The 230686-nt window shown below is 31.0% G+C and carries 220 protein-coding genes, 4 tRNA genes and 1 pseudogene (2 of these 225 running past the window's edge); 97 read left to right on the forward strand and 128 right to left on the reverse strand.

Annotation, left to right across the window (positions count from 1 at the left end):
• Both ACYQ19_RS03015 and ACYQ19_RS03020 read left to right on the forward strand, forming a co-directional pair.
• Positions 1–826: the 3' portion of a transporter substrate-binding domain-containing diguanylate cyclase gene (locus ACYQ19_RS03015; protein ID WP_459977945.1), read on the forward strand. Its footprint begins 563 nt before the window's first position; 826 of the gene's 1389 nt are visible here — the last part of the coding sequence; its start codon lies beyond the left edge, outside the window; the stop codon is at positions 824–826.
• Between the two features lie 50 nt (positions 827–876).
• Positions 877–2268, forward strand: a complete 1392-nt coding sequence (locus ACYQ19_RS03020) for a transporter substrate-binding domain-containing diguanylate cyclase (protein ID WP_459977946.1) — start codon at positions 877–879, stop codon at positions 2266–2268.
• On the opposite strand, the gene ACYQ19_RS03025 is transcribed toward ACYQ19_RS03020, so the two are convergent.
• From ACYQ19_RS03025 to ACYQ19_RS03040, 4 genes are all read right to left on the reverse strand, one after another.
• Positions 2246–2548: a hypothetical protein gene (locus ACYQ19_RS03025; RefSeq protein ID WP_459977947.1), complete on the reverse strand. Its 303-nt coding sequence runs from the start codon at positions 2546–2548 to the stop codon at positions 2246–2248. The genes ACYQ19_RS03020 and ACYQ19_RS03025 overlap by 23 nt on opposite strands.
• Before the next feature lie 68 nt (positions 2549–2616).
• A complete protein-coding gene (locus tag ACYQ19_RS03030) occupies positions 2617–2928 on the reverse strand; it encodes a response regulator (protein WP_459977948.1) in 312 nt (103 codons plus the stop codon).
• Positions 2915–4399, reverse strand: coding sequence for a sensor histidine kinase (locus ACYQ19_RS03035; protein ID WP_459977949.1), 1485 nt, complete (start codon positions 4397–4399; stop codon positions 2915–2917). The genes ACYQ19_RS03030 and ACYQ19_RS03035 overlap by 14 nt, the downstream gene beginning before the upstream one ends.
• On the reverse strand, positions 4396–5493 hold the full coding sequence (locus tag ACYQ19_RS03040; protein ID WP_459977950.1) for an ABC transporter substrate-binding protein: 1098 nt from the start codon (positions 5491–5493) through the stop codon (positions 4396–4398). Before ACYQ19_RS03040 ends, ACYQ19_RS03035 begins: the two co-directional genes overlap by 4 nt.
• Positions 5494–5628: 135 nt before the next feature.
• Between ACYQ19_RS03040 and ACYQ19_RS03045 the strand changes: the two genes are divergently transcribed.
• From ACYQ19_RS03045 to ACYQ19_RS03085, 9 genes are all read left to right on the forward strand, one after another.
• Entirely contained in the window at positions 5629–7284 is a 1656-nt protein-coding gene (locus ACYQ19_RS03045; protein ID WP_459977951.1) for a 4Fe-4S binding protein, read from the forward strand.
• A complete protein-coding gene (locus tag ACYQ19_RS03050) occupies positions 7274–8011 on the forward strand; it encodes a TorD/DmsD family molecular chaperone (RefSeq protein WP_459977952.1) in 738 nt (245 codons plus the stop codon). The genes ACYQ19_RS03045 and ACYQ19_RS03050 overlap by 11 nt, the downstream gene beginning before the upstream one ends.
• Before the next feature lie 265 nt (positions 8012–8276).
• The gene (locus tag ACYQ19_RS03055; RefSeq protein ID WP_459977953.1) at positions 8277–8468 is read left to right on the forward strand and encodes a Tat pathway signal protein; all 192 of its coding nucleotides are present in this window, start codon (positions 8277–8279) and stop codon (positions 8466–8468) included.
• Positions 8469–8478: 10 nt separating this feature from the next.
• Positions 8479–11304, forward strand: coding sequence for a formate dehydrogenase subunit alpha (locus ACYQ19_RS03060; protein WP_459977954.1), 2826 nt, complete (start codon positions 8479–8481; stop codon positions 11302–11304).
• A gap of 10 nt (positions 11305–11314) precedes the next feature.
• Complete coding sequence (gene fdh3B, locus ACYQ19_RS03065) at positions 11315–11911, forward strand: formate dehydrogenase FDH3 subunit beta (protein ID WP_459977955.1); 597 nt, start codon at positions 11315–11317, stop codon at positions 11909–11911.
• A 9-nt stretch (positions 11912–11920) separates the two neighbouring features.
• Positions 11921–12847, forward strand: a complete 927-nt coding sequence (locus ACYQ19_RS03070) for a formate dehydrogenase subunit gamma (RefSeq protein ID WP_459977956.1) — start codon at positions 11921–11923, stop codon at positions 12845–12847.
• A 103-nt stretch (positions 12848–12950) separates the two neighbouring features.
• On the forward strand, positions 12951–13904 hold the full coding sequence (gene wtpA / locus ACYQ19_RS03075) for a tungstate ABC transporter substrate-binding protein WtpA (protein WP_459977957.1): 954 nt from the start codon (positions 12951–12953) through the stop codon (positions 13902–13904).
• Complete coding sequence (locus tag ACYQ19_RS03080) at positions 13894–14877, forward strand: ATP-binding cassette domain-containing protein (protein ID WP_459977958.1); 984 nt, start codon at positions 13894–13896, stop codon at positions 14875–14877. The genes wtpA and ACYQ19_RS03080 overlap by 11 nt, the downstream gene beginning before the upstream one ends.
• Positions 14878–14912: 35 nt before the next feature.
• Complete coding sequence (locus ACYQ19_RS03085; protein ID WP_459978238.1) at positions 14913–15671, forward strand: ABC transporter permease; 759 nt, start codon at positions 14913–14915, stop codon at positions 15669–15671.
• Here the strand turns inward: ACYQ19_RS03085 and mnmH are convergent.
• From mnmH to ACYQ19_RS03100, 3 genes are read right to left on the reverse strand one after another with little or no spacing between them, the layout of a single operon-like run.
• Positions 15633–16634 carry a tRNA 2-selenouridine(34) synthase MnmH gene (gene mnmH / locus ACYQ19_RS03090; protein ID WP_459977959.1) on the reverse strand — a complete coding sequence of 334 codons (1002 nt, stop codon included), beginning with the start codon at positions 16632–16634 and terminating at the stop codon, positions 15633–15635. The two genes, ACYQ19_RS03085 and mnmH, sit on opposite strands and share 39 nt — an antisense overlap.
• Positions 16615–18666, reverse strand: a complete 2052-nt coding sequence (locus tag ACYQ19_RS03095) for a molybdopterin oxidoreductase family protein (RefSeq protein ID WP_459977960.1) — start codon at positions 18664–18666, stop codon at positions 16615–16617. Before ACYQ19_RS03095 ends, mnmH begins: the two co-directional genes overlap by 20 nt.
• A gap of 35 nt (positions 18667–18701) precedes the next feature.
• The gene (locus ACYQ19_RS03100; protein WP_459977961.1) at positions 18702–19403 is read right to left on the reverse strand and encodes an SDR family NAD(P)-dependent oxidoreductase; all 702 of its coding nucleotides are present in this window, start codon (positions 19401–19403) and stop codon (positions 18702–18704) included.
• A gap of 127 nt (positions 19404–19530) precedes the next feature.
• On the opposite strand from ACYQ19_RS03100, the gene ACYQ19_RS03105 reads away from it, so the two are divergent.
• Positions 19531–20253 (forward strand): YdcF family protein, encoded by a 723-nt coding sequence (locus ACYQ19_RS03105; RefSeq protein ID WP_459977962.1) that lies wholly within the window; start codon positions 19531–19533, stop codon positions 20251–20253.
• On the opposite strand, the gene ACYQ19_RS03110 is transcribed toward ACYQ19_RS03105, so the two are convergent.
• From ACYQ19_RS03110 to thrC, 4 genes are read right to left on the reverse strand one after another with little or no spacing between them, the layout of a single operon-like run.
• Entirely contained in the window at positions 20242–22200 is a 1959-nt protein-coding gene (locus tag ACYQ19_RS03110; RefSeq protein ID WP_459977963.1) for a putative bifunctional diguanylate cyclase/phosphodiesterase, read from the reverse strand. The genes ACYQ19_RS03105 and ACYQ19_RS03110 overlap by 12 nt on opposite strands.
• Positions 22197–23045 carry a type 2 periplasmic-binding domain-containing protein gene (locus ACYQ19_RS03115; RefSeq protein ID WP_459977964.1) on the reverse strand — a complete coding sequence of 283 codons (849 nt, stop codon included), beginning with the start codon at positions 23043–23045 and terminating at the stop codon, positions 22197–22199. Before ACYQ19_RS03115 ends, ACYQ19_RS03110 begins: the two co-directional genes overlap by 4 nt.
• Positions 23046–23085: 40 nt before the next feature.
• The gene (locus ACYQ19_RS03120) at positions 23086–23958 is read right to left on the reverse strand and encodes an AEC family transporter (RefSeq protein ID WP_459977965.1); all 873 of its coding nucleotides are present in this window, start codon (positions 23956–23958) and stop codon (positions 23086–23088) included.
• Positions 23958–25481 carry a threonine synthase gene (thrC, locus tag ACYQ19_RS03125; RefSeq protein ID WP_459977966.1) on the reverse strand — a complete coding sequence of 508 codons (1524 nt, stop codon included), beginning with the start codon at positions 25479–25481 and terminating at the stop codon, positions 23958–23960. Before thrC ends, ACYQ19_RS03120 begins: the two co-directional genes overlap by 1 nt.
• Positions 25482–26054: 573 nt before the next feature.
• Here thrC and ACYQ19_RS03130 point away from each other — a divergent pair.
• Complete coding sequence (locus ACYQ19_RS03130) at positions 26055–26921, forward strand: YfdX family protein (RefSeq protein WP_459977967.1); 867 nt, start codon at positions 26055–26057, stop codon at positions 26919–26921.
• Here the strand turns inward: ACYQ19_RS03130 and ACYQ19_RS03135 are convergent.
• Positions 26912–27220, reverse strand: a complete 309-nt coding sequence (locus ACYQ19_RS03135; protein ID WP_459977968.1) for a NifB/NifX family molybdenum-iron cluster-binding protein — start codon at positions 27218–27220, stop codon at positions 26912–26914. The two genes, ACYQ19_RS03130 and ACYQ19_RS03135, sit on opposite strands and share 10 nt — an antisense overlap.
• Before the next feature lie 63 nt (positions 27221–27283).
• On the opposite strand from ACYQ19_RS03135, the gene selA reads away from it, so the two are divergent.
• From selA to ACYQ19_RS03165, 6 genes are all read left to right on the forward strand, one after another.
• On the forward strand, positions 27284–28663 hold the full coding sequence (selA, locus tag ACYQ19_RS03140; RefSeq protein ID WP_459977969.1) for an L-seryl-tRNA(Sec) selenium transferase: 1380 nt from the start codon (positions 27284–27286) through the stop codon (positions 28661–28663).
• A gap of 2 nt (positions 28664–28665) precedes the next feature.
• The gene (gene selB, locus ACYQ19_RS03145; RefSeq protein WP_459977970.1) at positions 28666–30495 is read left to right on the forward strand and encodes a selenocysteine-specific translation elongation factor; all 1830 of its coding nucleotides are present in this window, start codon (positions 28666–28668) and stop codon (positions 30493–30495) included.
• Positions 30496–30803: 308 nt separating this feature from the next.
• Complete coding sequence (rpmE, locus tag ACYQ19_RS03150) at positions 30804–31004, forward strand: 50S ribosomal protein L31 (RefSeq protein ID WP_456478949.1); 201 nt, start codon at positions 30804–30806, stop codon at positions 31002–31004.
• Entirely contained in the window at positions 31005–31793 is a 789-nt protein-coding gene (gene rsmI, locus ACYQ19_RS03155; RefSeq protein ID WP_459977971.1) for a 16S rRNA (cytidine(1402)-2'-O)-methyltransferase, read from the forward strand.
• Positions 31794–32053: 260 nt separating this feature from the next.
• Positions 32054–33265, forward strand: coding sequence for a tryptophan synthase subunit beta (gene trpB / locus ACYQ19_RS03160; protein WP_459977972.1), 1212 nt, complete (start codon positions 32054–32056; stop codon positions 33263–33265).
• A 62-nt stretch (positions 33266–33327) separates the two neighbouring features.
• Positions 33328–33636, forward strand: coding sequence for an iron-sulfur cluster assembly protein (locus ACYQ19_RS03165; RefSeq protein ID WP_459977973.1), 309 nt, complete (start codon positions 33328–33330; stop codon positions 33634–33636).
• A gap of 478 nt (positions 33637–34114) precedes the next feature.
• Here ACYQ19_RS03165 and lepA read toward each other — a convergent pair whose 3' ends face one another.
• Both lepA and ACYQ19_RS03175 read right to left on the reverse strand, forming a co-directional pair.
• Positions 34115–35899: a translation elongation factor 4 gene (gene lepA, locus ACYQ19_RS03170; RefSeq protein WP_459977974.1), complete on the reverse strand. Its 1785-nt coding sequence runs from the start codon at positions 35897–35899 to the stop codon at positions 34115–34117.
• 29 nt (positions 35900–35928) lie between these two features.
• Positions 35929–36495 carry a hypothetical protein gene (locus ACYQ19_RS03175; protein WP_459977975.1) on the reverse strand — a complete coding sequence of 189 codons (567 nt, stop codon included), beginning with the start codon at positions 36493–36495 and terminating at the stop codon, positions 35929–35931.
• A 63-nt stretch (positions 36496–36558) separates the two neighbouring features.
• Between ACYQ19_RS03175 and dnaE the strand changes: the two genes are divergently transcribed.
• Positions 36559–39957, forward strand: a complete 3399-nt coding sequence (dnaE, locus tag ACYQ19_RS03180) for a DNA polymerase III subunit alpha (protein WP_459977976.1) — start codon at positions 36559–36561, stop codon at positions 39955–39957.
• Here the strand turns inward: dnaE and ACYQ19_RS03185 are convergent.
• From ACYQ19_RS03185 to ACYQ19_RS03200, 4 genes are read right to left on the reverse strand one after another with little or no spacing between them, the layout of a single operon-like run.
• Complete coding sequence (locus tag ACYQ19_RS03185) at positions 39952–40893, reverse strand: DUF3137 domain-containing protein (protein WP_459977977.1); 942 nt, start codon at positions 40891–40893, stop codon at positions 39952–39954. The genes dnaE and ACYQ19_RS03185 overlap by 6 nt on opposite strands.
• Complete coding sequence (locus tag ACYQ19_RS03190) at positions 40890–41450, reverse strand: LemA family protein (protein WP_459977978.1); 561 nt, start codon at positions 41448–41450, stop codon at positions 40890–40892. Before ACYQ19_RS03190 ends, ACYQ19_RS03185 begins: the two co-directional genes overlap by 4 nt.
• Before the next feature lie 13 nt (positions 41451–41463).
• Entirely contained in the window at positions 41464–43110 is a 1647-nt protein-coding gene (locus ACYQ19_RS03195; RefSeq protein WP_459977979.1) for an EAL domain-containing protein, read from the reverse strand.
• A gap of 43 nt (positions 43111–43153) precedes the next feature.
• Positions 43154–43585, reverse strand: a complete 432-nt coding sequence (locus ACYQ19_RS03200) for a DNA polymerase III subunit alpha (protein WP_459977980.1) — start codon at positions 43583–43585, stop codon at positions 43154–43156.
• 133 nt (positions 43586–43718) lie between these two features.
• Between ACYQ19_RS03200 and rbp the strand changes: the two genes are divergently transcribed.
• Positions 43719–43973 carry an RNA-binding regulator gene (gene rbp / locus ACYQ19_RS03205; protein WP_015902068.1) on the forward strand — a complete coding sequence of 85 codons (255 nt, stop codon included), beginning with the start codon at positions 43719–43721 and terminating at the stop codon, positions 43971–43973.
• A gap of 152 nt (positions 43974–44125) precedes the next feature.
• Here the strand turns inward: rbp and ACYQ19_RS03210 are convergent.
• A tRNA-Sec gene (locus tag ACYQ19_RS03210) sits at positions 44126–44224 on the reverse strand.
• Between the two features lie 169 nt (positions 44225–44393).
• Between ACYQ19_RS03210 and ACYQ19_RS03215 the strand changes: the two genes are divergently transcribed.
• Positions 44394–44738 (forward strand): hypothetical protein, encoded by a 345-nt coding sequence (locus ACYQ19_RS03215; protein ID WP_459977981.1) that lies wholly within the window; start codon positions 44394–44396, stop codon positions 44736–44738.
• 92 nt (positions 44739–44830) lie between these two features.
• Here the strand turns inward: ACYQ19_RS03215 and ACYQ19_RS03220 are convergent, their stop codons facing one another.
• Positions 44831–45175, reverse strand: coding sequence for a hypothetical protein (locus ACYQ19_RS03220; protein WP_459977982.1), 345 nt, complete (start codon positions 45173–45175; stop codon positions 44831–44833).
• A gap of 298 nt (positions 45176–45473) precedes the next feature.
• On the opposite strand from ACYQ19_RS03220, the gene thrS reads away from it, so the two are divergent.
• The 3 genes from thrS (at position 45474) to ACYQ19_RS03235 (ending at position 49158) form a co-directional block, all read left to right on the forward strand.
• Complete coding sequence (thrS, locus tag ACYQ19_RS03225; protein WP_459977983.1) at positions 45474–47309, forward strand: threonine--tRNA ligase; 1836 nt, start codon at positions 45474–45476, stop codon at positions 47307–47309.
• Positions 47306–47842 carry a translation initiation factor IF-3 gene (infC, locus tag ACYQ19_RS03230; protein WP_459977984.1) on the forward strand — a complete coding sequence of 179 codons (537 nt, stop codon included), beginning with the start codon at positions 47306–47308 and terminating at the stop codon, positions 47840–47842. Before thrS ends, infC begins: the two co-directional genes overlap by 4 nt.
• Before the next feature lie 149 nt (positions 47843–47991).
• Positions 47992–49158: a diguanylate cyclase gene (locus tag ACYQ19_RS03235; RefSeq protein WP_459977985.1), complete on the forward strand. Its 1167-nt coding sequence runs from the start codon at positions 47992–47994 to the stop codon at positions 49156–49158.
• Here the strand turns inward: ACYQ19_RS03235 and fliY are convergent, their stop codons facing one another.
• The 10 genes from fliY to aroQ are packed head-to-tail and all read right to left on the reverse strand — an operon-like array spanning position 49159 to position 56371.
• The gene (gene fliY / locus ACYQ19_RS03240; RefSeq protein WP_459977986.1) at positions 49159–49968 is read right to left on the reverse strand and encodes a flagellar motor switch protein FliY; all 810 of its coding nucleotides are present in this window, start codon (positions 49966–49968) and stop codon (positions 49159–49161) included. It abuts the gene before it with no gap.
• Entirely contained in the window at positions 49961–51031 is a 1071-nt protein-coding gene (gene fliM, locus ACYQ19_RS03245) for a flagellar motor switch protein FliM (RefSeq protein ID WP_459977987.1), read from the reverse strand. Before fliM ends, fliY begins: the two co-directional genes overlap by 8 nt.
• Positions 51024–51713: an RNA polymerase sigma factor FliA gene (locus ACYQ19_RS03250; RefSeq protein ID WP_459977988.1), complete on the reverse strand. Its 690-nt coding sequence runs from the start codon at positions 51711–51713 to the stop codon at positions 51024–51026. Before ACYQ19_RS03250 ends, fliM begins: the two co-directional genes overlap by 8 nt.
• Positions 51710–52045 (reverse strand): hypothetical protein, encoded by a 336-nt coding sequence (locus ACYQ19_RS03255; protein WP_459977989.1) that lies wholly within the window; start codon positions 52043–52045, stop codon positions 51710–51712. Before ACYQ19_RS03255 ends, ACYQ19_RS03250 begins: the two co-directional genes overlap by 4 nt.
• Before the next feature lie 9 nt (positions 52046–52054).
• Positions 52055–52921, reverse strand: a complete 867-nt coding sequence (locus tag ACYQ19_RS03260) for a MinD/ParA family protein (RefSeq protein WP_459977990.1) — start codon at positions 52919–52921, stop codon at positions 52055–52057.
• The gene (gene flhF, locus ACYQ19_RS03265; RefSeq protein WP_459977991.1) at positions 52918–54168 is read right to left on the reverse strand and encodes a flagellar biosynthesis GTPase FlhF; all 1251 of its coding nucleotides are present in this window, start codon (positions 54166–54168) and stop codon (positions 52918–52920) included. The genes ACYQ19_RS03260 and flhF overlap by 4 nt, the downstream gene beginning before the upstream one ends.
• Position 54169: 1 nt before the next feature.
• A complete protein-coding gene (gene folK / locus ACYQ19_RS03270) occupies positions 54170–54664 on the reverse strand; it encodes a 2-amino-4-hydroxy-6-hydroxymethyldihydropteridine diphosphokinase (protein ID WP_459977992.1) in 495 nt (164 codons plus the stop codon).
• Positions 54664–54828 (reverse strand): hypothetical protein, encoded by a 165-nt coding sequence (locus ACYQ19_RS03275; protein ID WP_459977993.1) that lies wholly within the window; start codon positions 54826–54828, stop codon positions 54664–54666. The genes folK and ACYQ19_RS03275 overlap by 1 nt, the downstream gene beginning before the upstream one ends.
• Complete coding sequence (locus ACYQ19_RS03280; RefSeq protein ID WP_459977994.1) at positions 54825–55841, reverse strand: M24 family metallopeptidase; 1017 nt, start codon at positions 55839–55841, stop codon at positions 54825–54827. The genes ACYQ19_RS03275 and ACYQ19_RS03280 overlap by 4 nt, the downstream gene beginning before the upstream one ends.
• 35 nt (positions 55842–55876) lie before the next feature.
• Entirely contained in the window at positions 55877–56371 is a 495-nt protein-coding gene (gene aroQ, locus ACYQ19_RS03285) for a type II 3-dehydroquinate dehydratase (protein WP_459977995.1), read from the reverse strand.
• Positions 56372–56445: 74 nt separating this feature from the next.
• Here aroQ and mqnF point away from each other — a divergent pair, with 74 nt between their 5' ends.
• Positions 56446–57660, forward strand: coding sequence for an aminofutalosine deaminase family hydrolase (mqnF, locus tag ACYQ19_RS03290; RefSeq protein WP_459977996.1), 1215 nt, complete (start codon positions 56446–56448; stop codon positions 57658–57660).
• Here the strand turns inward: mqnF and ACYQ19_RS03295 are convergent, their stop codons facing one another.
• The 9 genes from ACYQ19_RS03295 to ACYQ19_RS03335 form a co-directional block, all read right to left on the reverse strand.
• The gene (locus ACYQ19_RS03295) at positions 57661–58287 is read right to left on the reverse strand and encodes an OmpA family protein (protein WP_459977997.1); all 627 of its coding nucleotides are present in this window, start codon (positions 58285–58287) and stop codon (positions 57661–57663) included.
• Positions 58288–58297: 10 nt separating this feature from the next.
• Positions 58298–60487 carry a DNA translocase FtsK gene (locus ACYQ19_RS03300; protein WP_459977998.1) on the reverse strand — a complete coding sequence of 730 codons (2190 nt, stop codon included), beginning with the start codon at positions 60485–60487 and terminating at the stop codon, positions 58298–58300.
• Between the two features lie 87 nt (positions 60488–60574).
• Positions 60575–63184 (reverse strand): flagellar hook-associated protein FlgL, encoded by a 2610-nt coding sequence (gene flgL / locus ACYQ19_RS03305; RefSeq protein WP_459977999.1) that lies wholly within the window; start codon positions 63182–63184, stop codon positions 60575–60577.
• A 188-nt stretch (positions 63185–63372) separates the two neighbouring features.
• Positions 63373–64710 (reverse strand): exodeoxyribonuclease VII large subunit, encoded by a 1338-nt coding sequence (gene xseA, locus ACYQ19_RS03310; protein WP_459978000.1) that lies wholly within the window; start codon positions 64708–64710, stop codon positions 63373–63375.
• Positions 64707–65681 carry an alanine racemase gene (locus ACYQ19_RS03315; protein ID WP_459978001.1) on the reverse strand — a complete coding sequence of 325 codons (975 nt, stop codon included), beginning with the start codon at positions 65679–65681 and terminating at the stop codon, positions 64707–64709. Before ACYQ19_RS03315 ends, xseA begins: the two co-directional genes overlap by 4 nt.
• A 41-nt stretch (positions 65682–65722) precedes the next feature.
• On the reverse strand, positions 65723–66007 hold the full coding sequence (rpsR, locus tag ACYQ19_RS03320) for a 30S ribosomal protein S18 (RefSeq protein WP_459978002.1): 285 nt from the start codon (positions 66005–66007) through the stop codon (positions 65723–65725).
• 10 nt (positions 66008–66017) lie between these two features.
• On the reverse strand, positions 66018–66491 hold the full coding sequence (gene ssb / locus ACYQ19_RS03325) for a single-stranded DNA-binding protein (protein WP_459978003.1): 474 nt from the start codon (positions 66489–66491) through the stop codon (positions 66018–66020).
• Complete coding sequence (rpsF, locus tag ACYQ19_RS03330) at positions 66484–66819, reverse strand: 30S ribosomal protein S6 (protein WP_459978004.1); 336 nt, start codon at positions 66817–66819, stop codon at positions 66484–66486. Before rpsF ends, ssb begins: the two co-directional genes overlap by 8 nt.
• 220 nt (positions 66820–67039) lie before the next feature.
• Positions 67040–68596, reverse strand: a complete 1557-nt coding sequence (locus ACYQ19_RS03335) for a fatty acid--CoA ligase (protein WP_459978005.1) — start codon at positions 68594–68596, stop codon at positions 67040–67042.
• A gap of 48 nt (positions 68597–68644) precedes the next feature.
• Here ACYQ19_RS03335 and ACYQ19_RS03340 point away from each other — a divergent pair, with 48 nt between their 5' ends.
• Entirely contained in the window at positions 68645–69592 is a 948-nt protein-coding gene (locus ACYQ19_RS03340) for a sensor histidine kinase (protein ID WP_459978006.1), read from the forward strand.
• 47 nt (positions 69593–69639) lie between these two features.
• Here ACYQ19_RS03340 and ACYQ19_RS03345 read toward each other — a convergent pair whose 3' ends face one another.
• The 17 genes from ACYQ19_RS03345 to prfB form a co-directional block, all read right to left on the reverse strand.
• Positions 69640–70128 (reverse strand): type II secretion system protein, encoded by a 489-nt coding sequence (locus ACYQ19_RS03345; RefSeq protein ID WP_459978007.1) that lies wholly within the window; start codon positions 70126–70128, stop codon positions 69640–69642.
• Positions 70122–70565: a type II secretion system protein gene (locus ACYQ19_RS03350; RefSeq protein ID WP_459978008.1), complete on the reverse strand. Its 444-nt coding sequence runs from the start codon at positions 70563–70565 to the stop codon at positions 70122–70124. The genes ACYQ19_RS03345 and ACYQ19_RS03350 overlap by 7 nt, the downstream gene beginning before the upstream one ends.
• Positions 70566–70620: 55 nt before the next feature.
• Entirely contained in the window at positions 70621–70752 is a 132-nt protein-coding gene (locus tag ACYQ19_RS03355) for a hypothetical protein (protein ID WP_459978009.1), read from the reverse strand.
• Complete coding sequence (locus tag ACYQ19_RS03360; protein WP_459978010.1) at positions 70725–71942, reverse strand: type II secretion system F family protein; 1218 nt, start codon at positions 71940–71942, stop codon at positions 70725–70727. Before ACYQ19_RS03360 ends, ACYQ19_RS03355 begins: the two co-directional genes overlap by 28 nt.
• Positions 71932–73605 carry a GspE/PulE family protein gene (locus tag ACYQ19_RS03365; RefSeq protein WP_459978011.1) on the reverse strand — a complete coding sequence of 558 codons (1674 nt, stop codon included), beginning with the start codon at positions 73603–73605 and terminating at the stop codon, positions 71932–71934. Before ACYQ19_RS03365 ends, ACYQ19_RS03360 begins: the two co-directional genes overlap by 11 nt.
• Positions 73602–74087, reverse strand: a complete 486-nt coding sequence (locus ACYQ19_RS03370) for a hypothetical protein (RefSeq protein WP_459978012.1) — start codon at positions 74085–74087, stop codon at positions 73602–73604. Before ACYQ19_RS03370 ends, ACYQ19_RS03365 begins: the two co-directional genes overlap by 4 nt.
• A 19-nt stretch (positions 74088–74106) precedes the next feature.
• On the reverse strand, positions 74107–74646 hold the full coding sequence (locus ACYQ19_RS03375) for a CDC27 family protein (RefSeq protein WP_459978013.1): 540 nt from the start codon (positions 74644–74646) through the stop codon (positions 74107–74109).
• 107 nt (positions 74647–74753) lie between these two features.
• Positions 74754–75437 carry an AAA family ATPase gene (locus tag ACYQ19_RS03380; RefSeq protein ID WP_459978014.1) on the reverse strand — a complete coding sequence of 228 codons (684 nt, stop codon included), beginning with the start codon at positions 75435–75437 and terminating at the stop codon, positions 74754–74756.
• Positions 75427–76776, reverse strand: a complete 1350-nt coding sequence (locus tag ACYQ19_RS03385) for a type II secretion system protein GspD (protein WP_459978015.1) — start codon at positions 76774–76776, stop codon at positions 75427–75429. Before ACYQ19_RS03385 ends, ACYQ19_RS03380 begins: the two co-directional genes overlap by 11 nt.
• Complete coding sequence (locus tag ACYQ19_RS03390) at positions 76773–77144, reverse strand: hypothetical protein (protein ID WP_459978016.1); 372 nt, start codon at positions 77142–77144, stop codon at positions 76773–76775. The genes ACYQ19_RS03385 and ACYQ19_RS03390 overlap by 4 nt, the downstream gene beginning before the upstream one ends.
• On the reverse strand, positions 77141–77731 hold the full coding sequence (locus tag ACYQ19_RS03395; RefSeq protein WP_459978017.1) for a hypothetical protein: 591 nt from the start codon (positions 77729–77731) through the stop codon (positions 77141–77143). The genes ACYQ19_RS03390 and ACYQ19_RS03395 overlap by 4 nt, the downstream gene beginning before the upstream one ends.
• Complete coding sequence (locus ACYQ19_RS03400; protein WP_459978018.1) at positions 77721–79151, reverse strand: hypothetical protein; 1431 nt, start codon at positions 79149–79151, stop codon at positions 77721–77723. Before ACYQ19_RS03400 ends, ACYQ19_RS03395 begins: the two co-directional genes overlap by 11 nt.
• Before the next feature lie 4 nt (positions 79152–79155).
• Positions 79156–79605 (reverse strand): pilus assembly FimT family protein, encoded by a 450-nt coding sequence (locus ACYQ19_RS03405; RefSeq protein ID WP_459978019.1) that lies wholly within the window; start codon positions 79603–79605, stop codon positions 79156–79158.
• The gene (locus ACYQ19_RS03410) at positions 79606–80049 is read right to left on the reverse strand and encodes a hypothetical protein (RefSeq protein WP_459978020.1); all 444 of its coding nucleotides are present in this window, start codon (positions 80047–80049) and stop codon (positions 79606–79608) included.
• Positions 80046–81107: a type II secretion system protein gene (locus tag ACYQ19_RS03415; protein WP_459978021.1), complete on the reverse strand. Its 1062-nt coding sequence runs from the start codon at positions 81105–81107 to the stop codon at positions 80046–80048. Before ACYQ19_RS03415 ends, ACYQ19_RS03410 begins: the two co-directional genes overlap by 4 nt.
• Complete coding sequence (locus ACYQ19_RS03420; protein ID WP_459978022.1) at positions 81101–81727, reverse strand: type II secretion system protein; 627 nt, start codon at positions 81725–81727, stop codon at positions 81101–81103. The genes ACYQ19_RS03415 and ACYQ19_RS03420 overlap by 7 nt, the downstream gene beginning before the upstream one ends.
• Positions 81724–82827 carry a peptide chain release factor 2 gene (prfB, locus tag ACYQ19_RS03425; RefSeq protein WP_459978023.1) on the reverse strand — a complete coding sequence of 368 codons (1104 nt, stop codon included), beginning with the start codon at positions 82825–82827 and terminating at the stop codon, positions 81724–81726. Before prfB ends, ACYQ19_RS03420 begins: the two co-directional genes overlap by 4 nt.
• Before the next feature lie 58 nt (positions 82828–82885).
• Here prfB and panC point away from each other — a divergent pair, with 58 nt between their 5' ends.
• The gene (gene panC, locus ACYQ19_RS03430; RefSeq protein WP_459978024.1) at positions 82886–83704 is read left to right on the forward strand and encodes a pantoate--beta-alanine ligase; all 819 of its coding nucleotides are present in this window, start codon (positions 82886–82888) and stop codon (positions 83702–83704) included.
• Between the two features lie 185 nt (positions 83705–83889).
• Here panC and ACYQ19_RS03435 read toward each other — a convergent pair whose 3' ends face one another.
• Together ACYQ19_RS03435 and ACYQ19_RS03440 are read right to left on the reverse strand one after the other, a co-directional pair.
• Positions 83890–86610, reverse strand: coding sequence for a hypothetical protein (locus ACYQ19_RS03435; protein WP_459978025.1), 2721 nt, complete (start codon positions 86608–86610; stop codon positions 83890–83892).
• A complete protein-coding gene (locus ACYQ19_RS03440; protein WP_459978026.1) occupies positions 86603–86842 on the reverse strand; it encodes a hypothetical protein in 240 nt (79 codons plus the stop codon). Before ACYQ19_RS03440 ends, ACYQ19_RS03435 begins: the two co-directional genes overlap by 8 nt.
• A gap of 68 nt (positions 86843–86910) precedes the next feature.
• Here ACYQ19_RS03440 and rimO point away from each other — a divergent pair, with 68 nt between their 5' ends.
• Together rimO and tilS are read left to right on the forward strand one after the other, a co-directional pair.
• A complete protein-coding gene (gene rimO / locus ACYQ19_RS03445) occupies positions 86911–88209 on the forward strand; it encodes a 30S ribosomal protein S12 methylthiotransferase RimO (RefSeq protein ID WP_459978027.1) in 1299 nt (432 codons plus the stop codon).
• On the forward strand, positions 88190–89125 hold the full coding sequence (gene tilS / locus ACYQ19_RS03450) for a tRNA lysidine(34) synthetase TilS (protein ID WP_459978028.1): 936 nt from the start codon (positions 88190–88192) through the stop codon (positions 89123–89125). The genes rimO and tilS overlap by 20 nt, the downstream gene beginning before the upstream one ends.
• Positions 89126–89312: 187 nt before the next feature.
• On the opposite strand, the gene ACYQ19_RS03455 is transcribed toward tilS, so the two are convergent.
• Positions 89313–89774, reverse strand: a complete 462-nt coding sequence (locus ACYQ19_RS03455; RefSeq protein WP_459978029.1) for an HAD family hydrolase — start codon at positions 89772–89774, stop codon at positions 89313–89315.
• 108 nt (positions 89775–89882) lie between these two features.
• Here ACYQ19_RS03455 and ACYQ19_RS03460 point away from each other — a divergent pair, with 108 nt between their 5' ends.
• Together ACYQ19_RS03460 and ACYQ19_RS03465 are read left to right on the forward strand one after the other, a co-directional pair.
• On the forward strand, positions 89883–91214 hold the full coding sequence (locus ACYQ19_RS03460; RefSeq protein WP_459978030.1) for a CsgG/HfaB family protein: 1332 nt from the start codon (positions 89883–89885) through the stop codon (positions 91212–91214).
• A gap of 10 nt (positions 91215–91224) precedes the next feature.
• Entirely contained in the window at positions 91225–91695 is a 471-nt protein-coding gene (locus ACYQ19_RS03465; protein ID WP_459978031.1) for a hypothetical protein, read from the forward strand.
• Here ACYQ19_RS03465 and ACYQ19_RS03470 read toward each other — a convergent pair.
• The 3 genes from ACYQ19_RS03470 to glmM form a co-directional block, all read right to left on the reverse strand.
• Positions 91696–91771 (reverse strand) — tRNA-Val (locus tag ACYQ19_RS03470).
• Entirely contained in the window at positions 91762–92229 is a 468-nt protein-coding gene (gene lspA, locus ACYQ19_RS03475; RefSeq protein WP_459978032.1) for a signal peptidase II, read from the reverse strand. Before lspA ends, ACYQ19_RS03470 begins: the two co-directional genes overlap by 10 nt.
• A gap of 17 nt (positions 92230–92246) precedes the next feature.
• Positions 92247–93569 carry a phosphoglucosamine mutase gene (glmM, locus tag ACYQ19_RS03480; RefSeq protein ID WP_459978033.1) on the reverse strand — a complete coding sequence of 441 codons (1323 nt, stop codon included), beginning with the start codon at positions 93567–93569 and terminating at the stop codon, positions 92247–92249.
• 79 nt (positions 93570–93648) lie between these two features.
• On the opposite strand from glmM, the gene rpsT reads away from it, so the two are divergent.
• Positions 93649–93921, forward strand: a complete 273-nt coding sequence (rpsT, locus tag ACYQ19_RS03485; protein WP_459978034.1) for a 30S ribosomal protein S20 — start codon at positions 93649–93651, stop codon at positions 93919–93921.
• 134 nt (positions 93922–94055) lie between these two features.
• A complete protein-coding gene (prfA, locus tag ACYQ19_RS03490; protein ID WP_459978035.1) occupies positions 94056–95123 on the forward strand; it encodes a peptide chain release factor 1 in 1068 nt (355 codons plus the stop codon).
• A 104-nt stretch (positions 95124–95227) separates the two neighbouring features.
• On the opposite strand, the gene ACYQ19_RS03495 is transcribed toward prfA, so the two are convergent.
• Both ACYQ19_RS03495 and ACYQ19_RS03500 read right to left on the reverse strand, forming a co-directional pair.
• Positions 95228–95635: an NUDIX domain-containing protein gene (locus ACYQ19_RS03495; RefSeq protein WP_459978036.1), complete on the reverse strand. Its 408-nt coding sequence runs from the start codon at positions 95633–95635 to the stop codon at positions 95228–95230.
• Between the two features lie 20 nt (positions 95636–95655).
• Complete coding sequence (locus tag ACYQ19_RS03500) at positions 95656–97641, reverse strand: methyl-accepting chemotaxis protein (protein WP_459978037.1); 1986 nt, start codon at positions 97639–97641, stop codon at positions 95656–95658.
• A gap of 112 nt (positions 97642–97753) precedes the next feature.
• Between ACYQ19_RS03500 and bcp the strand changes: the two genes are divergently transcribed.
• Positions 97754–98209: a thioredoxin-dependent thiol peroxidase gene (gene bcp, locus ACYQ19_RS03505; protein ID WP_459978038.1), complete on the forward strand. Its 456-nt coding sequence runs from the start codon at positions 97754–97756 to the stop codon at positions 98207–98209.
• Positions 98210–98358: 149 nt separating this feature from the next.
• Here the strand turns inward: bcp and smpB are convergent, their stop codons facing one another.
• The 12 genes from smpB to mqnP all read right to left on the reverse strand — a co-directional run bounded on the left by smpB (position 98359) and on the right by mqnP (position 105928).
• Positions 98359–98814 (reverse strand): SsrA-binding protein SmpB, encoded by a 456-nt coding sequence (gene smpB, locus ACYQ19_RS03510; protein ID WP_459978039.1) that lies wholly within the window; start codon positions 98812–98814, stop codon positions 98359–98361.
• Positions 98815–98842: 28 nt separating this feature from the next.
• Entirely contained in the window at positions 98843–99601 is a 759-nt protein-coding gene (proB, locus tag ACYQ19_RS03515) for a glutamate 5-kinase (RefSeq protein WP_459978040.1), read from the reverse strand.
• Positions 99582–100655 (reverse strand): GTPase ObgE, encoded by a 1074-nt coding sequence (gene obgE, locus ACYQ19_RS03520; protein ID WP_459978041.1) that lies wholly within the window; start codon positions 100653–100655, stop codon positions 99582–99584. The genes proB and obgE overlap by 20 nt, the downstream gene beginning before the upstream one ends.
• A 140-nt stretch (positions 100656–100795) precedes the next feature.
• Positions 100796–101059, reverse strand: a complete 264-nt coding sequence (gene rpmA, locus ACYQ19_RS03525) for a 50S ribosomal protein L27 (protein ID WP_459978042.1) — start codon at positions 101057–101059, stop codon at positions 100796–100798.
• 14 nt (positions 101060–101073) lie between these two features.
• Positions 101074–101385, reverse strand: a complete 312-nt coding sequence (gene rplU, locus ACYQ19_RS03530) for a 50S ribosomal protein L21 (RefSeq protein ID WP_459978043.1) — start codon at positions 101383–101385, stop codon at positions 101074–101076.
• Positions 101386–101469: 84 nt separating this feature from the next.
• Positions 101470–101841 (reverse strand): RidA family protein, encoded by a 372-nt coding sequence (locus ACYQ19_RS03535; RefSeq protein ID WP_459978044.1) that lies wholly within the window; start codon positions 101839–101841, stop codon positions 101470–101472.
• 335 nt (positions 101842–102176) lie between these two features.
• Positions 102177–103025, reverse strand: coding sequence for a patatin-like phospholipase family protein (locus ACYQ19_RS03540; RefSeq protein WP_459978045.1), 849 nt, complete (start codon positions 103023–103025; stop codon positions 102177–102179).
• A 163-nt stretch (positions 103026–103188) separates the two neighbouring features.
• Entirely contained in the window at positions 103189–103581 is a 393-nt protein-coding gene (rpsI, locus tag ACYQ19_RS03545; RefSeq protein WP_459978239.1) for a 30S ribosomal protein S9, read from the reverse strand.
• A gap of 5 nt (positions 103582–103586) precedes the next feature.
• The gene (gene rplM, locus ACYQ19_RS03550) at positions 103587–104009 is read right to left on the reverse strand and encodes a 50S ribosomal protein L13 (protein WP_459978046.1); all 423 of its coding nucleotides are present in this window, start codon (positions 104007–104009) and stop codon (positions 103587–103589) included.
• Positions 104010–104122: 113 nt separating this feature from the next.
• Positions 104123–104587: a DUF6115 domain-containing protein gene (locus tag ACYQ19_RS03555; RefSeq protein WP_459978047.1), complete on the reverse strand. Its 465-nt coding sequence runs from the start codon at positions 104585–104587 to the stop codon at positions 104123–104125.
• A complete protein-coding gene (locus tag ACYQ19_RS03560; protein ID WP_459978048.1) occupies positions 104580–105089 on the reverse strand; it encodes a hypothetical protein in 510 nt (169 codons plus the stop codon). The genes ACYQ19_RS03555 and ACYQ19_RS03560 overlap by 8 nt, the downstream gene beginning before the upstream one ends.
• On the reverse strand, positions 105089–105928 hold the full coding sequence (gene mqnP, locus ACYQ19_RS03565; protein WP_459978049.1) for a menaquinone biosynthesis prenyltransferase MqnP: 840 nt from the start codon (positions 105926–105928) through the stop codon (positions 105089–105091). The genes ACYQ19_RS03560 and mqnP overlap by 1 nt, the downstream gene beginning before the upstream one ends.
• Positions 105929–106003: 75 nt before the next feature.
• Between mqnP and miaA the strand changes: the two genes are divergently transcribed.
• Positions 106004–106858 carry a tRNA (adenosine(37)-N6)-dimethylallyltransferase MiaA gene (gene miaA / locus ACYQ19_RS03570; protein WP_459978050.1) on the forward strand — a complete coding sequence of 285 codons (855 nt, stop codon included), beginning with the start codon at positions 106004–106006 and terminating at the stop codon, positions 106856–106858.
• 13 nt (positions 106859–106871) lie between these two features.
• On the opposite strand, the gene ACYQ19_RS03575 is transcribed toward miaA, so the two are convergent.
• From ACYQ19_RS03575 to ACYQ19_RS03635, 13 genes are all read right to left on the reverse strand, one after another.
• Positions 106872–108233 (reverse strand): class II 3-deoxy-7-phosphoheptulonate synthase, encoded by a 1362-nt coding sequence (locus ACYQ19_RS03575; RefSeq protein WP_459978051.1) that lies wholly within the window; start codon positions 108231–108233, stop codon positions 106872–106874.
• A gap of 17 nt (positions 108234–108250) precedes the next feature.
• Entirely contained in the window at positions 108251–110515 is a 2265-nt protein-coding gene (locus tag ACYQ19_RS03580) for a tetratricopeptide repeat protein (protein ID WP_459978052.1), read from the reverse strand.
• 31 nt (positions 110516–110546) lie between these two features.
• The gene (locus tag ACYQ19_RS03585) at positions 110547–111884 is read right to left on the reverse strand and encodes an NADH-quinone oxidoreductase subunit N (RefSeq protein WP_459978053.1); all 1338 of its coding nucleotides are present in this window, start codon (positions 111882–111884) and stop codon (positions 110547–110549) included.
• Complete coding sequence (locus tag ACYQ19_RS03590) at positions 111884–113311, reverse strand: complex I subunit 4 family protein (protein WP_459978054.1); 1428 nt, start codon at positions 113309–113311, stop codon at positions 111884–111886. Before ACYQ19_RS03590 ends, ACYQ19_RS03585 begins: the two co-directional genes overlap by 1 nt.
• A complete protein-coding gene (locus ACYQ19_RS03595; RefSeq protein ID WP_459978055.1) occupies positions 113312–115165 on the reverse strand; it encodes an NADH-quinone oxidoreductase subunit 5 family protein in 1854 nt (617 codons plus the stop codon). It lies immediately after the preceding gene.
• A complete protein-coding gene (locus ACYQ19_RS03600) occupies positions 115158–115466 on the reverse strand; it encodes an NADH-quinone oxidoreductase subunit NuoK (RefSeq protein WP_015902741.1) in 309 nt (102 codons plus the stop codon). The genes ACYQ19_RS03595 and ACYQ19_RS03600 overlap by 8 nt, the downstream gene beginning before the upstream one ends.
• A 2-nt stretch (positions 115467–115468) precedes the next feature.
• Positions 115469–115936 carry an NADH-quinone oxidoreductase subunit J family protein gene (locus ACYQ19_RS03605; RefSeq protein WP_459978056.1) on the reverse strand — a complete coding sequence of 156 codons (468 nt, stop codon included), beginning with the start codon at positions 115934–115936 and terminating at the stop codon, positions 115469–115471.
• On the reverse strand, positions 115936–116514 hold the full coding sequence (locus ACYQ19_RS03610) for a 4Fe-4S binding protein (protein ID WP_459978057.1): 579 nt from the start codon (positions 116512–116514) through the stop codon (positions 115936–115938). Before ACYQ19_RS03610 ends, ACYQ19_RS03605 begins: the two co-directional genes overlap by 1 nt.
• A gap of 1 nt (position 116515) precedes the next feature.
• Positions 116516–117487 carry a complex I subunit 1/NuoH family protein gene (locus ACYQ19_RS03615; protein ID WP_459978058.1) on the reverse strand — a complete coding sequence of 324 codons (972 nt, stop codon included), beginning with the start codon at positions 117485–117487 and terminating at the stop codon, positions 116516–116518.
• 9 nt (positions 117488–117496) lie between these two features.
• Positions 117497–119146 (reverse strand): NADH-quinone oxidoreductase subunit D-related protein, encoded by a 1650-nt coding sequence (locus tag ACYQ19_RS03620; protein WP_459978059.1) that lies wholly within the window; start codon positions 119144–119146, stop codon positions 117497–117499.
• Positions 119147–119155: 9 nt separating this feature from the next.
• Entirely contained in the window at positions 119156–119629 is a 474-nt protein-coding gene (locus ACYQ19_RS03625; protein WP_015901732.1) for an NADH-quinone oxidoreductase subunit B, read from the reverse strand.
• Entirely contained in the window at positions 119613–119951 is a 339-nt protein-coding gene (locus tag ACYQ19_RS03630; protein ID WP_015902481.1) for an NADH-quinone oxidoreductase subunit A, read from the reverse strand. The genes ACYQ19_RS03625 and ACYQ19_RS03630 overlap by 17 nt, the downstream gene beginning before the upstream one ends.
• Positions 119952–120110: 159 nt before the next feature.
• Positions 120111–121823, reverse strand: coding sequence for an AAA family ATPase (locus ACYQ19_RS03635; RefSeq protein ID WP_459978060.1), 1713 nt, complete (start codon positions 121821–121823; stop codon positions 120111–120113).
• A 109-nt stretch (positions 121824–121932) separates the two neighbouring features.
• Between ACYQ19_RS03635 and ACYQ19_RS03640 the strand changes: the two genes are divergently transcribed.
• The 9 genes from ACYQ19_RS03640 to ACYQ19_RS03680 all read left to right on the forward strand — a co-directional run bounded on the left by ACYQ19_RS03640 (position 121933) and on the right by ACYQ19_RS03680 (position 134305).
• Complete coding sequence (locus ACYQ19_RS03640; RefSeq protein WP_459978061.1) at positions 121933–122592, forward strand: 16S rRNA (uracil(1498)-N(3))-methyltransferase; 660 nt, start codon at positions 121933–121935, stop codon at positions 122590–122592.
• 142 nt (positions 122593–122734) lie between these two features.
• The gene (locus ACYQ19_RS03645) at positions 122735–123373 is read left to right on the forward strand and encodes a response regulator transcription factor (protein ID WP_459978062.1); all 639 of its coding nucleotides are present in this window, start codon (positions 122735–122737) and stop codon (positions 123371–123373) included.
• A 77-nt stretch (positions 123374–123450) separates the two neighbouring features.
• Positions 123451–125316 carry an ATP-binding protein gene (locus tag ACYQ19_RS03650; protein WP_459978063.1) on the forward strand — a complete coding sequence of 622 codons (1866 nt, stop codon included), beginning with the start codon at positions 123451–123453 and terminating at the stop codon, positions 125314–125316.
• Positions 125313–126647: a response regulator gene (locus ACYQ19_RS03655; protein ID WP_459978064.1), complete on the forward strand. Its 1335-nt coding sequence runs from the start codon at positions 125313–125315 to the stop codon at positions 126645–126647. The genes ACYQ19_RS03650 and ACYQ19_RS03655 overlap by 4 nt, the downstream gene beginning before the upstream one ends.
• Positions 126644–130069 carry a tetratricopeptide repeat protein gene (locus tag ACYQ19_RS03660; RefSeq protein ID WP_459978065.1) on the forward strand — a complete coding sequence of 1142 codons (3426 nt, stop codon included), beginning with the start codon at positions 126644–126646 and terminating at the stop codon, positions 130067–130069. The genes ACYQ19_RS03655 and ACYQ19_RS03660 overlap by 4 nt, the downstream gene beginning before the upstream one ends.
• Positions 130070–130140: 71 nt before the next feature.
• Positions 130141–131376: a glycosyltransferase family 2 protein gene (locus tag ACYQ19_RS03665; RefSeq protein WP_459978066.1), complete on the forward strand. Its 1236-nt coding sequence runs from the start codon at positions 130141–130143 to the stop codon at positions 131374–131376.
• Positions 131373–131561 carry a hypothetical protein gene (locus tag ACYQ19_RS03670; protein WP_459978067.1) on the forward strand — a complete coding sequence of 63 codons (189 nt, stop codon included), beginning with the start codon at positions 131373–131375 and terminating at the stop codon, positions 131559–131561. The genes ACYQ19_RS03665 and ACYQ19_RS03670 overlap by 4 nt, the downstream gene beginning before the upstream one ends.
• The gene (locus tag ACYQ19_RS03675; RefSeq protein WP_459978068.1) at positions 131521–133341 is read left to right on the forward strand and encodes a polysaccharide deacetylase family protein; all 1821 of its coding nucleotides are present in this window, start codon (positions 131521–131523) and stop codon (positions 133339–133341) included. Before ACYQ19_RS03670 ends, ACYQ19_RS03675 begins: the two co-directional genes overlap by 41 nt.
• Positions 133334–134305 (forward strand): hypothetical protein, encoded by a 972-nt coding sequence (locus ACYQ19_RS03680; RefSeq protein ID WP_459978069.1) that lies wholly within the window; start codon positions 133334–133336, stop codon positions 134303–134305. Before ACYQ19_RS03675 ends, ACYQ19_RS03680 begins: the two co-directional genes overlap by 8 nt.
• On the opposite strand, the gene rdgB is transcribed toward ACYQ19_RS03680, so the two are convergent.
• The 7 genes from rdgB to ACYQ19_RS03715 all read right to left on the reverse strand — a co-directional run bounded on the left by rdgB (position 134298) and on the right by ACYQ19_RS03715 (position 145017).
• A complete protein-coding gene (rdgB, locus tag ACYQ19_RS03685) occupies positions 134298–134879 on the reverse strand; it encodes an RdgB/HAM1 family non-canonical purine NTP pyrophosphatase (RefSeq protein WP_459978070.1) in 582 nt (193 codons plus the stop codon). The two genes, ACYQ19_RS03680 and rdgB, sit on opposite strands and share 8 nt — an antisense overlap.
• 1 nt (position 134880) lies before the next feature.
• Positions 134881–136152, reverse strand: coding sequence for a M99 family carboxypeptidase catalytic domain-containing protein (locus ACYQ19_RS03690; RefSeq protein ID WP_459978071.1), 1272 nt, complete (start codon positions 136150–136152; stop codon positions 134881–134883).
• Positions 136152–137123, reverse strand: a complete 972-nt coding sequence (locus ACYQ19_RS03695) for a L,D-transpeptidase family protein (RefSeq protein ID WP_459978072.1) — start codon at positions 137121–137123, stop codon at positions 136152–136154. Before ACYQ19_RS03695 ends, ACYQ19_RS03690 begins: the two co-directional genes overlap by 1 nt.
• Positions 137124–137151: 28 nt before the next feature.
• On the reverse strand, positions 137152–139068 hold the full coding sequence (locus tag ACYQ19_RS03700; RefSeq protein ID WP_459978073.1) for an EAL domain-containing protein: 1917 nt from the start codon (positions 139066–139068) through the stop codon (positions 137152–137154).
• A gap of 77 nt (positions 139069–139145) precedes the next feature.
• A complete protein-coding gene (locus ACYQ19_RS03705; RefSeq protein ID WP_459978074.1) occupies positions 139146–142595 on the reverse strand; it encodes an efflux RND transporter permease subunit in 3450 nt (1149 codons plus the stop codon).
• A gap of 8 nt (positions 142596–142603) precedes the next feature.
• Positions 142604–143641: an efflux RND transporter periplasmic adaptor subunit gene (locus ACYQ19_RS03710; protein ID WP_459978075.1), complete on the reverse strand. Its 1038-nt coding sequence runs from the start codon at positions 143639–143641 to the stop codon at positions 142604–142606.
• Complete coding sequence (locus tag ACYQ19_RS03715; RefSeq protein ID WP_459978076.1) at positions 143638–145017, reverse strand: TolC family protein; 1380 nt, start codon at positions 145015–145017, stop codon at positions 143638–143640. The genes ACYQ19_RS03710 and ACYQ19_RS03715 overlap by 4 nt, the downstream gene beginning before the upstream one ends.
• Before the next feature lie 136 nt (positions 145018–145153).
• Here ACYQ19_RS03715 and ACYQ19_RS03720 point away from each other — a divergent pair, with 136 nt between their 5' ends.
• Positions 145154–146311, forward strand: a complete 1158-nt coding sequence (locus ACYQ19_RS03720) for a TsoY family (seleno)protein (RefSeq protein WP_459978077.1) — start codon at positions 145154–145156, stop codon at positions 146309–146311.
• A 383-nt stretch (positions 146312–146694) separates the two neighbouring features.
• Here ACYQ19_RS03720 and typA read toward each other — a convergent pair whose 3' ends face one another.
• Positions 146695–148503 carry a translational GTPase TypA gene (typA, locus tag ACYQ19_RS03725; protein ID WP_459978078.1) on the reverse strand — a complete coding sequence of 603 codons (1809 nt, stop codon included), beginning with the start codon at positions 148501–148503 and terminating at the stop codon, positions 146695–146697.
• A gap of 286 nt (positions 148504–148789) precedes the next feature.
• Here typA and ACYQ19_RS03730 point away from each other — a divergent pair.
• The 6 genes and pseudogenes from ACYQ19_RS03730 to ACYQ19_RS03755 form a co-directional block, all read left to right on the forward strand.
• Positions 148790–150133: pseudogene (locus tag ACYQ19_RS03730) on the forward strand (methyl-accepting chemotaxis protein); the annotation flags it as partial.
• Between the two features lie 286 nt (positions 150134–150419).
• Positions 150420–151775 (forward strand): flagellar hook-length control protein FliK, encoded by a 1356-nt coding sequence (gene fliK / locus ACYQ19_RS03735; RefSeq protein WP_459978079.1) that lies wholly within the window; start codon positions 150420–150422, stop codon positions 151773–151775.
• 353 nt (positions 151776–152128) lie between these two features.
• Entirely contained in the window at positions 152129–152800 is a 672-nt protein-coding gene (locus tag ACYQ19_RS03740) for a flagellar hook capping FlgD N-terminal domain-containing protein (protein ID WP_459978080.1), read from the forward strand.
• A 13-nt stretch (positions 152801–152813) separates the two neighbouring features.
• On the forward strand, positions 152814–154742 hold the full coding sequence (locus tag ACYQ19_RS03745) for a flagellar hook-basal body complex protein (protein WP_459978081.1): 1929 nt from the start codon (positions 152814–152816) through the stop codon (positions 154740–154742).
• 47 nt (positions 154743–154789) lie between these two features.
• Entirely contained in the window at positions 154790–157354 is a 2565-nt protein-coding gene (locus tag ACYQ19_RS03750; protein WP_459978082.1) for a flagellar hook-basal body complex protein, read from the forward strand.
• 44 nt (positions 157355–157398) lie between these two features.
• Positions 157399–159168 carry a motility associated factor glycosyltransferase family protein gene (locus ACYQ19_RS03755; RefSeq protein WP_459978083.1) on the forward strand — a complete coding sequence of 590 codons (1770 nt, stop codon included), beginning with the start codon at positions 157399–157401 and terminating at the stop codon, positions 159166–159168.
• On the opposite strand, the gene ACYQ19_RS03760 is transcribed toward ACYQ19_RS03755, so the two are convergent.
• Genes ACYQ19_RS03760 through ACYQ19_RS03770 form a run of 3 tightly spaced genes read right to left on the reverse strand, consistent with a single transcriptional unit; the run spans position 159154 to position 162375 of the window.
• Positions 159154–160449 (reverse strand): diguanylate cyclase domain-containing protein, encoded by a 1296-nt coding sequence (locus ACYQ19_RS03760; RefSeq protein WP_459978084.1) that lies wholly within the window; start codon positions 160447–160449, stop codon positions 159154–159156. The two genes, ACYQ19_RS03755 and ACYQ19_RS03760, sit on opposite strands and share 15 nt — an antisense overlap.
• An 11-nt stretch (positions 160450–160460) precedes the next feature.
• Positions 160461–162098, reverse strand: coding sequence for a DNA polymerase/3'-5' exonuclease PolX (locus ACYQ19_RS03765; RefSeq protein ID WP_459978085.1), 1638 nt, complete (start codon positions 162096–162098; stop codon positions 160461–160463).
• Positions 162085–162375, reverse strand: coding sequence for a DUF167 domain-containing protein (locus tag ACYQ19_RS03770; protein ID WP_459978086.1), 291 nt, complete (start codon positions 162373–162375; stop codon positions 162085–162087). The genes ACYQ19_RS03765 and ACYQ19_RS03770 overlap by 14 nt, the downstream gene beginning before the upstream one ends.
• Before the next feature lie 65 nt (positions 162376–162440).
• Here ACYQ19_RS03770 and ACYQ19_RS03775 point away from each other — a divergent pair, with 65 nt between their 5' ends.
• Positions 162441–162866 carry a hypothetical protein gene (locus ACYQ19_RS03775; RefSeq protein WP_459978087.1) on the forward strand — a complete coding sequence of 142 codons (426 nt, stop codon included), beginning with the start codon at positions 162441–162443 and terminating at the stop codon, positions 162864–162866.
• Here ACYQ19_RS03775 and waaA read toward each other — a convergent pair.
• The 11 genes from waaA to ACYQ19_RS03830 all read right to left on the reverse strand — a co-directional run bounded on the left by waaA (position 162844) and on the right by ACYQ19_RS03830 (position 171771).
• Positions 162844–163974, reverse strand: coding sequence for a lipid IV(A) 3-deoxy-D-manno-octulosonic acid transferase (waaA, locus tag ACYQ19_RS03780; protein ID WP_459978088.1), 1131 nt, complete (start codon positions 163972–163974; stop codon positions 162844–162846). The two genes, ACYQ19_RS03775 and waaA, sit on opposite strands and share 23 nt — an antisense overlap.
• Positions 163975–163976: 2 nt before the next feature.
• The gene (locus ACYQ19_RS03785) at positions 163977–164702 is read right to left on the reverse strand and encodes a zinc ribbon domain-containing protein (protein WP_459978089.1); all 726 of its coding nucleotides are present in this window, start codon (positions 164700–164702) and stop codon (positions 163977–163979) included.
• 119 nt (positions 164703–164821) lie between these two features.
• On the reverse strand, positions 164822–165547 hold the full coding sequence (locus tag ACYQ19_RS03790) for a Nif3-like dinuclear metal center hexameric protein (RefSeq protein WP_459978090.1): 726 nt from the start codon (positions 165545–165547) through the stop codon (positions 164822–164824).
• A gap of 1 nt (position 165548) precedes the next feature.
• On the reverse strand, positions 165549–166733 hold the full coding sequence (locus ACYQ19_RS03795; RefSeq protein ID WP_459978091.1) for a hypothetical protein: 1185 nt from the start codon (positions 166731–166733) through the stop codon (positions 165549–165551).
• A gap of 11 nt (positions 166734–166744) precedes the next feature.
• The gene (gene glyQ / locus ACYQ19_RS03800; RefSeq protein WP_459978092.1) at positions 166745–167590 is read right to left on the reverse strand and encodes a glycine--tRNA ligase subunit alpha; all 846 of its coding nucleotides are present in this window, start codon (positions 167588–167590) and stop codon (positions 166745–166747) included.
• Between the two features lie 9 nt (positions 167591–167599).
• On the reverse strand, positions 167600–168457 hold the full coding sequence (locus ACYQ19_RS03805) for a damage-control phosphatase ARMT1 family protein (RefSeq protein WP_459978093.1): 858 nt from the start codon (positions 168455–168457) through the stop codon (positions 167600–167602).
• Positions 168454–168693 (reverse strand): glutaredoxin family protein, encoded by a 240-nt coding sequence (locus tag ACYQ19_RS03810; RefSeq protein WP_459978094.1) that lies wholly within the window; start codon positions 168691–168693, stop codon positions 168454–168456. Before ACYQ19_RS03810 ends, ACYQ19_RS03805 begins: the two co-directional genes overlap by 4 nt.
• Positions 168694–168783: 90 nt before the next feature.
• On the reverse strand, positions 168784–169245 hold the full coding sequence (locus ACYQ19_RS03815; protein ID WP_459978095.1) for a DUF3972 domain-containing protein: 462 nt from the start codon (positions 169243–169245) through the stop codon (positions 168784–168786).
• Complete coding sequence (gene purE / locus ACYQ19_RS03820; protein ID WP_459978096.1) at positions 169245–169742, reverse strand: 5-(carboxyamino)imidazole ribonucleotide mutase; 498 nt, start codon at positions 169740–169742, stop codon at positions 169245–169247. The genes ACYQ19_RS03815 and purE overlap by 1 nt, the downstream gene beginning before the upstream one ends.
• 73 nt (positions 169743–169815) lie before the next feature.
• The gene (locus ACYQ19_RS03825; RefSeq protein ID WP_459978097.1) at positions 169816–171102 is read right to left on the reverse strand and encodes a peptidase U32 family protein; all 1287 of its coding nucleotides are present in this window, start codon (positions 171100–171102) and stop codon (positions 169816–169818) included.
• Positions 171103–171771, reverse strand: a complete 669-nt coding sequence (locus tag ACYQ19_RS03830) for a hypothetical protein (protein WP_459978098.1) — start codon at positions 171769–171771, stop codon at positions 171103–171105.
• 54 nt (positions 171772–171825) lie between these two features.
• On the opposite strand from ACYQ19_RS03830, the gene ACYQ19_RS03835 reads away from it, so the two are divergent.
• The 7 genes from ACYQ19_RS03835 (at position 171826) to flgK (ending at position 178109) form a co-directional block, all read left to right on the forward strand.
• Positions 171826–172599 carry a histidinol-phosphatase HisJ family protein gene (locus ACYQ19_RS03835; RefSeq protein WP_459978099.1) on the forward strand — a complete coding sequence of 258 codons (774 nt, stop codon included), beginning with the start codon at positions 171826–171828 and terminating at the stop codon, positions 172597–172599.
• Between the two features lie 9 nt (positions 172600–172608).
• Entirely contained in the window at positions 172609–173853 is a 1245-nt protein-coding gene (locus ACYQ19_RS03840; protein ID WP_459978100.1) for an MFS transporter, read from the forward strand.
• A 106-nt stretch (positions 173854–173959) separates the two neighbouring features.
• Positions 173960–174955, forward strand: a complete 996-nt coding sequence (locus ACYQ19_RS03845; RefSeq protein ID WP_459978101.1) for a flagellar basal body P-ring protein FlgI — start codon at positions 173960–173962, stop codon at positions 174953–174955.
• Between the two features lie 9 nt (positions 174956–174964).
• Positions 174965–175240, forward strand: a complete 276-nt coding sequence (locus tag ACYQ19_RS03850) for a rod-binding protein (RefSeq protein WP_459978102.1) — start codon at positions 174965–174967, stop codon at positions 175238–175240.
• A 57-nt stretch (positions 175241–175297) separates the two neighbouring features.
• On the forward strand, positions 175298–175477 hold the full coding sequence (locus ACYQ19_RS03855; RefSeq protein WP_015902725.1) for a flagellar biosynthesis anti-sigma factor FlgM: 180 nt from the start codon (positions 175298–175300) through the stop codon (positions 175475–175477).
• A 42-nt stretch (positions 175478–175519) separates the two neighbouring features.
• Positions 175520–175930: a hypothetical protein gene (locus ACYQ19_RS03860; protein WP_459978103.1), complete on the forward strand. Its 411-nt coding sequence runs from the start codon at positions 175520–175522 to the stop codon at positions 175928–175930.
• A 1-nt stretch (position 175931) separates the two neighbouring features.
• Positions 175932–178109, forward strand: coding sequence for a flagellar hook-associated protein FlgK (flgK, locus tag ACYQ19_RS03865; protein ID WP_459978104.1), 2178 nt, complete (start codon positions 175932–175934; stop codon positions 178107–178109).
• Between the two features lie 2 nt (positions 178110–178111).
• Here flgK and ACYQ19_RS03870 read toward each other — a convergent pair whose 3' ends face one another.
• Positions 178112–178687 carry an SRPBCC family protein gene (locus ACYQ19_RS03870; protein WP_459978105.1) on the reverse strand — a complete coding sequence of 192 codons (576 nt, stop codon included), beginning with the start codon at positions 178685–178687 and terminating at the stop codon, positions 178112–178114.
• A 38-nt stretch (positions 178688–178725) separates the two neighbouring features.
• Here ACYQ19_RS03870 and ACYQ19_RS03875 point away from each other — a divergent pair, with 38 nt between their 5' ends.
• The 4 genes from ACYQ19_RS03875 (at position 178726) to ACYQ19_RS03890 (ending at position 181215) form a co-directional block, all read left to right on the forward strand.
• The gene (locus ACYQ19_RS03875; protein WP_459978106.1) at positions 178726–179454 is read left to right on the forward strand and encodes a TIGR02757 family protein; all 729 of its coding nucleotides are present in this window, start codon (positions 178726–178728) and stop codon (positions 179452–179454) included.
• A gap of 264 nt (positions 179455–179718) precedes the next feature.
• Complete coding sequence (locus ACYQ19_RS03880; protein WP_459978107.1) at positions 179719–180402, forward strand: F0F1 ATP synthase subunit A; 684 nt, start codon at positions 179719–179721, stop codon at positions 180400–180402.
• Between the two features lie 41 nt (positions 180403–180443).
• Positions 180444–180698: a hypothetical protein gene (locus tag ACYQ19_RS03885; protein WP_459978108.1), complete on the forward strand. Its 255-nt coding sequence runs from the start codon at positions 180444–180446 to the stop codon at positions 180696–180698.
• Positions 180691–181215, forward strand: a complete 525-nt coding sequence (locus ACYQ19_RS03890) for a thiamine phosphate synthase (RefSeq protein ID WP_459978109.1) — start codon at positions 180691–180693, stop codon at positions 181213–181215. Before ACYQ19_RS03885 ends, ACYQ19_RS03890 begins: the two co-directional genes overlap by 8 nt.
• Here the strand turns inward: ACYQ19_RS03890 and ACYQ19_RS03895 are convergent.
• On the reverse strand, positions 181208–182035 hold the full coding sequence (locus ACYQ19_RS03895) for a prephenate dehydrogenase (protein ID WP_459978110.1): 828 nt from the start codon (positions 182033–182035) through the stop codon (positions 181208–181210). The genes ACYQ19_RS03890 and ACYQ19_RS03895 overlap by 8 nt on opposite strands.
• Positions 182036–182346: 311 nt before the next feature.
• On the opposite strand from ACYQ19_RS03895, the gene bamA reads away from it, so the two are divergent.
• Positions 182347–184524 carry an outer membrane protein assembly factor BamA gene (gene bamA, locus ACYQ19_RS03900; RefSeq protein WP_459978111.1) on the forward strand — a complete coding sequence of 726 codons (2178 nt, stop codon included), beginning with the start codon at positions 182347–182349 and terminating at the stop codon, positions 184522–184524.
• Between the two features lie 55 nt (positions 184525–184579).
• Here the strand turns inward: bamA and ACYQ19_RS03905 are convergent, their stop codons facing one another.
• Positions 184580–185890 (reverse strand): apolipoprotein N-acyltransferase, encoded by a 1311-nt coding sequence (locus ACYQ19_RS03905; protein ID WP_459978112.1) that lies wholly within the window; start codon positions 185888–185890, stop codon positions 184580–184582.
• Here ACYQ19_RS03905 and yajC point away from each other — a divergent pair.
• The 10 genes from yajC (at position 185836) to ACYQ19_RS03955 (ending at position 197858) form a co-directional block, all read left to right on the forward strand.
• Positions 185836–186144 carry a preprotein translocase subunit YajC gene (yajC, locus tag ACYQ19_RS03910; RefSeq protein ID WP_459978113.1) on the forward strand — a complete coding sequence of 103 codons (309 nt, stop codon included), beginning with the start codon at positions 185836–185838 and terminating at the stop codon, positions 186142–186144. The two genes, ACYQ19_RS03905 and yajC, sit on opposite strands and share 55 nt — an antisense overlap.
• The gene (secD, locus tag ACYQ19_RS03915) at positions 186131–187687 is read left to right on the forward strand and encodes a protein translocase subunit SecD (protein ID WP_459978114.1); all 1557 of its coding nucleotides are present in this window, start codon (positions 186131–186133) and stop codon (positions 187685–187687) included. The genes yajC and secD overlap by 14 nt, the downstream gene beginning before the upstream one ends.
• A gap of 1 nt (position 187688) precedes the next feature.
• Positions 187689–188660: a protein translocase subunit SecF gene (secF, locus tag ACYQ19_RS03920; protein WP_459978115.1), complete on the forward strand. Its 972-nt coding sequence runs from the start codon at positions 187689–187691 to the stop codon at positions 188658–188660.
• A gap of 76 nt (positions 188661–188736) precedes the next feature.
• Positions 188737–189078: a DUF6394 family protein gene (locus tag ACYQ19_RS03925; RefSeq protein WP_459978116.1), complete on the forward strand. Its 342-nt coding sequence runs from the start codon at positions 188737–188739 to the stop codon at positions 189076–189078.
• A gap of 3 nt (positions 189079–189081) precedes the next feature.
• A complete protein-coding gene (gene leuS, locus ACYQ19_RS03930; protein WP_459978117.1) occupies positions 189082–191541 on the forward strand; it encodes a leucine--tRNA ligase in 2460 nt (819 codons plus the stop codon).
• A 2-nt stretch (positions 191542–191543) separates the two neighbouring features.
• Positions 191544–192080, forward strand: coding sequence for a hypothetical protein (locus ACYQ19_RS03935; protein WP_459978118.1), 537 nt, complete (start codon positions 191544–191546; stop codon positions 192078–192080).
• Positions 192070–193608: a GGDEF domain-containing protein gene (locus ACYQ19_RS03940; RefSeq protein ID WP_459978119.1), complete on the forward strand. Its 1539-nt coding sequence runs from the start codon at positions 192070–192072 to the stop codon at positions 193606–193608. Before ACYQ19_RS03935 ends, ACYQ19_RS03940 begins: the two co-directional genes overlap by 11 nt.
• A gap of 17 nt (positions 193609–193625) precedes the next feature.
• Complete coding sequence (locus ACYQ19_RS03945) at positions 193626–194795, forward strand: bifunctional folylpolyglutamate synthase/dihydrofolate synthase (RefSeq protein WP_459978120.1); 1170 nt, start codon at positions 193626–193628, stop codon at positions 194793–194795.
• Positions 194776–197709, forward strand: a complete 2934-nt coding sequence (mfd, locus tag ACYQ19_RS03950) for a transcription-repair coupling factor (protein ID WP_459978121.1) — start codon at positions 194776–194778, stop codon at positions 197707–197709. Before ACYQ19_RS03945 ends, mfd begins: the two co-directional genes overlap by 20 nt.
• 59 nt (positions 197710–197768) lie before the next feature.
• A tRNA-Ser gene (locus ACYQ19_RS03955) sits at positions 197769–197858 on the forward strand.
• A 60-nt stretch (positions 197859–197918) separates the two neighbouring features.
• Here the strand turns inward: ACYQ19_RS03955 and ACYQ19_RS03960 are convergent.
• The 3 genes from ACYQ19_RS03960 to ACYQ19_RS03970 form a co-directional block, all read right to left on the reverse strand.
• Complete coding sequence (locus tag ACYQ19_RS03960; protein WP_459978122.1) at positions 197919–199397, reverse strand: DNA polymerase III subunit gamma/tau; 1479 nt, start codon at positions 199395–199397, stop codon at positions 197919–197921.
• A gap of 14 nt (positions 199398–199411) precedes the next feature.
• Entirely contained in the window at positions 199412–199708 is a 297-nt protein-coding gene (locus ACYQ19_RS03965) for a hypothetical protein (RefSeq protein WP_459978123.1), read from the reverse strand.
• Positions 199709–199852: 144 nt separating this feature from the next.
• A tRNA-Met gene (locus ACYQ19_RS03970) sits at positions 199853–199929 on the reverse strand.
• Positions 199930–200136: 207 nt separating this feature from the next.
• On the opposite strand from ACYQ19_RS03970, the gene ACYQ19_RS03975 reads away from it, so the two are divergent.
• The 5 genes from ACYQ19_RS03975 (at position 200137) to groL (ending at position 205089) form a co-directional block, all read left to right on the forward strand.
• Positions 200137–201126, forward strand: a complete 990-nt coding sequence (locus ACYQ19_RS03975) for a TRAP transporter substrate-binding protein (protein WP_459978124.1) — start codon at positions 200137–200139, stop codon at positions 201124–201126.
• Complete coding sequence (locus ACYQ19_RS03980) at positions 201123–201689, forward strand: TRAP transporter small permease (RefSeq protein ID WP_459978125.1); 567 nt, start codon at positions 201123–201125, stop codon at positions 201687–201689. The genes ACYQ19_RS03975 and ACYQ19_RS03980 overlap by 4 nt, the downstream gene beginning before the upstream one ends.
• The gene (locus ACYQ19_RS03985; RefSeq protein WP_459978126.1) at positions 201689–202975 is read left to right on the forward strand and encodes a TRAP transporter large permease; all 1287 of its coding nucleotides are present in this window, start codon (positions 201689–201691) and stop codon (positions 202973–202975) included. Before ACYQ19_RS03980 ends, ACYQ19_RS03985 begins: the two co-directional genes overlap by 1 nt.
• A gap of 189 nt (positions 202976–203164) precedes the next feature.
• Positions 203165–203437, forward strand: a complete 273-nt coding sequence (groES, locus tag ACYQ19_RS03990) for a co-chaperone GroES (protein ID WP_459978127.1) — start codon at positions 203165–203167, stop codon at positions 203435–203437.
• Positions 203438–203451: 14 nt separating this feature from the next.
• A complete protein-coding gene (gene groL, locus ACYQ19_RS03995; protein WP_459978128.1) occupies positions 203452–205089 on the forward strand; it encodes a chaperonin GroEL in 1638 nt (545 codons plus the stop codon).
• A gap of 295 nt (positions 205090–205384) precedes the next feature.
• Here the strand turns inward: groL and rplS are convergent, their stop codons facing one another.
• Together rplS and ACYQ19_RS04005 are read right to left on the reverse strand one after the other, a co-directional pair.
• Positions 205385–205741 carry a 50S ribosomal protein L19 gene (gene rplS / locus ACYQ19_RS04000; RefSeq protein WP_459978129.1) on the reverse strand — a complete coding sequence of 119 codons (357 nt, stop codon included), beginning with the start codon at positions 205739–205741 and terminating at the stop codon, positions 205385–205387.
• Between the two features lie 72 nt (positions 205742–205813).
• The gene (locus tag ACYQ19_RS04005; RefSeq protein ID WP_459978130.1) at positions 205814–206842 is read right to left on the reverse strand and encodes a HupE/UreJ family protein; all 1029 of its coding nucleotides are present in this window, start codon (positions 206840–206842) and stop codon (positions 205814–205816) included.
• A gap of 105 nt (positions 206843–206947) precedes the next feature.
• Between ACYQ19_RS04005 and ACYQ19_RS04010 the strand changes: the two genes are divergently transcribed.
• Positions 206948–208915 (forward strand): EAL domain-containing response regulator, encoded by a 1968-nt coding sequence (locus tag ACYQ19_RS04010; RefSeq protein ID WP_459978131.1) that lies wholly within the window; start codon positions 206948–206950, stop codon positions 208913–208915.
• On the opposite strand, the gene trmD is transcribed toward ACYQ19_RS04010, so the two are convergent.
• From trmD to ACYQ19_RS04040, 6 genes are all read right to left on the reverse strand, one after another.
• Complete coding sequence (trmD, locus tag ACYQ19_RS04015) at positions 208867–209550, reverse strand: tRNA (guanosine(37)-N1)-methyltransferase TrmD (RefSeq protein ID WP_459978132.1); 684 nt, start codon at positions 209548–209550, stop codon at positions 208867–208869. The two genes, ACYQ19_RS04010 and trmD, sit on opposite strands and share 49 nt — an antisense overlap.
• Positions 209547–210068: a ribosome maturation factor RimM gene (gene rimM / locus ACYQ19_RS04020; RefSeq protein WP_459978133.1), complete on the reverse strand. Its 522-nt coding sequence runs from the start codon at positions 210066–210068 to the stop codon at positions 209547–209549. Before rimM ends, trmD begins: the two co-directional genes overlap by 4 nt.
• A complete protein-coding gene (locus ACYQ19_RS04025; RefSeq protein WP_459978134.1) occupies positions 210061–210303 on the reverse strand; it encodes a KH domain-containing protein in 243 nt (80 codons plus the stop codon). Before ACYQ19_RS04025 ends, rimM begins: the two co-directional genes overlap by 8 nt.
• Positions 210303–210548 carry a 30S ribosomal protein S16 gene (gene rpsP / locus ACYQ19_RS04030; RefSeq protein ID WP_459978135.1) on the reverse strand — a complete coding sequence of 82 codons (246 nt, stop codon included), beginning with the start codon at positions 210546–210548 and terminating at the stop codon, positions 210303–210305. Before rpsP ends, ACYQ19_RS04025 begins: the two co-directional genes overlap by 1 nt.
• Before the next feature lie 75 nt (positions 210549–210623).
• A complete protein-coding gene (ffh, locus tag ACYQ19_RS04035; protein ID WP_459978136.1) occupies positions 210624–211973 on the reverse strand; it encodes a signal recognition particle protein in 1350 nt (449 codons plus the stop codon).
• A 13-nt stretch (positions 211974–211986) separates the two neighbouring features.
• Complete coding sequence (locus ACYQ19_RS04040) at positions 211987–212748, reverse strand: RluA family pseudouridine synthase (RefSeq protein WP_459978137.1); 762 nt, start codon at positions 212746–212748, stop codon at positions 211987–211989.
• A 204-nt stretch (positions 212749–212952) separates the two neighbouring features.
• Between ACYQ19_RS04040 and ACYQ19_RS04045 the strand changes: the two genes are divergently transcribed.
• From ACYQ19_RS04045 to ACYQ19_RS04100, 12 genes are all read left to right on the forward strand, one after another.
• On the forward strand, positions 212953–213297 hold the full coding sequence (locus ACYQ19_RS04045) for a hypothetical protein (protein ID WP_459978138.1): 345 nt from the start codon (positions 212953–212955) through the stop codon (positions 213295–213297).
• 124 nt (positions 213298–213421) lie between these two features.
• Entirely contained in the window at positions 213422–214855 is a 1434-nt protein-coding gene (locus tag ACYQ19_RS04050) for a DUF3373 family protein (RefSeq protein WP_459978139.1), read from the forward strand.
• Positions 214856–214959: 104 nt separating this feature from the next.
• Complete coding sequence (locus tag ACYQ19_RS04055; protein WP_459978140.1) at positions 214960–217614, forward strand: molybdopterin-dependent oxidoreductase; 2655 nt, start codon at positions 214960–214962, stop codon at positions 217612–217614.
• 3 nt (positions 217615–217617) lie between these two features.
• On the forward strand, positions 217618–218286 hold the full coding sequence (locus tag ACYQ19_RS04060) for a 4Fe-4S dicluster domain-containing protein (RefSeq protein ID WP_459978141.1): 669 nt from the start codon (positions 217618–217620) through the stop codon (positions 218284–218286).
• A gap of 9 nt (positions 218287–218295) precedes the next feature.
• Positions 218296–219597, forward strand: a complete 1302-nt coding sequence (locus ACYQ19_RS04065; protein ID WP_459978142.1) for a sulfide reductase — start codon at positions 218296–218298, stop codon at positions 219595–219597.
• 177 nt (positions 219598–219774) lie between these two features.
• Positions 219775–220095: a thioredoxin gene (gene trxA / locus ACYQ19_RS04070; protein ID WP_459978143.1), complete on the forward strand. Its 321-nt coding sequence runs from the start codon at positions 219775–219777 to the stop codon at positions 220093–220095.
• 48 nt (positions 220096–220143) lie between these two features.
• Positions 220144–220527 carry a hypothetical protein gene (locus tag ACYQ19_RS04075; protein WP_459978144.1) on the forward strand — a complete coding sequence of 128 codons (384 nt, stop codon included), beginning with the start codon at positions 220144–220146 and terminating at the stop codon, positions 220525–220527.
• A gap of 52 nt (positions 220528–220579) precedes the next feature.
• Positions 220580–221491 carry a thioredoxin-disulfide reductase gene (trxB, locus tag ACYQ19_RS04080; RefSeq protein WP_459978145.1) on the forward strand — a complete coding sequence of 304 codons (912 nt, stop codon included), beginning with the start codon at positions 220580–220582 and terminating at the stop codon, positions 221489–221491.
• Position 221492: 1 nt separating this feature from the next.
• The gene (gene dapB, locus ACYQ19_RS04085) at positions 221493–222254 is read left to right on the forward strand and encodes a 4-hydroxy-tetrahydrodipicolinate reductase (protein ID WP_459978146.1); all 762 of its coding nucleotides are present in this window, start codon (positions 221493–221495) and stop codon (positions 222252–222254) included.
• A gap of 10 nt (positions 222255–222264) precedes the next feature.
• On the forward strand, positions 222265–223602 hold the full coding sequence (gene purF / locus ACYQ19_RS04090) for an amidophosphoribosyltransferase (protein ID WP_459978147.1): 1338 nt from the start codon (positions 222265–222267) through the stop codon (positions 223600–223602).
• Between the two features lie 68 nt (positions 223603–223670).
• Positions 223671–224612 carry a tRNA modification radical SAM protein MnmL/YtqA gene (gene mnmL, locus ACYQ19_RS04095; protein WP_459978148.1) on the forward strand — a complete coding sequence of 314 codons (942 nt, stop codon included), beginning with the start codon at positions 223671–223673 and terminating at the stop codon, positions 224610–224612.
• A 12-nt stretch (positions 224613–224624) separates the two neighbouring features.
• The gene (locus ACYQ19_RS04100) at positions 224625–225224 is read left to right on the forward strand and encodes a class I SAM-dependent DNA methyltransferase (RefSeq protein WP_459978149.1); all 600 of its coding nucleotides are present in this window, start codon (positions 224625–224627) and stop codon (positions 225222–225224) included.
• Here ACYQ19_RS04100 and ACYQ19_RS04105 read toward each other — a convergent pair.
• Genes ACYQ19_RS04105 through ACYQ19_RS04115 form a run of 3 tightly spaced genes read right to left on the reverse strand, consistent with a single transcriptional unit; the run spans position 225215 to position 227938 of the window.
• A complete protein-coding gene (locus ACYQ19_RS04105) occupies positions 225215–225796 on the reverse strand; it encodes an MBL fold metallo-hydrolase (RefSeq protein ID WP_459978150.1) in 582 nt (193 codons plus the stop codon). The two genes, ACYQ19_RS04100 and ACYQ19_RS04105, sit on opposite strands and share 10 nt — an antisense overlap.
• Before the next feature lie 56 nt (positions 225797–225852).
• Positions 225853–227412, reverse strand: coding sequence for a ribonuclease Y (gene rny / locus ACYQ19_RS04110; RefSeq protein WP_459978151.1), 1560 nt, complete (start codon positions 227410–227412; stop codon positions 225853–225855).
• Positions 227324–227938 (reverse strand): 5-formyltetrahydrofolate cyclo-ligase, encoded by a 615-nt coding sequence (locus ACYQ19_RS04115; protein ID WP_459978152.1) that lies wholly within the window; start codon positions 227936–227938, stop codon positions 227324–227326. Before ACYQ19_RS04115 ends, rny begins: the two co-directional genes overlap by 89 nt.
• A gap of 82 nt (positions 227939–228020) precedes the next feature.
• Here ACYQ19_RS04115 and ACYQ19_RS04120 point away from each other — a divergent pair, with 82 nt between their 5' ends.
• The 4 genes in view from ACYQ19_RS04120 to radA are tightly spaced (each overlapping or abutting the next) and all read left to right on the forward strand, a layout consistent with a single transcriptional unit that may run on beyond the window.
• Complete coding sequence (locus tag ACYQ19_RS04120; RefSeq protein WP_459978153.1) at positions 228021–228455, forward strand: hypothetical protein; 435 nt, start codon at positions 228021–228023, stop codon at positions 228453–228455.
• On the forward strand, positions 228456–229325 hold the full coding sequence (gene ftsY / locus ACYQ19_RS04125; protein ID WP_459978154.1) for a signal recognition particle-docking protein FtsY: 870 nt from the start codon (positions 228456–228458) through the stop codon (positions 229323–229325).
• Positions 229318–229563 (forward strand): hypothetical protein, encoded by a 246-nt coding sequence (locus ACYQ19_RS04130; protein ID WP_459978155.1) that lies wholly within the window; start codon positions 229318–229320, stop codon positions 229561–229563. The genes ftsY and ACYQ19_RS04130 overlap by 8 nt, the downstream gene beginning before the upstream one ends.
• A protein-coding gene (radA, locus tag ACYQ19_RS04135; protein WP_459978156.1) for a DNA repair protein RadA crosses the window boundary here: on the forward strand, positions 229556–230686 show its 5' portion. 174 nt of this gene lie beyond the right edge of the window; the window shows 1131 of its 1305 coding nt (coding positions 1–1131); the start codon lies at positions 229556–229558; its stop codon lies off the right edge, out of view. Before ACYQ19_RS04130 ends, radA begins: the two co-directional genes overlap by 8 nt.

The raw sequence follows: 230686 nt of genomic DNA on the forward strand, positions 1-230686 counted from the left end.
ATTAGTTTACAATATAAATAAATATGAATTTGCAAATTTAAAAATTGCAGGTAAAACTCCTTGGAAATTTAAAATGCGTTTTATGCTATCCAATAATAATCAATTACTAGCATCTGCGATAAATAAAGCAATAGATACAATCACAGATAAACAGAAAAAAGCAATTTATAAAAAATGGATCCAGGTTACATATCAGTCAGGTTATAGTCTTAAACAGGTATTAAGTATTATTGTTATCTCTTTAACAATTATTTTGGCTTTAATATACTGGATTAGATTATTAAAAAAAGAAATAACAAAAAGAAAAGAAATAGAAAAAGAACTTCAAAAATTATCAATCATTGATTCTTTAACAGGCATATTTAATAGATATAAAATCGACACTGCCCTTAAACAGCAAATCTCTTACTCGAAACGATACGAAACACCTTTAAGTATAATATTTTTTGATATCGATCATTTTAAAAAAATTAATGATAACTTCGGACATAAAGCCGGTGATATCGTTCTTAAAGAAATAGCGGACTTAATAAAGGCCCATTTAAGAGAATATGATATTTTTGGAAGATGGGGTGGAGAAGAGTTTATAATAATTTTACCTAATACTTCACTAATTCAAGCCATTAAAGTTGCAAAAAAACTAAAATCCATCATAGAAAATCATAATTTTAAATACATAGGACGTTTAACTTGTAGTTTTGGTGTCACAGAATTTACGAAAGAAGATACAGCCGATTCAGTTTTAATAAGAGTAGATTCTTTTATGTATGAAGCAAAAAAACGAGGTAGAAATAATATTGTCTCAGATCTTAATTATAAATTTTAATTTCTCAAAAAAATTATATATACTTTCATAATGCAAAAAGGGTGGGGGTTATGAAAGTATTTTTTTATATTTTTTTAATTTTTTTAACATTTTCACATTCTAAGTCAATTGCGTTATCTTCTATAGAAAAAAATTTTATAAAAACACATACAATAAAATGTATAGTTACTCCAAATTGGGCACCATTTAACACTAAAATAAATGGCCATATTTCTGGAATTTCAATTGATTACTGGCAATTAATCAAACAAAAATTAAATATAAAATCAAAATGTATGATTACAGATAAATGGGAAAATGTTTTATTAAAAATACAAAATAAAAAAGCAGATATTACATTATCTACAAGTAAAACAAAAGACAGGGAAAAATATGCTATTTTTTCAAAGCCATATGCTGTATTTCCTATAGCAATTGCTACAAGAAACGATGTAGGTTATATTGCATCTATGAAATTTTTAAAACATAAGATCATATTAGTTGGGAAAAATTACACCGCTGCAAAACTTTTAAAAGAAAGATATCCAAATTACAACATATTAGAAGTAAAAGATATAAAAACGGCACTTGAGATGGTTAGTGATGGAAAAGCATACGCCGCTATAGATATTATGCCCGTTTTGATTTACAATATCAACAAATATGAATTCGCAAATTTAAAAATTTCAGGGAAAACCCCTCTGGAATTTAAAATGCAATTTATGATAAGAAATGATTACAAACCTCTTCTAACTGCAATTAATAAAGCTATTGATACAATTACTATAAAAGATAAAGAAAAAATTTACGGCAAATGGATATATGTAAAATATCAAACAGGTTTTAGCTTAGAAGAAGTATTAACAAGTGCTATTATTATAGGGACAATTATTACTTTGTTATTTATATATTGGATAATAAGATTGAAACAAGAAATTAAAAAACGCCATAAACTTGAAGAAGAACTTAAAAAAATTTCCTTCTATGACTCATTAACTGATATCTACAATAGATATAAAATAGATTTATCTTTAAAAACACAAATACAACTTTCAAAAAAATATAAACTTCCTTTAAGTATAATATTTTTTGACATTGATAATTTTAAAAAAATAAACGATACGTTTGGCCATAAAGTGGGTGATGAAGTTCTTATAGAGCTTTCTAAATTAATTAAAAAAAATATCAGACAAACAGATATCTTTGGAAGATGGGGTGGTGAAGAGTTTATCATTATTCTTCCGAATACTTCAATTAAAACAGCTTTTCAAATAGCTCAAAAATTAAAAACTATAATCGAACTACATGAATTTCCTATAATTAAAGAACTTACTTGCAGTTTTGGTGTTACAGAACTTAAGGATAATGATTCAATTAACACAATAACTATAAGAGCAGATTCATTTCTGTATGAGGCAAAAAAACAAGGAAAAAACAGGGTTATTTCAGATTTGAATGTATAAAAAGTTCATCTAGTTTATTTATATTGATTTTATATTTTCTTTTTGGAAGCTTTTGAAGCACGTCTTTATCTTGTAAATCTTTAAAAAGCTTAATAAGAGTTGGTTTGCTTATATTTATTTCCTCCATAATATCATTATAAGACAAAGAAAATGTATATTCCTCATCTAAATTTTTTACTATTATTTTTATTACTTCAAGCTGTTTACTTTCACAAATAACTGAAGCTATTTTAAAAAGTAGTGTGCTATTTACAAGTTCTTTTTCCTGATATTTGGGCAATAGAACTTCATATAAACTATCTAGTAATTCTTTAATTTTAATGGGTTTAACAAGATAATTAACTGCTTTTAATTTAATTGCATCAAGAAGATAGTCGGTTTCGGTATATGCTGTAGTAAGAATAAACGGAATATTAATTCCATTTTGTTTGAGAAATGAAATAAAATAAATTCAAGCCCATTTTTATCACCTATTAAAATATCGCTAATTATTACATCGATATGTTTTTCTTTTAATATTTTATATGCATCTGTTGTATTATCAGTTATATAAATATTTTTTACAAAATCTTCCAGAATTTCACTCAAATTTTTCAAAAGATTTGTATCATCCTCAATATATAAAACATTAAACTCTTTCAAAATATCATAATTTTTCATTCATATCCTTTATAGGAAGAGTAATTTCAAACATTGCACAATTATACATTGTATCAGTTCCCATTTTATGTCTAATATTTATAACTTTTATTTTTCCTCCCATATGTTCTTCAATAATCTGTTTGGCCATATACAACCCTATTCCACTACCTTTGTCTTTAAGTTTGGTAGTAAAATATGGTTCAAAAATTTTTTCGATATATTCTTCTTTTATGCCGCCTCCATTATCTATTATACTAATAATTATACCTTTTTTTTCTTTTTTCACAACAATTAAAATTTTCTTATCTGCAATTTCGCTTCCTTTTAAAGAATCTATTGCATTATTCAACATATTTAAACACACATGTGAAAGCTCGTTTTTATAACCCAAAATCTTAATATCTTCTTTAATTTTAATTTCAATCTTTATATTATATTTTTCTAACAAATGGGAAATTAGTTTTTTTGAATGACATATACACTCTTTTATACTTAAAGTTTTCTTAGTTTTATCTGGTCTGAAGAAATTTTTGAAATCATCTATTGTTTTTGACATATTATCGGCTAGAATTAATGCTTCTTCTGTTTTTTGATCTATATACGCAGGCGTAAGTTTATTCATTTCATTTTTCAATTTTATTGACTGAAGAATTAAAGATATACTTCCCAAAGGCTGACGCCACTGATGTGCAATATTTTGAAGCATTTCCCCCATGGCTGCAAGTTTACTTTGTTGAAACATTATTTTATCTTTTCGTCTATTTTCCTCAACAGCTTTTTTAATTCTTTTTTCAAGATTAATATTTATTTCTTCTAATTCCTTTGTTTTTTCTTTTACTTTTTCTTCTAATTCTATATGGACTTTTTTGAAATTTTCAACAATTAAAATTATTAGTGTTATACTAAAAACAAAAACAATAATTATACTAATTACTGATGCCTTTATTACAAAATCAAATCTTTTATCTGTTTTGTTTTTTTGTTCAATTGCTTTTTTTATATTTGCATTAATAATATCAGACAAATAAATATTAATCGTATTTATATTGTTTTTTAATGTTTCATAATCTACTTTAGAAACATTTAAAAACTTCTCTATTTGCTTGTTTATTCTACTTTTTAATTTTAAAATATTTTCTATTACCAGTGCCTCGAATCCAGTTGTGGGCATCTGTTCGTTTAAATAACATTTCCACTCTTTTTCTATTAATTCTTTAGCCAATGAAATTACTTCCTTGGCCTGTTTTAAATTAATTTCATTTTTTTTATACTGATTAATTGTTTCATAAATGTTTATTTTGTATAAATCTTTTATATTTTCAAGTTTAACTACAGGAACGGTTCGTTTTTGAAATAATGTATCAATATCGTTTTTAAAAGTAAAAATTGAATATTGTGATAAAACTATGATTGTTATCATAGCAAAGAGAATAACAAATATTAAAAGCTTTGTTTTTACAAAAAACTCTAATTTATCTAAAAACTTCATTGTATCTCTTTAAATTTATGATTTTCAAAAATAAATAAATATGTTTTATTTAATAATTGATTATTCCTATATTTTATATTAATACCTTTTAAAAAATTTTCTGGTGTATTTTTAATGATGTTTATTAAATGAGAAGGTGTATAAGGAAAAGTAAGTTTTTCAAACGCTCTTAACAAAATTTTATTTGCCAAATAAGCTTCAAATGCAAAAAAAGTAGGTTTTTGATTTGGAAATAATTTTTTTAGTTCTCTTTTAAATTTTACTGCTTCTTGTAAATTTTTATCATTATAATATGGAACAACTTCTGAAAAAATTATATTTTTAGTGTTTTTTAAAAGTTCAACCAAACTATCTGGATTTACAAATGAAATCGTGCAAAAAATTGCATTTGGATCAATTTTTCTGTATTTTTTAATAAACATAGCACTAACTTTTGATGTGCTACCCATAATAATTGCCTGCGGTTTGTTATGAGAAATTTCATTTAGTGCAGATGTTATAAAAAAGGTATTTCTTTTATATGTTCCAACTGCAGTTAGATTTAAATTTTTCTTTTTAAGTATTTTATAGGTATGAAAATAAATTTCATTTCCGTATTCGTCATTTTGGTAAAAAACAGCTATTTTTTTTATGTTTTTGCTTAATAAATAATTCACTATTTTTTTTATTTCATCTTTATATGAAGCTCTGAAGTTAATTACATATTGATTTTTTCTTAAAAATTCGGCTCCTGTAAATGGTGCATACAAAAAAATTGAATTATCATTCAAAAAAGGTAAAATTTCTTTAACCGTTGGCGTTCCCACTATTCCATATAATAAAAAAACATTTTTTTTATAAAGTTTTTTTATATTTTCTTTTGTAAGTTTTGGTTCATATTTATCATCCAAAAAATCATATTTTATCTTTTTTTCAAATCCATCTCCGTAAAATTTAAAACTTACTTCAGTTCCTAATTTTACGGAATTTCCCATCTCTTGCATAATACCTTTAAGAGGTAACGATGAGCCTATTACATACTCGTTTTTAGGGCTATTGAAGTAATAAATAACAACAATAAAAAGAAAAAGTAAAAAAGTTAATATTTTTTTCATTAATAAACCCTTAAATTTTATTAAAACAGAAAATTGTGCCATTAAAGTGCTTTATATTATACATATATTTTACTATTTAAGCTTTTTATAAGTTTTAAGCTGTTATAATGTTTTTATCAATAAAAAAGGTTCAATATGAATGAATTTGTATATTTTTCAAACGAACTACAATTTCCACTGCCGGAAAGCATAATTCATACCACTAATAAATCAACAAAAGCTATTATATCCAACTCTAAAGAAATTGAGTGCGAAATATACGCACCCGAAATCGATTTTTATATAAATAATTCGCATGACCCAATTATTAATAAAATAAATGCTATTGAAAAATTATACAAAATAAGAAGCATTAAATTTGATAACGCCAAATATAACGAATATCAAAAAGAAATCGGCAATAGATTATTAATTATAGGCATAAAAGAAGAAGCTGAAAAAATAAATCCGGAAAATTTTGAAGTGTATTATGCACTGCCTCAATGGATAAAAGACATTAAAGGAACAATAGGAAATTTAGAGTTTACCATAGATAAAAACGGCGACATAATAAACCTTGTCGTAGACCAAGCCGTATGGTTTAATGCACCAAAGAGCGCATACAAACAAAGAGGAATAGTAGATCCGCTTGATATTGGAATAGAAAAAACCCACGAAATTTTAAATAAAAGAACTGGAATTTATGAATACAGAAATTATATAACATATGATATTAACCTCTGTCAATATAACGGAAGGGTTTTGCAAGAAACCTGCGGTAACTGCGTAGATGTATGCCCTACCAACGCAATACTTAAAATTGATGAAGAAAAAAAACTTATCTTCTCACATATAGACTGCGACGGATGTGGCGGGTGTGTAAGCGTATGCCCGAGCGGTGCCCTTGATTTTTCAGCTATTACGAGAGAAACATTTACTGAAATAGCAAAATTTTATAAAGGGCATATACCACTAATTATCCCGGAAGACTTAATAGATAATTTAAATATAAAATTAAAAGAACACATATTACCTCTTGCAATAGAAGGTGCGAAATTTTTGGATGAAACACACTTTCTGACTATTTTCCAGGAAAGTGCCTCGCAGATTGTATTTTACACCGACAGACTATCAAAAGGCGAAAAAGAGGCAATTGAATTAATAAATGAAATAACCCGGAGAAAATACAAAAAAGACGCAGTGCTTTTGGCTGAAAATTTAGAAGAGCTTAATGATGCACTTCAAAAAGCCAAAATCATACCAGAAGTAGGTTATACAACAAATACCCACAATCATAAAAAAAGAGAAAATTTCGCCATTAGACTTTCTCATATCGTAGATAATGATGATTTGGGAACAATAGACCTTACAGGCAACAAATATATTCATTACGGAAAAATAGAAATCGAAGAAAACAAATGCACACTTTGTATGGGTTGTGTGAGTGTATGCAGTGCCGGCGCACTTACGGCACATCCCGAAGACAATTCTCTTAAATTTGACGCAGGAGTATGCACCGATTGCGGATACTGCGAAATAGCCTGCCCTGAAAAATGTATAAACGTAATTTACGACAGGCTAGAATTAAACCCTGAATATTTCGGACAAAAAACAATGGCAAAAGACGAGCCGTTTTACTGCATAATGTGCGGTAAACCTTTCGCACCTAAAAAATCAATTGAAAAAATAGCTTCAATCCTGCTTCCAATGTTTACGGATGAAACAAAAAGAAAATCAATTTACTGCTGTGAAGAATGTAAAGCAAAACTCGTCTTTAACGACTACCTTGAAAGGAAATTAAATGCAAAATAAAGAAATCAACGAAGGAAGGGCTTTTTACTATGGATTTTTTTCAAAACTTTTTACGTTTACATATGATAAAGATAGATTTGCAGGTGTTAAAGAAGCCGCAGAAATTTTAAAAGACTACGCACTTGAAGAAAATTCAAAAAAAGCGCTTGAGCATTTTATACAAAAATACGATGAACAAAAATTAATAGATGAATTTGACGAAATATTTTACGACCTTTCACAAGATCCCGTTCCCACAACCGCTTCGTTTTATGATGAGGAAATAGAAAACGGCAAAATGAAAGTAAAAATGGTGGATATCGTTCTTAGTTCAAAATTTAGAAAAAACGAAGAATATAAAGACAGCGAGGATGATATAGGATTTATATTCCCGTTTATGCAGTATCTTATATTAGAAAAACTTAAAGGTGATGAAAAATCCGAGTGGCTTGAAGGTAAAACATTTGATGTTTTAAACACATTCATAGACGATTTTACGGAAAACGTATATATGCATCAGGCTGCAAACCTTTATAAAGACATTGCGGTAGTATTAAAAGCATTTATTGAAAGTGAAAGAATATTCCTTGAAAAACCGAAACCTGTAATAGAAAAAATCAAAAAAGAGGTTTGTGAAGTATGCATTGCAGACGAAGAAGCCGCCCTTAGAAAAAAACGCAAGAAAAAAGAGAGCGAAAGCCTGGTATGTAACCTTGAAGAAGGAGGAGATGTTGAGGACGACGTTTAAATGGAAAATGGACAATGGAAAATGTTTCAATGAAAAAGGAAGGGGTCCCCGCAAAATTGTAAATTTTGTGGGGTAGTAAGATATAACCGCAGGGCTTACCGAGCTTTGCCGTTATCTCTTACGAGATAAATCCGAACATTAACCCGGAAAGTGAAAACTTTTTGGGGTATCCTGGGGTCCCCGCAAAATGAATATTTTGTGGGGTAAAAACAGGGCCTCCGAAAAACTGAAAGTTTTTTGGGGCATCTTAAAAAAAGGAGCAAAAATGAAAAGAAGAAGCTTTCTTAAAGGAGCTCTTGGAATCGGAGCACTGAGTGTCGCTTCTTCAACACTGGCCTTTGCCAAATCCGAGCAACCGGAATATGACAACGGTGTAGTAAGAGGACACTCACCGAAAAAAGAGATTCTTTACAAAAAAACCAAAAATTGGGAAATTTATTACAAAAACGCCATTTAAGGAGTAAAAAATGAGCTCACTTGAAAAAATGAATCCAAAAGTGGGTAGAAGGGCCTTTTTGAAAATGGCGGCACTTTCAGGTGTTGCCGGTGCTACAATGCTTAGTGCGGCACCTGCAATAAGAAATGCCACTGATGACGAAATCAAAGACCCTTACCCTGGAAGCAAAAAAGTTAAAACGATATGCACTACCTGTTCGGTAGGCTGTGGAATTATAGCAGAAGTTCATAACGGCGTATGGGTTAGACAGGAAGTCGCTCAAGACCATCCTATCAGCCACGGAAGCCACTGCTGTAAAGGTATAGATTCAATAGATTACATAAGAACAGAAAAAAGGGTAAAACACCCTCTTAAAAAAGTAAACGGAAAATGGAAAAGAATAAGCTGGGATGAAGCAATTAACGAAATCAGCGAAAAAATGCTTCAGATTAGAAAAGAAAGCGGACCTGATGCTGCAATGTTTTTAGGAAGTGCTAAAATGAGCACAGAACAGGCATATTACTTTAGAAAATTTGCAGCAATGTGGGGAACAAACAACATAGATCACCAAGCACGGATCTGACACAGCGCAACAGTCGCGGGGGTCGCGAACACATGGGGTTATGGCGCTATGACAAACCATCTTGGAGATATCCAAAACTCAAAAGCTATTATTATATTTGGTGCCAACCCGGCAGTAAACCATCCTGTAGGATTTAAACATATACTTAAAGCAAAAGAAAGAAACAACGCTTTACTGATTGTTATTGATCCAAGATATACTAAAACAGCCGCAAAAGCAGACATCTATGCTAAAATAAGACCGGGAACTGATATTCCATTTATGTATGGAATGCTGCATCTTATCTTCAAACACGGATGGCATGATCCTGATTACATCAAAAACAGAGTGTTTGGTATGGATCATGTAATCGAAGAAGCAAAAAAATGGACACCTGAAAAAGTCGAAGATGTAACCGGTGTGCCTGCAAGCTTAGTTTATAAAATAGCAAGAGCTTACGCTACAAGTAAACCTGGAACACTTCTTTGGGCCATGGGATTAACCCAGCACTCAATAGGTTCATCCAATACTAGAATGGCTCCTATACTTCAATTAGCACTCGGAAACATGGGTAAATTCGGTGGAGGATGTAATATTTTAAGAGGTCACGACAATGTTCAGGGTGCAACAGATATGTGCTGTCTTGCTCATACACTTCCTGGATACTATGGACTCAGTGAAGGCAGCTGGAAATATTTTGCGCATAACTGGGGCGTTGATTTCAATTGGCTTCAAAAAAGATTCGCAGCTAAAAAATGGATGCACACAAAAGGCTTTACACTTGCTAAATGGTGGCAGGGAGTTCTACAGGAAGAAAAAACATATTCCGACGCACCAATTAGAGCACTCTGGGTTCAGGGTAATGGTATTACATCCATTTCTCAACAGGCAAAAGTGCAACAGGCTCTTGATAAACTGGATCTTTTAGTAATTGCTGAGCCATTCGCAAACGAAGCTGCAGTAATTACAAACAAAAAAGATAATGTATATATCCTTCCGACTGCAAGCCAGTTCGAATGTGAAGGTAGCGTAACAGCTACAAACAGAACTGCTCAGTGGAGAAGCAAAGTCGTGGATCCTCTTTATGAGAGCAAAACGGATGAAGAGATTATGTTTATTTTTGCTAAAAAATTCGGCTTTTACGATGAATTCGTCCGAGGTATGATGATGGGTGTCAAAGATGGAAAAGCAGTAAAAGTAAAAGATACATTCAAATGGCCTGAAGATGCTACAAGTGAAATAGCAAGAATCATAAAAACAATCGGACTTACCGGATGGACTCCTGAAAGACTAAAAAAACATCAGCAAAACTGGCATATGTTTGATGAGGTAACTCTAAAAGGCATAGGACCTATGAAAGGTGAATATTACGGACTTCCATGGCCTTGCTGGACTGAGACACACAGCGGAAGCCCTGTTTTATATAACATTGATATACCTGTAAATGAAGGTGGTATGGGATTCAGGGCAAGATTCGGAACTGAATATAAAGGTGAAGATTTACTTGCAGGTCCTAGAGCAACAATAAAAGGTGCAAAAGTAAAAGGCGGATACCCTGAACTTACAAAAGACAATATTGAAAAAGTTCTAGGCATTAAATTGTCCGCCCATGAAAAAGCAATTATGGGTAAAAATTGGAAAGTCGATTTAAGCGGACTTATAGCAAAATATGCTCTTAAAGCAGGTGTAGCACCATATGGTAATGCTAAAGCGAGAGCTTATGTATGGACATTCCCTGACAAAATTCCTCTTCACAGAGAACCACTCCATACACCAAGATACGATCTGGCTAAAAAATATCCGACTTATCCTGATAAAAAAAATCAATACAGGGTTGATACTAAATTTGAATCAATCCAAAAAACAGACTGGTCAAAAGAATTCCCGATTATTCTCACAACTGGACGTCTTGTGATGTATAGTGGTGCCGGAATAATTGAAAGAAATAGCAAATATCTAGCAGCACTTTCACCTGAAATGTATGCAGACATTAATCCAGAACTTGCTTACAAACACGGTATTAAAGATGGGGATATGATCTGGATTCATGCACCTGAGGGCACAAAAATAAAAGTAAAAGCAAGATTTACCTATTCGGTGGCACCGGATAGAATATTCTTACCATTCCATTTTGCTGGATATATGCAGGGTGTTGATTTAAGAGAAAATTATCCTGAAGGTTTAATCCCATATGCTACAGGCGAAGCTGCAAATACAGTTGCAAATTATGGATATGACATAGTTACCCAGATTCCTGAAACAAAAGCGGGCTTAGTCCGTATTGAAAAAGCGTAAGGAGTAAAAAATGTATGAATATGCAAGAATGAAATTTTATTGTGATGAAGATAGATGTATCGAGTGTAATGCCTGCACGGTAGCATGTGCCGAAGCGCACGAACTGCCTGTAGGTATTCACAGAAGAAAAGTTATTACGCTTAATGAAGGAATCGAGGGTAAAGAATTTTCAACTTCTATCGCCTGTATGCACTGCACCGACGCGCCTTGCGCTCAGGTTTGTCCAGTTGATTGTTTTTATATCAGAGAAGATGGAATAGTTTTACATGATAAAGATAAATGTATAGGCTGCGGTTATTGTCTGTATGCTTGTCCTTTTGGTGCACCTCAATTTCCAAGAGATGGAGCGTTTGGTGTAAGAGGAGTTATGGATAAATGCACAATGTGTGCTGGTGGTCCAGCTGAGACAAACTCTATTGAAGAATTTGAACTTTATGGACAAAATAGAATTGCAGAAGGAAAAGTTCCTATGTGTGCTGCAGTTTGTTCTACCAACGCACTAATTGTAGGTGATGCAGATAGTGTAGCCGAAATCAGAAGAGCAAGAGATGCAGCTAAAGGTAAAGGCCCTATGACACCATACGGTTGGGACGTAGCTTATAAATAAGGATATGTTATGAAAAAAATATTGCCTCTAATTGGCACTATCGCCTTTGCCGGAAGCGTTCCATTGGCGGAGCCAAATCAGGCTCCCGTTCATTCCGGAAGCACTTTAATCTCACCTCAGATGATTGAAGCCATTCCGGCATGGCACAATTATGGAGAGATGTTTTTGTATCTCCAAACCCACTGGGTTAAAATGCTTTTTTTAATTATCCTAATAGCTGTGCCCGCCGTATTTTTGGTGCACTATTTAATAATAGGACCTAAAGTATTTTCTCATGAAGGCAGAAAATTTTTAGTATTTCCAAGCTGGCAGAGGATTATTCACTGGATTGCCGCGCTTGGATTCGTATTCCTTGTCCCTACCGGAATAATAGTTATTTATGCCAAATTTTTTGGTGGAGGCACACCAATAAGATTTGCAAGATACTTACATGATATCGGTGCAGTTCTTTTCGGAATAGCAGTTATTCCGATGTTTTTAATGTGGCTCAAAGAGATGCTTCCAAGACTTTGGGATATTAAATGGTTTATGATTTTAGGCGGATATCTTAGTAAAGAAAAAAAAGAAATTCCTGCATCCAAATTCAATGCCGGTCAGAAAATGTGGTATTGGATAGCAACTCTTGGTGGTATTGTTATGCTTTTAACAGGTATTATGATGTATTTTCAAGACTTTGACATAGCCCTCCTTAATAGCTTAAATTTATATCAAATTGACTTACTAAGAATCGCCGTAATCATTCACCTGTTTTTAGCAATGATAATAGTTGCACTCTTTTTTACTCATTTGTATATGAGTATTTTTGCAATCAAAGGTTCGCTTCAAAGTATGATTGACGGATGCAAAAGCGAAGACGAACTTAAACATTTACACTCAATTTTTTACAAAAAAATAGTAAAAGAAGGCAAAGACAAAGAACTTGCCGAAAGATGTTAGGGAGTTATATCTCCCTTTTTTATTTTATTATTAAATCGGATTTATCTCAAAATATGCAAAAAAAGCATAAAAAAATATGCAAAATTTACATAAAAGGAAAAGGATGAAAAAACTGATTCTCTCTTTAAGCGTGGCGGCTGCACTGTTTAGTGCGGAAAAAATAGTTGTTTTCCATGCTGGAAGTCTTAGTGTGCCATTTGCCGAGATTGAAAAAAAATTTGAAGCTAAATATCCAAAATATGACGTAATAAGAGAAGCGGCTGGAAGTCGTGCATGTGCAAGAAAAATTACTGATCTTCATAAAAAAGCAGATGTAATGGCCAGTGCTGATTACAAAGTGATTAACAACCTTTTAATTCCAAATTACGCAAAATTCAATGCACTTTTTGCAACGAACGAAATGGTAATTGCTTTTACACCCCATTCTAAATACTCAAACAAAATAAATCAAAACAATTGGATAGATATTCTTTTAAAACCAGGAGTAAAAGTGGGACATTCAAATCCTAATCTTGACCCATGCGGATACAGAAGTATTCTTGTAGTTAAACTTGCAGGTATTTATTATAACAAACCGAACTTTTATAATAAACTCTTTGGATACGGCGATTATTATACTAATGGTGAAGAAAAGACCAAAAAAGTAATAGTAAGACCTAAAGAGACAGATCTTTTAGGACTTTTGGAAGCCGGCGCATTTGATTATCTTTTTATTTATAAATCCGTTGCAAAACAACATAAACTTAAATACATTAACCTTCCATCTCAAATAAATTTGGGAAGTAAAAAATATGCAAATTATTATAAACAGGTTAATTTTAAAATTACAGGAAAAAAACCGGGCACATTTATTGTAAAACAAGGTGCTCCAATGATATATGGTATTACAATTATTGAAAATGAAAAAGAAGGTTTACCTAAAAACAAAATAGGAGCAAATCTTTTTGTTAAATTTGTTCTATCACCCGAAGGTCAAACTATATTGAAAAAAAATGGCCAAGGTGTAATTAATCCACCAATCATAAATGGAAAATGGACTATTGAAAATGAAAAATAAACTTTTAGAAATAAAAGAGTTGTTTTTAAAAAGAGGAAAATTTAAACTAAATATCCTCTCTTTGGATGTTGACAAAAACGAATATTTTGTTTTGCTTGGAAAAACCGGAAGCGGCAAGACACTTCTTCTTGAAAGCATAGCCGGATTTCAGACAATCGAAGGGGAAATCTATTTTGATGGCAAAAATATTACAAACCTGCCGCCGGAAAAGAGAAATTTCGGTTTTTTATATCAGGATTTCGCGCTGTTTCCGCATTTAAACGCAGAACAAAATATCCGTTTTTCCGAAAAATATCACAAAAAAAACGAGACGCTTTTCAAAGATTTAATAAACTTTTTACAAATTGAAAAAATCTTAAAAAGAAACATAAAAAACCTCAGCGGCGGGGAAAAACAAAGAATTGCCCTCGCACGTGCGATTTATTCACAGCCAAAACTCCTGCTTTTAGATGAACCATTAAGTGCAGTTGACCCTACTATGAGGAATGAAATTATGAAAAATTTAAAAGAACTGCCTCTAAGGTATGACCTCTCCGTCATTCATGTTACACATAATTTCAGGGAAGCCTCATACCTTGCCGACAGACTTGGAATAATACTTAAAGGCACCCTGCTACAGAGCGGTGAAGCAAAATGTGTGTTAAAAAACCCGAACTCAATTGAAGTTGCTAAGTTTTTGGGGTTTAAAAATCTTTTTGACATATCGCTTTTGGGGTTTGAAAATTCACACAAATATTTTTCAATTGACCCAAACCAAATTACAATTTCCAAAACACCTTTAAAAAGTGATTATTGCTTTGAAGGAAGAATTGAAGAGATTATGGGAATTACGGATCATTACAAAATATTTGTAAATGTTTTAAATAATCAGTTTTTTATTAAATCACCTAAAAATGTCTTTGAAAAATTAAGTGTTAAAAAGAATGAAAAAGTTTTTATCTGTTTTAATAAAAAAGATATAGTGTTTATATAAGGTAAAGGAAAAAGGATGAAGGGAGAAGAAAAATGATGAAAAAAATTTTTATAATCCTTGCGACATGTTTAATGCTGTTTTTGACTTTACCTTTATTAAAGCTGATATTCGGAATCGGGTTTGATTCGTATATTCAGACACTTAAAGACACGGAAGTTATCAATTCTATTTTCCTTACAATGAAAGTATCGCTTTTTGCAACTTTTTTTGTGTTATTTACCGGACTGCCGCTTGCGTATATAATTGCAAGATATGATTTTATCGGAAAAAGTCTGATTGAAAGTCTCATAGACATACCGACTATGGTGCCTCATACGGCGGCGGGAATAGCACTTTTAATGACATTCGGAAGCCAAAATATTCAGAATTTTTTAGAATCGATCGGCCTTGGATTTATAGATTCCACTACTGGAATTATGGCTGCTATGATGTTTCTCTCAGCCCCTTATCTTATCAATTCGGCAAAAGAAGGTTTTAAAAACGTGGATGTTAAACTTGAAAATATTTCACGCTCCTTAGGAGCCGGACCTTTTGAAACGTTCATGAAAATAGTAATCCCAAACTCAAAAAAAGACATAATTAACGGAATGCTTATGATGTGGGCAAGAGGACTTGGAGAATTCGGTGCGGTTGTTATTATCGCATACCATCCTATGATTGCCCCGGTTTTAATTTATGACAGATTTATCAATTTCGGACTGAATTATTCCGCACCTGTGGCAGCTTTGATGATTATATTTTCGGTTATAGTATTTTTAACCATCAGATGGCTTAATAATAGATTCAACAAATGATTTAATTTTCTGGGCACATTTTTTCAAGTCATCGTTTTTAACAATAAAATCAGATTCTTTTTTTCTATATTTTTTATCATAATATTCTACAAGAAGAATCTCTGCAACTTTTTCCAAATTTCCACTATCATAACTCTCTATAAGCCCTGAATAAATTTTTTTTGAAATAAATGGTTTTATTTTTTCAAGGTTTGTCAAAAACTCTTTTTGATCAATATGTCCGTAATAATCTAAAATTCTTTTAATTCTATCTTTTAAATTAGCGGTAATTTCTATTTGGACACCTTCTTGCATTCTTTTATGTAGAAGTTTTGGAATAAATAGTTTTCCGATTTTTGGACTTTCTGCCTCAATATAAATAACTTTTTGAGGATCCGTTTTATATAAAAACATTGCTATTTCGTTTTCAAACTGCTTTTGTGTGGGTTGTTTTCCCTTACAACCGAAATTACTTCCAAAATGATTTGCAAGTTTTTCAAGATCCAAAGAAGGACAAAGATGTTCCAAAAGCTCACTTTTACCGCATCCGCTGTTACCTCTTAAAACTGCGAATTTTTTATGTGGAAAGTTTTGAAGATAATCAACTACCCATTTTCTGTAAGCTTTATATCCACCCTCCAGTTTGTAAACAACATAATCAAGCTGTGAGAGTATAGTATAAAGGGCTGTTGATCTTTTTCCTCCCCTGGCACAATAAACCAAAATTTTACTTCCGGGTTTGGCGTTAAAGTTCTTAAGCTGTTTTGAAATATTTTCAAGCATAAAGCAAACCGCTTCTTTTTTTGCTTGGACTTTTGAAAAATTTTTATACATATCACCGATATAAGCATGCTGTTCGTTATTTAAAACATAAAAATTCCGTGCACCCGGAATATGTGACTCTTCAAACTCTTTGGGACTTCTCGCATCCAATATATAATCAAAATCCTCTTTTAAGAATTCCTCAAGAGTTATTGTCTGCATTTATTATTTCCACCTCAACACTTTTAAATCTTGCCGTTTTGACTTTATGATCATGTTCGTCACCAAAAAGTGCGTTTATATTGCTTTTCGCAAAATGAAACGTTGTCCATAATGTAAAAGGACGGACACTTTTAGTAAATTTGACTTTTAATACATTTGATTCGCCGTATCTTGATTTAAGTTTTACAAATTCACCTATTTCGTTTCTGTGTATTTCATTTACCAGCAAAATATCCTCGCCGTATTTTTTGGTTAGTTTCTCACTTGGTTTTGTCTGTGCAGAGTTATTATATTGAGGCAATTCCCGTCCCGTATTTAGATACCATTTTCTATTTCCTTCAATCAAATCTTTCACCTCACCCCTTAAATGATAAGGATGATAATGAAAATGTCCTTTTCCATCAGTCGTGCTGAATTTTTCAGTATGTAATACCGGCGAATCAATACCATCCTCTTTAACGGGCCAACAAAGAGGTTTGAGTTTTAACCGCTCATATGTAGCACCCTTAAATCTTTCCACTTCTTTTTTACACTCTTCAAATACATCTTCACTTGTTTTAAAATCAAATTTAGCGCCAAGTCTTTTTGATATCTCAGCCAAAACTTCCCAGTCATCAGGCATATTGCATTCCACTAAAGGCGTGCTTAAATGAAGCCTTCTTTCAGCGTTTACATATACTCCTGTCTTTTCATACGCGCTTTTTACCCCGAAAACTATATCAGCAACTTCTGTAATTTCGTTTCTCATAACTTCCATCACCATTAAAAATTCTAAATTTTCAAATGCTTTTTTGATTTTATTTAAATTCGGATGGACATGTAAAATATCTTCACCCATATTTATAATCGCTTTTATTCTGCCATCAAGCAGATGATCCATAACGTCCGGTGTCATTAGACCGATTTTTTCAGGAATCGTATAATCAGGGCCGTAATACGGCAGACACCCCACGTCACAAGCGCCCTGAACGTTATTTTGACCTCTAAGAGGTAATACTCCACACCCTTCCCCAAAATTTCCGCTAAGCATAGCAAGGTTGCTTATCGCATTTACGGCTTCGGTTCCGTCTATGTGTTCCGTAACCCCAAGTCCCCAGGCAAAAATGGTTTTATTTTTTGAAATCAGTTTTGCGATTTGTTTAATCTGCTCTGAAATATGTTCAAAACCTTTTAGTTTTTCAAAATACTCTTTCGAATCCGGATGTTTTAGTATGTTTTCTTTATATTCTTCATATTTTACGCATCTATTTTTTATAAATTCCTTGTTTATTAAATCTTTTTCTATCATTTCCCTCGCTACAGCATTTAAAAACAATAAATTACTTTCAAACGGCAATATCACGCTAATATCCGCAAATTTCATAATAGGAATCTCCCTAACATCTATCACGATTACTTTAGCCCCTCTTCTTTTGGCTTTGATAATCCTGCTTGCCACCATCGGATGCGCTTGAGTGGTATTGGAACCAATTATAAAAATTACATCGGTTTTAAAAATTTCATCAAATTCTACACTGCTCGCACCCTCACCTATACTCATTTTAAGTCCGGAAAGACTTGGTGAGTGACAGATTCTCGCGCAGTTATCTACATTTGGAGTTTTAAGTATATTTCTTGCAAAATGCTGAAAAAACCATGCACTTTCAATATTTGTCCTAGCTCCTCCTATACATGCAATATGGTTTGGAGTGTATTCGTTTAAAATATCATTTATTTTCCATGCGGCAAGGTCAAGTGCAAGAGTATAAGGCGCTTCATAAAATTTTTCATCAAATTCGTAAAGATTGGCAAGTCTTACAGCTAATTCAAACGGAAATTTATCTTTGTTTTTTTCAATAAACCTATAACTCACCAAATGTTTGTTTATTCTTTTATCTAAAAAATCAAATCCGTATTTTCCTTTAATACAAAGCTCACCACCACTTGATTTTCCGTTTTTAACCGCTGAAATTTTTTCTATTTTGCCACTATTTATATGTGCTTCTATTTCACATCCAACACCACAATATGTGCATACGCTTATTTTTCGCATATTATCAAACTCCAAACATTTTTTCTTAATATATCTTATTTTGATACTTTTTGCAATAAAATATCCTGTATTGAAAGAGGCAATAAATTAAATAGTTTAATTATGTAATAAAATCTTTTTGGATATGTATATTCTTTTTTATTATTCTCAATTGCATACATAATTTTATCAACACCTGTTTCTAAATCCATTAAAAACGGCATGTAAAAATCATTTTTATCAGTCATATCCGTTTTAATAAAACCTGGAAGTATATTAATAACCTTAATATCCGGTGCGAGCAGGTTTCTAAGAGACTGGGCATATGAATTTAGAGCTCTTTTACTGGCACTATAAGGCATTGAACTAGGTGCAGCCACCAATGACGCCAAAGATGAAATAAAAACTATTTTACCTTTATTCATTTTAGGAACTATACCTTCAAGCATTGCATGAATACTTAAAAAATTTATATCAAATGTTCTTTTAAAATCATCAAAAGGCGTAAATGAAGGGGAATGAGGCAGGGAAATCGCAGCATTTGCAATAACAATATCAAATTTCACATTCAGATTTTTAAAATATTCCCTCACCTCATCTACATTTGCCAAATCAATTTTAATTGGAATTACATTTGGAATGTTTTTCAAATCATCAGTATTTCTGGCAAGTGCATAAATTGTATTGTTTCCGTTATTGTATCTGTTTACAATCTCTCGCCCTATTCCTCTGCTTGCACCGGTAATCAAAATATTCATTTATTTCCTTTTTTATTTTCAGATCTTATTTTATTGCTTAATTCATCACTTCTATTATTTGTCTATCCAGTTTTCTCATCTTTTTTTCCGTTTCTTCCTTTTGTTATAATTCTTAAAAAGGCGTTTGATGTATATAATTTCAAAACTTTTTACTTATATTTTTTTACCGCCAGGAATTTTTGTAATTATACTTTTTTTAGCTGGATTTTATGCAAAAAAGGTAAAATTTATCTTCTTTTCAGCCGCAGTGTTACTTTGGGCAATATCCACAAAATTCATAGCAAATGCTCTTTTATATCCACTTGAACGTAATTTCAAATCTGATAATATTACCCCAAGTGCGGTGGTGGTTTTAGGAGGCGGCACAAATAAAAACGATATTTTAAAAGCATTGCCGGATGCTTTTAAAAGAGAGATTTATGGGCTCTTAATTGCAAAAAAAGAAAATATTCCGTTTATATTCACTGGAGGGGGAATAAAAAAAACAAAAGAAGCCCAAAATGTTAAAAAAGACATTGATACTATTACTTCAATATGTAACTGCAGTATAAAAACTTATTATGAAAACAAATCTTTAAACACATTTCAAAACGCAAAATATACTTCAGAACTTTTTACAAAATTAAATTTACCTAAAAAAATATATCTTGTTACAAGTGCCTATCATATGAAAAGAGCAATTATGCTTTTTAAACATTTTCAATTTGAAATAATTCCAAAACCCGTTGGATTCTTTTACAACAATGAATATACCTTGTGGGATATATTTCCAAATGCCGGCAGCTTTTATCAGTCTTATAAAGCAATTCATGAATATTTCGGAATTATAAAAGCCTTTTTAAGAATGTGAAAAAACAAATTTTTCAAAATCTTTTTTATTAAGAGGTTTTGAAAAAAAATATCCCTGAAAATACTTACATCCTAAAGATTTTAAAATATCAAATTGTTCTTTGGTTTCTACACCTTCAGCTATAGTTTCCAAATGTAAACTCTCTGCCATATTTAATATTGTTTGAATATATACTTTTCCTTCATCACTATAAATTTCATCCACAAACGATTTATCAATTTTTAAAACATCAATATCGAATTCTTTTAAAAACGAAAGAGATGAATATCCTGTCCCAAAATCATCTAAACTTATTTTTAAACCATATTTTTTAATTTCATCTATAACCTCTTTTGCTTTATCTTTTTCTTGAATAAAAACAGACTCTGTAATTTCCATCTCAATTAATTGTCGGTTAGAGTTTTTAAATATTTCTTTTAATTGCGATAAAAATTTTTCATTTCTAAATTGTATAGGTGAAACATTAAAAGAAATGTGTAAACTTAATCCTTGTTTCAACCACTCATTTTGAACATTTACCACTTCTTTCATAATCCAGTTTCCGAGTTTTATAATAAAACCACTCTTTTCAGCTATAGGTATAAAATCTAAAGGGGAAATAACCTCTCCATTTTTAATCCATCTTATTAATGCTTCACATCCTATTATTTTTTCATCTTTATCAAATTTAGGTTGATAAAAAAGTTTAAACTCATTATTTTCTAATGCCTGGTTCATACTTGTTTTAATTTGAATTTCTCTACTAATTTTATTTTTAAGATTTTCATCAAAAATCACATACTTATTTTTACCTATCTTTTTAGCTTCATATAATGCAATATCTGCATATTTTAATAATTCCTCTACACTTTTTGCCGTTTTTGGAAATTCGGCCACACCGATACTTGCCGTAGTCGTAATATTCTGATTATGTATATTCCAAACTCTATTTAAATTGTCTAAAAGTAATTCTAATCTTGAATTTAACTCATCCTCGTTTTTATAAAATTCAAAAACCAAAACAAACTCATCTCCACCTATTCTAGCCACAATTTCCTTGTCTTTAACATGTTTAGATAAAATCTCTGAAATTTGAATAATAATTTCATCACCAACTGAGTGTCCAAAAAAATCATTAATATCTTTAAAATTATCAATATCAATAAATACAACAGCAAATTTTTGATTTTCATTTATGAGTTTTGCTAAATGTTCATTTAAAAATTTCCTATTTTTTAATCTCGTAAGAGAATCAGTAACTGAACTTACCTCAAGTTTTTTAATATACTCACTAATTGTATTAAATTTTTGGGCTAGTGTTTCTTTTAAATCTTCAAATTCTTGAATAAAAAATTTGTTAGGCTTTTCTATTTCTTTATTCGCATATTTTTTTAATTTTATTAGAGGTTTTACTATTACAATATCATATATTGATCTTAAAAAAGAATACACAAAAATAAAAGTAAATAAAAACAATAAGATATACTGCATTCTTAGATATGTAAATGTATTTTTTAAAACTTCTTTATTTGGAAATAAATACAATTTTAATGTTTTAAATCTATCTTTATCAAAATACTTTATATTAATTACATATGCGTCTTTTCTTAATAAGGTATTTAAATCAATATTATTCAATTTGAATTGAATCTTTTGAGGAGATGGAATATACAAGTTCATATTTCCACTTTTAAAAAGTATCTGATCATCTGAAGTAGTCAGTAAAAAACCTTCAAATAAGTCACTAGTGCTCTTTCTATCAAGAATAGGTTTTAATATCATATAATCAGAATTAATATTTAAAGTTTTACTAAAACTATATGACACACTATTTAATGTTTGAAATATTTCATCGGCTATAATATTAACAAGTTCTTTTTTTTGTTGAGTATAAATATAATAAAAAATACCAATAAAAACTATAACTATAAAAGTGTTTATTATCATTAAAAATTTTTTAATTTTCATTTTAGTTCTTTATATGGTAAATTTATTTTCTTTAATAAATTTTTGATATGTTTATCAGGTTTTATAATCCACTCTATATTTTTTAAATCAGCTTTAAAATCCTCATATGAATAACCTGGTAAATAATCTTTTACATTTTTAAAAAACTCTCTAGGATCTTTTTTTAAATCTCTTAATGCTTTTAATGAAAATTCTTTAACTTTTAAAAATTGTCTTTTATGTAAATAAATATTTTCTGCATCACTAAATAATGCATCAATTACAATCAATGAAGATGAATCTTTTGTAGATGCAATAATTTTAAAATTTTGTTTTTTTAGTTCAGCATCATAAGGTGCATATGTAACAATTAAAGATGGGGCGGTATATTTTTTCTTAACGATTTGTCCTTGATCAAGATTATGAATATAAAAATTATTTTTATTTAAATTATTTGCTTTAAGGAAATATTGAAATAATAGATAATTTACTGAGTTTACTTCCATATATGCATCTATTTGTTTATTTTTTAAATCTTTAAAAGAAAAATTTGAAAGAATCATATCTGCACCATTTGATCTGTCAAATAACATAATTGCATACACATCATTTCTATTTAATAAAGAGTATTCATATTGTGTTGCTGCAAATGCGTTTACGAAATTGTTTTTATATAAATCTAAACTTTCAGCTAAAGAAACCGTAGTTATTAATTTTATTTTTTCATTTTTTAACCATCCTTTTTTATCTGCATAAAAAAGAGGAATATAACCAATCCAAGAATTTGCTGCAATTTTTAATTCCCTTTTTTCACTACATCCAACAAAAAAAATGAATAAAAAAAATATTATATAAATTTTTTTCACTTTTAACCTTTTTCAATTTGTCTTAATTATACATTAATTTTCAAATTATAAAAAATATTACCCCTAAAAAAATGATAGAGGTTACAATTACAAGCATTGCAACCTTTCTGGGATACAGATCAAAAAGAGCCGCAAGATTAACGTTTGTAACGGCAAGAGGTGTTAAAATTTCAAGCATAACCGCTTTTAAAAACAGAGGTTTAAGTCCAAATATTTTTAATATTACAAACCCTATAACCGGAAAAATTATAAATTTATTGATAATACTCACTAATCCCAATTTAAAACTTATTTCTTTTAACTTTATTTCAGCCACATAAATTCCAAATATTAAAAGCTGTATTACAATTGAAGCAAAAGCTCCCATTTGAAGTATTTTCATAATTTCATTATTAAACGTTATACCACTAATGTTAATTAATAATGCTATTAACCCAAACCACATAACCGGTATTTTTAATATTTTAAAAAAAGCTTCTTTAAAATCATACTTCCCACTTGCAAAGAAAAAAATACCGAAACTATAAATAAAAAAAATATTGGCAAGATTTATTATTGTAGCAATACTTGCTCCGATATCACCAAACAGGGCATAGGACAACGGAATTCCAAGATTACCTGTATTTCCTATAAGAGGTGTGAGGGATGCAATAATTTTTTCTTTTTTATCATGTAGCACAAAACTCAGTGCAAATGTAAACATAAGACTAGCAAAAACTGCCACAATATAAGCGAAAGGGGAAATAATCAGATCAAAATTTAATGGAACAAGCATTATACCCCATAAAGTTAAAAAAGGCTGGAGAAAATAAGTAGATAGCAAAACAAGAGTTTTGCCTTCTATTTCACTGAAAATTTTTTTTGCAAAAAAACCTATTACAATAAAAATATAAATACCGATTACGGTTAACACTATTTGCCGTTTGTGATAAATTCAATAATCTTTTCTTTTATTTCGTCTTTATTAATAATTGTTTCATTTATATCTTTTTCAAAAAGCTCTCTTATACACTCAGGTGCTTTTACGTCATAATGAGTTTCTATATAAACGATTGCATCTTTATCACCGAGTGTTTTTTCTTCAAGTTCTGCTATTTCACGATTAATATCTTCTTTTGTAAGTGCTTCATACACGCTTGGCGCAAATTTTGTCCACTCGGCAGTAGAGTATGCAACCACTTTGTTTTTAATCTCACCTTTTTCCTTAAGGTATTCATACGCTTTAATTGCCGTAGCTGTATGGGCGTCCATTATGTAATTGCCCTCTTTCGCATACTTTGCGATAATCTCTTCACATTCTCCATCCGTAGCAAAATCTGCCAAGAAATCTTCTTTTATTTTTTCGTGTTCTTCAGATGTAAGCTCGAAATATCCGTTTTCTTCAAGTGAAGTCATAAGATCTTTTGTTCTCTCTTCTCCAAACTTATCGAAAAGCACCCTTTCAACATTGCTTGATTTAAGTATATCCATCGCAGGTGAAATGGTATGGATAAGGTTTTTATCTCTTAAATCGTATTTTCCGTATTTGATAAACTCATATAAGATGTTGTTTTTGTTTGAAGCGATTATTATTTTATCAATCGGAAGACCCATTTTTTTAGCGTAATACGCACCAAGGGCGTTTCCGAAGTTTCCGCTTGGAATAATTACGTCGATTTTATCCATCATATCGATTTCAGCGTTTTCTACGAGTTTTAAATAACTCCAGAAATGGTAAATAATCTGAAAAATAATTCTTCCGAAATTCACGCTGTTTGCGGCAGAGAGTTTGATATTGTTTTCTTTTAACGTGTTTCTGAAATCCTCATCTTTTAAAAGAGCTTTAAGCGCAGTCTGCGCATCGTCAAAATTTCCGATGATTCCGAGTACTTTTTCGTTTTTGGCGTCTGTTGTCACCATCTGAAGTTTTTGAACTTCACTCGTCCCTTCATGAGGATAAATACAAACAACCTGGATGTTTTCTTTATTTTCAAACGTTTTAAGAGTAGCTGGCCCCGTATCACCGCTTGTAGCCGCTAAAATAAGGTAATTTTCACCTTTTTCCTGAGCAAGAGCCGAAAGAATTACACCAAAAGGCTGAAGCGCCATATCTTTAAACGCTCTTGTAGGTCCGTGCCAAAGCTCGCCTACGAAAAGATCCTTATCAAGCTTAACCACAGGCACAACATCTGGATCGTCAAATTCCCTTAAATATGTGTATAAAGCTTTTTCGATAAGTTCGGGATCTATATCGATTTTAAAAAGTTTTAAAATCCCTCTTGCAAGGTGTCTGTATGTTTTTTCATCTTCTACGTCATAATATCTGTTTAAAAATCTCTCATCGATACTTGGGATTTTACTCGGAACGTAAAGTCCGCCGTTTGGTGCCGCAGGGTCAAGTATTACTTCACTAAAAGTTTTTTTCTCATCAGTGCCGCGAGTTCCAATGAATTTCATTATAATACCTTTTTTTAATGGAATTATACATTAATTTATTTGAGAATTGTGAATTGGGATGGCTTGGTTGGTAGCAAATAGATAAGTAGTGAAGTTGTGAAGGCACAAATCAGTTAGGGTTTTTGAGTTGTTATTAATAATTTATCATTGATATGATGTTAAAAATGCTTATAATCAACTTAAATAACTATTAACTTAAATAGCTAAATATGTAATTCTCATACTATACGCTACCTATAGTGACAGATACTTATTAAGTGAAAATGAAGGTTAAGCATAAAACAATAAGATCATCAAATAATCAATAATTTAAAGTGCCAGACTCTTGTATGCGTTACAAATACTACATAAATATTCGAAAAATATCCACATTTAAAAATACCTTACCTCTTTTACCTTAACAACTTACCAACTTACCCACTTCACAACCTATCCACTTCATAACTTAATTTAAATATTTTTAAAATTAAAATTAAGTTTTAATTAATTTTGAGCATATACACTTCATAATACTTGACATAGATAGACTTAATGTATTATAATACTGTCACTAAAACATTTAAGGAGGGACAAATGAAAAAATTATTAACTTCAGTAGTTGTTGCCGGGCTTTTGGTTAGCGGTTCTATGGCAGCAGACACTAAAACAAACAATGTTTCAAAAAACGCAGTTGTAAAAGCTGAAAAGCAAGCACAAAGCACTCAGCTAATTAAAGAAGCCATCAGAGCAATTCAATATACTCAGGACGCTTTAATATACCTAAACAACAAAAAAAACGACAAAGCAAAAGAATCTCTTAAAAAAGCTGTAGGTGAACTTGCGGTTGTTTTAAATTCTCCAAACGCCCCGTATTTATTGCCTGTAGATGTGCAAATTAGTGCATATCAGTTCTTTGGGGATGTCGATAAAATCAAAACACTTACATCAGAAGCCAAAGATATGCTTAAAGAAAATAAAATTCCTCAGGCAAGAGAAATTTTAAATACTTTAAGAAGCGAAATTGTTATTAAAACGATTAACTTGCCGCTTGCGACATATCCGGCAGCTCTTAATCTTGCAATCAAATATATCAACGAAGGTAAAATCAAAGAAGCGAAAGACGTTTTATCAATGGCGCTTTCTACACTTGTAGAGGTTGACAACGTAATTCCTATTCCGTTAATCAAAGCTCAGGCACTTGTGGAAGAAGCGAGTAAAATTGTTAAAAGAGACAAAAAACAGGCACTCAAATATCTTGATGAAGCAAAACATCAGTTAGTAATCGGCGAAGCTTTAGGATACACAAGCACAAGTGATACAACATACAAAATGTTAAAAGATGCGATTACAAAACTTGAAAGCGAAATCAATAAAGGTCACAAAACTGGTTCTATCTTCAGTGATTTAATTTCTAAACTCAAAGAATTCAAAGAAAAAGCAATCAGCGTTATTCACAAATAAGAGGATCTCTCCTCTTTGTATCTCATTATCACTTCTTCCACACTCAAATCTTTATCAATAACCTTAAAAACTTTAAAATAACCATCTTTTATATCCTTACCGCTAATTATATTTTTTATCATTACAGCTTTTAAAAAATTAATCAAATCTTCAGGGTTTTTTGAATAAAAAGAAGGTGATTTTCTTGCAGCATACTCTTTTGTTTTAGTATCGTAAATAATCAGATATTCGCATTCTTCAAAATCAGGACAATAATTTGAGCCTATAAAAGCGCCGCTTGCCGTAATAGCTAGTTTCATAAAAAAGCCTTTTTTGTTACAATAATACCAAAAAATGCCGGCGGCATTACACAAAGGTAAACAATGAATCTTTTTAGACAGATCCCAAAAGTTGATAAAATAGAAAAAGCCCTCTCACATATCCCCAAAAAAGTTCTAACTCCCATAATCCAAAAGACACTTAACGAAATAAGAGAAGGAATAAAAAACGGAAAAATTACACAAATAAATGAAGAAGATATTGTTAAAACCATTGAAAAAAGATCTGAAGAGATACTTTCCCCTTCAATTATAAACGTTATAAACGCTACGGGCATAACCGTTCATACCAATCTCGGAAGAAGCTTAATTGATCCGGAAATTTTCGATTACGCAAAGAAACGTTCAACTCATTACTGCAACCTTGAATATGACCTCAAAAAAGGAAAACGGGGAGACAGATACCACCACAGCGCAAAAATACTAAGCCACCTGTTTGGAAGTGAAAGTGCGCTTATTGTAAACAACAACGCCGCAGCCGTGTTTTTGATACTAAACACGTTCGCAAAAGATAAAGAGGCAATAGTATCAAGAGGCGAGCTTGTGGAAATCGGCGGAAGTTTCAGAGTTCCGGAAGTTATGAAAGCAAGCGGAGCTAAACTCGTAGAAGTCGGAACCACGAACAAAACCAAAATTCAAGACTATGAAGACGCCATTACGGAAGATACCGCTATGCTTATGAAAGTTCACAAATCCAATTATTCAATAGAAGGATTCAGCGCCGAAGCAAGTCTTGAAGAAATTATAGAGCTTGCATGTAAAAAAAACGTGCTTGACTATTACGATCTCGGAAGCGCATATATTCCTAAACTGCCCTACTCTCTTACAAATTACGAGCCACCTATAAGTGAAATAATGAAACTAAATCCGAGCTTAGTGAGTTTTAGTGGTGATAAGCTTTTTGGAAGTGTGCAAGCCGGAATAATCCTCGGAAAAAAAGAATTAATAGATAAACTCAAAAAAAATCAGATTTTAAGAATGTTCAGGGTGGATAAAATAACGCTATCACTCATTGAAGCCACTGCACTTGCATACATTAAAGAAGAATACGACAAAATACCTACTCTAAAATCAATTTTTCAAACAACCAAAGCACTGAAAGAAAAAGCAAAAAAACTTCTCTCACTTACCCCGAGTTTGAAAGCTGAAATTAAAGACTCACATACATACGTCGGCGGTGGGACCATGCCAAACCGAAAAATTCCGACTGTTGTTGTGGAAATTAAAGGCAACGCCAAAAAATGGGAAGAGGATATGCGTAAAAACCTGGTAATCGGAAGAATAGAAAATGAAAAATTTGTGCTTGATATGAGAAGCGTCCAGGAAGACGAAATAGAAAAATTAGCCGAAATTATTAATAGTATTATCAGCTGTGAAATTCCTTCACAATATAACGACTTATCAACTTCACAACTTAAAGGTTAGACATGAGAAACATTATAATCGGAACTGCGGGTCACGTAGACCACGGAAAAACATCCCTTATTGAAGCGATGACGGGATACAACGGGGACGAGCTTAAAGAAGAAAAAGAAAGAGGAATCACGATTGATCTCAGCTTTACAAATATGAAAAGGGATGAGACAAACGTAGCTTTTATAGACGTCCCGGGTCACGAAAAACTCGTTAAAAACATGATCAGCGGCGCTTTCGGATTTGACGCTTCGCTTTTTGCCATAGATGCAAATGAAGGAATAATGCCTCAAACCATTGAACACCTTGAAGTATTGAATATTTTAAAAGTTAAAAATATTATAGTAGCTCTTACTAAATGCGATTTGGCCGAACCTGAAACAATCGAAAAAAGAAAAAAAGAAATCAGGGATTTAATAGCCAAATACAAAAACCTGCATTTGCTTGAAATTTTCGAAACGTCAATTTACGATAAAGAAAGCATAGAAACACTAAAAGACTATCTTTTCAACCTACCTCCAAGAAACATAACCCATTCTAAATTTTTCAGATACTATATCGACAGGGTGTTTTCACTTAAAGGTATCGGAACGGTTGTTACGGGAACGGTTCTAAGCGGTAAGGTGAGACTCAAAGACAAAATATATATCAACGAAACAAAAACCCTAACAACCGTTAAAAATTTACAAGTTCATGGTGAAGATGTAGAAGTTGCATATACTCACCAAAGGGTTGCTATCAATCTGAACATCAATCATAAAGAACTCAAAAAAGGATACCTACTTTCAACCAAAGGATATTTAAGAGGTTTCAAACTGATTGACGTATTCGTAAAACCAGTTGAAGGAAAAGAACTTTTCCATAATATGGAAGTTTTATTCATAAGCGGTGCAAAAAGGATTCCTGGTAGACTTTTAATGTTTAATCCCGAAGACAAAAAAGGCTATGCGACAATCAAACTTGAAGAAAAAGCCTTTTTGGTTTTTGAAGATCCGTTTGTAATACTTCATAACGGGCGTGTTATCGGAGGTGGAGAGGTATTAAATCCTATAAGCGATCCTATTAAGAAAAAGAAAAAATTAGCCCTTTTAAAAGCCCTTAATAAAAAAGATTTTAAAAGTGCCTTTGAAATTCTTGTTCAAAACCACAAACGCGGATTCGGACTGCTTCAAAGCTATCAGAGATTCAACCTGACCCCCGCCGAAGCGCTTGAAATCGCAAAAGAGCTTGATAACGTATTTATAGATGAGGAAAATTACAATATTTTCTCAATGGATGTTAAAAAAGAGATTGAAAAAGTAATAAAAGACACATACGAAAAAAACAGATTCGCATTCCTATCGCCTGCCTCACTGAAACTAAGACTCAAATGGGCAAGCAACGAACTTATCCAAAGTGTGCTTGATGAGTTTGTAAAAGAGGGATATTTAATAAAAGAAGACAACATATATAAAAGAAAAGATTTAGGAGAGGTGGATGTTACCAAATCGGTAGAGCACAGATTATATCAGCTTCTTGACAATTCGGGACTCACTCCGGAAGCCCCTTACAACATATACGAAAAATTAAATATCGACAGAAAAGTAGGCGACAACGCCATGAAAAAACTCACAACATCCAAAAAAGTGGTAAGACTTGCACACAATCTTTTCGTAACCGATAAAAACATAAACATAGCCCTCAAAAAAATGAGGGAAATTATGGAAAAAGAAGGATTTATTGATATCAAAAAATTCAAAGAACACATGCCTATGAGCAGGAAATATATCGTAGCTTATCTTGATTATCTCGACCAGCTGGGCGATGTTGAAAAAAGGGATAATAAAAGATACCTTAAAAATTGAGAATGGAGAATGAAGAATTGAGAATTACTATTAAAAATTCATAGTTAATTTTATAAATTTCAACTTCTTTTTTCCTTTAAAATTTTTTATACCAGCAAAAAACTACATTACATTTGAAAAATAATAAAACTAAAAATTTTTATATTCCAAAAAAAACCAACAATTATAGAGAATATTCTCTTTTTAATTCTCCGTTTTCCAATCTCAATTCTCCATTCCTTAAAAATTGCTTAATTTAAGGATACTTTAAGGTAAAGTGAGTAGAATTTCGAACTAATTTTTGAATACAATAAATAAAAGGATAATGAATGAAAAAAGGTATCCATCCTGAATACGTAAAATGTCAAGTAACTTGCACTTGCGGACATCAATTTGAAATTTTATCAACTAAAGAAAGCCTAAGAATTGAAGTTTGTGATAAATGTCATCCATTCTACACTGGACAGGAAAGAAACATCGATAGAGGTGGTAAAGTAGATAAATTTAAGAAAAAATACGGTCTTGCGTAATTGCTAAGTCTTGTTCCGACTCCCATTGGAAATCTTAAAGACATCTCACAAAGAGCCCTTGAGGCTCTTGAAAAATCCGAAATAATCTTCTGCGAAGACACAAGGGTAACCAAAAAACTTCTAAATCTTTTAAATATTCCTCTAAACAAAGAATTTATATCAATGCATTCTCATAACGAAAAAGAGATAATTTCAAAACTCGATCCCGAAATACTTAAAACAAAAGAGTGCGTATATGTAAGTGATGCCGGAATGCCCGGAATCAGTGATCCCGGAAGCAAACTTGTTCAGTTTTGCCAAGAAAACGGCATATCTTACACAATAATTCCGGGTGCAAACGCCGCACTTACAGCATACGTGGCAAGCGGGTTTGAGGGTGAATTTTGTTTTTGGATGTTTTTGCCGCACAAAGGAAAAGAACGCTCAGACAAACTAAAAAAAATCATTAATTCTGGTAAAATAGCTATTCTTTATGAAGCACCCCACAGAATAGAAAAACTTATCAAAGAATTAAAAGAGTTAATTCCTGAGAGGGAAATATTTTTAGCAAAAGAACTTACCAAAATACACGAAACATACATTAAGGCAAAAGCAAAAGAATTAAAACTTCCAAATACAAAAGGCGAATGGGTCGTAGTAATTGACAAAGGTGAAAAAAACAAAGAACTCACATTATCATATGAAGATGTCTTAAACCTCCCTCTTCCAAATAAAGAAAAATCAAAACTCCTTGCAAAACTTTCAGACAAAAGCGCAAAAGAGATATATAAAGAACTGCAAAAAAACTAAGAATATAGAACAAACAGCATCTTATTCCAATAATAAAAAATTTTTAAGGTTGTTAAGGTTTTAAGCTATTAAGATTTTTTATGTTCTCGAGGTTGTTATAGTTTTATAAGTTTAATTAAAAGCATTATTAATATCTTAAAATCTGCAAATATAAAAAAAAATATAAAAATTCTCAAAAATATAGTGACAGACACCTAAAATTATTGATACAACAACACTTTTTTTATGCTAAAATATTTCAAACATAAAAAGGAGAGAAAATGAAAAAATCACATTTGCAAAAATTTCCTGATAGTGAAGGATTTTTCGGAAGATTCGGAGGTGCTTATATTCCCGATGTATTAAAAGAAGAATTTGAAAGAATTACAAAAGCATATATGAAACTCAGACGCTCTCACGACTTTTTAAGTGAACTTAAAAGAATTAGAAAACATTACCAAGGAAGACCAACACCGGTATATCACGCCAAAAGACTTTCAGAAGCTTTAGGTGGTGCTCAAATATATCTAAAAAGAGAAGATTTAAATCATATGGGTGCTCACAAATTAAACCATTGTATGGCGGAAGCCCTTCTTGCCAAATATATGGGTAAAAAGAAACTTATTGCAGAAACGGGTGCGGGACAACACGGGGTTGCCCTTGCCACAGCGGCTGCATATTTCGGACTTGAATGTGAAATTCACATGGGTGAAGTTGATATAGAAAAAGAACACCCAAATGTAGTAAGAATGAAAATATTAGGAGCCGAAGTAATTCCGGCAACCCACGGCCTTAAAACACTCAAAGAAGCCGTTGACAGCGCGTTTGAAAGTTATGTAAAACAAATAGACACGGCACTTTACGCAATCGGAAGCGTTGTGGGACCTCATCCGTTCCCTATGATGGTAAGGGATTTCCAAAGCGTCGTGGGGTTTGAAGCAAAAGAGCAGTTTATGGAAATGGTAGGATTTTTACCTGATAACGTAGTGGCTTGTGTAGGTGGGGGAAGTAACGCCATGGGAATATTCAGCGGATTTATTGACGACGAAGTGGAACTATACGCGGTAGAGCCGTTAGGTAAAGGCACAAAACTTGGTGAACACGCGGCGACATTAATGTATGGGGATGAAGGTGTAATTCACGGATTTAATACAATTATGCTAAAAGATGAAAACGGAGAACCGGCACCGGTGCATTCAATTGCAAGCGGACTTGACTATCCGGGCGTTGGACCGGAACAAGCCTATTTAAAAGAAATCGGAAGATTAAACATTGCAGCAATTACAGATGAAGAAACGATTGACGCATTCTTTGCTTTAAGCCAATATGAGGGTATAATTCCGGCGCTTGAGAGTGCACATGCAGTAGCTTATGCCATGAAACTGGCAAAAGAAAAACCAAACGACACTATTTTGGTAAACCTTTCAGGCAGAGGGGACAAAGACATCGATTACGTGGTTGAAAACTATGGAGTGAGAGAAATTAAATTATAAATAAAAAATGAAAAGTGATAATTTCATTTTCACTATTTCCACATAAAATAAAAGGAGAGTATATGGACTTTTTTAAAGTCATTCAGACAATAGAAAGCGTGCAACATCCTGCAATTGCAACAAGCCTGGTAAATTTAGGAATACTTCAGGATATAGACTTTGAAGATAACACCGTTAAAGCCACATTTGTATGGCCATTTCCAAATATTCCTATAAAAGAACAACTTATAAATTCAATAAAAATCCCTCTTGAAAACATGGGACTTAAACTTGAATATAATGAACGAATAATGAATGAAGATGAAAAACAGAAATTCCTTGAGCTTGAAAAGAAATATTGGAAAGGCGGTCCCGCAGCATGCGGGGCTTAAGCCTTTGTTCTTAATATAAAATATATTACTATACTTAAAAATACACAGATAACTGCAAATCAAATATAAACCGCATAAAATAAATATTTTGCACATCTTAGTGTCTTTCACTAATAAATCAAATGTTTTATGGTTGTTGTAGTAAGTTAGTTAATAGTTATATTGTAAAATAATTAACTTATTTTTTAAAGTAATAAGTGTCTGTCACTAAACATAATAGATATTTTTCAAATTTTTTATTTTATATTGTCTAATTTTCCTTTTCAATTTACATCACTTTTTTCAACCTTCTTATTCTACTTTCCATCCTATAATTTCACGTTTAATACGTTAAATTTGCGTAATTTTCAGTGCTGTATTGAAGTAAAATTTTAAAATAATGCCAACTTTCAAATCCGCAGTGCCAGACACTTTATCAACACATAATAATGTTTAATTTAAACCTCTTTTTTAAGCTGAGTAAAAAAAGAAAAAAGCCTTAATCGATTTTAAGCACGCTTAAGAAAGCTTCTTGAGGGATGTTTACCTTTCCGATGGCTTTCATTCTTTTTTTACCTTTTTTCTGCTTTTCAAGAAGTTTTCTTTTTCTGCTTATATCCCCGCCATAACATTTTGCGGTTACGTCTTTTCTAAGTGCTTTTACCGTTTCACGGGCGATAATTTTATTTCCGATACTTGCCTGAATAGCCACTTCAAATAGCTGTCTTGGAATTAATTCTTTCATAACCTTAATAAGCTCGCGCCCTCTTTTTTCCGCTTTATCCCTAGGGACTATTACGCTAAGAGCGTCCACAGGCTCACCCGCAACCCTTATATCCATTTTTACGAGGTCGCCTTCTCTATATCCGATAGGCTCGTAATCAAAACTTGCATAACCTTTTGTAAGGGTTTTGAGTTTGTCGTAAAAATCTGTAACTATTTCATTTAGAGGGATTTCATATTCTAAAAGCACCCTCTCCGGACTTAAATAATCCATTTTCGTCTGAATTCCCCTTTTTTCGTTTAAAAACTGAATCAGATTTCCTACGAATTCATTAGGTGTTAAAATAGTGGCTTTTACATAAGGCTCGTAAATTTTATCTATTTTATTAGGAGGTGGCAGTTCGGAAGGGTTACTGATTTCAATCTCTTCGCCGTCTGTCAGCTTAACTTTATATGTAACACTCGGAGCCGTTGCAATAAGTTCTATTCCGAATTCCCTCTCAAGTCTTTCTTTTACAACTTCCATATGAAGCATTCCAAGAAAACCAACCCTAAAACCAAATCCTAAAGCCTGGGATGTTTCGGGCTCAAATGAAATTGATGCGTCGTTTAGTTTTAGTTTTTCAAGTGCGTCTCTAAGGTCGTCATATTTATCGGTATCAATAGGATAAATTCCCGCAAAAACGAAACTTTTTGCTTCTTCAAATTCAGCCGCAGGCTCACTTGCCGGATTTTTGGCATCGGTAATAGTATCACCTACCCTGATGTCTGCGACGTTTTTAAGTCCCATTACAACAACGCCGATCTCTCCCGTTTTGATTTCGTCGGTTTTGAGTTTTTTTATCGGATGAGGATAGTAAAGGTCCAAAACTTTGTGTTTTTTACCGGTGCCCATGACAAGCACTTCCTGGTTTTTTTTGATACTTCCGTCAAACACCCTGACTAAACAAACCGCCCCTAAATAATTATCAAACCAGCTGTCATAAATTAACGCTTTAGCAGGTGCTTCGGGGTCACCCTGAGGTGCCGGGATTCTTTCAACTATGGCATCAAGCAGTTCTTCTATCCCTATTCCGGTTTTGGCACTTACAAGTATTGCGTCGCTTGCGTCTATTCCGATTGTCTGCTCGATTTCTTCCGCAACCCTTTCAGGATCGGCACTCGGAAGGTCTATTTTGTTAATAACCGGGATAATTTCCAAATCATTCTCAACTGCCATATAAACATTTGCAAGAGTCTGTGCTTCAACCCCCTGAGTGGCATCCACAACCAAAAGCGCACCTTCACTTGATTTTAACGATTTACTTACTTCATAACTGAAATCCACGTGTCCCGGTGTGTCAATAAGGTTTAAAATATGACCTTTATATTCAAGCCGAACGCTTTGGGCTTTAATTGTTATACCTCTTTCTTTTTCAATATCCATTGAATCCAAAAGCTGATCTTCCTTTTCCCTCTCGCTCACACCGCCGGTAAACTCTATAAGTCTGTCGGCCAAAGTTGACTTCCCGTGGTCTATATGGGCGATGATGGAAAAGTTTCTGATTTTATCTTGTTGCATTAAGCACCTTTTTTTAATGAAATTATACTTTATTTATTTATATTATTCTTAAGATATGCGTTAATCTTTGACAATAAATCGATACTTTTTCCATCAACTCTGACTTTCTTCAAATCCCTTATATATTTATCTATTAAAAGATAAAGTTCTTTTTTCATAATCCGGAAACTTTTCATGTTTTTAGATCTTTTCATCTTATCAGCATATTTGATTATTTTATCAGCCGTATAATAAAATTCCGCATTTGAAGCTGTTTTTTGAATTTCCGCTATCAATTCGCGACTCAGATCAAGATAATAGCTTCCTTTTTCATCTTTTACTGAATTATAAAAGTTTTTGTCATTTACAATTGAATAAATCCTTTTAAGAAGATCTATTGTGTAAACTTTAACATCCCCCTGTTCAATTAATGTTGAGTAGTTAACAAAATCTTCATTTGAAAGAATTTTTTTAAGCATATACTGAAGCTGCAGCGTTTCTTTAACTGCACATGTGTAGTTGTAAAATTTTATAGCCGAATTTTTGTTTAGTTCAAATTCAATCTTACCGGCAAATGAAAAAACAATAAAAACCAAAGTTACTAATATTTTTTTCATATTTAAACCTTTTTAAAGACATTATATAATAACTTTTGATAAAATTTCACAAAAAGGTTTGAATTGGTTCCGTTTCATATCCACAGCGATTATTCTTTGTTACATTCCACCATCCGCATAAAAGAATTAACCAAAAAAGCCAAAGAATACGGGTTTCATGCACTTGCGATTACCGAACTGGATAATATGTTTAGTGCAATTGAATTTTATGAAAGCTGCCGAGCCAACGAAATAAAACCTATAATCGGAAGCGATGTAAGCATTATTAGAGATGGTAACATCCACAGGCTCATACTTATAGCCAAAAACAAAACGGGCTACGACAACCTTATGTATTTAAGCTCCATCTCATACCTTTACAACATGAGAGGCGACAAGCCGTATCTGCCTTTTGAAGAAATCGTAAAAAATCAAGAAGGGCTTTGTTTTATACTTCCAATGCTAGATAGCGAAACAGGTTTTAATCTTAATATTTTTAATGAAAACAATATTTTAAAAGGCGCTAAAGGATATAATAAGGCAAAAGAAATTCTTGAAATTTACAAACAAAACCTAAATGAAATATATCTTGAAATTACGCGAGATTCCAAAGAAGAAAGGCTTATCGAAAACGACCTTATAAAACTCTCAAACGAAACAAACACACCGCTTCTTGCCTCATCAAACATATTCTTTTTAAATAAGCTCGATTACATCTATAAAGACGCGCTTGAATGCATAGAAAACAACAAACTTTTTGACGATTTGCACAGACGCCCGGTGGTGAAAGAAAACTACTTTAAAAGCAAAGAGGAATTCGAAGAGATTTTCAAAGACCTGCCGGAAGCCATAGAAAATACCGATAAACTGGCCGAATCCATAAACCTTGAAATACCACTCGGAAACCCTACACCGCCTACTTTTAAATTTACAAAAGAGTATGCCGCCGCCGAAGGGTTAGACATTGACAATGATGTGGAATATTTCGAATATAAATGTAAAGAGGGGCTTGAAGAGAGGCTTAAATATATACCGGAAGAATTACACGAAGAATATAGAAAAAGGCTCGATTACGAAATAGACATAATAAAAAGAATGAAATTCCCCGGATATATGCTAATAGTTTGGGATTTTGTTAGAGAAGCCAAAAAACGTAAAATTCCCGTAGGTCCCGGAAGGGGAAGTGCGGCAGGTGCACTTGTTGCTTACAGCTTACAGATTACAAACATAGACCCGTTAAAATACGGACTTCTTTTTGAGAGGTTTTTAAATCCTGAGAGGGTGAGCATGCCCGATATCGATATGGATTTCTGTCAGGAAAGACGGGGTGAGATTATAGAATATGTGCGTGAAAAATACGGAAAGGTAAACGTCGCACAGGTTATAACGTTTGGTTCACTGCTTGCAAAAGGTGTCTTAAGAGACGTTGCGAGAATTTTCGGAATAGATTACAGCGAAGCCGACAGATTCGTAAAACTTATACCCGATCAGCTTGGAATAACGCTTCAAAAGGCAAAAGAACTTGAGCCGAAAATCGTAGAAATAACCGAAGAAGACCCTCTTTATAACAGATTATATTCATTCGGTGAACATCTCGAAGGCCTTAAGAGGAATACGGGTATGCACGCTGCGGGCGTTGTCATAAGCGATGAAGAGCTTTGGAAAAAATCCCCTCTTTACAGACAGGACGAGCATGACGATACGATTGTCACGCAGTATTCGCTAAACTACTTAGAACCTGTAGATCTGATTAAATTCGACTTTCTGGGGCTTAAAACACTCACGGTTATAGACAGGGCCGTTAAAAACGTAAAAAATAACAAAGGTGTGAATTTAAACATCGACCTTTTAACTCTTGATGATCCGAAAGTGTTTGAGCTGATACAATCGGGCCACACTTTGGGTCTGTTCCAAATAGAATCGGATGGAATGCAGGATCTAGCAAAAAGACTAAAACCTACAAACTTCGAAGACATCATAGCAATGCTTGCCCTCTACCGCCCGGGACCGATGGACAGCGGAATGCTTGACGATTACATAGATAGAAAACACGGAAGAAAGCCTGTAAGTTATTTCTTTGACGAATTCGAAGAAGTGCTAAAACCTATTCTTGAACCGACATATGGGGTTATCGTTTACCAGGAACAGGTAATGCAGATCGTTCAGGCCATAGGCGGATTTAGTCTTGGTGAATCGGATATTATCAGACGGGCGATGGGTAAAAAGAAATTTGATTTAATGAAAAAATATGCTGAAGAATTTGCCCAAAGGGCCCAAAAAAGAGGCTTTTCGTATGAAAATGCAAAAGCGCTTTTTGAATTAATTGAAAAATTCGCCGGATACGGATTCAATAAATCCCACTCCGCCGCATACGCGATGATTACATACCAGACCGCGTATCTTAAAACATATTACCCTACCGAATTTCTAAGCGCACTCTTAACATACGAAGCTGAAAACACCGACAAAATTGCCAAATACATAGAAGAGGCAAAAGTTTTAGGCATAGAAGTATTGCCTCCTAACGTCAACAAATCAAATGCCGAATTTACGCCTATTGAAGACAAAATCCTCTTTGGTCTAAGTGCCATTAAAGGTGTCGGAAGCAAGGCGATTGAGAGTATCGTCGCAAACAGACCTTATGAAAGTCTTGAGGATTTCATACTTAAAGTCGATACGAGTAAAGTAAACAAAAAAGTGCTCGAACAACTGATAAAAGCCGGGGCAATGGATGATTTCGGATTTAGCAGAAAAGCGATGCTAAGCCGCGTGGAAGAAATACTTGAATTTAAAAAACGGGTAGAAGAAAAGAAAAATGCAATAAACCATGAACATTCTCTTTTTGCTGATATGGAAGAAAACGAAGAGATAGACGAACATCTCGATATTCCGAACACCGTGGAATTTGACATCAAAACGCTGCTTGAGTATGAATACCAGACACTCGGATTTTACGTATCCGCACATCCTCTTGATCCATATAAAGACAGGATGAAAGGCATTAATTATAACCTCTCAAGCGAAGTTGAGGAAATCATATCCCAAGAAGCCCTGTTTGTAGGTAAAATCGACGCGATGAAAGTGAGAATTTCTAAAAAAGGAAACAAATTCGCAATTGCCACTCTTATGGATTTTCACGGAAAAATTGATGTTATGATTTTTGAAAGGGATCTTGAAAAACTGAATGAATTCAATCTTGACGAGCCTATCGCAATAAAAGCTCAGGTTGATAAAGTCGGGGAATTTTTAAGAATTTCATGCCGTAAACTTATGAGTTTAGAAGAAGCAAAAGAAGAAAAAGGTGCAGTTAAGGACGAAATAACAATAATTCAAAGACAATTAGGTGAGAACTACGAAGAAGACCTGCTAAAAATCCATTCCGAACTTACCAAAAACCCAGGAAATAAAAGAGCCGTTTTACTATTAACAACCCCTTTTGGATTTAGTCTAAGGATAAACACGAATATAAAAACGTCCCTATAAACTTTTCCAAATCCTTCTCTCAAGCGAGAGCGTTTCAACAAGCGTGGCAATAAAATAAAAACTGCTTATCATTTTTTCAACATATTCATAATCACTCACGGATTTAAAAACAGGAGCTTCAAAATTATCATTACCACTTATTGCAACAAACATCATATTGTGTTTGAATGAAAAATATAAAGGTTTATTAATTGCTTTTTTAAATTTAAGTATTTTTTCCATTAAAGAAGTGCTTAAAACGTATCTTGCAAGTATCTGATCATCTGAATAAACTTTAAATTCCCTCTCAAATTCGGGACTATCCATTTTGACAAATTCGAGCCCGTGAGTATTGATTTTTTGAAAAGTATTTGCCAAATTCCCCAATAATTTTTCACTAAAATCAGGATAAACCAATACTTTGCCTTTAAAGCTTTTATTAAACTCACTTACAAAAAATGTTCCTCTAAATATTGTATGCCAGTGAGTTCTTCCTTTTGAATCTGTTGTTTTGTATTGTGTATGAATATCTGAAAATTCAAAATCAACATCGTTCAAAACACCTTTGACATAATCTTCACCCTCGTATTTATCATACGGCTTCAAAAAAAGTCCACTCAAATCATATTTTACAGGATCAATTTTGCCATTTGGATAATATTTAAAATTTTCACTGAATAACGAAATCAAGGAATGAATTACTTTTTCTTTAAATTCTTTTTTGTAATTTTTTATTATAAAATAATATATTAGAAGAAAAATTGAAACAAAAACCACTAAAAGCTCTGTAGCATCATCAAATTGAGGTTTAAAATAATAAATTAACATTAAATACAAAATCACAAAAACAAAAATAATAATTTTAATTGTAAAAAGCAAAGATTTTCTTTTTTCTTCAAGTGATTGAAGATAAGGGTTTTTATAATAAGCTATAATTAATTCGGATCTTTTTTTCATTGTTTAAAAAGTTCACCTACGTTTATATTTTCTCTTTCTTTTTCACTTATTTCAAAAACATTTTTTCTTTGATACCCCATAAATTTTGCCAGTATGTTTGTAGGAATCATTTCTATTGCGTTGTTATAATCCGTTACAGCCTGATTATACGCTCTTCTTGCGGCACTTATTTGCTCTTCAATTTCAGTCAGGGTCATTTGTAAATGCATTACGTTTTCATTTGCTTTAAGCTCCGGATAATTTTCGACATTTATCAGAATTTTTCCAAGCAGTGAAGATATCTGATTTTCAAGATTCATTCTTTCACTCTCATCCGAAACATTTTCGGCTTTACTTCTTAAGGCTGTTATTTTTTCAAGCAGATCTTTTTCATGTTTCATATATGCTTTTACGCTTTCCACCAAATTGGGAATAAGATTTCTTCTTTTTTTTAGAAGCGTATCTATGCTTGCGAATATATTTTCAACTTGGTTTTTTTTCGAAATCAGCGAGTTATACATAAGCACTATTAGTAAAATTACTACACCTAATACAATATATCCGATATATCCACTCATTTTAAATCCTTTCTTAAATATTAGGCATCGGTTCTGCCAAATAAAACCCTTGAAAGTAGTCAATATCTAAATTTTTAATAATATTAAAAGTTTCTTCACAACAAACAAATTCAGCAACTGTATTAGCGCCAATTTTTTTTGCGAAATCTATAATTGTCTCTACAACAATTAAATTTTTTCTATGTTTATATATTTCTTTAATTAAAGATCCGTCTATTTTTATGCAATCAATATTTAAAGATAATATATGTTTAAAATTAGAATATCCGCTTCCAAAATCATCCAATAATACTTTGGCTCCAAGTTGTTTTACTTTTTCTATAAAATTTTTTACAATATCGTAATTTTCAATACCTTCCGTTTCTAATATTTCAAATCCTATTTTGTTCCCTGTTTTTGTTCTTTTTATTGTATTAATAATAAAATCTACCAATTCAGGATTATTAATATCATCAATAGAAATATTTACATTAAATTCTTTATCAGTTTTGGAAAATTTTTCACATGCTTTTTTTATTACTTCTTTTGTAATTTGATTGTAAAGTTTAGTAGTTTTGGCAATAGGTAAAAAATCACCTGGTAAAATAATATTTCCATTTTCATCCCTCATTCTTACCAATACTTCATATTTTGTAATATTTTTATATTTATCAAAAATCGGCTGGTAATAACAAATTATTCCGTCATTTTCCAAAGCTCTGTGAATTGCCACAGTCATTGCGAGATTTTTTTTGTATTTATCTTCGATTTTTAATGATTCGTCATAAATTTGAAAAGGTATTTTTTTCATTTTTGCTTCTCTAACGGCCATATCAGCATGAGTTAATAGTTTTCCGCCATTGATTGCCGCACCTGCTCTTATATGTATATGAAAAGGCTCATTATTAGCTAAAAAAACCATTTTCTCTATTTTTTCTATAATTTTTTTAATAAAAATTTCTAATTCTTTATAAGTCATAGTTTGATCAAATAAAACTGCAAACTCGTCACCGCCTATTCTATATGGATTAATATGTTCTTTTTTAAGCTCTTCGGCAAACTTTAATAATAACTTATCACCTATTTCGGAACCAAACAAGTCATTGATCTGACCAAATTTATCGATATTAAAAATAACACAGGCATGAACATCTTTGTTATTCATATCTACAATCATTTTTTGTCTATTTGGAAGCTTTGTTAATTTATCATAATAAGCAATTTGATAAATTTCTTTTTCTTTTGCTTTTAGTTCACTCAAATCTATTACTGCAGAAATTCTTATTTTTTTATTATTTATTATTATATCTTTACCTCTAAGCATAGCTGGAAATTTTGAGCCATCTTTTTTAAGCATTATTGCTTCGTAAGGTGATTGATCTTTAATGTTAATTTTTTGTTTAACAAGTTCTCTTGATTCAGGGGCAACAAACTCAAAAGCAAGTTTACCTATCATTTCGTCTATTTTATAACCAAAAATATAACTCGCAGGTTTATTTGCTCTTATACATTTTTTATTTTCATCAAATATTATAAGACCTTCTATGGTTGAATTTATAATTTGATCTAAAAATTTTATTAATTGCTCTTCACTATTAAATGAAGTATTTAAATTATTAATAATACCTGACTCTAACAATGATTCAAGCATTTTATTCAATTTTAGTTCAAATTGTTCCATTTCCTGCCGTTTTTTTAATTTTATATTAATATTGTAACATATATTACTTAATTAATTCTTTAATTTTTTCTTTAAAATTACAGAGAAACTGAGGAAACTCTTCATCAACTTTGCTTAAATCCACATATTCTCTAAAAAATGTGTCAATATCTATACCTGCTTGCATTCCAAGAGAATAACCCTTAAACATTTCTTTAAGTTTAGGTGAATCGATTAAATCAACCATACTTTCACAAAAAGCTATTCCTTCTTCCATCATTCCTTCTTTCCAAAAGCCCAGAGCGTTGTCCGTTAAAACTACGACTGCAAAAAGTTCATCTTCATTTTTTAAATCAAATTTTTCATTTTTACTTAGTTTTAATTGATACAACGCAAAAGCATCATCAAAAGCTTTTTGAAAAAATTCTTCAGCTTTTTGCGTATCACCTTTTGTTAAAGCACTTCTAAACTCAAAATAATTATTTTTAATTTCCATAACCAATCCTTTTTTTGGTAATTTTATCATTTATTTGCTTTTTTTACATAATGGTGTTACAATGTCACTTGAAGATTAGCTCTTCTTAAATTTTAAGATGAACTAATTAAATATCACAATTAGGAAAAGAAACATGAAAACAATTTACGTAGGAAACATTAACTATCAAGCAACTGAAGACGATTTAAGACCAGTATTCGCAGAATATGGAGAAGTTATTTCAGTAAAAATTATAAATGATAGAGAAACAGGAAGAAGCAAAGGCTTTGGATTCGTTGAAATGGAAAGCGGTGCTGATACAGCTATAGAAGAGCTAGACGGTAAAGATTTCCAAGGAAGAAGACTTAGAGTTAACGAAGCTAGACCAAGAGCTCCTAGAGGAGAATAATTTCTCCTCTTTTAATAATCAAGAGTTTTAGTGCCTGTCACTATTATTAATAATTTTTACTTTTACTTTATTTTATAATCTTATGTATTTAAAATTTAAAAATGAAACAAATTTTCACTTAACAAAAAGTGACAGACACTTATGGAAATATTTGGCGGAAGGGGGAAGGAATCGAACCTTCCGGGCAGACAGTCACCTGCCGCCCCACCGGGTTTGAAGCCCGGGGTGTCCACCAGGATCACATCCCCTCCAAAATAATGAATATAATAATATCATATTTTAAATAAAAAGAAAAATGAATAAATGGTCATCTTCTAAAATCGTAACAAAAACTTATAACATTTTTTAATTTTATCTTATAACTATATATTTTATATACACTTATAATAAAATTTAATGAAAACAAAAAAAGGAGCTTAAATGAGATTTTCAAAAATTGCAATGGCAGCTTTAATTGCTGGTGGGTTATTTGTAACTACTGCATCTGCAGATTACAACAAAGGATTTAAATATTACAACAAATTTGTTAAGAAAAAATCTAAAATCAAATCAACACAATTAATTAAAATTTTAGGTGTTAAAAGTGTTGATGAACTAAAAGAACTTTTCAAAGATAATGGAAAAGGATTAATTGCTAAACTAAAAGCAGCAGGAAAAGATAAAGCAGCAAAAGCATTTGAAAAAATTATTAAAAAAGGTAAATTAAAAGACGTAGAAGACTTTTTAATCGGAATTATGAACGGAAAAATCCCAGCAGGATGTTAATTCCTGCTTTTTCTCTTTTATTTAAATTAGCGCCAGACACTAATATTTACAATAAAAAACGTAAGGCACACCCTGTGCCCTCATTAGCGTTATCAGCCAGCTGGAATTTTGCCGTTAAGAATACCTACTAAGAAATCTTGCAAATCTTTTAATTTATGTTTCTTAGCGATTTTCTCAACAGCTTTTGCAGCTTTTTTATGGCCGCTTTTTTCAAGTTTTTCAATAAGTGGTTTTGCATTATCTTTAAATAATGCTTTAAGTTGATCTGGTGTTTGAACACCTAAAATTTTAGGAAATTCACTTCCTTTAATTCCTGATGCTCTTTTTACATATTTTTGATAATACTTGAAACCTTTGTTGTAGTCGGCCATTGCTACACTAGCGCTGACACTTGCAAGTAGCAAACCTGCTACAACCATTTTTGCAAAGCGTCTCATTTGCTCTCCTTTAATGAATATAGGTTCATTTGGTATATACATAAATGAACCTTCATTAGAATTATAAATCTCAAACCTTAAAAAAAACTTAATATAAGTTTAAATTATAAACAAAACATATACATATTTTTGGTAATTTATATTATTATTGACATTAAATTTTTATTAAGCTAAAATTCAACTAAAAAAGGAGAATGCAATAAATAAGGAGACTCTTGAATAAACTATTAATTTCTTCATATCTACATGTAAACAATCCTCATTTACACAATTCTTCATTAAATAAAAAGGAATTTTAATGCAACAAGACGTTATTGCTTTAAAAATAAATAATCAAATAATAGATTTACAAACTGCGCAGGCAAAAGGAATAGAAGGTGGAGAACCGATTTATTTTGACAACTCACCGGAAGCATTGGAAGTAATAAGACACTCAGCTGCACATTTAATGGCTCAGGCTATCAAAGAATTATACCCGGAAGCTAAATTTTATGTTGGTCCGACAATTGAAAACGGATTTTATTATGATCTTAAAACCGATACGCCTATAACAGATAAAGATTTAAAAAATATTGAAAAGAAAATGAAAGCCCTTGCCAAAAAGAAATTCGATATTACAAGATATGAAATAAGTAAAAAAGAAGCAAGGGAAAAATTTAAGGACGACGAATTAAAACAGGCTGTTCTTGATATGATTGAAGGTGATTTGGTATCAATTTATAAACAAGGTGATTTTGAAGACTTGTGCCGAGGTCCTCACGTTCCGAATACTAAATATCTTCAAAATGTAAAATTACAGAAAGTTTCAGGAGCATACCTTGGTGGTGACTCTCAAAATGAAATGCTAACGAGAGTTTACGGAACCGCATTCGCTACAAAAGTAGCCCTTCAAGAATATTTAAAAATGCTTGAAGAAGCGGCAAAAAGAGATCATAGAAAACTCGGAACTGAACTTGAACTTTGGATGTTTGACGAAGAAGTTGGAGCCGGAATGCCAATATGGCTTCCAAACGGGGCTCTTTTAAGAGCAAATCTTGAAAAACTTTTATATTCTGCACATATAAGACGTGAATATCTGCCTGTAAGAGGGCCTGAACTTCTTAGAAGTCATATGTGGAAGATTTCAGGACATTATTATAATTATAAAGAAAATATGTATTTTACTGAAATAGAAAACGATGATCCAAACAAACCTGCAGACGAGTATGGTATTAAACCTATGAACTGCCTAAGTCATGTTAAAATATTCGGGCACAAAGTGAGAAGTTATAAAGAACTTCCTTTAAGATTATTTGAATTCGGAACCGTTCACAGACATGAAAAAAGCGGAGTTTTACATGGACTTTTAAGAGTTAGAGAATTTACCCAGGATGATGCACATATTTTCTGCAGACCTGACCAGATCGAAGAAGAAGTTATAAAAGTTTTAGAATTCGTTGATTCAATAATGGAGAGATTCGGATTTAATTACGAAATGGAAATTTCTACACGTCCTGAAAAATCAATCGGAAGTGACGAAATCTGGGAAAAAGCTACCGAATCACTTAAAAACGCTCTTAATTCATTAAACAGAGAATATGGAATCGACGAAGGCGGAGGAGCATTCTACGGGCCTAAAATAGATATCAAAATCACAGACGCAATTGGTAGAAAATGGCAATGTGGAACTATTCAGGTGGACTTCAATCTACCTGAAAGATTTGACATCACATATGTGGATGAAAACAACGAAAGAGTAAGACCTGTAATGATCCACAGAGCCATTATAGGAAGTTTTGAAAGATTTATAGCAATACTTACAGAACATTATGCTGGTGAATTCCCGACTTTCATAGCACCTATAAAAGCCATATTTGTTCCAATTGCCCAGTCACATGTTGAATATGCCAAAAAACTTCAAAAAGAGCTTCTTGAAGCCGATATTAATACTGAAATATTCTCAAGCAACGATTCACTCAATAAAAGAATTAGAAATGCAGAGAAAAGAAAAGTTGGTTATGTTGTAATTATAGGTGATGAAGAGGTTGAAACTGAAACAGTTGCCATTAGAGACAGAAAAAAAAGAGAACAATACAAAATGACAAAAGGAGAATTTGTGGAAATGATCAAAAACTTAAGCGAGGTTAAACTATGAGCAAAAAAGAAGATAAAGTATTAATTAACGAAGAAATTGTTGATTTTACAGATAGAGTAAGACTTGTTGACGGCGAAGGTGAACCTAAAATCGTTGATTCAAATAAAGCTCTTGAAATAGCATATAATAAAGGACTTGATTTAGTTCTTGTAGCACCAAATGCAAACCCACCTGTTGCAAAAGTAATGGATTACGGAAAATATAAATACGAACAGGAAAAAAAGAAAAAAGAAGCTAAGAAAAAACAAGTAAAAATTGAAGTTAAAGAAATTAAATTTACTTCAAAAATACAAGAAAATGATATAAACTATAAAGTAAAACATATAAAAGAATTCCTTGAAAAAGGAAAACATGTAAAACTAAGAGTTTTCTTAAGAGGTAGAGAACTGGCTACACCTGAAAAAGGTTTTGAAGTAATAAACAAAGTTTGGGATATGATAAGTGATGTTGCGGAAAAACAAAATGAACCAAAACTTGAAGGAAATTATATAAATCTTCTTGTCACACCTATAAAAAAGAAAACTAAAAAATAATTTCTTCTCTTTCCTTTCTTAAAATTTTCTTATAATTTAAAAAATTTTAAACCACATTGATATAATTATGAAAAATATAAAGGCATTTAATGCTTTCTCATAATAAAAAGTTATTAATTTATATTGCTTTACTATTTTTTTTATTATATTTGATAATTACTATTTCTTTTAATGTTATTCTTAAAAATATTGCAATCAATCAAAATGAACAAAAACTTTATAATATTTTACTTTACGAACAAGCTCAGAAAAATTATGTAGATAAATATCAAAAACAATGTATTTATTCATTACAAAAAAAACATATTTTATCAAAGGATTTTTTTGATCCTATTCTTATGTCTGCAACTTATATAACCAGACATACACTAGAAGAATATAACAAATTAAGAAAACAACATCATATGCCTGAAATAAAATACAAAATTGCTTCCGATAATCCAAGAAATCCAGTAAACAAAGCAAATAAATTCGAACTTGAATTACTTAAAAAATTCAATAATAAAGAAATAAATTCTTTTAGTAAAAAATTAAAAATTAACAATAAAGATTATATATATTACGCAATTCCAGTAACCCCAAACAACGAACAATGTATGAAATGTCATAGTAATCCAAAACTAGCACCAAAAGATTTAATAAAAAAATATGGTGATAAAGCCGGCTTTTACGAAAAAATAGGTCATATCAGGGCATTCTTTTCTTTAACACTTCCTTTAGATGAGGAATATAAGCTTATTAACAAAATAAGTTTTATTTTTAATCTAATATTATTTGGACTTTTTGTATTTACATATTTTCTAATTTTTCTAATAGTAAAAAAATTAGATAAAAAAGATAAACAAATTATAGAAAGTTCACATACCGATGAATTGACAAAAATTTTTAATAGAAAAAAATTTAACACCGATATACAAAAAAATCTTAATCAAGATTCGGCTTATCTTATGCTTATTGACGTTGATCACTTTAAAAAAATCAATGACACTTATGGACATCCGGTTGGTGATTACGTTCTTGAAAAATTAACCGAGCTTATATCTAAAAACATTAGAAGCAATGATAAATTTTATAGAATAGGTGGTGAAGAGTTTGCAATTATTTCTACTCAAAAAAGTAATGAAGACCAAAGAAAGTTTGCAGAAAAAATAAAAAATCTAATTGAAAACTATAATTTTGAAAAAGTTGGACATATTACAATAAGTATAGGATTTACAAAACACAACCCAAATGAATCATATTTAGAGTGGTATAAAAGAGCCGATGAAGCACTCTATGAAGCCAAAAAAACAAGAAATACAATAAAAGAAAAATGATTATTTTTTAAGTGAATTTAGTCTTTCTTCCTTACTACCTATTGAAGTTATTTGAATGCCAAAATTACCATCAACTATTACAACTTCACCCTCACCTATTTTTTTATCTTCTATTAAAATATCTAAAGGTTCTTTGGCAAGCTGATTAAGTTCAACAATACTTCCTATATCCATTCCTATTACATCTTTTAAAAGCATTATTTTACTTCCAATTCTTACTCTTAATTGCAATTTAATATCAAGCAGCATTTCAAGGTTTTTCATTTCTCCTTTTAACTCAGTAGTTTTTGCTGGAGCAGATGATTCGTCTTTTTTGGAAGGATTTAATTCATCATATACATTTTCATCAAATACAACTTGACAAACTTTTACAACATCGTTTACTTTACATTCCATATTAATGGCATATGCGTATTCGCTTAAATCTTCTTCTTTGTCAACAAAGAAAACATTTGTAATTTCAAAATCAAGATTAGGCATATTTTCCTGTGCACTAAGAGTCGTTTTTAATGCCCCAAATACATTTGAAATAATTTCTTTAATTGCATCTAAATCATCTTCATTCATTTCGGTTTTAGGCACACCCTCACCTGCTAACATTAAATCACCTAATGCAGTTGCCACTTCCGCAGGAACCAAAAAAAGTATTTCTCCTTTTGGTTTTACTTTGATAACTATCTTAGCATATGGCGGCTTAGTAGGACCTAAATCTTTGGTTTCAGACAATATTGATATTTCCGGCGCTATTCCAATTAATCCTTCTATTGTAGATTTAATCTCATTTACTAATAATTCTTTAAACTCATTCACTTTCTTCTCCTGTTATCTGCTCTAATCTCTCTTTACGTTTCTGTTCAAGTTTTTGTAAGATTTCTTTAATCTCATCATGTTCGGTTTTTAATATTTCTTTGATTTTTATACTTCGTCTATATCTTCTTACACCAAATTCAGCAATAAATTTTTCTCTTCCATCTACTTTTACTATAACAGTATCATCTGCTGGGCGATTTAATTTAATTATATCCCCAACTTCCAAATCCAATACCTGCTTCATATTAAGCTCAGCATATCCCAATACCGCTTCAAGTTCAATTTTAGCCCCTCTAAGAAGTGCTCTTAATTCTTTATTTCTTGATTTTCTACCACTTGTTTCATTTAACATCAAATCTCTGTTTGCAAGTCTTGGAAGTAGTGATTCAATAGTAATTACTGGATAACATATATTCATCATACCGCTTGTCTGCCCGATTATTATTTCCATAATAACCATTATTACAATTTCATTTTGAGCAACAATTTGAACAACGTTCGGGCTGGATTCTTTTGCTTCGATTATTGGGTATAAATCCATAATAGGCGACCAAACTTCTTTCATATTTTGAGTAACAACTTTTAAAATTTGATCAAGTAAGTTTAATTCAATATCAGTAAATTCTCTAGTTGTTTCAAATGGTGCACCACTGCCACCTAAAAGTCTGTCTATCATAGGAAATACAATAGAAGGATTTAACTCTATTACCCCTTTCCCATCAAGAGGTTTTAATGAAAACACGTTAAATGAGGTTGGACTAGGTAAACTCATTAAAAACTCACCATATGTCATCTGATCAACAGAATGAAGCTGAATTTCTACAATACTTCTCATAAGTGAAGAAATATCACTTGCAAGACTTCTTGCCATTTTATCGTGAATTGCACGAATAGAACGTAGCTGTTCTTTGCTAACTCTGTTTGGTCTTTTAAAATCATAAAGAGTTATTTGCCTATTATCTAATATGTCTGATGCTTTTTCAAGCTCATCTGGTGCAATATCTTCTTCTTCAACAACTTCAAGTAGTGCGTCTATTTCTTCTTGTGATAAAATATCAGCCATTTAACTCTTTCCTTAATTTTTTAATTACGTTTTTATGAATCTGAGAAATTCTGCTTTCAGTAACGCCTAAAATTTCACTAATCTCTTTTAAAGACAATTCTTCAAAATAATATAATTGTATTATTAATTGTTCTTTTTCACTCATTGTTTTTAAAACTTTTTTAATAGCTTCAATTAATTCTTCTTCTTCAATTTTAACACTTACATTATCAAAAAAATTCATCTGCTCTTCTATTGGCATTACATTATAAATTTCACTTGCATTCTTAGCACGCCTAACTTTTTCAACATCAATTCCTAGTTTTTCTGCAATATATTCATCATCAGGCTCAATATCGTATTCAGCCTGATAACTTTCAACGATTTTTTCAATATCTTTTATAATTTTTCTATCACTTCTACTAACTGTATCTAAGCTTCTTAAAAAGTCCAACATACTTCCATATATTCTTTTCTGGGCATATCCCCAAAAGTTGTCATTTTGTTTTGGATCGTATCTGCGTGCTAATTTCACCAGTTCTTCAAGTCCTATTGATACTAAGTCATTAAATTCTACACTGCTTGGTAGCCTTTCTTTAAGTCTGGCAGCCATAGCTTTTACTGCTGGCATATAATCTACAGCTAATTCATCTCTATATGTTTTTAAGTTTTCTTCATATGGATTTGCCATTGTAGGTGTCATGACTTATTCTTTACTATTTTAATTTCTTCTTCTTCAATCTGTTTAATAAACTCGTAACTCTCAAGAATGAAGTCTTCTTTTTTTTCTAATTCTTTTATCTGAACATCTAAAATTTCATCTATTTCATGTTTATTAAAATACATTATTTTTTTAATATCCAAATATTTTATAAAAAATGTAACACTTCCAAGTCCTAATAAATAAAAAACAGCTGTAATTAATAAAGTAGCATAAATAAATTCCTGAAAATTAAGATTATGAAGAATAGAAAAAATTATTCCAATAAAAAAACCGCTAGAAGCTAAAAAAAAGATAAAATTTTCTCCTCTCATTTTTCACCTTTAAAATCCTGAAAATATTTTTCTGAAAAAGCGTGTAATGCCTTTTTCTTCTTCTAGCACTTTTCGTTCCGAAATTTTTGCGAGTTTTCTTGCAATTTTAAAAATTTGCTCACTTGGAGCCGAGAGAGGATCTTCTTTTACAAACAAAACCCTTTTAACAGAAGAGTTTGTTACAAGTTTATCTTTTTTCATATGACCTATCATTTGCAATCTAAAATTTTGATTTAAATTACTTTTTGCTACATTTTTAATTTTTGTAAAAATATTTATTGCTTCTTTTTCACTAGCCACTTCATTTAAGAGCATAAAAGCAAGCTCTTTTTTTTCACTGATAATTTTAATCATCGCGTATGCATCAGTTATCGCCGCCGGTTCAGGAACCGTTACTACTATAATATCATCAGCTGCTTCCAGCCACATTTGAACCTTTTTATCTATTCCAGCTCCAGTATCTATTATAAAGAAATCATAATCGTTTAAAAATTCTAGCTCATTAAAAAAACGACTTAAACTCACCTCATCTGCAAAATCCATAATTTCATCACCGCTTTTTCCTGGAATTAACACAAAATCTTTTTCAATTTCTACTATTATATCTTTTAAAGAACATTCATTTTTTAATACGTTATAAATATTTTTTTTAGCATTAACTTTTAATATAACATCAAGGTTTGCTAGTCCTATATCAGCATCAAAAAGTGCCACTTTAAATCCGAGTTTATGCAATGCATATCCTAAGTTTGCAGTGATTGTGGTTTTACCTACGCCACCTTTCCCACTTGTTATTGCAATGAAACGTGTATTTTTAGGGCGTGTTATATTATCAGTTTTTAAAAGTTCTTTTAATTTATCCGCTTGAGTTTTCAATTAAACTCCTTATTTAATATACCTTTTAGTAAATAATCCGCCCCCGCTTCCATCAAATCATCTGGAACTTCTTGACCAATAGAAAAATAACTTACAGGTTTTTTAGTATCAAGAAGTAGTGAAAATATATTACCATAAGTTTTAGTTTCGTCAAGTTTGGTAAACACAAATGTATCTATAGGAAGGATAGAAAAATTATTGTATATATCTACTAGATCTTCATATTTTGTAACAGCTGAAAGAACTAAATTAATGTTTATTTCAGCAAAAGTATCAACTTTTAAATAACTTTTAAGTTTTTCGATTTTTTCTTTATCGTGTTGAGAACTTCCAACCGTGTCAATTAAAATATAATCATTATGTCTTAAAGAATTTAAAGCATCCCCGAAATCACTCGGATCAACTACCGTTTCAATAGGTAGTCTCATCATTTTTGCATAAGTCATAAGTTGTTCTACCGCACCTATTCTATATGTATCAAGTGTAATTATACCTACTTTATGTCTTTGGGATAATTTATATGCATAACGAGCTGCAAGTTTTGCAATAGTTGTAGTTTTTCCAACCCCGGTTGGTCCCACAAACATCATAATTTTTTTATGAGGAGGTCTTACTTCCCTTTCAACTCTGACTGGCACCATTTTTTTAAGTAATGTATGAAAATATCTTTTAATCGTTTCCCTGTTTTTTCTCATTTTTAGAGGCATATATTTAATAGTAAGTTTCATGATTTCATCAAGATGTTTCTCACTCATCCCACTTGCACGAGAAAGTGCATAAATTTCACTAAACTCAGGAGGTAGTTCCAGTTCATTTTTATTTACCATATCCCATACGGTGGCTTGTAAAAATTTAAGCGTATCCGCAATCTGTGATATCTGATTTTTAAGAGCAAGAATATCCTCGCTTTTTTGAGGTTCTAAAGGATTATTATTAACCGAAGTGAGTTTTTTTGCAGAATTATAATTAAACGAAGGCTCATCGTTTGAAAGTGAAGAAATCTCTTTTGCTGCAGAGCTTAATTTTAACATAACTTCTTTTACATGTTCTTCGTCACTTGTAACTGACTTTCGAGGTTTAATATTTTCTTCTTCTACAGCTACAACTATTTCATATAATCCCTGTGAAGTTAATGTTTTCTTTTTAATCTCTTTACTTGAAACAATAACAACATCATCACCCAATTCTTCTTTTACTTTATTTAACGCTTCGGTATAGGTCGGTGCCGTAAAAGTTTTCAGTTTCAATTTAATCCTTTAATGCAAGTGGTACCAAAACGGAATCTCTTTTTTTATAAAAAGGATGCGGTATTTTTAGTTTTTCTGTTTCAATTGTAACATTATTATACAATATTATATCTAAATCTAACGTTCTTGGGGCATTTTTAAAGCTTCTTTTTCTTCCAAATTTTTTTTCTATATAAAGTAAAAAATGTAAAAGTTCAAATGGTGAATAGTCCGTTTTTATAACGAGTATGGTATTATAAAAATCTGGCTGGTCTAGATAACCAAATGGAGGATTTTTATAAATTATAGATGTTTGAATTACGTCTATTTTAGGATGTTTAAGCAAAAAAAGGTATAATTTTTTAAATCTTCTTATGCAATTTCCAACATTACATCCTATTCCTATAAGAGCAGTATTTTTTTTATTACTTTTTTTAATTTTGGCCGGAAAAAAGGTAGCTTTTATGATTTTATGTTTTTCTGTTTTTCTTTCAATTTTAAACTTTCCATTTTTCATTATTTAGGCATTCCTCTACCTGCAATATATCCATAAATTCTTCTTATAATTCTTTTAATAATAGGTGTAAAATCACCTTTTTTTATTGCTCTTTTTATAGCATTAACATCACCGAGATATTTAGCAGTTTTATAAAGAATTGTCCTAATTTTACTAATACTCATAATTCCTCACTTAATACTTTAATTTTTCCATCATGAGTAATCATAACCATATCTTCAATTCTTACACCAAATTCATTAGGAATATAAATTCCAGGTTCAATTGTAAACACCATACCTTCTTGTATTTTTATTTTATTTCTTGAGTTTACATATGGCCACTCATGTATATCAAGCCCTACGCCGTGCCCCAAAGAATGAACAAAATATTTACCATATCCCGCATTTGTAATTATTTCTCTGGATATTTTGTCAAGTTCGCAAATTTCCATTCCGATTTTTATATTCTTTATAGCTTCTAGTTGAGCTTTTAATACAATATCATAAATTTTTTGAACTTTTTTATTTTTGAACTTTTGATATTTACTCATAGAAATATTTTTATCGATACTAATCGTTCTTGTTCTGTCAGAGCAGTATCTTTTATATTTTATTCCGGCGTCTAAAAGAAGCAAATCATTATATTTGAGTTTTTTATTGCTTACTTTTGCATGGGGTTTTGCTGCATTATCGTTAATCGCAACAATCGGTTCAAAGCTTAATTCCCTTCTTCCTCTTTTTGTAAGATGTTCTTTAAATCTGTAACTTAATTCATATTCGTCAATTCCGGTTTCAATATGTCTTGCAAATTTTTCAAAAGCTTCTGCGCCTTTTTTTACTGCTTTTTTTATGATTTTAAGCTCATCTTCAGTTTTAATCATTCTTTTTTTATGGGAAAAAAATTTTTCATTTTTTATATTACATACTTTTGCAATTTTTTTATAATCTTCATAATTCCAATTTAAAGGGTCAAGCACTATTTTTTTAATTTTATGCTTAAGAAGCAGTTCTCTTGCCTTTTTTATTAAATCTCTTGCTTCAATAATCTCTGCATTTGCCTCTTCCTTTGCTTCGAGAGTATACCTTCCATCCGTAATAACATATCTATAATCACCAATTTTTAAAAAAAGAGCATTATCACTGCTCCATCCGCACTCGTAATATATTTCGTTTTCTTTATTAACTATATAATCCATTTTTCCCTCACTTCAAATAAGGGCAAAAAGCTCAATTAAGCTTTATTTGCAGCCTGTTGTTGTGCTTTAGCCTGAGCTTCTTTTGCCATTTTGATTTCGTTTAATATCTGAATCATTGCAATAAGTCCTAAATGATAACTGAAAGGCCCAAACCCTGTAATAGTCCCAGCCACGATATCTGAAATTAATGATTTATGTCTAAACTCTTCTCTTGCGGCAGTGTTTGTCATATGTATTTCAATTGTCGGAAGATTTACAGCTTTAATTGCATCTCTTATTGCAACTGAATAATGAGTAAGCGCTGCAGGATTAATTATAATTCCATCAACATTTTCATTTAAACTCTCTTGAATTGCGTCTACAATATCACCTTCATGATTTGATTGATAAAATTCAATTTCAAACCCGTTTTGTTTTGCAAATGCTTCCATATTTTTATTAATATCTTCAAGCTTCATTGGACCGTATAAATTTACTTCTCTAATTCCCAACATATTAAGATTTGGTCCGTGAATCACTTTTATTTTCATAAATTCTCCTTTTTTTGTGTTATTTTACTATAATTTGGCACAACTTTTGCTATAAATTACAAAAAGGACCTGTTTTGATTAAGTTAAAAGCCGATTATGTTCTAACTTTAAACGAAAAATATGAAATAATTAAAGACGGGGAAATAATTTTTGATGATAAAATTATTGAAGTCGGGCAAAATTTGGATGATTCTTTAAATGAAATATATCTTGGCAAAAACTCCGTAATAATGCCTGCTTTAATAAATACCCATACCCATCTTGAGTTTAGTTCTAATTATACTCATCTTGAATACGGCGATTTTATGAACTGGCTCAATTCGGTTTTGGAACATAGAGAAGACCTTTTTCACGGATGCAAAAGCGAATGTTACAAATCGGCTATTAAAGAAATGAAAAAAAGCGGAATATGTGCATTCGGTCAGATAAGTTCAACCGGAAATGATCTTAAATACTTAAAACATTCCCCTCTTAAAATAGTATATTTTAATGAAATAATCGGCTCAAACCCTGCTGCGGTGGATATGATATATCAGGATTTTCTTGCAAGAATAAGAGAATCTGAAGAAGTTCAAAATGAAAAATTCAAAATAGGTCTGTCAATTCATTCACCCTATTCCGTCCATCCAATTCTTATGAAAAAAGTAATTGAAATAGCTAAAAATAAAAATTTACCAATACAAACACACTTTATGGAAAGTAAAACCGAAAGAAAATGGCTGGAAAAAGGCGAAGGAGAATTTAAAATATTTTTTGAAAAACATTTCAAAAACGCCAAACCTTTAATCAAACCATTAGAATTTATTGAATTATTTAAAGACACAAACACAACTTTTATCCATTGTGTTCATGCAAATGAAGAAGAGTTAAAACGCATAAACGAAATAGGCGGTTATATAACACATTGCCCAATCTCAAACAGACTTCTTAACGTCGGTCTTTTAAATCTTGAAAGCGTAAAAAATTTTTCAATTCCATATAATGTAGCTACTGATGGAAAAAGTTCAAATTATTCACTTAATCTTTTTAAAGAAATAAGAGCTGCTCTTTTAATGCACACTGACCTTCATCCTAAATATTTAGCGAAAGATTTAATTAAATCCGTTACTATAAACGCTGCCAAAGCTTTAGGACTTAATAACGGAAGTTTGGAAACAGGAAAAGATGCGGATATTATTACTTTTAAACTGCCAAATAAAGTAAAGAATTTAGAACTATTACCTTTACAAATTATTCTTCATACTAACAAAGTAGATAACTTATACATAAACGGAAAAGAAATAAAATAATTATTGCTTATTCGTAATATTTACTATTTCTACCCTTCTATTTAATGCTCTGTTTGTTGCTGTTGTATTTGGAACCAACGGATATTTTTCACCATAACCTTTCGCAACTATTCTATTAGGATTAATTCCAAATTTATTTACTAATATATTTTTAACTGCTTCAGCTCTTTTTTGTGATAATTTCAAATTATATTCATCGCTTCCTATATTATCGGTATGACCCGCAACTTCTATTTTAAGATTAGGATTATTTTTTAATATTTCTGCAACTTTTTGAAGTTCAGGATAATATATTTTTTTAACTATGGCTTTATTAAAATCAAAATTAAGCCTCAATGTGGTTATAATAGGACATCCGTTATGATCTACAAGCATATTTTCCGGTGTATTAGGACACTTATCTATATTATCTGGAACTCCGTCATGATCAGAATCTTTTACTGGTTCGCATTTTACGACATTTACTTCTTTTGTTTCTGTTTTTTTAACTTCAACACTATTTTTATCTTTCCACCCTATTACTTTTTTATTTCCTGCCAAATCAATAACTGATGTAGCCATTGGTTTTTCTGCGCAACCTACTATAAATACCCCTGCTATAGCTGATGCAATAATTAATTTTTTCATTTTAGTCCTTTCATATTAATATCTCTCTTTGCCCTTTTGCATTAGGATGAGAGAGAATTCCCATTCTTTCCATCTGTTCAATAATATTAGCTGCTCTATTATACCCAATATTTAATCTTCTTTGAAGATATGAAATGCTTGTTCTTTTTTCTTTTAATATTATTTCTTTTGCCTCTTCAAATAGTTCATCCAAATCATCAATTTCTTCAAGCATTTCACTCTCAGAAATAGTATTAACTATTATTGTATCATAATCGGCAATTCTTTGAGATTTTAAATACTCTACAACTCTTTCAATTTCTTCCTCGCTAGTAAAAGGTGCGTGAAGTCTGATAAGTCCTGTAATTCCTGGAGGTGTAAATAACATATCCCCTCTTCCTAAAAGACTCTCAGCCCCGAATTGGTCCAATATAACTTTCGAATCGATTTTCTGTCCCACTTTGAAACTTATACGGCTTGGTAAATTTGCTTTAATTAATCCTGTCACAACATCTACGCTTGGTCTTTGAGTAGCTACGATTAAATGTATGCCGCTCGCCCTTGCCATCTGTGCAAGTCTGGCAATTGAATATTCAACATCTTTTCCACTTGTCATCATTAAATCCGCAAGTTCGTCAATTATAATAACAATATAAGGCATTTTTTCGTTATCACTTACTTTTGCGTTGTATCCTTCAATATTTTTAACTCTTGCTTTTGACATAAGTTTGTAGCGTCTTTCCATTTCTTTAACCATGGAATTCAGTGCCATTATAGCTTTTTTAGGCTCGGTAATTACAGGCGTTAAAAGATGTGGTATGTCATTAAATATTGAAAATTCAAGCATTTTAGGGTCTATCATTAAAAACTTAAGCTCGTCTGGGGAATTTCTATATAAAAGTGAAAGAATCATTGCATTAATTCCTACACTTTTACCGCTTCCAGTAGTTCCGGCTATAAGCAAATGAGGAAGTTTTTTAAGATCCGTTACAAACGGAGCGCCAACGATATCTTTTCCAAGTGCTATTGTAAGAGGTGATTTTGCTTTTTTAAATATATCGCTTTCTAATATTTCTCTAAGATAGATCGTTTCAACTTTTTCATTCGGAATTTCTATTCCCACAACATCTTTACCTGGAATAGGTGCCTGAATACGAATAGATTGAGCCTTAAGTGCCATTGCTAAATCGTCTTGAAGTGCTAAAATTTTTGAAACTTTTATATGAGGAAGAGGTTTAAATTCAAATGTAGTTACGACAGGTCCCACATAATATCTAACAACATCACCTTCTATCTTAAACTGCTTAAGCTTTTCAATTAATATTTTTATCTTTTTATCAATTTCCGCTTCGTTTATTTCTTTTTTACCTATTTTTGGTTTACTTAGAAAATCTAATGGTGGAAATTTCCAGTTTTTAGGTTTTTCCCTCTCACCGGTTTCTATTTGTGAAAGAAGCTTTTTCGTGTCTTCAAGTTCCTGAACATGAGTAACGTGATGAGTTTCATCTGATTTTGACTTTTGCATATTTGTAAAATGTTGAATTTCTTTTGAATTTGACAATTTATTATTTTTATTTTCTAAAGAATCCTCATTCTCTTTTTTATATTCGACATTTTCATTTATAGGTTCTTCATTGTTTTCATAATTTTCCTCTGAAATATTTTCTTGTTGAATTTGAATATCAGAACTTAAAGCTTCCTCTTTTATATCATCGCTGTCGAGTTCTATATTACTTACATCATTATCAAATTCAACAGATTCAATTCTTGTTTGTTCTTTGTTATCGTTTTCATTTTTTTCTTTGTTTAAAAAATAAAGAATTTTATCCTCGAACATTAAAAATAATCCCCATAAAAAAATCACAAATATAAGCAATCCAACCCCTGCTATTCCGATATAATTTTTCAGGGTATTAACAAACAGATTACCTATAACGCCATTATTAAAAATCACAGATTGTAAAAACAGCAAATCAAAAAATAAAAATACTCCCCCCAAAACTTTTATCGATACATTTGAATCATATTTTCTTTTAAACCCTAAATATGCCAGTAAAAATAACAACAAAGGAAATATATAAGACAGAAAACCGAATAATTTAAAATTGGCATTTCCTAAAAATTCACCAATTTTACCTACTACTGATGGTTTAGGAATAATAGTGGCAATTAATAAATATGTTATTAAAGCAAAAATCAATATATATATACTCTTACGCAATCTCATACCTTTTTTATGTAGAATTGTATCACAAATCAAAAATAGTTGCAGATGAAATCAGTAGCCAAAAGTAGCTAATCATCCGCATTATAAATAATTTAGAAGAGTTAAGTTATTTACTTTCGCTATTGAAGCAAGAAGAGCTTGATATGATGTCTGAAGGGAATTAAGTTTCATTGTAGCTTCCCCTAAATCAGTATCAATATTTTCCGATTGAAGCTGCTGAACATTTAAAGTAAGCATTTCTACTCTTTGTATTGTTAAATCAAACTCATTACTAACAGCACCTATTTTGGCATGTGATCGTCTAACATGATCGGTAATATGATCAATTGCTTCAATTGCTCCTTGAATTCCAAAATTTCTTGGATTTGATTCTCCATCAGGATAAAAATTCCCGTTTTTCACAGCTTCTATGGCTTTTTGTAATGTATCAAAAAAATCTACTTGTGGTTCATCTATTGTCACTGCATTATTCGCTTGAAAATATAATGAATTATTGTCTGTATATATACTCAAATCAATTTTTGTCGGATTGTTTGAATTATCTTTTAAATAAAATTTTCCTTTATCATCCATTCCCGTTACAATTTCTTTCTTTGCCGCAATCAACGCTGTATTATAATCTTTAGCGCTATTATTAGCAGGTAAATTGCCGCTTGTTAGCATTGATATTACATCGCCCAGCTGTCTGTAAGTCATACCTTTTTGAAGTTTTTCTTTTTCACACACTTCACAAGTATCCGGATTTAATTCGGTTGTGGTAGTAATAACATCGTGAGCAGGTGTTAAAGACCCATCAGGTTCAAAAATATCAAAAACTTCATTGGAATCCCTATTTCCGTCATTATTAATATCTATCCAAAAATTACTTAAATGCCCATCGGCATCCGGAGTGTCTCGAAGAGTAATTACTGCCGTTTTTAATTCTCCATTTTTGTCTCTGAATTTAATTTTAATTTCTTGTGGCAAATCGTCAGTTCCCATAGTATCAATAATTGATGTGTCTTCCGTCGCATAAGTTTGTGCCAAAGGATTTTTTTCTATTAATTTTTCCCCATTTTTTATCGTAATTTTATAATCTTTAACAATCTGTGATATATTAGAGTTTATTTGATTTCCGTTTTTTTGCATATATATTTTTTCAAAACTTGCAACATCCTTACTTGAAAAAACTTCTAAGGCATTATTATTTGAATCGAATGCATTAATAGAAACTGATAAATTGGATGTTTCATCTTTTTCAATACTATTATCAACAATTATTAATTGACCATTTTCCAAACTTACATTTACATCACCAAAATTGTTTTTGATTTCATCAATTAAATCCTGCATCGTAGTAGTAGAAGTTATATTAAATGTAACATTGACAATGTTTCCGTTTGTATCTGTTCCACTAAGTGTTAAATGATCTAGATTTTGTATAGTTCCATCACTTTCCCTTACCGCATTTTCACCTAATACATTATATATCAAATCACTAGGAAGAGCTTCTCGCTTTGTATCAATAGTTTTAAATTCACTACCAAACTTAAATATTCTATTATCAAAGTTTGCGTTATTTGCTTTAATGGATGATAAGTTTCTTATAGTATCAAAATTGCTTTTTTGAAATTCAACTATATAATCACCATTTTTAACTAAATCTTCAATATTAGATTCATCTTTATCACTAGCAACCATAAAAAAATCCGTTAACATTTTACCCGTTTGAATATCTTGTATCTGAATCTGTCCCATATCATTTAAACTAACATCTACAATTTTTGATGTTGGCGTATTCCCGTATAATTCTCCTATTTTTCTGAGCAAATCATTAACACTATCAGAATTCTTCATAGATATTTTTTGATTTATCAATTCTCCGTTTGGTTTTTTTCCTTTTATATAAAAATAACTTGTTCCATCACTATATGTATCAGTATTTGGATCATAAACATCTTCAACACCCGTTAACATTCTGATCTGACTATTACCGGTAATAGGTTCATTAATCGGAACATCTTCTGTATCAGGAATTTTGCCGTGTTCTTTTATATGTTTGTCAATATATAATTTACCATCAGAACCTCTTACTATAAATTGAGGATTGGCTTTCATTTTGTCATATTGAATAATATTTGTAGAAATATGTTTGGAATAATCGTTATCACGACCTAAAAAAAGAGTCACCCCATCAATATTATATTCTCTCTCAACCCCTGCACCTAAAAATGCTTTAACTTTTTCCGAGTTTCCTTGATAATTAAAATTATCATCAATAGGTTTTGTTCCAAATTTGCTTCCGCTAAAAAGATATTTACCATCAACTGAAGTATTTGCTAGATCTTTTAAATGTTCAAGCTCACCCTCAAGTTCACTTACAATTGCATTTCTACTTGTTTCATCATTCGTATCGTTTGCAGCTTTAAGCAAATTTGTTTTAAAACTTCCAAGAGTAGAAACAAAGTCATTTAAAACCGTATCGGTTTCATTTGCAAATGTCTGGGCAAAAGAAGCGGAAGTTTTTATCTGAGTAAAAGAATTCATCTCTTCATTTAATTTTAAATATTTAGTATATACTACCGGATCTTCATACATATTTTGTATTTTAACGCCTGTTGATATTTGAGTTTGAACTTTATTTAACTCGGAAAGCGTTCTTTGCTGGTTTAAAATAAAATTATTATATTGCGTAAACTGGGTAACTCTCATAATCCTTCCTTGGACTTTTTTGTAATAAAGCAATTTCTATTCCTAAATCGGCAAAAAACAAAAAAATTAAAAACGGCACATAAATACTTGCCTCAATTTGATTACAGATGGTGTCTGTCATCATATCTCAATTCTCAATTCTCTCTCTATACCCCAAAAAATCTTTCGATTTTTCGGGGAGCCCTTTTTTAATTTTCAATTCTCTCCAAAGCTTTAGATTTTATCAACACATCCGCATTGCTTACATCGAAAACATCCCCTATTTTTAACTCTTTTAAATCTATGCGTTTGCCGTTTTTTGTTATTTCCGCAAAACCTTTTTTTTCCCTTTTTTTGGGATTGAGTGTTTCATATGCATTCTTAAGGTTGATAAGCTCTTTTTCTTTAGAAGAGATAATTTGAGCCGTTTTGTTTTTGAAAGTGCTTTTTAAAAGTTCTATTTCTTTTTCAAAAGAGTTTATTTTAATTACCGGTGAAAGTGAAAAAAGTATGTTTTTAAGCTCATTCAGTTCTTTTTCTTTTTTTTGTATCTGATTTAAATACGAATGGTTAAATCTTTTTAAAAGCAGCTCACATTCCTGCAGTTTCATATCAAGCTTTTTTATGGGTGAAGATGCATTTAAAAGTTCTCTTATATGAATAAGTTCTTTTTCTTTTTTTTGGATCAGATGGGATATTTTATAAACAAAAGCGTTTTTCATTTCATCAAGCATTAAAAGTATTTCGTTTTTATCCGGAAGCGCGATTTCCATTGCGTTACTCGGAGTTGCAGCTCTCACATCCGCAACAAAATCACTTATTAAATAATCAATTTCATGCCCAACCGCTGAAATAATAGGAGTGGATGCGTTATAAACCGCATCGGCCACGACTCTTTCGTTAAAAGGCCATAAATCTTCCTTGCTTCCCCCTCCTCTGCCTATGATTATCAAATCAAATCCGCTTCCGTCTTCAAAAACAAATTCATCCGCAAGTTTTATCTTCATAGCTATATCATCCGCAGCTCCGTCACCCTGCACAAGTGCGTTGAAAAGATATATTTCCGTCAATTGCCATCTTTTACCGGCAATCCTTAACATATCCTGAAGAGCCGCTCCCGTAGCGGACGTAACTATCGCAATACGTCTTGGGAATCTCGGTATCGGCTTTTTTCTCGCCTCATCAAAATACCCGAGCTTGCTAAGTTCTTCTTTTAATTGCTCGAACGCTTTTTGAAGAGCACCGACTCCGCTCGGTTCAATACTTTGAGCTATAATTTTATATTCACCTCTTGGCACATATACACTTAACGCCCCGTAAACATAAACCTTTTCACCCTCTTTTAGTCTAAATTTCATACGTGCAAGATTACTTTTCCACATAGCGCAATTTATGGAAGAGTTTTCATCTTTAAGCGTAAAATAAAGATGCCCTGACGAGTGATACACCACCTTACTGACTTCGCCTTCAACAAGCACTATCTCAAAATGTGATTCAACTATACTTTTTATCTGATTATTAAGCTGTGTTACACTGATTGGTGTCAAACTATTTTCCTTTTTATGCGTGGGGAAATTTTTACAAGAATATCGTATGTGATAGTATCGAAATTTTTTACAAATTCTTTGACATCATCAAAAATTACAACCTCTTTTTCAAAACGACCTTTTATAATCATAGAATCCATTGATATTTTACCAATAGCTTCTGCATCTTTTAACTTACATCCGGTTTTGAAATAAGGAAGCCCGTCTCCGTAACCTATATCTATTGTAGTAACTTCAATATCCTCATCACTCATATACATTTTATTGTAACCGCAGCCCCATCCTTTTTTCAAAATCCTGCTTGATAATACATCAGCTCTTAGCTCCATTACTGGTTTATACCCTTCAATCCCGCCGTATAAAGCAATTCCGGGCCTTACATAATCAAACGTATCGGGCAGTTTATCAAGAGCGTATGAGTTTGCAATATGAAAATACGGGATTTTTATTTCATTTTCCTTACAAAAAGCTTCTACCCTGTTTTTAATATTTTTAAATCTTTCATATTGTATAAACATATCATTCGCCGTCTCATCCGCACAGCAAAAATGCGTAAAAACACCTCTTAATTCAAATTCTTTATTTTTAATAATATCCAAAGCTTCTTCAAGCTCATCTATTAAAATGCCGTTTCTGTGCATTCCGGTGTCAATTTTTAGATGTATATAAGGATGTCTGTTTTTTTTGAGCTGTTTTAAGGAGTTTATACAATATGAAAAATTTTTTGCGTTTCTTCCCGTGTGTGGGAAAAAAATAATTATTTCTTCAAACAGATTTTTAATTACTTCCGCTTCGTCGTTGTTTTTAACACAAACTTTATTTATACCCCATTCCTTAAGCATTTTAGAAAAACTTATAATTCCATGCCCGTATGCGTTATCTTTAATTACCGCTAAAATATTAGGATTTATTTTTGAAATTTTATTAAGATTATCAAAAAGATTTTGTTTGTGTAGGTATATGATAGCCATATTAAGCCTTTGATTATGGGGCAAAACCCCAAAGAGGGTTATTATTTGCTTTTTAGAGGTTTAATAGCGTCAAACGGATTTTCGATTACTCTGTGTCTATCTACTACGTAAGGGATAAGTGCAACTTGTCTTGCTCTTTTAATAGCTTTAGTAACCATATCTTGGTGTTTTTTACAAGTTCCAGTAAGTCTTCTTGGCATAATTTTATATCTCTCAGATAGAGAATATTTAATTAAATCAAGATCTTTATATCCGATGAAATCTACTTTCATTTCGCAGTATTTACATCTTTTTTTTCCGTATTTTTTCTTTGGATCTGCTGCCATTATTTATCCTTTAAAATGGTATTTCTTCGTCATCGATATCGATTGACGGAATGTTGTTTTGATTTTGTGTTTGTTGCATCTGCTGCTGCGCTGCCGGCTGCTGCGGTTGATTGTATGAAGGTGTGGATTGTTGATATCCGCCTTCATCTCCGCTGTTTTTATTTTCCATAAACTGCACTTTTTCTGCAACTATAGAATGTTTGCTGCGTTTTTGTCCACTTTGGTCTACCCATTGGTCAAGAACCAAACGACCTTCAATTAATACGCGTCTGCCTTTTCTTAAGTATTGATTTGCTATTTCGGCACTTCTTCCGAAAACCGTGATATCAATAAACATAACCTCTTGTTTGTTTTCTCCGGTTACATTATCTTTAAATGTTCTATTAGTAGCTAGTCCAAATTTGGCAATAGCTGTTCCCGTAGGCGTATATTTTAATTCAACGTCACGTGTTAAGTTTCCTACGAGAATAACCTTATTATACATTTTTTACCATCTCTTCCCAGCGTTTAATTTCTCTTTTGTTTTCATATTTAACAGTCATAAATCTTAATAGATCTTCGTTATATCTCATTTGTCTTTCAAGCTCAAGAACTGCGCTTGCAGGTGCTTTAAAATAAACTATGTAATAATCACCTCTTTCAAATTTTTCAATCGGATATGCAAGTTCTCTTACACCGATTTTATCCAATGCTGCAACTTCTCCACCGTTTTGCTGAATAACATTTTGGATGTTTTCTACATTCTTAGCTCTCTCTTCATCTGTTAGAGTAGGCTTAAGAATAAACATCGTTTCGTAATGTCTTAAACTCATAAATTCTCCTTCTGGCTTTTTAGCCCCTGCTTTTTGGAGCAAGGAGGCGTTTTTAAATTTTGAGGCGTTATTATACTATATTTTTATATAAATGTAAAATCAGTTAATGAGTTGTTATGCTTTTTGAGGTTATTAAAGTTTTTATGGTTATTTAGTTCAGCTTTAAAACTTTTTTAAACCTCAAAAACACTAAAAAGCTATTACAACCTCAACAACTATTTTAACTTTTCTTTATATATTCGTCTATTTTATCTCTTAATACTCTTTTTAAAACTTTACCCGTTGCGTTTTTCGGAAGTTCTTCTACAAAATAGATGTGTTTCGGCACTTTATAATTCGCGAGGTGCTGTTTTAAAAATCTTTTAAGTTCACTTTCTTTTATCTCAGCCCCGTCTTCAAGTTCTACAAACGCCACAGGTATTTCACCGCTTTGCTCATCTTTCATTCCTACAACCGCACACTCTTTCACACCATCGTATTTTAAACATATCTCTTCGATTTCACGCGGATAAATATTTACACCTTTAGAAATTATTAAATCTTTCTTTCTGTCAAGTATATAAATATATCCGTCTTCATCCACTTTTCCTATATCACCTGTTAAAAGCCAGCCGTTTATAATTGTCTCAGCCGTGGCGTCTTCACGTTTATAATATCCTTGCATTACGTTATCACCCTTGACGATAATTTCACCCGGCTCTCCTACTGGCACTTCCATCAAATCATCATCCACTATTTTAACTTCCACACCTGGAATTGCCGGTCCTACCGAATACGGCTTTTGAAGTTCTGGTCTGTTTACAGCCACAACAGGGGATGTTTCACTAAGTCCGTAACCCTCAAGAAGTTTTCCTTTTTTAAATTTTGCCGAAAATCTCTCAAGCACTTCACCCGGCAATGCAGCGGCACCTGAGATATAAAACCTCACTTTATTAAACCAATGGAAATAAAAAGGAAGTTTTGCACGGCTGAGTGCCGAATAAACATCAGGCACACCGGTAAAAATAGTCACTCTTTTCAGTAAAGTCTGTTTAATAATATTGCTAAAAGGCATAATCGAGCGTATTATTACAACAGGAGCGGCATAAAACATAGGAAGAAGAATGTTCACAGTCAGCGTAAATGAATGGAACATAGGAAGATATGCGATAAATCTGTCTTTGTGATTGAGTTTTATAAGTTCGTTTACCCCGTAAATATTTGAAAAGAAGTTTTTGTAACTAAGCATTGCCCCTTTAGGCTTGCCTGTAGTCCCTGAAGTATATATAATAACAGCTAAGTCGTCAATTTTTGGAAGTTCGCTAACTTCATGAGATTCAAAGTTTGAAAGTATTTCACTAAAAGATATGTTGTCCGCATCTACTTTTTCCCAGTCCCCTTCCCATATTATTTTTTTAATATCCGTTTTATCCCTGATATTTTTGATAGATCCGGCAAGTTTGGCACTTGCCACCATCAATGTCGCTTCAACGTCATTAACGATATACGCAACTTCTTCTTCTTTCAAAAACGTATTAATCGGCACGGCAACGGCGCCTAATTTTTGAATACCCAAAAGAGCTACGATATACTCAATAGAGTTTCCTACAAAAATAGGAACCTTATCACCTTTTTTAACTCCTAAAAATTCAAGGGTTCTTGCAAACGTATCGACTTTTTTCTTTACTCTGCCCCAAGTTATTTTTCTGTCGTCAATAAAATAAGCGGTTTTTTTGGGATATTGTTTAGCATTCTTTTCCAAAATCTCATAAAAGTTATTATAATCGTATTTAATCATATTCTTCCTTTGATAAAATTATGAAAAATTATACCAAAAAGGCACTTCATGGAAATTCCATCTTCTCAAAAAGAACTTCTAAAAAACCTTGAAACATTAATTCAAAGAACATACGAAGTTGAAGAAGAGTTTATAGAGCTTAAAAACATTTTAAACGGAGTAATAGAGTTTTTACCTCAGGCTTTATGGGTTATAGATCAAAATGGTGAAATAATTGTCCAAAACTCTAAAACAAAAGAATTTAACTCAATTCCAAATTCAGGTGAAATTGAAATAGGAAACAAAGTCTTTTTGGTTCAAAAGTCAACTATTAAAGATAAAAACATAATAAGTGCAACCGATATTACAGAACAGAAAAGAAACGAACGCCTTATTGCAATGGGTCAGATGGCAGCACATCTTGCACATGAAATAAGAAACCCTATAGGATCCATTTCGATTTTAATATCTCTTTTAAAAAAGCAGTGTGGAAACAATGAATTATTAGACGAGATGAAAAGCTCTGTTTTCAGAATAGAAAGAATTATAAAATCCACCCTTCTTTTTTCAAAAGGTTTGCAGCCTAAAATAAAACCATTCTTATTAAGCGAAATGAAAGAAGAAATAGAAAATTCTATAAAATATTATTCATATTCCAAAGATATAAAATTTTTATTTTTTTTACCGGATATTGAAATCAAAGCAGATTTTGATTTACTGCTATTAGTTCTTCAAAATATGATATTCAATGCGATAGATGCAATTGAAGAAGACGACACGGAAGAGGGATTAATTGAAATTTTATATGAAAACGACGAAAATCATCATATTATCAATATTTACGATAATGGAAAAGAATTTGAAAATAAAGATATTTTATTCGAGCCTTTTAAATCCACTAAAACAAAAGGTAATGGTTTGGGCCTTGCTTTAAGCCTGGAAATTATAAATGCCCATAATGGTAAAATAGAAGTTGCCACAAAGAAAAAAGGATTTAAGATATACCTTCCTAAATAAGTTATGTTGATAGTGAATGGTTGATGGTTAATAGTTGAGATGAATTTTTAGTAAATGGTTTGTTCACATTCCTGTTTTGTAACGCCTACTCCGTCAATACATTCAAGGGTTCCAGAAGTAGCGTTATAATCAATTTTTAAGATTTTATTAGGTGTATAAATATACTCATATCTGTTATCATCATACTCTTTCCAGCAGCTTTGCGTTCTGTTTCCGCAGCTTGGAACCGGTATTTTTAATACATATTTGAATAAGGAAGTTTCATTTTTACCACTATCAAGTGATATAGGATATCCTTCATTATTCAAATTAGTATTGCCATCTCCATCAGGATCCCAAACATAATTATCGTTAATTATCCATTTTCCATGAATATTATCTATTGAAGATTGAACGGAAGTTACTACGGATTTAATTCCGGAAGATTTGGCATGAGTAGTTAAATTTTTAAATTTGGGGATGGCAAAAGATGCCAATACCCCAATAATAACAATTACAAAAATAAGTTCTATTAATGTAAAAGCTTTTTTTACCATGTAAGTGTTACTGATGTATTATCATCACCACCAATTAATGCTTTACATTTAGTTTGTGTTGTTGTATCTTTAAAATTATCACAATTAATTGTATAATTTACTTCATTACTGCTCATTGTAATCTCTGCAACTACAGCATTGTTATTAGCAGCATCTTGATATTGAAAATCATTATTATTAATTTTTTTCCACCCTTTTCCTTTTAATTGAACAATATCACTCAAATTAAAATCATCCCCAAATGTTTCATTTTCTAAATCTCTATGATTTATTGCAGCTTCTACAGCTTGCTGAGCAGCATCTACTGTAGTTTTTACAACACTATTTGCTTCTGCGTTTTGTTTAAGATTTACAAACTTAGGAACTGCAACAGCTGCTAATAAACCAATAATTACAATAACAAAAATTAATTCAATCAACGTAAACGCTTTTCTCATTTTTACTCCTTGTCAGATTTTTGTATTATTATAACACAAAATCGGCATTTAAAATTCAAACATTAGAGATTTTATGCACAATCCAAAGCACAAATCCTAAAATCATCATACTAATGATTGCCGTAACTATACTTCCGGTTTCTATTCCCACATTTACTCCTATTTTATCGCTTCTGTAAGGTTCCACATCGGTAAAAATATGCCAAGAGCAAGCGTCATTACAAACCCTGCAATTGCTGCTATTAAAATTGGTTCAATTAGAACAGCAATATTATCTACAATGTATCGGTATTTATCAAGATAATAATTACTTACTTTTTGAAGCATCAATACAAGCGATCCGCTTTCTTCCCCCGCTGCAATCATTTGAACAGTCATATTTTCAAACATTTTACTTTCTTCAAAGCCTTGTTTTATAGTTCCGCCTGTTACTATGGAATTTTTTATATGCTCAAATTGCTTTTTCATATACGTATTATCAATAATATTAAGTGCAATATCAACAGCATCCAAGATTGGAATTCCTGAATCAATAAGTCTTTGAAGAACATATACAAATCTTCCCGTCATTGCAAGTCTAATAACTGGTCCAACAATATAAATTTTTAATAGTAATTTGTCCATTTTAAGCCTAATGTTTTCGTTTGAATTATACATATATGTAATAACACCAAAAACAACAATCGCTCCAACCAAAATATAAAGTCCATAATGCTGAATAGATGCTTCAATCCATAGCAAAAAACGGGTAGGTAAAGGAAGTTCGGTATTTAATTGAGCAAATATATTTTTAAAAGGTGGAATTACAAATAAAATCACGATCACAAAAGCAATACTCATTGCAAAAACTATAAACATAGGATATCTTGTGGCTTTTTTCAATCTTTTTCTATTATCTAAAATTTCATGTAAAATTACTGATAGATCTTTTATGGCTCTTGCCAAATCTCCCGTTTCTTCACCTAGTTTAATCATTGAAACGGTAAGCTTTCCGAGTTCCTTTTCGAATTTTTCAAATGCTGCAGTTAAAGAAAGTCCAGCTTTTATATCGTTTTCCAAAGAAACAAATATATTTTTTAATTTTTTATTTTTTATAGTATCTTTTATATTTCCTACTACTAAATCAATTGACAAACCCGCATCAAGCATTACATGCATCTGTTCCAATACAGCAATATATTCTTCCAAATCAATTTTTGATAGTTCTAATTTTTTAGAAATTTCCTCTAATAATGAAGGTTTTTTAAACTCTTCTATATTAACTAAAACTCCTAATCTTTTTTCTCTGAATTTATTTATTGCATCTTTAATCGATTTTGCAGAAATTACAATTTCTTGCATTTTTCCTTTTTTAATATATTCGATCTTAAAATACATCTACTTTAACCACCCTTAAAATTTCTTCAAGAGTTGTGATCCCTGCTTTTATTTTATTAATCCCATCTTCAATCATACTTACAAAACCACTCTCTTTAGCAGCTTGCAATATTTCAATTTTGTCTTTGTTTATTGCAATCATATGAGCAAGTCTTTCATTAATTACAAGAACTTCACTAATCATTTCTCTACCTATATATCCTGTAAAACCACATTCTTTACATCCATAACCTTTATAAAATTTAATCTCTTCATGTAAGAAAGGTTTTATCATTGCAAGTTCTTCTTTTGATGGATAATATTCTCCTTTACAATAAGGACATATTTTTCTAACAAGTCTTTGAGCAACTACACCTATTAATGAATCGGCAACCATATAATTTTGCGCTCCCATCTGAATCATTCTAGTTACTGCACTTGGTGCATCGTTTGTATGTAATGTTGCAAGAACTAAATGTCCTGTCAGTGATGCTTGAATCGCCGCTTCAAGTGTTTCTTTATCCCTAACCTCACCAATCATAATAATATCAGGATCTTGTCTTAAAATACTTCTAAGAGCTGTAGCAAACGTTACTCCTATTTTAACATTGACAGGTATTTGTTGTATTAAAGGAATTTCATATTCTACTGGATCTTCAACGGTTATGATTTTTTTATCAACCCCTTTTATTTCATTTAGCGCAGCATATAATGTAGTAGTTTTACCGCTTCCGGTAGGACCAGTTACAAATACAATTCCATATGGTGAGTGAATCAGTTTTTCAAATCTTTTTAAATTATATTCGCTCATTCCAAGTTCTGTCATTCTCAATAATATTTTTTCTTGGTCTAAAATTCTAAGAACAACACTTTCACCATGTAAAGTAGGTGATGTTGATACCCTAAAATCATATATATTTGAATGATAATTTTTTGTGAAACGCCCATCTTGAGGTTTTCTTTTTTCACTAATATCCATATTGGATAATAATTTTATTTTAGAAACCAACGGAAAATATATATCTTTTTCAAATGAAAAGAGTTCTTTTAAAACCCCATCCGTTCTTGCACGGACAATAAAGTTATATCTTAAAGGCTCAATATGAACATCTGTAGCTCTGTCTTTAATAGCTTTTTCCAAAATCAGATCCAACAACTCATCAATAGCACTAATATTTTCTGTTCCACCGCTTTGAAGTTCTTTTTTTACTTTATTTATAAGTTCATGAGTTGATATTGTAATTTTTAAACGATCAATTATAATTTGAATATCTTTGCTTAACGCAATAAACACTTTTAAAGGTTTTGGTGAAAATTTTTCGATTAGTTCTAATGAGTCATAATCCAATGGATCAGCGGTAGCCACATAAATATACTCTTCATCTTTTTTAAAAGGAACTATATGATGTTTTTCAATTAAACTTAAAGGAAAAGAGGAAAGTAATTCATAATCAATTTTTTCACCGAATAAATCTACAAAAGGGAATCCAAGTTGTTTTGAAAGTGCTTCTAAAATCTGCTTTTCGGTTGCAAATCCAAGTTCTATTAATATTTCACCAAGTTTTTTATATATACCTTTTTCTTTATATTCTTTTTGTTTATCTAAAGCTTTTAATAACTCTTCTTCTGTGATAATATTTTCTTTTATTAACAAATCCCCAAGTCTTACTTTTTGCTTAATCATCTATACCATCGCCTTTTTATTAATTTTCCGTTTTTAAATTCATCTATATACATTTTATCGTTTTTTTTATATACATTATAAGTTTTATTATTTTTCGTATCCTCAACAATTATTAAATCACCCGTTTTTTTAAAATTATCATTTTTAATTGCATTAAAAATTATTGACAAAACATAATCTGTCATTGGAAAAGAAAAAGCTTTTAATGAAATTCCATCATAAAGATAAGAATATAATAATTTTTTCTCCATAAGTATCGTCAAAAAATATATTGCATTTTTTCTTCCATAATCAGTATATTTTAATTGATTTATAATATATGGAAGTAAATAAATACTATCAACTTTTATACATGAAACACCAATTATACTTAATGCTTTTTCATTATTTTTATATTTTTTAATATTTTTAAATGAACAAATTTTATGATAATTTTTACTTAAATATTCTTTTACTAACGAGGCATTTAACAAATTAAACATCAAAAATAAAATAAAAAATTTAATGATTTTCATTTAATTCCCCCATTAATTTTTTTACTTTTTCATCCTTTCGATAATTATAATATATTTTTAAAACTTTTAACGCTTCTTCTTTTTTACCTAATTTATATAATGATTTAGCACTTAATATCCAAGATTCTGGGTTTTTATTATTTTGTATATTAGCATTTTTGGCCCATTTTAAAGCTTCTTTATAATTACCTTCTTGATAATATTTTTCAGCTAAGGTAATACAGGTTGCATAAGAAGGAAGAGTTTTTGCCATCATTGTAAATGAAGATTCTTTTTTTATATTTACTGGTATGGTATCTTTAAAATTTTTTTCTTTTTTTGGTAGATTATTCTTTTGCTCTTTTTGAGGTTCGGAAATATTTAGATCAATTATTAAATTTAATTTTTCATTGTTTTCGTTAATTTTTTTTACTTTAGTTAGATTTTTTTCTTGTTTTTTCTGTTCAGTTTTATTTTCCTGTTTAATGAAAATATTTTTTCCTATTTCTGTTTTTTTTAAAGAAGTATTATTTCTATTGTAATACATTTTATAAAAATAAAAACCAACTAAAAAAATTAATAATAATAAAAACACAATTTTTATTATTTTTAAAAATCGTCTCTTTTTACATTGTTGTTCCAATTCCAAAAACGTCATTTTATTAATCCTAATTCAATAGCTGTCATATCTATAATACAATTATCAATACTATTATATTTAAGCGAATTTCTTAAAGAATAATCTAAAAGTGTTAAAGCAGTAAATACAAATTTTTTAGAGAGTCTGAAATTTCCTCGTGTAAGTTTATAGATTTTCTTAAGTCTTTTTTTGTTTATCAAATCGTATCGATTATTTTTAATAAATTTTGACATTACATATTTTTCAAATTCGTCAAAAGTAAGAGGTTTCATAAAAATCTTTTGAGTATATCTTGAAGCAAATTGTGGAAGATTGGCAATTTTTTCTCCTTCATTTTGATGCATACTTAAAACCACTTGATTGCCATTATCGCTTAAAAGTCTTAAAAACTCAATCATTTCTATAGGTAAAAGTTGTGCTTCATCTATTAAAATAACTTTATTATCCATTTCATTATGTTGATTTAAAAATTCTTCTTTTGTTAAAAAAGGCTCTTTTTGTAAGATATATTTTTCAGGGTATTTGTATTTTAATAATGAAAGCATATAACTTTTTCCACTTCCTGGTGGTCCCAGTAAAAAAACAATATTTGATTTTGTAGATATTAAATCTTCTTTTACAATTTCAAAATTAATATAACTAAAAAAATCGTTTATATCAATTTTATCTCTAAATTCTTCAATTAACTCACTTAACATTTAATTCCTCTAAACTAGGAAGTCTTTTATAACCATAATCTTTTAAAGTTTTTTTCTCTCTTAAATCAATAATATGTGGTGTAATTACAAATACAAGTTCTTTTTTTGTTGTAATTTCCTCTCTTGAAGAGAATAAATATTTAATAATTGGAATTTCTTTCAATACAGGAACTCCATTTACCCTTAATTGCTTGTCATCTGTTATTAAGCCACCCAAAACCAAAGTATCATTATCTTTTAATTTAACGACACTAATCATAGTATTATCCTGTGTATCTGGTGGCATATCCCTATTTGTATTTGTTAATTGAGTTGCATCTTTAAATGCACTTATCCTTGGATTTATGCTTAATATGATTTCATTATTATCGCTTATTTGAGGGGTTATATCCAATAATACACCAACAAATTTACTATCAATAGTATATTCTGTAGTTGGATTGCCATTATTGTCTGTAGTAATTTCAGATGCGTATTTGTAATATATTGTATCGCCTACTTTTATTAATGCTTTTTGATTATTAAGCGTTACGATTTTAGGATTTGATATAGAATTAACATTTCCATTTTCAGCTAAAAAATTTAGCAAGCCCCCAACATTAAAGGTAGCCTGTTTAAATACTGCATTATTACCTATAATATTTGATGCCGTAATAGGAACGCTTTTATCTGCAAGCGATAAAGAAAGTTGTGACCAATCAATACCGGTTTTATGAGAATTGGAAAGTGTAACACTGTATATTTTTACATCAATTAATACTTCTTTATGTAATCTGTTGTTTAAATCTTTTATATATTTTTCTATTTCTTCAATCTGATTTTTATTGCCGGTTACGGTTACTAACCCGGAATTTTTATCTATTATTGGATCTTTGTAATTAGAATCAGTATTTTTAAGTATCTGAACAATATTGTTTTTTAAATTATCCCAAAAGTCAAATTTATAATCGGTTTTTATTGTATTGTCAGTAGAATCAATATTTGCTATACCACTTATAGAATTTGGAATAAAATCTATTTTGAATGTTTTAGTTTTATTGTAAGAAATAATAATTGTATTGTTTTTCAACTCATAAAACAGACCTACTTGTTCAAAAATAGTATTTAATAAATCTTTAAATGTAACATTTTCAACATTTATAAATTCCAAATTTTGATTAACCATTTTTTTTGCATTACTATCCTTTAACACTATATTTAATTTACACTCATTTACTAAATCAGATAATATTAATTTCATTTTCACTGGATTAGCAATATGTAGTGAAAAAAGTTTTTTACTACAATCAGTCGCAAACACTGAAGTAATGATAAATATTATTATTAAAATTTTTCTCATTTTACAACCTTTAAAATATTAGATTTGATTATCAGTGTTTTAATTTTTCTATTTTTTTTCATAATTACTTTATTATTATTGATCTTAATAATTTGATATCCGCTTACTATATCCCCTATTTTATACCATGAGCCATTAATATTCACTCTATTTTGGAAAATAGCATTTATTTGAATGTTTTCATTAAAAGTAGCAGGAGTTTCTGAATTAATTTCTTTATTTGTTACATAATCATTAAATATATCATAGTTTACTAATTTTTTAAATTTAGGATTGAATAGTTGCATTTTTTTAATATCATTAATAATGGTAAACACATCGGCCTTTACAAAAATAAATAATATTAAAAAAATTAGCATTTTTTTCATAAAAGACTCCAAAATATAATTCTTAAATTAAAATGTATTTGTTCTTTTTTTTCAAATTTTAAATTTTCAATTTTTTTCACTGCTTTAATATTTTCCAAATTATTTATAAATTTATAAAAAGCTTTAAAATTTTTAGATTCAAATAAACCATCTATATTAATAATATATTTTTTATATTCATCCGTTTTTTCAGCAATAGCATATGAAGCTGGAATTTTGTTTTCTACTGCTTTTTGCAATACATTTTTTAAAATATTCAAAAATTCTTTTTCATTTATGTGTAAAATGGATGATGTTTTAATTAATACATTTAAATATTTTAGATCTTCATTCAAAGATAAATTTTTACTTTTTAATACTTTAATTTCCTTTTTTAATTTAACTAATGTCGCTTTTAATTTATTTGTTTTGTGAAGTTTTTCTTGTAAGGTATTTATTTCTTGATCATAATTTTTTATTTTTTCATACAATACATTATAATTAAAATTATAAAAAACTATAAAAGCGGCTATAATTATAGAAGCATATAATAATATAATGTTTTTTTTATCCAATGTATTTAAATATTCATCAATCTTATTCATCATAACTCACTTTTGCAATGTAAATTCCATTTTTATTTTCTATTTCAGTAGAAGTTACATTTTTATAACCTAGATTATACATATCTTTCATCAATTTAGCTACATTTGCAGAATTCCCAAATTCACTTAAAATAATTAAGTCAATATGATCTTTGTTTTTATTAAAAGTAAGAAGTTTAAGATTATATTTTTTTAACTCATATACTAAATCTGCCAACTCATTGGAAGTAAGTTTACTTCTTTGAATATTTTCTAAAAACAATACTTTATCTGATATATCAGAAATTTGTTTTTGTAAAGCATTATTTTCAGATTTTAGTTCATTAATTTGAGTTTTATATTTTTTTATAGCGGAAAGTAGTAATTTTTCTTCTTTTTTTATTCTTAATATTTTCTTTTTCAAAGACAAAATTTGAGTTTCTTTTTGTTCAATTGTCTGATATTTAAAAAATGCATCTATACCTACAAAAGAAAAAGAAAAAATAATCAACAACAATAAAATTCCACTTTTTTTCTTATAAAAAGGAACTGGCTTTGGAAAAACAGAAAAATTTTCATTTTCATTTTCGAAATGTTTTGTATTATATATAACTGCTGTATAATCGAAAGGATCGTAATCTGTTTCAATTATGTATTTTTTAAACTCAACACCACTTAAATTCCAAAAGTTTGTATAACTATCAAATAATTTATTTATATCAAAAGGTGAGTAAAAGAATATATTGTTTATTTTAGTTAATCCATAATATGAAACTGAATAATTTATCAAATTACTAACTTTCATAAACAACTGAGAGAAAAATGAATCTACAATACTAAAAACAGACAAATCTTCATATTTCGTTTCATCCAATCCTTTTTCTAATAATAATTTCTTTGTTTCTTCTACACTTAAATTAAGCTGTTTTGACAATGTTGATAATTTACTTATACTTTTTACAAAAACAAACTCCCCATTTTCAAAACAACTTAAAAAAGCTTCATTTTCATCAAAATAAACAAAAGCATCATTTTGAGGTGTTACGTTTGTAATATCATAATAACTTTTAAATATAAATGGTTTTGCTGAAATAAAATCAATATATTTAAAAACTTTTAAATATTTTTCAAATTCCTTTTTTAAAACTTCTGTTTCAACTACAAATGCCTCGACATTTATGTAATCTTCATATTCTTTGAATATATAATTTATTTTATATTCTTTAGCATAATCTAATGAACCTTCTGTAAAAATATACTTTTCAGCTTCTACTTCAAGCATCTCTTTATCTAAATCTTTTGGAAGTTTAAATGTTATATTTAAAATATGATTGTAACCTATAGAAGAAGTAACTATACCCTTTTCATATGATAATTCTTTTTTAACAATCCTGTCGTTTTCATTTATGTATAATTTATCTTTTGTTAAATAGATTACTTTCAATATATCACCTTATTGCACCGGTTATAGGATAAATGGAAAAGTTCTGCTCATCATTTTTGTATTTCAATGAAATAATTATATTAGTATGTATTATTTTTGTCAAATTTATATCAATTTCCCCATCAAACGGCCTTCCTAAACTATCAAAGCAAATTGTATTCCCATTTTTCAAACCATTAACACTTATCTGGGACTTAAATTTATAATGAACTTTCTCATTTGAATTTTTATCTTCACTATTTAAAACTGAAGTATCTAATGTAAGACAAACATATGAATCATTGCCATAAATTGTATATCCCAAAGCATTGGATTTTTTTTGTAATAATTTTTCTTTTAACATTTGAGTATCTGAAGTTAAAGTTTCATCAGGTATAAATTGCAAACCTATAAAACTTAATATTCCCATTATAACTATTACAAAAATTAATTCGATTAAACTAAACGCTCGCATTTATGGCCTTTGAAGAGTAACTTTTTCAAGTCTTATTTTTTTATTGTCGTTTTTTGGATTTGTAATATTTGATTCAACCACCACCTTCAATAAAACATAACCATGAGATTGAGGTGTGGAAATTTTAACAGCATTTTGACATGGACAATCATTTAAATCATAACAATAATATTCCAATACATCAACATTTGCTATAAAACGCTTTTGTTCATCTTTGAATGTAATGTGTTCCAAACAATTATTATTAGACTTTCTATCATATCCTTCAATCGCTAACAATGAGTTTTCAATAACGCTTTGCATAAAAAGCTGAGCCCTTTGCTGCAGATAAGAATCACTCGTGTGTTTTACTGATATAAATGCAAATTTTACTACTATAACCATTAAAGTAGATATTAAAAGCATAATAATTAACGCACTTATTACTCCAAAACTTTTTCTCAAAATGTTACCTTTTGTTTGGATACTGATATATTTATATCTGCTTTTGACTTAAACATTTCAATTTTAAGCATCAGATGATAATTTATTTTTCTTACTTTAAAAGCTTTTACATTTGTGGCAATCAATGTTACATTTCCTTCTCCCAAATCACCACAAAAACTTTCATCCTTCCATGGTCTATAATTGTAAAATAAAAGTAAATCGTTATCTTTTAAGTCATTCCATTTCAAATCATTACATTTCCATTTACTTTTTTCCAAATCTTTTTTTAAAGCAATAGCATAAGCAGTATCAATTAAATAAAATTTTTCGTAGATTGTGGCATGTTTAATATCAGTATTATCATAATATTTCAATGTTAAAGAGCAATTATTAGAATTTTGTGCATAATCAGATATTTTATAAACTATATTAGCTTTATTACCATGCCAACCAAAAGAATTATTATAATCATCCAAAACGCTTTCGCTTCCCCTATCAAAACTACCTGCAAAAGTTATAGCCGTTAAATCTTTTAAATTCAAAGTTGTATTATATTTGTTTTTCAAGATATTATTAATAAAATCACTATTAAAATCAATAGCTTTAATCACTGGTTTTTGACTTTCATAAAGATCAACAAAACCGCTAAGGTTTTTTTCAACTATGGCATCATTTAAATATCCAATCCATTCTAAAATTGGAAAATTTTCCGAATCGGTAATTTCACCAATATATTTAAATTCACCTGTTTGTTGGTTATAACCTATAACACTCAAAGGAACACGATAATACAACATCTGAGAAATTTGATCAAGCACTTGTTGAGACTGAAATTCAAATTTTGTAGTTTGTTTTGCAATATAATTTCTAATATATAACTTGCTTAAAATCTGAAATCCACCAATTAATATAAAAGAAAGTATTACTATAACAAATAATGCTTCTATTAAAGTAAAGGAAGGTTTAAAGTTAGTAAAGTTGTTAAAGTTTTTAAAGTTGTTAAGGTTGTTGACATGAGGGTTTTTATAATCTTCCATTTTCCATTGTCCATTTTCCATTCTCAATTTATTCACCACTGTATTCCATTAATTTTAATATGTCCTATATTAGCACTATAATAATTAATTGAAGAAATTTCATTATCTCCGGAAAAAACAGAAACATTAACTCTTTTTATATTTGTTTTTGTATTATTACTTGTATTTGTAAAAATAAAAATTAAGCTTTCATTATCATAGTTATCTTTTTTCCATTCATCTGTATATCCTACATTTATTTTCAATGAATAAACAACTCTTCCATTTTTAGTTGTGTTTTCTTCCACACCATTGTAACCTTCAATATAATCATATTCACCGCTATTATTATTTTGTATATCACTTTCGAAAATATTGTTTTTACAATTTCTACTGCCGATAAATCCGCCGATCCTATAACCAGTGCTAGAATTACAATCTAAAATATATTTTGGTGGATCATTTACAAGTAAGATATCATCATATTGAGTATTTTTTTGATCATATTCTTTTAATGAAATATCCATCATTTTTGACATCATATTAAAAATAGCATCTTCTTTTTTTGAAAACTCAAGTGTTTTATTACTTACATAAATTATTTTAGGAATTACCGTAAAAACTGCAGCTATAATCACAATAGTAAAAATAAGCTCTATTAATGTTATAGCTTTTTTCAATTCTCATGTTCCTTTTCAGCGATTAATACATCCTCAATTACCTCATCCAAATCTCCATCAAGTATATCGTCAACCCTTGAATATGCTTTATTGCTTCTGTTGTCCTTTACCTGTTGGTAAGGGAAAAGCACGTAACTTCTAATCTGATGTCCCCATCCCATTTCATCTTTTGGCTTACCTTCCTCTTCAGCTTTTCTCTTTTCAAGCTCTAATTCATAAAGTTTGGATTTTAGCATTTTCATAGCCATTTCTTTATTTTTGTGCTGACTTCTGTCTGTCTGGCATCCCACAACAATACCTGTCGGAAGATGTGTGATTCTTACCGCACTTTCGGTTTTGTTTACGTGCTGACCACCCGCACCGCTCGCGCGGAATACGTCTATTCTTATGTCTTTAGGATCTATTTCAATTTCGATATCATCGTCAATCTCAGGCGAAACCTGCACTGATGCAAAAGACGTATGCCTTCTTCCGCCGCTGTCAAAAGGTGAAACCCTTACAAGCCTGTGAATTCCGTTTTCAGCTTTAAGGTATCCGTATGCGTTTTCACCTTTTACAAGAAAACTAACATCCTTTATCCCAGCTTCATCACCCGCCTGATAATCAAGCACCTCAACTTTCCAGCCCCTTCTTTCCGCATATCTAAGATACATTCTATAAAGAATCGATGCCCAGTCGTGAGATTCAGTTCCTCCCGCACCCGGATGAATCGAAACTATTGCGTTTTTAGAATCGTTTTCATCACTTAGCATTACTTCAATTTCAAGATCTCTGATTATTTTTTTGAGTTCTTGAACATCGTTAAAAACTTCGTTTAAAGTCTCTTCATCTTCTTCCATACTCGCAAGTTCAAACATATCTTTATTATCCTGAAGAGCAGTTTTTGCCTTTTGGTATTTTTCAAGTTTTCTTAAAATGGCGTTTTTTTCCTTTTGAACTTTAGCACTTATTTTGGGATCGTTCCAGAAATCAGGAGAATTTTCAAGCTCTTCAATCTCTTTTAGTCTTGATTGAAGTTTTTCGGGTTTTAAGATAGATTCGATGTTTTCAATTTTATTTTCAAGTTCTTTTATCAATTCACTATATTCATATGCGTCCATTTTCGTCCTTTTATAACATATTAAAATTTATATATAATTCTACCAAAAAAGGCGACTTATGAAAATTTTAAATTCACCTAAAGAAGCCATAAATTACACAAAATCCCTAAACGGAAGCATTGGTTTCGTTCCTACAATGGGAGCATTGCACGAAGGGCATTTGAGTCTTATAGAAAAGGCAAGAAAAGAAAATGATTATGTTATTGTTTCCATATTTGTAAACCCAACCCAGTTTCTGCCGGGGGAAGATTTGGATAAATATCCAAGACGCCTTGAAGCGGACTTTGAAATATGCAAACGTGCGGGAGTTGACGCCGTATTTACCCCTACACCTGAAAATATGTATTCAAACGACGAAGTTTTAATAAAAGCCCCTAAAATCAAAGGATATATTTTAGAAGGTTTTAACAGACCTGGTCATTTTGACGGCGTATTGCAGGTAGTAAACAAACTTTTCAATATTATCAGACCAACTCGTGCATATTTCGGAAAAAAAGATGCCCAGCAATTATATCTTATAAAACAAATGGTAGAAAATTTCTTTTTTGATATCGAAATAGTAGAATGCGAAACCAAAAGAGAAAAAGACGGATTAGCACTTTCAAGCAGAAACATTTATTTAAGTGAAGAAGAAAGAAAAAGAGCACTCAGTATCAGTAAAGCCTTAAAAAGAGCCGCCAAACTCTCTTCAAAGACAAAAAACATTGAAGAAATTAAAAAAGAAATGCTTGAAATTTTAGATGTTGACGAGCTTCAATATATTGCTTTTGTGGATAGAGATTTTAATTATATTAAGCAGATTCAGCCAAATAACACAATTATCCTAATCGCCGCAAAAGTTGGAAGCACAAGGCTTATCGACAATATTTGGATATAGTTTATTAGTTGTTAAGGTTGTTAAGTATTTAAAATTAGCTATTATAAGCTAAAAACCCAAATAACCTTACAACCTCAACTACTTCAATAACATTAAAAACCCCCAAATAACTATAAAACTTTACTAACCTTAACATCCTCAATTAACCATAAAAACCTTAACTAACTTCAATTACCCGAATAACTTTATCTAAATATTTTAACCCCTCTTTTAGTCGAATTAGTATCAGTCATATTTGCTTCTGTTCCTTTAAATTCACCGCTTCCGACTTCTCCCGCACTATTTAAATTTTGCCATGTTATAGAAAAACAGAAATGATTTAAACACGTAGAATTATTTGAAATATCATATTTTTGATTGAATTTAGAATACCAAAGCCATTTTAAATTAGGACTTAAAAGATGAACAACCGCAAATTTAACACTTGAATCGTTTCTTGAAACTTTAAAAGTAATTATTCCGTTATTGATTGATTCGACCGATACATCAACGCCATTTATTGTATTTGAAGCATTATAATCACTGCTTACAATAATTTCATTATTAGTTACATTGCCGTCTATTACATTATGTCCTGTATTTTCATACCAATTATAAACAACCTCTTTACCATCAGGTTTTAAATTACCTATACTATCGAATATTATAAAAGAGTAGCTTTTATTAAAATCATTTTCTGTCGCTAATATGTCACTTAATAATAAATTTCCATAATAATATTTGGCTTTTTTATTTAGATCTAAACTTCCGTTTGCATCACTATCATTTACATCAATAGATGTAATTTCAAACTCAAAAGGATTTACAGGATTTGATAAATTTCTATCAAAATTTAAATATATATTGACCGAAGTTGATCCATTATTATCGGTTGTAAAATTGTTTTTATCATAAATAAATGTAATATTTTCATCTTTTGAAATATTATTTTCAAATACATTTCCGTTTTTATCAATATATTTATAAATAATTTTGCTTACATTTACATCTACATTATTATGCGCAATATTAATAGTTATATCTTTCGCATAGCAGTCTTTATTATAATTCTCTAAAATGTTATTATCTTTATCGACTGCACTTATATTTAATTCTAAGTGGGAAGAAATATTTAAATCTTCATCATAATATGTGAAATTACTATCAGTATCATAATTTTCATATTCGGCATTTAAATCAAAATGATCTATTCCTACACTTATAGTATTATTTGCCTGAGATATAAATCTGTTGGTTTCATTAGTATCGTCATTATCAACCACTGCAAATTCACTGCCATTTATTTCTTTAACGGTTAAATTCAAATCCCCCACTTCATTATATTTAAGTGTAATATTAGCTTCACCATCTTTAAACATTCCACCGCTTATTTTGTCCAACGTTCCGGTTTTACAATTAGATTTCGTTTCGTTATATTCCAAATCAACACTTTGCCCATTTATATAAACGCTCTCATTATAATCTTTTACCGGATTTCCGTTTATATCTACAGCTTGAATAGTAATATTAAATTCATTTCCTGCTTTAATATCACTTGGTATATTTGTAATCACAAATTTCTCAGGTCTTACTGAAAAGTTGTCTGTTGAATTGGATTCATTTACATCAGTTGATGTATTACTAAAGGCATATCCTTTAATATTTACTTTCACACATTTAACAGCTCTATTTATATTAAGATTATCATTATCAAGATTCAAACAACCATTAACATTTGTTTGACCACAATTATTACATATAACTTTAGTAGCTATTATGTTACCACTACACTCTCCATTATCTATTTCATCAAAATAATATAAAGTTATTTTAGTTACATTAGCTTCTAATGGTGTATTAGTGTCAGGATTTTTAGCAAGAATTGTTAAATTAAACTCTTTATTTACAAGTTTCGTTGTAATATTATTATCCCAATCATTAATAGAATTACATTGAGATATATCTGAAATATAGTCTATTGCATTAAAAGTTGAATTTGTTTGTTGAGGATTGGCTATACAATGAGGAATAACTATAAACTCATCCCATGAAAAATCATCATAATCACCCCAACTACTACCAGAAATAATTTTAATTTTACCCTGAAAAGGTCCATTTATATGATTACTATATATAAAGTGTAAATCATAAACACCATCATCATTTGTATTTATATACGAATATCCTGCTAAATTATTATTTATATAAAATTGAATTTGATTTTTATTTTTAAAATCTACATCTCTTATTCGAAAAAAATAGAAATCAATATAATCAACACTACAATTTATATTAAAATCATATGAAATTTCTTCTCCTTCATCATCATCTGGATACCAAAATGGCTTATTGCTATTATCACTTAAGTCGTCATACCAGTCATCATTTTCACCAAACCAACTTACTCCATCATCACCAATATGATGCCTTTGTATAAAATTTTGAACATCACTATCTTCACTCTCAGTATATAATTTATAACCTTCAAAATAAAAATCATCAATATCTTTCACTCTACTACTGGAACATGAAATTTTTTTCCCTCTTCTGTTATAACAAACCCCTTCAATTGAAATAGTATGAAAACCAGCTTTCAAATTCACATTAACATCTATTACATTACTACCTTCAACACCAGTGCCAACTAAATTATTATCAATATATACTTTTATGTCATCATTACTTTCTATCCCTTGTGCGTTTATTAGTTCTACTTTTGTAATAGTAATATCTTTTGAAATATAAAAATTTGTAGGATAATTTAAATAATAATTATAAGTATGTTCTCCATCAAAAGTTATCGGCTCTTTTGGTATATATCCATTAAAATCGTCATTATCACCAACATGTATATAACCATCAAGCACAATATCTGCTTTTACAAAGCTAAATAATAAAAAAAATAAAAAAATAAACAATTTACGCAAATTTAACTCCTATGAGAAGTATTATAACCCCCCATCCTATAGGCATCAATATTTTCATTAATCCCTCGAACTTTTTATAAAAAAACCATTCAATCCAAAAAACAAATATATTAATTGCAGCAAAAAAAACATATTTTCCAAAATAATCAAGAGTCGGAATTAAAAACATATCAATTTTATACATTCCTATAATCGTCAAAATCAATCCAACTATTAAACCTAAATTTTGCATCTACACTCCTATCTAAAATCTTGTCATATTATACCACTTTTGATAAAATCTTATAAAAAAGGATTTATTTGAAAAAGCTTTATTTAGCATCTCTTGGATGTGTTAAGAACTTAATAGACAGCGAAGTTATGCTAGGACGTCTTAAAAATGAATATGAATTGACGAACAATCCCAATGAAGCGGACCTTCTTATAGTAAACACATGCGGATTTATAAACCCTGCAAAAGAAGAATCGATCGAAACAATTTTAGAACTTGCAAACGAAAAAAAACAAAACGCTATTTTAGCAGTAACAGGTTGTCTTAGTGAAAGGTATAAAAACATCCTTCCAGAAGAAATACCGGAAGTGGATATTTGGACAGGGGTGGGTGATTTTGACAAAATAGACGAACTCGTAAAAACAAAAAGCTCAAAGTTTTCACCAAATGTATATCTCATACATAATGAAGAAAGAGTTATTACTGGAAGCAGTTATCATGCTTACGTTAAACTCAGCGAAGGATGTAACCAAAAATGCGCGTTTTGCGCAATTCCAAACTTTAAAGGCAGACTAAATTCAAGAGAAATTCCCGAAATTATTGAAGAAATTAAAACATTAAAAGAAAAAGGCTTTAAAGATTTTTCACTTGCTAGCCAGGATAGCAGTTCGTATCTAAGGGACAAAGGTATTAAAGATGGACTTGAAAGACTGATTGACGAAATTGACAAAATTGAAGGCATAAGTGTTAGGATATTGTATCTTTACCCCGCAACTACTACAAAAAGACTTATCAGAAGAATATTTGATTCATCAGTAGTGGAAAACTATTTCGACATGCCAATCCAGCACATCAGCGAAAAAATGCTGAAAATCATGAAAAGACCCGGAAGCGTTGATAAACTGAAATCTCTGCTATATGAAATGAAAAAAGAATTCAGTTTCATAAGAACATCCGTAATCGTAGGACACCCGGGCGAGAGTGAAGAAGATTTTGAAGAACTTAAAATTTTTATAAAAGAATTTGAATTTGACAGGGTAAACGTATTTGCATATTCGGATGAAGAAGACACGGCGGCATTCAAAAGAAAAGACAAAATCCCTCAAAATATAATCGGCCAGCGCGCAAAAGAAATGGGCAAAATCGTAAAACAGACAACTAAAAAAGCACTTAAAAAATATCTTGACAAAACATGCAAATGCTATCTTGACGGACTTACAGAGGATGAGTTGTTTTACAGCACTCGTCCTAAACTCTGGGCTCCTGAAATCGACGGAGATGTTTTAATTAATGATACTGAAATAGAAAATCTTGAAATAGGAAATCTTTATAATGTAAAAATAGAAAATTTAGCAGGAGAGCAGTTAATTGGAAAAATCATCAAATAATTTACTTGCATTTTCTGCTGGTGTCGATTCAACGGCGCTTTTTTTCTGGCTTCTTGAAAAAAAAATTCCTTTTGACATCGCAATTGTAAATTACCATACTCGTCCAACTAGCAATGAAGAAGTAGAATACGCAAAAGAACTGGCTTACAAATACAATAAAAAAATATTCATTAAAGACTGCTTTTTAGAAAAATTTAGTGAAAAAGAAGCAAGATTATGCAGATATAGATTTTTTGAAGAAATAATTAAAACTTACGGATACAACACACTTATAACAGCCCATCAGTTAAATGACAGATTCGAATGGTTTTTAATGCAATTTTCCAAAGGAGCGGGGCTTAAAGAATTAATAGCAATGGGTGAATGGGAGGAGAGAGATTTTTATAAAATATATAGACCTTTTTATAATATATCTCGTAAGGAAATTGTATCTTTTTTAAATGAAAGAGGAATTAAATATTATATTGATGAATCCAATTTTGACAAAAAATATAAAAGAAACCTTATTCGACATGAGTTTGCTAATAAATTTATAGAGCTTTTTGAAAATGGTGTTAAAAGAAGTTTTGAATATCTTGAAAAAGATTTAAACCTGCTTTTTCAAAAAGACTGGGAAAAAAATCAAAAACTATATAAATTCACAAAAGCTTCCCCACAAATCGATATAAAAAAAGTAGATTTAATTACTAAAGAACTTGGCATTATAATGACCAAACCTCAACGAGATGAGGTAATAAAAACTGATTTCTCATGTGTTATTCAAGGAAAAATTGCAATAGATTGTAATGAAAATCAAATATTTATAGCCCCATATATAAAAACAACTCTGCCAAAAGAATTTAAAGAAAAAATGAGAAAAAATAAAATACCTCCTAAAGTAAGGGGATATTTATATTCGATTGAAAATAAACAATGAAAAGAAAATTAAAACCCTACATCATACATATGCTTTTAGAAATTTAAAACTTTACTTTTATTATTAACTTTAAAATTCTTTTTATTTCTAAAAACAATCATCACATATATAATTGTCGATTTCATAAGTCCCGCACAACCTGCCGAACGCCTATTATTTAAAAATTAAAAAATATTGCAACAAAAGATTATTGTCTTAATGTTGCAATAATTCTTTTTGGTTTAATAATCAACTCAAACGCGTCTTCAATGGTTTTACATACTATATCGGAATTTACAATACTTTTAACGCTAGCTCCTTCATCTTCAATAACACATATTCCTAAAGTAGCTGCTTTTAACATTAGTGAATCGTTACTTCCGTTACCTATAGCAAACACATTTCCAAGATTTTTAACAAACTCTTCTTTTTCTTGAGTATGATTTGAAGTAGTAAGTATTTTAAGCTGAATATTGGTTCCTTCGAGATTTTTAGCGGCACTTCCGTGTGTATCTGCAGTAATCACATATATATTAAATTCCGTTGATAATTCATTGATGTATTTTTTAACATTTTCTTTTACCCTGCCGTCTTTTGCTATTGTGCCGTTATAATCTAAAACAATATTTTTTATTTCAATCGTCCCAACATTTTGGATATCTATTTTCATTAAAATCCTTTTTTGAAATTATATACTTAAATTAAATTTTTTTATATACTTGACACAACCTATATAAATGTTATAAAATAGTTAATAATATATTAAAAGGAGGTTAATATGAAATTAAGGAGGTTGCTAGCGCTTATAGTTGGAATATTTTTCTTAAGCGGATGTGTAGGAACTACTACGAATGTGACAACATCAAATCAGAATGTTAATGAAATAGTAAAATACAAGGGACCAAAAGCAAGAATAGCTGTGGCATCTTTTAAATGTAAAGCTGCAAAATGTAATGGAGAAATAGGTAGTGGAATAGCCGATATGTTAACTACAGCATTATTTAATAGTGGAAAATTTATTGTTATAGAAAGAAGCAATGAAGGTTTTTCAGCAGTTGAAAGAGAGTTACAATTATCTCAGGGATTAATTAAACAAAATAGACAAATTAACAATCTTGAAGGTGCAGATATATTAGTAGTGGGTGCTATTACAGCATTTGAACCAAAAGCAGGTGGGATAGGTGCAGGCGGTGTTGTTATACCTAGAGGCGTTCCTTTTATAGGAGGTATAAAATTTGGAAAAGATGAAGCATATATTGCTGCAGATATAAGACTTATTGACGTAAAAACCGGAAGAATTATAAACGCAACAACAGTTGAAGGTCAAGCAAGTAAATGGAATATCGGAGGACTTGGCGGTGGATTTACAGGAAACGTGGCTTTAGGTGCGGGACTTAGAACATATAAAAACACACCTATGGAAAAAGCTGTAAGAGTAATGATTAATAAAGCCGTTGAAAAAATAGCTCAGTTAATTCCGGAAAATTATTACAGATACAATGCAAACGGAACACCAAACAATCAAGTAAACACTACAATTAATACACAGCAAAATGTAGTAAAACCAGTAACTCACACACTTTTATTCAAAGAAGACTTTGAAAAATACGGAATAGGACAAACAACTCCGTTTGGAAATTGGAAAGGTAATAAATTTGAAATTCAAATGGGTGTTCAAAGCAATGGAATAGTTGGTAAAATGATAAAAGCCCATGAATGGAGAAGAGTTTGTTTAGAAAACTTTAAAGCAAAAGATATTATTTTTACAGCTGATATGAACGGGAACGGAACTTTTTATTTTAGAGTAGTTAACAAAAAACCCTTTATAGGTTATGTTGCACATATTTCAAGAAGTGGTGAAATAAAACTTGATAAATTGGCAGGACAAACCGTTATGACCATTGCTAAAAACAAAATAAATGTAGCTAAATCTAAATGGCATAAAGTAAAAATAGTTACTAAAAACTCTCATATTTCAATTTATGTAGATGGGCAACTGGGAATTGATATAAACGACAATGACAAAACTTTAAATCAAGCTGGAACAATATGTATTGGTGCTGATTGTTGTGATGCTTTAATTGATAATATTTATATTTACAAAAATTAAAGGATAATAAATGAAAAAACTTCTATTAATTTTATTTTTAATTTCATTTGCTTTGGCACAAAACAATTTGTGCAACTTATTACCAGACAAAATCGACGGATTTAATGAATCTATGAAATGTAAATATGTTAATATGCAGTCAAACTATGGAACCAGTTCTCAAGCATACAAAGAATATAAAAAAAACGACAATAAGATTGCTTTACAATTAATGAAAGGAAGCATGGCTTATCAGCTAATGTCTCCGTTTATGATGCCTGTTCAGGTAGAAACTAACGAAATGCTTATGAAAGTAACATCATGCAATGGATTTAAATGTGCCATTACATACGATAAAAAAGAAAATAATGGAATCATAATTGTATTATTAGACCAAAACGCACCATCAGTATTAACACTTAATTATGAAAATATGAATGCAGATGAGGCGATGGAATTATTAAACGAGATAGATATTAAAAAAATAAAAAACAATTTATAATGGTGGTCGCAGCTGGACTCGAACCAGCGACCCCTACCGTGTCGGGGTAGTGCTCTACCAACTGAGCTATGCGACCTTTTGTCGAATTTTACCAAAAAAGTAATAATAAGCAAACATTAAAATAGAAAAATCAATACAAACATCCGCAAAATTAAATATAGCAAAATCAAACCCGCAATGCCAATATACATAATCCACTACACCGCTTCTAATAAATCTATCAAGAAGATTGGAAAAAGCAGCGGCAAATAAAATACCGCTAATAAATGGATGGTTGTTTAAAAGTTTTTCTTTCATAAAAACATATAACAAAAACAAGATCAAAATTAATTGTATATATTTAAGATATTCTCCCAAAAAAGCAAACATAGAAAATGCCACACCTTTATTTATTGCAAGTGTTAAAGAAATACATCTGCTATTCCACTCAAATCCATGTAAAAAAATGTATTTGATAGTTTGATCTATGATAAATATAAAAAAAAATATGCCTAAAAACTTAATTAAAAAAATTTTTTTATTTTCAATTCTCAATTCTTAATTCTCCATTATCATGAAAGCTTACTTTTAAAAAACTCTTTCAATTTATTAAGAATTTCTTTTGCTTTTTTTTCGTTTTCACCTTCTACCAATAATCTTAATTTGTTTTCAGTCCCTGAATATCTCACAAGATGTCTGTATCCTTCTTTTTCCACTTCTTTTAAAATATTCTGCACCCCATCAATCTCATTTAACGGCGGTTTGGAAGAAACTTGGATATTTGCCTGCATTTGAGGATATAAATCAAATAAATCAAATGCTTCACTTGCCTTTTTACCACTTTCAATTAAATATGCCACAGCCTGCAATGCACTAACTAATCCGTCACCCGTTTTTGCATAGTCACTGAATATTATATGGCCTGACTGCTCTCCACCAAAATTAAGATCTTTTTCTTTCATAACTTCAAGGACATATTTATCCCCTACATTGCTTCTAAAGACTTCTATACCAATTTCATTAAGAAATTTCTCCAATGCGCCGTTACTCATAACGGTTACAGCCACGCCGTTATTTTTTAGTTTATTTCTTTTATGCAAATAAAAAGCAAGTGCACCTAAAAGTTTATCTCCATTAACGATTTCACCTTTTTCATCGACCACTACTAGCCTGTCTGCATCACCATCAAGAGCAAATCCAATATCTGCTCTGTATTCCAAAACTTTTTTTGCCAAAAACTCAGGATGCATTGCACCCGCATTTTGATTTATATTAAACCCATCCGGTTCATCATTTATAGTAATAACATCAGCACCTAATTCGCTAAAAATTGTAGGAGCTACTTTATAAGCGGCACCATTAGCAGTATCAAGAACTATTCTCATACCGCTTAAATTTACATGTTTGGGAAATGAAGATTTAATATGAACAATATATCTTCCGATTACGTCATCAATTCTCTTACTTTTTCCAATCTCTTTTTGGGTTTTTAATTCAAATTCGTTTTGAAAATACCTTTTTTCTATTTTTTCTTCCATTTCTTCTGAAAGTTTATTACCAAAACTATCAAAAAATTTAATTCCGTTGTCATAATAAGGATTATGAGAAGCACTAATCATTATTCCCCCGTCACATCTCATATCTTCTGTTAAAAAAGCAATGGCCGGTGTAGGCATAGGACCTATTTGAATTACATTGTAACCTATAGCCGTTAAGCCGCTAACAAGAGCGTTTTCAATCATATAGCCACTTCTTCTCGTATCTTTACCTACTAAAATTTTACCTGTTTTTTTAGGTAAACACTCTCCAAAAGCCATGGCAAGTTTCATAGCTAAAAAAGGCGTTAAAAACTCTCCAGCCTTCCCCCTTACGCCATCCGTTCCAAAAAGTTTCATCCGTTTCCTTTAAAAAATGAAATATTTATTTGCAAATTTTACCAAATTTTTATAAAATACGCTTCAAAAAAGGACATAAATGGCAAATAACAAATCTGCGCTAAAAAGAATTAGACAAACAAAAAAAAGAACTGAAAGAAACAGATATTACAGAACAAGAATCAAAACAATCACCAAAAAAGTAGAAAGTGCAGTAGCAGAAGGTAATTATGAAGCAGCTTTAGAAGCTTGGAAAGAAGCAAACAAAAAATTCCAAAGTTACATTAATAAAGGTATTTTAAAGAAAAATACAGCAAGAAGAAAAATTTCTAGACTTCATCATTTAGTAAAATCAATCGAACCGTCAGCATAATTTAAAAGCCCCTTTCCCCCATCCCCACAATATTAAAAAATAAGTTGTGAAGTAGGTAAGTAGTAAATTAGTTTATGAAAGTTTACCGCTTATCTACTTCACAACTTCATAAGTTCACCACTAAAGGATTATAAATGTTACTTGACAAATTAAAACCATTTGTTGAAAAATACAACGAAATAAATCAAATGCTAAGTTCTCCAGAAATTACTCAAGATATAAAAAAAATGACAAAATTGTCTAGAGAAGCTAGAAATTTAGAGCCAATTGTAGAAAAAGCAAAAGAATATGAAAATTTAATAAACACAATTGAAGAAGCCAAAATGATGCTGGATGATCCTGAAATGGCAGAACTTGCAAAAGAAGAATTAAAAGAAGCCGAAGAAAAATTACCTGCCCTTGAAGAAGAAATAAAAATATTACTTTTACCAAAAGATCCTAATGACGATAAAAATATTTTCCTTGAAATCAGAGCTGGAACAGGTGGTGATGAAGCGGCACTTTTTGTAGGTGATTTACTTAAAGCTTATTTAAGATATGCTGACAACAAAGGTTGGAAAGTTGAAATAGTAAGTGAAAGTAAAAGCGACGTAGGCGGATATAAAGAGATAATTTTACTCATAAAAGGTGAAAATGTTTATTCAAGACTAAAATATGAAGGTGGCACTCACAGAGTTCAAAGAATTCCGGCAACTGAATCACAAGGAAGAATTCATACATCAGCTGTTACTGTTGCCGTTATGCCAGAAGTTGACGATGTAGATATTGAATTAGATCCAAAAGATATTAAAATTGAAGTAATGAGAGCTGGCGGTGCAGGTGGACAGCATGTAAATAAAACTGAAAGTGCCGTAAGAATGACACATATCCCAACAGGAATTACCGTATCCATGCAAGATGAAAGATCTCAACAAAGAAATAAGGAAAAAGCACTCCAAATTCTTAAAGCCAGAGTTTTTGAAAAACTGGAAAATGAAAGACTTGCAGCAATTGGTGAGGCAAGAAAAAGTCAAGTAGGAAGTGGTGATAGAAGCGAAAGAATTAGAACATACAATTACCCTCAAAATAGAATTACGGACCACAGAATCGGTCTAACACTTTACAGACTAGAACAAATTATGAGTGAAGGACTTTTTGATGAAATCATAGACCCTCTAATTGCACATTATCAAGCAGAAGCTCTAAAAGAAGCTGGATTATAAAACTTTTTCCCAGCTTAATTATTTAAAATCTTTTTAGTTTAGTGTTGGGCAATATGTTACACTATTAACTTTTCACCCATATTGCTTCACTACTTACCTACTTATCAACTTTCTAAAAAATTTCTGAGTATTTCAGCATGATCAAAAACCAACTTATCCCAAGGAATCTCTTCAAGCTTTACAACAAACGCCTCTTTTGCATCATCGCCAGCTTTTGGCATATCATAAGCACAGCAAACAAATACACAACTAGCGGTATGAAGTCTTGGATCTCTATTGGGATCTGAATATACACCAAATAATCTATCAATTTTTACATCTAAACCAATTTCTTCTTTCATTTCCCTAATAAGGGCGTCTTCTACTTTTTCTCCAACATCTACAAAACCACCTGGTAATGCATATCCTAAAGGAGGATTTTTTCTTTTAATTAAAACAATTCCTTTAAATTCAGGATTAAATATTTTAACTATCCCATCAATAGTCAAATAAGGGGTTTTTGGTGGCCACATTTTATACCTTTAAAAAGAGATTAGATCTTAAACTGACTAATCTCTTTTAATAATTTTTCAGCTAATTGGGCAATTTTTTCAACGTTTTTATTATTTTGCAACACTTGATCTTTGTTTTCGCTTGACATTTTTTGAATTAATTCCATTTTTTCGACAAATTCTTGCATTATTTTAATTATTGATTCTATTTTATCTACATTATGTTGAACTTTTTCAACGACAACTTCCATTTCATTGGATACATCACCTATTTTTGCCTGAACCTCTTGTGTCTGATTTGTAACTAAATTAACATTTTCAATATTTTGATGCATTTCATCATTAGCAGTATTTATAGATTGAACTATTACATTTATCGTTGCGTCGATTTCACCTAAACTTTTTTGTGTTCTCTCAGCCAATTTTCTTACCTCATCTGCAACAACAGCAAATCCTCTTCCGTGTTCTCCTGCTCTTGCCGCTTCAATTGCTGCATTTAAAGCAAGCAAATTAGTCTGATCCGCTATTTCACTTATAACTGTTAGAACATTTTTAACCTGTTCGGCGTCTTGTGCCAATTGTTGCAATTTAAGTGCCAAATCATTTTCATTTGCAGCATTTTGTTGAATGTTTTCCATTGTTCTATCTATTAAATTCATAGCTTGTTTTAAACTTTCGTTTGCAACCAATATACTACTTTTTACTTCATTTGAAGTTTGAGACTCTTCAAGTAAATTATCTTTAAGTTCATCTGCAATATTTGAAGCTGAAGTAACGATTTCAGCCTCTTTTTGAATATTTTCATTTATTGACTGAAAAGCATTTTTTAAACTAATAGCAACACTTCTATTTTCATTAGAACTTCTATAAGCACTAGTCATTACTTCATGTAATATTCCTAAAAATTCTTTTAATGCCATTCTAATAGTTCCAAATTCATCTTTTTCATAAATTCTTACTTCAAGTGAAAGATCTTTATCCTGAGCTATTTTTAGAATTAACCCTTTAAGACTTCTTAATTGCATTTCAAGTTTTCTAACACTCATAAACCCAATTATTATCATAATAATGTTTATGATAACCCCTATAATTGTTTCTGCAATATAATGATTGGAAATTTTATTTAAATCACTTAAAATAATATTTGCGATATTATCATCAATCTTTTTTAATATATTAATTTTTTTAGTTATAGTATTAAACCAATATTCTGGGTCTATATTAAAGTTACCCTCATTTGCTTTTTGAAGAGCAATTTGTCTCATTCTTTCCACTTCTTTAAAAGAAGGGTCTTGAATTAATCTATAATACATTTTTTTCATTTGAGGTGAAGCAAAAGTTAAGAAATCATCTAAAAATGCATTTTGTTCTGAGATAAGTCTAATAAATTTAACAAACATACCTGGTTTAAATTTATCTGCACCAAAAGTAGCACTTAAAACAGCCCTTTCTATCCCTGCTCTTTCTTTAGCCTTAAGAAAACTAACATAAGCAGCTAAATCCATAGCAATAGTTTCGTTTGGAGCAAGCCTAGAGGTTAAACCTATTATTTTAAGAATGGTAGCATTCATTTTTGTATACCATGCTACTTCATCTTTTACACTAATAGATAAATTACTTACTTTTTGTCTCATTGTAGGCAGTTCACTTAAAAATTGATTTAATTTATTAATCTCTTTTTCCAGTTCCCCATCATATTTTACAATGTCAATTTGTTTCAAAGCTTCTTTATATTCTTTTATTTTTTGATCAGTAGATTTTCTTTGTTTAGGTAAAATGGTCTTAAATTTTTTTCCATGACTACCTAAATATCCTGCACTTGCACCTCTTTCTTTTTGTGTTTCATGTATTAAAGCACTTAATGATTTGCTCAATATTACCAATTCTTGTAAGTTAGTTTTTTCTTTTTCAATTTTCATAGAAGTTAAAAAATCACGAATATTATAATAAGAAATTACCATAGTTGCCAATGCAACTATAATAATCATTGTATTACGAAGTGAAAGTGCATTAAACATTTTTTTCATGACACTACCTTTTTTATTTAAATTATAACAATTTTTAGCATTAAATCGGATATTTTTGACAATATTAAAAAATATTATTAAAATAGAGTAAAATTTTTGTAAAAGGAGTCATATGAATAATATAGATTTTTGTTTACCAAATCAAGATGGCGTTGAAATATGTTTAAGAGATTTAAAAGGAAAATGGATTGTTTTATATTTTTATCCTAAAGACAATACACCGGGATGCACTACGGAAGCTAAAGAGTTTAGCGAACTTTTAGATGAATTTGAAAATTTAGGGGCTGTTGTTATCGGTATAAGTCCTGATAGCCCTAAAAAACATTGTAATTTCATTGAAAAACATGATTTAACTATAACGCTACTGAGTGATGAAAATAAAGAAGTATTAAAAGCTTTCGGTGCGTGGGGCAAAAAGAAAATGTATGGAAAAGAATACGAAGGTGTAATTCGTTCAACTTTTATAATAAACCCAGAAGGTGAAATCGTAAAAGAATACAAAAAAGTTAAAGCCAAAGGTCACGCTGCAAAAGTTCTGGAAGATTTAAAAGAGCTTATTAAGGCTTAAACTACCTCTTCCTGATTTGCCGACTTAATTTGTTATAACTAATTCCAAACTTTAATAACTTAACCGCCCCTAATAACAAATATACTAATAACTAATTAACCTCAAAATTCTTCACAACTTAACTACTTAACTACTTACCAACTCACTTACTAAAACCCATATCTTTTCATTGCAGCAGAAGCTTCTTTTTTAAGTTCTTTTTCTTTCATAACACGTCTTTTATCGTGAAGCTTTCTACCTTTTGCTACCGCTATTTCGAGTTTTGCCCTGTTTCTGTTGTTAAAATATATTCTTAATGGAACAAGTGTGTAACCCTTCTCGCTCGTATATCCTGCGAGTTTTGCAATTTCCTGTTTGTGAAGAAGAAGTTTTCTGGGTCTTTTTTCTTCATGTCTGTATGCTTTATAAGTTGTATCAAGATTACTAATATGTCCCTGGAGCCACCAAACTTCCCCGTCTTTTATTCTGACATATGAATCTTTTAAATTCACTCTTCCGGCTCTGAGTGCTTTAACTTCACTACCTTTAAGTTCTATTCCGGCTTCATATTTATCAAATATATCATAATCATGATACGCTTTTCTGTTTGTTGCAACAACCTTCATAAAATACCTCCTCCCTGCTTTTCACTTTTCATTTTTCACTTGTAAACAGCGTTCCGCCTTTATGTTCCCCGTTTAAAAACGCCTTAACGTCACTTAAATCAAATCCGCTTGTTAAAAACATTGACTTGCCTCTTTGCATTAAAAATTTTGCGGCTTTAAGCTTTGTAACAATTCCCCCTGTCGCAAATTGATCATTTGGATTACATTCTTGTGTTAATAATTCGTCTTTTATTTCAGTTACAATTTTTAAAGGTTTGGCGTTCTTATTCGTTTTCGGATTATCCGTATAAAAAGCGTCAATATCGCTTAAAATAAAAAGCATATCCGCATCAAAATAGTAAGTAACATATGCACTGAGCTGGTCGTTATCGCCAAATAATATCTCTTCTACTGATACCGAATCGTTTTCATTGATTATCGGAATCACTTTGTTTTCAAGCAACACATTTATCATTTTTCTTGCATTTTCAGTTCTTTTTCTGCTGTCAAAGTCAGCTGCGGTTACCAGAACCTGTGCAACTGTAACGTTATACTTATGAAACCTCTCTTTATATTCTTTCATCAATAAAGGCTGTCCGATAGCGGCAAGAGCCTGTTTATTTTCGAGCCTGCTTTTATCAAGAGGGCATCTGGTATATCCGGCACCTACGGCACCGCTGCTTACCAATAAAACTTCATATTTTTTATTTAATTCGCTAAGAAGTTCTACAATGTCATCTATTCTATTACTTAGTTTTCCGTTTTCATATAAAGTGGCTGTTCCGACTTTAAATACTATTCTTTTCATTTTCTTTTCTTTTGTTTTTTTCAACCAAGTCAAAAAGTGCAAATTTTAATGCTTCAATATTAATATTTGCAACAGAACTTATAGGCAATACAAACGTTTTATCATCAAAATGACACGGCAAATTAGGATCCGCTTTAAATTTAGGTTCTGTTTTTGAAATATTCATTTTCTCAAAAAACTCATCTATTTTTTCAACATTCACACTATCACATTTAGTTAAAGCGATTGCATAGTCCCTGCTCGCAAGTTTTTCACTATATTGTTTTAACTCTTTTTGTAATGTTTTAAACTGATACACCGGATCTCTGTATGAGCTTAAATCAATCATATAAAGAATCGTTGATGTTCTTTCAATATGTTTTAAAAATTCAATTCCAAGCCCCCTGCCTTCATGTGCGCCTTCAATAATTCCCGGAATATCAGCCATAACAAAACTTCTGTATTCATCTACTCTTACTACGCCAAGTTTTGGTGTCAATGTAGTAAACTCATAATTTGCTATTTCCGGCTTTGCATTGCTAAGCGTGCTTATAAGCGTTGATTTACCGGCATTAGGAAATCCCACAAGTCCTACATCGGCTATAAGCTTGAGTTCCATGATTATTTCAAGTTCTTTTCCTTCTTCACCAGGCTGAGCATATCTTGGCGTCTGGTTTCTCGGACCTCTGAAATGCCAGTTTCCAAGACCTCCTCTTCCGCCTTCAAGCAGAACTTTTCTTTCGCCATCCTCTTTCATATCAAGAAGCACTTCACCGCTTTCGGCATCTTTTATAATAGTCCCTGGTGGAACTTTAATAATTAAATCTTCTCCATTTGCGCCGTGTTTTTTTCTGCCTTCACCGGGTCTTCCGTTTTTGGCTTTTAAAAGTTTTCTACCTTTAAAATGCGAAAGGGTGTGTGTATTTTTATCACATTCAACGATAACATCACCGCCCTTACCGCCGTCACCGCCGTCAGGACCGCCTTTTACGACAAACTTTTCTCTTCTAAAACTAACACAGCCCTGTCCGCCTTTTCCGGATTTTACTTTTAGTTTTATATTATCTACAAACATTTGTTTCCTTTTACAATGGATAATAGGTAATGATTAGTTTAATATGAATATTTAATATGTTAATAACTATTAACTATTAGCCATAAACTAATTATGAATTTTATCAAATTATGAAATTAAAATGAGGGGAAAAGAGAGAATTAGTTGTTTTCTACTGGATATACTGAAACTTTTTTTCTTTGTTTATCTTTAATTTCGAATTTTACATATCCGTCGATTAAAGCATAAATTGTATGATCTTTTCCAAGTCCAACGTTATTACCAGGATGAACTTTTGTTCCTCTTTGTCTGATAATAATATTTCCTGCTCTTACGAACTCTCCTCCGAATTTTTTAACGCCAAGTCTTCTACCAGCAGAATCTCTGTTATTCTGAGTTGACCCTTGTCCTTTTTTATGTGCCATGGAATCTCCTTAAATTAAGCTACGATTTCTTTAATTACAACTCTAGTGAAGTCTCTTCTGAAACCTCTTTTTTTTCTAGAATCTTTTCTTCTTCTTTTTTTGAAAATGATTACTTTTTTTCCTCTTCCGTTATTAATAACTTCTGCTACTACTTTAGCACCTTCAACAAGTGGTGTTCCTATTTTAGTATCATCACCTTTTACTAATAAAACTTCATTTATTTCTATACTTGATTTAGGCTCAGCACCTTCAATTCTATCAAGCTCTAATACGTCTCCAACGCTTACTTTATATTGTTTTCCGCCATGTTTAATAACTGCATACATTTCGTTAACCCTTTATTGGTTTTTTAGGATGAAATATTAACTATATTTCCTTAAACTAAACTTAAATTAAGAAAACTTTAAGTTTCATTCAGCAAATGCCACGCATTCTATTTCTACTTTTGCACCTTTTGGCAACTCTTTTACAGCAACAGTGCTTCTTGCAGGTTTATGTTTAAAATACTCTCCGTAAATCTCATTTACAGCAGCAAAATTGTTAATATCATCTAAAAATATGGTAGTTTTAACTACATTTTCCAATTTTACACCGGCAGCTTCCAATACTGCTTTTAAATTTTCACAAACCTGTTTAGTTTGTGTTCTGACATCCACATCTAAAAATTCACCTTCAGGAGTTAAAGCTATCTGACCTGAAGTGTATATAAAATTTCCTACTTTAATAGCCTGAGAATAAGGCCCGATAGCTTCAGGAGCATTTTTAGTATAAATTTTTTGCATTACTTCTCCTTTTTGCAAAATTATATCAAATTACATCTAGGATAATAGTTAATTAGTATATTTGTTATTAGTGTATTGGTTATTAAAGTTGTTAAGTTAGTTAGTTGTTATAGTTGGTTATTAGTTATTGGGGTTGGTTATTGACATATAAGTTTTAAAGCTAAAACATTGCAGTATCTGTTACTTTTTATTGTCAATCGTAAAAATTTTCATTGCAACATTTTTCATTACCAATTCCTCATCTTTTCCTCTCTCTTTATACTTGAAACTTTAAACCTAGAACTTGAAACCCAAAACTTGAGAGCTTTTCCATCTCTTTCGCCAAAAAAAATCTCCTATTTATTTTTTTGTTCTGTATTGCTTCTCACTTTTAACTTTTCGCTTTTTAAAACTTCCTTCGTATATTGACGCCCTATTTCTATAAGTTCCAACGCCCTGTGAAATTCATACCATTTTGCTATTGTAGATGGAAACTTTATTTCCAGATCTGGAATATATTCAGCTCTTCTGTATCTAAAAATAACCTGCATCATTAATTCAATTGACATATTCGTCGGATCATCTTTTTCTTCAAAAATTTTATCCCACATTTCGTGTAAAATATTAATTTTTTTCTTTGTTTCTTTTTTATATTTGATATTTATATCCTGGTTTTCTTCACCATATAAATTAACGGCAATAATTAAATCAGTCATATCACTCATAACAGGTGCAACAGGCATAAGATTTAAAACACCTCCGTCTACTAAAAGTAAATTGCGGTATTTTACCGGTTCAAAAACACCTGGAATAGCCGCAGACGCTTTTACAGCCTTCCACAAAGGACCTTTTTGAAACCATACCTCTTTGCCTTTATTTAAATCCGTAGCAACTGCAGTGAATTTTATAGGTAAATCTTCAATATTATAATCACCCACCAACTCTTTTATTTTGTTGAAAATTTTATCCCCGTTTAATTTAAACGGCGGTTTTATAAATTTCAATATATCTAACAATTCTAACGATTCAACCCAATTTTTATATATATCAAGTTTACCACATGCTTCCAATGCCCCTATTAAAGCGCCCATTGAAGTGCCGCTTATGGACGCTATTTCAAAACCTTCTTCTTTTAATGCTTCTATTACACCAATATGTATATAACCTCTTGCACCGCCCCCGCTTAATACTAATGAGATTTTCATTAAATACCCTTTACATCAAATTGATTATAAAATTACTTATTTGTATAATTATATTAACAAAAACAAACATATATTTAATACTAACAAAAAAAATTATAATGAGCGTTAAACATTAATAGTGACAGACACTATATGGTAAAAATATAAAAAGAAAAAGAAGAAATTATCTTTTTGAAAATTGAGGAGATTTTCTTGCTTTCTTTTTCCCGTATTTTTTTCTTTCTACTCTTCTTGCATCTCTTGTAAGAAGACCAGCAGGTTTTAAAATACTTCTGAATTCCGGTGCATATTCAACTAATGCTTTAGAAATTCCGTGTTTTACAGCATCTGCCTGCGCTGCAAATCCACCACCAAACACTTTAACATCAATATCAACGGCATTTTCTTGTTTAGTAAGCATTAAAGGCCATCTAACTCTTAATTTAAGAGCTTCTCTTCCACCAAGAAAATCATCTAATGTTTTTCCGTTTACCGTAATATTTCCGCTTCCGGCTTTTAACCATACTTTAGCTATTGCTTCTTTTCTTTTTCCTGTTGCGTAAATTCTTCCGTGCATTTTCATTAGTTACCCTTTACTTGAGCTGTGTGAGGATGATTTTCACCTGCGTATACTTTTAATTTTTTAAGCATTTTTCTTCCAAGTTTAGTTTTTGGAAGCATCCCTCTTGTAGCTAGTTTAAATAATTTCTCAGGATTGTTTTTAAGAAGTTTTTCAACTGTTTCTTCTTTTAGGTTTCCAAAATAACCTGTATGTTTATAGTATTTGTCTTCTAATTTTTTAGATGTTGAAAATTTTACTTTATCAGCATTGATTACAACAACATAATCACCGCAATCTACATGAGGTGTATAATATGGTTTATGTTTACCTCTTAATTTTGTAGCAATTTCAGTAATAACCCTACCGAAAATTTTATCTTTAGCATCTATTAAAATCCAATCTCTTTTAACATCTTCTTCTCTAATTGATTTTGTAAATTTCATTATCACACCTTTTGTGAATTTTTTAGGTATGGAATTTTAGGAAAGAATTCTTAAAGAAACCTTAATTTAAGGAAAGTTTAAGGAAAAAGAAACAAAAACACACTTTTTATTTTTTAAAAACTTTGAAATTTAATAACCAATTCGACTTCACCAGCAGGAATTCTGAGCTCTTTACTTATTTCCTCTATTGTGTAACCATTTTTATATAAACTGATTATTCTCTGTTCATCAGTTTTATTAATATTCGAAAAATCAACCATTTTACTTTTAACAGAATGTTCCACATTAAAAAGTTTGTTTTCAATTTCTTTAATATATTTCATGTTTTTTTCTTCCATTTTTTTAATATTTTCTACTAATTTATCAATTACGTTTTCCATTTCTTCAAGCATTTTTTGTGTTTCTTTATTACTCGATTCTTTTTTTAACTTATAAACTTCTTGATTTAAATCCTCAAGCGCCAATTCCATTGCCGCAAGTTTTGATTCAACAATTCTATCTCTTTTTAACATATAAAAAAATAAAAATAGAATAAACCCACTTAAACCTAAAAACATAATAATTTCTATTTTACCCATTTTTTGCCTTCATTTCCCTTATAATTGCCCTTTCTCTTGCCATAATAAATGCATTGTAATCTTTTATATCCCTCTCATGCATCAGTAAGATTTTAGCCAATTTTTCATTTTCAGCTTCAAATATAACCGGAACCACTCTTGGCGGAAAAACCGGCAATGCCATTCTTCCGTAATATTTTTTACCTTTTTGAAACATAGGATCTTTTATTTCAAAATAATCAAATCCTATTTTTTCTATTTCGGTTTTATTATTAAGTTTTAACAATTCTTTTTTTTCATTTTTTACTATTGCCGTAAGTTCGTCAATTTTTCTGTGAAGAGCAATTAATAATTCCAAAAGCACGGGGTCGGTCTCTTTAGTTTCACCCCGTGCTTTTGCAAGTTTTATATATTGTCCTATCGGATCTTCACTTTCACTTCCGAGTTTGTCAAACTCTTCTTTAAATTTATCATCATACTCATCAAATTCAAACTCTATAAATGCGGGTATAAGTCTTGGCATCAGTTTACCTTATCTAAAATAATAAGAATTAAAAAAGCAATCCCCAAATATCCGTTTACATCAAAAAACGCTTTTGGAATGTTTTTAAAGTCGCGTCTGACAAGCTTTTGTTCATAATAGAGCATTACGCCACCCAAAATGACAGCCAACCAGCCAAAAAAACCTAGTTTTGCGTATGCGGCAAAAAGCGCCCAAAAAAGAACACTGAAAACATGAAACATCGCTGATACAAATATAGCACCCTTTTCACCCATTAATGCAGGTATTGAATGTAGTCCTTCTTCTTTGTCAAATTCCATATCCTGCAGAGAATACAAAATATCAAATCCTGCAACCCAAAACATTACACCAAGAGCTAAAAAAACCGACCAGCATGGAATCGAAGCTGTAATCGCTATAGCACCTGCTATTGGTGCGAGTCCAAGAGAAATCCCAAGAACCAAATGCGCAAATTCGCTAAACCTTTTAAAATAACTATAACCACCTAAAACTATAAGAATAGGAATGGATAATTTAAACGCTAATGAATTAATTAAATATGCCACACCTATAAATATTAATGCGTTTGCCAAAATAAATAGTTTGATCTGACCTTCCGTAATTTCACCTGTTACCGACGGCCTATCCTGTGTGCGAGGATTTTTGGCATCAATATCTTTATCCACAAGTCTGTTTACAGCCATTGCAAAATTTCTTGCACTCACTGCGGCCAATATACCTAAAAACAAAAGTTTCCATCCAAACCACCCGTCTGCAGCCACTATCATAGCTATTAAAATAAAAGGAATACTGAAAATCGTATGAGAAAATTTAACCAAATCCATATATTTTTTTATCATTATGTATCTCCTTACAACTTCACGACTTATCAACTTCACAACTTATTTTGTATAATTGTAGCAAAAAAGGTAAAGATGTTTGCTATTATAGGTCCTACGGCCAGTGGAAAAAGTGATTTGGCTATAAAACTCGCATTAAAACTCAATTATGAGATTTTATCACTTGATTCACTGAGTATTTATAAAGAAATAGACATTGCTTCCGCAAAGCCTTCAAAAGAAGAGCTCTCTAAAGTCAAACACTATGGAATTAATGAAATATATCCCGACGAAAAATTTGATGTTGTTAAATTTATCGATATTTACAGAAAAATTCCCCATAAAAACATAATAATAGTGGGTGGAACGGGTTTTTATCTTAAATCAATGCTTGAAGGCATTTCAAAAATGCCGGAGATAAACGAAGAAATAAAAAAAGAAGCTTCAAAAAAAGATTATAATTTTTTAAAACAGATTGACCCTGAATTTGCATCCAAAATCTCACCAAACGACACATACAGAATTCAAAAAGGACTTGAGATATATTTTGCTACAAAAACTCCCCCAAGCATCTATTTTAAAAACAATCCCCCAAAACCCGTGCTGCCCGAAATTCCTATTTTTGAAATTGCTGTCGATAGAAGCGTTTTAAGAGAGAGAATAAAAAAAAGAACCGATAAAATGTTTAATTCGGGTCTTATCGACGAAGTGGCGTATCTTGAAAAAAAATATCGAGACAGAAGACTGCCGGCTCTTAAAGCCATAGGAATTAAAGAAGTTTTGGATTATTTTAACGGCAAATACGATATAAAAACATTAAAAGAAAAAATAATAACCAATACCGCAAGACTTGCAAAAAGACAGCAAACATTTAATAAAACCCAGTTTAAGAATAAAATATCCGCACCTCTTGAAAAATTAGAAGAGATTGTATTTTCAAATATAAAATAGAGGAAAACCTCTATTAAATTTGCGGATTTTTGTTAATAGATTGTTTTAGAAGATCTGCAATTAAGAAAGAGAGTTCTAATGCCTGTTTTGCGTTTAATCTCGGATCGCAATGAGTTTCGTAACTTTTTTCAAGATCTTTTTCACTGATAGAATACGATCCGCCGATACATTCGGTAACATCTCTTCCCGTCATTTCAAGATGAACCCCGCCAGGAAACGTTCCGAAACTTTCATGAACGGCAAAATACCCTTTAACTTCCTCCAAAATCTTATCAAATTCTCTTGTTTTTATATTGCTTGAAGTTTTTATAGTGTTTCCGTGCATCGGATCAATACTCCAGATAACTTTTTTACCGGTATCCACCACGGCTTTTAAAAGTTTAGGAAACTCTTTTTCTATCTTATCGGCACCCATTCTAACAATAACATTCAATCTTCCGGCTTCATTTTCAGGGTTTAGTTTTTCTATAAGTTCAATAAGTCCTTCCGGCGTCATACTTGGTCCTGCCTTAATTCCTATAGGATTTTTAACCCCTTTTAAAAATTCAACATGTGCTTCATTCGGATCTCTTGTTCTATCACCAATCCAAAGCATATGTGCAGAACAATCATACCACTCACCAGTTAAGCTGTCTTGTCTGGTTAACGCCTCTTCATAATTTAAAAGCAATGCCTCATGTGATGTATAAAGTGTAGTCTCTCTTAAATGAGGCGTATTATCAGGCGTAATACCAACTGCTTCCATAAATTTTAAACTTTCTGTAATTCTATCAGCCAGTTCTTCAAATCTGTGACCTTCAGGTGATTCTTTTACAAAATCAAGCGTCCATTTGTGAATTTTTCTAAGATCCGCCATTCCACCTTTTGCGAATGCCCTTAAAAGGTTCATAGTTGCAGCAGACTGGTTATAAGCTTTTAACATTCTTTCCGGATCTGCTTTTCTGGCTTCTGGAGTAAATTCAATAGAATTTATTATATCACCTCTGTAACTCGGAAGCTTAATACCATCTCTTTCTTCAAAATCGCTACTTCTAGGTTTTGCAAACTGCCCTGCAATTCTTCCTATTTTAACAACTGGAAGGCCTCCTGCAAATGTCAGCACTACCGCCATTTGCATCATTACTTTAAACATATCTCTTATGTTGTTTCCATCAAACTCAGCGAAACTTTCCGCACAATCCCCACCTTGAAGCAAAAATGCTTTACCTTCACATACGTTTGCTAATTTGTTTTTTAAATTTCTAACTTCACCAGCAAAAACCAATGGAGGATATTTACTAAGTTCTTTTTCAACCTGTTTTAATTTTTCTAAATCTTCATATGTTGGTTGCTGTTTTATGGGTTTACTTCTCCAACTTTCTTTCGTCCAAGTCATTATTTTCCTTTTTTATATTAAAATAGTGTTTTCGCATCTTTGCATAAATTCTTCCATAGCACGGAATCATTAACTTCTAAACATTTTTCAATGTATTCTTTTTTACCTGTTAAATTAGCAAGCATATAATATGCTCTTGCCTTATCTTCACCTTTGATTCGTTTTAATACTTGCTTCAAAACTTTAATTGCGGCAGTTTTATTTTTAGTATATTTGGCATATGTAAACTCCACAAAAGGTGAATATGGATATGCTTTAAATTTATCCTGCAAATCTATTATTTTTTTTGCATATATTGCGGCTGTTAAATAGTCTTTATTTTGCAAAGACCAATTAACAATTTTAATAAACACATCACAATTTCTAATATCATTTTTTTTCTCTAGAATTTTAGCAGTTTTTATTGCTTCTTTAAAGTTTTTAAGCTTCCATAATGAGAAAAATTTCTTTAATTGATACTCATAACATCCTTTTTTCATTACTTGACACAAATCATCAACAGCTGTAACCAAACCTTTATAATCATTCAATCCTTCTAACGCTTTTATTTTTCTTTTCATCCATTCAACAAAAACTACGTCGTTAGGCGAATTAAGATATTTATTGCATACAACAGATGCAAGGTTAAAATCTCTTGCTTTTATTGCACATTCATAGACTTGCAAATCATATTTTTTATTCAATGTTATATTATATTTTTTAATAATTTTTACGGCTTTTATACATTCGTTTTTCTTCAAAAGCTCCAAACTATATTTTTGGGCAACATCTTTTAAAAATTCCTCTTTATTTTTTATATATTTTTCATCAAGATTTTTAATTTCATCGGCCATATTTAATATTTCCGAATATTTTTTTATTTTATATAAAAGCATTATTTTTTTATATAGTGCTTTTTTGGCAATTTCTTGACCTTTGTATTTTTCAATTATCTCGTCTATCTTTTTAAGCTGTTCAGTTGTATTTGAATCATCAACCTCAAATAAAACTTTATCTCTGAGTGCTTGAAGCTGATCGCTGTAATCCCCATACGGAAACTCGTTAAGATATCTGTTTATCCAATAATCAGCCTTTTTAAAATCACCAATATCATAAGACCATAGTGCAAGATAATACTCAAGTGGCTCGTATAGATCATCCAATTTTTTAAGTTTTTTAATTAAATCTTCACCTATATCTATAGCTAAAGAATACAATTGATGTGAAGCCAGCATCTTAGCCAGTTCAAAAGCTTTTTTCTTATCTTTTAAAATAAATTCTTTATTTGCCTGATAAACCCTTTTATAATATTCAAACGCTGTTTTTATATCACCTTTATCCATATATCTTTGAGCAAGTCTCATTGCAGCAAGAGACGCAATATCAATATCTTTTGTGGAATAAAGTGCCTTTTTATATAGCTCAAAAGCTTTTTTGCTATCACCTGTAATATACATTTGATCCGCCCAGTAAATCATAGCCAAATATGCTTCTTTGGTATTAGGATATTCTGTAATAATTCTTTGATAAAAATAGCTTGCATCTGTCATAAATCCAAGTTTTGTGTAATTCTTGGCAATTATTAAAAGCACTTTAGGCAGGTTTTCGTTGAATGCATAACTCTTAATCCACTTTTTGGCAAGTGATATCACTTCCTCAGGTTTGTTTTCTGAATCGAGTATTTTTAGTTTTAAAAATTCTATATCGGGCACAAATACAGAATCCGGAAAATCTTTTAAAAACTGATCTATTTCATCCAATACATCCCTTCCTTTTTCATATGCTTTTTTGATTTCAAAATATTTAATTACGTCTTTTGCTTGATTGTTAATATTAATTGGATTTCCGTTTTCGTCTATAGTTCCAATATAAGGTTTTGGAGAATTTTTAAAATAAAAATTAAGTCCTTCTATCTTTTCAGAATTTATAAAAGGTATATTTTTACCAGCAATAATAACCCATTTTTTTGCATATTTTGGATTTATTCCTATAGTGGGACTATTATATAAATTGTCTTCAAAAGATTTTAAAATGAAGTCAGTTTTAACATTAAAAATTAAAACAAAGAAATTTTTACAAAATTCAGGTTTTATGTCAAAATAAATCGTATTGGTTTTAAATACAGGAGTGCTTGGAGTTTTTTTGAAAATACATTCGATTTTTAAATCATTTTTTTTACAATAAAAAGGTTGGTCATTCGTAATAGTTAATATTTCATAGGGATTATTTTTTTTATAATAATCTACATTAATTTCTAAACTATATAAACTAATGGAAAAAAATAAAAAAAGAAGAAATTTCAACTTTTGCCTTTTTGCTAATTATAGCAAAAGACTACATTGAAATTGTAGTATTAAATACCTGTGTCGCTACAATACCAAAATAAATCGTTCCTATTAATAATATAAGTTGTCCTATTAAACTTCCGCTTGATATGTTGATTTTTTTAATTGTTCCATCAACCGGTTTATCAAAATAGATATGTTTAACAATCCAAGCGTAATAAGCTACTGCTAATGCTGAATTTAACAAAGCAACTAAAACAATTGGCCAAAGACCTGCGTCAATTCCTGCATAAAATGCAACAGCTTTAGATAAGAAACCTGCTAAAAGAGGAATTCCCGCCAAAGAAAATAATTGAATTGTAAAGAATAATGCATGAACTGGTGCTTTACTTCCTAAACCTTTAATATCTTCAAGGTATTTAACACCAGCTTCCCTTCTTAAATCATTTAAAATCAAGAATACACTTGTTTGCATAAATATATACGCAATAGCATAATAAAGAACACCTGTATACGAATAAACACTTGCCGCAGCTGCAAAAGGTATTAATGCATAACCGCTATGTGCGATTGATGAATAAGCAAGAATTTTTGAAATTCTTTTTTGCCATAAAGCCATAAAGTTTGCAAGTGTCATTGTAAGTATTGCAAAGAAACTGAATATCAACACAGTTGATGTAGGGTATGCTATTAAAAATTTATAAAATGCTTTAAATACAGCCACTAGCATTACACTTTTAATAACCCCACTTAAAATTGCTGCTGCCGCATGGTTTACTTGAGAATAAGCATCTGCAGCCCATGCATGCATTGGAACAACAGTTAATTTGTAAAAAATACCAGCAAGCATAATTGCTACTGCAATCAATGTAAATTTGCCGTGAACATTCATTTCGGCATAATTGAAACTATCAGTAACAAAACTGAAAAATGCAAAACCAAGTAAGATGATACCACTTGCCACTGCACCGGCAATAAATGCTTTAATAGCACCTTCTGCATTATAAAAGTTTCTGATATTTGCAACTAATACATATGAGATTATCGCTATAACTTCAAATAAAACAATAAATAAGAAAAAGTTGTTCGTTTCAAGAATCGCGATACTTGCACCAGCTACAAAAAGCATTTGCGCAATTAATGGTCTTTCAAAACCTGTTAACGATAACGTAACAGCCGCTAAAGTCGCCAAAAGAACATATTCCATCAATTGCGTAGAACTATCTAGAACAAAAAACGGAAACACATTATTTAAACTCATTCCATTATAAACCATCAATGCACTTGCTATAAATGCAGCAATGGCAATTAATTTAGCAATAAAAATATTACTTTTGTAAAATACCGGTACCAGTAATCCCGCCGCTATTAATATTATGAAACTCATTACATACCTCCAAGAAAGCTAAATGCTTTATTTGCTAAATCAAATATCGGCTGTGGTTGAATACCGAAATAAACAATCATTAAAGCAAACACTGCTAATGCAGCTTTTTCAGGATAACTCATAGTAAATTCAACTTTTTGAACAAGAGGTGACATTTCACCATGAATTGATCTTCTAACCGCCCAAATAATATATCCGGCGCTAATAAGTGACGCTACTGCGATGATTGCAATCCACCATCCGAATGATTTAATTGCTGAAACTATAATAGTAAGCTCACCTACAAATCCCATTGTTCCAGGTAGACCTAACGCTGCCATACCAGCAAGTATGAAAATCGCACTAACATAAGGCGCTTTTTTCATAATTCCACCCATTTCATCCATATACCATGTATGAGTTTTATGATGTAACCATCCTGCAATTAAAAATAGTGGTGAAATTACAAGTGCATGCCCAATCATTTCATAAAGAGCAGCACTTAATCCATCATACGTCATAGTCGCAATTGCAACTACCACAAGCCCCATATGTGAAATTGAGCTGTATGCAACCATTTTTTTAATATGTCTTTCATAAATAGCAAGCATACCAGCAAATAGTGTCGTATTAAGACCTATAATTAACATCCAAATCGAAAATTCTTGCGTAGTTATAGGCATTAATTCAACTGTAAATCTTATTAAACCATACGCACCCATTTTTAATAGAACACCTGCAAGCAATACAGAAATGCTACTCGGTGCTTCTACGTGTGCATCTGGAAGCCATGTATGAAACGGAAATGCTGGAAGTTTTGCAGCAAATCCTATAAACATAAACCACCAAATTAGTGCTGGCGTTGCAAGAGCTGTTTCTCTAATTAATGTTAAATCCCAGTAGCCAGTTTGTTTATATAATAAATAAAATCCAACAAACATAAACATACTAGCAACATGCGTATATAAGAAGAATTTAACAGCTGCATAAATTCTTCTTTCACCACCCCAAAAACCTACTAAAAAGAACATTGGAACTAATGTTAATTCCCAGAACATAAAGAACCATAAAACATTTGTAGTCATAAATACACCAAAAATCGGTCCACTAAATAAAACAAGCAAACTAAAATATGCAGCTTGGTTTTTTTCTTCCCAAGATGTAAAAACAACTAAAATCAATAACGCCGCAGTTAATAACAACATTGCAACACTTAATGCATCAACTCTAAGTGTTAACTCAAATCCAAACTGCGGAACACTTAAAAAACTTCCAAGTTCTAAAAACCCTTCTTGAGGAAGTGCATTATACCAACTAAATGCAATAAAAAATTGAACTACGAACCACCCTAGTGCAATATATTTAGCCAAGTCCTGATTATTTCTTGTCAAAAAATATAAAAGAATCGACAAGAAAATCGGAGCGAAAATTATATCAACAGCAACCATTTACAGCCCCTTTACAATTATTAAGATAGCAATAACGATGATTGCAACACCTATAACGAATTGACCCATATATGTCCCAATCTTACCACTATGACCTGCTCTGAAAATTTTGTAAATTCCAAAAGTAGCAGGAACTGTAGCATTTACCAAATAATCAATCACATTTGTATCGAACCATCTTGCCGCTTTAGCAACAGAATTAACTACAATTGTTTTCGAAATCCAAGTAATCATTCTTTCAACATAATAACCATTGAACAATACTTGATGTATTGTTTGAACAAAATGATGTGAAGCTATTTTATAAAGTAAATTTAATCCCTTAACATATAAACCTACAACTATTAAAAATAAGAGCATCATTCCTGTTAGCATAAATGCAGTTAAACCTGCAACGTGTGGTTCAACTTCTTCTTTGCCATTTAAAATAAAATGAACAATGTCGCTTTGCCATATAGATATAAATAATGTTACAACGGCTAATATTCCTAATGGTAATCTTATCCATAAATTACTAGGTGCATGAACGCTTCCAGCTATATCTTCATTTCTAGGTTCACCTAAGAAAATTAAAACCCAAAGTCTTGTAATATATGCAATTGATAACAATGCTGCAATAGTTACAAACACTTTAGTAAATTCATTACCATGTGCCCAAGCACTTGCTACTACCATTTCTTTTGAGAAAAATCCACTAAATGGTGGAACCCCAGCAAGTGAAAGTGAACCCATAGCCATAAATAACGCTACAAAAGGTGCAGTTTTAATAAGACCTCCTAGTTTCCATGCATCTTTTGTATGATGAGCTATATAAATAACCGCACCTGCACTCAAGAATAGCAACGCTTTAAAGATTGCGTGGTTTACAAGGTGTAGCATACCAGCCGCAAGGCTTCCCACTCCAAGCCCTACAAACGCAATTGATAAGTGTGACATTGTTGAATAAGCAAGGATCTTTTTAATCTCTTTTTGAACAAGCGCACTACTCGCACCGATAAATGCTGAAAGTGCTGCAACGTTTGCAACTATAAATAATGCATCCGTATATGCAAAGAAATCAAATAATCTTGCTACGATATAAATACCTGAGTTAACCATTGTTGCACCATGGATTAAGGCTGACACGGTTGTCGGACCTTCCATCGCATTCATAAGCCAAGGATATAATGGAAACTGACCAGATTTACCTATTGCACCCATAAAAATAAATAAAGCAACTACAAGTGCCACTGTTTTTGGAAGTTCACCTGCATTTGCCATTTCGTTTAATTCAACCAAATTTAGTGTTCCAGCATAATATACTAATAAACCGATTGCTGCCAATATAAATATATCACCGAATCTTGTATATAAAAATGCCTGCATACCTGCATCTGCCGCAGAATTTTTATAATACCAGAAACTAATTAATGCATAAGATGCAAGTCCCATAAATTCCCATCCAACAAATGCTCCGATTAAATCTTTGGTAATAACCAATAAAATCATACCACCAATAAAAAATAAAACTTTTGCATAATATCTAGGTTGATCTGGATCATCACCCATATAATCATGTGCAAAATGTATATCTGCAAAACCAAGTCCCGTTGCAATTAAAAGCATTACGATACTTAAATGGTCAATATAAATACCAAAAGGTAATCTTAAATCACCATAAGCTATCCATGTATAATCAATGTTTATTGGTGTATCGCTATAATTGAAATATATAACAATACTTGCCAAAAACAGCATTGCTCCTACTATTTCTGCTACCCAAAAAGCTAAATTTATTTTAATTTTCCCTAAAATATACGCTAGCACCGCGCCTAAAAACGGTGCGCATAGTAATACTAATACTGCATTATTCATCGCTCACCGCCTTATCTAATTTGTCTGGAATAATTTCGCCTGTTATTCTGTAGCTTAACAGGAATATTAAAACACCTGCTGCAGCTTCTAAAGTTGCAATTACAATAATTACGTATGCAACTGCCAAGCCTCTCGTAAGACCGAAATGATATGCTGCACTTGCTAAAAATAAAATTACAGCGTTTAATAAAATTTCTAGTGAAAAGAAAATTTTTAAAAAATCACTTTTACTCGTTACTCCATATAATCCGACCCCGAAAAGTATAATTGCGAAAATCGCATCAATGTAAAAACTAACCATTTTTATTCCTTTTCATGTTTTAGTGTATGTAGCATTCTAATACTTCCATATAATACACTTGCTGCTACAACACCCATAAATATTGCAATTTCTGCATAAAAATCAGTAAATACTTTAACTTGATCTTTTAAAGGAATAACTTTACCCTCATATGGTATAGGTGGTAATATAAATGGTATAATTAATAATCCTATTACAACAATTGTAACAATTGCTACAGCCCAAGGTCTTATTTCAAACTTTGGAAATTTTGAACCTATTACTGTAACACCAAAAAGGGTTAAAACTACAATACCACCAGTATATACAAAAATTTGGAATAATCCTAATAATTTTTCATCCATCAAAATATAATAAATACCTAATAAAAACATCATCATTACAAATGCTAATACTGCAGGAACCGTATTTTTTTGGGTTAATGCCATGACAGCTAATATAACTGCCAATGCCAAGATTAATACACTCATTATGCATCTCCTTTAGAAGCTTCATTGTTTTCTGAGGCAGCTTCTTTAGTTTCTGCTTCGGCTTTTGCTTTAGCTGCTTCTTCAGCTTTTTTCTTAGCCTCTGCTTCAGCTTTTTTCTTAGCTAGCATTTCAGCTTTTTTTCTAGCTTTTTCTTCTTCTTCTTTTTTCTTTTGTTCAATCCATTCTTGTGGAACTTCTGGTTTTACCCAATATTCTTTAATTGCTTCATCTGTTCCATCTGTAATCATTTCAAATGTTCCACCACTTAATTTAATCGCTTTTTCCGGCTTTGTAGGGCAAACATCTTCACAAAGTCCACAAAAAATACATATACCTAAATTCACTTCCGGTAAAGCTTTTGGTCTTTTTATTGGAAGAGGTTCCATTATAATAGCATCAACCGGACAAATTTTTGCACAAGCTTCGCATCCTGTGCATATATCATACCTAATTTCATGTTTACCTCTAAAAATTGGTGAATGATGCATTGTGTCATGAGTTACATCTTTAGTTGCTATTCTGGGTTCAGTTAATGCTTTTGTAACCCTTACAACTTTTTCTACTATATTAAAAAACATCTCAAGCTCCTAAAATATATATTTTTGCAAAAATAATCCAGACAAGATTCAATATTGCAAGTGGAGTTAGCCAGCTCCAGCAAAATTTAAGCATCTGGTCTAATCTAAGTCTTGGGTTAGACGCCCTAATAGCTACCATTACCACTGCAAGAAGTGCTATTTTTAAAAATAGCCACCAAAAGCTATCAAAGAAAAGCCCTCTGTAACCACCAAAGAATAAAACAACCGCAGCTGCAGACACAACAAGCATTTCTGTAAATTCAGCAAATTTTAAAAGAACATAGTTAGTTCCTGCATATTCAGTATAGAAACCATATACAATTTCTTGTTCTGCATCCGGAATATGGAAAGGCGGTTGTTCAAGAATACCAAGCATTGCTATAATGAAAATAACTGCACCAGGTAATAAAATTAAAGTTGTTAACCATGTATTTTGAGATTGAATTTCATATAAATTCATTGTTCCGAATAATAATGCAGGTGCTAATGCCGCTAAGAAAAATGGCGCTTCCATTGAAAGCATCTGTGCAAGAATTCTCATACCACCTAAAAAGGAATATTTATTATTAGAACCAAATCCTGTAAGGAATAATAAGAAAGGCTCAACCCCAATTAATACAACCAAACCTAAAACCCCATATTGAGTATCTAAAATCCCGTGACCATTATTAATAAGTGGTGTCCAAGGAATTAAAATAACCGGAAGAGCTGCAACAAGAGGCGTAATAATAGGAATAATATTAAATAGATATGGGTCAGCACTTTTAGGTGTAATTGATTCTTTCGTCAAAAGTTTAAATACATCATATACTGTTTGCAAAGTTCCTGCCGGCCCGTTAAAATGTGGACCTACCCTTTTATGAATATATGCCAGTGTTTTCCTTGCAAAATAAAACACAAAAAACGTCCATGCAAGTAAAAATAATAGACCCGGAAACACTAAAATATAAAATAACATTGCTCCAACACTCATCATCGCTCCTTATCTATCCAGGTCACCCTGACAGATATGCATACTTCCGTAAAGAAGCGGAATATCTGAAAGGGTTTTACCTTTTAGTAATTTATCAAGCATCATAGTATGGTTTACACTAGGTGCTTTAATTTTTAATCTATATGGACTTGTAGCTTTTTCCTGAGTTACAAGGTGCATTAAAATTTCACCCCTCGCCCATTCAATTCTTGAAACTGCTTCACCTGCCGGCATTCTTTTTGGCATTTTTACTAAATGGTCTTTTTTAGGATCCATCTCACCAGCTTCTATACCTTCTTCTATTTTTGCCATAGCTTGTTTAATTAAATCCATAGCCTGTTCAAGCTCTTTAAATATAATATAAAGTCTATCTCTTGCATCTCCATTTTCACATGTCACATAATCCATTTCAAGTTTGTCATAAGCAGCATACGGCTCATCGATTCTAACATCAATTTTTGCACCGCTTGCTCTTGCAATTGGACCTGCAAGATAATATTCTGCTACATCTTCTAATGTAAATACACCATTTCCTTTTGCCCTAGTATTCATTAATGGGTTTTTTAAGAAAATATCTTGTATGTCAGATTTTGTTTTTTCAAATTTTTCTATAGCTTTATTAATGGTTTCGAACCAAGATTTATAATCATTCAGTGGATATCTAACTCCTCCTGGTTCTACACATGCCGTAGCAATTCTAGCACCGCTGTAGTCTTCAAGAACATCTAGGAAATACTCCCTAATGTCAAGACACCACATCATAAATGTGTGAAGCCCCATTGTTCCGAAAAATCCACCAAGTGAAATTAAGTGAGAAGCAATTCTTCCCGTTTCTCCTAAGATTACTCTCATATATTTTGCAAATTCCGTAATTTCTTTTCCAGCTATCTCTTCAACTGCTTGAGAATAACAGATCATTGGATTCGGATTATCCATAAAACAAATTCTCTCAACCGCTACAATAGTTCCGATAAAATCTTTTCTTTCGGCAAGATGCTCAAGTGCTCTCCACACATAACCGATATCTGGTTCAATTCTTTCAACATTTTCACCATTAGTATAAACTTTTAATCTAATAGGACCACTCGCAGGATGTGTAGGTCCCCAGTTTAGAACTGTTCTACTTCCTTCATGTCCTACATTTTCTTCATATTCCTCATACTCATCAAAATATTCTTCAGTAATATCATTTATATTTTGTATTAAATTTTGCTCATGAGCTTTCCAGTCAAAATCTTTTCTGAATGGAAATTTACCATAATAATCTTTACTTATTAAGAAATATCTTAAATTCGGATGTCCTTTAAACTTAACTCCAAATGTTGAATATGCTTCAAGTTCATGCCAGTTAGCACTAGGCATTAAAGGCGTAATTGAATCAATATCACATTTTTCAAGATCTCTTTCGATATCTACTTTAAGCCATACGTTTTTTTTGCCAAATAAATCTTCTAAAAAGTAGTTTACTTCGATTTTATTCTCATCAATAAAATCCGTAGGACTCACTGTTGAACAAGTTTTTACACCCGCTTCTTTTAAATCTTTTATAACGTTTAATAAATCATTTTTATTTTTAAGTTTGGCTTTCACCCATGTAGATTTGTAATCTTCTACATATTCCATATCATATTTGTTTAAAATATTCTTAATGTTTTCCATGAGAGCCCTTTAAAATTTCATTTGTTTCCAGAGGCCGCCTTGACTTGACGCACTTGGCTCACCTCTTTTGATTTTTTCTTTAAGTTCTTCAAGCCCGGCAATAATCGCTTCCGGTCTTGGAGGACAACCTGCTACGAAAACATCTGCAGGAAGAATTTCAGTCATATTTTTAATAACAGATACAGAATCATTATAAGGTCCTCCATCATATGCACAAGCACCTATTGCCACTACATATCTAGGTTCTGGCATTTGTTCATATGTTCTAAGTAAAGCCGGAAGAATTTTTTTACTTACAAGCCCCGTAATAAACATAATATCTGCTTGTCTTGGAGTTGGTGTCATGATATATCCATATCTTTCCCAGTCATATCTCGGCCCCATAGCAGCCAGCATTTCGAGTGAACAACATCCACTACAAAAATGGACGATCCAAGGAGACTTACTCCTTGCATAATTAAAAAAATCAAGCACTTTTAGCATTTCTATACTCCTTCATACTAATCGTAATAGCTGCAAATAACAATATTCCAAATACCATTGCCCAATTTAATGCATCTGTTGAATCAGCAAATACAAATAGGCTAAAAAATAATCCCGCCATATCGAATACAATAAATGCAATTGCAAAAATAAAGTATCCGAAATTAGCTTTCATTGGAACTTCTGAGCTTGGTGGTAAACCACACTCAAAGTGATCATTTTTAATCTCACTTGGATTTAATGGCGCAACTGCTATACCTAACAGATAAAGCAAAATTACACCTAGCAGCGTTCCAGCCGCAAAGAATAAAATCGTTCCCATTTAAACTCCTTTTTGGAAATATTATCAAAATGAATTTGCTATTAATTCAATTTATCAAATTATAAGTGAAAATTATTAATTACACAAATTTTATCTTAATACAAATTTAATATCAGTTACTTTAAGTAATAAATGAACATTCAGTTATCTTACCATATTTCACACTTTTAGAAAACCTAATTCTTTTTCATTATCAAAAGCACTTCCTTTTTCTTTTTTAATTTCTTCTATAAAATCTTCTGTTTTAAAAATAGGTATTTTTCTCATAGCAACTTTTAGAGCTGTATTTTTTATAATTACTTCTATTTGTGCACCCGTCAATTCGAATTTACTTAATTCATTGATATTAAAATTTTCATCATATTCGGCTGTTTTTGGTAGTTTTAATTTCCATAATTTTTTTCTCTCCTTAAGTCCAGGTTTTTCAAAAAGAATCTTATATTCAAACCTTCTAGAAAACGCACTATCAATCGTTTCAAGCAAGTTGGTAGTCGCTATTAATAATCCATCAAATTTTTCAAGTTGCTCCAAAAAAATATTTTGCATCTGATTATGCATTTTATCGGCACTACTAAATGCCGCTGTCGTTCTACTGCTTAAAAATTGATCAGCTTCATTTAATAATAAAATAGGTTTAGTTTTTAGTTTTTCACATATTGAGTAGTATTCATCAAACATACGTCTGACATTCTTTTCACTTTCACCAACATACATCGAAAGAATTTTACTAGAATCAAGACTCAAAAGTGGTTTGTTTAACTCTTTGGCAATTGAATGTGCAGTTAGCGTTTTACCCGTCCCCGGAGGTCCGTAAAAAATTATTTTAGCTTCTATGTCATTACTCTCTTTGATTCCCCAGCTTTTTAAAAGTTTCAATACTCTCTTATCAATCTGTTTTAAAAGCATATTTATCATTTCTTTGGTTTTTGCCGGAAGAATCACCTCATCAAGACTTTTTTTAGGTTCAATAAAATCAAAAATTGATTCCCTTACAATATGCTCGATTTTATGTTTTTTCTTAGGATGTATTAGTTCGTTTAATATATCCTCATTTAAAAAATATATTTTGCTGTATCCTCCAAAAGCACCAATCAATTCATCATATTCAAAAATTTCTTCGCTTATAAGTTTTGAATTGTCATCCAAAAGAGCCCTGTTTTTAATTCTTTCTATTTCATCGTCACTTATTAAGTTCAGTAGATAATTCTGCTCTCTTGCATTTTCATTGCTTGAAGTATATTCTTCTTTTAAAAGTGCCAAAAACAATATTTCCTCTTTTTCATTCAATCCATTCTCTTCAATAAAATTTTGAACCGGCAGTTCTATTGTGGTTTTTTTCACTCTTTCTTTGATGGTGTTTTCAATTAATTTTAGCTTGCTCTGTAATCTTTTTATACTTGCTGATTCTTTTGAATAATTGGTTTTTATATTACTTAGCTGTTCATAAAGTTCTATTCTTAAAAACTGATCATGTAAATATTCGAGATGATCGTTATAAGGTGTTTTTTCAGGTATTACCAAATCCAAACTACCCTGTTCTATTAATTTTAAAAAAGCCACGGAAAGAGAAACAGAAGAATTAAAGATTTCCAGAACAGACAAATCATTATTTTTAATTTGAGAAAAACTACTAATAACTATCCAACCTTCCTCTAATAAATTTTTAATTAACCCAACATATTCAAGTGCTTTTAGCTTATTTTCGGAAAATAAATCACTCAATAGTGTTCTAACTTTTACATCTTCATTCCCCTCTATATATTCTTCTAAAAGTTTTTTCAATATTTTAAGTTCTTTATCGTTAACATTCAATATGTTGTATATTTTACTTTTTTTGGGGTTTTCTAAAAAAAGTTTAATATTTTCTATCATTTAATCCCTTTATGTGAGTTAAGAAGCAGTTAAGTTGTAAAGCAGTCATTAATTAAAAACTTTCTTCACAACTTAAATTAAGTATAATTTTACCAAAAAAAGGCTTTTAATGCAGTTTATTTATTTTCCGGATCCTTCAACCCAAATTACAATCACAGGGGATGAGCATAAATACCTTTTTAAAGTCAGAAGAATAAAAAAAAATGAATTTGTAAAAATAAGAAATTTAAAAGACGACTATTTATATATTTATAAAATTGAATCAATAAATAAAAAAGAGGCTATACTTTCATTAATCGAAAAAAAACTAAGTCCCAATAAGCCTAAAAAGCATTTTCACCTTGCATGGTGTATTATTGAACCTAAAAACATCGAAAAAACCCTTCCATCACTTAATGAAATAGGAATAAGTAAAATAACGTTTATTTATTGTGAATATTCACAAAAAAACTTTAAAATAAAATTAGATAGAATAGAAAAAATTTTAATAAACTCAGCACAGCAGTGTGGTAGAAGCAATATTCCGGAAATAGAAATCGTAAGTTCAAGTCAAGAATTTTTTGAAAAATATAAAGAATTTTATGCGCTTGATTTTGACGGAAGTGAAATTGAATGCAATTTCTATAGCAACAAACCTTTCCTGATAGGTCCAGAGGGTGGTTTTAGTGATAAAGAAAGAAAATATTTTAAAAACAAATTTAAATTAAAAGGTTTCATATTAAGAAGCGAAACTGCTGCTATTAGTATTTGCAGTAAAATTTTATTATAAATTTTACATTAATCTTACAAAAACTACATTTTTTTTCCTTTTTATCATTAAATTCAATATTTTTAAATTCTTATTAACATAAATCAATGCTTTTATTTTCTATATTTTAATATAATTAATGCATCAAAAAAAAAGGCGTAATATGAAGATAATTGTCATAGAAGACGAAGAAACTTTAAATGATGCACTTACAATGTTTCTAGAAAGTGAAGGTTATGATGTTAATTCCTATTACGACTTAAAAAGTTTTTTCTCTTCAATTTATGATTATTTAGATGCGGATCTTATTATTGCCGATATTTCACTCCCAGATGGCAATTTTTTACAAGAAATGAAAAAATTTCCAAAAATTTCACAAAAAACAAAAGTTATGATTATATCTGGACAAACCGAAATAGAAAATATAAGAAAAGCGTTCAATCTTGGTGCTGAAGATTTTATTAAAAAACCATTTGATTATGAAGAAATACTGCTCAGAATAAATAAAATGTTTACCAAAAAAAATCAAAAAATCATAAATGGTGTTTATTATGACTTTGATTCAAAAGCCTTAATTAAAAACAATGAAAAAATACTTTTATCCAAAAAAGAATCATTAACTTTGGAACTCTTTTTAAAAAATAGAGGAAAAATTTTATCACCAGAATATATTATGCAAGAAGTTTGGGGTGAAATTGTAGAAAACAATACTTTAACTGTTATGATAAAACGAGTTAGAGAAAAAATCGGTGATAAAAAAGCAATAGTTTCTAAAAGAGATTTGGGATACATTATGTTTTAATGTTTTAGAGAATAAAGTGGTCATTTTAATATCATAATTAAATTTTAAAATTACATACATCAAAAAAGAGGAGATTAATGTTTAAATTCAACAAAACACCATTTGCACAAGTTTTTTTTCATGATATAAAAAATAAACTCGGAAGCATAAAATTTAGTATTTCCATGTTAAAAAACCCAAAAATAGCACAAACACAAAAAGAAAAATTAATCGACTCTCTTATATCTACAATAGAAAAAACCATCGATATGCTACAAGATTTTATTGAAATGGAAAGATTCAAAAAAGCTAAATTTTTAAAAAACGAAAAAATCGATTTAAAATATTTAATCAAAGAAATAATTCAAGAGCTTCAAACGGATATTGAAAGAAAAAATATAAATCTATATTTAAATATTGATCAAGCTGAAAATATAAAAACAAATAGAGAATGGTTAAAAAAAGCATTATTGAATATATTACATAATAGTATCAAATATAATAAAGATAATGGCGAATTATTTATAAGTATAAATGAAGAAAACAATGGATATCTTTTAATAATAAGAGATACCGGTATAGGAATGAGCGAAGAAGAAAAAAAAAATATTTTTAAAAAATATTATACATCAGGCAAAGACCACGGAACAGGTTTGGGTCTTACAATGTCAAAAGCTGTTATAGAATCAATTGGTGGTGCCATAGCTATAGAAAGTGAAAAAAACAAAGGAAGTAAATTTTTTATTTTTTTACCTAAAACAGCTAAACAAATTAAAATCAGACAACTTGCAACAGCCCTTTCCGCAATTGCACTATTTTTATTCATAAGTGTTGATTATTTTTATTGTTTAATACCTCAAACTATAACGACAAAAATATCAAACAATTCAATAATTTACCAACTTCAAAACAATGTAATTGCCAGGGCAAACAAAGATGATAAAATAAAAATAATTGCTTATCGAAACATTTTTAATACCAACTCAAGAACTAAATTCATATTACAAAAGGCTGATATAAACATTAATACCGCTTCCAAGCCAATTGAAGTAGTTGCAAATGGAGAAACAATACGAAATCATGGAACTGAATTTGAAACAGTAGTAAATAAAAATTTACTTGCAACAAGTGTATATAAAGGCGAAATTCAAGCAGGAAAAACTAATATACGACAAAATGAGGGCTTGATTCATAAAAGAAACAGATTAATAAAAGAAAAATTACCTAATAAAGTTACACATATTACAATAAACAACGATAGAAACAATAATATTAATATATATTGGGATAGTAATTATAAAAAATTCATAATTACATTAAGTAGAAATAAAAATTTTGCAGATATTCCACTATTAAAATTCAAAACCTCAAAAAAACATATTACATTTGACATGCTTGATGATGGGAAATGGTATGTTGCGTTACAAACTGAAAAAAATTCATTATTTTCTATACCAGTAATTAAAAATTTTCTTTCATTAAGAAATTATCAAAAAGCTTTACAAGCTTTTAATCAAAAAGATCTAACACTTGCAGAAACTCTTGTAAATTTAAGTCTATCTACAATTAAAAATGACTCATATAAACCTTACTTATTAAAATCCAAAATATTATTAATGCAAAAAAACATGCAAGATTCTTTAACATTTGCACAAAAAGCATTTGATATCGACAAAAATGATAAAACAAAATATCAATTAGGATTATTACTTTATAAAACACATAAATATAAAAAAAGTATTCAAATACTTAAAAGTATGCAAAATAAAGAAAACACTGAATTGCTTGCTTATAATTATTTTAAATTAGGTGATTTTAAAAAAGCAAAAAAATTTTTATATAAAACATTAGAACAAAACCCTAAAAATAAAGAGGCTTTAAAATATATGATAATAATACAAAAAAAAGAAAAAAATAAATTTTTACTTCAATATTTTGAACAACAGTTAAAGGAAACTGAATGAATTTTACAGATATAATAAATAAATCTGAAATTATATTAATTGAAGGCGGTAAGAAACAAGGAAAATTAACTTTTGCCCTATATGAATCAGCTAATGAAAAAACTTTAATTTTTTCTGCTTATCAAAAACCCATTTTTTTTAAAAGACTAAGTGCTATAACAAATTTAAAAGACGAAAACATACAAAGTGCTCTTAGTAAAGTAAAATTTTTAACTTTAAAAGAAGACTGGCTGGAATACAAAATTAAATATGGATATGATTTTTTACTTGAAGACATCAAAAGAGCAATAAAAGAATATGAGCCTAAAAATGTAATATTTCACAGATTAGATTTAGTATTTGGAACACATATTAGCGATAATACTTCTATTTTTATGGAAAAACTAATTGGTATAAAAGAAATGTTCGAGTGTAAATTTTTCATCACCGTAACCCCAACAGAAGAAAATGAAACAATAATTGAAACAATAGAGGATTTCAGCGATTTAAACATTGAAATTAGAAAAGAAAAAGAAAGAATAATAGTTATAAAAAATTCAATATTTCCTGTCCAACCAGATAAATATTACTTTTTATACAAAAATGATAGAATTGAAATAAAACCTGTTGATACAAGCATTAAAACATCAAAAAGTATCCATATTTTATTAATTACTGACAAAAAAGAATTAATTGAACTACATAAATATATTTTTAGCAAAAAAGGTTTTTTTATAGATGTTGCAACAAGTATGTCTGATACAATAAATAAAATATTAAGTAGCCCTGACATTATAATTTATAACCCAAAAGATGAAAAACTTGATTTAAGCGTTTGTAATACCATTAAACAACAAAAAATTCCTTCAAAACTTATTTATATTACTCAATCAGATTATGTTAGGGCTGAAGATAAAATGAAAGCATTAGAATCAGGATGTTATGAAATGTTCCCTCTTAATTTTATGTTAGGTGAATATATTTTAGAAATTGAAAAAATGCTTAACAACAATTTTTATACTTCGATTCTTAATAAATTATCAAAAAATAAAATTATTACAAATTTAAAAAATTTTTGTGAAATTATAAATAGTTTATATAATGAAAGCGTATTTTTTACAATATTAAAATTTAATTTAAATGCCAAACCTGACAAAATTAGAGAAAAATTAAGAAACACTGACATTATATATTTTAATGAAACAAATCAAACATTTATTTTAACACTAATAAATATTAGAAAAATAAATATTGCTCCTGTAATAACTAAACTTTTTGAACAAAATAAACCTGATATTAAAATTTTTGAAGCAACGGAATGGAAAGAAAAAGAAGAGGAGATCTGCAAATGAAAAAAATAATTTTGTTTACTATTACAATATTATGTTTTGCTTTGGATATAGATATAAAGTCTTTAGAAAAAAATGTTAAATCACACCCCAATGATTTACAAAACAGACTTATAATAGCAAGTTATTACATAAAACACAACAACCTACCACTGGCACAAAAATATATAAATTATGTATTGAAAAAAGACCCTAAAAACAAAAATGCGTTAGCGTTAAAAAACAAAATAAACGCTATTTTTTTTAATGAAGAAATTAAAAAAAAATATAAAACTTTAAACAATGCAATAAGCACCATTTATGAAAAAGAAAACTACAAAAAATTGTTAAAAATTTACAAACAGATTAGTAAATTTAAGCAAGATAACAAAATATCGGAAGAGAACAAAATTAAAATAGCAAGAGTAGCTATGTGGGAAGGAGATTATACTCTTTCATTAAATATTCTTAAAACTTTGAAAAACAAAAAAACTTTAGATTATTACGAAATTAAAGCATATAATTTATATTACATGGGAAAATATAAAGAAGCAAAAAAATATTTTCAAATTCTATTCCATACAACAGGTAAAACAGAATATGCAGAAAAATTATTAAATATATACTTTTATTTGGGAGATATAGATTCTGCAGAAAAACTTCTTTTATCTCTTAAAAGAACGCACCCTAAATTAGCAAAAAAGTATGAACAAAAAATATTAGAATTGAAACATCGTCAATTAAAACAATTAGAAGAAAAATACAAACAAAACCCTACATTTCAAAATTTACAATCATTGACATATCTTCTTTTTCAAACATCGCCTCGAGAAGCCATTGATTTAGTTAAAAATTATATCAAACTTAACCCTTCTGATAAAAAAGCAAAAATTTTTTTGGCAAAACTTCTTAGCTGGAGTGGTAACAACGAAGAAGCAATAAAATATTTAAGTGAATTTCAAAACACAAACGATATGGAAGCCAAACTTTTATTTGGAAAAATTTTGGCTTGGCAAGGAGATTATAATAAAGCTTTATTGTTTTTAAGCGACGTGTATGATCATGGAAATGAAAAACAAAAATATGAAGCAAAAAAAATGCTTGGCTTCATAGCAATGTGGCAAGGTAAAAATATTAAAGCTAAACAGATATTTACCTCTCTTTTAAAACAAAATCCTAAAGATGAGGAAGTAATTGAAGCATTGATGGTATTAAATAAAAATGTTAAACCTTTAATAACAAAATATCAAAAATTATTGAAAAAAAACCCAAACAATGAAGAATATATTTTAAAGCTTGCAGACTATTATTATATGATTAAAAATTATGATAAATCTGCTTATTATTATGAAAAATACTTAAAACTTCATCCTGAAAAAATTGAAATATACAAAACATTGGGTGATATTTATTTGCAATTAAAAAATTATTATAAAGGATTTGGAAATTTAGAGTATTATGCAAGTTATAAAAATACAAAAGAAGCATATTTAGATTTAGCATATAGATATTATTGGAACGGATTTAATAAAGAAGCATTAAAAGTTCTTGATGATCTGTTAAAAAAATATCCTAATTTCCAAGACGCTTTAATTTTAAAAGCAAAAATATTAAAAATAAATCCAAGATTTGTAAATTCAAGCACCGCTGCAACCATAGATGAATATTACGCTAAAAGAAGTGAAAAAATACTTGCATTAGCAGACAGAGCTTATTTTGCAAATCTTTATAAAAGCGCAGCAGATTATTATAAAGAATATCTATTTTTAAAACCAAACGATTACGACGTAAGAGAAAAATATGCATACGCATTAGAAGCTTCCAAAGAATACGCAAAGGCAGCAGGGGAATTTTATTTACTAATGTGGTATAAAAAAACACCCCTTATAGAGTATCATTATGCATTTAATCTTCAAAAATCGGGACAGAGTGAAAAAGCCAAAAAAATCTATCAAAAATTATTACAAAACGTTCCAAAACCATTACCTGGTTTTTTAAAAAAATTTTTAAATAATTGGAAACAGGCATGGGAAAGTATGAATTTTGCAAAATATGCCTCTTATTACGATAAATCAATTTCTGAAAAATTATATTGGAGATTAAAAAAACAATCTATATTTAAAAAAGCTTCATTTATTAGTGTTGGTATTTATGATCCTGTTTTAATAGAAAAAAAAGATAATATCTATAAAATAAAATTCTTTCAGGTTTATGCTTCTAAAATAAAAAAAGACAAAGGTTACAAAACACTTGAAATCAAATGTAATCAAAGTAATTGCAAAATTATAAAAGAAACTTGGACACCTGGAGCATATACGCCATACAACCCTAATAATTCACTTGAAAAATACATCAAAGATAATTTAAATGAATTAAACAATACAAAAAAAACGGAAGTGAAATTGATATCAAAAAAAAAACACACACCTATCAATAACATTAACAAAAAAACAAATAACGCTATAAACCAAGACATCAAAAAAAAAGATATTATATTATCAGCCGATTTAAAACTTGAACCCCAAAACGAAAAAAAAGCACTTGATTATTTATATTTAAAAAAAGAAAAAGCAACAAAAAGCAATGTCATACAACAGGATTTAAAAGAATCTGCTGTGCCTTTATTTGATTGGCAACTTTTTGGCTATATAAATTATTTTAAAGATAATCAAAACACTAAAATGTGGACTCGATACATCAGTATAAGTAAACGGATTAATACATTTGTTCCTTTTTTATTTTTTAAAAACTATGATTTGTCACAAACATCAAATAAAAATGGTTTTTTATATGGATTAGGAATTAAAAAGAAACCTTTTTTATTTGATGTTTTTTTAGATAAAAGCGGATTGAATACTTTAGGATGGGATATTGAATATTATCCGTATTTTTTAAAAGGTATCACTTTAAGATTAAATAAACACAATATGGTATATTCAAGAAAAACTATATGCAGTTCAAATCATACAAAAATAAAACTTGAAGCCACAGGATATAAAGTTATAAAAAAACCAAAAGAATTATGGTGGTCAATAGCTTATGAAAAAGTTGATGACGGAAATAACGTTTTAACCCCCCAACTTGAATATGATATTAAAAACTTCTCTTACAAAAGTATTCCCATCATTTTTTATTTTTCAGGATGGTATCAATTTAACTCAAAACAAACAGATTGTTACTATTCACCGGACAAAACTGATACTAACATTTTAGGGCTTAAAGTTATATACCCCTATAAAAAAGTTAAAATCAAATTTAAAGGCGGCATAGGCTATAGCTTTTTTGATAAAACTTATGTTTATAAATTAGGTCTATGGGGAAGCACGATAAATGTAGATAAAATCGAAGCTAAACTTGGATGTGAATATAGTAATACTTCCGCATTAAATCAATCTTCAAATTACAAAAGCTTTGAATGTGAAATTTCCGCAAGGAAGTGGTGGTGAGAAGTGTTCTTGTCATATTAGTAAGTTTTACTTTAATTATTTTGTTGGGAATTGTATTATATAACTTTTATATGGATTTTTTTGATATTGAAAACGCGTTTGTAAAAATAGGTTCCGGATTAATCCTTTTCTTTACAACTATCATAATCATTAGATATATGTTTTTACTTTTTTTTTCTATCTTAAAATTAATCTTTAAATCATCAAGAAATATTGATTTAAAAACAATTTCAACAAATAAAAAAATCACAATTATCGTCCCTGCATATAATGAAGAGGTAGTAATTGAAACGTCAATAAAATCCCTATTGGAACAGACATACCCAAACTTGGAAATATTGATAGTAGATGACGGATCAAATGATCAGACTTATATCAAAGCAAAAAAATATGAGTTTGATACCGGCAACAGAAGTTTAAAGGTTTTAACAAAACCAAATGGAGGAAAAGCAAAAGCTATAAATCATGGTATATTAAATTCAAGTGGTTCTTTAATAATGGTTGTTGATGCCGATTCAAAATTAGATAAAAACGCGGCTCTTTTAATGAGTAGATATTTTGAAGACGAAGAAACAGCTGCGGTAGCAGGATCGGTATATGTGAGCAATCAAAACAATATATGGACTAAATTACAGGCTCTAGAATATATAGAAGGTCTTAATATGGTCCGTAACGGACAAGCTTTTTTAAAACTTGTTAATATTATTCCTGGACCTATAGGAATGTTCAGAAAAAAATCATTATATGATGTAGGACTTTATGACAGCGATACTTTTGCAGAAGATTGTGATGTAACATTAAAACTAATAGCAAAAGGCTATAAAATAGATTTTGAACCAGAAGCCGTTGCATACACTGAAGCTCCGGAAAATTTACTGGATCTCATAAAACAAAGATACAGATGGACAAGGGGAATACTGCAGGCAATTAAAAAACACAAATCCCTACTTTGGCATTTTAAAATAAACCCTGCTGCTTCTTTTACAATGTGGTATATGCTTTTTGAAGCAGTTTTCTGGCCTTTTATGGATATTTGGACAAATATGTTTATTATTTATGTTGCGCTTTCTTCCGGATTTAGCATATTAATTTTTTACTGGTGGAGTATGTTTACTATTTTAGATATAACGGGTGCATTATATTGCGTGCTTGTAACAGGTGAGAGAATTTCGTTAATATTTTATGCAATATATTACAGATTGTTTTTTATTCAGATAATAAACATAGCCAAAATTCTTTCTACATTTGAAGAATGGTTTGGTGTTGAAATGAGCTGGGGAAAACTAGAAAGGAAAGGAAACTTATGAATATTTTGTCTTTTTTGGCAATGATGATACTTATTATTACTATAATAACTCTTGTATTCGGACTAATTGCTTACTTTTTATATAAAAGCAGAGAATCACACAAAAAAAAATATGATAAAAAATTACATTATGAAGAGGTGTTAAATGAAACAGGCGATAAATACATATTCTTTGAAGAAGAATAAAATTAATCTGCTGCAGGTAATTATTGCTTTTTTAATAATAATCCTGATTTCCGGATATATCTTTTACCAACTGATCCCTAAAAATGAAAACAATTTTTTATTTTTTACAAAAAAACCTTCTAAAGTATATATATTATTATCTGAAGAAAATGAAATTTATTTAAATAAAATTAATTTATCAATCGATGCTTATGAAGACAAATTAAAACAACTCCAAAAAAAATTTTCCTCAATCGGAATAAATACAAAAACGATTACCGAAAATGATATTGATTCATTAAATAAAAACGATATTTTAATTGCTTTTGATATCTATTCAGTCTCTAAAAATACAATGCAAAAAATCAAAGATTTTCTAAACAGAGGCGGAAATTTCATTTTTAATTATCATTTCGGTTATTTTTTAGATAGCAAATTTGTAAAAGCCGAAAATATTGAAAACATTACTGGATTAAAATATTTTACCGAATCAAAATCAAAATCATCTTCAAATTTTTACACACCTAAAATACTATCACCTCTTTTACTTGGTTCAAACGGACAAAGACATGATCTTGTTTTATACTCAAACGACACTCTTCCATTATTTAAATCTAAATATATTCCTGATGCAATATTAACTAATTGGGAAATCACTTCTACTCCCATATTAGAAAATAAAATGCTTGATATTAAAGAATCGGGGATAATTTGGCATGGTTTTTATTCTAAAGGTAAATGGTTTTATTTTTCGTTTCCAAGTTATGTAATACTTGATATGCCAAAAGAACTATTTAAAAAATATTTCAACAATATAATAAACTTCATGACAGGTATAACCATCGCCAAATATCCTTTTTTAGACAGCAAAAACGCAGTTTTCATTTCAGAAGATACTGAATATAAATATACTAATATGATCAATTTTTCAATTTTGGCAAACAAATACAATATACCGGCAACCCTTTTTTGTGTAGCAAACTTGGCGCTTAAACATCCGGATATTACAAAAAAAGCTTCCGATTTACCAAATATTGAAATAGGATCACACAGCTATACCCATACAAAAATTCAAGGAGAACCTGAAAAAAAAGTATTAAAAGAAATAAAAGGTTCTAAAGAAGTTTTAGAAAAAATAACCGGTAAAAAAGTTTTCGGCTTTAGACCGCCAAGAGAAGAAATTGACCAAACGATGGAAAACATCTTAAGAGAATCCGGATACAAATATGTAATGGAAAAAACCAAACCTTATTTGCTTCCGACTTTCGAACATAAAAAATTAATCACAATCCCCCGTCATGGAACTGATGATTATATTTATTTAATGAACCTAAATTGGAATAAAAACAAGATTTTACAAAAAATAATTCAGGAAACTGAAATGCTTACGGCCCTAAATGCAATCTATACATTAAGCGTGCATACCCATTTATTAAGTTACAAATCAAACCTTGACGTTTCAAAAAGGTATTTTGAATTTTTAACAAAAAATAAAAAAATACGCCCATTCAAAGGAATAGAAATAGCAAACAGAATAGAATGGAAAAAAAATATATCCGTCTCTTTACAAACTCTTAATGGAAAAATATTTATATACATTAACAATAAAAATAAAATAAACATAAAAAACTTTTCATTCAGAATATATTGGCCTAATGCCAATAAAATCAGCATTTCACCTGAAATGTCAAATGTAAAAATTAAAATTATTGAAAATAACCTCAACAGAAAATACACAGATATAAGTATAAATTTAAAACCAAAATCAACCATTTCTCTTATAGTGAATGAAAATGAATAAATTTTTTTTAATAATACTTTTAGTAACGGATATATTCGCATTTTATTTAGGTGTAGGGGAATTTAGCGCGTGTCCTTCAAAAAACGGAAGCAGTTATTACAAACAATGTAAATATGAAAACCAAAAACCGCTATATTATTTTTTAAAAAAAGAAACTCCGAATGTAAACGCCATTTCAATATGGATTACGAGAAATTGGCAGGAAAACTGGTATCCTGCAAATATTATCAATAACTTTATAAAACAAGGTTATACGCCAATTTTTATTTTTTACTGGTTTGCGGATGACATCTCGCCTGAATTTGTTAAAAAAAACGAAAAACAATATTTCAACACGCTATTAAAATTCAAAAACTATCTTAAAAAAATAAAAGGAAAAAAATTAATTATCTTAAACCCGGAATATAATGAAAACGGAATGCATAATTCTAAAAAATTTGATTTGCTGCAGGCAAAATCCATATTGGAATTAAAAGAACTAAACAATATTTTAGTAGGAATCTGTCCTGGGGATTTTGGAAATTATAATGTTATATGGGATAATGTAAACTGGGATCAATATTCAAAATCTATGAATTTGAGTGCAAAAATTTCCGATTTTATAGCCTTTCAGGAAATGAGAGCACTTACCAAAAATTCAATGCAACAAATAACAGACACCCCTCTAAGGGCTCTTGCTTTTGCAACATATCTGCATAAAAAATATAACAAACCTACTTTTCTTGCATATCTTGCCGTTTCCAGCTATAAAAATGAAAAGTTACAACAAGAAGTATTTAAAAATTTTTCAAAACTATTACCTTTATTTAAACACTCTGCAAATTTAATTGGAATAAATATTTTTCATTATATCGATGTGCCTAATCATAAAGGTTTTTTTACGACTGCAGAAAAGTTTTTTGGTATAAAAAAAGCAAATGGAGAAAAAAAACCTGCCTTTTATGAATTTTTAAAATTTAAATAGTATTAATAATAATTTTAGCAAGTTCCAAAGCTTTACTTCTGTGTGAAATTGACTTTTTTATTTCATCATCCAATTCTCCTAAAGTTTTATCAAATCCGGAAGGAATAAACATTGGGTCATAACCAAATCCTTTATTACCTCTGGCCTCATTAATAACATTTCCCCTCATAAATCCATGTGTCGTATATATCCCATAAGGTGTTGCCAATGCTATGGCTGCTGTGTAAAAAGCCGGTGTAATTTTTATATTTCTTTTTTTAAGTTCATCAATCAATTTATAAAGGTTGTCTTTATCACTCGCATTTATTCCTGCAAATCTTGCGGAATAAATTCCGGGAATCCCGCCCAAAACAGGGACGCTTATACCACTATCATCTGCTAAAACTATGTTTCCGGGTAATTTTTCATATATTGCTTTTGCTTTAATAATTGCATTTTCTTTAAATGTTTTTCCGTTTTCCTCTATTTCAAAAGGTTCTATCATTTCTGAATAAGGTATTACTTCATAAGTATCAAAAAATCTTTTTATTTCTTTAATTTTACCTTTATTTGAACTAGCTACTATTATTTTCATATTAACCTCCAAAATCTATTAAAAACATACCGCAGAAACTTTTATTATCATATATTTCAACTCTAAATATATTACCTTTTTTATCCACCGCATATTTTTTTAATAAATCTTTTTTTGTTATTTTAATATATGATTCACTCTTTTTTGAGCTAAAACCTATTACGTTTACCCTTTTATCCGACAACACTTTAAAATATTTTTTTACTTTAACGATACTTGGTATTAATATTTCTTTTTTGATACCGTCTATTTCCAGATTTACTTTTTTTATTTTACAAAAATTTTTAAAATACTGAGGATACAATACCGCTCTTCTATGATATCCTTCATACAATACATAATAATTTTTTTCTTTAACTACCGCAACCAAAGGATTTATACTTTTATAGATTATATTTTTATCTGTTAATGGAAAATATCTTATAACTTTATCAATATTTTTAACAGGCAAAATAGTGTTGTTATTAATGTAAACATATTCTTCCTCTTTAAGAAGTTTTTTTATTGTGGAAATATTTAATGTAAAACTTCTTTTATATTCTATTCCCATCAGTTTCATAAACTCTTCTATAGCTCTTAACTGATAGTAAATTTTAGTAGGTAAATCTTTAATATTTTTACTTGTTTCTATTGCAAATGCTGGTTTTAAATGTGTAATAGCAAAATAGGTAAGCGAAAGACGCATCTGTTCGTCTTTGAATTTAGTTTGAGTGTTTTTAACATTAAAAAAGTGATAATTTTTTTGAAGATCAGTATTTAAATTACTGGAAACTTTTCTTGCAATTTCCCCTAAATTCCCAAATTTTTTAGATTTAATATTTTCTTGGTCTATAATACAGGTTTGTCCCCACGCCGCAGGGTTGAAAATAGAATTTTGCCATGAATCTCTATAAAATCCGTGTCCGTCATGCAAATTTAATATTAAATCTATTTTGGGATTTAATATTATTTTTTTAATGTCTTTAACTATATTATAATCTTTGTCATATTTGGCAATATACGCAAATTTTCTATTCATATCTCCGTATATTCCGCGTCTAAATTTTATAATTGAATCGAAATTAAGATTGGGAACTATCCAAAGAGAACCTTTAACGATTTTATAATATTTCACTAAAAAAGAAGGAGCGTAATATCCACCCGGTTCGTTACCATGTATTCCACCTATTACTAATAATGTATTTCCGGAAATTCCATCTTTTTTATAAAGAGAAAAATGAAGGTTTGCGGCATTTAAATAAATAAAAAAAATAAAAAAAAATACCTTTTTCATTATTTCTCCGCTATAATTTTTAAACCATTGCTAGTAAATTTTACATAAAGTTCTTTAGGACCTGTATATTTATAGGTTTTTGATATATATTTTTCAAACATATTTATTCTAAAAATTTTTTGATTGTTAATATTTTGATAAGGAACTATATCGATATCACTAAAATAAATTTCCACTTTTTGATGCTTTTTATTAGCAAACACTCTTTTTTTATAATTCAAAAATTGCTCTAAATTTGTTCCATCTGATTTTTTAAAAGTATCATCATAAAAATTTTTATATTCATTAAAATTATTTTCCCTCCAAGCTTTTCTCCATTTATAAATAAATGCCAAAATTTCTGCAATTTCATCTTTTGTTGCCGTTAAAGGGGTGTTTTCGCTTATAAGAAGATATGTGTTTTTATAATCAATCTCTTTTTTAAGTTTTTCAAGCATATGGTTATCCATTACAATACAGCCTTTGGTGCTGTTTTCATCTCGTTTTCCGTTTATTGGAACACCATGAATCCAAATTCCGTGCCCGTCTTTATTATTTATTCGGTCAAACAGATTCGGATATCCGGTTACAAAGGCAAAAGGTCCGTAAAAATCATCTACATTTTTTAGTATTGTTTTTAATTTATAAACACCTATAGGTGTCCTTAAATCACCTTCTTTAACTTTATCACCATCAAGCCCCGTTAAAACATTTACACTATCGATCAATTTAAAAGAATTTTTTTCTTTTTCAAAAATTTTTAATATTTTTTTAGATTTTATGCATACTAATATATCTTTATTTGATTCAAAATATCCCCATTTTACATCTTTATTTTCCAATTGTATAAGCCAGAACTTTTTACTTGTTAATTGTTTTTCAAAATATTGCGATATTACTTCTGGTCCTTTAAACCTATATAAATCAATTAAATTTTCTGCATATAACAAAGAGCTTAATAACAAAATAAAATTTACAATAAATGTTCTCAATCTCCACCTTTTTTTGGTGGAAATTATATCAAATAATTTCTTTGGGTTTACCGAAATAAAATCCTTGTGAACAATCTACTCCAAGCTTAGAAATTCGTTTATAAATTTCTTCATTTTCTACATATTCTGCTACTATTTTCATACCTCCTTTTTTAGCAAATGCAACCATTGTTTCAACTATCATTTGAGATTTTTTATCTGTCAAAATATTTTTTATTAAACTGCCATCAATTTTAAATCCGTTAACTTCAAAATTAAAAAGATAACTAAAATTAGAATATCCGCTCCCGAAATCATCAATAAATATTTTTACGCCCTTTTCTTTTAAAAACTTCATAAACTCTATTGCGGATTTAGATTCAGTAATATTTTCACTTTCGAGAAGTTCAAGAGTAATTCTTTCTGGATTAGAAAAATCCAATATAATATCACTTATAAATTTTCTTATTTTTTCATTCTCGAAATCCTCTAAATCAAGATTTAATGAAATTATTTCATTTCTATTTTGAAATTTTTCAAGAGCAATTTTAAATACTTTTTTTGTTATTTCCGGATATAAATTCGCACTTTTAGCAACGTCTAAAAAACTTCCCGGAAGATATAAATTTCCATTCTCATCCTCAATTCTTACGAGTGCTTCATACTTCACGATTTTTTTTGTTTTATTTTCAACTATAGGTTGATAATACACTTTAACTCTGTTGTTTTTAATGGCTTTCACCAAAATATTTAAAATTTTAAGGTTTTTTTCAAACTCTTTAATGGTGTCTTTTATATCACAGAAGCATAAACATTTTTCTTTTTTTCTTTTTGCATATTCTAATGCAATATCTGCTGTTGTCAAAAGATTCTCTTTTGCCTTGCTCATACCACATCTGAAAGTTAAAACAATTTCATTTTCATTAATATGATAAGGTTTTTCCAGCTCTTCTAAAATTTTTTTTACAAAAGTGAAATTTTCCTCTTTTTTTTCAAAAGGTAGCGGAAGAGCGAATTCATCAATATTGATATGATAAGCTTTTGAAAGTTTTTTTATCCTAAGTCCTATAAAATAAATTAATTTATCCCCTATTTCCTGTCCGAAATAATCATTTATTTCTCTAAAATTATTGATATTTAAAATTGCTAAATTAAATTTCTTTTTTTTTAAATCTTCAATAAGTTTTATTCTATTAGGAAGTTTAGTCAAGTCATTTATCAAATAACTTTTAATCATTTCATTTCTAAAATATATAATAGAGTTAACCGCGTTGTTAATCTCTTTTTTAAGTTTTTCAAACTCAACATATCTCATTTTGGTTTTTAAAGGCTCATAAATTCCTTTTTCTATTTTATTTTTAAAATAAACAAGTATAGAGTTTATATCTTCCCTGATAGTTTTCATATAATCATAAAAATAATATAAAGTAAATACAAGCGCAATACCTAATACGAAAAATATCCACATAAATGTTTGATTATATTTGTCTATTTGTTTTTTTATAGGTATTTTTGCTTCTAGAATTCCCATAAAGTCACCCAGTTTAAAACCACTAAAATGATTTCTTTTTATTCCGCCATGACATCGAACACATTCATTTTCTACAATCAATGGTCTATAATATACAAGAATATCTTCTTTTATTTGATAAAGTTCTTTTTTATTTTTTAATTCATTAATAAAACTTTTTTTAAAAGGTATAAATCCATTATTCAATAATGTATAGATTTTAAAATTAATTTTTGTTTTTTTACTATAAATTTTTATTATATCGGAGAAGCTGTTTTTATATAACATTTGTGAGTATTTCATAACAATTAATGAATCCGTAGCTGTTTTTGCTTTATCAATTTGATCGTTTATAAGTTGTTTGTAAATAATAAAATACAATATCACCAAAGCTGCAGTTGCGACAAATAAAGACAATACAATTATTTTAGCCATTTTAAAAAAAAGGTTGGTCATAATACACCTTTGGTGAACAATTATTCAGAAAAAAATTATAACATAATAGTGTAAAAAGAGAAGATTATAAGTATAACTTATACTTCTCCTAATCCGTATTTAATATGTTGTTCTTTTTTGTGTTTTGAAATCAGATATCTCCAATATAAAACCGGAACCACTACAACAGACAGAAGTGTAGAAGCAAGAACCCCGAAAATCAGCGCAACTGCAAGTCCCTGCCATACTGGGTCAAGTACGATAACAAACGATGCAAGAATAATTGCAAGTGCCGTTAAGATAATAGGTCTGAATCTTGTAGCCGCAGCTTCTATTACGGCTTCATTGATGCTTCTTCCCTGTTTTAATAGATCGTTCGTAAAGTCGATAAGCAACAGCGAGTTTCTAACAACAATACCGGCAAGAGCAATAAATCCGATCATACTTGTAGCGGTGAAATATGTTTTGCTTCCGAAAAACGCCAAAGTAATCCAGTTCATAATCGCGTGCCCTGGAAGCACCCCGATAAATGTTAAAGGAACAGCCGCAAGAACGATTCGTGGAACTCTGAAGTTTTTATAATACGCTACCATCAACAGATAAATAAGCACAACGGCAACACCAAATGCGCTTCCGAGGTCTCTGAATACGTCAAACGTCAGCTCCCATTCACCACCCCAGATAAGATCATACGTTTTACCTGTTTTTTCATCCACGGCTTTAAGGTTTAGTCTCGGATTTCCGTCGTATGTGATTTTATATCCCGGGATTCCTTTATCTTTAAGCTCACTGAATATATCAAGAAGTGCATATAGGCTTCCCCTTTTATCCATCTCACCCGTTACCATAACCATCGGACGTAAATCTTTAGAGGTAATCATGCCGTCATATGCAACAGGAACTACTTTAACCACCTCTTTTAGAGGAACAAGTCTGTGAGTAACCATTGACATTAGTTTGATTTTATCAAGAGCGTCGATAGAATCTCTTGCATTTTTTTCAAATCTGACAAAAATTCCCACCTGCTCTTTTTCACTCGGAATATGAGCCACACTAACAACCGCACCTTTTAATCCCATACCGAGTATTTTTGCTATCTGATCTGTAGAGATTCCAAGAAGTGCCGCTTTTTCTCTGTCAGGAATAATTTTATATTTTACAATTTCTCTATCTCTCATAATATCTATATCAACAACCCTGTCGGTATGTTTATATAGTTTTTCAATCTCTTCGGCCAGTTTAACTCTTCCGTTTTCATCACCGCCGAATACTTGCATAAGAAGTGTAGCAATAACCGGCGGTCCCGGAGGATCTTCTACAAGTTTGATGTTTGCATTGTGGAAACTACACTCTTTTTGAATAACTGGTCTTAAGCGTGAAACCATATCAATTGAGCTTTCTTTTCTGCCTTCTTCTTTAGGGAAAAGATTTACTCTGATTTCACCTATGTTTTCACCTCTTTTCATTGAACTACCTCTAAGAAGCCCATTGAAGTCCACTACCCCTGTGATTCCGATAAATTGCTCGAAATCTTTGATTTCTTTTTCTTTTGCAAGGATTGAAGCAACACAATCGCTCACTTCTTTTGTCGAATCGATCGAACTTCCTTTTGGCAGGTCTATTGTAATGTTAAATGTGTTTTTATTCGCACTAGGCAACATTTTAAACAGAACTATTTTAAATGCTGGAAGTGCCATAGAACCTAATAATAAAATAATAAGTCCCGTAAAGAATATCACTCTTTTTGGAGTTGATGTAAGTAAAGGATCTAATATTTTATGGAAAATTTTGTATGTTTTCGTTTTTCTGATGTCAAACGGCTCGTGATTTACTGAATGTTTGTGTTCTGGCAGAAATTTTACAGCCGCCCAAGGCGTAAACATATACGCAATCACAAGCGAAGCTATCATAGCAACAGGCACGTTAAACGGAATCGGCTGCATATAAGGCCCCATCATACCTGTTACGAAAAACATAGGAACGAAAGCTAAAATAATCGCAAGTGTCGCAATATTAGTAGGATTTCCGATTTCATTAGTCGCATATATTGCGGCATATTCACGAGGTTTGTCCCCGATTTCAAAGTGTCTATGGATATTTTCGATAACGATAATCGCACTGTCGACCAAAAGCCCTAATGAAAGTATCAGCGCAAAGAGTGTAATTCTGTTGATTGTCTGCCCTGCGAGCATCCCGATAAATAGTGTAACCGAAAGAATTAAAGGCACTGTAAACGCAACGATAAGTGCTTCTCTCCATCCAAGCATAATTATTAAAAGTATTACGATAATACCAAGAGATATCAACAGGTGATAAATAAGTTCGTTAACCGCATGGTTTGCTTTATTTCCGTCATTTCTTGTTACGAATATATCAACGTCTTTAGGAAGTGTTTTTTTAAGCTCTTCGGCTTTCTTGATTACGTCGTTTGCCACGAATACCGCATTTGTTCCTCTTTTTTTACCTATGAAAATCGTTACCTGATTTAGTTTTTCTCCTATAATTTTTTTATCTTCAAACGCTTTTCCGGCTTCGAAATATGTTTGATGTTTGTTTTGAAAATCAACACCGTCTTCAACTTTTGCTATATCTTTTATATAAATAGGTCTTCCCATATAGTTTGCGACAACAAGGTTTTCAACATCTTTTGTTGATTTTATAAATCCATCAAATTCTACAGGGATTGAATATTTTTTATTATCAACCCCTCCTAAAGGATAATCGACATTACTTCCTTGAAGAGCCATTGCAATTTGACCAAGAGACAAATGATAAGCAGCTAATTTTTCCGGGTTTATAATAATATTAAACTGCCTTTTATGCCCGCCTTTTATACCTATAATACTTACGTTTTTAACGGCGGCAAGAGGTGATAAAAGTCTTTGGGCGATTCTGTAAAGCTGTGCGTCGTTATATTTTTTACTTGATAACGCCAATGTAACGATAGGCACTTCATCTATATCGATCGGTTTAACCAACGGCTGCCAAACACCTTTTGGCAGTTTATCCATATTTTGCATAACCCTGTCGTATAGTTTGGAAATACTTCTTACTTTGTCCTGTCCTATTTTAAATCTAACAGTTACGATTCCGACACTATTCATTGCCATTCCGTATACATGTTTTACACCGGTCATGGCTTTAAGCGTTCTTTCAAGCGGATCAACTATTACGTTTTGAACTTCTTTAGAACTCGCACCAGGATATACAACCATTACGTTTGCAGCCGGCACGTCGATTTGCGGGTTTTCCTCACGAGGTGTGAAAAATACCGCAATTAGACCCATTAAAATAAGAGTTAGCGCAATTACGGGAGTTAAAGGATTTTTTAAAAACGTTCTTGCAAGTCTACCAGCAATATTTAGACTAAGTTCTTCTTCAATAGCTTCAAGCTCTTTTTCTTTAGCCCTGACTTCATCTTCCAATGCTTGAAGCTCGGCTTCTGTAGCTTTTAATTCATCAATAGAACAGCTACCACCCGCTTTTTTATTTTCAAGCTCTTTTTTCTTAGCTTCAATAGCTTCTTTTAATTTTTCAAGATGCTCCATACGCACTCCTATAATCTTTGTCCGTCAGATAAATTTGCAGGTGGATAAAGAATAACTCTCTCACCTCCGTTTAAGCCTTTAACCGCTATATTTTCCCCATCCTGAGCAATTTGTGTTACAGGAACGAATCTTGCAACGTTTCCGTCAACTACAAATACTCCAACAATACCACTTCTACTTGTAAGTGCACTAAAAGGCACTAAAACCGCTTCTTTTTTTGCAATATTTACAACAGCTTTTGCATACATTCCAGGAAGTAGTCCTTTAGTATTTGTAAATGTGTATTTAACAATATATGAATGTGTCGCAGGATCCGCACTTGGTATTATTGTGCTCACTTTTGCGCTAAATTCTTTTTTTATTGCCGGAACTTTAATAGTTACAGGCATTCCGATTTTAAATTTATCGATATCTTCTTCTTTTACAAAACTTTTAGCTTTTAAATTATGAATATCACTCAATACAAGCACCGGATATCCAGGAAGAGCCATTTCTGCAACTTTTTTCATTTTCATAGTAACCACTCCGTCAATCGGAGATTTTACTTTTGCGTATTTTAGCTGATTCTTAGCCATGCTAAGTCCTGCTTTTGCCTGTTTTAACATTCCTTTTGCCATATCAACCTGTTTTTTTCTAATATCCATCATAAGTTTCATTTTTTCAAAATCTCTTTTGCTAACCGCACCGTTTTCATATAAGTTTTTAAATCTCTCATAATCTTTTTTAGCATCCGCATATGCCATTTCAGCCATTAATACTCCGCTTTGCGCCTGCAAAAGCGCCCCTCTTGCCTGGTTAAGCATTGAATATATATCATTTGGATCTACTACAAAAAGTTCTTGACCTTTTTTTACAACATCTCCCTCTTCTACGTTTATTTTTTTAATATACCCCATCACTCTTGTTGCTACCATAACCTGAGATGGCGAATACACATCCGCTACATACTCTTTTTTGATATCAATCTCTTTTTTTTGAGCCGTAGCGGTTTCAAATGCAAACAATCCCGCAACCAAAGCCGTTAACAATGCTATTTTCTTAATCATTTACTCTCCTTTACTAAATCTCCAATAGCTGCTTTAAGTTCGGCAGCCGCAAGTGCTTCGTCATATTTTGCTTTTATAAGTTCCGCCCTCGCTTTTCTTGCATCCGCTTCCTTCATTAAAAGAATTGTCATATTTATCATTCCCTGCTTATACATGTATGTATATTTGTTAAGTATTTCCTCTGCTAAATCTTTATTTACGATTTTGTTTCTTAAAACCGCCGCCTTAGCCTGCAAATCAAGATATTTCTGTTCTACCTGAAGAGCTATTCCTTTTTTCATATATTTATAATAATAAGCAGTTTGCATTGCTTCAATTTTACTTTTTTCTATTTTTGCTTTTTCACTCTTATCAAAAATAGTATAATTCAACCCTACAGCAGCTACAAAATAATCTTTATCTGCTCTTATATTGATTATGTCATTATCATTCCATCCATATTCTAAATGCGCCCCTATCATTGGATATTTCACGGATGAATCCATTTTTACTTTTTTTTGCATCGTTTCAACATTTTTTTGCATCCATTTTAAATCTTTTCTATTTTGTAAAGCGGCTTTTTTCAAGTCTTTCAAATCGGAATTAGGAGATACGATTACTTTAAAATCTCCTACATCGCTTATTTCATCATCTCCACTTAAAAATCTTAAATACGAAAGAGCCAAAGCATATTTATTCTTTGCCTCTGTCATCATAGCATCCACTTCGCTGTCTCTTTTTTTCGCTTGTAAAAGATCCGTATCAGTTGCCATCCCAACACGTTTAAAATTTTCAATCATTTTCACAAAACTACTAGTGGTCTCTTTTGCTTTTTTAAGTGCAGAAATAAAATATTTAGCGGCAACGGCCCCGTTATATGCTTTTAATACTTCAATAGCAAGTTTGTTTTTATCATTTTCATATTTAAACTTATTAGCAATTACCTGAAGTTTAGCCATCTCTTTTGCATATTTGAGTTTAAACCCTGTAAAAATAGGCACTTCATAAATAAACTTTGTTTTAAAATTATTTCTTGCACCAGGATAATTCAAATCTTTTGGTTTCATTGCTAAAACATCACCCTGCATTCCATTCATTTGCCATGCTAAAAAGTCACTAAAACCAAAATCTTTAAACGTTGCTTCACGACTTTCGAGTTTCATACCAAAAACATACAAAGCATTATTGCTTCTACTTATTTCTTCAGTAAAAATCAGTTTTCCTAAATCGTATCCTTTTGCAGTTTTTAAATCAGCCTTAGCTTTATCGATATTTAATTTTTTTGCTTTAAGTTCCAAGTTGTTATTTAAACTTTCTTTTAAAACGGTATCAAAATTTACCGTTTTAGCCATTAATAAACCCGATAAAGCGGCTGAAATTAATAAAAACTTCTTCATACCGCTCCTTTTTAACTTTTGAAAAATTTTATCACAACGAGTGTTACAATATTAACAATATAAGAAAAAATTATCGATGATAAAAAGAGAAAAGATATCCTATTTTTGGTATAATTCTCTAAAAAAAAGGATAGTAATGAAAAAATATACACCTATTTTGTTTCTTTCTTCACTAGGTGCAGGCGGTTTAACTGTTTCGTTTTATGTTTACCTGCTGTTTTTAATTCCCCATAAAGGAATCCCTTTAGCAACGTTTGATCACATTTTTCATACTTTTAACAACACTTCCGTTATTAATAAAGTCGGAATTGTTTTAGCATTAATTGGAATTTTGTATTTTGCATACAAACACATTTCCCTACTTATATGGAATATAAAACAATGGAATAATTTTAAAAAAACCGAAGAATATAACCAAATGAAAGGAACTCTAAAAGAAATTTCTTTTATGGCTATTCCTTTAACATACGCAATGACTATTAACGTAATGTTCGTGCTTGGTGCGGCACTGGTTCCTGGACTTTGGAATATTATTGAATATATGTTCCCGATAGCTATTTTAGCTTTCTTGGGTGTAGGAATTTACGCATTTAAAATATTTGGTGAATATTTTATTCCTTTAATTTTAAACGGCAATAAAGAATGGGAAGAAAATAATAGCCTTGTGCAATTATTATCAGTTTTCGCTTTTGCTATGATTGGTGTAGGTTTTGCAGCTCCTGGTGCAATGAGTCACATAAAAGCTGTGAATGCTATAGGTATTTTTTGTTCATTTATATTTTTAGGAGCTGCAATTATTTTAGGAATTTTAAAATCTATTTTAGGATTTCACACTATTATTAAAAACGGACTCGACGAAAAATCTGCTCCTTCACTTTGGATAGGAATACCTATATTTACATTGGTAGGAATTGCTCTTGTAAGAGATGCTTTTGGACTTGGACATCACTTTAGTGCCGATGCTGATTTAAAAGCGATGCTTTTCACATTAACAGGCTTTACATTTGCTGCTGAAATTTTAATGGGAGCATTTGGTTATATAGTTTTGAAAAAAGTTAACTATTTTGATAAATATATACATTCAGATGAAAAAGATCCCGCAACATATGCGTTAATTTGTCCTGGTGTTGCGTTTTTCGTTTTCGGCATGTTTTTTATTCACTGGGGATTGGTATTTAATGGCGTATTTGATAATTACTCAATTGCTCACTATATATTAATAGCATTACTTGCGATAGTTCAATATAAAACTGTAAAAACAGTTTTAAAACTAAATAAAAAATTCGGCCTTTAAAAGGCTTTTTTCACTTTTTATACTTAATAAAAATACAAAATAACATTTTTATTCTAATATAAGTATTTAAATAAATTAAGTTCCTATCAATTTTTTCCATTTAATGTCTGAAATCAATATCATCAAAAACACAACTAAGCCATATCTTTATATAAATAGTTATAATCTTAACAGATACATATCCATTTTTTCATATTAATGAGATGAAATATTTTTATAATTAGATTTATAAATCCGTTTTTTCAATAATTTCATAGAATTAATCTTAAATCTTTCTTGTTTTAATCTCAAAACTTATAGTGACAGACACTTAAAATCAAATGATTAGTTCCAGATATTAATACTAAATATAAAAGCGATAAAAATGAAAAAAAGAAAAAGAATTATTTTTTGTTTTTAGCCATTCTTTTTCTAACTGATGGATCAAGATATTTTTTTCTAACCCTGATAGACTGCGGTGTAACCTCTACCAGTTCGTCATCTTCAATCCACTCAAGTGCTCTCTCAAGTGTCATTTCAACAGGAGGAACGAGTTTAATTGCTTCATCACTTCCACTTGCCCTTACGTTTGTAAGGTTTTTACCTTTAATAGGGTTAACTTCAAGGTCATTACTTCTGCTGTGTTCCCCTACGATCATACCATTATATACTTTATCGCCCGGTTTTATAAACATTCTACCTCTTTCTTGAAGGTTGAATATAGCATATCCGACAGCCACGCCATTTTCCATAGAAATAAGCGCGCCATTTTTTCTTGTATATGGCTTAGTTGTAGCCGGTCTAAAATCTAAAAATGAGCTGTTAAGGACACCCTCACCTTTCGTATCAGTCATAAACTCTCCTCTGTATCCTATAAGTCCGCGAGCCGGCATTTCGAATTCTATTCTTGTAGAACCATCTGATAACGGCATCATGTTTTTCATAATTCCGCCACGAGTTCCTAATTTTTCAATTACCGCACCGCTATATTCTTCAGGAACATCGACCACTACGTATTCGTAAGGCTCTAACTTAACGCCATTTTCTTCTTTGATAATTACTTCAGGACGTGAAAGTGAAAACTCGAAATCTTCTCTTCTTAGATTTTCCGCAAGAATGGCAATTTGAAGCTCACCTCTACCTGAAACTTTAAATTTACCTTCACCAAGTTCCTCAATTTTCATAGCGATGTTTGTTTCCATCTCTTTAAATAATCTGTCCCTAAGTTTAGGAGCCGTTACGTTTTTACCTTCGGTCCCAGCAAGAGGAGAATCATTAACACTCATAATTACACTGATTGTAGGCTCTTCGATATGAAGAGGATCAAGTCCAACAGGATTATCTTTATCAGCAATAGTATCACCCACGTCAAGAGCACTGAAACCTGCAACCGCTACAATATCCCCAGCACTTGCTTCTTCAATCTCTACTCTTTCAAGCCCTAAAAATCCTAAAAGTTTAGTAATTCTACCATTTATTTTTTCTCCGTCGGCTTTTACAAGAGTAACGTTTTCACCTTTTTTCACTTTTCCGTTAAAAATTCTTGCAATTCCGATTCTACCTACGAAATTGTCGTAATCAAGAGTAAACACCTGCATTTGAAGAGGTTTATCCTCTTCTCCTGTAGGAGCCGGAATATGCTCAACAATCGCTTCAAAGATTGGAGTCATATCTTCATTATTGTCTTCTAATTCCCATTTAGCAATCCCATTCTTTGCAGCTGCGTAAATAATAGGAAACTCAAGCTGGTCTTCACTTGCACCCATACTTACGAATAAATCGAATACTTCATCAACAACCCTGTCAGGCTCTGCCGCAGGTTTATCGATTTTATTTACTACCAAGATAGGTTTAAGTCCGAGTGAAAGTGCTTTTTTCACAACGAATTTTGTCTGAGGCATTACACCTTCTTGAGCATCAACAAGAAGTAAAACTCCATCAACCATTTTAAGAACCCTCTCAACTTCCCCACCAAAGTCGCTGTGTCCTGGAGTATCTATAATGTTAATTTTATAATCACCCCATTTAATAGCCGTGTTTTTAGAAAGAATCGTAATTCCTCTTTCTTTTTCAAGATCATTAGAATCCATTACTCTTTCACCTAACTCTTTTCTTTCGTCAAGAGTTCCTGATTGTTTTAAAAGTTCGTCAACCAAAGTAGTTTTTCCGTGGTCAACGTGTGCGATAACCGCAATATTTCTGATATTTTTCATTAATTGCCTTTAGTAATTGAAATTTTTCGAAATTATATCTAATAATTGAAAAAGATGTTTCATTTATAATATATATAACATAAATATTACATTCATTAAATAATTTATATTTATATTTCACAATTTATTTCATTTTTATTTAATAAATGTTTATAATTGTCAAAAAAAAAGGAGGAAAATGAGTTCTAAACTTAAAATAGTTCTTCTTATCATTGTAACTTTTATGGCTATTTTAATTCCAGGTTATTTTGTAATTCAAAATCAAATTTATAAATTAGCCGAACAAGAAAACATTGATAAAGCTAGAAAAGCAGCTGAACAATTGATTGCAATGAGAGGATATATGGCAAAAGTAGCACCTCATGTAATGCCAAAAGACGCAAGTGTATCCAGATGGGCATGCACACCCGCATATTCTGGTAGAAATGTAGCAAAAACAGTAACAGAAAAAAGTGGTTTTTATATTAAACAAACTTCATTAAAATACAGAAATCCTTTAAATAAGCCAAACGAAAATGAAAAAAGAATATTAAAATTGATTGAAGAAAAAAAACTTCCTGAATATTACGAAATTGGAAAAAATGATAAAGGTGAAGAAGTAATAAGATACGCAAAACCTCTTTATATTAAAAAAGCTTGTCTAAAATGCCATGGTATTCCTCATAAAGATGTTCCTGATACACTTTATAACGCTCTTGTAAAAGATTACGGACCGGTTGCATTCAATTATAAAGTGGGTGACATTAGAGGAATAGTATCAGTTGAAGTTCCAATGACTCAAGTTAAAAAATCTATATCAAAAACTCAAAAAATAATGCTTTTTGGTGGTATTGGTGCTCTTATTTTATTTATTTTAATTATAGTAATCGCAATTAATATTTATTTTGAAAAAAACATTATTAAACCTGTAACTGAATATTCCACAATTTTAAGTAAAAATGATGATGACCTTACAATTAAATTAGATGAAAAAGGTTCAAACGAAATTAAAGGAATTGCCAAAGCCATAAATAAATTTATTACAGAGTTAAGAAGTATCATCGACAAAATTAAATTATCTACCAACAAACTTTTAAAAATCACTTCAAACATTACAATAAATGCAGAAAATATTGAAAAAAATGTTGAATCTCAAAACAAACTGATTGACGAATTAAATTCGTATATTTCAAAAGTTCAAGAAAGTATTAATTCTGCTGAAGATAAAGTAATAAAAACAACAGATGATATTCTAAACACTCAAAAAACTTTAAGCCAAACAACACAAAAACTTTCTGATGTAGTTAAAAAAATTCAAGAAGAAGTAAACAATGAAATTGAAATTTCTAACCAAATAACAACTCTTGCAGGACAATCAAATCAAATAAAAGACATCATCTCAATAATCAAAGAAATTGCAGATCAAACTAACCTTCTTGCGTTAAATGCTGCGATTGAAGCGGCAAGAGCCGGAGAACATGGTAGAGGATTTGCTGTCGTTGCTGATGAAGTTAGAAAACTTGCAGAAAGAACACAAAAATCATTAGGAGAAATCGACGCTGGCGTCAACATAATAGTTCAAGGAATTCTTCAAGCTCAACATACAATTGAGCAAAATGTAGAAGAGTTTCAAAATACTACTAAACAAACAGATGAATTAATTTTAGAAACAAATAAAACAATGGAAAAATTAAACAATACAATAGAAAATGCAAAAATTGCAAAAGAAGAAACATTAAAAATAAACTCCAATATTGAAGCATTGATAAAAACAGCTAAAGGATTATTAAAAGAAAGTAAATTAACTGAAGACATATCCAAAAAATTAAGAATAATTGTAAATGAACTTGAAAATGTAGCCACTGAATTAAAAAACGAAACAGAAAAATTTAAAGCTTAGGAACATTATTTGCTTGAACCTTAAAAAAGGTTCTTGCATGTCTATTATAGAAAGCTTGATTTTAAATATAAGTGATACCAAAAACATAAAAAACACACCAAAAAAAGATAATTTTTTATTAAACTTACTTCAAACATACAAAGAAGAGCCTGAAAAAATTATAGATTTATTTAAAAGCTTAAATATTACTGACAAAGAAATAAAATCCATTAAAACTTATTTAGAAAAAAATCATAAAAATCAAATTTTTGAATCCCAGAAACTAATAAATTTTTTGGAAAAAATCAAAAATAGCCTTAAAGAAACTTCATTAAAATCCACTGAAAAGAAAAACATAAAAATACCATTAGAAAATAAAGAAATTATTGAACCAGAAAATATTTTACAAAAATTAATCGTTTCAGAAATACCAAATAAAGAATTTTCAAAAATACTACAAACAAATATCAAACAAAATTTAAAAAAACCCCAAGAAAATATTACAGATGATAAAATTAATTTTTTAAACAACCTTTATATAAACTCTACACATTTAGAACAGAAAATAGTAACTTTTACTAAAAAAATAATAGAATCTAAAATTTCTTTTGAAAAAATTAAACTTACAGAAATAGATATTCAAACTTTTAAAGAAATAAAATCTTTTAAAGATTTAGTAAATTTTGCCAATAAAAAAAATTTAAATATCAGTAAAATTATCATTGCTCACTTTAAAGATAAAAAAAACGAAGCAAATTCAAATGGTTTCAAATTTCAATTGCCAAAAAATAAAATAAACCCTCGACAAATCAATACGATATCAAAAAACATTAACCATATACCACAAGAAACTATTAAAAACAACACTGATAAAAATAATATTCTTCAAGATTTAATTAAAAAAGTTGAATCAGACAATTCACAACAAACTGAATTAATGCACCAAAAACATAATATTAAAAACCATGAAACTACAACTCATAATAATACTATTAATATTAACAATTTTGATCTTAATACTTTAAAACAAAACATTCATAAAGCAAAAGAAACAATTAAAAATTTTACTTCTAATTTAAAAGAAGCAATTGATAATTATAAACCTCCAATTTCAAAATTATCTCTTGAATTACATCCAAAAGAGCTTGGAAAAGTTGATATAACCATTGTTCACAGAGGTGACAACCTGCAAATTCAAATAAATTCTAATAATACGGCGATAAGTTTTATGCATTCGGCACAACAGGAATTGCGCCAAAATTTAATTAATATGGGATTTACGGATGTAAATATGAGTTTTAATCAAAATCAACAGCAAGGTAATAAAGAATACAGACAAAACCAAAAATTTGCAAATAATTCCAATGAAGAAAATGATGAACTTATTATCGAAATTCCTTATCAATATGCTTAAATTATTAATGTTAATTGAAGTTAGTTAAAAGGTAGTAAAGTTAATTAGTATATTGCTTAATAGGGTTATATTATGATTATTTTGTATAGTTATTAGTTTATTTTAGTTTTTAAGGTTTTAAAGTTACTAAAGTTAAAAATTTTTTTAATTTAGAAATAGGTATGAGATAAATTTATATAGTCTGGCAATATTTTAATTCTAAATTCTCTCTGCGCGCTATAAATTTTACGATTTAGTTGAACCTCTTCTTTTAATTCTCAATCGATTTTTTTTACGCTTTTATTTTTCAACTTTTTCATACTTTCACAATAAAACGGAACAATAATTGCTTTATTTGAAAAAAAAGGCTTACCATGGCTGTAACAAGCGTAACAAACACCACAACAACTTCAAGTAGTGACTATGTATATAACCCTGATTCTCAACTTGACAAAGACGCATTTATGAAACTTTTTTTAGCAGAACTTCAAATGCAAGATCCTACAGACCCAATGGATACAGACAAAATGCTCGAACAAACGGCGTATCTTTCAACTATGGAAATGAATGACAATATGCAAAAATCGCTTGATAATCTTTCAAATGTATTATCAACCACAAGCCAGTTTAGCACTCTTTCGGCTATTGGTAAAATGGCTGATACGGGATACAGATATGTAAATGTAACAGATGAAGATCAAAATGTAAATTTTGATCTTTATTTCGGTGATGACATAACAAGCGGTAATGTAATTATTAAAGACAAAAATGGAAACATAGTAAAAACATTTCCTTTAGAAGCACATACCAAAGGTGTATTAAATTTTGACTGGGATTTGATTGGTGATAATGGAGAAAGAGTTCCAAGTGATAGTTATGAAGTAACCGCAGAATATACGACACCTGATGGAAAAACTTTATCAACAGCTTTAGGCGCATATCCTATAGAATCTGTCAGATTTGAAAATGGCCTTCCATATGCAAAACTCGGAAGCAACTATTTACCATTTAGTGAAATACAAGAAATTTACGAATGGCAGGATTAATTAAAGGAAGATAATGACCACTTCATTTTATAATGGTATTACCGGGCTTAAAAGTTTTCAATACGGAATTGATATATGGGGTAATAATATTGCAAATATAAACACTACCGGATACAAAGAACAAATTCCGGAATTTTCAACACTCTTTTCCGATACTTTAAATTCAAACCCTATATATTCAGATATCGGAATGGGTAGCAAATTATCTTCAACTGCAATAAATTTAAAGCAAGGTAGTTTAATAAATACTGACAATCCTTTTGATATTTCCATTGGCGGTGAAGGATGGTTTGCTGTTAAAAGACATAATGATACTTATTACTCAAGAACTGGCTCATTCAAAAGAGATGCCGAAGGGTTTTTAGTAGATGACAATGGAAATTACCTTTTGGTTGCAAATGCAAATAATTTAATACAAAATTCTGATGGCTCTTATTTTGTAAACAGAAGTATAAACACTGACAATTTAATTTCACAAAACACGCAAATGACTCCTATTTCACTTCCAAATAATGTAATTTTACCGGCAGTGGCAACGTCGGAAGCAACTTTAACATCAAATTTGAATGATGCGGATGTTATTACAACAACTAAACCTGCTAAAACGCAAAGTGATTTTAGCGCTTTATACTCCAAAGATGGACAGGATTTAAAAATAAGAGAAGGTGATTCATTAGTTTTTGGATTTGGTAATCCAGCCGTTTATGACAACAATCTTTTATCTACTGAATTATGTATTACAGATGATGAATTAGATGGTAATAATGTTGTATATAACTTTACTCTTAATGGAATTGATTTTAATATTGACCTGCCTGATGGCTCTACAAAAGAAGAAATTCAGCAAGCTTTCAAAAATGCATTCGATAATGCCGGTATAATGAATGAAATTACCGATAATGGAATTAAAATTTCAGATCCCAATCAAATTATATTAATTTCACAAAACGAACTTTTGCCAAATATTGCTGCAGCAAAATTAACATACCGATCAGAACCTCAAAACCAATACGATTTTTCTACTATTCAAGACTTTGACAACATTATTCAAAATTTAGCCAATAGTGCTTATCCTAATGATACAAATGTATATTTGGATGATGAAGGTAGAATTTGTATTGATAATAACTCATTTAAAACTATAAACGCCTATGCATTAAATACTGAAACTTCAAATGATTTGTTTATGAGTAATTTAGGAAGACTCGGAAATGAAATTTATGCAGGAACAAGTGCAAAAAGTTATGATTTTTTAACAAACACTCAAAGTTTCGGCGGTAATATAATTGAAGCTAACGGACAAAAAGACACCTTGTCAATAAGTTTTACAAAACAAAAAGTTTTAAATAATCAAATAATATGGAACGGCGTAGTTTCGGTGCTTGATCCTGATTCTAATGTAATTGGCACACAAAATTTCGAAATGATCTTTGATTCAAACGGACAATTATTATCTCCAAATTCAGTCACCATTACATCACCACAAAACATAACATTAAATTTTAATATGACATCTTATAACAAAACAGACTTAGCAACATCATATTCCTTTACACAAAACGGAGTAGAAAAAGGATTTTTACAAAATTATCAGATTGATAAAAACGGACAAATTCAAGCACTTTTTTCCAATGGACAAATGGCTATCTTAGGACAAATTCCTATTTTCCATTTTCAAAACGATCAAGGACTTGAAAGTTTGGGTGGAAATTTATTCAAACAAACAGATAATTCAAACAAAGCATTGTTATATACGGACCAAAATGGCAATTATATACCTGAGAGTCAAATAATCTCAAACACTTTAGAATCTTCAAATGTAGATTTTTCACAGGCTATGACGGAATTGATTATAACTCAAAAAGCATTTTCAAGTGCTGCAAAAACGGTAACTACAAGTGATCAGATGATACAAAGAGCAATTGATATGAAAAAAGGATAATCGGAACGATAATTGCTTGAAAAACAAAAACTCTAAAGGACAACGTCATGATGAGAAGTTTATGGAGCGGAGTCAGCGGACTTAACGCTCATCAGATTGCAATGGATGTCGAAGCAAATAATATTGCAAACGTTAATACGGTCGGATTTAAATACAGCAGAACAAACTTTCAAAACCTGTTAAGTCAAACAGTTAAAAGCGCTACTGCTCCACAAGGAGATCTAGGTGGTAAAAACTCCCTACAAATTGGGCTTGGAACAAGTGTAAGTGCTGTTGAAACAATGTTTAAACAAGGAAGTATTCAAAATACTGATAAAAATACTGATATGGCCATAAATGGCGATGGATTTTTTGTAGTTAGTGGTGATGGTGGAAAAACATATAGATATACAAGAGCTGGTGATTTTACTTTTGACGCAAACGGCAACTTTGTAGATCCTAACGGATATATAGTTCAAGGATGGTTGGCAGATCCAGAAACTCATACAATTGATACAGCAAGCGGTGTAAAACCAATCTCAATTCCACCAGGACTAACTACTCCTGCAAATCCTACGAGTAAAATTTCTATAAAAGCAAATTTAAATAGTGGTGACCACATTACAGAAATGAGTGGCACAAAGCCTACAGTAGACCAAACGGCAGATTTTAATGGGCTATATAATGCAAATGGTGAAAAAATACAACTAACTCCTGATGTAGATAAAATTACTTTAGCAATTGATGCTAATAATGATGGCACAATCGATACCGCTACAGAAGTATTCACTTTTACTTATGGAACAAGTCAAACTGATACGGATAGAAAATTTACTACAATAAAAGATCTTTTAGATGAAATTAATGAAATTATAAAAGACACTACAGGAACTGCATCTGCATCAGAATATCAAGTATATTTAAATGGGAATGGACAAATTGTTGATCCTCAAAACAGAATAAAAACTGAAGATGCTCTTTCATCTACAAATGCAACTCTTGAAAATATTTTTAAAGCACTTGACGGCCCTGCAACAACAACTGAATCAATAAAAGCCACACAAAACAGCTTTATCGGTGCCGATGATGTCGGAGAACTTTTTAACGCAAATGGTGATGCGTTTAACCTTGAAGACGGACAAGGAATTAAAGTAAATATAAATGGTCTTGGAGAAACAAGAAAATTTATATATTCTCAAACTCCTATAAATGAAACAGAAGGATGTGGAACCGCTACAGGAAAATATCAACCAACTGATCCTATTACAAGTGATTCTATGGAAGGATTGCATTGGACATATGATTCAAATAAAGAAAGAGCATTTTTTAATACAAATCAATATATTACATTCACTTTTTCCGATGGTAGCACTGTTTCATACACTTATGGTAAAGATTTTCAAACAATAGATGATTTGTGTTGTTTATTACAAAATGATATAACAAATAGAAATTTAGATGACACTATAAAATTTGAAAATGGAAAAATTACTGAAACCAACGATGTAATTACTGGTGTTCAAGTTTATGATTCAGCTGGTAATGCTGCAACAACAACAGCACTTCAAAATTTGCAAAATATATTTGAACCATTAGCAAATGGAACTTCTACTAATGAATTCTTAAAAAATGATGTTTATTATTTTCATGATATACAAGATTTAGCTTATATATGGCAATTAGCGGTCGATGCAAGTGGAGATCCTTTAAACTCTACAACCGGTAATAGCGGAATTGTTTCAATAAATGATGATGGGCAGTTAACAATTAAAAATACTTCTTCAAACTCATTTAATATAGATGTTAGTGGATATCCTGATGATGAAAAAGACAATCAGCTTTTCACTGATGCTTTTTCACCAATAAATGGAAGTGTTGCGGCAGGTGGTATAACACTTACACAAGCTATGAATGCCGCTGTGCATACAACAAGCATAGATGTATTTGATTCACTTGGAAGTAAACACACATTAACTTTACATTTCAGAAAAACACACACATCTGAAAATCCAAACGATCCAACGGTTTGGAAATGGTATGCCGAAGTTCCGGCACCAAGCACATTAGACCAACCTGCATACGGATATGTTAAATTCAACCCGGATGGAAGTATAAATTCATACAATCCTCCAAGTTTAATATTTAATCCAAACAACGGATCATCAACAGGTCAGGCAATTCAGCTTGATTTTGGAACAATGGGTAAATTCGACGGAATTACGTCATTTGAAGCTCCAAGTGCTACAAGTGGGCAAACGCAGGATGGATATCCTGGAGGTGATTTACAGCAACTTGTTGTTGATCAGACAGGAACAGTTATAGGAGTCTTTACAAATGGTAGAAGCTACTCTTTAGCTCAAGTAGCGATTGCAAAATTTGTAAATAACGAAGGGTTAATGAGTGAAGGAGGCACACTATTTAGTGCTTCACCTAATTCCGGTGAACCTATCATAGGAACAGCAGGAACAGGCGGTAGAGGTTCGATACAACCAAGCTCTCTTGAAATGAGTAACGTTGATTTAAGTAGAAGTTTAACTCAGTTAATCGTAATTCAAAGAGGTTTTCAGGCTAACTCAAAAACCATTACTACATCTGATCAAATGTTAAATACTCTCTTACAATTAAAACAATAATGATATAATTCGCTAAAAATCTTTTGATTTTTAGCGGAGTTATAATGCATAAACTTTTCGAAAAAAATATAAAATTTTTCTATAACAACCTTCCGGAATATTACAATTTAATTAAAAACATAAAATCAAAAAATTACAAAATAATTAATGATAATATCGTAAATATTTACACACAAGAAAAAATCTATCCAAACTCAATTATAGAAGATTCAAAAAAAATAGCAAATACACCTACCCACAATAATTTATGGGAACGAAAATTTGCCGTAATTAATCCAATACACTGGAATGAAAACGAATTCCCACATACAGGCAAAGCGATAAATGAACTAATTAAAAAAGCTAAAAACTTTCCTTCTTACAATAATAAAGGATTTTATTTTGACAAAGATTTTTTACCTTCTACGGCAATTTTTGGCTTATTATCAGGAAAACATTTAGATCTGCTGGTAAAAAACTACTCATTTCATTCCTTGTTTGTATATGAACCTAATCCGGAATTTTTTGCAATTAGTTTGTATTTTGTAGATTATAAGTATATTTATAAAAAACTTGGCCAAAGATTTTTTTTATGGGTTAACGGCACACTGGATTATTATGCCATTGAAAAATTTTTTTACGAAAGAATTGTCACTTCAAGTTTTTTAAATCTTATTTACACATCTTACAGCCATCCTTTAATTTCAGATGCGAAAGAAAAGTTTGAACAAATAAGAATATCCAAATTCAGAGGCTGGGGAACCTTTGAAGATGAAAAAAAAGGTGTAGAAAACCATTTTAAGAATATTAACAAATTTCCAATATTTACATCACCAAAAAAACTAAATATTCCATTTTGCATAGTTGCTAACGGAAAAAGTTTGGAAAAAAACTTACCATTTATTAAAAAAAATCAAAACTCAATGATTATTATAAGTGTTGGAACCGCAATTAATCCTTTGTTAACTGAAGGAATTCAAAGCGATTTTCACATCGAACAGGAAAGAATAGATCTACTAAAAGAAATTTTAAAAGAACCTCTAAAAAAATATCAAGGCTATTTCTTAGGTGCAAGTGTCGTAAACCCGGAAGTATTTAAATATGCCAAAAAGCCGTTAATATATGTAAGAGAAGGATTTACGCTGGCTGATAAAAATATTTTAATAGGTTCATCACCAATAGTCGGAAATAGCGGCTTTGCATTTGCAAGTATGTTCACTGATGAAATATATTTATGTGGAATGGATTTGGGATTTAGATTGAATGAAAGAAAACATACAAAAAACAGCTATTACGACAATAAAGACGATATAGCCAAATCAGGAATTAAAATTAAAGGAAATTTCAGTAACGACATTTATACTGATTCACTGCTTCTCTCATCCAAAAGAAAAATAGAAAATATGATCAAAGCTTTAAATTTAAAAGTTTATAATTTAAGCGATGGAGCTTATATTGAGTATAGCACACCTCTTAAAGACAAAACTCTTCCAAAAATAAACAAAAATAACTATATCAAAGATATTGTATCAACTTTCTCTTTTTCCAAAGAACAAAACATTCCTTTAAATTTTATATCTGTTTTAAAACAAGTGGAATCTTCTTTAAAACATAAAACAAACAATTTAAAAGAAATAACCGGAGTAATAGATTTTTTAGAAGACGTATTAAAATCCAATAACAACCCGGAAATTAAAATATTAAAAGGTAGTATGTTTCATTATCTGTTTAATATTTATATCTTATCCCATAAACTATCAAAAAAAGATTTTACAATATTATTGGATTCAATAAAAATTTCTTCTTTTTTTCCAAAAAACTTAACACCTAAATAATTGATTATTTTTTTTACATTTTCGCAATTCATTTTCCAATTTATATAATATGTCTTCAGCATTTAAAGTTGAAGGAAATATTGTTTTTACAACAAATGTGCATTTTATATTTTTTACTATACTAAATTCAAAATTTTCTAAAGCTTTCATAATATATTTTGCTTTTTCACACGCTTTTTTTTCAGTTTCTTTTAAGATAATTACAAATGTTCCACCCTTAATTCTTGCAAAAATTTCATCTTGACTTAAAATAGACTTAATACAAGAAACAAGTTCCAATAGAGTTATATCACCAAACTGATGTCCGTAAAATCTATTGATGTTTTTAAAACTATTTATATCAAACATAATAATAGAAAAGTGTTCATTATTTTTTAATTTCTTTTCTATATTTTCTATTGCACTTTCCTTGTTAAATATTCCGGTTAATCTATCGCAAAACAGATAATAATCGTTATGTTTTCTGTTTTTCAACTCCCTTAATTCATAAATAAGAGTATAAATCCAAAGCATGATAATTATTATGAAACTTATAAAAATTAGAAAATAAAAAAGTATTTCATTTGATGTCAAAAATAACTTAGTATTTGTAGTAATATATTTTTCATAAATTTTTTGTTTTTCTTTATAATTAATTTTATCTATTGCATCGTTTATTTTGGGTAGTAAATATTCATACTTCTTGGAAAGCATAAAACGAACTTGAAAATCGATAGGAATTTGACCAGAAATTTTTAAATTATTAAATTCATATTTATTTATTTTATAAGCTATTACCGGCAAAATATCAATTGCTCCAAAAACATCTCCTTCTTTTACCATTTTCAAAGCTTCATCTGTATCTTTTACATAAACATATTGCATATATGGATATTCTTTTAGCATTAATTTTGCTGCCGTAAAATTTTTACCAACAGCTATTTTTTTATTTTTTAAATATTCTATATCAAAAATAAATCCGATATTATTTTTTGTAGCAATTACTAAAGGATATTTCACATATGGCTTTGAAAAAACCGAATAAATCATTCTGTCATCAGTTTTATCAGTGCTGACGGTTAAAGCGGCTTTTGAATTTTTTATTTCATCTAAAACTTCATTCCAGTTTTCCATAATTTTAAATGTATAATTAATATCGGCTTTTTTAGCAACCAGTCTCCAAAAATCTATTCCTATCCCTTCTAACCTGTTATTTTTTATCATATTAAAAGGTTCCCATTTATAGGTTGTTACAACTACAATTTTTTCATTTGCATAAACAACACAAAAAAATAATATCATGATTGTAATGTTTATAATCCGAAAAATTTTTTAATCCTTTTGTAATCATAAGTATTTATAAGATTATCTCTCTCACACCATCCTCTTCTAGCCTGATATAACCCGTATTTGTAATCATTTTTAAAATTACTTAATAAAAACATACAATTTTTCTCAACGGCTTTTTTTATCAATACGTCACTCAAATCCAAATATATAGGATTTGAATTAATCTCTAAAACTTTTTTATTTTCTCTGGCCTCTTCAAAAACCAAATCCCAATCAATATCAACTTCATCTTTTTTTAATACCTCTCTTAAACTGGGTCTTAATAAAATTTTAAGTATAGGATTTTGTAATGCTTTAATATATCTTTTAGTTTGGGTTTCTTTATCAAGACTATATTCACTCATAATTCCTGTTACCAAATCAATCGAATCAAAAATTTTGTCATTCGGAATATTGCCACTCTTATCAATAACAACGTTAACAGCCGTAATTATTTTGATTTCGCTTTTTAGCGCTTTTGTATGGTTTAAAAGTTCAACTGAATTTGATATATCTAAATTTAAGATAATATACTCAAAATTATGTTTAGCGGCAGTCAATACTGCGTTATTTATATCATTTATGCTTTTTACATATTCAAAAACACCTTTTAAATCATTGTATTCAATAAGTTTAGGAAGTTTTTTCATTTTTGCCGCTTCTATTTCCCCTCTGTTTTCTCTGAGTTCCGGTTGCACATATTCGAGCCCCACGCTTTTATATACATCCTCTTCTTTTAATGAAGCGATTCTTTCATTACCCCTGTATACGCCGTATTCATTTATTTTAAGACCTTTTTGAATAGCCAATTTTCTTATTTCGATATTGTGAGCTTTAGAACCGGTAAAATAATGAAGCGCCGCACCATAACTCTCTTTAGCAACTGCCCTTAAATCAACCTGTAAGTCATTTTCCAAAAAAACGGTTGATCGTGTAAGCCCTTTGGAATATATTTCCTTAACTTTATGAAATTTAACAAAATAATCACTCACTTTAGGATAATCTTTAGCAATTACCAAAATATCCAAATCACCGACACTCTCTTTTTTTCTTCTAAAACTTCCGGCAATATCCACTATTTCGACATCATCAAAATCTTCAAGATAGTTTTTCAATTCATAAGCAATATCTTCGACATCCGCCCATAAAAATCTAATCCCCGCTTTTTTAAGTTGTTTAACGCCTTTTAAAATTTTTTCAATTAATTTAGGTCCAAATCCCGGGAGTTTTTCAAGCTCACCGCTAAATGCATACTTTTTAAGATCTTCCATATTTTTAATACCGAAATTTTCATAAAGCATTTTTACTCTTTTAGGACCCAAACCTTCTATGCTTAAAAGTTCTACAACCCCCTCTGGAATCTCTTTTTGAAGTTCTTCTAATTTATGAAATTTTCCGGTATTAACTATCTCTTTTATATATTCGCTTAAATCATGTCCAATTCCCGGCAGTTTAGTTAAATCAAAACCTTCTTTTACCAATTTATAAAAATCTTTTGCGGAATTTTCCAAAATCCTTGCCGCATTTCTGTAAGCTCTGACTTTAAAAGGATTTTCACCCTTTATTTCCAACAAATCAGCCGTTTTTGCCAACATGTCAGCTATTTGTTTATTGGTTATCATTATTAAATTCCTCTAATTTTTTAATTATATCGTCTCTAAAAGGGAGTATTAAAATTTTCTGTTTGCTTGTTTCACCTTTTATTTGGATATCGCTTTTTGCTGTTTTAAACTCTTTACTAATAAATTTAATCAATTCTTTATTTGCCGCTCCCTCAACGGCCGGTGCTTTTATATTTATCTTCAGACTATCCGCATATTTTCCGGCAATTTTATTTTTCGAAGAATTAGGCTGGGCTTTGACTTTTAAATATATTTTTCCATTTTTTACCTCAAACATTTCACTCCTTTTTTTTATTTTATCATATTAGGTGTTATAATTTAAAAAACTTAAAAGGAAACCGAATGAAAAAGCTACTTGTATTATTGTCCTTAAGTATAATTTTAAACGCAGGTATATTTACCCAAAAATTATCTGAATGCTTTGTAAATAATACATCATCAAGTGACAGGATATTACTTGCAAAATGGATGTTTGTAGTTTTATCACAATATCCCGAATTAAAAAATCTCTCAAAAGTTACCCCGCAAGTAGTAGATGATTACAATAAACAAGTAGCGGGGCTTTTTAAAAGGCTCTTGACAAAAGATTGCAAAAAAGAAGCTTCCGAAGTTTTAAAATACGAACCTGGCGGAATGACGAAAAGTTTTAATGTATTAGGAAAAATTGCCGCTGCCGAAATTATGCTAAATAAAAATGTCCTAAAAGCGGTAAAAGGATACAGCAAATATATTGATATGGATAAAATTATTCAACAATTAAAGAAATAATATTATTTATATCCACTCTGTTTTTTATCGACGTTGGTCGTGCACTTTTTAAATTTTCTTTTATTTCATTAATTTCACAAATCACAATTCCTTCAACCTCATTATATAAAGCTTTTTGATTAAAAACATACTTTCCGCTTATTATAGGTTTATTAAAGTATGCAGCTTCAATAGGATTATGTCCTCCCACATTATCAACAAAACTTCCGCCTAAAATTACAATATCGCATACTGCATATAAATTAACAAGTTCTCCCATTTTATCCATTAAAATCAAATTTCCATTTAATTTACATTGTTTATTTTCATTACATATATCACTTATTCTTTCCACTTTTCCGTAATTTTCCATAATTTTATGCACTTCGTCAAATCTTTCCGGGTGTCTTGGAACCACAACAACCTGAAACTCATCAAGAGGCAATTGATCCAATATAGCCTTTTCCTCATTTGCATGTGTAGAAGCAACTACAATTAAAGGTTTGTTTTTAATATACTTAGTCGTTATTTTAGGATTAAAATATGTTTTGATATTACCTACAACTTTTACATTTTTTGCACCCAGAGTTATGAGTCTCTTTTTATCTGTATCACTTTGAGCCAAAACCAGATCTATATTTTCAAATATTTTTTTATAGAACCACCTGAATTTTAAATATTTGGGATAACTTTTCTCACTGATTCTTGCATTTAATAAAATTGTTTTTTCACATCTTTTTTTTGCTATAAAAAAAAGCATATACCATAGTTCCGCTTCCATAACTATTAACGCGTTGCATGGTTTTATCCAAAATGGCAAAAATATTTCATATGGTAAAAATCTAACATCAGCATTTTTATATTTTAAAGCTTCTTCATACCCGGTGTTGGTTATGACGCTTAAATTTATCTTTTCAAATTGTTCCATTACTGGTTTTAATGCTTTCGTTTCACCGAGCGAACATGAATGAAACCAATATCTCTTTTCCTTAAAAGGAGGATTTTTGTATAAAAAAAATCTTGCAGGTATGGATTTTTTATATTTTGATTTAAAAGTTAGAATAAGTAAAAAAGGAAGAGAAATTAAATATAAAAATAACGATAGAATATAATAAAAGGCAAAAAACACTTTTATTCTTCGTTTACTTTATCTTCATCTTCTATATATAAAACTCTACCGCAGTGTGGACAAGTTACGATTTCTTCACCCTTAATAACTTCTGAGAATATTTTGTCATTTATTTTCATATTACAACCTGTGCATGCCTGTTTTTTAACAGGTGTTACAGCTGTGATTCCAGCCCATCTTTTAATTTTTTCGTAAAAGGCATAAATTTTAGGGCTCATTTTTTTAATTAATTCTTCTTTTGCTTTATAAATTTCTTCTTTCTGTTTTTCGACTGTTTCAAGTTTCTTTGCCACATCCATACTCAGTATCGTAATTTCAGCCTCTATTTTCTCTATTTCTTCTTGGATTGATTTTTTTTCTTCTTCTTTTAATTCAAGCTGTTTTTCAAATTTTGCAATTTCTTCATTTGCAACCTCAATCTGTTCGCGTGCAAGTTCCTCTTCTATTTGAAGTGCTTTAAACTCTTTTTCGCTTTTTACTTTAGACTGCTTTTCTTCTATATTTTGAAGTTTTTCTTTAAGTTCAGCTATTAATAATTCGTTTTTACCTCTTTTAAGTTTAATGTTTTTAATTTCCTCTTCTAATTTTTCAAGTCTCTCTTCTAACAAATTCTTTTGATTTTCAAGTTTAAGTAAAGGAGCTTTTATCCCAGCTTCTACAGGTTCAAGTTCTTTAAGTTTTCTTTCAAGCCTATTTAACTCTATCAACTGCTCAAGAAATTTATTCATTTCATGCCTTTTTTAAGTGGAATTATAACATAAATAAGTATGTAAGTTGTGAAGTAGATAAGTAGTGAAAATTTAAGTAAATATAACTTAACTACTAATCCACTTACTAAATTTTCTGCTTAATTGCTTAATACAGAAAAAGGATTTTTTGAATTTGTTTTAATAATTTCAACTTCTAAATCTTTAATATCCTTAAATAAAACTTCTACAAAAAACTTTTCACTTTCAAAATGCCCTATATCCATAAGAGATATTCCTCTGATTTTGGCATCCATGGCTTCGTGATATTTTATATCACCGGTTAAAAACAGATCAGCTTTAACAAAAGGCAAAAGTGACATTCCGGCACCTGTTGTTAATGCTACATTTTTAATAAAATCTTTACATTTCACGACTTTTAGACACTCTATTTGAAATTTTTCTTTTACAAGTTTTGCAAATTCATCAAAAGGCTTATTAACCTCAGCCGTATAAATAAAATCAAAACTTTCACCTCTAAGTCCCAAAATTTCTTCTGCCACATATTTGTTTAAATGGGTTTTGTCAAAATTTGTATGCATTGCTATAAAAGAGATATTTTTTTGTATAAGCTTTATCAAAAGTTTCGTCGAAAAAGAAGTTGGCACAACGTTTTTAAGAGGTTTAAATATCAGAGGATGGTGTGCTATTATTAACGAATTTTCATCCGCATTCTCAATTATATCCTCATCCAAATCAAGCGTTAAATAAACCTTCTTAATATCATTATCAAAACTCCCTACTAAAAGACCGCTGTTATCCCATTCTTCCTGTAACTCAAAAGGGCTTATTTCATTTAAAAAATCATAAATTTTTTTTAACTTCATACTATTCCTTTTCCACTTTTACGTATATTGTTTTATTAAAAGTTTTCGAATCGGTCTGCATAAAAACTTCTATTTTATGAATGCCTGGTTTTTCAAAAACATAATTAAATTCTTTGATTTTTTTATCAACAATATCATATGTATTATTGTCAAATGTTATTTTTAAACTTTTTATTTTATCACTCTCAAAGTTATAATCAAATGTTAGCACTACTTCCAGTGGTGCGTTTCCAAATCTTGGCAATACATCTATTTTTAAATATTCGTTAACGGATTTTGTTATGTTTACATCGGTATCTGTTTTTTCCGTTGTAAAGCTTGAATCTTCCATCTGATATACGAATACATTATATTTGCCGCCAACAACAATATATTCATTATCCGATACAATATCAATAATATCAACCGGTTTTATGTTATATGTTTGTGTAATTTTATATTTTGAAAAATATTCATAAACATAAATTTTAGAACCATTTGTTATATAAATCTTTTCATCATTGACAAAAACTGATTTAATCTTTTCATATCCTAAATCAATTGTCTGAACTTTCTTTCCATTTAAATTATAAATATATACTTTACCATTCGCAAAAATCAAAAATTTCGAATCATTGACAAATAATATTTTTTTTATTTTCATACCGGATTGTATTTGAATTTTAAAAGAACGATCAAAATTATTAAAATCTTTAATGTAAATACCATCACGAGTAGCTATTAATATATAATCACCATATTCTGTGCTTTTAAAATCAACTGATTCTATGTTAGGAATTTTTTCTTTTTTTATGAAATTAAAATCAAAAACATCATAAATCTCTATATATTCATTTTTAATTAAATATAAATATTTATTAAAGAAAAAATTTTTATAATTACCCACAATTTTTTTTAACAAATTAAAATTTCTGTCATAAATTTTAACACCATCAAATTTATTTAAAACAATAATCTTTTCCGCATCATCACATAACTTCGCTTTAATGATATTATCAATATGTTTTTTAATTGTTTTTTCAGTCAATAAGCTGTAAAAATAAATATTCTTTATCGTTGCATATAAAAGTGTCTTTTTCTGAAAATCAATTGTTTTAAGAGAGTTTGTAGAAGTTGAATAAATTAATTTTAAAGAGTTGGCAAAAAGAAAAGAAGCAAATATTAAAAAAAACACCCCCTTTTTCATCTTAATCTCCTTTATTTTTCATCTATTCCTACATATGTTTCCGCGACACCTTTTGCAAGTTCTCTTATTTTTAAGATATAGTTTTGTCTCTCAGTCTGGGAAATCGCTTTTCTTGCATCAAGCACGTTGAATATGTGAGAAGCTAAAATCGTATAATCGTAAGCCGGAAGAGGAAGTTTTGCTTCAAGGCATCTTTTCGCTTCTGCCCTTGCGTCTTCAAACCACCTAAAAAGCATTTCAACATTTGCCACTTCAAAATTGTATTTGGAAAATTCAAACTCGCTTCTTTTATGCATATCCCCGTAAGTTGTATTTTCATTCCATTTTATGTCATATACATTATCAACGCCCTGCAGATACATTGCAAGTCTTTCCGTTCCGTATGTAATCTCTACAGGCACCGGGAAAGTTTTTAATCCCCCAACCTGCTGGAAATATGTAAACTGGGTGATTTCCATCCCGTCAAGCCATACTTCCCATCCGAGTCCCCACGCACCGAGAGTCGGGCTCTCCCAGTTATCTTCTACGAATCTTACATCATGCTCTTTTAAATTTAGACCTAAAAATTCAAGGCTTTCTAAATACATTTCCTGTATGTTATCCGGACTTGGCTTCATTATCACCTGAAACTGATAATAACTTCCAAGCCTGTTAGGATTCTCCCCGTATCTTCCGTCAGTAGGTCTGCGGCTTGGGGCAACATACGCAACATTCCAAGGCCCTTTGTCAAGACTTCTTAAAAGCGTTGCCGGATGAAACGTCCCTGCCCCACTTGGAAAATCGTAAGGCATTACGATATTACATCCTTTGTTTTTCCAAAATTCCTGAAGTTTTAATAATAAATCACTAAAATACATATTCATCCTTTATTTATCATTTTTTAAGAACACATAATCACCAACATCAGAACTGCAAGCTCTCGCCACTACTTCACATTTTACTTTAAAAAGATAAAACACTTCCCTTGAGCATTCACCAAACAGACATTCAAAATTCCCCATTCCTTTGCTTATTACAAGATCAGCATTATAAAAAAGCTCTTTTGCTTTATCATTTGCGTATTTTAAGTGAAATCCGGGTGTGGGAACACCGCTGTTTACAATATATGCAAAATTTTCAATTTCAAGTCCGGATATATCATTTATAGTAATATCATTTATGACCGGTTTTCCTCTTGTAAAATAGTATATTTCAGATACATAGTTTTTTAATTCTTTTATCAAAATTTCGTCAAAAACATTTTCACCGGCATTATCGGCCAGATACACTATATTTTTTGCTTTTTTTAATTTTTCAATAAAAATGTTGTAATCGTTATGTTTAAAATTAATCTCAAAAATGTTTTTTATTTCCTCTTCAAGATTATATTCCTGATGAACACCTAAATCTATTACATTGCCTGCTACTGCAATTTTACATGCATCAAAAAGCTTTTCTTCCGACTTTTCTAACTTTTGAACAAGCAGTTCTTTAAATTTCAAAGCTTCTTTAATTGCTTCTCTTTTTTCTTTGAAAAAAGGATCGTTAATTTTAGTCGTTTCCGATATAAAATTATATACTTCCGCCGCAATTTCCGGCGGTGTAATGTTTAAATCATATTTACTTAAAATTTTAGCAACTTCCCTTAGTATAAAAGAGGCTGTTTTTTCATCCAAATCCAAACGTTTTGTTAAATTAAGCGTCTGTTTGTAAATACAAACATAACATTCCCTGCTTATATTCATTTAATTCCAAGCTCCCTTTTAATTACAGGTTCATTAAAACCGCATATCCACCTGTTTCCGATTAATATTACAGGCACACCCCTGCAGCCGTGTCTTTCACAATCTTTAGCCGCTTTTGTATCTTTAGAAATATCAATTTTTCTGTATTTGATTTTGTTTTTTCTGAAAAACTGCTCCGCTTTTGTGCACCATACACATCCAGGAGCAGTAAACAAAACAACTCTTTTAGCGCTCATCAACCCTCCTTTAAAAATTATAAACTTTTATATCTATTATCTTCTTCTTACTTCTTTTACTTCCTCTTACTTCTCTTACTTCTCTTGCTTTTACTGCTCTTTTTCATTTTCTTTTTTCAGCACTTTTCCCCACATAAGTTTATATTTTTTCCTGCAAAATTCTAATTCCTGCTGACAAATTTCAAGCTGTTTTTGAAGTCGTTTAATGGTTTCTTGCGAATCTTCATAAACTTCTTGAATTGAATAAATAGAATTTTTCAAAAAATCATTTTCCTCTTTTAATGCATTAATGGTTTCATCTTTACTCATTAAAACTTTTTCATGAAGAGTTAAAAGCATTCCGATTGTTCTTTCGGCAATATCATTATTTTTTTCAATTACTTTTAACTCTTCAACAGGAACAATCGCATTTGCTAAAGATTCTATTTCAATAAAAATAACCCCGTCGTTTTTTTTACATTTTAATTCTTTGTCTTTACATGCCTTAATGACTTCGGATTTACTTTTCCCGCTTAATTTACAAAACTCTTCTAATGTAAGCCAGGTTTGCATCAGTCTATTCTTACTTCTACTTCTTTTGAATCCATCTCAACTTTTTTAGCCCCGGCAACTCTGTCTTCTTCAAGTTTTGCTTTAAGTTCGTCATCATTGTTTGCAAGTATTTGAAGAGCCAAATATGCAGCATTTTTAGCACCTGCTTTACCTACAGCAAGAGTAGCAACAGGCATACCCCCAGGCATTTGAACTGTTGATAGAAGCGCATCAAGCCCATCCATCATTCCTGTAGGCATTGGCACACCAATTACAGGTCTTGTAGTAAGAGAAGCAACCACACCTGCTAAATGAGCCGCCATCCCGGCACCGCATATAAATACCTTACATCCTCTCTCTTCTGCCTCTTTTACATAACTATGTGTTCTATCAGGCGTTCTGTGCGCAGATGTTATGATAAGTTCATAAGGAATTTGAAATTTTTCCAATACTTTTACAGCTTCCCTCATAATTTCATAATCACTCTTACTTCCCATAAGTATTGATATAAACCTCATAATATCTCCTTCATTTATTCTATATAATTATCATCAAGCTGCTTCTTTTTTCCTTCTCTTCACTCTTAAGCCGTTACACGCCGTTTGGACTATATTCAACTTTCTTTCTTAAAAATGAAAGATAAGGCAATTTACAAGGCAATTTTATAGGATTTAAATTCCCGCTATGAACCGCTTCTAAAACTTTTCCGCTTTTTGTTTCAATTTTATTAAATTTCAACATCCACTTTCCGTTTTGCTGCCAAACTTCACCTATATCATTTTTTACAGGTGAAATTTTAGCATTTTTTGGTGCGAGTATTTCAACAACGTCACCCGGGAATGTTTTGTATTTGCACATAAAAGTTTCTTCATCTTCATTAACTATACCACTAACCTGCCATTCCCCGTGAGTGAGGGAAGTTTCCAGGTTTTGCGTATCGTGTCTTTCATAAGGCCTTTTGACAAGATAAGCGTCCGTAAGTCCTCTGTTTTTGGTTGTGAGAATTTCATTTATAAAATATTCTCTATCAAACTCCCTACCTTCATAAAAAGCATCAATCGCTTCCCTGTAAGCTTTTGTAACAACCCCGACATAATAAGGGGCTTTCGTTCTTCCTTCTATTTTTATTGAATCTATTACACCACTTTTAAGAATTTCCGGAATATGTTCTATCAGGCATAAATCTTTCGCATTCATAATATAAGTGCCGTCTTCCGGATATTCTTCAAGTTTAAACATCATACCCGTTTCAGGATTTTCGGCATAAAGCACATAAGGATATCTGCAGTCGTTTGCACAGCTGCCCTTGTTTGGGTTTCTTCCGAACTGAACCGCACTTAAAAGACATCTGCCGCTGTATGCAAAGCACATAGCTCCGTGCACGAACGTTTCTATTTCAATATCAGGAACTTTTTCTTTTATTCTTACAAGGTCTTTTAATGTTGATTCCCTTGCTGCAATTATTCTTTTTACACCTAAATCCCTGTAGGCTTTATAATCCCATGAATTTAAAGCATTTGCCTGGGTTGAGAGGTGAATTTCAACTTCAGGCGCAAGCTCCCTCGCTTTCATCAATACACCCAAAGATGAAATAATCATCGCATCAACGCCTATTTCTTTAAGCTTTAATATATGCTCTTCCACCAAAGGCAGCTGATTTTCAAAAGGAAACGAGTTTACGGTAGCGTATACTTTTACACCCCTGTCATGTGCATACTTTACCGCTTCGGCAAAATTTTCGTAATTAAATTCTTTACCGCTGTGACATCTGAGTGAAAAATGGCTAACCCCGGCATAAACCGCATCCGCCCCGTAAGCAATTGCGATTTTTAATTTTTCAAAATCACCCGCAGGTGAGAGTAACTCAACTTTTTTCATCTACTTTGCTCCTCCAAACTGCGCAATCAACGCTTCTATATCCTCTTCATCCACTAGTTCATCGTTTTCATCCCCAGAAATATGTGTAGCACTTTTAACTCTTTCTTTATCGTCTATTTTACCTTCAAAAAGTCTATTCATATATTTAATTAATGCCCTCATTATATTAATAACTCTTTCTATTTTTTGTCTGTGGATATCCTGATACTGCATAATATCCATCGCCATCATAATTTCATCCTGGGTGGCCTCACCCGATTCAATGGCTTTTTGAACTTTTTCTATCATTTCATTTACTCTGTTTAATTCTTCTTTAAACGTTTTAATATGAGGAAAAGCATTCGATAGTTTTGTAAAAAGTTCTTTTTCGTGTTCTAAAAATTGCAATACATCATTAAGCTCTTCCACAGCATCCATCATAGAAGCTGAAATATTATCCATAATATCGAGTATTTGAGTGGCTTTTTCTTCACTCTCTTTTGTAACCTCATCAAGCTGAGCGACAACTTTATGCTTCTCATCGGCAGGAGGCGGCATTATCTCTTCTTTTTCATTATTATCATCATTAACTTCTTTAAGAGATTCCTCTTTCTTATCCTCTTCAAAATCAATATCATCCAATGAATCTACACCACCGGCCATTAAAGCATCTAATTCTTCCTGCGTCATAGCTCACCTCTTTTTTTGATTTATTATATATAATTTCATTTAAAAAGGCAAAAAATGCTTATAGACCTTCACAATCACACACCTTTATGTAAACATGCCGAAGGTGAACCGGAAGAATTTATACAAAAAGCAATAGAAAAAGGAATAGAGGTTTACGGATTTGCGGATCATGCCCCTATGAATTTTGACCCTAAATACAGAATGTCTTTTAATGAAATGGACAAATATGAAAAAACAATTTCCGACTTATCAAAAAAATATAAAAACATAAAAATACTTTTGGGTTACGAAGTTGATTTTACCCCTACAATTGATGAAAGGGTTTTAAAAAGAGATGTTGATTACCTAATCGGAAGCGTCCATTTTTTAGACAACTGGGGATTTGACAATCCTGAATTTATAAAAGGCTGGGAAAACAGGGACGTAGATGATATTTACAGAGAATATTTCCATTTAATAGAAAAAATGGCCGAGTCTAAACTATTCAATATCGTAGGACACCTTGATTTAATTAAAGTATTTGGATATAAACCCAAAACGCCGATAAAAGATATCGTAAATAATGCCATAAAAGCCATAAAAAATTCATCAATGGCGGTTGAACTGAATACGGCAGGACTCAGAAAACCGGTAAAAGAGTTATATCCGAGTGATGAAATTCTGGAAATGATACTTGAAGAAGGCATAGACATTACCTTCTCAAGCGACGCACATTCACCAGAGCAAGTAGGCTTCATGCTTAAAGAAGCTGTTCAAAAAGCTAAAAAAATGGGATTTAGTGAAGCGGTATATTTTGAAAAAAAACAGAAAATAAAAGTCAAAATTTAAAGGAGTGTTATGATTTATCTTAGTTTGCTGATGGCAATAAGGTTTTTCGGTTTATTTATCGTAATGCCTTTACTTGCCTTGTATGCAATGAAACTTGATAATGCTAATGCGTTTAATGTCGGAATAGCACTTGGAGCATATGCCCTCTCACAGGTGTTTTTACAGATTCCTTTTGGAAAGGCCGCAGACAAATATGATAAGAAAAAAATTTTAATATTGGGGCTTTCGTTATTGGCTCTTGGAAGTTTGGTCTGTGCATTTTCTTCTAATATTTATACATTGATTTTCGGGCGTTTATTGCAGGGAGCTGGTGCCATAGGTGGAGTAATTTTGGCATATATTGCCGATTTAACAGATGAAAACACAAGAGCCAAAGCATTTGCGAGAATGGGTCAGTTCATTGCCTTAAGTTTTGCGCTTTCAATGATATTAGGACCGACAATAGGTGCAAAATGGGGGGTTGATAAACTTTTTATTTTAACTGCTATTTTAGCTCTTTTTTCAATTTGGCTAGTAATTGCTAAAATTCCAAATCCTCCTAAAATCGTCCACCATCATCCCCATTCTTCATTAAAAGATATTCTAACCCATAAAGAGCTTTTAAAGCTTTTTTTAAGCGGATTTTTACAAAAAGGTTTAATGACTGTATTTTTTATGCTCACACCAATTATTTTTACAACTAAACTGGGATGGGATAAAACAGACCTTTGGAAGGTATATATTCCGGCACTTGTTCTGGGTATTTTTGCACTGCCTCTTGGTGCGATTTTAGCCGAAAAAAAACAAAAAGCAAAAGCAGTATTTGTAATGAGTGCAATAGCTATTACAATATCACTAATTTTATTTTTAATAGGGAACAAATACACATATTTTACGGCAGTAATCGTATTTTTCTTCGGCTTTAACCTATTAGAACCCGTGCTTCAAAGTTTTGTAAGCAAAGTGGCAAGGGCATATGAAAAAGCTACGGCATTATCTACTTCTAATACGATTCAATATATTGGAATATTCTTGGGTGGTGCAAGTGCGGGATATTTTGTGCATCACAATATGTTAAACCTGTTTTTAGGCATTTCGGTTTTAGTTGGAATAATCTGGACGTATCTGTTAATTAAAATGAAACCTGTAAGCAAATTTAAAATTGTAGAATATAGAAATTATGATCATGACTTTATCGAAGAGCTAAAAACCGAAAAAAAAGTATACGATTTTTATGAAAAAGACGGAGTTTTAATAGTAAGATACATAGATTAAAACACCTCTTTCCCCTTATCCGCTTCACAACTTCACTACTTATTCGCTTAATAACTTATTTTCGGAACGCCTTTTGCTTCCTTTAGTAAAATTCAAAAGGATTTGAATGTCTTTTATAATAGACAGATACGAAAAGCTTCTAGGATTTATGTTTTTAATCGTGTTTTATATGTTTATAACTACCAATCTTTTTGCGGCTAAAATTAAAGACGTTTCCAACATTGTAGGCGTTAGAGATAACCAACTTATCGGATACGGACTGGTCGTCGGACTTAACGGAAGCGGTGATTCATCTTCAAAATTTACGAATCAGACATTATCAAACCTTCTTAAAAACGTAAACGTAAAACTTGACCCAAAAGATATAAAATCTAAAAATGTCGCGGCTGTAATGGTAACGGCAACCCTGCCGCCATTCGCAAGAGAAGGTGACAAAATCGATATTACCGTTTCATCAATCGGTGATGCTAAATCTCTTCAGGGAGGTGTTTTATTAATAACACCTCTAAAAGGTGTAAACGGAAAAATTTATGCATTGGCACAGGGTCCTATAACTATGGGAGGATTTAACCTAAAAGGCGGAAAAAAACAGAAACATTTCACAACGACCGTAAAAGTTATAAAAGGTGCTACCGTTGAAAGAGCCGTTGCATGGGATCTGTTTCATCAGCAATATGCAACATTGTCACTTAAAAGAAGTGATTTTGACCTAGCCGTAGCCATTCAGAACAGAATAAATAACTTTTTTAAAACAAAAGCTGCTGTGGCAATCGATCCAAGAACCATAAAACTAAAAAAACCTGCAAATTTAAGTATGCCGGAATTTCTTGCAAAAGTAGAAAATTTAAATGTTAAAACGCAAATGCCAGATGTAATAGTAATTGACGAAAGAACTGGAACAATTGTAGCCGGAAGCGACATTATGGTTCAACCAACTGTTATAACATATGGGAACTTTGTCATAAAAATTAAAAAAGAGACATCCATTCTTGATCTAACACAGATGTTTCAAAAATTTAAAGCAACACCTCAGGATATGATAGCAATACTGGAAAATCTAAAAGCCAGCAATGCAATAAACGCCAAATTAATAGTAAATTAAGGAGATAAAATGAGCAGTTACGAAATAAATATAGCCATGCATCACAAAATAGATATTTCAAAAACCCAAAATTTAAAAAAATTAAAACAGGCATGCGATGATTTTGAAAGTGAAATATTAAATTTTTATTTAAAGGAAGCCATGAATTCAAAAAATGAACTTTTTCCTGAAAGTCCCGGCGAAAAAATTTATAAATCAATGTATCAGGAAGAACTTTCAAAAGATTTAAGCGGGAATTTCGGCTATAGTAAACTGCTTTTTGATTATTTGAAAAAAAAGATTTAAAAAATTTTTTATTTGCCGATATAGTTGGGTAGAATAACAATAAAAAAAGGCAAATAAATGATTAACAGAGTAGGAGCGAATACTCAAATGATCTCTACCCAACAAAAAAGAACACAAAATGTTCAAAAACAGGAAAAATTAGGAAGGGTAGAAGAGATAAAAGAGCAAATCAAAAACGGCGAGTATAAAATCGATATTGACAAAACCGCTGAAGCATTAGCTAAATCTCTTCTTTAATCTCTCACCCTTCCTGAAATATAATTTATAAAAGGAAGGGCTATGCTTATTAACACACTAAATAAAACCATTCAAACTTTAAATGACTTAATCTCGATTACAAAAGAAGACATTGATAATATTAAACAAGCCAATCATGAAAAAGTTTTTGCGAATACTGAAAAAAAAGAAAAATTGGCATATGAATTTTCTTCGTTAAAAAATGAAATCGACAAAATTTTAGTATCCAGAAACAAACCTTTAGAGGAAATTTTTTCATCGGAAGAAGAAAAACTTTTTAATGAATTCAGGGAAAAACTTTTTGAATTCAACAACCTTCACAAAAGATTTTCAAAACTTGCCTTAAGCGTAGCAAACTTTTATAACACTCTTGTAAATCAGATACATAACAACGAACCTATAAATTATAACAACGAATCATTCAAAAATTCTAATTTACATTTAAAGGCTTAAAATGGCTATTTCAACTTCTTTTTCGACAGCCCTTACAGGGCTTAAATCGCATCAGACTGCCATAGACGTTACATCCAATAACATATCTAACGCCTCAAATCCGGATTATGTAAGGGAAAGAGCGGTTTTTTCAACATTAAACCCTATTAATTCCATTCCGGGTGATATAGGCACAGGCGTTCAAATAAGTTCTATTTACAGAATAACAGATACCTTTTTATTTAATAGATATATTTCAACATCAGCAACTTTTGCTAATTTAGATACGCAAGAACAATATTTAAAAGAAATTGCAACCTATTTTCCGGATGTTACGGACAATGGATTGTATAAAGACATTGAAGAGTTTTTTAACGCATGGCAGACATTTGCAAGTAATCCAAACGATGGTGCCGTAAAAGTTGATCTTGCAGCAAAAACACAGGCCCTGGCTGACAATATTAAAACATTAAAAGGAAAACTTGAAGATATTCAAAAAAGCATTAATGACTCTTTAAATTCAAAACTTACAGAAGCAAACAATATTATAAAACAAATTGCTGAATTAAACAAAGAAATAACAGCTCATGAAGCAAACAACGAATCAAATGCAAACGAATTAAGAGACAAAAGAGACGCTCTTGAAAAAAGACTTAAAGAACTTTTGGATGTAAAAATATATAAAACCGGCGTTTCCTCTAAAGATGCACAGGGTGCCGTTACCACAGATTATGAAGAAGACTATCAAATAGCGCTTGGCGGATATCCTTTGGTTGATAATTCAACTTACCACGAACTCACTATTGATTCTTTAGCAGGCAACCCTATGATTGGAATTGAAAAACAAGATTACTCCGTTGTAGATATTACAAAAGCCATAAAAGGTGGTGAAATAGGTGCATTATTAAATATCAGAGGTAATGAATTTGATAAAAGCGGAAATCCAACTAATGGAATTCTTGGAGAATTAATGTCATCTTTGGATTCTTTAGCAAACGGAATAATAAGAAGCGTAAACTCTATATACTCATATTCCGCACAGGAATCCGTAGAAACAGATGTAATAAGCTCACCTAACACAATTTCACCTGATTTGACGGATACTTCTTTAGATTCATTATACAGGACATATCATATTTTAAAATCCCCTGTGAGAGAAGGTAATTTAACATTAAACATATATAACGACCAAGGCTTATTAAATAATGAAATAAAAGTTTCGATATCCCCGGATGATTCAATAAACGATGTAATTCAAAATATTAATAACGAACTTACAAATAACGGAATAACGGATATTGAAGCAAAACTGGTAAACGGCCAACTTAAATTCGTAAATACATCCGATTTAAGTGAAACTTCAAAAATTTTAGTAAAAGACGACGGAGCACAATTATTCACAGCATTAAATCAGATTGAATATCTTCCTTTAAACCAAATTAACAACACTCAAATGCCACTGCCTTTAAAAAACGGAAGTTTTGATATTGTTGTATATAATAATGATGGCGAAGCAATTGCCAGTAGAACCATATCAGTAGATATGAATTCAAACGATCCAAGATATTCAACTATTGAAGGTATTCTGGCTCAAATCAATACACCAGCAATAGATGATAATAACGACAACAATCTTAATAATGATGTAGATGATTATTACCAGGCACAATTTATTAACGGAAAACTCATTTTATCCAAAAAAAGCGATGAAAACACGTATATTGGTTTGGATAATGACAATGCAGATTTTGGTGGTTCTTTCGGAATAAACAAATTTTTTGACGGAACTAATGCCTCAAACATTCAGTTAAGAGAAGAATTTCAAAACGATCCTAGTTTAATTAAAGCTAGTAAAACACCAAATTCCGGTGATAATACAATTGCAAATACAATATTACAATTACAATATGAAAATATAAATTTTTATGTAAATGGGAAAACTCAAAATAACACAATTTATGGATTTTATCGAGGATTGACTGCGGATTTGGCTAATGAAACCCAAATCGTATCTAGCAAAAAAGAGAGCACTCAAACACTGCTTACAAGTATTTCTAATGAATATTATTCATTAAGCGGTGTCAATATCGATGAAGAACTCATAAATTTAGAAAAATTTCAAAGAGGTTACCAAGCAAACGCGAAAGTAATTACCACTATTAATCAAATGCTTGACGCCTTGTTTAATATAAAACAATAAAACTATTCATTTAATTTTTCTTTTAAATTATTTAATGTTGCATAAGCAGCTGAAACAATTTTTCTATTAAAAATAAAAGCCGGTGCCCCCTTAGGGTCTACTTTTGCAGCATAAACTATTTTTATTCCTTTATCCGTTTTTTCCGCTTCAAACATGATATCGTCTTTCATTTCAACACATGAAGGTTTTTTAAATTCTTTTTTTATTTTTTCAGGAAGTTTGTCATATGGAATACTTTTAAAAAAAATATATAATTTTTTTGGTGTTTGTTTAATGTTAATTTTATAAAATGCAAACCTGTTGCTTAACGGAAACGGAAAATCAAGTTCTTTTAACATATATCCGTTTTTTACCTCGATATTTTCTATTTTTTTTTGCCATTTTGGATAGTCTTTAAAATCTAATAATATTTTTTTAACCTTTTCAAAAGGTTTATTTACAATCATTTGCGCTTTAAATTCATCATATTTCGAATCTTTAACATCTTGAGTAAATACTTTTATTCCGTTTTCATCTTTTTTAAGTTCCCAAGAAAACAATATCACTATGCTAAATAAAAAAACAAGCAATTTTTTCATTATAATCCTTTTTTAGAAAATTGTATCAAAAAGGAATGATGTTGAATATCAAAAATAAATTAGATGAATTGATAAATAATAACATTTATGAAATAAATGAGCAAAAACTAGACCCTGTTTTAATAGCTCACAAATATAAAGACGAATACTCTGCATTGATAGCAGCTCTTTTTGCATACGGAAATGTAAAAGCAATACTAAAATTTTTAAATCAAATAAATTACGATTTAAAAAATATTACTATAGATAATAAACTTTATTACAGATTTCAAACATCAAAAGATGTTTATTATTTTTTAAAAACTTTATCGATTATGAAAAAAGAATATTCATTAAATGAACTATTCTTAAAAGGATATAAAAAAGAAAACAATCCAATCGACGGAATTAGAGAAATTATTAAAACGATATATACTATTAATAAATACAATTCAAAAGGATATGAATTTCTAATAGGAAAAATTCCCCCGACAAAAACCAAAGGCATAAGTCCTTATAAAAGATGGAATATGTTTTTAAGATGGATGGTAAGAGATGAATATCCGGATTTAGGGCTATGGAATGGTGTCAATAAAAAAGATCTGATTATTCCTCTTGATACACATACTCACAAAGTTTCATTAAAACTAGGTCTTTTAAAAAGAAAAACTTACGATTTACAAGCAGCATTAGAGTTAACGCAAAAACTAAAGGAATTCGATCCGGACGATCCCCTAAAATACGATTTTGCTCTTTACAGAATCGGTCAGTTGAATATTGATATATGAAAATTATTTGATGTTTTTTAAGGTAATAATTGAAATTAAAAGTTATTTAAGTTATTAAGTTGTTGGGGTTGTTAAGTTGTTAGAGTGTTAAAGTCAGTTAAGTGTTATGATCGGTGAGCTTTTTTGGTGTCTGTCATATTGTTTTTAATTCTAAACATATATATTAACCATTTTTCACACCGTTTGATTTTTTTTCACATTTTTAACTTTTTTACTATTAATTAATAATTAATTTTGATACAATTACAACAAAAAAGGAACTTTATGGAAGGTAGAATTTGGTTATTTTTCCAATTTTTAGGCCATGACCCAATGGTTCAGTTAGTAGTTCACACAATTATTTCTGCAATTTTGGCTATCGGTGTTGCTAAACTTGCTACAAGAAATCTTCAAATCGTTCCAAACGGATGTCAAAACGTTATGGAAGCAACAGTTGCAGGCATTTTATACATCGGTAAAGATGTAGCAAACGAAGAAGTTGCAAGAAAATATTTAGCACTTGCTGGTAGTTTGGCTATTTTTATTTTCATGGGTAACTTAATTGGTATTATTCCTGGTTTTGAATCACCAACAGGAAACGTTAACTTAACCCTTACATTAGCTTTAATCGTATTTTTGTATTATCATTATGAAGGTATCAAAGCTCAAGGTTTAGGACATTACATTGCGCATTTCGCTGGGCCAGTTAAATGGTTAGCACCTTTAATGTTCCCGGTAGAAATTCTTTCACATTTTTCAAGAATTATTTCACTTGCATTCAGGTTATTCGGTAACATCAAAGGTGATGATTTGTTCTTATTAGTATTATTAATGTTAGCACCTTATGTATTTCCATTAGCAGGATTTGCATTGCTTACTTTCTCAGCGTTCCTACAGGCATTTGTATTTATGGTTCTGACATACGTATATTTATATGGTGCCGTAACAGGTCAGGAAGAAGCTCTTTAATTTAGGAATACAATTTGCTTAGACTCCTAAAAAGGAGTCTAATGCAAATACATTTTTTAAATTCTCACAACGTTAATTCGAATACATTTAATCTAACCGATATCAATCAAAACCTTCAACTTAACGAAAGACAAATATTAAGAAAAGCGTTAATGCAAATTCCATCAAAAGATTTGCCAAAAGTTCTTCAAAAAATAAAACAAATACCTGTAGATGAATATTACTTAAAAAATATAATTAATCTTATTGAACAAGAAAAAACTTTACATAAAGAAGGGTTTGAAATTTATGCGTAATTTCATTAAATATATGATAACCGATCCTTCTTATTCTTTGAATGATATTAAAAACTCCATTATCAAACATAAACCTGATTTTATCTGCTACAGAAACAAAAAATATTTTAACAAACGAGAAATTATTGATTTTGCGGATTTTGCAAAAAATCATTCAAAAATTTTCATTAATTACGATACATTAAAAAATGATTTCACTTTATTATCTTTTTTTGATGGTATACATTTACCATCATCACAAATAAAAAAAATTAACGACTTCAAAAATAAAATCATTATTGTCTCAACGCATACAGCACAAGAAGCAAAAGAAGCTGTAAATGCTGATTTTATAACTTTTTCACCAATATATGAATCTAAAAACAGACCCGGCCTTGGAATAGAAACATTAAACAAAATATGTAATATTCATCCAAACGTAATTGCACTTGGTGGTATTGTTTCCGAAAAAGAAGTAAAAGAGATAAAAAGATCAAAGGCTGTAGGATTTGCAAGTATAAGATATTTCTTTACATAATTTTATGAAGTTCGTTTCCGGTTTCCATCCACGTTTTTAATTTATCCCACTCTTCTTTTTCAATCATCTCTTTTGCTTTCTTTAATTCACTTTTGAATGCTTCAATAGAATCTAAAAGATTTGCTTTGTTTTCTTTAAAAATATCACCCCACATATGTGCATTACTTTTGGCCAAACGGCTCATATCCCTAAAACCACCTGCAGCAAGAGTAACTATGTGTTCTTTATCTTCCTGTTTTAAAACGGCATTAGCAATAGAAAAGCTTACAATGTGGGGCATATGAGAAATAAAAGCTGCATGTCTGTCATGCTCTTTTGAGTCCATATATTTTACTTTCATTTTAAGTTTTTCAAAAATTTCTATTGCTCTTTTTGTTTGTATATCACCACTATCTTCTATATTACAAACCACCATTATTTTATTTTCGTATAAATCAGCTATTGCAGCCATTGGCCCTGAATATTCCGTTCCTGCCATTGGATGAGAAGCTACAAGGTTTTTTCTTATATTTTCAGGGCACTCATTTATAATACTCTCTTTTGTAGAACCAAAATCAATTATTGTTACTTCTTTTTTTAAATTCATTTTAGAAAGTGTCTGCAATGAAGCTATTATACCTCTAATAGGAATAGCTAAAATTATTACATCAACACTTTCCAAATCTTTGAATTCGCCTACTTTGTCAACAAGTCCTAAATTTAAAGCGTCTTTTTTATGGTCTTCATTATGGTCTATTCCAATAATTTCTTTAAAATACCCCCTCATCGCTAGACCAAAACTACCCCCCATCAAACCAAGACCTACGATACCACAAGTCATAACACCTCTTTTTTTCCGAAATTATACCATTACTATCAAATTAATTTACACATTTTTACAATATGAACAAGGCTGTTTTTTAAATTCAAAATATTCAAAAAGTTTATATATAAAGTATTAACAAATATCTGAATTTAAATAACATATCACTATTATAAACGCTTCTTTTTAATAACAAAGGCGTGCACAAAAATATCAATTTTTTATCCATTCACTTCAGGCATAAATCAAACATTACGACAAAAATCCCCTTATATTTTTTATAATTTTATTTTGGTATAATTGCCGTTATTATTCAAACAAGGGGTATTATGAAAAAAACACTGCTGTTACTTCCGCTTATATTATTTGCACAAATTGATAAAATAGAATATAAAGGACTTTTACACATTTCACCTATTACAGCAAATAGTTTAATTAATATAAATAAAGGCGACAATTTCGATATAGAAAAAATTGATGAAAGTATTAAAAAATTATATGAAACAGGTTATTTTCAAACAATAAAAGCTATTAAAAAAAATAATACGTTAATATTTGAATGTTTGGAAAAACCTACAATTTTAAAAATTGATTTTGAAAATTTTTCCGAAGATTTAAAAAAACTTCTAAAAGAAAGAGGTTATCTGCCTAAAAAAGGTGAGATTTTATCCGAAGAAAAATTGGATAATCTTAAAGAATTTATAAAAGCTTATTATCTTTCAAAAGGTTATTTTAATACGATTGTAAATATAGATAAAAAATTCATATCCCCTACTTCTGTTAAATTAACTATTTCTGTTAAAAAAGGCGAACAGATTATAATAAAAGATGTTAAATTTTTTGGTGCTAATAAACTTTCAAAAGATGAATTGTTAGATGAAACAGAGAACAGACCAAGAACATTTTGGAGTATATTACCTTTTACAAATAGTGGAAAATTAAATATATATAAGTTAATTTCTGATAAAGAAGCAATTCAAAATTATTATTTGAACTTAGGTTTTATGGATGCATATGTAAGTGATCCTTTAGCAAAATCAAATTTTGACAATTACACTGCTACAATCGACTATTCGATATACGAAGGCATAAGATTTATTGTTAAAAAAATTGATATTGATTACCCAAAAAACATTAAAGTAACCCTTCCTGAACTAAACCTTAAAACTGATAAATATTTCAACGTTTCAGCGCTCAGGGAAGATTTAAAAAATATTCAACACGCTTTTGCCAATGAAGGTTATGCATATGCCAAAGTGTATCCGGAAATAAAAAAAGAAGGTTCAAACGCTTATATTACATATAAAGTAATTCCCGGTGAAATCGTTTATATCAGAAACGTAATTATAAAAGGAAACACTAAAACGCTTGATAGAGTTATCAGAAGAAACATTTATCTTGCACCGGGTGACAAATTTTCATACAGGGATCTTACAGATTCAAAAAACGCCCTTCAAAGAAGCGGTTATCTGGAAGATATAAAAATAGAACAGAAAAAAGTTTCTTCTAACCAAATCGATTTATTAGTAAATGTAAAAGAAGGGCTTAGCGGATCATTAAAAGCCGGAATCAGTTATGGTAGTTATACGAAACTCGGATTTAATTTCTCAATTACTGAAAAAAACGTATTTGGGAGTGGACAAAGCGTAAGTGCTTCGGCAGATTTTTCGAGCGTTAGCAGAACTTACAGAGTCTCTTTAATCAATCCAAGAGTTTTTGATACGAAATACTCTTTTAACACTTCAATTTTCGATACAAAATTTGAAGGTATATCATATACTTCAAAAGAAAAAGGATTTACGGCAGGTGTTGGTAAAAAACTATCAAGATATGTAGGTGCAAATGTTACATATGGATTTACAAAAACAAAACTTAGTGACTATAATACAACTGAATACACAATGCCTGAGAGCACCAAAAGCTATATTGTTGCATCGCTAAATTATAATAATACAGATAATTACTTCTTTCCTACAACCGGGCAAAAAGCTTCCATTAGCGCAGAATTTGCGGGAATTGGAGGCGATGAAAAATACATAAAAACTATAGCACAATATAAATATTTCTATCCTTTAAAAGACAAAACATACAAAACATATGCCGTTTTAAAATACAGAATTATTGCCGGGATGATTAAAGATAATGGATATTTACCACTTAACGAAAAATTTTATTTGGGTGGTATTAGAAGCATAAGAGGATTTGGTTCTTATTCAATTTCACCTATTGATAGTGAAGGAAATAAAATAGGCGGTAAATACAAAATTGTAACGGGACCTGAAATTTCGACACCCCTTAGTATTAAAAATAAATTATGGCTAAGCGGTTTTATCGATTATGGCGCAATAGGTGAAAACGGATTTGATATTAAAAGAAGTTCATTTGGTTTTTCAGTTGATTGGATAACCCCTATGGGGCCATTATGCTTTGTATGGGCATGGCCAATAAAAAGTGAACCGGGTGACGATTTACAAAGATTTGAGTTTAGTATAGGTGCAAGTTTTTAATTTTACCTTTTATATGTCATTCATATATTTTTTATTTAGTTTTTATTTCTATTTTTCATTTCTCCTCTACCACATACGATTTAAACCCGTTTATGCTGTGATAAACTATTTTTCCGTATTTTTTAGCATAAATTTTTATAAGCATTTGTTGAAGTGAAGGCATAATTGACGGCATAAACCAAGCATCGTTGCTTAATGCAACCATATATGTAGGTGTTAATTTATATATCTTTTCCAAAGTTGCTTCATAACAGATTGCATTGATAAATTTATATCCTTCAATTTCAAATATTCCGAATTTATTACTTGTCATATAATCACTTGCCCCGTCAAAAAATATATCATTTATTTCTTTTTGAAAAAAAGGTAAAGGAATATATTCCCCAAAAGGCACCAATACATGCTTGTCAAGGATTTTTACTTTCCCTTTTTCAAATACATAGGTTGAATTATAATATTTTGAATCTTTCAAATGCAATGCACCGGTAATAATGGTTATTTTATAAGAAAAATTTTTTAATTTATTCAATAAATTTTTATGCCTGTTCAAAAATAAAGGAAAAGCACTTTCTGGCAGAATAACAACGTCTTTTTTTAATTTAATTGCTTTATCAATAATTAAAAAATTGTTTTTAATTTCATAAGGAATAAAGCTTTTTTCCCATTTTTTATCCTGCGAAATCTTAGTGTATGAAACATAAACATCAAGTTTAGGCGGCGTAGGATGTGTAGACTTAAAAAGTATGGCAATACATAAAAAAATAATAGCAAACCATTTCAGCTCTTTATAAAAAGCAACGGCAAAAATTACTAAAAATAAAACTATTTTTGAAACATCAAATAAAGTATTTACAAATAAAACTTCAGGCTTAAACCAGTCAAAAGTAAAAGGCGCTATATAATCAAACCCAAATGTAAACATTATCACCAGAGACAATTTTCCAATATATAAATTTTTCTTTTTTAAAAACTGATAAATTTTAAAAACAATCCAAAAAACAAAGCCGTAAAACAGAGCGACAAATATATCCACAACAGGTATCATCCAACTTAAACCATAATACCTAAAACTAAGTCCAATCCACCAAAACCAAAAAGTCCCTATAAAAAATCCGGTTCCAAACCATTTATGTTCTGAATGAAAAAGATAATAAAAAGCTAAAAACATATCAATAGTAAATAAAATTTTAATAAATAAATTAATCTCAATTTCATATATAAGCAATAAATGATTAACATATATCGGTAATGAGAAAAAAATTGCTAACTTCAGAGAATTTGTGTTAAAATTCTCTTTAAAAAAGGACTCACATGAATTTCTTATACGCACAAGCACCTCAGGCAGGACAACCATCACTTTTGGCATCTTTACTTCCTCTGATTATTTTATTTGCTATTTTTTATTTTCTTGTAATTCTACCACAACAAAGACAGGCTAAAAAACACAAACAGATGGTGGAAGAGCTTAAAAAAGGTGACAAAATCATAACAACAGGCGGTATAATAGCTGAAGTTGTAAAAAACGAACCGGATTTTCTAAAAGTAAAAATAAACGACAACGTTGAAGTAAAACTTGATAAAAGTGCGGTAGCAAGAAAGCTAAATGATGAAAAAGCTTAATTATAGATTAGTTATATTTATATTAGCGGCACTTTTCGGGATTGCTTTTACAATCCCCTCTTTTATAGGAAAAGAGCCCAAAATAAATCTCGGATTAGACTTACAAGGCGGTATGTATTTAGTTTTAGGTGTAAAGGGTGATGAAGCGGTAAAAAGCAAAATCAAAACAATAGCATCTACAATTAAATACATAACTGACAAAAAAGAACTTTTTATCGACAATTTAAAAACAAAAGACAACTCAATTACTTTTGAACTGATCGATAAAGATGATGCTGCTAAACTTGATAAAGAACTTAAAGTTTTAAAAGGCGTAAATATTCAAAAAATGCCTAAAAAAGGCTCTATTGAATATAAAATTACTTTAACGCCTGAAGAAATTATCAAAACAAAAGACGACGCACTTAATCAAGCAATTCAAACAATAAGAAGCAGACTTGACGCATTCGGATTGGCAGAGCCAACCGTAACAAAACAGGGAAAAGATAAAATTTTAGTAGAACTTCCCGGTATTAAAACACCTAAAGAACAGCACAGCGTTCAGCAGTTAATATCGACATCTGCACATCTTGAATTGTATGCCGTTGATGAAGAACACAGAGCACTAACTCAAAAAGACGCTGAAAAATACGGAGATATTTTACTTCCAAGCAAAGACAATCCTGATAGAAAATATTTATTAAAAACTCCACCTGTATTAGATGGTAGCATGATTACCGATGCAACGGTCGGATTTACTCAAAAAACGAACCAGCCGGCTATTTTCTTTACGCTGAACTCTCAGGGTGCACAGATATTTGGTGACTTTACAGGCAAAAACGTAGGAAAAAGACTTGCAATCGTTGTGGATAACAAAGTTTATTCGGCACCTGTAATTCAGGAAAGAATTGGTGGTGGAAGCGGACAGATTACGGTAGGAAGCCCTGAAGAAGCACATGTTTTAGCTATTGCACTTAGAAGCGGTTCTCTCCCTGCTCCGGTAATTTTACTTGAAAAAAGAAGCGTTGGCGCAAGTCTTGGGGCCGACTCAATCAGACAATCATTAATAGCACTTGTAACGGGATTTGTAGTAGTTGTAATCTTTATGGCATGGTATTACGGCACAGCTGGTATCGTTGCGGATATCGCACTTATTGTTAACCTGTTCTTAATCATAGCTATCATGGCGTTATTTGGTGCAACTCTTACACTTCCGGGAATGGCGGGTATAGTTCTTACCGTCGGTATGGCGGTTGACGCAAACGTTATTATTAACGAACGTATAAGAGAGCTTTTGCGGGAAGGTAAATCCATAAAAGTAGCAATCGAAGGCGGATACAAAAACGCAATGAGCGCAATTTTAGACGCAAATATTACTACGTTAATCGCGGCAATTGCCCTTTTCGCTTACGGAACGGGAACAATCAAAGGTTTTGCCATCACTATGGCAATCGGTATTATGGCAAGTATGTTAACGGCAATACTCGGAACACACGGAATTTGGGAATATCTGCTTGCAAGCGGTAAAAAAATTACACCAAAATCTTTTGGTATGAAGGTTTAGTATGGAACTTTTTAGAGACGAAAAAATATATGATTTTATGAGCAAAAGAAACTTATTTGTTTCTATTTCTTTAATACTTATAATTTTAAGCCTTTTTTCAATATTCACAAAAGGTTTCAACTGGGGAATCGATTTCCAGGGCGGTGTTGAAGTGCAGGTAAAATTTGACAAAAAAGCCGATATCGGTGAAATCAGAAAACTTATTTCTCAAAAATACAAAGGTGCAAACATTACTACTTTTGGTAGTGAAAATGAAGTATTAATAAGACTTAACGTTAAAAACGCTTCTACTAACGTTCAAAACGACATAGGACACCAAATTGCCCAAATTCTAAAACCTCTTGGTAAAATAGATATAAGAAGGGTTGATATTGTAGGTGCAAAAGTCGGAAACGAACTAAAAGAAAAAGGTCTTCAGGCATTTATATTCTCAATCATAGGTATTTTAATTTATGTGGCATTCAGATTTGAATGGCGTTTTGCGGTGGCTTCCGTTTTGGCGCTTTTTCACGATACGATTATATCACTGGGTGCTGTAAGCTTTTTCCATATTGAAGTAAATCTTGACGTTTTAGCAGCAATTCTTACGCTTATGGGATACTCCCTAAATGATACGATAGTCGTATTCGACAGAATCAGAGAACAGGTAAGAGATTCTAAAATCAGGGATTTGGCACTATTAATTAACGATGCGGTTTCTAAAACACTCAGTAGAACGGTTTTAACTTCACTAACTACATTTTTTGTTGTGCTTACATTGTATTTATTTGGTGGAGAAATTATCAAACCTTTCAGTTTCACACTGCTTGTAGGTATTATCGTAGGAACTTATAGTTCAATCTTTATAGCCTCACCTCTTCTTATTTGGATGGGATTCAAAATAGACGATTACAGAAAAAGACTTGCCGAAAAAGAGAAAAAAAGAAAAGAAAAAGAAAAACTAAGGGAAATGTATCAGGGAGGAGTCGTATAGAAGTGAAAAATGAAAAATTAAAAGTGAATTTAAACCTTTCACTTTACACTTTTAACTTTTAATTAAAGGAACTAATATGGATTGGGGAAAAGTTATTTATGTCTTCTTTCAGCTTATGAGTTTAACGAGTGTTGCCGGATTTTTATATGACCATAATAAAGTTGCATTATTTATTGCATTAAGCCTTAACCTTATTTCAACCGTGCTTAAAATCGGTGTAAAAAATATATTTGCTGCAGAACTTTTTGCGGCAAGTCTGGTAGCGGATTTACATTTGATACCGGCATTTATTTACCTTGAAATTAAAAACGACCTTTTAGCAGCTTACGCTATGGCAATCGGTGCCATGATTGCAAACATAGTTACGTTAATCTTAAGTTTTATAGAACTTGCAAAAACAAAATCAGATTGGGAGTAGTATATGAGAGAATACAAGCCAAGTATCATTGAAAAAAAATGGCAAGAAATTTGGGATAAAGAAAAAGCATTCGAGCCAAAAGAAGATTATGCTCTGCCGAAAAAATATATTTTATCAATGTTTCCTTACCCGAGTGGTAGAATTCACATGGGGCATGTTAGAAACTATTCTATTGGGGATGCAATTGCCAGATATTACAGAAAAAAAGGGTTTAACGTTCTGCATCCTATCGGCTGGGACAGCTTTGGTATGCCGGCTGAAAATGCAGCTATTAAACATAAAACGCATCCTAAAAAATGGACATACGAAAATATTGATTATATGAGAAAAGAGCTTAAAAACCTCGGACTCTCATTCAGCAAAGAAAGGGAATTTGCTACAAGTGATCCTGAATATACAAGATGGGAACAGGAATTTATTATTAAAATGTTTGAAAAGGGACTGCTTGAGAGAAGAACACAAAAAGTAAACTGGTGCGAAACGTGCCACACCGTCCTTGCAAACGAGCAGGTAATTGAAGGATGCTGCTGGAGATGCGATAATCCTATTGAAATTAAAGAGCTTCCGGGATGGTATATAAAAATTACAAAATATGCAGACGAACTTCTTGAAGATATAGATACTAAACTTAAAGGAAACTGGCCTGATAGAGTTCTTACAATGCAGAAAAACTGGATTGGTAAATCAACGGGGCTTAAATTTAAATTCAGCCTTTCAGACGAAAGCAAAGAAAAATTAAATAACAAATTCGAGGGATACGAAGTATTTACCACACGTCCCGATACGATTTACGGAGTAACTTATTCCGCACTTGCACCTGAACATCCGATTGTTGATTATATGCTTGAAAACAATCTTTTTGACAAAGAAACGGAAGAAAAAGTCAGACACATAAGAAGTATCCTGCCTAAAGACAGACAGGCAATGGAAAAAGACGGGGTTTATCTTGGAATTGATGTAGTTCATCCTCTTACAGGTGAAAAAGTTCCCGTCTGGCTTGCCAATTTTGTATTGGTTGAATACGGAAGCGGTGCGGTTATGGCCGTTCCGGCTCATGATGAGAGGGATTTTGAGTTTGCCAAAAAATTCAACCTGCCTATCAAATGGGTAATAAAACCTGTTGATGGTGAAATTAACGAAAACGAAGCCTATACGGGTGAAGGTATTTTAATAAACAGCGGTGAATTTACAGGCATGAAAAACAGCGTTGCAAAAGAAGCAATTATAAAAAAAATGGAAGAACTTGGAATCGGTAAAAAAGAAGTAAATTACAGACTAAGAGACTGGGGAATAAGCCGCCAGAGATACTGGGGAGCGCCTCTTCCGTTTATCAAATGTCCAAACTGCGGCATAGTTCCGGAAAAAATCGAAAATCTTCCTGTAACACTTCCTGAAGACGTGGAAATTACAGGAAGCGGAAATCCGCTTGAAATGCATCCGACTTGGAAACATACAAAATGTCCTAAATGTGGTGCGGATGCCGAGCGTGAAACGGATACAATGGATACTTTCGTTCAAAGCAGCTGGTATCAGTTCAGGTTTACAACTGATTTTCAAAAATACAAAGATGTGCCTTTCAGAAAAGAAGACGAACAATACTGGATGCCTGTAGATCAGTATATAGGCGGTATCGAACACGCGATTTTACACCTGCTGTATGCAAGATTCTTTACAAAAGCATTAAGAGATTTAGGGTATGTAAGCGTTGATGAACCTTTTGCCAAACTTCTTACACAAGGTATGGTGCTAAAAGACGGAAGCAAAATGAGTAAAAGCAAAGGAAATGTCGTAGATCCTGATGAAATAGTTGCAAAATACGGAGCAGATACGGCAAGACTCTTTATACTTTTCGCAGCACCGCCTGAACAAGAACTTGAATGGAGCGATTCTGCCGTTGAAGGCGCGTTTAGATTTATCAATAGACTATATCTAAATGCCCAAAAAGCATATAAAACAGATACGATACCCGTAATTGACGCATCTAAACTTTCAAAAGAAGAAAAAGAAGCAAGAAGAAAAGTTTATGAAACGCTAAAAAGAAGTATAGAAACATACGAAAAAACATTTGCTTTCAATACACTAATAGCAAGTGCCATGGAAGCTCTAAACGCTCTTAATAAACTTAACAACAAAGACGTGTTTACGGAATGCTATTGGATTATTCTAAACGTGCTTGAACCTATAATTCCTCATGTTACGAGTGAGTTAAGCGAAGAATTGTTTAACAGAAACAATTTCAAACCTGTTAAAATAGACGAAAACGCCCTTAAAAAAGACGAAATTAATTACCCTGTAAGTGTAAACGGGAAAAAAAGAGCCGAAATCAGCGTAAGTGCGGATGCTTCAAAAGATGAAGTGTTATCTCAAGCAAAAGAAGCAGTTGCAAAATATATAAACGGCAAAGAAATAATAAAAGAGATTTTCGTTCCGGGAAGAATAGTCAACATCGTCGTTAAAGGATAAATTTGAAAAAAATTTTTTTTAGCAAATCAAATCTTTTCTTTCTCTTCATTTTTTACTTTTCACTTTTCACTTTTTTTGGTTGCGGTTATAAACCAAGCTCAGTATATCAAAACAAAATAATCGGAAAAGACATTCAGGCTGTTGTTGAAATTTCATCCCAAACGCCTAAAGAGAGTGCATTTTTAAAAGACGCCCTTAATGATGCAGTTTATTCGGTTTTTGGAGCCAATTTAGTAGATAATAACGCAACAACTAAAATAATTCTAACCATAAACTCTTCCTCTTTAACTCCTCTTGATTATGATGAAAATGGATTTCCTATTCTTTACAGAAGTGCAGTTACTTTAAAAGCAAAAATTATAGATAAATTTTCAAATATTCACAATTACACGGTAAGCGGTAATTACGATTTTGCAGTTTCTGCTAATAGTATCATAAACGACCAGCTCAAATTCAATTCCTTTAAACAGGCTTCAATTAACGCTTTAAATAAATTGCTAGCTGAAATTACAAAAGACGGAGTCAAACATGACAATTAAAGATATAGCTAAAAAAACACTTGCACATTTTAAACAAAGCGGTTATGTATTCACGCCTGACGAATACAAAAAAGTATTTTGTAAAGAGGCAAAAAAAGCCAAAGTAATTATTAAAGATTGCAATAAAGTTGCCGAATACATTACAAAACTTGATAAAAAATATCAATTAATAGCAAAAAATTACAATATTAAAAACCTGGACGAACTTATTTTATTTTTAATAAATTATTTAAATAGAGAAGACGCAAGTAAAGAAAAAGAAAACCTTGAAAATCTTTTTATCTACACAAAAAGAGCACTTGACGTAATTGCCGTATTGCCAATCATAAAATCAAAAACAATAGCAATTAAACACCTTGACTTTTTAAAACCGCATATGGAAAAAGAAGAGTTTGATAAATTAAGAACTGAATGGTTTGAATTTTTGAGCGAATTTGATTCCTCCATCGTAAAAAAAGGTGCAATGGTAGCCGGAATTAAAAGTGAAGACGCTTTGGAAGTAATAGATGCGTTAATTAAAAAATTTGAAGAAAATCCGGATTTAGAATTTTTAGTTGATTCACTGATATACACCTTAACACCAAGCTATGCCCCGTTTATGAGCAATGAAATAGCAATACTTAAAAAACAGATAAAAGAAAATACTTCTTTTATACTTAGCAAAGCCTTTGCAGAAGATTTAAAAATTTTAACTCAAAAAAGAATAAGACTTGATAAAGAAGAATTAAAAAGAAAATTAAAAGACCTTGATCAGATAGCTGAAAGATTATCAATTAAAATTTTAAGAATACTTGAAAAAACGGACGGATCATCTCAGGAAATTAAAAACATTACCATAGAACTTCAAAATTGGCGCAAAGACGATGGTGATTTTGAAGCCATCAAAGAAAAACTTTTGACAATCGCAACTTCTATCGATAAAGAATTAAACCATTTTTCGGAAGAAATGAAAAAAGAAGACGAAGAAATCGCCAAACTCAGACAAAAAGTGCATTTTTTGGAAGGAAAGCTAAAACAATTAAGCAAAGAGGTAAAAACAGACTTTTTAACCGACATCGCAAACAAAAAAGCCGTAATGGACGAACTAAAAAAACAAGAATCCATATACAACAGATACGGCACAAATTACTCAGTTGTATTTTTTGATATTGACCATTTCAAAAACATTAACGACACATACGGACATGATGCAGGGGATGTAATACTCAAATCTTTGGGATTACTTTTTAAAAGATACGCTAGAGACATCGATATGATAGGAAGATTTGGCGGTGAAGAGTTTGTTGCAATCTTACCGAATACAGACAAAGAAGGTGCGTATAAATTTGCGGAAAAACTAAGACAAATTATAGAAAAAACAAAATTTATGTATAAAAACACCAGAATAGACGTAACAGTATCAGGCGGCGTAGCAAGTAGAAATGAAACAAATTCAAGTAACGAGACACTTAAACTTGCCGACAAAAGATTATATCTAGCAAAACGCGCCGGAAGAAACAGAGTTTGTGCCGATGACAAATGCAATTGATGATGGAGAACTGAGAATTGAGAATTGAAAATGAAAAGAAAAAGAGCACTATATTAAACGATTTCCTAAACCGAAAACCTCTCTTTTATAAAAAAATTGATTTAAAAAGAATGCAAAACGCATACAACCTCATCAAAGATAAAATCAACATATCACCGGTCATTCATATAGTCGGAACAAACGGAAAAGGCTCTACGGGCAGATTTTTGGCACATACGCTGTTAAAAAAGGGGTTTAGTGTAGGACATTATACATCACCTCATATATTGAAATTCAACGAACGCATCTGGATAAACGGCAAATATATAAGTGATGAAAAACTTGAAGAGATTCATCAGAAACTACAAACTTTACTGCCTCAAAATGTATCTCTATCTTTGAGTTATTTCGAATACACTACCCTGCTTGCAGCCCTTGCTTTTGAAGGGCTTGATTATGTAATAATGGAAGCGGGACTTGGCGGAGAGTTTGACGCTACAAATGTATTTGACAAAAAAATTTCCCTTATTACCACTATTGATTACGACCATCAGGCGTTTTTGGGAAACACGATAGAAGAAATTGCAACTACCAAACTTAATTCAATAGATAAAGAAGCGATACTTGGAAAGCAAATACATAAAGAAATTGAAAATGTAAAATGTAAAATGAAAAATGAGGGTAAAAAAATCTATGATTATTCGGAGTTTTTCGAAAAAGAGGAAATTGAAAAATTAAAAAAAGAATTTAAGTTCGCGCCTTTTTTATTTGATAATTATCTATTGGCGATGAGTTTTTTAAAAAAAGAAAAAATATCATTCAGTATAAAAGATATAGATGATTTGATACTTCCCGGAAGAATGCAGGAAATTGAAAAAGATTTGTGGCTTGACGTGGGACACAATCCCCTTGCGGCAAAGGCTATTGTAAAAACACTTCCTAAAAAAGTAAATCTGGTGTATAACACCTACTCCGATAAAGACTATAAAGAAATACTAACTATTTTAAAACCCAAAATCAACAAACTTTATCTTATAAAAGTAGATAACGAAAGAATAGAAAATCCCAAAAACATTAAAAAAACGGCACTTGAGCTTGGAATTGAAGTAGAAGAATTTAAAGAAATTAAAAAACCAATGCTAATTTTCGGAAGCTTCAGCGTGGCGGAAGAATTTTTAAGGAGATATAGTGCAGGCAAAAGTATATGAATATCTGCAAAAACAAAAAACAAACATAATCACCCAATCCAAAAAAGAAGCGGATTTAGCGGGTGAGGTTTTTAAATACCTAAACATCCCTTATGTCGTATTTCCTGATTTCAGGGCTACTCTCGGGGATGATTTAAGAAGTTTCAGAAACGAGATTTTTGAATTAAACAACGCTCTTTTTAAATACTACAACAATAATTCGTTCTTTATTTCACCATATACGACAATCCTCAAAAAACTGCCTCATAAAAGATATTACCGCTCAATCGAAATAGAATTCGGAGACGACATTAACCTGAACGAGCTTAAAGAAAAGCTGATTTTATGGGGATACGAACATGTGGATATCGTAAGCGAAAAGGGAGAAGTCAGCTTCAGAGGCGACATATTCGACATATGGCCTATAAACTATGAAAAACCTGTAAGGGTTTCGCTTTTTGATACGGAAGTTGAAAGTATAAGAATATTTGAAGAAACAAATCAAAAAAGTATTGAAGAGATAGAAACGTTTACGATAATTCCGGCAATTGCGGCACTTGAAAAGGACGAATACGACAAAATTTTAGAGAAAATAAATTCAAGCGAATTTTCGGCGTTTTATAAAGACTTTTATTCTTTGGGATTTTGGTATCTTGAGAGGGAATATTTAAGTGGCTTTGCACTTTTAAACGACTTAACCCAGGAAATAGCGGAATATAAAGAGTTTCACAAAGAATTCAATCCTGAAATTGAAAAATCGCCTGTTATTCCAAACGGCAAATGCAAAGACATAAATGTCAAAAACATTAAAGAATTTTTAAACTTCCACAAAAACTCACACATTGAAATAATCGCCAAAAACGAAGTTTTGTTAAAAGAAGCGGATATTTTCGAAGAAGTCAGATTAAGAGCCCCGCTTATTAAATGGATACAGAGTGACGCGCATATAAATATCCAGTGTCCTGAGAAATACATCATTTCGCTAAACCCGCCTGAATTTGAAAAAAGAAAAAAAACAAACCTTGTATTGGATGAATTAAAAAAAGGTGACTTCGTAGTTCATGAAGCACACGGAATAGGTAAATTCAACGGACTTAAAAAAGTTGAAATCCTTGGGAAAATCGGTGAATATGCAGAAGTTCTATACGCAAACGACGACAAACTTTTACTGCCGGTTGAAAATTTAAACCTGATAGAAAAATACATTGCCCCGGGAGGTGTAATACCTACCCTTGATAAACTCGGAAAAGGATCTTTCGCCAAAAAACGTGAAAAAATAAAAGAAAAAATCCTTTCAATGGCAGCTGATATAATCAAACTTCAAGCCGAACGCCAGCTAATCGAGCCTATTCCTCTTAATTTTGAAGGCGTTAAAGAGTTTATTCAAAAAGCCCCTTTTGTGCATACGCCAGACCAGAAAAAAGCGATTAACGAAATACTTGAAGATTTCAAAACCAAAATAATGGATAGACTCTTAAGCGGAGATGTCGGATTCGGTAAAACGGAAGTGGCGATGGTTGCAAGTTTTGTAGTGGCAAATTCAGGCTACCAGGTGGCCGTAATAGCACCTACCACAATACTCGTAAACCAGCATTTTGAGAGTTTTAAAGAAAGGTTTAAAGATACGAACATAAAAATAGCCAAACTTGACAGATTCACTTCAGCCAAAGAGAAAAAGGAAATTGTAGAAAAAGTCAAAACCGGCGAAATAGACATAATCATATCAACACACGCGGGACTCAATATCGAATATAAAAATTTAGGGCTTGTCATTATAGACGAAGAACACAAATTCGGTGTAAAACAGAAAGAAAAACTAAAAGAAATATCCAAAAACGTGCACACTCTTTATATGTCCGCAACCCCTATTCCAAGAACGCTCAATATGGCACTCTCGCAGGTTAAGTCCATCTCAACCCTTGAAACCGCCCCTAAAGGCAAACAATCCACCAAAACATTTGTAAAAGAATGGAACGAAAACCTTATTAAAGAAGTGATTTTAAGGGAAATTAGAAGAGGCGGACAGATTTTTTATATATACAACAACATAGCCTACATCGAACAAAAGAAAAAAGAGATTCAAAACATCCTTCCGAATTTAAGAATCCTCGTATTACATGCAAAATTAACCCCAGCGCAAATTGAAAAAGGCCTTGTCGATTTTATAGCCGGAAAATACGATATGGCTCTTACAACCACAATAGTAGAAAGTGGGATTCACATTCCAAATGTTAATACCGTAATAGTTGAAAACGCCGACAAATTCGGAATAGCCGACCTTCACCAGATAAGAGGAAGGGTGGGACGCGGCAAACACGAAGGATACGCTTACTTTTTAGTTAAAAACAAAGACGAATTAAGTGAAGACGCAAAAAAAAGACTGCTCGCCCTTGAAGAAAACTCATTTCTTGGAAGCGGTCAGGTGCTTGCCATGAGGGATCTTGAAATCAGAGGCGGCGGAAATATACTCGGGGCCGAGCAGTCAGGGCAGATAAAAGGTGTGGGATATTCGATGTATGTAAAAATGCTTGAAGACACACTTAAAGAGCTCAGCGGCAAAAAAATAAAAGAGGAAGAAGTCGAAGTCAAACTAAACATCAATGCTTACATTTCTGATGAAGTTGTAAAAGAAGACAGATTAAGACTTGATCTTTATAAAAGACTCTCAATGTGTAAAACACTTCAAGACGTTTACGAAATAGAAAAAGAACTGATCGACAGATTTGGAAAACTCGATAAACCGACCCAAAATTTTATTGAAAAAATCAAAATAAAAGTTTTAGCCTCCCAAAAAGGCTTAAAATCTATTTCAAACTATGGCGAAAACATTACTTTTATCTACAACGACGACAAAAAAGAGTTTTTCAAAGCGGAAGCCAAAGACGATGAAATCATACTCGAAACAATACTTAAAAAGTTAAAAGTTAAAAATTAAAAGTGAAAAGTTGTGGTATAATTCAAATCAAATTTTTCACTTTAAACTTTCGCTTAAATGGAGAGTTGGCCGAGTGGTTGAAGGCGCACGCCTGGAACGCGTGTGTGGGTTAACGCCCACCGAGGGTTCGAATCCCTCACTCTCCGCCATTGAAAACAACACATATTAATTAGTGTCTGTCACTAAATAATTTGTAATCTCGTATTTTTTTATTTATGAACTATTTTTTCAATTCTTACATCACTTCCGAATATTTCTCTTACTTTGTTTATAACTTCTTCCGATTTGTCTTTTAATACCGATTCGGTCGGTTTGTTTTGAACTTGTGGCGTGAGTGTTATTTCATTTTTTTTTTCACATCTTATCGGTTCTATTTTTGTGCCTATTCCGAATATTTCATTTATAAGAGGCCTTATAACCGGTGAAAAAAATCTTTTAAACTGCTCTTTGCACATATCATCTGGGCAACTTTCCCAAACAAGAATGCCGTTTTCATATGAAATAAATTTCACGCTCGTTTCAAAACATACCCCAAGGTCAATGTCTTTTTCTTTTATTTTAACAATAAGCTTTTTAAACAGCTCTTCCGGTGATTTTTTAATTATTTCAGGTTCTTCTTTTGGTTTATATGTATCTAAGTTTATTTTTTGTTCAAAACTTTTTATCAAATCATCAATCTTATGAGGTTTAACAGCTTCACTCATTCTTAAAAACATCAACGTCAATACAAATTCGTTGTCGGTATTGTATTTGATAAGTTCCTTTACATCCGCCACTATATTAAAAAACCTCTGAACCGTAACTAACGGCAGACTTCCTTCAAACAATGCATCTTTTAGATAAATTATAACCTCATCCACGATTGATTCGATATCATAATCTTTAATTTCTGCCACTATTTCTTTAATTCTTTTTTTATCGCTGTTTTTTACAGCTTCAAAAATTTCATTTATTATTTCCGGATTGATAACCCCAAGCATTTCAACAACGCTGTCCAAATCAATTCTGCCTTTTGAAAAAGCGATAGCCTGATCTAAAAGGGTCAGCGAATCCCTTACACTTCCTTTTGCGGCTTTTATTATAAGTCTAAGGGCTTCTTCATCAAATTCGACATTTTCAATTGCCAAAATTTTAATTAAATAATTTTCAATTATGCTGTTTTTGATTTTATTAAACCTGAAATGCTGAACTCTGCTTAAAATTGTTGCAGGCAGTTTTAAAGGATCTGTTGTCGCCATTATAAATTTTACATACTCAGGCGGTTCTTCAAGAGTTTTCAAAAGTGCGTTAAACGCTTCGTTTGTAAGCATATGAACTTCATCAATTATAAATATTTTATATTTTCCCACACTCGGTTTGTATTTCGTATGCTCTATGAGCTCTCTTATATCTTCGATTTTACGATTGCTGGCTGCATCCATTTCAATAATATCTATATGGCGGTTTTCATTTGCCAAAAGACAATTTTCACACTCTTCGCAAGGATTGGAAGTAGGACCTTTTTCACATTGAAGGGCTTTGGCAAAAATTCTGGCGGTCGTAGTCTTTCCGGCACCTCTGAGTCCGGAAAAAAGATAAGCATGGGCAATTCTGTTTTTATCGAGAGAATTTACGAGTGTCTTTACAATAGCATCCTGTCCTATTATTTCTTCAAATCTTTTGGGTCTGTATTTTAAAGCTAAAACCAACAACAATCCCTTAATTATTTTTGAGATAAGATAGCTTCTATGATAGCATAAGCAACGCTGTCTTTATTTTCTAAAAAATCATTAGATAGCATATCATCAGTAAATTCATATTCAAAAAACGACTGGCTTTTTACAAATTCCTGTAAGTCAAAATTATTATTAATCAAAAAAAATTTATTAACTAAATTTCTTATATTTTCATCAACTTCTTCTCTTTCTATAAGATTTTTTAAATATTGAACTTCTTTATTGGCATTCGTTTTTAACAACTTACTTATAAAATTATACTTATCTTTATTACACCAGATCATATCGTTTTTGCAGTCCTTTAAACTTTAAGAATACTTTTAATAATTATATCCCGATATTAGAATAAAGTCAATTAAATAAAAATTACTTATTCAAAGTAAAAAAGCTATCAAGTAGATTTAGTGACAGACACCTATTAAAGCAAATGGTAGTGAGGGGGAGACTTGAACTCCCGACCTCCGGCTTATGAGACCGGCGCTCTAGCCAGCTGAGCTACCCCACCTCGTTTTGTGGATTGAAATTATAACCACTTTTAATTCAAATTTCAAGCAAAAATCACAAAAAACAGACAAAAAACTATTTAATTTTTTCACCTTTGTTCTAACCCAAACTTTTAAAGTTACTAAAAGTAACATATGAGTATTTATTTTTAATATAAAAATACTTAATTTTGGCAAGATGATATAATTGATAAAAAAAAGGAGAAAAAATGAAAATATTTAAAGGATTACTAAGCATAGCCGTTGCTGCAAGTATCTCTTTTGCGGCGGATTATGTAATTAAATTTTCACACGTAGTATCACCAAACACGCCAAAAGGTAAAGCTGCTGATTATTTTGCAAAAAGGGTTGCGGAACTTAGCCATGGAAAAATCAAGGTTGAAGTATATCCTAATGCACAGCTGTGTGGGGATAAAGTTGTTTTAAGAAAAATGAAATTTAATGCAGTTCAAATGGCGGCTCCGAGTTTCTCAAAATTCACGGGACTTGTTCCACAACTGGCTCTCTTTGACCTGCCGTTTTTATTCAATGATGCGGATCATTTGCATAAAGTGCTCGACGGGGAAGTAGGACAAAAACTTCTTGATTTGGTAAACAAAAAAGGTTATGTGGCACTTGCATATTGGGATAACGGATTTAAGCAGTTAACTGACTCTAAAAGACCTTTAATTAAACCTGAAGACGCAAAAGGCCTTAAGTTCAGAGTTATGAGTTCAAAAGTTTTAATAGAACAATTTAAAGCACTTGGCGCAATCCCTGTGGTATTACCTTTCTCTGAAGTTTATTCAGCTCTTCAACAAGGTGTTGTTGATGGACAGGAAAATACAATTTCAAACATTTACACTAAAAAATTTTATGAAGTTCAAAAATACATGACTATTTCTAATCATGGATATTTGGGATATATGGTTGTAGTAAGTAAAAAATTCTGGAACAAATTACCAGCAGATCTTAAAAAAGTTGTAAAACAAGCAATGAAAGAAGCTACTGAAAAAGAAAGAATTTGGGCAAAAGAGCTTAACGATTCACAATTTGCAAAAATCAAAGAATACGCGGATAAAACAGGAAAACTTCAAATTATAAAACTAACTAAAGAACAAAGACAGGCTTGGGTTAAAAAATTAAGAAGCATTTATCCGAAATTTTACGGAATGATTGGAAAAGACTTAATTGAAAAAGCTATTAAAGCCGGTGAATGAAAGCCTTGGATTTATTAGATAAAATCATAGGTTTAATTAATGAATTTATAGCCTCCTTCGGCATAGCCGCGGGAGTGCTTTTAGCTTTTATAAACGTTGTGGCAAGGTTTGTGTTTCATGAAGGAATAGACTGGGCGTTTGAGCTTACAAATTATTTATTTATTTGGTCTGCATTTTTCGGGGCAAGTTACTGCTTTAGGAAAGAGTGTCATATAAGGGTTACGATTCTTTTAGATATATTACCAGCAAAATTAGCTAAACTTTCTTCTCTTTTGGCACATTTAATTACACTTGCATATCTTCTCGCAGTAGCATATTATGGATATCTATTTATATTTGACCCAGATTTCGGTTTAAAAGCCAGTGGTGAAATCAGTGTTGATTTAAATATACCTATGTGGATTCCTTATATTGTTATCCCAATAGCTTTTATAACCGCAGCTTACAGAATTACCCAAAAAACAATCGAACTAATTAAAACACCAGCTGAAGAAGTTGTAACTAAAACGGAACACGAAATGATTATAGAAGAGATGGAACTTCAAATGAAAGAGGTGAAATAATGGTAGCAGGTGTGTTATTTGGGATATTTTTTCTTCTTTTATTTTTAAGTGTTCCGGTTGCGGTAGCCCTTGGCGCTTCTACTTTCATAACTTCATTTTTTTTTGAAGGTCCGGAAAGTTTAATTGATCTAGCAAGTGCGGTATTTAGTAAACTTGACAAATATGCACTAATGGCGATTCCTATGTTTATACTTGCCGGAAATTTATTAAGTAAAGGAAGCAGTGCTAAAAGAATTGTAGATTTTGCAAGAACTTTCGTAGGACATCTACCTGGAGGACTTCCTATTGCCGCAATTTTTGCAAGTATCATATTTGCCGCAGTATCTGGAAGTTCACCGGCAACTGTTGCGGCAATAGGTTCTATAATGTTTGGGGCTATTACAGCTGCTGGTTACCCAAAAAGCTATGCGGTAGGAACTATCACTGCGTCAGGTAGTCTTGGTATTCTTATTCCACCAAGTATTGTAATGATCATTTATGGTGTTACTGCGGAAGTCAGTATCGGAAAACTTTTCATCGCAGGTATAATCCCAGGACTGCTTATAGGCTTTATGCTTATGGCCGTTACGTATATAGGCGCTAAAAGACTTGGATTTAAAAAAACTACCCCCGCACCTTGGAGCGAAAAATGGAAAAAATTTAAAGAATCGTTCTGGGCACTTATGACCATCGTAATCATTATTGGTGGTATTTACGGAGGAATTTTCACTCCTACGGAAGCAGCCGCAGTGAGTGCAGTTTGGGCACTTTTTATTGCAATATTTATTTATAAAGATATAAAAATAAGTGAGCTTAAAATTGTATTTTTAGAAAGCGCAAAAACGAGTGCCATGATAATGTTTATTATTGCAAATGCATCTATTTTTGCATATTTTCTTACTCTTGAAAACATTCCACAGATGCTCAGTGATTTTGTGGTTCAAATGCATTTAAACAAAGTAATGTTTTTAGTTGCGGTAAATATTTTACTATTAATAGCCGGAAATTTTATGGAACCAAGCTCAATAATTATGATTATGGTTCCATTGCTTTTACCTGTAGCTACAATGCTTGGTATCGACCCTATTCATTTTGGCGTAATTATTACAATCAATATGGAACTCGGGATGCTAACGCCCCCTGTAGGATTAAACCTCTTTGTAGCAAGCGGTATAACCGGGCTGTCAATTAAAGAAGTGGTAAAAGCCGTAATGCCATGGTTTTTTGTAATTTTTGTCGGTCTGCTTCTAATTACTTATATTCCTCAGATATCCTTATGGCTTCCAGAAGTTATGATGGGTAATTAACCCTTTTTTTTCCCTTTTTTATATAAAAATTCTTTTTAATTATTTAATAAACTTTAATAATATTTTTTATATTAGTTTAGTATATGTGACTAAAAATATTTAAATTTTTCTATAAAAAATATTGACTTTTTAACTTTTTTCTATTATAATTTCGTCAGTTAAAATAAATAACTGCTAAAGGAGGCGGAAATGTTTAAACCTATAGGACTAAGAGTATTAGTAGAAAGAGTTGAAGAAGAAGCTAAAACTGCTAGTGGAATCATTATCCCTGATAATGCGAAAGAAAAACCACTTGAAGGAAAAATCGTAGCAATTTCTAAAGAAGTTGAAGAAGACGAAAACCTTCCTCTAAAAGAAGGTGATAAAGTAGTATTTGCAAAATATGCAGGAACTGATATAACAATTGACGGAAAAGAATATTTGGTATTAAATACTGACGATATTCTTGGAATTATAGAATAAGAAAGGAGGGGAATATGGCGGCAAAAGAAGTTGTATACAGCGATGTAGCAAGAAACGAATTATTAGCGGGTGTTGAAAAACTCGCAGACGCTGTTAGAGTAACTATGGGTCCAAAAGGTAGAAACGTTCTACTTCAAAGAAGTTTTGGAGCACCTCACATTACAAAAGACGGGGTGTCAGTAGCAAAAGAAATCGAACTTAAACATCCTGTAGAAAACATGGGTGCTCAATTAGTAAAAGAAGTTGCAAGTAAAACTGCTGATGAGGCGGGAGACGGAACAACAACAGCAACTGTTTTAGCACATGCTATTTTCAAAGAAGGTTTAAAATACATTACTGCCGGTGCGAACCCTGTAGCAGTTAAAAGAGGAATGGATAAGGCTGTTGAAGCAATAATTGCTGAACTTAAAAACATGAGCAAAACAGTTGAAAACAAAGAGCAAATTGCTCAGGTAGCAACAATTTCAGCAAACAACGACAAAAAAATCGGTGAGCTTATAGCTGAAGCTATGGATAAAGTTGGAAAAGATGGTGTAATTACTGTAGAAGAAGGAAAATCACTTCAAGACGAACTTGAAGTAGTTGAAGGTATGCAGTTTGACAGAGGTTACTTATCACCATATTTCGTAACTGATACTGAAAAAATGGTTGCTGAACTTAATGATGCATACATTTTACTATACGATAAAAAAATCAGCAATATGAAAGATTTATTACCATTACTTGAGCAAATGGTTCAAGCTGGAAACAAACCATTATTAATCATTGCTGAAGATGTTGAAGGTGAAGCACTTGCAACACTTGTAGTTAATAAATTAAGAGGTGTTCTAAACGTATGTGCTGTTAAAGCACCTGGATTTGGTGATAGAAGAAAAGCAATGCTTCAAGATATCGCAATTCTAACAGGCGGACAAGTAATTTCAGAAGAGCTTGGTAGAACACTTGAAAGCGCAACATTAGCAGACCTTGGACAGGCTGGAAGAGTTGTAGTAGATAAAGAAAACACTACAATTGTTGATGGTAGAGGTGACAAAGCGGCTATTGAAGCAAGAATTGCTCAAATCAAAAAAGAAATTGAAGAGACAACAAGCGATTATGACAGAGAAAAATTACAAGAAAGACTTGCAAAATTAAGCGGTGGTGTTGCTGTAATCAAAGTTGGTGCGGCAACTGAAACTGAAATGAAAGAGAAAAAAGACAGAGTTGACGACGCACTTAGCGCAACTAAAGCTGCTGTTGAAGAAGGAATCGTAATCGGTGGTGGTGCGGCAATTCTTAAAGCTGCAGCAAAAATCAGTGTAAATGTAGAAGACGCTGATGAAAAAATCGGTGTAGATATTGTAAAACAAGCTGTAAAAGCACCTATCAAACAAATTGCTAAAAACGCAGGATATGAGCCTGGAATCGTTGCTATGAAAGTTGAAGAAGCTGATGAAAACACAGGATTCAATGCGGCTACAGGTGAGTATGTAGATATGTTTGAAGCTGGAATTATCGACCCTACAAAAGTTGAAAGAATTGCACTTCAAAATGCTGTATCAGTAGGAAGCCTGCTTCTTACAACTGAAGCGGCGGTAACAGAAGTTCCTGAAGAAAAACCGGCTGCAGCAGCACCTGACATGGGTGGAATGGGTGGAATGGGAATGATGTAATTCCCATTCTTGTTTCTTTTTTATTTTTCACAAGATAGTGTCTGTCACCAGATGTTTAAATTTGTTTTTTATTATTTAATTTATTCTTTTAATAAACATTGGTTAATATAAATATTTTGTTCATTTTTAAGTTAAAAAATTACACATTTATTTTTACAAATCCAAACTTTACAATCATTACAAAACTTTAATTATCTTTTTATAAATTTTTTCATACATATCAATAAGCAAGACTTTACACCTCTAAATATAGTGCCAGACACTAATAGTTATAAAAATAAAAAAAGAAAGAAAATTAATCTCTTCTTTCTTTAATTCTTGCTTTTTTACCAGTTTTTCCTCTTAGATAGTAAAGTTTAGCTCTTCTTACTTTACCTTTTCTAACAACTTCGATTCCTGCAATACTTTCGCTGTATAGAGGGAAAATTCTTTCAATACCAATATTGTTTGCACCGATTTTTCTTACTGTGAAAGTTTTTCCAGCACCTCTACCTTTTATTGCAATTACAACACCTTCAAAGTTCTGAATTCTTTTTTTGTCACCTTCTTTAATTTCAACTGCCACTCTTACAGTATCTCCTGGTCTGAATTCAGGAATTTCTTTACCTTCGATTTGCTTAGCTTCAAACGCTTCAATGTATTTGTTAATCATACTATCTCCTTTGTGCCATTGGCCGTCCCCGGCATTCACACTTAATTTTGAAGTGAAATTATACCAAAAAATTTAAAAAGAGATAAATTGAAAACCAAACACCCTATCAAAAAACCATAAAACCGATAAAATTATTGCAACAAAATTCAATAAATTATAAATTTTATTTTCTTTTTTAATTAAATAATATAAAATAGGACCTATACTTAATATAATAATTATCTGACCTATTTCAACACCCAAATTAAAACCCAACACTATTTTTATAAAATTATTAAAATCAATATGAATATCTCTTACGGCTTCCGAAAAAGCAAAACCATGCACAAAACCAAACAAAAATGCTATAAGCCACTCTTTTTTGTAATTAACAGCATGATAAATATTATTTAATGCTGTTAAAAATATTGTTAACGCTATAAGTATTTCAATGAAATTTGGATTTATTTCAACAATATTAAAAGCACTGGCCATTAAAGATACAGAATGTGAAATACTAAAAGCTGTTGCAATAATCAAAATAGATTTTAAAGAATCTTTAAAAGACAATGAAAACATAATAGCCGGAAGCAGCAACGTCAAAAGAAAAGTTATATGGTCAAATCCGTGAATAATATGTAGAATTCCCAATAAAACAAAATCATTAAATGAAGTTTTTTCATCCATCTCAAGTATCTTTATTCTATTTTGAGGATTGAAGTTCATTATATATTCTTTATTGCCATCTAAAACTTTTAAAACACCTGTTTGCGTGTTGTCTTCTTTAAAAAACATGTCAAATCTTATTTTTAAAAAATCATAGTTTTTACATTTCAGGTAAAAATATTCATCAATTACTATTTCGTTATTCACTTTAAAATCGATTAACTTTAATTTACATCCCTTTATAATTAAATGTTTTTTGGTGTAATTTGCTATTTCTTTTTTGAAATCCGATATTTCTTTTTCATTTTCAAATTCTTTTGAAAATACCTTTTCAATGTTATAAGAAACAAATCTTAAATGAAATATTTTACTTGATAAATTAAAATCCATTTTAGTTAAATTTAACGGATGAGCAAAAACATATACACCAATCAAAATAAATAATATTTTCCTCAACAAGTTACACCCTTTTTAATTTTCAAAATTATACTTTATATTTTTTTATTAATTTTAGTTGGACTATCAATTAATTTGATATAATTTCCCATATAAAGGGGAGAGATGTATGATATAGAAATGATAAATGAACTTAAAAAACTTAATTTATTGTTTGTTGATGATAATGAAACAATTATTGAACTTGGAAAAGCCTTATTTTCTAAATTATTTAAATCTATTAAAATAGCTTCTAATGGAAAAGAAGCTTCAGAAATTTTAAAAAACAATAACATCGATATAGTAATAACAGATATTAATATGCCTAAAATAAATGGATTTGAACTGGCCAAACAAATTAAAAAAAATCATCCTGATATAATAGTAGTTTTTCTTTCCGCCTTTTTTGATACTGATACTTTATTAAAAGCAATTGATTTAGATATTGATGGCTTTTTACTAAAACCTTTTGATCTAAGTAAATTTTTTTCAACAATGAAAAATATCCTATCTTATAAAATAGAATTACAAAAACAGATAAATTTATTACAACAATATAAAAACATTGTGGATGAAAGTTTAATAGTTTCAAAAACAGATTTAAATGGTATTATAACTTATGTAAATGATGCATTTGTAGAAATATCTGGATTTAAAAGAGAGGAATTAATAGGTCAACCCCATAACATTGTAAGACATCCAGACATGAAAAAGGAAGTATTTAAAGATCTATGGAATACGATTTTAAATAAAAAAACATGGAAAGGTTTAATTAAAAATCGCAAAAAAAATGGAGAAGCTTATTATGTAGAAACTATTGTAAAGCCCATTTTTGATAATAATGGCAATATTAAAGAATTTATTGCATTAAGAAAAGATGTAACAAATTATATCAACGCTGAAAAACTCATAAATGATAAGTTACAACTATTAAAAGAAGCTTTATTGGTTCTTATAAAAATTGATAATTTTCATAACATAAAACTCATATACGATGAAGATACCATTGTAAAGCTCAAAATAAGACTTTTAAAAAGAGTTAAAAATTTACTTAAAAAGTATTTTAAAAATATTGAAGAATACGATATTCAAGAAGGTATTTTCGGATTTTTAATAGAAAAATTCTCAAAAGAATCACTAAATGATATTTTTAATAAAATAGTAAAAAATGTATTAAATTACCCTATTATTATTAATGGCTTTGAATATTATCCACTAATTAAAATAAGTTATGCATATGGAAAAACACACTTATATGAAAATGCTATTAGTGGTTTTGATGAAATAGAAAACTCTGAAAAACGAGTGATTTTAGCAAATGGTTTATGTGCTAAGAAAAAAGTAGAAATTTTAAAAAATATGGAAATTTTAAAAACAATAAAATATGCTTTAAAACATAATAAAGTTATTTCACTTTTTCAGCCAATTATTGATAATTCTACAAAAAAAATCATAAAGTATGAATCTTTAGTAAGAATTATAAACGAATCTGGTGATATTTTAACTCCTTATCATTTTTTAGAAATTGCTAAACAAGCTGGACTCTATAGTAATATAACAATAAAAGTTCTTGAAAATACATTTAAAATTTTTCAAGATAAACAAATACCAATTTCTATAAACCTCTCACCTAGTGACATTCTAATTGAATCTATTAGAAATCAAATTTATTCTCTTTTAGAAAGATTCGAACCCGAAAAGGGCATGATAACTTTTGAATTACTCGAAGATGAAATAATACAATTCGAACATACAATGACTGAATTTATAAAAAAAGTTACAGCTTTGAATGCAGAAATAGCTATTGATGATTTTGGAAGTGGATATTCAAATTTTACAAGAATCATTGAAGCAAAAGCTGATATTATAAAAATTGATGGAATATTAATAAAAGATATAGATAAAGATAAAACAAAACAAGATATAGTTGAAGCAATCGTAAACTTTGCAAAAAAAGAAAATAAAAAAACGGTTGCTGAATTTGTTGAAAATGAAGAAATTTTCAATACAATCAAAAAGTTAAAAGTAGATTATTCTCAAGGATATTATTTCAGTAAACCATTATTATCAATGGAAATTAAATCTGGCCTATGAAATTTCGTTTTAAAAGCAGAAAGTTTAGTTTGCCATTCTTTAATTTTTGAGTGATTACCACTTTTTAAAATTTCCGGCACATCACCTGTTTTTGAAAACTGAGGAGGTTCAAGAAGTGAATTTTCAAAGCTTTCACCTTTTAATGACTCTTCATTACCCAATACGCCTTTTACATTTCTCAAAACCGCATCAGCTATAACCAAAGCACCAAGTTCACCACCAGTTAATATATAATCTCCTATGCTCAAGACTTCATCAGCAAAATCCTCTATAAGCCTTTCATCAAAGCCTTCATACCTTCCACACACTAATATTAAAACATCTTCATTTGCAAGTCTTATTGCATCCTTTTGATTAAACATCTTCCCTACCGGAGTTAAAAATATTACTTTTGAATTATTATGTTTTGATTTTAAATCATTTAAGCAATCCCTAAGAGCAATATTATCTATAATCATACCTGCTCCGCCACCTGTCAATGGTGTATCTACTCTTTTATATTTATTATTTGAATATTCTCTGAAATTTACAAATTCTATTTCAAAAATATTTTTATCAATCGCTTTTTTCAAAATCGAATCTTTAAAATAACAACTGATTATATCGGGAAAAAGTGTAACGAAAATAAGTTTCATAGCAGCGAATCGAGTATCTCTTTTGCACCGTTAGCTTCAATTTTTTTATTTTCTACATCCACATCTTTTACGTGTCTTTTAAAATCAATCAAAAATCTCTTAGGATATTTTTTTTCAATTAATTCTGGGTTAGTGTTTATTACAAGATAATCGGCTTCGTTTGCTCTTTCTATCTCTTTAACACGCCCAAGTAGCTCACCTTCTTCATATACTTCACAGCCTATAATATCAAACCAGAAATATTCATTTTCTTTAAGTTTAATATCTTCTTTTGTCTGTTCTTTAGTAGTATAAAGCATTCTATTAGTAAGCTTTTTCGCATCTTCCGGCGTATCGATGCCTTTAAATTTAACAAGTCCTCTTTTTAAATCAATTTTTTCGATAGTAAGGTCTATTTTATCGGAAGGAAAAGTTTTCCCACTTTTAAATTGTTCAGGAAAGTCAGTTAAAAGGTGGATTTTTTGCCACCCTTTAATTCCGTAGCTTTTACCTATTTTTGCAATAGGAATTTTATTCATCTTCTGTTTTTACCGTTATTTTATAATTTTTATTTTCTTTTGCTCTACATCCACTAATCACGGTTTTTATGGCTTTTACCATTGAGCCCTCTTTGCCTATAATTCTACCTACATCGGCTTTTTTTGCATATATAATTATTTCGTCAAAATCCTCATGAGGAATTACCTCAACTCTGACATGCTCAGGCTCAAATGCTAATAGTTTAGCAAACTCGGTTACAAAATCAACAACCATTAAGCGTTGTTTTCCTCTGCTATTTTTTTAAGTTTAGTAACTCTTTCGCTCATTTTTGCACCAACACCTAACCAATAGTTAAGTCTGTCAAGATCTAATTTTACAGTTGCAGGTTCAGTCATAGGATTGTAATATCCAATTGATTCAATCCATCCAGAATCTCTTCTTTTTCTGCTATCGGTTACAACTATTCTGTAAAAAGGTCTCTTTTTTCTACCAAATCTTGCTAATCTTACTTTTACCACGTTTACTCCTTAATTTATTTTGTTTAATCCCGCCCAAACCTACCCATATACAAATTAATTCGGAATTTTAATATATTATTTAGGAAAATTCAAGCCCTGAGTCATTTTCATAAGCTCATTCATATTAGGCATTTTTTTACCTGCAAATTTTTTAGCCATTTTTGCCGCATTTTGAAATTGTTTATTAATTCTATTTATTTCCTGAACGCTAAGTCCGGCACCTTGAGCTATTCTTCTTCTTCTGCTCGCACTCTCCTTAATAAGTTCAGGATTTTGTCTCTCTTTTGGAGTCATCGAACTAATCATTGCTTTTATTTTTTTAATTTCGGCAGAATTTTCCAAATCAATATCTCCAAGCTGTTTAAGCATATTACCCATACCAGGTATCATACTAAGCAAATTTTTCATACTTCCGAGTTTTTTCATCTGCTCAAGCTGATTTAAAAAATCTTCATAATTAAACTTACCTTTTTTAAGTTTTTTAGTCAGTTTTTTAGCCTCTTTTTCATCAATTATTGCGGAAGTTTTTTCAACTAACCCTTCAATATCCCCTGCCCCCATTATACGGCTTACTATTCTGTCCGGAACGAAAACTTCGATATCTTGAACTTTTTCTCCGGTTCCTAAAAATCTTAAAGGTTTTCCTACCTGGTGTGCAATACTTAAAGCCACACCACCTTTTGCATCACCATCATATTTTGTAAGAATAACGCCTGTTATATCAAGTTTTTCATCAAATTGTTTGGCAGTATTTAATGCATCCTTACCTGTAAGAGAATCAGCTACATAAAATATTTCATGCGGATTTACCTCTTCTTTAATTTTTACAAGCTCATTCATAAGTTCGTCATCAATTGCAAGACGTCCTGCGGTATCTATTAAAACAACGTCATAAAACTTCTCTTTTGCTTCTTCAACGCCTTTTTTTGCTATTTCCACTGGATCTTTTGAATTTTCATCGTAAAATATATCAAGCCCGTTTTGCTCTGCTAATTGTTTAAGCTGTTCTACGGCTGCAAGTCTTTGAAGGTCTGCGGCAACCATTAAAACTTTTTTCTTTTTGAATTGTTTTAAATAATTAGCAAGTTTGGCGGTGGTAGTTGTTTTACCGCTTCCCTGAAGACCTGTCATAAGAACGATGGTAGGTGGTTTTGATGCATATACAAATCCGTAATTACCAGGAGCCGTTAAAATTTTAGTTAAGGCCTTATCAAGGGCTTTTAAAAAGTTAGCCTTCCCTATCCCTGCTCTTTTTGTTTCAATTTCAACTTCTCTTAGCAGATCCTTAACCACTTTAAAATGAACATCTGCTTTTAAAAGATTCTTTTTAAGTTCGTCAAGAGCCTTCTTAAGTGCCTTTTCGTCATCTTTCATTCTTATTTTATTAATGGCGCTTTTAAAGCCGTCGCTTATCTTGTCAAACATACTTCTCCTTTAACTATTTCTTCTTTTTCTTCTTATAATTATTTACTTCTTCCTGCATTTTAAAATCACTCGGTTCCGGTGAGACAAAATTATAATCAAATATCTTAAATTTATGGTGATGAAGCATTACCCTTTTAAAAGGTTCACCTCCGTATTTTTCATCACCCAAAATCGGATGTTCTACAGCTCTTAAATGTGCTCTTATCTGATGGGTTCTACCGGTGTGGATTATTGCTTTTACTTTCGATTTGGTTCTAAACGCCAAAATCGGCTCAACTTCCGTTACGGCGTCTTCTCCGTCTTTTGATATCTTTGCAAGTGCTCCGCTTTTTGTTTTTATTACTTTAATTGGAAGGTCTATTTTCATGGGTTCAGCCACAATACCACTCACCCATGCAATATACTCTTTATAAACATTGTATTTTTTAAATTCTTCTATTGCCATTTTTTTAAATTTTTCGTTTTTAACTAAAATCAAAACACCGCTTGTTTCTTTATCCAATCTGTGAAGAAGTTCATGTTTAAACATTTTAGATATTTCTTCACTAGTTATATAAGGGGGTTTGTCTATTGCTATTAAATTCTCATCTTCAAAAATTTTTTTGGGTTTTGGAAATTTTAATACTTTAAATTTAGTATTTACGGGAAGTAGCCCTCTTGCAATTTTTACCTTTTTATCTTTTGCATAAACAAGTCCTCTGTCTATTAGCTCTTTTGCGGCCCTGTTTGAAATACCTTCTTGTTTTGCCAAAAGAATATAAGCTTTTTCGTTCATTTTAACCTTTTTTGTTGAAATTATAACAAATAAAAAATTTTTCTTATATTTTTGTAAAAACATTATTTAATATATAAACGCAATCAAAAAATTGTTATAATATTGTTATAAATTTTATTTATATTAAGCTTTCTTTAAGGAAAAAAGAGTTAATATACTGATTGAGAATGAATTAATATTCATTCGAATATAAAAGGGGAAGATATGAAACTCAAAACATCTGTATTTATCGCACTTGCTCTATCGACGCAACTTTACGCAATAAGCCCCTATATCGACGGATACAGGGCATATATAAGATACGTAAAGCATATCCCAAAATATGGCATAAAAGCTCCTGAACTTTTGAAAAAATTAAATGTTCACAACGAAGAAGATTTACTAAATTTATTTAAAGACGATGCAAAGCCGCTAATTGAAAAAACCAGACAATTTAACCCAAAAGCTGCTGAAGGTTTGGAAAAAATAATCAAAAGAGGCAAACTCAAACAACTAAAAGTATTCCTTTTCAATGTTTTAAATGGTCAGATACCGGCCGGATGTATGTAATTAAATTAACTTATAATTAACATTTTTGTTGTGTAGTTTAAAGTTTTTTTATTATAATTTTCGCTGTTTAATTTTCGGGTTTCATTCTTCCCCGGAAAAAATAAAAAACAATTAAGGAGATAAAATGAAAAAATTACTACTTTCAGCTACAGTAGTTGCAGGACTATTTGCAGCACCTACTATCGATAGTTTACAAAAACAAATCAATGACTTACAACAACAATTAAAAGAATTAAAAGCAAAACAGACTGAACAAAACGACAGATATTATAAAAAAGTTGCTCCTATCGTAGCAAATAACCATCTATTCTGGAGTTACGATTTAAGAACAACTTATGACCATATCTCTCAAAGAGTTTCTGAATGGATGGATTCTTTACATAATTTACATCCTGAAAAAACTTATACTAACAATATTTTAACTAACAGAGTAATTTTAACTGGTGTAGCTAAACCAAGTGACAATTTAAAAGGAACAATCAAAATTGAAGCTAATAATATCTATGGTATGAACGATGAAAATGGTCCATGGCAAAATACACCATGGTTCGCAAACGAAACACCTGATGATGTTACTGTAAGGGTTAAAGAAGCTTTCTTTAATTACTATTTCGGTGATGATTTCATGTTTAGTGCTGGAAGAAGACCAGCTACAAACGGGTATCCTGCAAACTTAAGAGAAGGTGACAATCCAAATTCACCGCTTGCACATTTAATTAATATGGAATTTGACGGATTCAGTTTCAAAATCGGAAATGGTGAATTTTCAAAAATTTCTGATAGTTTTGGTGATTGGGGAACTTGGTTTAAAGTTTGTGCCGGAAGAGGATACTCAAGTTCAACAGGTAAATTCAATGACAATTTAGGAAGAAATTATGCAAAAGCTGCTCTTGATAATATGGATTTTGCTGGATTTATTTTCGTTCCTTATGACAACGGACAATATTCTTTATGGACTGAAACAGTTTGGGCTTGGCATGTTCAAGGTTATGAGTTAAATATGACTAAGAATGAAAAAACAATGAGAGATTTTGGTAACTATTTTGGTGAAAACGTTATATTCAAAGCTGATGGAATTGGTGATGGAATTAGCGATTTCTTGGATGATACAAAAGCATTTATTTCTTATGGATACAGCAAAACTTCTACAAATGGGCAAAACGCTTATATCAATACACCTTCAGGCAATATTGCAGCTAAATCACATACTGGTCATAGTATTTGGATTGGTGCTGATATGCCTGGATTTAATGACGGAGACAGATTTGGAATTAGTTATGTAAAAGGTAGCAAATATTGGAGAAACTTTACATATGGTGAAGATACATTAGTAGGAAGCATCGCATCTGTAAGAGGTAAGGCTGTAGATGTTTACTATAACACTGAAATCATTCCACATCTAACAGCAGGACTTAGATATACATACATTAAATATGATTATCCTGGAAGTGACGGGTTCTTTGGTATGATGATGGATCCAGACACATATACAGCATATAAAATGCCTTATGTTAAAAAAGCATCAGATATTAGAGCGTTTATTAGATATAACTTCTAATATTTTTAATAATTAACATAAATTTAACTTATAAGTGCCTTTTGGCACTTCTTTTTAATTTTTTTTTGATACTATTATTTGGTAAATTCCTAAAAGGAGAATAAATGTCTGAAATTATAAATCTCAAAAGAAGAAACTTTCTAAAAGGCTCAGCGGCTGCGGCTGCAGGTGTTACGCTTGCAAGTTCTTCAGCGTATGCTTTAAGTGCGTATAAAGATGCCGAAAGTGCTAAAGAGAAAAAAGAAAAGGACATCAAAAACGCAAAATACATTCCTACATTTTGTGGTATGTGTGTTAATATGTGTGGTGCTATAGCTAGAAATGTTGATGGAAAAGTTGTAAAATTAGATCCAAACCCTCTTTTTACAAAATCAAGAAACTTTTTATGTGCAAGAGGTAATGCCGGACTTGCGGCTCCATATGATCCTGACAGATTAAAATGGCCTCTTATTAGGGTAGGAAAAAGAGGTGAAGGTAAATTTAGAAAAGCTACTTGGGAAGAAGCGTATGAATATATTAGACAAAAGATGGTCAAAATTTACAATGAAGAGAAAGACAATAGAAGTGCTATAGCATTCGGTGCTGGTGCTGGTGCTGAAGAACCACTTTTTGCAACATTTGCAAATGGTGTAGGTAGTGCAATATTTGTTGACCATTTTACTACATGTTTTGCCCCTGCATTTATGGCTAATAAATTAACATATGGAAGTTGGGGTAGTGCTGACTTTAGAAGAAGCAAATATGTTTTAATGCTAGGTGCTAACAGAGCAGAAGCTATCGTAACTCCTGATACACTTGACCTTTTCAGAAGAGGACATAAAAGAGGAACAAAGATAGTGTATGTTGATGTAAGATATACAAATACTGCAGCACAAGCTGATGAATTTGTTCCAATTAAACCTGGAACAGACCTTGCACTAATGCTTGCTATGATCCATGAAACTATTAACAAAGGTTATTATAAAACTCCTTATAAAGCTGACTATTTAGCTAAAAACGCTGATGGTTTAGATGAATTAGTTGAATACTTTACAAATGGAGAAGGTAGTAAATATACACCTGAATGGGCTGAAAAAATTACTGATATTCCTGCTGATACTATCAGAAGACTTACAAAAGAATTTTCTGATGCGGCTGAAGAGAGTAAAGGTGCGGCAAACTGCTACAGAAGTAGAAAATCAACTTGGTATTATCAAGATTTTGATTTCAGACGTGCTCAAGCAATCTTTAATGTTTTACACGGATGTGTTAACAGACCTGGTGGTATATTACTTGGGCGCGGCCTTAAAGCTGAAAAATACGAATACGAAGATTTTCCAATTTATGACAATGCTCAAACAAGAATAGATATCGCCACAAACCCTAAAGGTGAATTCCCGCTATTAAACCCTACAAAAGGTAGCTGGCAGATTTTCAGAAACAAAGTGCATGAAATTAACACAAAATGGAAAAAAGGCGAAAAACTTGCTGATGGTGAATATCCTGTTAGAGGTATGTTTATCTACAGAGAAAACCCAATGCAGTCAGTTCCTGGATACGAAAAAACGGCAGAAATGTTTGATACAATGGATTTAGTGGTAGTGATAGACATCATTCCAAACGATACAGCAATGTATGCGGATGTTATTTTACCTGATACACCGTATCTTGAAAGAACTTCACCTATTAAATCATTTGGAACACTTTGTCAACCTGTAATTGGTTGGAGAAGTGCAACGATGGAACCAATGTATTCAACTAAACCGCTTTATAATATTATGAAAGAACTTAGTGAAAAAGTTGAAAAAGATTTAGCAGCTATTACATTCAAATATACTTGGGATGCTGATGAGATGGAAGTAGAACTTCCTGCTGATTTCAATGTTGCTAAATATCTGACTGATGAATTTGAAATTGATGAAGAAAAATTAAAAGCTGATATTAAAGACGAAAAACTTGTAGAAAAAATTCTTGAACATGCAGGTGAAGACGGATTAGACATTGCCACATTCAAACTTAGTGCGGCATATGAAAAAACTCCTGAAGAATTCAATGAAGAAGTAATGAGTGAAATTTATGGCAAAAAAGCTGCTGAAATTGCAAAAGAATATGGAGCTTACTGGCCTGGAATTGAAGATGCAATTGAAGAAGCTATTGATGAACACTTAAAAGTTCTTAAAAAAGATTATGAAGATAAAGCTGGTGCAGTATATGACCTATACGATAAATACTCAAAACTTCCAAAAGATTACTGCATTAAACCTAAAAAAGGTAAATGGATTAAACTTGCACTAAGAAACTTAGAAGGTAAAAAGTTCAAAAACCCTATTAACGGACAAGAAGAAACACTTTATAAATTCCCTAAATGGAGAGATTCATTATTTGAAGAACCTAAAGGAAATCAAGTAAGACTTGTAGTAGGAAGACATGGATACTTTACACAAAGTTCACATCCTAATAACTATCTGCTACTTGACCTTATGAACTATAACTACATCTGGATTAACGACGAACTTGCTAAAGAACTTGGCGTTAAATTTAAAGATGAAGTAGAACTTACTAACAGAACTGGTCAAAAAGTTATTGGAAAAGTATATCCAACTAAAAGAATAAGAAAAGATACTATTTTTGTTGCAACAGGTATGGGAAGTAAATCACCAATGCTTACACTTGGTGGAAATAACGGAATTTCTCAAGCTACAATTGCAGAAGATCATACTGATCCGATTATCGGAGCTGCAAGTATGAACGAAACTTTTGTAACAATTAGAAAGGTGTAAAAAATGGCTAATTACGCAATGGCATTAGAATATCAAAACTGTATAGATTGTAGAGCATGTGAAGTAGCATGTAAAGACGAAAACGGGGTAATGCTCGGTGCTGATAAGCAAAGGATTTGGGTTGGTATCGTTGAAGGTGGAACAACATTAGCCGATGCCTTTTTAAACTTTTATCCATCTCAATGTAACCACTGTGAAGACGCTCCATGTGTTACAGTATGTCCGACAGGTGCATCGCATTTTGCAGAAGGTGGAATTATAAAAGTTGATTATGATATGTGTATTATCTGTAAAGGTTGTATGGAAGCATGTCCATATGAAGCAAGATTTGTAGATGAAACTAAACATGCTGTTGATAAGTGCACATTCTGTGATGGAAGAATTCAAGAATACGGAACTACAGCATGTAGTGCGACATGTCCTACAAAAGTTAGAACATTTGGTGACCTTGAAGATCCAAACTCAGACATAGTTAAAGTTCTTGAACAAAGAGAATTTTTCGTTCTTAAAGAAGATGAAGGCACACTTCCTAAATTATTCTATCTAGTGCCAGAAGATGAAGAATACGCAAAAAGAACTCTTGGAAATGTAAAAAGACACAAATGGGCTGACTTTAAAGCCAAATATGAAGCTGAGGCTAACGCGAAAAAGCCTGAGTGGAAAAAAGCGTAAGGAGCTATTATGAATGAATACATTAATTGTTGCGGGCTTAATATAAGAAAAGTTAGTATTACACAACTTTTATTTAATAAAACTATGTTAATAGCTTACGTATTATTAGCTATTGGTATAATTGGGTGGTACGAAATCTATTCTCTTAGATTTTTTCATGATTTTGTAAATAATGCACAAGTTTTTGCAGCAGCTGGTAATTTAGAAGACACTAAACAAATTGCTATGGCTTTAAAAGAGCAAATCTTTCATTTAGAGCACATTGAAGAAGTAAATAAAGCAGAACCATGGGGTATTTTTGTATCTCAATATACTTACCTGTTATATGGTGGTAGTGCACTTATTTTCCTTACTGCTTTAGCAGAACTGTTCCATGTAAAAATAGCTCCTAAAGTTGCAGCAGCATTTATGACTTTTGGTATTGCTATGGCACTTGGTGGTATGACATCAATCGCTAGTGACTGGGGTAATCCAATTAACATTTATTGGATGGTGTTAAATCCTCAACCACAGAGTGGTATGTGGTTAATGCTACCGCTATATGCTGTTTATATACCATTTACTTTTATTGAAATTTATTTCTTGATTACAAATAAAAGAGAACTAGCAAGAAAACTTGCAGGTTTATTAGTAATTATGGGTATTATTATTGATTTTATTGAGTTTTATATCCAGGGTCTATTATTTAATTTAAATGATCCAAGACATTTATGGACAGATATTCCATTATTATGGTTATATTTCTTAATTTCAGGTGCGTTAACAGGTGTTGCAGGTGCAATGGTATTTTCATTTTTAGGATTAAAAAACAAACCATATTATGAAGAAACTATGAATTTATTGATCAAAGCAGGATTAATTTTAGCTATAGTTGCTGGTTTATATGAAGTAGTTAACTATATGAGTGTTGATCCAAAATGGACTTCACTAATTATAAGTGGAACTCCAGTTAGTCCAATGTATTGGACATGGATTATTTTAGGTATTGCTATTCCTGTTGTTTTATGGGCAACAAAAAATAAAACATTAGCTGTAATTGGTGCTATTTCAGCAATTATCGGAACATTTTTCATGAGACAAGCATTTATTTACGGGGGTAACATTGTTCCTATGAGTGATAGAGTTGACGGATTAGGTGATCAAGCAAATGGTGTATATCAATTAGCTGAACTAACTAATTATGCATATCTTCCACCTCATACAATGGAAGTATTAATTATTATTGGTTGTTTAGGTTTAGGTCTTGCAATTTATTCAATTCTTGACTCTTTATTTGCAGTAAGAGACGTAAACGACAACGTAGATCATTAATTTCCTGCCCTTTTGGGCTTTTTTTATAACACTTTTTGTGTCTGTCACTAAACCATCAACCATCAACCATCAACCATCAACCAATAACCAATAACTAATATACTATTAAATTTTTCTTATAAATGAGAGTTTTTATCTTTTTTTGTGTATAATAACTAAAAATTTTAAGGAGATTTTATGGCATTAGAACTAAATGCACAAAATTTTGCAGATACAGTAAAAAACAATGATGTTGTAGTAGTAGATTTCTGGGCACCTTGGTGTGGTCCTTGTAGAATGATTGCTCCAATTATTGAAGAGCTTGCAGAAGAATACAAAGAAAAAGGTGTAGTAGTAGGTAAAGTTAATACTGATGAAGCGCCTGAAATAGCTGGACAATTCGGAATTAGAAGTATTCCTACGGTAATTTTCTTCAAAAATGGTGAAGCGGTTGACGCAATGATTGGTGCTGCACCAAAACAAATGTATGTTGAAAAAATCGAAGCACTTCTTTCATAATTGAAAAGCAGATTTTTTTATACATTCAGCTCCTTTTTTGGAGCGTTAATGGTAGCTGCATTTTTCTTCTATTATAACTACAAATTTAAAGAGTATAAATTTCTTGATTTTAATAAAATTGTCCTTTACGAAAAACATAAAATTTTTGAACCGAAAGAAAAAGAATATACACTTATAATATTTTCGTCAAGAATGAATGACATAAATGAATTAGTAAAAAAAATAAATCCCAAATATCCCGTATTGGCAATCGATATTTACCAACAAAGAAAAGATTATAAAAATATAATCTATACAACTGCCGGAATAAATACTATAATTAAAATTATTCAATTTTTAAATATTTATCAAGTTCCTGTGGCATTAAATATAAAACAATACAACAAAAAATTATACAAACAAGACAGCCCTCTTGAAGTTATTGAAAATTGATAATGAAAAATGGAAATACATCCACTTTTCAATGTCAATTTAAGGAGACAAAATGTATGATGTTATTATCATAGGTGCAGGTCCTGGCGGGCTTAGTGCAGGACTTTATGCAGGAAGAATGGGACTTAATACGCTAATAATAGAAAAGCTTACACCCGGTGGACAAATTACACAAAGCAGTGAAATAGAAAATTATCCTGGTGTTTGCGAAGTAAAAAGCGGACTTGAACTAATGCAGTGCTGGCCGGAACAAACTATGAAATTCGGAGCTAAAATTATTAGTGAAGAAGTCCAACATATCGAAAAAAAAGATAATATTTTCCAGGTAAAAACATCTCAAAACGAATATCAAAGCAAAGCCGTAATACTTGCAACAGGTGCTACGCCTAAAAGAGCCGGATTTAAAGGCGAAGAAGAATACATCGGAAAAGGCGTAAGTTATTGTGCAGTATGTGACGGGTATTTTTATAAAAATATGGATGTAGCAGTTGTAGGCGGCGGAGACAGCGCACTTGAAGAAGCGTTATATCTCAGTAATATAGCTAAAAAAGTATACTTAATACACAGAAGAGATGAATTTAGGGCATCGCCTCTTACAATTGAAAAAGTTAAGAATAAAGAAAATATTGAAATTTTATACAATACTACGATTGAAGAAGTAAAAGGCACACCTTTTTTAAATACTGCTGTTATTAATCAAAAGGGAGAAACTAAAGAGCTGAAAGTTGACGGCGTTTTTGTATTTGTAGGAATGAATGTAAATTCTGCACTTGTAAAAGATATATGCGAATTAAACGAATATGGGGAAGTAAAAGTCGACCTTAATATGAAAACTTCACTAGATGGTCTTTATGCAATAGGAGATGTTAGGCAAAACAGTGTAAAACAGGTTGTAGCTTCTGCGGGCGATGGTTCGGTTGCGGCATTAAATGTGGTAAAATACGTAAAAAATTTAAAGGTCTAAAATGAAATACGGAATTGTAGGTGCGACAGGAAGAGTAGGTCAGCTACTTGTAAATATTATTAAAAACTCTGATGATTCACTTGGTGCAGTTATGTTTGAAGGGGAACAGACAATTGAATTTGAAAAAGACACAATAATTACGAATGATGCAAAAACACTTCTTGAAAACTGCGATATTGTAATTGATTTTTCAGCACCTGTAGCTACACAGGCACTTTTAGAAGCGGCTCTTGAAAATCCAAAGCCTCTTGTAATTGCAACAACTGGGTTAAATGACCACCAAAAAAATCTAATGCTTGAAGTATCGCAAAAAACAGCTGTTTTGTATGCGACAAATATGAGTTTAGGTGTTGCTATTTTAAATAAACTGGTATCAATGGTAAGTGAAAAATTAAAAGATTTTGATATAGAAATAGTAGAACAGCATCATAGATACAAAGTGGACGCTCCAAGTGGAACAGCTTTAACTCTTGCAGAAAGTTGTGCTAAAGCAAGAGGTCTTGATTTAAAAGAAGTTATGGTTACAGGAAGAAGCGGACATGTTGGTGCCAGAACAAAAGATGAAATCGGTGTATTTGCTGTAAGAGGCGGTGACGTTGTAGGACGCCATACTGTCGGATTTTACAATGAAGGCGAATTTTTAGAATTAAACCATACAGCAACAAGCAGAGAAACATTTGCAAGAGGTGCCATAAAAGTTTCAAAATGGCTAATTGATCAAGAGCCGGGGCTTTACTCAATAAATGATGCATTAGGAATATAAAGGATAATATATGTGTTCGGTAGTAGGTATTTACGGAAACGAAAATGCAAGCAAATTAGCATATTACGCTCTTTTTGCGATGCAGCACAGAGGTCAAGAAGCAGCTGGAATAAGCAGTAGTGACGGCAAACATATTAAAACTGTAAAAGACAGAGGACTTGTTACTCAAATTTTTAAAGAAGAACATTTTAAAATATTAAAAGGTAATATGGCTATAGGTCACACCAGATATTCAACGGCCGGTGATGATTCCATCCTTGATGCACAGCCTGTATTTGCAAGATACGGACTTGGAGAAATTTCAATTGTTCATAATGGAAATCTTGTCAATGCAAAAGAAATTAGAGACGAGCTTATAAAAATCGGAGCTATTTTTCAAACAAATATGGATACGGAAAACCTTATTCATTTGATTGCAAAAAATTATGAGAAAAAAAGATTAAAAGACAGAATCATAGATGCTGTAAAAAGAATAAAAGGTGCATTTTCATTAGTAATTTTAAGCAGAACCAAAATGTTTGTAATAAGAGATCCGTTTGGATTTAGACCTCTCTCACTTGGTAAACTAAAAAGCGGCGGATATATAGTTGCCAGTGAAACCTGCGCTTTTGAACTTGTGGGTGCCGAATATGTAAGAGACGTAAAACCCGGTGAAATGATTATATTTGAAAATGATGAAATTAAAAGCGAAATGATTTTTGACCCAATTCCTAAGCAGTGTATTTTTGAATACATTTACTTTGCCAGACCAGATTCTAATGTATTCGGCAAAAACGTATACAGCACAAGAAAACAGATGGGGCGAGAACTTGCAAGAGAACTACCTGTTGATGCCGATATGGTTGTGCCGGTGCCTGACAGCGGCGTTGCAGCCGCACTTGGATATGCGCAAGAAAGTGGTATTCCTTTTGAAATGGCAATTATGAGAAACCATTACGTGGGAAGAACTTTTATAGAACCTACACAGGAAATAAGGGATTTAAAAGTAAAAATGAAATTAAGCCCTATCAGACACAAAATTGAAGGTAAAAGACTGGTTGTTATTGATGATTCCATTGTTAGGGGAACTACAAGCAGAAGAATAGTAAGAATGCTAAAAGAAGCGGGCGCGAAAGAAGTGCATATGAGAATCGCAAGTCCTGCTACGACAGGTCCTTGTTATTACGGCGTTGACACTCCTACAAAAGAAGAACTTATAGCTTCAAGATTATCTACTGAAGAAATCGCAAAATATATTGAAGCGGATTCCCTTGCTTATTTGTCAATCGATTCTATCATCAAAGCTATAAAAGATAAAAAAGAAAATTATTGCTTTGCATGTTTTGACGGCGATTATCCTATTCTTTAAGAGAAATTTTCTCTTTTTTCTTGATTAAACCCAAACTTTTTGATATAAAGTGGCAAAAAAGAGGATAGATGAAGAGATTATATACTTTTGGAAAATATTTAAAGAAAAAATTTCACACCAATGTTAAAAAGGTTCCTATTTCGATTCCCGGATTTACATGCCCTAATATTGACGGGACCGTTGCAAGGGGCGGGTGTATATTTTGTGAAAATGAAAGCTTTTCACCGAATTTTGCAAAAGAAAGGATCACACTTAACCTTAAGTCAAAAGAAAATCCTCTTTTACAAAAGCAGCTAAATGCTCTTGAAGAGCAGTTTTTTAATACAATTCCAATATTGCAGAAATATTACAATACAAAAAAATATATAGTGTATTTTCAAAGTTTTACCAATACTTACGCACCCTTTGAAACACTCAAAACATTATATGAAAAAGCCCTCTCTTTTCCTGATGTTGTGGGAATCAGCATAGGAACGAGAACTGACAGCATTACCGATGAAACACTCGAATATCTGTATAGTCTCAGCAAAAAATACGAAGTATGGGTCGAATACGGAATTCAGAGTTCAAACGACGAAACACTTGAAAAAATAAACAGGGGGCATGATTTCACAAATGTAAAAGAAGTCGTAAAAAAAACAAAAGATTTAGGTTTAAATGTATGCGGACATCTTATTTTCGGCCTTCCCGGCGAAACCGTGGAAGATATGTTAAAAAGCGTAAAAGACACCATTGAATTAAACATTGATTCGATTAAATTTCATCCGTTATATGTTACGGAAAACACCCTTTTAGCCCTTGAATACAAAAAAGGAAATTTTACACCTATTGACGAACAGACATATATTGATACTCTTATAAAAGCTATAAAAATGCTGCCTGAAAATATTTCCATCCAAAGAATGACGGCAGGAAGTGAAAACCTGCTTGCACCTGAATGGTGCAGAAACAAAGCGCAGCAAATGAGCCATATTCACAGGGCATTAAGGGATGAGGGAATAAAATTATAAGTGAAAATTTCAATGGAAAATTTTACAATGCAAAAAGAAAAAATCCCCAACAGGTTCGACAAAGACGCAATTACATGGGATGATTTACCTCGTCGCGTTGAACTTGCAAAAGCAGTAGTTAGCAACATAATCCCACATTTAAAAGGAAATGAAAAAGTGCTCGAATTTGGATGTGGCACCGGGCTTGTGGGAATAAATATCACCCCTTATGTAAAAAATCTAACAGGAATAGATACTTCAGTCAAAATGATTGAAAAATTTAACGAAAAAGCAAAAAAACTTAATTTATCCGCAAAAGCTTATCAAAAGGATATTTTTGAAATAAATGAAAACTTTGATCTTGTCATTTCATCAATGACCCTTCATCACATCAAAGATATAAAGAAACTATCTAATAAACTATCCAAAATTACAAATTTTGCCATTTTAGCGGATTTAGTAAAAGAAGACGGAAGCTTTCATACAAGAGGAAATGATGATGTGATGCATTTCGGTTTTTCTTTAGAAGAACTGCAAACTTACTTCAGTGAATGGCAAATGGAATACAAAATTATTCATACAATTAAAAAACACAGGGATTTTCCTGTATTTTTGATAAAACTTTATAAATAATCAAGCCACATAGGTAAAAATTTTTGAGCCTTTTTAATTGTGGTAGTAGGTCCGTGTCCGGGAAGAATTCTTTTGTCATATGAAATTTCTAAAAATTTCTCAATGGATTTTTTCATATCTTTAGGATTTGAATAAGGGAAATCAACCCTTCCGATACTGCCGTCAAATATGAAATCACCGCTAAACATATCATCACCTATTTCAATGGTTATGCTTCCGGGTGTATGACCCGGAAAATGCCTTATTTTTACATTATACCCTTCAATATTGTATTCACCTTCATCAAGTAAAAAGTCAGGTTTTACTCTTGGCGGATTATAACCGAAGGGGTCGTTTTCAAGCATAAAAGCATCATTTTTATGAATATAAACGGGTATATTAAAATATTCTTTTATGGCTTTATCATCCCACATATGATCAAAATGCCCGTGAGTGTTTATAATGGCAACCGGGTCTTTGGCGTGAGTTTTTACAAACTCAAAAGCCCCTACCCCCGGGTCAATTATTATTTTTTTATCAACTATATAGCAGTTGGTATAAAATTCACCACAAGGCTTAACCAATATTTCCATTTCGCACCTTCTTATCTCTTACTTATCTCTTTTGGCTCTTACATGTCTCATTCGATTTACGCGGCCGCATAAGTTATTGCTCTTTTTTCCCTAATAACGTTTACTTTAATTTCACCCGGGAAACTAACTTCTTCTTCTATTCTTTTTGCAATATCCCTAGCCATTAATACGGCTTCATCATCATTTACAAGATCAGCTTCAACGATTACCCTGATTTCCCTTCCGGCGTTAAGGGCATATGCGTTTATTACGCCTATATAGCTTTTGGCAATGTTTTCAAGCGATTCTACCCTTTTTAAGAAAGCCTCAAGCACTTCCCTTCTAGCACCAGGTCTGGCGGCAGATAATGCATCTGCGGCACAAACGGCGGCTGATTCTATACTTGTAGGCTCTACATGGCCGTGGTGGGCTTTTATTGCATTTAAAACAACTTCGGGTTCTTTGTATCTTTTACATAAATCATACCCTAAAGTAACGTGATCCCCTCCAAAATCGTGAGTGAGGGCTTTTCCTATATCGTGTAACAGCCCGGCTCTTTTTGCAAGCATCTCATCACCACCCATTTCAGCAGCCATAATACCTGCCAAATGCGCAACTTCAAGTGAATGAGCAAGTGCATTTTGCCCGTAACTTGCTCTATATTTTAATCTTCCTATAAGTTTAACAATTTCCGGATGAATTCCCGCATTGGAAAGCCCAAGATCTATTAAAATTTCTTCACCTTCTTTTGTTACTTTTTCTTCAAATTCCTGAGTTACTTTTTCATATATTTCTTCAATACGTGCCGGCTGAATTCTTCCGTCTTCCACCAGCCTTTTAATAGTTTCAACAGCAATCTGGCGTCTGTAAATATTAAAACTGCTAACTGTCACAGCTCCAGGCGTATCGTCAATAATAATATCACAGCCTGTTACCATTTCGAGGGTTTTTACGTTTTTACCTTCTTTTCCGATTATTCTTCCCTTCATTTCATCATCGCCGATAGGAACAACATTTATAAGTCTCTCACCCGCAAAATCACCTGCATATCTTGTTGTTGCCTGGGCAATAATAAATTCAGCCTTTCTTTTTGCGTCATTTTCAGCTTCTTTTAAAATCTTTCTTGTTAAATGTGCGACCTCATCACGAAGTTCTTCTTCAGTTTTTTTAAGCAACATTTCTTTTGCTTCTTCTTTGGTAAGCCCTGCGCCATTTTCAAGAATTTTTTGTGCTTCTTGAAGTTTTTGTCTGTATTGTTCTTTTAATTTTTCAATTACTTCCCTCTCTTTACTAATCGCATCTATTTTCTTCTGAAGCTCTTCATCCTTTTTCATATGTTTTTCAATTAAATCCTCAATCTCTTCTTCTTTTTTAAGAATCTCATTTAATTTATTTTCATACTCTTGTTTAAGCTTCATTTCTTGAAGCTCATATGCGTTTTTAGCTTCAAGCTCCATTTCTTTTGCTTTTGTTTTTGTGTTTTCAAGAAGAATTTCAGCTTCATGCTCAATTGCTTTTGCTTTCGCTTTTGCCTGTTCTACATATATTTCATATTTTGCCGTATCCATTTTTTTGGCTATGACAAATCCCGCGAGAGCGGATAAAATCATAACGGCTAAAATTATTAAAACGCTCATTTCTACTCCTTTTATAAATATTAAAGCTTATATATTCATTTGCACGAACATCATGTTTTTCAGTTAATACGTTTTTTGAAAAACAGGGTTTAAGTTGCACAAACACCACTTTAGGCATATACCCCAAACTTTCAAAAAACCTGTCATACATACCTTTTCCAAAACCGATACGTCTAAATGTGGAATCTATCCCAACTACCGGAACTATTGCTAAATCGATTTTGATACGAGTTTTTTGCTTATTGACAGGTTCAAGTATTGAAAATTTTTTCTTTATAAGTGGTAATTGATATTTTACCATCTTAAAGCTTAAATCCTCCATAAATGGAACAAAAATATTCTTTTTTTCTCTTCTTAATTTTTTTAAAACCCAGTGAATATCCACTTCATTTTCCATAGGAATAAAAAAAAGTATATTTTTATACTCTTTACACAATTCGTAAAGTTGCCAACCTATCTTTTTTGAATAATAGTATTTATTAAATCTATTTATATTTAAACATATTTTTCTAAATTCATTTTTCATTACTTTCCCTTAAAAACGAATAACCTTTTAATAGGATATGTATTTAAGCTAATTTTGATAAAATTACGAAAAAGGAGTTTGTTTGAAATATATTTTAACATTTATTTTGATACTTTTTTTCACTGCATGTTCCAAAAATACAAAAACAGGTGAAAATCACATTAAAACTGAAACTAATCAAACCATTATTACACCGAAAACTAATAAAAATACAAAAAACAATAGTGATATTACAATAATTAAATTTGATAATTTTGAACTAAAATTCAAAAAAAACACTCTAATTTATCCAAAACAAAAAACAATAATCCTTTTTGATAACAACAATACTTATTCAAAAGCACAAGAACTTGTCCTAAAAAAATTAAACACAACATATTATAAAACAAACTCAACATACCTGGAAAACTATTTTAATATACAAACATATCCCACAATAGTGGTTTTAGATAAAAACAAAACGATAAAATATGAAAATTTCACACCTTATGAAATATTAAAAGCGGAAGGATTTTAGATGTTCTCAATTTTAAAAAAGGGACTTAACAAAACAAAAGAAGCGCTCCAAAGCGTTGTAGGATCACAAAAAAAAGAAAAAATATCAAAAGACTTAATTGAAGAAGCGCTTCTTGAAGCGGATATGGATTACGACCTTGTTGAAAAAATAATACAAAGACTTCCGGAAGAAGTAACAAAAGAAAAATTAAAAAAAGAGCTTTTATGGGTTTTTGATACACCAAAAAACGACATTGAAATCAACGACAAACCTTTTACGTTCTTAATTATCGGTGTTAACGGAGCCGGAAAAACCACAACAATTGCAAAACTTGCAAATAAATTTAAAAAAGAAGGCAAAAGTGTTATTTTAGGTGCCGCGGATACATTCAGAGCCGCAGCAATAGAACAGCTTACAAAATGGGCTGAAATACTTGATATTCCGATAGTCAAAACAAAACAGGGGCACGATCCAGCAGCTGTAACCTATGACACCATAGCAAGTGCAAAGGCCAAAGGCATTGATATCGCAATCATTGATACGGCCGGCCGTCTTCACAACAAAGTAAACCTTCAAAATGAACTTAAAAAAATCGTAAACGTTGCAAAAAAAGCCTATGAAAACGCACCTCATAAAATTATATTAATAATAGACGGAACACAGGGAAGCAGTGCCATTAATCAGGCAAAGGTATTTAAAGAAATAATAGGTGTGGACGGCGTAATTATTACAAAACTTGACGGAACTGCAAAAGGTGGAAGTGTATTTACAATCGCAAATGAATTAAGACTTCCTATTTATTTCGTAGGTGTTGGCGAAAAGCCGGAAGATTTAATCAAATTTGATAAAAACGAATTTATAGAAGGAATCCTTGAGGGATTGTATGACTGATATTATTTTTTATTTTGGATCAGTAGTTATCATCGCAGCTTTTATAGGGTTACTGATTATAAAATTTAAAGATGAAGATAATATAGATTTAAACAGGCATAAATGGATAATCATTTTATATATTATATTGCTCGTCGGGGCTATAGTAACATGGAGAGTTGCATATCTGCTAATAATTTCAAACACTCAGGAAATGATTAATTACAATGAAAATATACAAAGAGTAATAAATGGCTAAGAAAAAAACAATTTACGAATGTATTGAATGCGGATATAAAAGCGCAAAGTGGATGGGTAAATGTCCGGCATGCGGAGCATGGGACAGCTTTGTAGAAATAAAAGAAGAAAAAACATCTTCAAAATCTTCCGTTAAAAAAGCAAATGTTTTAAAATTTGAAGAAATAGAAAAAGAAGAAATTGAAAGATTCAGCTCTGGTGATAGTGAACTCGACCTTGTTTTAGGCGGAGGAATAGTGCCTGGAAGCCTTGTTCTAATAGGCGGAAGTCCCGGGGTCGGAAAATCAACGCTTATGATGAAACTGGCCGGAAATATTGATAAAAAAGTTTTATATGTAGCGGGAGAAGAAAGCCCGGGACAGATTAAAATACGCGCAGACAGACTCGGAATCAAAAATAAAGATCTTTTTTTAATGCCTGAAATAGTTGTGGAAAACATTCTTGATGAAATCAATAAAGGTTATGATTTAGTAATAATCGATTCAATTCAGACAATCTATTCCGAAAACCTTCAATCAGCCCCAGGAAGTGTTTCACAGGTCAGAGAAGCCACGTTTGAGCTTATGAGGGCTGCAAAAGAGACAAAAACCCCTATTTTTATCATAGGACACATCACAAAAGAAGGCTCAATTGCAGGACCGAGAGTCCTTGAACACATGGTTGATACGGTTTTGTATTTTGAAGGAGACGCCAGCAGGGAACTTAGAATATTAAGGGCTTTTAAAAACAGATTCGGCTCGACCAGTGAAATTGGAATATTTGAAATGACAAAACATGGTCTTACCAGCGCCAAAAACAAATCGTTTTTTTCCAAAAAAGCCCTTCCGGGAAGCGCAATAACCGTCGTTCTGGAGGGAACGCGCCCTATCGTTTTGGAAGTTCAGGCGCTTGTTAGCGAGAGTTACTCAATCCCGAAAAGAAGCGCCACAGGGTTTGATTTGGCAAGACTGAATATGATTTTGGCACTTCTTGAAAAAAAACTGAACCTGCCTTTTAACCAATACGATGTATTTATTAACGTAACCGGCGGTATCAAGATAAACGAACCCGCCGCGGATCTGGCTGTAATAGCTGCAATCGTTAGCAGTTTTAGGGACAGAAAAATCAGCAAAGAAAGCGTGTTT

This window comes from Nautilia lithotrophica, from assembly GCF_054656815.1.

What these genes read in the sequence shown, in the direction of transcription:
- ACYQ19_RS03020 (WP_459977946.1), top strand. Translation starts at nt 877, where the DNA reads ATGAAAGTATTTTTTTATATTTTTTTAATTTTTTTAACATTTTCACAT.
- ACYQ19_RS03030 (WP_459977948.1), bottom strand. Translation starts at nt 2,928, where the DNA reads ATGAAAAATTATGATATTTTGAAAGAGTTTAATGTTTTATATATTGAG.
- ACYQ19_RS03035 (WP_459977949.1), bottom strand. Translation starts at nt 4,399, where the DNA reads ATGAAGTTTTTAGATAAATTAGAGTTTTTTGTAAAAACAAAGCTTTTA.
- ACYQ19_RS03040 (WP_459977950.1), bottom strand. Translation starts at nt 5,493, where the DNA reads ATGAAAAAAATATTAACTTTTTTACTTTTTCTTTTTATTGTTGTTATT.
- ACYQ19_RS03045 (WP_459977951.1), top strand. Translation starts at nt 5,629, where the DNA reads ATGAATGAATTTGTATATTTTTCAAACGAACTACAATTTCCACTGCCG.
- ACYQ19_RS03050 (WP_459977952.1), top strand. Translation starts at nt 7,274, where the DNA reads ATGCAAAATAAAGAAATCAACGAAGGAAGGGCTTTTTACTATGGATTT.
- ACYQ19_RS03055 (WP_459977953.1), top strand. Translation starts at nt 8,277, where the DNA reads ATGAAAAGAAGAAGCTTTCTTAAAGGAGCTCTTGGAATCGGAGCACTG.
- fdh3B (WP_459977955.1), top strand. Translation starts at nt 11,315, where the DNA reads ATGTATGAATATGCAAGAATGAAATTTTATTGTGATGAAGATAGATGT.
- ACYQ19_RS03070 (WP_459977956.1), top strand. Translation starts at nt 11,921, where the DNA reads ATGAAAAAAATATTGCCTCTAATTGGCACTATCGCCTTTGCCGGAAGC.
- wtpA (WP_459977957.1), top strand. Translation starts at nt 12,951, where the DNA reads ATGAAAAAACTGATTCTCTCTTTAAGCGTGGCGGCTGCACTGTTTAGT.
- ACYQ19_RS03080 (WP_459977958.1), top strand. Translation starts at nt 13,894, where the DNA reads ATGAAAAATAAACTTTTAGAAATAAAAGAGTTGTTTTTAAAAAGAGGA.
- ACYQ19_RS03085 (WP_459978238.1), top strand. Translation starts at nt 14,913, where the DNA reads ATGAAAAAAATTTTTATAATCCTTGCGACATGTTTAATGCTGTTTTTG.
- mnmH (WP_459977959.1), bottom strand. Translation starts at nt 16,634, where the DNA reads ATGCAGACAATAACTCTTGAGGAATTCTTAAAAGAGGATTTTGATTAT.
- ACYQ19_RS03095 (WP_459977960.1), bottom strand. Translation starts at nt 18,666, where the DNA reads ATGCGAAAAATAAGCGTATGCACATATTGTGGTGTTGGATGTGAAATA.
- ACYQ19_RS03100 (WP_459977961.1), bottom strand. Translation starts at nt 19,403, where the DNA reads ATGAATATTTTGATTACCGGTGCAAGCAGAGGAATAGGGCGAGAGATT.
- ACYQ19_RS03105 (WP_459977962.1), top strand. Translation starts at nt 19,531, where the DNA reads ATGTATATAATTTCAAAACTTTTTACTTATATTTTTTTACCGCCAGGA.
- ACYQ19_RS03110 (WP_459977963.1), bottom strand. Translation starts at nt 22,200, where the DNA reads ATGAAAATTAAAAAATTTTTAATGATAATAAACACTTTTATAGTTATA.
- thrC (WP_459977966.1), bottom strand. Translation starts at nt 25,481, where the DNA reads ATGAAATTCATTGGAACTCGCGGCACTGATGAGAAAAAAACTTTTAGT.
- ACYQ19_RS03130 (WP_459977967.1), top strand. Translation starts at nt 26,055, where the DNA reads ATGAAAAAATTATTAACTTCAGTAGTTGTTGCCGGGCTTTTGGTTAGC.
- ACYQ19_RS03135 (WP_459977968.1), bottom strand. Translation starts at nt 27,220, where the DNA reads ATGAAACTAGCTATTACGGCAAGCGGCGCTTTTATAGGCTCAAATTAT.
- selA (WP_459977969.1), top strand. Translation starts at nt 27,284, where the DNA reads ATGAATCTTTTTAGACAGATCCCAAAAGTTGATAAAATAGAAAAAGCC.
- selB (WP_459977970.1), top strand. Translation starts at nt 28,666, where the DNA reads ATGAGAAACATTATAATCGGAACTGCGGGTCACGTAGACCACGGAAAA.
- rpmE (WP_456478949.1), top strand. Translation starts at nt 30,804, where the DNA reads ATGAAAAAAGGTATCCATCCTGAATACGTAAAATGTCAAGTAACTTGC.
- trpB (WP_459977972.1), top strand. Translation starts at nt 32,054, where the DNA reads ATGAAAAAATCACATTTGCAAAAATTTCCTGATAGTGAAGGATTTTTC.
- ACYQ19_RS03165 (WP_459977973.1), top strand. Translation starts at nt 33,328, where the DNA reads ATGGACTTTTTTAAAGTCATTCAGACAATAGAAAGCGTGCAACATCCT.
- lepA (WP_459977974.1), bottom strand. Translation starts at nt 35,899, where the DNA reads ATGCAACAAGATAAAATCAGAAACTTTTCCATCATCGCCCATATAGAC.
- ACYQ19_RS03175 (WP_459977975.1), bottom strand. Translation starts at nt 36,495, where the DNA reads ATGAAAAAAATATTAGTAACTTTGGTTTTTATTGTTTTTTCATTTGCC.
- ACYQ19_RS03185 (WP_459977977.1), bottom strand. Translation starts at nt 40,893, where the DNA reads ATGAAAAAAAGATCCGAATTAATTATAGCTTATTATAAAAACCCTTAT.
- ACYQ19_RS03190 (WP_459977978.1), bottom strand. Translation starts at nt 41,450, where the DNA reads ATGAGTGGATATATCGGATATATTGTATTAGGTGTAGTAATTTTACTA.
- ACYQ19_RS03195 (WP_459977979.1), bottom strand. Translation starts at nt 43,110, where the DNA reads ATGGAACAATTTGAACTAAAATTGAATAAAATGCTTGAATCATTGTTA.
- ACYQ19_RS03200 (WP_459977980.1), bottom strand. Translation starts at nt 43,585, where the DNA reads ATGGAAATTAAAAATAATTATTTTGAGTTTAGAAGTGCTTTAACAAAA.
- rbp (WP_015902068.1), top strand. Translation starts at nt 43,719, where the DNA reads ATGAAAACAATTTACGTAGGAAACATTAACTATCAAGCAACTGAAGAC.
- ACYQ19_RS03215 (WP_459977981.1), top strand. Translation starts at nt 44,394, where the DNA reads ATGAGATTTTCAAAAATTGCAATGGCAGCTTTAATTGCTGGTGGGTTA.
- ACYQ19_RS03220 (WP_459977982.1), bottom strand. Translation starts at nt 45,175, where the DNA reads ATGAGACGCTTTGCAAAAATGGTTGTAGCAGGTTTGCTACTTGCAAGT.
- thrS (WP_459977983.1), top strand. Translation starts at nt 45,474, where the DNA reads ATGCAACAAGACGTTATTGCTTTAAAAATAAATAATCAAATAATAGAT.
- infC (WP_459977984.1), top strand. Translation starts at nt 47,306, where the DNA reads ATGAGCAAAAAAGAAGATAAAGTATTAATTAACGAAGAAATTGTTGAT.
- fliM (WP_459977987.1), bottom strand. Translation starts at nt 51,031, where the DNA reads ATGGCTGATATTTTATCACAAGAAGAAATAGACGCACTACTTGAAGTT.
- ACYQ19_RS03250 (WP_459977988.1), bottom strand. Translation starts at nt 51,713, where the DNA reads ATGACACCTACAATGGCAAATCCATATGAAGAAAACTTAAAAACATAT.
- ACYQ19_RS03255 (WP_459977989.1), bottom strand. Translation starts at nt 52,045, where the DNA reads ATGAGAGGAGAAAATTTTATCTTTTTTTTAGCTTCTAGCGGTTTTTTT.
- folK (WP_459977992.1), bottom strand. Translation starts at nt 54,664, where the DNA reads ATGAAAAATGGAAAGTTTAAAATTGAAAGAAAAACAGAAAAACATAAA.
- ACYQ19_RS03275 (WP_459977993.1), bottom strand. Translation starts at nt 54,828, where the DNA reads ATGAGTATTAGTAAAATTAGGACAATTCTTTATAAAACTGCTAAATAT.
- ACYQ19_RS03280 (WP_459977994.1), bottom strand. Translation starts at nt 55,841, where the DNA reads ATGGATTATATAGTTAATAAAGAAAACGAAATATATTACGAGTGCGGA.
- aroQ (WP_459977995.1), bottom strand. Translation starts at nt 56,371, where the DNA reads ATGAAAATAAAAGTGATTCACGGACCAAATCTTAATATGTTGGGAATT.
- ACYQ19_RS03295 (WP_459977997.1), bottom strand. Translation starts at nt 58,287, where the DNA reads ATGAAAAAATTAATTATTGCATCAGCTATAGCAGGGGTATTTATAGTA.
- flgL (WP_459977999.1), bottom strand. Translation starts at nt 63,184, where the DNA reads ATGAGAGTTACCCAGTTTACGCAATATAATAATTTTATTTTAAACCAG.
- ACYQ19_RS03315 (WP_459978001.1), bottom strand. Translation starts at nt 65,681, where the DNA reads ATGGCTATCATATACCTACACAAACAAAATCTTTTTGATAATCTTAAT.
- rpsR (WP_459978002.1), bottom strand. Translation starts at nt 66,007, where the DNA reads ATGGCAGCAGATCCAAAGAAAAAATACGGAAAAAAAAGATGTAAATAC.
- ssb (WP_459978003.1), bottom strand. Translation starts at nt 66,491, where the DNA reads ATGTATAATAAGGTTATTCTCGTAGGAAACTTAACACGTGACGTTGAA.
- rpsF (WP_459978004.1), bottom strand. Translation starts at nt 66,819, where the DNA reads ATGAGTTTAAGACATTACGAAACGATGTTTATTCTTAAGCCTACTCTA.
- ACYQ19_RS03335 (WP_459978005.1), bottom strand. Translation starts at nt 68,596, where the DNA reads ATGATTAAATACGATTATAATAACTTTTATGAGATTTTGGAAAAGAAT.
- ACYQ19_RS03340 (WP_459978006.1), top strand. Translation starts at nt 68,645, where the DNA reads ATGGAAATTCCATCTTCTCAAAAAGAACTTCTAAAAAACCTTGAAACA.
- ACYQ19_RS03345 (WP_459978007.1), bottom strand. Translation starts at nt 70,128, where the DNA reads ATGGTAAAAAAAGCTTTTACATTAATAGAACTTATTTTTGTAATTGTT.
- ACYQ19_RS03350 (WP_459978008.1), bottom strand. Translation starts at nt 70,565, where the DNA reads ATGAGAAAAGCGTTTACGTTGATTGAATTAATTTTTGTTATTGTAATT.
- ACYQ19_RS03360 (WP_459978010.1), bottom strand. Translation starts at nt 71,942, where the DNA reads ATGTATTTTAAGATCGAATATATTAAAAAAGGAAAAATGCAAGAAATT.
- ACYQ19_RS03365 (WP_459978011.1), bottom strand. Translation starts at nt 73,605, where the DNA reads ATGATTAAGCAAAAAGTAAGACTTGGGGATTTGTTAATAAAAGAAAAT.
- ACYQ19_RS03370 (WP_459978012.1), bottom strand. Translation starts at nt 74,087, where the DNA reads ATGTTTAATTTGTTAAATGCCTCGTTAGTAAAAGAATATTTAAGTAAA.
- ACYQ19_RS03375 (WP_459978013.1), bottom strand. Translation starts at nt 74,646, where the DNA reads ATGTATTACAATAGAAATAATACTTCTTTAAAAAAAACAGAAATAGGA.
- ACYQ19_RS03380 (WP_459978014.1), bottom strand. Translation starts at nt 75,437, where the DNA reads ATGTTAAGTGAGTTAATTGAAGAATTTAGAGATAAAATTGATATAAAC.
- ACYQ19_RS03385 (WP_459978015.1), bottom strand. Translation starts at nt 76,776, where the DNA reads ATGAGAAAAATTTTAATAATAATATTTATCATTACTTCAGTGTTTGCG.
- ACYQ19_RS03390 (WP_459978016.1), bottom strand. Translation starts at nt 77,144, where the DNA reads ATGAAAAAAATGCTAATTTTTTTAATATTATTTATTTTTGTAAAGGCC.
- ACYQ19_RS03395 (WP_459978017.1), bottom strand. Translation starts at nt 77,731, where the DNA reads ATGATGAATAAGATTGATGAATATTTAAATACATTGGATAAAAAAAAC.
- ACYQ19_RS03405 (WP_459978019.1), bottom strand. Translation starts at nt 79,605, where the DNA reads ATGCGAGCGTTTAGTTTAATCGAATTAATTTTTGTAATAGTTATAATG.
- prfB (WP_459978023.1), bottom strand. Translation starts at nt 82,827, where the DNA reads ATGGACGCATATGAATATAGTGAATTGATAAAAGAACTTGAAAATAAA.
- panC (WP_459978024.1), top strand. Translation starts at nt 82,886, where the DNA reads ATGAAAATTTTAAATTCACCTAAAGAAGCCATAAATTACACAAAATCC.
- ACYQ19_RS03440 (WP_459978026.1), bottom strand. Translation starts at nt 86,842, where the DNA reads ATGCAAAATTTAGGTTTAATAGTTGGATTGATTTTGACGATTATAGGA.
- ACYQ19_RS03455 (WP_459978029.1), bottom strand. Translation starts at nt 89,774, where the DNA reads ATGAAAATAGATATCCAAAATGTTGGGACGATTGAAATAAAAAATATT.
- ACYQ19_RS03460 (WP_459978030.1), top strand. Translation starts at nt 89,883, where the DNA reads ATGAAATTAAGGAGGTTGCTAGCGCTTATAGTTGGAATATTTTTCTTA.
- ACYQ19_RS03465 (WP_459978031.1), top strand. Translation starts at nt 91,225, where the DNA reads ATGAAAAAACTTCTATTAATTTTATTTTTAATTTCATTTGCTTTGGCA.
- glmM (WP_459978033.1), bottom strand. Translation starts at nt 93,569, where the DNA reads ATGAAACTTTTTGGAACGGATGGCGTAAGGGGGAAGGCTGGAGAGTTT.
- rpsT (WP_459978034.1), top strand. Translation starts at nt 93,649, where the DNA reads ATGGCAAATAACAAATCTGCGCTAAAAAGAATTAGACAAACAAAAAAA.
- prfA (WP_459978035.1), top strand. Translation starts at nt 94,056, where the DNA reads ATGTTACTTGACAAATTAAAACCATTTGTTGAAAAATACAACGAAATA.
- ACYQ19_RS03495 (WP_459978036.1), bottom strand. Translation starts at nt 95,635, where the DNA reads ATGTGGCCACCAAAAACCCCTTATTTGACTATTGATGGGATAGTTAAA.
- ACYQ19_RS03500 (WP_459978037.1), bottom strand. Translation starts at nt 97,641, where the DNA reads ATGAAAAAAATGTTTAATGCACTTTCACTTCGTAATACAATGATTATT.
- bcp (WP_459978038.1), top strand. Translation starts at nt 97,754, where the DNA reads ATGAATAATATAGATTTTTGTTTACCAAATCAAGATGGCGTTGAAATA.
- smpB (WP_459978039.1), bottom strand. Translation starts at nt 98,814, where the DNA reads ATGAAGGTTGTTGCAACAAACAGAAAAGCGTATCATGATTATGATATA.
- proB (WP_459978040.1), bottom strand. Translation starts at nt 99,601, where the DNA reads ATGAAAAGAATAGTATTTAAAGTCGGAACAGCCACTTTATATGAAAAC.
- obgE (WP_459978041.1), bottom strand. Translation starts at nt 100,655, where the DNA reads ATGTTTGTAGATAATATAAAACTAAAAGTAAAATCCGGAAAAGGCGGA.
- rpmA (WP_459978042.1), bottom strand. Translation starts at nt 101,059, where the DNA reads ATGGCACATAAAAAAGGACAAGGGTCAACTCAGAATAACAGAGATTCT.
- rplU (WP_459978043.1), bottom strand. Translation starts at nt 101,385, where the DNA reads ATGTATGCAGTTATTAAACATGGCGGAAAACAATATAAAGTAAGCGTT.
- ACYQ19_RS03535 (WP_459978044.1), bottom strand. Translation starts at nt 101,841, where the DNA reads ATGCAAAAAATTTATACTAAAAATGCTCCTGAAGCTATCGGGCCTTAT.
- ACYQ19_RS03540 (WP_459978045.1), bottom strand. Translation starts at nt 103,025, where the DNA reads ATGAAAATCTCATTAGTATTAAGCGGGGGCGGTGCAAGAGGTTATATA.
- rpsI (WP_459978239.1), bottom strand. Translation starts at nt 103,581, where the DNA reads ATGCACGGAAGAATTTACGCAACAGGAAAAAGAAAAGAAGCAATAGCT.
- rplM (WP_459978046.1), bottom strand. Translation starts at nt 104,009, where the DNA reads ATGAAATTTACAAAATCAATTAGAGAAGAAGATGTTAAAAGAGATTGG.
- ACYQ19_RS03555 (WP_459978047.1), bottom strand. Translation starts at nt 104,587, where the DNA reads ATGGGTAAAATAGAAATTATTATGTTTTTAGGTTTAAGTGGGTTTATT.
- ACYQ19_RS03560 (WP_459978048.1), bottom strand. Translation starts at nt 105,089, where the DNA reads ATGCCAAGACTTATACCCGCATTTATAGAGTTTGAATTTGATGAGTAT.
- mqnP (WP_459978049.1), bottom strand. Translation starts at nt 105,928, where the DNA reads ATGATAAAAAAATATATGGATTTGGTTAAATTTTCTCATACGATTTTC.
- miaA (WP_459978050.1), top strand. Translation starts at nt 106,004, where the DNA reads ATGTTTGCTATTATAGGTCCTACGGCCAGTGGAAAAAGTGATTTGGCT.
- ACYQ19_RS03575 (WP_459978051.1), bottom strand. Translation starts at nt 108,233, where the DNA reads ATGACTTGGACGAAAGAAAGTTGGAGAAGTAAACCCATAAAACAGCAA.
- ACYQ19_RS03585 (WP_459978053.1), bottom strand. Translation starts at nt 111,884, where the DNA reads ATGAGTTTCATAATATTAATAGCGGCGGGATTACTGGTACCGGTATTT.
- ACYQ19_RS03590 (WP_459978054.1), bottom strand. Translation starts at nt 113,311, where the DNA reads ATGGTTGCTGTTGATATAATTTTCGCTCCGATTTTCTTGTCGATTCTT.
- ACYQ19_RS03595 (WP_459978055.1), bottom strand. Translation starts at nt 115,165, where the DNA reads ATGAATAATGCAGTATTAGTATTACTATGCGCACCGTTTTTAGGCGCG.
- ACYQ19_RS03600 (WP_015902741.1), bottom strand. Translation starts at nt 115,466, where the DNA reads ATGGTTAGTTTTTACATTGATGCGATTTTCGCAATTATACTTTTCGGG.
- ACYQ19_RS03605 (WP_459978056.1), bottom strand. Translation starts at nt 115,936, where the DNA reads ATGAGTGTATTAATCTTGGCATTGGCAGTTATATTAGCTGTCATGGCA.
- ACYQ19_RS03610 (WP_459978057.1), bottom strand. Translation starts at nt 116,514, where the DNA reads ATGTTTTTTAATATAGTAGAAAAAGTTGTAAGGGTTACAAAAGCATTA.
- ACYQ19_RS03615 (WP_459978058.1), bottom strand. Translation starts at nt 117,487, where the DNA reads ATGAGTGTTGGAGCAATGTTATTTTATATTTTAGTGTTTCCGGGTCTA.
- ACYQ19_RS03620 (WP_459978059.1), bottom strand. Translation starts at nt 119,146, where the DNA reads ATGGAAAACATTAAGAATATTTTAAACAAATATGATATGGAATATGTA.
- ACYQ19_RS03625 (WP_015901732.1), bottom strand. Translation starts at nt 119,629, where the DNA reads ATGCTAAAAGTGCTTGATTTTTTTAATTATGCAAGGAGTAAGTCTCCT.
- ACYQ19_RS03630 (WP_015902481.1), bottom strand. Translation starts at nt 119,951, where the DNA reads ATGGGAACGATTTTATTCTTTGCGGCTGGAACGCTGCTAGGTGTAATT.
- ACYQ19_RS03635 (WP_459978060.1), bottom strand. Translation starts at nt 121,823, where the DNA reads ATGATAGAAAATATTAAACTTTTTTTAGAAAACCCCAAAAAAAGTAAA.
- ACYQ19_RS03640 (WP_459978061.1), top strand. Translation starts at nt 121,933, where the DNA reads ATGCAGTTTATTTATTTTCCGGATCCTTCAACCCAAATTACAATCACA.
- ACYQ19_RS03645 (WP_459978062.1), top strand. Translation starts at nt 122,735, where the DNA reads ATGAAGATAATTGTCATAGAAGACGAAGAAACTTTAAATGATGCACTT.
- ACYQ19_RS03650 (WP_459978063.1), top strand. Translation starts at nt 123,451, where the DNA reads ATGTTTAAATTCAACAAAACACCATTTGCACAAGTTTTTTTTCATGAT.
- ACYQ19_RS03655 (WP_459978064.1), top strand. Translation starts at nt 125,313, where the DNA reads ATGAATTTTACAGATATAATAAATAAATCTGAAATTATATTAATTGAA.
- ACYQ19_RS03660 (WP_459978065.1), top strand. Translation starts at nt 126,644, where the DNA reads ATGAAAAAAATAATTTTGTTTACTATTACAATATTATGTTTTGCTTTG.
- ACYQ19_RS03665 (WP_459978066.1), top strand. Translation starts at nt 130,141, where the DNA reads ATGGATTTTTTTGATATTGAAAACGCGTTTGTAAAAATAGGTTCCGGA.
- ACYQ19_RS03670 (WP_459978067.1), top strand. Translation starts at nt 131,373, where the DNA reads ATGAATATTTTGTCTTTTTTGGCAATGATGATACTTATTATTACTATA.
- ACYQ19_RS03675 (WP_459978068.1), top strand. Translation starts at nt 131,521, where the DNA reads ATGAAACAGGCGATAAATACATATTCTTTGAAGAAGAATAAAATTAAT.
- ACYQ19_RS03680 (WP_459978069.1), top strand. Translation starts at nt 133,334, where the DNA reads ATGAATAAATTTTTTTTAATAATACTTTTAGTAACGGATATATTCGCA.
- rdgB (WP_459978070.1), bottom strand. Translation starts at nt 134,879, where the DNA reads ATGAAAATAATAGTAGCTAGTTCAAATAAAGGTAAAATTAAAGAAATA.
- ACYQ19_RS03690 (WP_459978071.1), bottom strand. Translation starts at nt 136,152, where the DNA reads ATGAAAAAGGTATTTTTTTTTATTTTTTTTATTTATTTAAATGCCGCA.
- ACYQ19_RS03700 (WP_459978073.1), bottom strand. Translation starts at nt 139,068, where the DNA reads ATGACCAACCTTTTTTTTAAAATGGCTAAAATAATTGTATTGTCTTTA.
- ACYQ19_RS03705 (WP_459978074.1), bottom strand. Translation starts at nt 142,595, where the DNA reads ATGGAGCATCTTGAAAAATTAAAAGAAGCTATTGAAGCTAAGAAAAAA.
- ACYQ19_RS03710 (WP_459978075.1), bottom strand. Translation starts at nt 143,641, where the DNA reads ATGATTAAGAAAATAGCATTGTTAACGGCTTTGGTTGCGGGATTGTTT.
- ACYQ19_RS03715 (WP_459978076.1), bottom strand. Translation starts at nt 145,017, where the DNA reads ATGAAGAAGTTTTTATTAATTTCAGCCGCTTTATCGGGTTTATTAATG.
- ACYQ19_RS03720 (WP_459978077.1), top strand. Translation starts at nt 145,154, where the DNA reads ATGAAAAAATATACACCTATTTTGTTTCTTTCTTCACTAGGTGCAGGC.
- typA (WP_459978078.1), bottom strand. Translation starts at nt 148,503, where the DNA reads ATGAAAAATATCAGAAATATTGCGGTTATCGCACACGTTGACCACGGA.
- fliK (WP_459978079.1), top strand. Translation starts at nt 150,420, where the DNA reads ATGTCTATTATAGAAAGCTTGATTTTAAATATAAGTGATACCAAAAAC.
- ACYQ19_RS03740 (WP_459978080.1), top strand. Translation starts at nt 152,129, where the DNA reads ATGGCTGTAACAAGCGTAACAAACACCACAACAACTTCAAGTAGTGAC.
- ACYQ19_RS03745 (WP_459978081.1), top strand. Translation starts at nt 152,814, where the DNA reads ATGACCACTTCATTTTATAATGGTATTACCGGGCTTAAAAGTTTTCAA.
- ACYQ19_RS03750 (WP_459978082.1), top strand. Translation starts at nt 154,790, where the DNA reads ATGATGAGAAGTTTATGGAGCGGAGTCAGCGGACTTAACGCTCATCAG.
- ACYQ19_RS03755 (WP_459978083.1), top strand. Translation starts at nt 157,399, where the DNA reads ATGCATAAACTTTTCGAAAAAAATATAAAATTTTTCTATAACAACCTT.
- ACYQ19_RS03760 (WP_459978084.1), bottom strand. Translation starts at nt 160,449, where the DNA reads ATGATATTATTTTTTTGTGTTGTTTATGCAAATGAAAAAATTGTAGTT.
- ACYQ19_RS03765 (WP_459978085.1), bottom strand. Translation starts at nt 162,098, where the DNA reads ATGATAACCAATAAACAAATAGCTGACATGTTGGCAAAAACGGCTGAT.
- ACYQ19_RS03770 (WP_459978086.1), bottom strand. Translation starts at nt 162,375, where the DNA reads ATGTTTGAGGTAAAAAATGGAAAAATATATTTAAAAGTCAAAGCCCAG.
- ACYQ19_RS03775 (WP_459978087.1), top strand. Translation starts at nt 162,441, where the DNA reads ATGAAAAAGCTACTTGTATTATTGTCCTTAAGTATAATTTTAAACGCA.
- ACYQ19_RS03785 (WP_459978089.1), bottom strand. Translation starts at nt 164,702, where the DNA reads ATGAATAAATTTCTTGAGCAGTTGATAGAGTTAAATAGGCTTGAAAGA.
- ACYQ19_RS03790 (WP_459978090.1), bottom strand. Translation starts at nt 165,547, where the DNA reads ATGAAGTTAAAAAAAATTTATGATTTTTTAAATGAAATAAGCCCTTTT.
- ACYQ19_RS03795 (WP_459978091.1), bottom strand. Translation starts at nt 166,733, where the DNA reads ATGAAAAAGGGGGTGTTTTTTTTAATATTTGCTTCTTTTCTTTTTGCC.
- glyQ (WP_459978092.1), bottom strand. Translation starts at nt 167,590, where the DNA reads ATGTATTTTAGTGATTTATTATTAAAACTTCAGGAATTTTGGAAAAAC.
- ACYQ19_RS03805 (WP_459978093.1), bottom strand. Translation starts at nt 168,457, where the DNA reads ATGAATATAAGCAGGGAATGTTATGTTTGTATTTACAAACAGACGCTT.
- ACYQ19_RS03810 (WP_459978094.1), bottom strand. Translation starts at nt 168,693, where the DNA reads ATGAGCGCTAAAAGAGTTGTTTTGTTTACTGCTCCTGGATGTGTATGG.
- ACYQ19_RS03815 (WP_459978095.1), bottom strand. Translation starts at nt 169,245, where the DNA reads ATGCAAACCTGGCTTACATTAGAAGAGTTTTGTAAATTAAGCGGGAAA.
- purE (WP_459978096.1), bottom strand. Translation starts at nt 169,742, where the DNA reads ATGAGGTTTATATCAATACTTATGGGAAGTAAGAGTGATTATGAAATT.
- ACYQ19_RS03825 (WP_459978097.1), bottom strand. Translation starts at nt 171,102, where the DNA reads ATGAAAAAAGTTGAGTTACTCTCACCTGCGGGTGATTTTGAAAAATTA.
- ACYQ19_RS03830 (WP_459978098.1), bottom strand. Translation starts at nt 171,771, where the DNA reads ATGACGCAGGAAGAATTAGATGCTTTAATGGCCGGTGGTGTAGATTCA.
- ACYQ19_RS03835 (WP_459978099.1), top strand. Translation starts at nt 171,826, where the DNA reads ATGCTTATAGACCTTCACAATCACACACCTTTATGTAAACATGCCGAA.
- ACYQ19_RS03840 (WP_459978100.1), top strand. Translation starts at nt 172,609, where the DNA reads ATGATTTATCTTAGTTTGCTGATGGCAATAAGGTTTTTCGGTTTATTT.
- ACYQ19_RS03845 (WP_459978101.1), top strand. Translation starts at nt 173,960, where the DNA reads ATGTCTTTTATAATAGACAGATACGAAAAGCTTCTAGGATTTATGTTT.
- ACYQ19_RS03850 (WP_459978102.1), top strand. Translation starts at nt 174,965, where the DNA reads ATGAGCAGTTACGAAATAAATATAGCCATGCATCACAAAATAGATATT.
- ACYQ19_RS03855 (WP_015902725.1), top strand. Translation starts at nt 175,298, where the DNA reads ATGATTAACAGAGTAGGAGCGAATACTCAAATGATCTCTACCCAACAA.
- ACYQ19_RS03860 (WP_459978103.1), top strand. Translation starts at nt 175,520, where the DNA reads ATGCTTATTAACACACTAAATAAAACCATTCAAACTTTAAATGACTTA.
- flgK (WP_459978104.1), top strand. Translation starts at nt 175,932, where the DNA reads ATGGCTATTTCAACTTCTTTTTCGACAGCCCTTACAGGGCTTAAATCG.
- ACYQ19_RS03870 (WP_459978105.1), bottom strand. Translation starts at nt 178,687, where the DNA reads ATGAAAAAATTGCTTGTTTTTTTATTTAGCATAGTGATATTGTTTTCT.
- ACYQ19_RS03875 (WP_459978106.1), top strand. Translation starts at nt 178,726, where the DNA reads ATGTTGAATATCAAAAATAAATTAGATGAATTGATAAATAATAACATT.
- ACYQ19_RS03880 (WP_459978107.1), top strand. Translation starts at nt 179,719, where the DNA reads ATGGAAGGTAGAATTTGGTTATTTTTCCAATTTTTAGGCCATGACCCA.
- ACYQ19_RS03885 (WP_459978108.1), top strand. Translation starts at nt 180,444, where the DNA reads ATGCAAATACATTTTTTAAATTCTCACAACGTTAATTCGAATACATTT.
- ACYQ19_RS03890 (WP_459978109.1), top strand. Translation starts at nt 180,691, where the DNA reads ATGCGTAATTTCATTAAATATATGATAACCGATCCTTCTTATTCTTTG.
- ACYQ19_RS03895 (WP_459978110.1), bottom strand. Translation starts at nt 182,035, where the DNA reads ATGACTTGTGGTATCGTAGGTCTTGGTTTGATGGGGGGTAGTTTTGGT.
- bamA (WP_459978111.1), top strand. Translation starts at nt 182,347, where the DNA reads ATGAAAAAAACACTGCTGTTACTTCCGCTTATATTATTTGCACAAATT.
- yajC (WP_459978113.1), top strand. Translation starts at nt 185,836, where the DNA reads ATGAATTTCTTATACGCACAAGCACCTCAGGCAGGACAACCATCACTT.
- ACYQ19_RS03905 (WP_459978112.1), bottom strand. Translation starts at nt 185,890, where the DNA reads ATGCCAAAAGTGATGGTTGTCCTGCCTGAGGTGCTTGTGCGTATAAGA.
- secD (WP_459978114.1), top strand. Translation starts at nt 186,131, where the DNA reads ATGAAAAAGCTTAATTATAGATTAGTTATATTTATATTAGCGGCACTT.
- secF (WP_459978115.1), top strand. Translation starts at nt 187,689, where the DNA reads ATGGAACTTTTTAGAGACGAAAAAATATATGATTTTATGAGCAAAAGA.
- ACYQ19_RS03925 (WP_459978116.1), top strand. Translation starts at nt 188,737, where the DNA reads ATGGATTGGGGAAAAGTTATTTATGTCTTCTTTCAGCTTATGAGTTTA.
- leuS (WP_459978117.1), top strand. Translation starts at nt 189,082, where the DNA reads ATGAGAGAATACAAGCCAAGTATCATTGAAAAAAAATGGCAAGAAATT.
- ACYQ19_RS03940 (WP_459978119.1), top strand. Translation starts at nt 192,070, where the DNA reads ATGACAATTAAAGATATAGCTAAAAAAACACTTGCACATTTTAAACAA.
- ACYQ19_RS03965 (WP_459978123.1), bottom strand. Translation starts at nt 199,708, where the DNA reads ATGATCTGGTGTAATAAAGATAAGTATAATTTTATAAGTAAGTTGTTA.
- ACYQ19_RS03975 (WP_459978124.1), top strand. Translation starts at nt 200,137, where the DNA reads ATGAAAATATTTAAAGGATTACTAAGCATAGCCGTTGCTGCAAGTATC.
- ACYQ19_RS03980 (WP_459978125.1), top strand. Translation starts at nt 201,123, where the DNA reads ATGAAAGCCTTGGATTTATTAGATAAAATCATAGGTTTAATTAATGAA.
- ACYQ19_RS03985 (WP_459978126.1), top strand. Translation starts at nt 201,689, where the DNA reads ATGGTAGCAGGTGTGTTATTTGGGATATTTTTTCTTCTTTTATTTTTA.
- groES (WP_459978127.1), top strand. Translation starts at nt 203,165, where the DNA reads ATGTTTAAACCTATAGGACTAAGAGTATTAGTAGAAAGAGTTGAAGAA.
- groL (WP_459978128.1), top strand. Translation starts at nt 203,452, where the DNA reads ATGGCGGCAAAAGAAGTTGTATACAGCGATGTAGCAAGAAACGAATTA.
- rplS (WP_459978129.1), bottom strand. Translation starts at nt 205,741, where the DNA reads ATGATTAACAAATACATTGAAGCGTTTGAAGCTAAGCAAATCGAAGGT.
- ACYQ19_RS04010 (WP_459978131.1), top strand. Translation starts at nt 206,948, where the DNA reads ATGTATGATATAGAAATGATAAATGAACTTAAAAAACTTAATTTATTG.
- trmD (WP_459978132.1), bottom strand. Translation starts at nt 209,550, where the DNA reads ATGAAACTTATTTTCGTTACACTTTTTCCCGATATAATCAGTTGTTAT.
- rimM (WP_459978133.1), bottom strand. Translation starts at nt 210,068, where the DNA reads ATGAATAAAATTCCTATTGCAAAAATAGGTAAAAGCTACGGAATTAAA.
- ACYQ19_RS04025 (WP_459978134.1), bottom strand. Translation starts at nt 210,303, where the DNA reads ATGGTTGTTGATTTTGTAACCGAGTTTGCTAAACTATTAGCATTTGAG.
- ffh (WP_459978136.1), bottom strand. Translation starts at nt 211,973, where the DNA reads ATGTTTGACAAGATAAGCGACGGCTTTAAAAGCGCCATTAATAAAATA.
- ACYQ19_RS04040 (WP_459978137.1), bottom strand. Translation starts at nt 212,748, where the DNA reads ATGAACGAAAAAGCTTATATTCTTTTGGCAAAACAAGAAGGTATTTCA.
- ACYQ19_RS04045 (WP_459978138.1), top strand. Translation starts at nt 212,953, where the DNA reads ATGAAACTCAAAACATCTGTATTTATCGCACTTGCTCTATCGACGCAA.
- ACYQ19_RS04050 (WP_459978139.1), top strand. Translation starts at nt 213,422, where the DNA reads ATGAAAAAATTACTACTTTCAGCTACAGTAGTTGCAGGACTATTTGCA.
- ACYQ19_RS04055 (WP_459978140.1), top strand. Translation starts at nt 214,960, where the DNA reads ATGTCTGAAATTATAAATCTCAAAAGAAGAAACTTTCTAAAAGGCTCA.
- ACYQ19_RS04060 (WP_459978141.1), top strand. Translation starts at nt 217,618, where the DNA reads ATGGCTAATTACGCAATGGCATTAGAATATCAAAACTGTATAGATTGT.
- ACYQ19_RS04065 (WP_459978142.1), top strand. Translation starts at nt 218,296, where the DNA reads ATGAATGAATACATTAATTGTTGCGGGCTTAATATAAGAAAAGTTAGT.
- trxA (WP_459978143.1), top strand. Translation starts at nt 219,775, where the DNA reads ATGGCATTAGAACTAAATGCACAAAATTTTGCAGATACAGTAAAAAAC.
- ACYQ19_RS04075 (WP_459978144.1), top strand. Translation starts at nt 220,144, where the DNA reads ATGGTAGCTGCATTTTTCTTCTATTATAACTACAAATTTAAAGAGTAT.
- trxB (WP_459978145.1), top strand. Translation starts at nt 220,580, where the DNA reads ATGTATGATGTTATTATCATAGGTGCAGGTCCTGGCGGGCTTAGTGCA.
- dapB (WP_459978146.1), top strand. Translation starts at nt 221,493, where the DNA reads ATGAAATACGGAATTGTAGGTGCGACAGGAAGAGTAGGTCAGCTACTT.
- purF (WP_459978147.1), top strand. Translation starts at nt 222,265, where the DNA reads ATGTGTTCGGTAGTAGGTATTTACGGAAACGAAAATGCAAGCAAATTA.
- mnmL (WP_459978148.1), top strand. Translation starts at nt 223,671, where the DNA reads ATGAAGAGATTATATACTTTTGGAAAATATTTAAAGAAAAAATTTCAC.
- ACYQ19_RS04100 (WP_459978149.1), top strand. Translation starts at nt 224,625, where the DNA reads ATGGAAAATTTTACAATGCAAAAAGAAAAAATCCCCAACAGGTTCGAC.
- ACYQ19_RS04105 (WP_459978150.1), bottom strand. Translation starts at nt 225,796, where the DNA reads ATGGAAATATTGGTTAAGCCTTGTGGTGAATTTTATACCAACTGCTAT.
- rny (WP_459978151.1), bottom strand. Translation starts at nt 227,412, where the DNA reads ATGAGCGTTTTAATAATTTTAGCCGTTATGATTTTATCCGCTCTCGCG.
- ACYQ19_RS04115 (WP_459978152.1), bottom strand. Translation starts at nt 227,938, where the DNA reads ATGAAAAATGAATTTAGAAAAATATGTTTAAATATAAATAGATTTAAT.
- ftsY (WP_459978154.1), top strand. Translation starts at nt 228,456, where the DNA reads ATGTTCTCAATTTTAAAAAAGGGACTTAACAAAACAAAAGAAGCGCTC.
- ACYQ19_RS04130 (WP_459978155.1), top strand. Translation starts at nt 229,318, where the DNA reads ATGACTGATATTATTTTTTATTTTGGATCAGTAGTTATCATCGCAGCT.